Annotated in this window: 220 protein-coding genes, 3 tRNA genes and 1 other RNA gene (2 of these 224 only partly in view); 135 read left to right on the forward strand and 89 right to left on the reverse strand. The window is 69.8% G+C overall.

Annotation, left to right across the window (positions count from 1 at the left end; genetic code table 11):
- On the forward strand, nt 1-119 hold the 3' end of the coding sequence (locus tag JOF40_RS06395) for a LysR family transcriptional regulator (protein WP_129181151.1). It extends 769 nt beyond the left edge of the window; 119 of the gene's 888 nt are visible here — the last part of the coding sequence; the start codon falls outside the window, past its left edge; its stop codon occupies nt 117-119.
- Nucleotides 120-140: 21 nt separating this feature from the next.
- Here JOF40_RS06395 and JOF40_RS06400 read toward each other — a convergent pair whose 3' ends face one another.
- The 3 genes from JOF40_RS06400 to JOF40_RS06410 are packed head-to-tail and all read right to left on the reverse strand — an operon-like array spanning nt 141 to nt 1666.
- Entirely contained in the window at nt 141-380 is a 240-nt protein-coding gene (locus JOF40_RS06400) for a hypothetical protein (protein WP_129181153.1), read from the reverse strand.
- Entirely contained in the window at nt 377-1282 is a 906-nt protein-coding gene (locus JOF40_RS06405; protein WP_129181155.1) for a RelA/SpoT-related domain-containing protein, read from the reverse strand. The genes JOF40_RS06400 and JOF40_RS06405 overlap by 4 nt, the downstream gene beginning before the upstream one ends.
- A gap of 39 nt (nt 1283-1321) precedes the next feature.
- On the reverse strand, nt 1322-1666 hold the full coding sequence (locus tag JOF40_RS06410) for a DUF3817 domain-containing protein (RefSeq protein WP_129181157.1): 345 nt from the start codon (nt 1664-1666) through the stop codon (nt 1322-1324).
- Nucleotides 1667-1721: 55 nt separating this feature from the next.
- Between JOF40_RS06410 and JOF40_RS06415 the strand changes: the two genes are divergently transcribed.
- A complete protein-coding gene (locus JOF40_RS06415; RefSeq protein ID WP_129181159.1) occupies nt 1722-2366 on the forward strand; it encodes an ACT domain-containing protein in 645 nt (214 codons plus the stop codon).
- A 95-nt stretch (nt 2367-2461) separates the two neighbouring features.
- On the opposite strand, the gene JOF40_RS06420 is transcribed toward JOF40_RS06415, so the two are convergent.
- Nucleotides 2462-3343 carry an SDR family oxidoreductase gene (locus JOF40_RS06420; protein WP_129181161.1) on the reverse strand — a complete coding sequence of 294 codons (882 nt, stop codon included), beginning with the start codon at nt 3341-3343 and terminating at the stop codon, nt 2462-2464.
- Between the two features lie 45 nt (nt 3344-3388).
- Nucleotides 3389-3778: a DUF4180 domain-containing protein gene (locus tag JOF40_RS06425; RefSeq protein WP_129181163.1), complete on the reverse strand. Its 390-nt coding sequence runs from the start codon at nt 3776-3778 to the stop codon at nt 3389-3391.
- Between the two features lie 51 nt (nt 3779-3829).
- Here JOF40_RS06425 and JOF40_RS06430 point away from each other — a divergent pair, with 51 nt between their 5' ends.
- The 3 genes from JOF40_RS06430 (at nt 3830) to JOF40_RS06440 (ending at nt 5381) form a co-directional block, all read left to right on the forward strand.
- A complete protein-coding gene (locus JOF40_RS06430; RefSeq protein WP_129181165.1) occupies nt 3830-4765 on the forward strand; it encodes a 1,4-dihydroxy-2-naphthoyl-CoA synthase in 936 nt (311 codons plus the stop codon).
- 119 nt (nt 4766-4884) lie between these two features.
- Nucleotides 4885-5139 carry an addiction module protein gene (locus tag JOF40_RS06435; protein WP_129181167.1) on the forward strand — a complete coding sequence of 85 codons (255 nt, stop codon included), beginning with the start codon at nt 4885-4887 and terminating at the stop codon, nt 5137-5139.
- A complete protein-coding gene (locus JOF40_RS06440) occupies nt 5136-5381 on the forward strand; it encodes a hypothetical protein (RefSeq protein ID WP_245343101.1) in 246 nt (81 codons plus the stop codon). The genes JOF40_RS06435 and JOF40_RS06440 overlap by 4 nt, the downstream gene beginning before the upstream one ends.
- A 162-nt stretch (nt 5382-5543) precedes the next feature.
- Here the strand turns inward: JOF40_RS06440 and JOF40_RS06445 are convergent, their stop codons facing one another.
- A complete protein-coding gene (locus tag JOF40_RS06445; RefSeq protein WP_129181169.1) occupies nt 5544-5963 on the reverse strand; it encodes a hypothetical protein in 420 nt (139 codons plus the stop codon).
- A 126-nt stretch (nt 5964-6089) separates the two neighbouring features.
- Between JOF40_RS06445 and JOF40_RS06450 the strand changes: the two genes are divergently transcribed.
- Together JOF40_RS06450 and pntB are read left to right on the forward strand one after the other, a co-directional pair.
- Nucleotides 6090-7631: a Re/Si-specific NAD(P)(+) transhydrogenase subunit alpha gene (locus JOF40_RS06450; protein ID WP_129181171.1), complete on the forward strand. Its 1542-nt coding sequence runs from the start codon at nt 6090-6092 to the stop codon at nt 7629-7631.
- Nucleotides 7632-7640: 9 nt separating this feature from the next.
- The gene (gene pntB, locus JOF40_RS06455) at nt 7641-9029 is read left to right on the forward strand and encodes a Re/Si-specific NAD(P)(+) transhydrogenase subunit beta (protein ID WP_129181173.1); all 1389 of its coding nucleotides are present in this window, start codon (nt 7641-7643) and stop codon (nt 9027-9029) included.
- A gap of 358 nt (nt 9030-9387) precedes the next feature.
- Here pntB and upp read toward each other — a convergent pair whose 3' ends face one another.
- A complete protein-coding gene (upp, locus tag JOF40_RS06460) occupies nt 9388-10029 on the reverse strand; it encodes a uracil phosphoribosyltransferase (protein WP_129181176.1) in 642 nt (213 codons plus the stop codon).
- Between the two features lie 87 nt (nt 10030-10116).
- On the opposite strand from upp, the gene JOF40_RS06465 reads away from it, so the two are divergent.
- From JOF40_RS06465 to JOF40_RS06500, 8 genes are all read left to right on the forward strand, one after another.
- Nucleotides 10117-10578 carry a tRNA adenosine deaminase-associated protein gene (locus tag JOF40_RS06465; RefSeq protein ID WP_129181178.1) on the forward strand — a complete coding sequence of 154 codons (462 nt, stop codon included), beginning with the start codon at nt 10117-10119 and terminating at the stop codon, nt 10576-10578.
- 14 nt (nt 10579-10592) lie between these two features.
- Entirely contained in the window at nt 10593-11024 is a 432-nt protein-coding gene (locus JOF40_RS06470; RefSeq protein WP_129181955.1) for a nucleoside deaminase, read from the forward strand.
- A gap of 129 nt (nt 11025-11153) precedes the next feature.
- Nucleotides 11154-12125 carry an LLM class flavin-dependent oxidoreductase gene (locus JOF40_RS06475; RefSeq protein ID WP_129181180.1) on the forward strand — a complete coding sequence of 324 codons (972 nt, stop codon included), beginning with the start codon at nt 11154-11156 and terminating at the stop codon, nt 12123-12125.
- Between the two features lie 11 nt (nt 12126-12136).
- Nucleotides 12137-13180, forward strand: coding sequence for a GNAT family N-acetyltransferase (locus JOF40_RS06480; protein ID WP_129181182.1), 1044 nt, complete (start codon nt 12137-12139; stop codon nt 13178-13180).
- Between the two features lie 172 nt (nt 13181-13352).
- The gene (gene budC / locus JOF40_RS06485; protein WP_129181184.1) at nt 13353-14129 is read left to right on the forward strand and encodes a meso-2,3-butanediol dehydrogenase; all 777 of its coding nucleotides are present in this window, start codon (nt 13353-13355) and stop codon (nt 14127-14129) included.
- Between the two features lie 72 nt (nt 14130-14201).
- Entirely contained in the window at nt 14202-15359 is a 1158-nt protein-coding gene (locus JOF40_RS06490; RefSeq protein ID WP_425458181.1) for an LLM class flavin-dependent oxidoreductase, read from the forward strand.
- Nucleotides 15356-15961: a CE1759 family FMN reductase gene (locus JOF40_RS06495; RefSeq protein WP_129181187.1), complete on the forward strand. Its 606-nt coding sequence runs from the start codon at nt 15356-15358 to the stop codon at nt 15959-15961. Before JOF40_RS06490 ends, JOF40_RS06495 begins: the two co-directional genes overlap by 4 nt.
- A 102-nt stretch (nt 15962-16063) precedes the next feature.
- Nucleotides 16064-17149: a hypothetical protein gene (locus JOF40_RS06500; protein ID WP_129181190.1), complete on the forward strand. Its 1086-nt coding sequence runs from the start codon at nt 16064-16066 to the stop codon at nt 17147-17149.
- Here JOF40_RS06500 and JOF40_RS06505 read toward each other — a convergent pair.
- Entirely contained in the window at nt 17106-17735 is a 630-nt protein-coding gene (locus JOF40_RS06505; RefSeq protein WP_129181192.1) for a nucleoside/nucleotide kinase family protein, read from the reverse strand. The two genes, JOF40_RS06500 and JOF40_RS06505, sit on opposite strands and share 44 nt — an antisense overlap.
- Before the next feature lie 63 nt (nt 17736-17798).
- On the opposite strand from JOF40_RS06505, the gene JOF40_RS06510 reads away from it, so the two are divergent.
- From JOF40_RS06510 to JOF40_RS06570, 13 genes are all read left to right on the forward strand, one after another.
- A tRNA-Ser gene (locus JOF40_RS06510) sits at nt 17799-17885 on the forward strand.
- Between the two features lie 518 nt (nt 17886-18403).
- On the forward strand, nt 18404-19663 hold the full coding sequence (locus tag JOF40_RS06515; protein ID WP_129181194.1) for an FAD-dependent oxidoreductase: 1260 nt from the start codon (nt 18404-18406) through the stop codon (nt 19661-19663).
- Nucleotides 19660-20106: a flavodoxin domain-containing protein gene (locus tag JOF40_RS06520; protein WP_129181196.1), complete on the forward strand. Its 447-nt coding sequence runs from the start codon at nt 19660-19662 to the stop codon at nt 20104-20106. The genes JOF40_RS06515 and JOF40_RS06520 overlap by 4 nt, the downstream gene beginning before the upstream one ends.
- A gap of 16 nt (nt 20107-20122) precedes the next feature.
- Complete coding sequence (locus JOF40_RS06525; protein ID WP_129181198.1) at nt 20123-21310, forward strand: cytochrome P450; 1188 nt, start codon at nt 20123-20125, stop codon at nt 21308-21310.
- 52 nt (nt 21311-21362) lie between these two features.
- Nucleotides 21363-22487, forward strand: a complete 1125-nt coding sequence (locus tag JOF40_RS06530; protein ID WP_129181200.1) for an aminomethyl transferase family protein — start codon at nt 21363-21365, stop codon at nt 22485-22487.
- A 14-nt stretch (nt 22488-22501) separates the two neighbouring features.
- Nucleotides 22502-23347, forward strand: coding sequence for a formyltetrahydrofolate deformylase (gene purU, locus JOF40_RS06535; protein ID WP_129181202.1), 846 nt, complete (start codon nt 22502-22504; stop codon nt 23345-23347).
- A complete protein-coding gene (locus JOF40_RS06540; protein WP_129181204.1) occupies nt 23344-24192 on the forward strand; it encodes a bifunctional methylenetetrahydrofolate dehydrogenase/methenyltetrahydrofolate cyclohydrolase in 849 nt (282 codons plus the stop codon). Before purU ends, JOF40_RS06540 begins: the two co-directional genes overlap by 4 nt.
- Before the next feature lie 187 nt (nt 24193-24379).
- Entirely contained in the window at nt 24380-25828 is a 1449-nt protein-coding gene (locus JOF40_RS06545) for an APC family permease (protein WP_129181206.1), read from the forward strand.
- 156 nt (nt 25829-25984) lie between these two features.
- Entirely contained in the window at nt 25985-27460 is a 1476-nt protein-coding gene (locus tag JOF40_RS06550) for an aldehyde dehydrogenase (protein ID WP_129181208.1), read from the forward strand.
- Nucleotides 27461-27462: 2 nt separating this feature from the next.
- The gene (locus tag JOF40_RS06555; RefSeq protein ID WP_129181210.1) at nt 27463-28422 is read left to right on the forward strand and encodes a DODA-type extradiol aromatic ring-opening family dioxygenase; all 960 of its coding nucleotides are present in this window, start codon (nt 27463-27465) and stop codon (nt 28420-28422) included.
- Between the two features lie 10 nt (nt 28423-28432).
- Complete coding sequence (locus JOF40_RS06560) at nt 28433-29296, forward strand: fumarylacetoacetate hydrolase family protein (RefSeq protein ID WP_209674415.1); 864 nt, start codon at nt 28433-28435, stop codon at nt 29294-29296.
- Nucleotides 29297-29315: 19 nt separating this feature from the next.
- On the forward strand, nt 29316-30815 hold the full coding sequence (locus JOF40_RS06565) for an aldehyde dehydrogenase family protein (RefSeq protein ID WP_129181212.1): 1500 nt from the start codon (nt 29316-29318) through the stop codon (nt 30813-30815).
- Complete coding sequence (locus JOF40_RS06570; protein WP_129181214.1) at nt 30808-31563, forward strand: gamma-glutamyl-gamma-aminobutyrate hydrolase family protein; 756 nt, start codon at nt 30808-30810, stop codon at nt 31561-31563. Before JOF40_RS06565 ends, JOF40_RS06570 begins: the two co-directional genes overlap by 8 nt.
- Here JOF40_RS06570 and JOF40_RS06575 read toward each other — a convergent pair.
- Both JOF40_RS06575 and JOF40_RS06580 read right to left on the reverse strand, forming a co-directional pair.
- A complete protein-coding gene (locus tag JOF40_RS06575) occupies nt 31549-32046 on the reverse strand; it encodes a MarR family winged helix-turn-helix transcriptional regulator (RefSeq protein ID WP_129181216.1) in 498 nt (165 codons plus the stop codon). The two genes, JOF40_RS06570 and JOF40_RS06575, sit on opposite strands and share 15 nt — an antisense overlap.
- 35 nt (nt 32047-32081) lie before the next feature.
- Nucleotides 32082-32879: an acetoacetate decarboxylase family protein gene (locus tag JOF40_RS06580; RefSeq protein WP_129181219.1), complete on the reverse strand. Its 798-nt coding sequence runs from the start codon at nt 32877-32879 to the stop codon at nt 32082-32084.
- Between the two features lie 120 nt (nt 32880-32999).
- Between JOF40_RS06580 and JOF40_RS06585 the strand changes: the two genes are divergently transcribed.
- From JOF40_RS06585 to JOF40_RS06595, 3 genes are all read left to right on the forward strand, one after another.
- Nucleotides 33000-34349: a glutamine synthetase family protein gene (locus tag JOF40_RS06585; RefSeq protein WP_129181221.1), complete on the forward strand. Its 1350-nt coding sequence runs from the start codon at nt 33000-33002 to the stop codon at nt 34347-34349.
- Between the two features lie 46 nt (nt 34350-34395).
- Complete coding sequence (locus JOF40_RS06590; protein WP_129181223.1) at nt 34396-35676, forward strand: cytochrome P450; 1281 nt, start codon at nt 34396-34398, stop codon at nt 35674-35676.
- 90 nt (nt 35677-35766) lie between these two features.
- Nucleotides 35767-36723 (forward strand): PDR/VanB family oxidoreductase, encoded by a 957-nt coding sequence (locus tag JOF40_RS06595; protein WP_129181225.1) that lies wholly within the window; start codon nt 35767-35769, stop codon nt 36721-36723.
- Between the two features lie 31 nt (nt 36724-36754).
- On the opposite strand, the gene JOF40_RS06600 is transcribed toward JOF40_RS06595, so the two are convergent.
- Nucleotides 36755-37792 (reverse strand): zinc-binding dehydrogenase, encoded by a 1038-nt coding sequence (locus tag JOF40_RS06600; protein WP_129181227.1) that lies wholly within the window; start codon nt 37790-37792, stop codon nt 36755-36757.
- Nucleotides 37793-37886: 94 nt separating this feature from the next.
- Between JOF40_RS06600 and JOF40_RS06605 the strand changes: the two genes are divergently transcribed.
- From JOF40_RS06605 to JOF40_RS06615, 3 genes are all read left to right on the forward strand, one after another.
- Nucleotides 37887-39413 (forward strand): MFS transporter, encoded by a 1527-nt coding sequence (locus JOF40_RS06605; RefSeq protein ID WP_129181229.1) that lies wholly within the window; start codon nt 37887-37889, stop codon nt 39411-39413.
- Nucleotides 39414-39422: 9 nt separating this feature from the next.
- Nucleotides 39423-39980 carry a TetR/AcrR family transcriptional regulator gene (locus JOF40_RS06610; protein ID WP_129181230.1) on the forward strand — a complete coding sequence of 186 codons (558 nt, stop codon included), beginning with the start codon at nt 39423-39425 and terminating at the stop codon, nt 39978-39980.
- A 69-nt stretch (nt 39981-40049) separates the two neighbouring features.
- Nucleotides 40050-40415 (forward strand): EutQ-related cupin domain-containing protein, encoded by a 366-nt coding sequence (locus tag JOF40_RS06615; RefSeq protein ID WP_209674417.1) that lies wholly within the window; start codon nt 40050-40052, stop codon nt 40413-40415.
- Nucleotides 40416-40419: 4 nt separating this feature from the next.
- Here JOF40_RS06615 and JOF40_RS06620 read toward each other — a convergent pair whose 3' ends face one another.
- A complete protein-coding gene (locus tag JOF40_RS06620; protein WP_129181232.1) occupies nt 40420-41628 on the reverse strand; it encodes a GDSL-type esterase/lipase family protein in 1209 nt (402 codons plus the stop codon).
- 15 nt (nt 41629-41643) lie between these two features.
- Nucleotides 41644-42234, reverse strand: a complete 591-nt coding sequence (locus JOF40_RS06625) for a TetR/AcrR family transcriptional regulator (protein ID WP_209674419.1) — start codon at nt 42232-42234, stop codon at nt 41644-41646.
- Between the two features lie 253 nt (nt 42235-42487).
- Here JOF40_RS06625 and JOF40_RS06630 point away from each other — a divergent pair, with 253 nt between their 5' ends.
- Genes JOF40_RS06630 through JOF40_RS06670 form a run of 9 tightly spaced genes read left to right on the forward strand, consistent with a single transcriptional unit; the run spans nt 42488 to nt 54087 of the window.
- The gene (locus JOF40_RS06630) at nt 42488-44092 is read left to right on the forward strand and encodes an ABC transporter substrate-binding protein (protein WP_188111706.1); all 1605 of its coding nucleotides are present in this window, start codon (nt 42488-42490) and stop codon (nt 44090-44092) included.
- Between the two features lie 2 nt (nt 44093-44094).
- Nucleotides 44095-45060 (forward strand): ABC transporter permease, encoded by a 966-nt coding sequence (locus tag JOF40_RS06635; RefSeq protein WP_149712866.1) that lies wholly within the window; start codon nt 44095-44097, stop codon nt 45058-45060.
- Nucleotides 45057-45872 carry an ABC transporter permease gene (locus JOF40_RS06640; RefSeq protein WP_129181241.1) on the forward strand — a complete coding sequence of 272 codons (816 nt, stop codon included), beginning with the start codon at nt 45057-45059 and terminating at the stop codon, nt 45870-45872. Before JOF40_RS06635 ends, JOF40_RS06640 begins: the two co-directional genes overlap by 4 nt.
- Complete coding sequence (locus JOF40_RS06645) at nt 45865-47628, forward strand: ABC transporter ATP-binding protein (protein WP_129181243.1); 1764 nt, start codon at nt 45865-45867, stop codon at nt 47626-47628. Before JOF40_RS06640 ends, JOF40_RS06645 begins: the two co-directional genes overlap by 8 nt.
- 10 nt (nt 47629-47638) lie before the next feature.
- Nucleotides 47639-49138 (forward strand): carboxylesterase/lipase family protein, encoded by a 1500-nt coding sequence (locus tag JOF40_RS06650; RefSeq protein ID WP_188111707.1) that lies wholly within the window; start codon nt 47639-47641, stop codon nt 49136-49138.
- 46 nt (nt 49139-49184) lie between these two features.
- On the forward strand, nt 49185-51428 hold the full coding sequence (locus JOF40_RS06655) for an alpha-L-rhamnosidase (RefSeq protein WP_245343402.1): 2244 nt from the start codon (nt 49185-49187) through the stop codon (nt 51426-51428).
- Between the two features lie 54 nt (nt 51429-51482).
- A complete protein-coding gene (tatA, locus tag JOF40_RS19940; protein WP_281064698.1) occupies nt 51483-51767 on the forward strand; it encodes a twin-arginine translocase TatA/TatE family subunit in 285 nt (94 codons plus the stop codon).
- Entirely contained in the window at nt 51764-53125 is a 1362-nt protein-coding gene (locus JOF40_RS06665; protein WP_209674421.1) for a glycoside hydrolase family 1 protein, read from the forward strand. Before tatA ends, JOF40_RS06665 begins: the two co-directional genes overlap by 4 nt.
- Nucleotides 53122-54087 (forward strand): aldo/keto reductase, encoded by a 966-nt coding sequence (locus tag JOF40_RS06670; RefSeq protein ID WP_129181249.1) that lies wholly within the window; start codon nt 53122-53124, stop codon nt 54085-54087. The genes JOF40_RS06665 and JOF40_RS06670 overlap by 4 nt, the downstream gene beginning before the upstream one ends.
- A 25-nt stretch (nt 54088-54112) precedes the next feature.
- Here the strand turns inward: JOF40_RS06670 and JOF40_RS06675 are convergent, their stop codons facing one another.
- The gene (locus JOF40_RS06675) at nt 54113-55120 is read right to left on the reverse strand and encodes a LacI family DNA-binding transcriptional regulator (protein WP_129181251.1); all 1008 of its coding nucleotides are present in this window, start codon (nt 55118-55120) and stop codon (nt 54113-54115) included.
- Nucleotides 55121-55262: 142 nt separating this feature from the next.
- On the opposite strand from JOF40_RS06675, the gene rhaI reads away from it, so the two are divergent.
- From rhaI to JOF40_RS06690, 3 genes are read left to right on the forward strand one after another with little or no spacing between them, the layout of a single operon-like run.
- Complete coding sequence (rhaI, locus tag JOF40_RS06680) at nt 55263-56426, forward strand: L-rhamnose isomerase (protein ID WP_307800760.1); 1164 nt, start codon at nt 55263-55265, stop codon at nt 56424-56426.
- Nucleotides 56427-56453: 27 nt separating this feature from the next.
- Nucleotides 56454-58505 carry a bifunctional aldolase/short-chain dehydrogenase gene (locus JOF40_RS06685; RefSeq protein ID WP_129181255.1) on the forward strand — a complete coding sequence of 684 codons (2052 nt, stop codon included), beginning with the start codon at nt 56454-56456 and terminating at the stop codon, nt 58503-58505.
- Nucleotides 58506-58519: 14 nt separating this feature from the next.
- Complete coding sequence (locus tag JOF40_RS06690; protein WP_129181257.1) at nt 58520-59929, forward strand: rhamnulokinase; 1410 nt, start codon at nt 58520-58522, stop codon at nt 59927-59929.
- Nucleotides 59930-60006: 77 nt separating this feature from the next.
- Here the strand turns inward: JOF40_RS06690 and JOF40_RS06695 are convergent, their stop codons facing one another.
- The 4 genes from JOF40_RS06695 to JOF40_RS06710 are packed head-to-tail and all read right to left on the reverse strand — an operon-like array spanning nt 60007 to nt 63143.
- The gene (locus JOF40_RS06695; protein WP_129181259.1) at nt 60007-61251 is read right to left on the reverse strand and encodes an alpha-hydroxy acid oxidase; all 1245 of its coding nucleotides are present in this window, start codon (nt 61249-61251) and stop codon (nt 60007-60009) included.
- Nucleotides 61251-61919, reverse strand: coding sequence for a GntR family transcriptional regulator (locus JOF40_RS06700; protein WP_129181261.1), 669 nt, complete (start codon nt 61917-61919; stop codon nt 61251-61253). Before JOF40_RS06700 ends, JOF40_RS06695 begins: the two co-directional genes overlap by 1 nt.
- Nucleotides 61920-61948: 29 nt before the next feature.
- The gene (locus JOF40_RS06705; RefSeq protein WP_129181263.1) at nt 61949-62461 is read right to left on the reverse strand and encodes a hypothetical protein; all 513 of its coding nucleotides are present in this window, start codon (nt 62459-62461) and stop codon (nt 61949-61951) included.
- Between the two features lie 55 nt (nt 62462-62516).
- Nucleotides 62517-63143, reverse strand: coding sequence for a TetR/AcrR family transcriptional regulator (locus JOF40_RS06710; protein WP_209674423.1), 627 nt, complete (start codon nt 63141-63143; stop codon nt 62517-62519).
- Between the two features lie 182 nt (nt 63144-63325).
- On the opposite strand from JOF40_RS06710, the gene JOF40_RS06715 reads away from it, so the two are divergent.
- From JOF40_RS06715 to JOF40_RS20190, 6 genes are all read left to right on the forward strand, one after another.
- Nucleotides 63326-64129 (forward strand): SDR family NAD(P)-dependent oxidoreductase, encoded by an 804-nt coding sequence (locus JOF40_RS06715; protein WP_129181266.1) that lies wholly within the window; start codon nt 63326-63328, stop codon nt 64127-64129.
- Between the two features lie 70 nt (nt 64130-64199).
- Nucleotides 64200-65324, forward strand: a complete 1125-nt coding sequence (locus JOF40_RS06720; protein ID WP_129181268.1) for a DUF5938 domain-containing protein — start codon at nt 64200-64202, stop codon at nt 65322-65324.
- Between the two features lie 81 nt (nt 65325-65405).
- The gene (locus JOF40_RS06725) at nt 65406-66866 is read left to right on the forward strand and encodes a class I adenylate-forming enzyme family protein (RefSeq protein WP_129181270.1); all 1461 of its coding nucleotides are present in this window, start codon (nt 65406-65408) and stop codon (nt 66864-66866) included.
- A gap of 70 nt (nt 66867-66936) precedes the next feature.
- Entirely contained in the window at nt 66937-68844 is a 1908-nt protein-coding gene (locus JOF40_RS06730) for a primary-amine oxidase (RefSeq protein WP_129181272.1), read from the forward strand.
- A 98-nt stretch (nt 68845-68942) separates the two neighbouring features.
- Nucleotides 68943-70502: an amidohydrolase gene (locus JOF40_RS06735; protein ID WP_129181274.1), complete on the forward strand. Its 1560-nt coding sequence runs from the start codon at nt 68943-68945 to the stop codon at nt 70500-70502.
- Between the two features lie 145 nt (nt 70503-70647).
- Complete coding sequence (locus tag JOF40_RS20190) at nt 70648-71625, forward strand: quinone oxidoreductase family protein (protein ID WP_129181276.1); 978 nt, start codon at nt 70648-70650, stop codon at nt 71623-71625.
- 73 nt (nt 71626-71698) lie between these two features.
- Here JOF40_RS20190 and JOF40_RS06745 read toward each other — a convergent pair whose 3' ends face one another.
- On the reverse strand, nt 71699-73663 hold the full coding sequence (locus JOF40_RS06745; RefSeq protein ID WP_129181278.1) for a GMC family oxidoreductase: 1965 nt from the start codon (nt 73661-73663) through the stop codon (nt 71699-71701).
- A 107-nt stretch (nt 73664-73770) separates the two neighbouring features.
- A complete protein-coding gene (locus JOF40_RS06750) occupies nt 73771-74577 on the reverse strand; it encodes an alpha/beta fold hydrolase (RefSeq protein ID WP_129181280.1) in 807 nt (268 codons plus the stop codon).
- 247 nt (nt 74578-74824) lie between these two features.
- On the opposite strand from JOF40_RS06750, the gene JOF40_RS06755 reads away from it, so the two are divergent.
- From JOF40_RS06755 to JOF40_RS06775, 5 genes are all read left to right on the forward strand, one after another.
- Nucleotides 74825-76363, forward strand: coding sequence for a sugar ABC transporter ATP-binding protein (locus tag JOF40_RS06755; RefSeq protein WP_129181282.1), 1539 nt, complete (start codon nt 74825-74827; stop codon nt 76361-76363).
- A 20-nt stretch (nt 76364-76383) separates the two neighbouring features.
- The gene (locus tag JOF40_RS06760; RefSeq protein WP_129181284.1) at nt 76384-77457 is read left to right on the forward strand and encodes an ABC transporter permease; all 1074 of its coding nucleotides are present in this window, start codon (nt 76384-76386) and stop codon (nt 77455-77457) included.
- Nucleotides 77450-79399, forward strand: coding sequence for an FAD-dependent oxidoreductase (locus JOF40_RS06765; RefSeq protein WP_129181286.1), 1950 nt, complete (start codon nt 77450-77452; stop codon nt 79397-79399). Before JOF40_RS06760 ends, JOF40_RS06765 begins: the two co-directional genes overlap by 8 nt.
- A gap of 97 nt (nt 79400-79496) precedes the next feature.
- Nucleotides 79497-80507 (forward strand): sugar ABC transporter substrate-binding protein, encoded by a 1011-nt coding sequence (locus JOF40_RS06770; RefSeq protein ID WP_209674425.1) that lies wholly within the window; start codon nt 79497-79499, stop codon nt 80505-80507.
- Nucleotides 80508-80647: 140 nt separating this feature from the next.
- Nucleotides 80648-81478: an IclR family transcriptional regulator gene (locus JOF40_RS06775; protein WP_209674427.1), complete on the forward strand. Its 831-nt coding sequence runs from the start codon at nt 80648-80650 to the stop codon at nt 81476-81478.
- A gap of 23 nt (nt 81479-81501) precedes the next feature.
- On the opposite strand, the gene JOF40_RS06780 is transcribed toward JOF40_RS06775, so the two are convergent.
- Nucleotides 81502-82296 carry an IclR family transcriptional regulator gene (locus tag JOF40_RS06780; RefSeq protein WP_209674429.1) on the reverse strand — a complete coding sequence of 265 codons (795 nt, stop codon included), beginning with the start codon at nt 82294-82296 and terminating at the stop codon, nt 81502-81504.
- A 164-nt stretch (nt 82297-82460) separates the two neighbouring features.
- Here JOF40_RS06780 and JOF40_RS06785 point away from each other — a divergent pair, with 164 nt between their 5' ends.
- From JOF40_RS06785 to JOF40_RS06815, 7 genes are all read left to right on the forward strand, one after another.
- Nucleotides 82461-83297: a DMT family transporter gene (locus tag JOF40_RS06785; RefSeq protein ID WP_188111708.1), complete on the forward strand. Its 837-nt coding sequence runs from the start codon at nt 82461-82463 to the stop codon at nt 83295-83297.
- 192 nt (nt 83298-83489) lie between these two features.
- Complete coding sequence (locus tag JOF40_RS06790) at nt 83490-84938, forward strand: APC family permease (protein WP_129181290.1); 1449 nt, start codon at nt 83490-83492, stop codon at nt 84936-84938.
- Nucleotides 84928-85764, forward strand: coding sequence for an alpha/beta fold hydrolase (locus JOF40_RS06795; RefSeq protein ID WP_209674431.1), 837 nt, complete (start codon nt 84928-84930; stop codon nt 85762-85764). Before JOF40_RS06790 ends, JOF40_RS06795 begins: the two co-directional genes overlap by 11 nt.
- A gap of 166 nt (nt 85765-85930) precedes the next feature.
- On the forward strand, nt 85931-87871 hold the full coding sequence (locus tag JOF40_RS06800) for a primary-amine oxidase (protein WP_129181292.1): 1941 nt from the start codon (nt 85931-85933) through the stop codon (nt 87869-87871).
- Between the two features lie 25 nt (nt 87872-87896).
- Nucleotides 87897-88367, forward strand: coding sequence for a hypothetical protein (locus JOF40_RS06805; RefSeq protein ID WP_129181294.1), 471 nt, complete (start codon nt 87897-87899; stop codon nt 88365-88367).
- Entirely contained in the window at nt 88364-89872 is a 1509-nt protein-coding gene (locus tag JOF40_RS06810; RefSeq protein WP_129181296.1) for an aldehyde dehydrogenase family protein, read from the forward strand. The genes JOF40_RS06805 and JOF40_RS06810 overlap by 4 nt, the downstream gene beginning before the upstream one ends.
- 23 nt (nt 89873-89895) lie before the next feature.
- On the forward strand, nt 89896-90468 hold the full coding sequence (locus tag JOF40_RS06815) for a TetR/AcrR family transcriptional regulator (RefSeq protein ID WP_129181298.1): 573 nt from the start codon (nt 89896-89898) through the stop codon (nt 90466-90468).
- A gap of 13 nt (nt 90469-90481) precedes the next feature.
- On the opposite strand, the gene JOF40_RS06820 is transcribed toward JOF40_RS06815, so the two are convergent.
- The 5 genes from JOF40_RS06820 to JOF40_RS06840 are packed head-to-tail and all read right to left on the reverse strand — an operon-like array spanning nt 90482 to nt 94313.
- On the reverse strand, nt 90482-90976 hold the full coding sequence (locus tag JOF40_RS06820) for a glutathione peroxidase (RefSeq protein ID WP_129181299.1): 495 nt from the start codon (nt 90974-90976) through the stop codon (nt 90482-90484).
- 9 nt (nt 90977-90985) lie between these two features.
- Nucleotides 90986-92173, reverse strand: a complete 1188-nt coding sequence (locus JOF40_RS06825; protein ID WP_188111709.1) for an MFS transporter — start codon at nt 92171-92173, stop codon at nt 90986-90988.
- Entirely contained in the window at nt 92170-92934 is a 765-nt protein-coding gene (locus tag JOF40_RS06830) for an SDR family NAD(P)-dependent oxidoreductase (protein ID WP_129181303.1), read from the reverse strand. The genes JOF40_RS06825 and JOF40_RS06830 overlap by 4 nt, the downstream gene beginning before the upstream one ends.
- The gene (locus JOF40_RS06835; RefSeq protein ID WP_129181305.1) at nt 92931-93272 is read right to left on the reverse strand and encodes a ferredoxin family protein; all 342 of its coding nucleotides are present in this window, start codon (nt 93270-93272) and stop codon (nt 92931-92933) included. Before JOF40_RS06835 ends, JOF40_RS06830 begins: the two co-directional genes overlap by 4 nt.
- 45 nt (nt 93273-93317) lie before the next feature.
- On the reverse strand, nt 93318-94313 hold the full coding sequence (locus JOF40_RS06840) for an NAD(P)/FAD-dependent oxidoreductase (protein ID WP_129181306.1): 996 nt from the start codon (nt 94311-94313) through the stop codon (nt 93318-93320).
- A gap of 219 nt (nt 94314-94532) precedes the next feature.
- Here JOF40_RS06840 and JOF40_RS06845 point away from each other — a divergent pair, with 219 nt between their 5' ends.
- From JOF40_RS06845 to JOF40_RS06885, 9 genes are read left to right on the forward strand one after another with little or no spacing between them, the layout of a single operon-like run.
- Nucleotides 94533-95801 (forward strand): aromatic ring-hydroxylating oxygenase subunit alpha, encoded by a 1269-nt coding sequence (locus JOF40_RS06845; RefSeq protein WP_129181308.1) that lies wholly within the window; start codon nt 94533-94535, stop codon nt 95799-95801.
- Between the two features lie 42 nt (nt 95802-95843).
- Entirely contained in the window at nt 95844-96806 is a 963-nt protein-coding gene (locus JOF40_RS06850) for a DODA-type extradiol aromatic ring-opening family dioxygenase (RefSeq protein ID WP_129181310.1), read from the forward strand.
- Nucleotides 96803-97699: an alpha/beta fold hydrolase gene (locus JOF40_RS06855; RefSeq protein ID WP_129181312.1), complete on the forward strand. Its 897-nt coding sequence runs from the start codon at nt 96803-96805 to the stop codon at nt 97697-97699. Before JOF40_RS06850 ends, JOF40_RS06855 begins: the two co-directional genes overlap by 4 nt.
- Before the next feature lie 31 nt (nt 97700-97730).
- Nucleotides 97731-97874 carry a hypothetical protein gene (locus tag JOF40_RS06860; RefSeq protein WP_188111710.1) on the forward strand — a complete coding sequence of 48 codons (144 nt, stop codon included), beginning with the start codon at nt 97731-97733 and terminating at the stop codon, nt 97872-97874.
- A gap of 40 nt (nt 97875-97914) precedes the next feature.
- A complete protein-coding gene (locus tag JOF40_RS06865) occupies nt 97915-98787 on the forward strand; it encodes an alpha/beta fold hydrolase (protein ID WP_129181314.1) in 873 nt (290 codons plus the stop codon).
- Nucleotides 98784-99767, forward strand: a complete 984-nt coding sequence (locus JOF40_RS20195; RefSeq protein ID WP_209674433.1) for a zinc-binding dehydrogenase — start codon at nt 98784-98786, stop codon at nt 99765-99767. Before JOF40_RS06865 ends, JOF40_RS20195 begins: the two co-directional genes overlap by 4 nt.
- A 9-nt stretch (nt 99768-99776) precedes the next feature.
- The gene (locus JOF40_RS06875) at nt 99777-100586 is read left to right on the forward strand and encodes a hypothetical protein (RefSeq protein WP_129181316.1); all 810 of its coding nucleotides are present in this window, start codon (nt 99777-99779) and stop codon (nt 100584-100586) included.
- Nucleotides 100583-101896 (forward strand): M20 family metallopeptidase, encoded by a 1314-nt coding sequence (locus JOF40_RS06880; protein WP_129181318.1) that lies wholly within the window; start codon nt 100583-100585, stop codon nt 101894-101896. The genes JOF40_RS06875 and JOF40_RS06880 overlap by 4 nt, the downstream gene beginning before the upstream one ends.
- Nucleotides 101889-102653: an IclR family transcriptional regulator gene (locus JOF40_RS06885; protein ID WP_129181320.1), complete on the forward strand. Its 765-nt coding sequence runs from the start codon at nt 101889-101891 to the stop codon at nt 102651-102653. Before JOF40_RS06880 ends, JOF40_RS06885 begins: the two co-directional genes overlap by 8 nt.
- A gap of 34 nt (nt 102654-102687) precedes the next feature.
- Here JOF40_RS06885 and JOF40_RS06890 read toward each other — a convergent pair whose 3' ends face one another.
- The 4 genes from JOF40_RS06890 to JOF40_RS06905 form a co-directional block, all read right to left on the reverse strand.
- The gene (locus tag JOF40_RS06890) at nt 102688-103467 is read right to left on the reverse strand and encodes an enoyl-CoA hydratase/isomerase family protein (protein WP_129181322.1); all 780 of its coding nucleotides are present in this window, start codon (nt 103465-103467) and stop codon (nt 102688-102690) included.
- Nucleotides 103464-105731 (reverse strand): CaiB/BaiF CoA-transferase family protein, encoded by a 2268-nt coding sequence (locus JOF40_RS06895; protein WP_129181324.1) that lies wholly within the window; start codon nt 105729-105731, stop codon nt 103464-103466. Before JOF40_RS06895 ends, JOF40_RS06890 begins: the two co-directional genes overlap by 4 nt.
- A gap of 9 nt (nt 105732-105740) precedes the next feature.
- Nucleotides 105741-107279 (reverse strand): AMP-binding protein, encoded by a 1539-nt coding sequence (locus JOF40_RS06900; RefSeq protein ID WP_188111711.1) that lies wholly within the window; start codon nt 107277-107279, stop codon nt 105741-105743.
- A gap of 199 nt (nt 107280-107478) precedes the next feature.
- Nucleotides 107479-108321 (reverse strand): IclR family transcriptional regulator, encoded by an 843-nt coding sequence (locus JOF40_RS06905; protein ID WP_129181328.1) that lies wholly within the window; start codon nt 108319-108321, stop codon nt 107479-107481.
- Between the two features lie 227 nt (nt 108322-108548).
- Between JOF40_RS06905 and JOF40_RS06910 the strand changes: the two genes are divergently transcribed.
- The 3 genes from JOF40_RS06910 (at nt 108549) to JOF40_RS06920 (ending at nt 111642) form a co-directional block, all read left to right on the forward strand.
- The gene (locus JOF40_RS06910) at nt 108549-109994 is read left to right on the forward strand and encodes an aldehyde dehydrogenase family protein (protein WP_129181330.1); all 1446 of its coding nucleotides are present in this window, start codon (nt 108549-108551) and stop codon (nt 109992-109994) included.
- Between the two features lie 115 nt (nt 109995-110109).
- Complete coding sequence (locus tag JOF40_RS06915; RefSeq protein ID WP_129181332.1) at nt 110110-110568, forward strand: hypothetical protein; 459 nt, start codon at nt 110110-110112, stop codon at nt 110566-110568.
- 282 nt (nt 110569-110850) lie between these two features.
- Nucleotides 110851-111642, forward strand: coding sequence for an adenylate/guanylate cyclase domain-containing protein (locus JOF40_RS06920; RefSeq protein ID WP_129181334.1), 792 nt, complete (start codon nt 110851-110853; stop codon nt 111640-111642).
- Between the two features lie 85 nt (nt 111643-111727).
- Here the strand turns inward: JOF40_RS06920 and JOF40_RS06925 are convergent, their stop codons facing one another.
- Entirely contained in the window at nt 111728-113308 is a 1581-nt protein-coding gene (locus JOF40_RS06925) for an AMP-binding protein (RefSeq protein ID WP_129181336.1), read from the reverse strand.
- A 183-nt stretch (nt 113309-113491) separates the two neighbouring features.
- On the reverse strand, nt 113492-114469 hold the full coding sequence (locus JOF40_RS06930; protein ID WP_129181338.1) for an aldo/keto reductase: 978 nt from the start codon (nt 114467-114469) through the stop codon (nt 113492-113494).
- Nucleotides 114470-114505: 36 nt separating this feature from the next.
- On the opposite strand from JOF40_RS06930, the gene JOF40_RS06935 reads away from it, so the two are divergent.
- On the forward strand, nt 114506-115258 hold the full coding sequence (locus JOF40_RS06935) for a dienelactone hydrolase family protein (protein WP_129181340.1): 753 nt from the start codon (nt 114506-114508) through the stop codon (nt 115256-115258).
- A 10-nt stretch (nt 115259-115268) separates the two neighbouring features.
- Here the strand turns inward: JOF40_RS06935 and JOF40_RS06940 are convergent, their stop codons facing one another.
- A complete protein-coding gene (locus tag JOF40_RS06940) occupies nt 115269-116222 on the reverse strand; it encodes an esterase/lipase family protein (protein WP_129181342.1) in 954 nt (317 codons plus the stop codon).
- Between the two features lie 402 nt (nt 116223-116624).
- On the opposite strand from JOF40_RS06940, the gene JOF40_RS06945 reads away from it, so the two are divergent.
- Both JOF40_RS06945 and JOF40_RS06950 read left to right on the forward strand, forming a co-directional pair.
- Nucleotides 116625-117833: a glycoside hydrolase family 16 protein gene (locus JOF40_RS06945; RefSeq protein ID WP_188111712.1), complete on the forward strand. Its 1209-nt coding sequence runs from the start codon at nt 116625-116627 to the stop codon at nt 117831-117833.
- A 40-nt stretch (nt 117834-117873) separates the two neighbouring features.
- Nucleotides 117874-118737: an aldo/keto reductase gene (locus JOF40_RS06950; RefSeq protein WP_129181346.1), complete on the forward strand. Its 864-nt coding sequence runs from the start codon at nt 117874-117876 to the stop codon at nt 118735-118737.
- 85 nt (nt 118738-118822) lie between these two features.
- Here JOF40_RS06950 and JOF40_RS06955 read toward each other — a convergent pair whose 3' ends face one another.
- The 3 genes from JOF40_RS06955 to JOF40_RS06965 are packed head-to-tail and all read right to left on the reverse strand — an operon-like array spanning nt 118823 to nt 121575.
- Nucleotides 118823-119263 (reverse strand): hypothetical protein, encoded by a 441-nt coding sequence (locus JOF40_RS06955; RefSeq protein WP_129181348.1) that lies wholly within the window; start codon nt 119261-119263, stop codon nt 118823-118825.
- Nucleotides 119239-120426 (reverse strand): fatty acid desaturase family protein, encoded by a 1188-nt coding sequence (locus JOF40_RS06960; protein WP_129181350.1) that lies wholly within the window; start codon nt 120424-120426, stop codon nt 119239-119241. The genes JOF40_RS06955 and JOF40_RS06960 overlap by 25 nt, the downstream gene beginning before the upstream one ends.
- A gap of 60 nt (nt 120427-120486) precedes the next feature.
- Complete coding sequence (locus tag JOF40_RS06965) at nt 120487-121575, reverse strand: ferredoxin reductase (protein WP_129181352.1); 1089 nt, start codon at nt 121573-121575, stop codon at nt 120487-120489.
- A gap of 110 nt (nt 121576-121685) precedes the next feature.
- Here JOF40_RS06965 and JOF40_RS06970 point away from each other — a divergent pair, with 110 nt between their 5' ends.
- The 4 genes from JOF40_RS06970 (at nt 121686) to JOF40_RS06985 (ending at nt 124615) form a co-directional block, all read left to right on the forward strand.
- Nucleotides 121686-122846 (forward strand): MalY/PatB family protein, encoded by a 1161-nt coding sequence (locus tag JOF40_RS06970; protein ID WP_129181354.1) that lies wholly within the window; start codon nt 121686-121688, stop codon nt 122844-122846.
- Nucleotides 122847-122933: 87 nt separating this feature from the next.
- Nucleotides 122934-123893, forward strand: coding sequence for a GGDEF domain-containing protein (locus tag JOF40_RS06975; RefSeq protein WP_129181356.1), 960 nt, complete (start codon nt 122934-122936; stop codon nt 123891-123893).
- 36 nt (nt 123894-123929) lie between these two features.
- Nucleotides 123930-124388 (forward strand): hypothetical protein, encoded by a 459-nt coding sequence (locus JOF40_RS06980; protein ID WP_129181358.1) that lies wholly within the window; start codon nt 123930-123932, stop codon nt 124386-124388.
- Between the two features lie 53 nt (nt 124389-124441).
- Complete coding sequence (locus JOF40_RS06985) at nt 124442-124615, forward strand: CsbD family protein (protein ID WP_119702968.1); 174 nt, start codon at nt 124442-124444, stop codon at nt 124613-124615.
- A 61-nt stretch (nt 124616-124676) separates the two neighbouring features.
- Here JOF40_RS06985 and JOF40_RS06990 read toward each other — a convergent pair whose 3' ends face one another.
- Complete coding sequence (locus JOF40_RS06990) at nt 124677-125390, reverse strand: lysophospholipid acyltransferase family protein (protein WP_223148462.1); 714 nt, start codon at nt 125388-125390, stop codon at nt 124677-124679.
- The gene (locus tag JOF40_RS06995) at nt 125387-126220 is read right to left on the reverse strand and encodes an alpha/beta hydrolase family protein (protein ID WP_246152793.1); all 834 of its coding nucleotides are present in this window, start codon (nt 126218-126220) and stop codon (nt 125387-125389) included. The genes JOF40_RS06990 and JOF40_RS06995 overlap by 4 nt, the downstream gene beginning before the upstream one ends.
- Before the next feature lie 106 nt (nt 126221-126326).
- On the opposite strand from JOF40_RS06995, the gene JOF40_RS07000 reads away from it, so the two are divergent.
- Complete coding sequence (locus JOF40_RS07000) at nt 126327-127817, forward strand: potassium/proton antiporter (RefSeq protein WP_129181360.1); 1491 nt, start codon at nt 126327-126329, stop codon at nt 127815-127817.
- Nucleotides 127818-127849: 32 nt separating this feature from the next.
- Here JOF40_RS07000 and JOF40_RS07005 read toward each other — a convergent pair whose 3' ends face one another.
- The 4 genes from JOF40_RS07005 to JOF40_RS07020 form a co-directional block, all read right to left on the reverse strand.
- Nucleotides 127850-128809, reverse strand: a complete 960-nt coding sequence (locus tag JOF40_RS07005; protein ID WP_129181362.1) for a GDP-mannose 4,6-dehydratase — start codon at nt 128807-128809, stop codon at nt 127850-127852.
- Nucleotides 128806-129888 (reverse strand): glycosyltransferase family 4 protein, encoded by a 1083-nt coding sequence (locus JOF40_RS07010; protein ID WP_129181364.1) that lies wholly within the window; start codon nt 129886-129888, stop codon nt 128806-128808. The genes JOF40_RS07005 and JOF40_RS07010 overlap by 4 nt, the downstream gene beginning before the upstream one ends.
- Nucleotides 129889-130002: 114 nt before the next feature.
- On the reverse strand, nt 130003-130521 hold the full coding sequence (locus JOF40_RS07015) for a LytR C-terminal domain-containing protein (RefSeq protein WP_129181366.1): 519 nt from the start codon (nt 130519-130521) through the stop codon (nt 130003-130005).
- A complete protein-coding gene (locus JOF40_RS07020) occupies nt 130518-130820 on the reverse strand; it encodes a type II toxin-antitoxin system VapB family antitoxin (protein ID WP_129181368.1) in 303 nt (100 codons plus the stop codon). The genes JOF40_RS07015 and JOF40_RS07020 overlap by 4 nt, the downstream gene beginning before the upstream one ends.
- A gap of 48 nt (nt 130821-130868) precedes the next feature.
- On the opposite strand from JOF40_RS07020, the gene JOF40_RS07025 reads away from it, so the two are divergent.
- From JOF40_RS07025 to JOF40_RS07060, 8 genes are all read left to right on the forward strand, one after another.
- Entirely contained in the window at nt 130869-132593 is a 1725-nt protein-coding gene (locus JOF40_RS07025; RefSeq protein ID WP_129181370.1) for a helicase HerA-like domain-containing protein, read from the forward strand.
- A 160-nt stretch (nt 132594-132753) separates the two neighbouring features.
- Complete coding sequence (locus JOF40_RS07030) at nt 132754-133551, forward strand: phosphatase PAP2 family protein (RefSeq protein WP_129181372.1); 798 nt, start codon at nt 132754-132756, stop codon at nt 133549-133551.
- Nucleotides 133552-133647: 96 nt separating this feature from the next.
- A complete protein-coding gene (locus tag JOF40_RS07035) occupies nt 133648-134934 on the forward strand; it encodes a lipopolysaccharide biosynthesis protein (protein ID WP_209674435.1) in 1287 nt (428 codons plus the stop codon).
- Between the two features lie 377 nt (nt 134935-135311).
- A complete protein-coding gene (gene gmd / locus JOF40_RS07040) occupies nt 135312-136373 on the forward strand; it encodes a GDP-mannose 4,6-dehydratase (RefSeq protein ID WP_245343102.1) in 1062 nt (353 codons plus the stop codon).
- A complete protein-coding gene (locus tag JOF40_RS07045; RefSeq protein ID WP_307800761.1) occupies nt 136358-137365 on the forward strand; it encodes a GDP-L-fucose synthase family protein in 1008 nt (335 codons plus the stop codon). Before gmd ends, JOF40_RS07045 begins: the two co-directional genes overlap by 16 nt.
- Nucleotides 137366-137384: 19 nt before the next feature.
- Nucleotides 137385-138182 carry a glycosyltransferase gene (locus JOF40_RS07050; RefSeq protein WP_129181378.1) on the forward strand — a complete coding sequence of 266 codons (798 nt, stop codon included), beginning with the start codon at nt 137385-137387 and terminating at the stop codon, nt 138180-138182.
- A 320-nt stretch (nt 138183-138502) separates the two neighbouring features.
- On the forward strand, nt 138503-139150 hold the full coding sequence (locus JOF40_RS07055; RefSeq protein WP_307800762.1) for a glycosyltransferase family 2 protein: 648 nt from the start codon (nt 138503-138505) through the stop codon (nt 139148-139150).
- A gap of 5 nt (nt 139151-139155) precedes the next feature.
- A complete protein-coding gene (locus JOF40_RS07060; RefSeq protein ID WP_129181380.1) occupies nt 139156-139512 on the forward strand; it encodes a DUF2304 domain-containing protein in 357 nt (118 codons plus the stop codon).
- Here the strand turns inward: JOF40_RS07060 and JOF40_RS07065 are convergent.
- Nucleotides 139509-140555: an NAD-dependent epimerase/dehydratase family protein gene (locus tag JOF40_RS07065; RefSeq protein WP_281064700.1), complete on the reverse strand. Its 1047-nt coding sequence runs from the start codon at nt 140553-140555 to the stop codon at nt 139509-139511. The two genes, JOF40_RS07060 and JOF40_RS07065, sit on opposite strands and share 4 nt — an antisense overlap.
- Nucleotides 140556-140990: 435 nt before the next feature.
- Here JOF40_RS07065 and JOF40_RS07070 point away from each other — a divergent pair, with 435 nt between their 5' ends.
- Nucleotides 140991-141179, forward strand: a complete 189-nt coding sequence (locus JOF40_RS07070) for a helix-turn-helix domain-containing protein (protein WP_209674436.1) — start codon at nt 140991-140993, stop codon at nt 141177-141179.
- A gap of 25 nt (nt 141180-141204) precedes the next feature.
- Nucleotides 141205-141903, forward strand: coding sequence for an adenylyl-sulfate kinase (gene cysC / locus JOF40_RS07075; protein ID WP_307800763.1), 699 nt, complete (start codon nt 141205-141207; stop codon nt 141901-141903).
- Between the two features lie 11 nt (nt 141904-141914).
- Here the strand turns inward: cysC and JOF40_RS07080 are convergent, their stop codons facing one another.
- The 12 genes from JOF40_RS07080 to JOF40_RS07135 all read right to left on the reverse strand — a co-directional run bounded on the left by JOF40_RS07080 (nt 141915) and on the right by JOF40_RS07135 (nt 155642).
- Nucleotides 141915-142721, reverse strand: a complete 807-nt coding sequence (locus JOF40_RS07080; protein ID WP_129181384.1) for a glycosyltransferase family 2 protein — start codon at nt 142719-142721, stop codon at nt 141915-141917.
- Nucleotides 142718-144001, reverse strand: coding sequence for an ATP-grasp domain-containing protein (locus tag JOF40_RS07085; RefSeq protein WP_129181385.1), 1284 nt, complete (start codon nt 143999-144001; stop codon nt 142718-142720). The genes JOF40_RS07080 and JOF40_RS07085 overlap by 4 nt, the downstream gene beginning before the upstream one ends.
- Nucleotides 143998-144804 (reverse strand): sulfotransferase family protein, encoded by an 807-nt coding sequence (locus JOF40_RS07090; RefSeq protein WP_188111713.1) that lies wholly within the window; start codon nt 144802-144804, stop codon nt 143998-144000. Before JOF40_RS07090 ends, JOF40_RS07085 begins: the two co-directional genes overlap by 4 nt.
- On the reverse strand, nt 144801-145649 hold the full coding sequence (locus JOF40_RS07095) for a sugar phosphate isomerase/epimerase family protein (protein WP_129181387.1): 849 nt from the start codon (nt 145647-145649) through the stop codon (nt 144801-144803). Before JOF40_RS07095 ends, JOF40_RS07090 begins: the two co-directional genes overlap by 4 nt.
- The gene (locus JOF40_RS07100; RefSeq protein WP_129181389.1) at nt 145646-146302 is read right to left on the reverse strand and encodes a hypothetical protein; all 657 of its coding nucleotides are present in this window, start codon (nt 146300-146302) and stop codon (nt 145646-145648) included. Before JOF40_RS07100 ends, JOF40_RS07095 begins: the two co-directional genes overlap by 4 nt.
- Nucleotides 146303-146385: 83 nt before the next feature.
- Nucleotides 146386-147321: a Gfo/Idh/MocA family protein gene (locus tag JOF40_RS07105; RefSeq protein WP_129181391.1), complete on the reverse strand. Its 936-nt coding sequence runs from the start codon at nt 147319-147321 to the stop codon at nt 146386-146388.
- Nucleotides 147318-148745 carry an Ldh family oxidoreductase gene (locus JOF40_RS07110; protein WP_188111714.1) on the reverse strand — a complete coding sequence of 476 codons (1428 nt, stop codon included), beginning with the start codon at nt 148743-148745 and terminating at the stop codon, nt 147318-147320. Before JOF40_RS07110 ends, JOF40_RS07105 begins: the two co-directional genes overlap by 4 nt.
- 104 nt (nt 148746-148849) lie before the next feature.
- Entirely contained in the window at nt 148850-149230 is a 381-nt protein-coding gene (locus JOF40_RS07115; protein ID WP_129181395.1) for a VOC family protein, read from the reverse strand.
- Nucleotides 149231-149267: 37 nt separating this feature from the next.
- On the reverse strand, nt 149268-150560 hold the full coding sequence (locus JOF40_RS07120; RefSeq protein ID WP_188111715.1) for an ATP-grasp domain-containing protein: 1293 nt from the start codon (nt 150558-150560) through the stop codon (nt 149268-149270).
- The gene (locus JOF40_RS07125) at nt 150557-151864 is read right to left on the reverse strand and encodes an MFS transporter (protein ID WP_129181399.1); all 1308 of its coding nucleotides are present in this window, start codon (nt 151862-151864) and stop codon (nt 150557-150559) included. Before JOF40_RS07125 ends, JOF40_RS07120 begins: the two co-directional genes overlap by 4 nt.
- Nucleotides 151861-152646, reverse strand: coding sequence for a polysaccharide deacetylase family protein (locus JOF40_RS07130; RefSeq protein WP_188111716.1), 786 nt, complete (start codon nt 152644-152646; stop codon nt 151861-151863). Before JOF40_RS07130 ends, JOF40_RS07125 begins: the two co-directional genes overlap by 4 nt.
- Complete coding sequence (locus tag JOF40_RS07135; protein ID WP_209674438.1) at nt 152643-155642, reverse strand: amino acid adenylation domain-containing protein; 3000 nt, start codon at nt 155640-155642, stop codon at nt 152643-152645. Before JOF40_RS07135 ends, JOF40_RS07130 begins: the two co-directional genes overlap by 4 nt.
- 146 nt (nt 155643-155788) lie before the next feature.
- On the opposite strand from JOF40_RS07135, the gene JOF40_RS07140 reads away from it, so the two are divergent.
- Both JOF40_RS07140 and JOF40_RS20200 read left to right on the forward strand, forming a co-directional pair.
- A complete protein-coding gene (locus JOF40_RS07140) occupies nt 155789-157105 on the forward strand; it encodes a nucleotide sugar dehydrogenase (protein ID WP_129181406.1) in 1317 nt (438 codons plus the stop codon).
- A 43-nt stretch (nt 157106-157148) separates the two neighbouring features.
- Complete coding sequence (locus tag JOF40_RS20200; protein ID WP_129181408.1) at nt 157149-157775, forward strand: 4'-phosphopantetheinyl transferase family protein; 627 nt, start codon at nt 157149-157151, stop codon at nt 157773-157775.
- A 19-nt stretch (nt 157776-157794) separates the two neighbouring features.
- On the opposite strand, the gene JOF40_RS07150 is transcribed toward JOF40_RS20200, so the two are convergent.
- Together JOF40_RS07150 and JOF40_RS07155 are read right to left on the reverse strand one after the other, a co-directional pair.
- Nucleotides 157795-157882 (reverse strand) — tRNA-Ser (locus tag JOF40_RS07150).
- 10 nt (nt 157883-157892) lie between these two features.
- Nucleotides 157893-159551, reverse strand: a complete 1659-nt coding sequence (locus tag JOF40_RS07155; RefSeq protein WP_129181410.1) for a DUF2142 domain-containing protein — start codon at nt 159549-159551, stop codon at nt 157893-157895.
- Between the two features lie 83 nt (nt 159552-159634).
- On the opposite strand from JOF40_RS07155, the gene ffs reads away from it, so the two are divergent.
- Nucleotides 159635-159731, forward strand: an RNA gene (ffs, locus tag JOF40_RS07160) — signal recognition particle sRNA small type.
- A gap of 22 nt (nt 159732-159753) precedes the next feature.
- Here ffs and JOF40_RS07165 read toward each other — a convergent pair.
- On the reverse strand, nt 159754-161175 hold the full coding sequence (locus JOF40_RS07165) for an MFS transporter (protein WP_129181412.1): 1422 nt from the start codon (nt 161173-161175) through the stop codon (nt 159754-159756).
- Nucleotides 161176-161244: 69 nt separating this feature from the next.
- On the opposite strand from JOF40_RS07165, the gene JOF40_RS07170 reads away from it, so the two are divergent.
- Nucleotides 161245-161907 (forward strand): TetR family transcriptional regulator, encoded by a 663-nt coding sequence (locus JOF40_RS07170; RefSeq protein WP_188111717.1) that lies wholly within the window; start codon nt 161245-161247, stop codon nt 161905-161907.
- 106 nt (nt 161908-162013) lie between these two features.
- Here the strand turns inward: JOF40_RS07170 and JOF40_RS07175 are convergent, their stop codons facing one another.
- The 3 genes from JOF40_RS07175 to JOF40_RS07185 are packed head-to-tail and all read right to left on the reverse strand — an operon-like array spanning nt 162014 to nt 165694.
- On the reverse strand, nt 162014-163156 hold the full coding sequence (locus JOF40_RS07175) for an acyl-CoA dehydrogenase family protein (RefSeq protein ID WP_129181416.1): 1143 nt from the start codon (nt 163154-163156) through the stop codon (nt 162014-162016).
- Between the two features lies 1 nt (nt 163157).
- Nucleotides 163158-164336, reverse strand: a complete 1179-nt coding sequence (locus JOF40_RS07180) for an acyl-CoA dehydrogenase family protein (protein ID WP_129181418.1) — start codon at nt 164334-164336, stop codon at nt 163158-163160.
- A 53-nt stretch (nt 164337-164389) separates the two neighbouring features.
- On the reverse strand, nt 164390-165694 hold the full coding sequence (locus JOF40_RS07185) for a threonine/serine exporter family protein (protein ID WP_129181420.1): 1305 nt from the start codon (nt 165692-165694) through the stop codon (nt 164390-164392).
- 96 nt (nt 165695-165790) lie between these two features.
- Between JOF40_RS07185 and JOF40_RS07190 the strand changes: the two genes are divergently transcribed.
- From JOF40_RS07190 to JOF40_RS07210, 5 genes are all read left to right on the forward strand, one after another.
- A complete protein-coding gene (locus JOF40_RS07190; RefSeq protein ID WP_129181422.1) occupies nt 165791-166774 on the forward strand; it encodes an alpha/beta hydrolase in 984 nt (327 codons plus the stop codon).
- Between the two features lie 118 nt (nt 166775-166892).
- Nucleotides 166893-168803, forward strand: coding sequence for a DNA polymerase III subunit gamma and tau (locus JOF40_RS07195; protein WP_129181425.1), 1911 nt, complete (start codon nt 166893-166895; stop codon nt 168801-168803).
- On the forward strand, nt 168781-171453 hold the full coding sequence (locus JOF40_RS07200) for an aminodeoxychorismate synthase component I (protein ID WP_188111718.1): 2673 nt from the start codon (nt 168781-168783) through the stop codon (nt 171451-171453). The genes JOF40_RS07195 and JOF40_RS07200 overlap by 23 nt, the downstream gene beginning before the upstream one ends.
- 188 nt (nt 171454-171641) lie before the next feature.
- Entirely contained in the window at nt 171642-173441 is a 1800-nt protein-coding gene (locus tag JOF40_RS07205; RefSeq protein ID WP_129181427.1) for an N-acyl-D-amino-acid deacylase family protein, read from the forward strand.
- Nucleotides 173442-173445: 4 nt separating this feature from the next.
- Nucleotides 173446-174045, forward strand: coding sequence for a TetR/AcrR family transcriptional regulator (locus JOF40_RS07210; RefSeq protein WP_129181429.1), 600 nt, complete (start codon nt 173446-173448; stop codon nt 174043-174045).
- 5 nt (nt 174046-174050) lie between these two features.
- Here the strand turns inward: JOF40_RS07210 and JOF40_RS07215 are convergent, their stop codons facing one another.
- From JOF40_RS07215 to JOF40_RS07225, 3 genes are read right to left on the reverse strand one after another with little or no spacing between them, the layout of a single operon-like run.
- Nucleotides 174051-174446, reverse strand: coding sequence for a nuclear transport factor 2 family protein (locus JOF40_RS07215; RefSeq protein WP_129181432.1), 396 nt, complete (start codon nt 174444-174446; stop codon nt 174051-174053).
- Nucleotides 174446-174835, reverse strand: a complete 390-nt coding sequence (locus JOF40_RS07220; RefSeq protein WP_209674440.1) for a RidA family protein — start codon at nt 174833-174835, stop codon at nt 174446-174448. The genes JOF40_RS07215 and JOF40_RS07220 overlap by 1 nt, the downstream gene beginning before the upstream one ends.
- A gap of 34 nt (nt 174836-174869) precedes the next feature.
- Nucleotides 174870-176369 carry a Na+/H+ antiporter NhaC family protein gene (locus JOF40_RS07225; protein WP_209674443.1) on the reverse strand — a complete coding sequence of 500 codons (1500 nt, stop codon included), beginning with the start codon at nt 176367-176369 and terminating at the stop codon, nt 174870-174872.
- A 193-nt stretch (nt 176370-176562) separates the two neighbouring features.
- Here JOF40_RS07225 and JOF40_RS07230 point away from each other — a divergent pair, with 193 nt between their 5' ends.
- The 11 genes from JOF40_RS07230 to aroQ all read left to right on the forward strand — a co-directional run bounded on the left by JOF40_RS07230 (nt 176563) and on the right by aroQ (nt 186242).
- On the forward strand, nt 176563-177102 hold the full coding sequence (locus tag JOF40_RS07230; RefSeq protein ID WP_129181436.1) for a helix-turn-helix domain-containing protein: 540 nt from the start codon (nt 176563-176565) through the stop codon (nt 177100-177102).
- A gap of 15 nt (nt 177103-177117) precedes the next feature.
- Nucleotides 177118-178050 (forward strand): dihydrodipicolinate synthase family protein, encoded by a 933-nt coding sequence (locus tag JOF40_RS07235; RefSeq protein WP_129181438.1) that lies wholly within the window; start codon nt 177118-177120, stop codon nt 178048-178050.
- Nucleotides 178047-179258 (forward strand): NAD(P)/FAD-dependent oxidoreductase, encoded by a 1212-nt coding sequence (locus tag JOF40_RS07240; protein ID WP_129181440.1) that lies wholly within the window; start codon nt 178047-178049, stop codon nt 179256-179258. The genes JOF40_RS07235 and JOF40_RS07240 overlap by 4 nt, the downstream gene beginning before the upstream one ends.
- Nucleotides 179251-179535 (forward strand): (2Fe-2S)-binding protein, encoded by a 285-nt coding sequence (locus JOF40_RS07245; protein ID WP_129181442.1) that lies wholly within the window; start codon nt 179251-179253, stop codon nt 179533-179535. Before JOF40_RS07240 ends, JOF40_RS07245 begins: the two co-directional genes overlap by 8 nt.
- Entirely contained in the window at nt 179532-180992 is a 1461-nt protein-coding gene (locus tag JOF40_RS07250; protein WP_129181444.1) for an FAD-dependent oxidoreductase, read from the forward strand. The genes JOF40_RS07245 and JOF40_RS07250 overlap by 4 nt, the downstream gene beginning before the upstream one ends.
- A gap of 81 nt (nt 180993-181073) precedes the next feature.
- A complete protein-coding gene (gene recR, locus JOF40_RS07255; RefSeq protein ID WP_129181446.1) occupies nt 181074-181670 on the forward strand; it encodes a recombination mediator RecR in 597 nt (198 codons plus the stop codon).
- Between the two features lie 88 nt (nt 181671-181758).
- The gene (locus tag JOF40_RS07260) at nt 181759-182199 is read left to right on the forward strand and encodes a hypothetical protein (protein ID WP_129181448.1); all 441 of its coding nucleotides are present in this window, start codon (nt 181759-181761) and stop codon (nt 182197-182199) included.
- Nucleotides 182200-182386: 187 nt separating this feature from the next.
- Complete coding sequence (gene pip / locus JOF40_RS07265; RefSeq protein WP_129181450.1) at nt 182387-183343, forward strand: prolyl aminopeptidase; 957 nt, start codon at nt 182387-182389, stop codon at nt 183341-183343.
- Between the two features lie 106 nt (nt 183344-183449).
- Nucleotides 183450-184730 carry an aspartate kinase gene (locus JOF40_RS07270; RefSeq protein WP_129181452.1) on the forward strand — a complete coding sequence of 427 codons (1281 nt, stop codon included), beginning with the start codon at nt 183450-183452 and terminating at the stop codon, nt 184728-184730.
- Nucleotides 184727-185758: an aspartate-semialdehyde dehydrogenase gene (locus JOF40_RS07275; protein ID WP_129181454.1), complete on the forward strand. Its 1032-nt coding sequence runs from the start codon at nt 184727-184729 to the stop codon at nt 185756-185758. The genes JOF40_RS07270 and JOF40_RS07275 overlap by 4 nt, the downstream gene beginning before the upstream one ends.
- Before the next feature lie 40 nt (nt 185759-185798).
- The gene (gene aroQ / locus JOF40_RS07280; RefSeq protein ID WP_129181456.1) at nt 185799-186242 is read left to right on the forward strand and encodes a type II 3-dehydroquinate dehydratase; all 444 of its coding nucleotides are present in this window, start codon (nt 185799-185801) and stop codon (nt 186240-186242) included.
- A 19-nt stretch (nt 186243-186261) separates the two neighbouring features.
- Here aroQ and JOF40_RS07285 read toward each other — a convergent pair whose 3' ends face one another.
- The 4 genes from JOF40_RS07285 to JOF40_RS07300 all read right to left on the reverse strand — a co-directional run bounded on the left by JOF40_RS07285 (nt 186262) and on the right by JOF40_RS07300 (nt 189592).
- The gene (locus JOF40_RS07285; RefSeq protein ID WP_129181458.1) at nt 186262-187053 is read right to left on the reverse strand and encodes a hypothetical protein; all 792 of its coding nucleotides are present in this window, start codon (nt 187051-187053) and stop codon (nt 186262-186264) included.
- Between the two features lie 105 nt (nt 187054-187158).
- A tRNA-Pro gene (locus JOF40_RS07290) sits at nt 187159-187232 on the reverse strand.
- Nucleotides 187233-187247: 15 nt separating this feature from the next.
- On the reverse strand, nt 187248-188162 hold the full coding sequence (locus JOF40_RS07295; protein WP_129181460.1) for a metallophosphoesterase: 915 nt from the start codon (nt 188160-188162) through the stop codon (nt 187248-187250).
- A gap of 14 nt (nt 188163-188176) precedes the next feature.
- On the reverse strand, nt 188177-189592 hold the full coding sequence (locus JOF40_RS07300; RefSeq protein ID WP_188111719.1) for an FUSC family protein: 1416 nt from the start codon (nt 189590-189592) through the stop codon (nt 188177-188179).
- 43 nt (nt 189593-189635) lie between these two features.
- On the opposite strand from JOF40_RS07300, the gene JOF40_RS07305 reads away from it, so the two are divergent.
- Complete coding sequence (locus tag JOF40_RS07305; protein WP_129181464.1) at nt 189636-190097, forward strand: GatB/YqeY domain-containing protein; 462 nt, start codon at nt 189636-189638, stop codon at nt 190095-190097.
- Nucleotides 190098-190115: 18 nt separating this feature from the next.
- Here the strand turns inward: JOF40_RS07305 and JOF40_RS07310 are convergent, their stop codons facing one another.
- Nucleotides 190116-192281, reverse strand: a complete 2166-nt coding sequence (locus tag JOF40_RS07310) for a transglycosylase domain-containing protein (RefSeq protein ID WP_129181466.1) — start codon at nt 192279-192281, stop codon at nt 190116-190118.
- 167 nt (nt 192282-192448) lie between these two features.
- Here JOF40_RS07310 and JOF40_RS07315 point away from each other — a divergent pair, with 167 nt between their 5' ends.
- On the forward strand, nt 192449-192706 hold the full coding sequence (locus JOF40_RS07315; RefSeq protein WP_056603503.1) for a WhiB family transcriptional regulator: 258 nt from the start codon (nt 192449-192451) through the stop codon (nt 192704-192706).
- Nucleotides 192707-192875: 169 nt separating this feature from the next.
- On the opposite strand, the gene bagB is transcribed toward JOF40_RS07315, so the two are convergent.
- On the reverse strand, nt 192876-193985 hold the full coding sequence (gene bagB, locus JOF40_RS07320) for an ArsA family ATPase (protein ID WP_209674770.1): 1110 nt from the start codon (nt 193983-193985) through the stop codon (nt 192876-192878).
- A 92-nt stretch (nt 193986-194077) separates the two neighbouring features.
- Complete coding sequence (gene bagA / locus JOF40_RS07325) at nt 194078-195067, reverse strand: ATPase BagA (RefSeq protein WP_188111721.1); 990 nt, start codon at nt 195065-195067, stop codon at nt 194078-194080.
- 132 nt (nt 195068-195199) lie between these two features.
- On the opposite strand from bagA, the gene JOF40_RS07330 reads away from it, so the two are divergent.
- The 5 genes from JOF40_RS07330 to JOF40_RS07350 are packed head-to-tail and all read left to right on the forward strand — an operon-like array spanning nt 195200 to nt 198055.
- Nucleotides 195200-195784 (forward strand): hypothetical protein, encoded by a 585-nt coding sequence (locus JOF40_RS07330; RefSeq protein ID WP_129181470.1) that lies wholly within the window; start codon nt 195200-195202, stop codon nt 195782-195784.
- A 50-nt stretch (nt 195785-195834) separates the two neighbouring features.
- A complete protein-coding gene (gene sp36, locus JOF40_RS07335) occupies nt 195835-195990 on the forward strand; it encodes a Sp36 family protein (protein WP_118397113.1) in 156 nt (51 codons plus the stop codon).
- A gap of 1 nt (nt 195991) precedes the next feature.
- Nucleotides 195992-196453 (forward strand): RidA family protein, encoded by a 462-nt coding sequence (locus tag JOF40_RS07340; protein WP_129181472.1) that lies wholly within the window; start codon nt 195992-195994, stop codon nt 196451-196453.
- Nucleotides 196454-196463: 10 nt separating this feature from the next.
- The gene (locus JOF40_RS07345) at nt 196464-197288 is read left to right on the forward strand and encodes an NUDIX hydrolase (protein ID WP_209674445.1); all 825 of its coding nucleotides are present in this window, start codon (nt 196464-196466) and stop codon (nt 197286-197288) included.
- A complete protein-coding gene (locus JOF40_RS07350) occupies nt 197285-198055 on the forward strand; it encodes an MBL fold metallo-hydrolase (RefSeq protein WP_129181474.1) in 771 nt (256 codons plus the stop codon). The genes JOF40_RS07345 and JOF40_RS07350 overlap by 4 nt, the downstream gene beginning before the upstream one ends.
- A 194-nt stretch (nt 198056-198249) precedes the next feature.
- Here the strand turns inward: JOF40_RS07350 and JOF40_RS07355 are convergent, their stop codons facing one another.
- The gene (locus JOF40_RS07355; protein WP_129181476.1) at nt 198250-198927 is read right to left on the reverse strand and encodes a Crp/Fnr family transcriptional regulator; all 678 of its coding nucleotides are present in this window, start codon (nt 198925-198927) and stop codon (nt 198250-198252) included.
- A gap of 167 nt (nt 198928-199094) precedes the next feature.
- On the opposite strand from JOF40_RS07355, the gene nth reads away from it, so the two are divergent.
- From nth to JOF40_RS07380, 5 genes are read left to right on the forward strand one after another with little or no spacing between them, the layout of a single operon-like run.
- A complete protein-coding gene (nth, locus tag JOF40_RS07360) occupies nt 199095-199760 on the forward strand; it encodes an endonuclease III (RefSeq protein ID WP_129181995.1) in 666 nt (221 codons plus the stop codon).
- Nucleotides 199757-200374, forward strand: a complete 618-nt coding sequence (locus JOF40_RS07365) for a TlpA family protein disulfide reductase (RefSeq protein ID WP_129181478.1) — start codon at nt 199757-199759, stop codon at nt 200372-200374. Before nth ends, JOF40_RS07365 begins: the two co-directional genes overlap by 4 nt.
- The gene (locus JOF40_RS07370; RefSeq protein WP_129181480.1) at nt 200371-201018 is read left to right on the forward strand and encodes an NUDIX hydrolase; all 648 of its coding nucleotides are present in this window, start codon (nt 200371-200373) and stop codon (nt 201016-201018) included. The genes JOF40_RS07365 and JOF40_RS07370 overlap by 4 nt, the downstream gene beginning before the upstream one ends.
- Nucleotides 201015-202187: a MarP family serine protease gene (locus tag JOF40_RS07375; protein WP_129181482.1), complete on the forward strand. Its 1173-nt coding sequence runs from the start codon at nt 201015-201017 to the stop codon at nt 202185-202187. Before JOF40_RS07370 ends, JOF40_RS07375 begins: the two co-directional genes overlap by 4 nt.
- Nucleotides 202184-203008: a hypothetical protein gene (locus JOF40_RS07380; RefSeq protein ID WP_129181484.1), complete on the forward strand. Its 825-nt coding sequence runs from the start codon at nt 202184-202186 to the stop codon at nt 203006-203008. The genes JOF40_RS07375 and JOF40_RS07380 overlap by 4 nt, the downstream gene beginning before the upstream one ends.
- Nucleotides 203009-203021: 13 nt before the next feature.
- Here the strand turns inward: JOF40_RS07380 and JOF40_RS07385 are convergent, their stop codons facing one another.
- Nucleotides 203022-203447: a phage holin family protein gene (locus tag JOF40_RS07385; RefSeq protein WP_129181486.1), complete on the reverse strand. Its 426-nt coding sequence runs from the start codon at nt 203445-203447 to the stop codon at nt 203022-203024.
- 127 nt (nt 203448-203574) lie between these two features.
- Nucleotides 203575-205554 (reverse strand): acetate--CoA ligase, encoded by a 1980-nt coding sequence (acs, locus tag JOF40_RS07390; protein ID WP_129181488.1) that lies wholly within the window; start codon nt 205552-205554, stop codon nt 203575-203577.
- Nucleotides 205555-205678: 124 nt separating this feature from the next.
- Between acs and JOF40_RS20205 the strand changes: the two genes are divergently transcribed.
- On the forward strand, nt 205679-206497 hold the full coding sequence (locus tag JOF40_RS20205) for a LuxR C-terminal-related transcriptional regulator (RefSeq protein ID WP_129181490.1): 819 nt from the start codon (nt 205679-205681) through the stop codon (nt 206495-206497).
- Between the two features lie 125 nt (nt 206498-206622).
- Here the strand turns inward: JOF40_RS20205 and JOF40_RS07400 are convergent, their stop codons facing one another.
- From JOF40_RS07400 to JOF40_RS07440, 10 genes are all read right to left on the reverse strand, one after another.
- The gene (locus tag JOF40_RS07400) at nt 206623-208287 is read right to left on the reverse strand and encodes a monocarboxylic acid transporter (RefSeq protein WP_129181492.1); all 1665 of its coding nucleotides are present in this window, start codon (nt 208285-208287) and stop codon (nt 206623-206625) included.
- Nucleotides 208284-208622 (reverse strand): DUF485 domain-containing protein, encoded by a 339-nt coding sequence (locus JOF40_RS07405; RefSeq protein WP_246152796.1) that lies wholly within the window; start codon nt 208620-208622, stop codon nt 208284-208286. Before JOF40_RS07405 ends, JOF40_RS07400 begins: the two co-directional genes overlap by 4 nt.
- A gap of 267 nt (nt 208623-208889) precedes the next feature.
- Nucleotides 208890-210395, reverse strand: a complete 1506-nt coding sequence (locus tag JOF40_RS07410; protein ID WP_129181496.1) for a sodium/solute symporter — start codon at nt 210393-210395, stop codon at nt 208890-208892.
- Nucleotides 210396-210417: 22 nt separating this feature from the next.
- Nucleotides 210418-210819 (reverse strand): hypothetical protein, encoded by a 402-nt coding sequence (locus JOF40_RS07415; RefSeq protein WP_129181498.1) that lies wholly within the window; start codon nt 210817-210819, stop codon nt 210418-210420.
- A gap of 4 nt (nt 210820-210823) precedes the next feature.
- Nucleotides 210824-211126, reverse strand: coding sequence for a LytTR family DNA-binding domain-containing protein (locus tag JOF40_RS19655; RefSeq protein WP_246152797.1), 303 nt, complete (start codon nt 211124-211126; stop codon nt 210824-210826).
- A gap of 21 nt (nt 211127-211147) precedes the next feature.
- The gene (locus tag JOF40_RS19660) at nt 211148-211558 is read right to left on the reverse strand and encodes a LytR/AlgR family response regulator transcription factor (protein ID WP_245343105.1); all 411 of its coding nucleotides are present in this window, start codon (nt 211556-211558) and stop codon (nt 211148-211150) included.
- A gap of 47 nt (nt 211559-211605) precedes the next feature.
- Nucleotides 211606-212748 (reverse strand): sensor histidine kinase, encoded by a 1143-nt coding sequence (locus JOF40_RS07425; protein ID WP_129181500.1) that lies wholly within the window; start codon nt 212746-212748, stop codon nt 211606-211608.
- 123 nt (nt 212749-212871) lie between these two features.
- Nucleotides 212872-213480, reverse strand: a complete 609-nt coding sequence (locus JOF40_RS07430) for an energy-coupling factor transporter transmembrane component T family protein (protein ID WP_129181502.1) — start codon at nt 213478-213480, stop codon at nt 212872-212874.
- Between the two features lie 10 nt (nt 213481-213490).
- Nucleotides 213491-214150, reverse strand: coding sequence for an energy-coupling factor ABC transporter ATP-binding protein (locus tag JOF40_RS07435; protein WP_246152798.1), 660 nt, complete (start codon nt 214148-214150; stop codon nt 213491-213493).
- A 35-nt stretch (nt 214151-214185) separates the two neighbouring features.
- A complete protein-coding gene (locus JOF40_RS07440) occupies nt 214186-214773 on the reverse strand; it encodes a biotin transporter BioY (protein WP_129181505.1) in 588 nt (195 codons plus the stop codon).
- 123 nt (nt 214774-214896) lie between these two features.
- On the opposite strand from JOF40_RS07440, the gene JOF40_RS07445 reads away from it, so the two are divergent.
- A complete protein-coding gene (locus JOF40_RS07445) occupies nt 214897-215496 on the forward strand; it encodes a TetR/AcrR family transcriptional regulator C-terminal domain-containing protein (RefSeq protein ID WP_129181507.1) in 600 nt (199 codons plus the stop codon).
- Here the strand turns inward: JOF40_RS07445 and JOF40_RS07450 are convergent.
- Nucleotides 215457-216917, reverse strand: a complete 1461-nt coding sequence (locus JOF40_RS07450; protein WP_129181509.1) for a GuaB1 family IMP dehydrogenase-related protein — start codon at nt 216915-216917, stop codon at nt 215457-215459. The two genes, JOF40_RS07445 and JOF40_RS07450, sit on opposite strands and share 40 nt — an antisense overlap.
- An 89-nt stretch (nt 216918-217006) precedes the next feature.
- On the opposite strand from JOF40_RS07450, the gene JOF40_RS20210 reads away from it, so the two are divergent.
- Complete coding sequence (locus JOF40_RS20210) at nt 217007-218068, forward strand: glycosyltransferase family 4 protein (protein ID WP_188111722.1); 1062 nt, start codon at nt 217007-217009, stop codon at nt 218066-218068.
- Nucleotides 218069-218094: 26 nt separating this feature from the next.
- On the opposite strand, the gene JOF40_RS07460 is transcribed toward JOF40_RS20210, so the two are convergent.
- The gene (locus tag JOF40_RS07460) at nt 218095-219171 is read right to left on the reverse strand and encodes a glycosyltransferase family 4 protein (protein ID WP_129181513.1); all 1077 of its coding nucleotides are present in this window, start codon (nt 219169-219171) and stop codon (nt 218095-218097) included.
- 11 nt (nt 219172-219182) lie between these two features.
- On the reverse strand, nt 219183-219836 hold the full coding sequence (locus JOF40_RS07465; RefSeq protein ID WP_188111723.1) for a class I SAM-dependent methyltransferase: 654 nt from the start codon (nt 219834-219836) through the stop codon (nt 219183-219185).
- Nucleotides 219837-219978: 142 nt separating this feature from the next.
- On the opposite strand from JOF40_RS07465, the gene JOF40_RS07470 reads away from it, so the two are divergent.
- Genes JOF40_RS07470 through JOF40_RS07480 form a run of 3 tightly spaced genes read left to right on the forward strand, consistent with a single transcriptional unit; the run spans nt 219979 to nt 222528 of the window.
- Nucleotides 219979-221184: a glycosyltransferase gene (locus JOF40_RS07470; RefSeq protein ID WP_188111724.1), complete on the forward strand. Its 1206-nt coding sequence runs from the start codon at nt 219979-219981 to the stop codon at nt 221182-221184.
- Nucleotides 221181-221906 carry an FkbM family methyltransferase gene (locus JOF40_RS07475; RefSeq protein ID WP_129181519.1) on the forward strand — a complete coding sequence of 242 codons (726 nt, stop codon included), beginning with the start codon at nt 221181-221183 and terminating at the stop codon, nt 221904-221906. The genes JOF40_RS07470 and JOF40_RS07475 overlap by 4 nt, the downstream gene beginning before the upstream one ends.
- 10 nt (nt 221907-221916) lie before the next feature.
- Nucleotides 221917-222528: a serine O-acetyltransferase gene (locus JOF40_RS07480; RefSeq protein ID WP_188111725.1), complete on the forward strand. Its 612-nt coding sequence runs from the start codon at nt 221917-221919 to the stop codon at nt 222526-222528.
- A gap of 1 nt (nt 222529) precedes the next feature.
- On the opposite strand, the gene JOF40_RS20215 is transcribed toward JOF40_RS07480, so the two are convergent.
- On the reverse strand, nt 222530-223207 hold the full coding sequence (locus JOF40_RS20215; protein WP_129181523.1) for a CatB-related O-acetyltransferase: 678 nt from the start codon (nt 223205-223207) through the stop codon (nt 222530-222532).
- 213 nt (nt 223208-223420) lie between these two features.
- Between JOF40_RS20215 and JOF40_RS07490 the strand changes: the two genes are divergently transcribed.
- From JOF40_RS07490 to JOF40_RS07500, 3 genes are read left to right on the forward strand one after another with little or no spacing between them, the layout of a single operon-like run.
- The gene (locus tag JOF40_RS07490; RefSeq protein WP_129181525.1) at nt 223421-223663 is read left to right on the forward strand and encodes an acyl carrier protein; all 243 of its coding nucleotides are present in this window, start codon (nt 223421-223423) and stop codon (nt 223661-223663) included.
- Nucleotides 223664-223670: 7 nt separating this feature from the next.
- Complete coding sequence (locus JOF40_RS07495; protein WP_129181527.1) at nt 223671-225029, forward strand: class I adenylate-forming enzyme family protein; 1359 nt, start codon at nt 223671-223673, stop codon at nt 225027-225029.
- Complete coding sequence (locus tag JOF40_RS07500; RefSeq protein WP_129181529.1) at nt 225026-225778, forward strand: SDR family NAD(P)-dependent oxidoreductase; 753 nt, start codon at nt 225026-225028, stop codon at nt 225776-225778. The genes JOF40_RS07495 and JOF40_RS07500 overlap by 4 nt, the downstream gene beginning before the upstream one ends.
- Here the strand turns inward: JOF40_RS07500 and JOF40_RS07505 are convergent.
- Nucleotides 225768-226714, reverse strand: the 3' portion of a protein-coding gene (locus JOF40_RS07505; protein WP_129181531.1) for a lipopolysaccharide biosynthesis protein. Its footprint extends 385 nt past the window's final position; 947 of the gene's 1332 nt are visible here — the last part of the coding sequence; its start codon lies beyond the right edge, outside the window — the gene reads right to left on this strand; its stop codon occupies nt 225768-225770. The genes JOF40_RS07500 and JOF40_RS07505 overlap by 11 nt on opposite strands.

The raw sequence follows: 226714 nt of genomic DNA on the forward strand, positions 1-226714 counted from the left end.
TCGAGCTGTTCGCGGCATGGGAGCCCGACCACCACGCGGCTGCCACGTTGGCGGGGCTGGCGACGCGGCTGTCGGCGTTCTGCGTCGAGCGCTACGGCGCGGACGTCGCCCCGGCCTGAGCCGTGAGCCGTAACCCGTGCCTAGGAGACTGCTTCGCGGATCATGTCCTTGGCTGAACGAAAGTAGCGGGAGTGGGTCTTCATCAGACCTTGCTCTGAGTCTGCCCCCAACACGACGATCTCGATGTTCGCATCGCCGCGATGGAGATCCTCGAGTTCGAATCGCGCCGACATGGCCTCCGACCGGCGGGTCGAGGTGAACGTGCGTCGTATGTCGGACTCGCCAGTGCTGCGGTTGTAGACAATCAAGAAGTAGTTCATTCCGTCTCCCAACCTGCGGCTAAGCGGGCCAATCGCTCGAGAAGTTCTTGCGTCTCTTGACGCATCTGATCGCGTTTGGCCATGCGGACGGCGATGTCTGCCGTGATCGCCTCGATCTCGTTCATCGTATCCCGGTCCTCCATGTTCTTGCCCAGTTCGTCGTCGACGTTGGTGAGGCGACGTTGGTGATCGGCGAGCCGATCGGCAAGTTCCTCGTCCTCGAACTCCGAGACCGATAGATCCTCGATGCCGTCGCTGAAGCGCATCAAGATCTCCAGCAGGTCGCCGCGGGACATATCACGGAGGGCCTCCTGCTCCGTGTTGGTTGGCTGCTCCCCGTAGCGAATCCCGCGTCCCCAGACGTCGCCGAGCTTCTCGATCAACTGAGCCCACGCGTCCTGCTCCACAGTTCTGATCTGAACCTCGACCGGCAGATGTCGGGGAAAGACGATGACGTGCAGGGCTCGGTAGCCAGCTGACGGGTGGACCCTCCGGTCGCTCAGCCGAGGGGCTTTCGCGGCATCCGAGAACTCCTGCTGGATCGCCGCTGCGAGCTCGTTCTGCTGCCGTCTGCTCAGTGCACCAGTCACTCGGACCCCGGCCACGTCCTGCATGCCCTTCAGCCCCATCCCGTGTTCGCGCTGGAGCTTCTCGCGGATGGTCCCCGTCGTCTTGACGCGGGTTGTCAGCCCAAGTGCCGGACCGCCCGATGACGTGAAGCCGTCGAGAACGCTGCGAATACGTTCCTCGGTCTGGGCCAGGACGTCGTCGTAGGCCGCGAGCACCGATCGGAGGAGCTCAAGGTCGCGGGGATCATCTTCTTCGCCGATTGCCAGACGGTGCCCGAGCTGGTCCAGTGCGGACCGGGAACAGGGCAGGGCAGACTTGGTCTCGTCGGGCACATCGAAATCGTGCCAGTTCCCCGCCTTCTGCGTCGAGCGCTACGGCGCGGACGTCGCCCCGGCCTGAGCCGTGAGCCGTCCCTCGCGGTCGGCCTTGCGCTCGAACCACACGGTCGCGAACGGCGGGATGCTGGAGGCGAGGGCCACGACCAGGGTCTTGGCGTCCCAGCGGAACACGAACTTGGCGATGACCGCCGTCAGCACGTAGAGCATGAAGATGCCGCCATGGATGGGGCCGGCGACCGGCACGCCGCCCTCGGCCAGCCCGAGAGGCTCGGCATCGAGGATCCACTTGAAGAACATCGCGACGAGCAGCAGCCCCCAGGAGAAGGCCTCGGCGATGGCGACGGTACGAAAGACGGTGCGGACGACAGCGGGATTCACGCCACCACGCTACCCGTGTAACCGCAACGAAATGCTGACCGGTGACAATGGTCATATGGCCTTCCTGCTGCGCGTCGAGCTTCCTGACGTGCCCGGATCACTCGGTGCGCTCGCGACGGCACTCGGTTCTGCGGGCGCCGACATCGAGGCGATCGAGATCGTCGAGCGTCGACCCGACGGCCTCGTCGTCGACGACGTGCTGCTCGAGCTGCCGCCGCAGGTCATGCCCGATGCGCTGATCACGGCCTGCCACGAGCTCGAGGGCGTCACGGTGGAGTGGATCTCCCGCTACAACGCGGGGGCCAATCTGAGCATGGATCTCGAGGCGGTCGAGCGGTTCACCGAGGACCCGACGCACGCGATCGCCCGGCTCGTCGAGGTCATCCCCGAGACGTTCCGCACCGACTGGGCACTGGCGCTCGACCGCGTCGACGGCGCGACGCACGTGATGGCCGAGTCGCCGACGGCCCCCCAGCTCGTCTCCGCCGCCGACGACTGGCTGGGACTGCGCAAGGCCAAGGTGCTGCGCCCGGTGCCGGAGTGGGAGTCGACCGTCCTGGCCGCGACGCCGGCGCGCGATCGCAAGGGCAACGGGCTGGTCGTCGTGGTCGGACGCCACGGGGGACCGGAGTTCCTCGACTCCGAGCTTGCGCGCCTCGGCCACATGGCGTCGCTGGCGGCATCAGTTCAGGTCGTCTGACTCCGTTCCTCGTGCGTCGACCCGCTCCTTGGGCGCCGACCCGCTCCTTGAGCCTGTCGAAAGGACGTTTCGACAGGCTCGACGGGCGGCGGTGACTACTCCGCGGCCTTGGTCTCGACAACGTGCGCGTGGTGGAAGCGACCCAGCGCCTCGACCTCGCGCTCCATGCCGGGTACGGCGCGTGAGGCGATGCGTTTCAGCACCGGCCACGCGACGGGGGAGTTGACGATCGACTTGGTCCAGTTCGACACGATGACGTTCTTCGGGACGTAGACGCGGCTCTTGCGCTTGGCCAGTCCGGTCAGGATGAGCTCGACGCACTCCTCGACGCTCGTGGTGCCGTTGGCCGGCCACGGCAGCTTGGAGCGGATGTCGCGGAACGTCGGCAGGTCCTTCTCGGCGTTGCGGACGATGTCGGTGTCGATCCACGACGGATGACACACACCCACGTCGACACCGAGGAAGGCGACCTCCTGCTTGTAGGCCATCGCGAGCGATTCCGCGCCCGCCTTGCTGGCGTTGTACGACGCGAGCCCGGCGAGTGGCGTGAACGAGGCCTGCGACGCGACGACCAGTGCGTATCCCTTGGTCTTGACGAGGTGCGGCGTGGCGTACTTGAGGGTGCGGAAGACACCGTTGACGTTGATGTCGACGACGCGCTCGAACGCCGCGTCGTCGATCTGGCGCACCGTGCCGTACGACGCGATGCCGGCATTGGCCAGCACGTGGTCGATGCGGCCGAAGTGCGCCGCGGCAGCGTCGACGGCCGCCGCGACGGCGGCACCGTCGCGGACGTCGGCCTCCCACCAGGCGGCCGCCTCACCCAGCTCGTCGGCGAGTGCGGCCAGCAGTTCAGGCTCGAGACCGACCAGCGCGACCCGGCCGCCGCGCTGCACGTAGCCACGGGCGACGCCCGCTCCGATGCCGCGTGCGGCTCCTGTGACGAGTGCGACCTTGCCGGTGAATGTCTGTGCCATGGCGGTCAACATACCGGCGGTATCTGGAATGCGCCATGGCTGGTGTCACATGGCCCGAGGCGACCTGCGGCGGTCGAGGCGTGTCTGGAAGTCGTCGAACGTCGGCGAGAACCAGAGCCGCGTGCCGGTGTTGGACCCGTCCACCCACGTCGCGAGGGCAGGGGACGCAGCGACCCGCTCGGCGATGTCGCCGACGACGGCCAGCCGTACCCGGTAGGTGTCGAACTTCTGCGCGATGCGCTCGGCGACACCCGTGCCGACGTCGAAGAAGTCGTCGGTGAGCCGCTCGGTCGGCACGACCACGACCTCGGCCCGCTGGCCGATCGCCTCGCCCACCAGCTCGGTCGCCGCTCCCTCCGCGTCGAGCGGCAGCCCGTCGGGTGCGCAGACCATGACGGGCGTGCCGTACACGGTGACCACGTGCTCGTCTGTCATGCGCTGACCATAGCGACATGCGGGGGGTGCGCGCCCGGTAGCCTCGCGCTCATGAGCGCCCTCGAGAACGTCTCCGACATCTTCGACCCGTCCGCCTGGCGCGAGGTCCCCGGTTTCGAGGGCCTGACCGATCTCACCTACCACCGTGCGGTCGACCACGGGACGGTCCGCATCGCCTTCGACCGTCCCGACATCCTCAACGCGTTCCGGCCGCACACCGTCGACGAGCTGCTCACGACGTTCGAGCACGCCCGGACATCGGCCGACGTCGGCTGCGTCCTGCTCACCGGCAACGGACCGAGCGCCAAGAACGGCAAGCACTCGTTCTGCACCGGCGGCGACCAGCGCATCCGCGGCAAGGCCGGCTACCAGTACGAGGAGGCCGGCCACGATGACGAAGGCGCGCCGCCGAACCCGATCGACCAGGCCAGGCTGGGACGCCTGCACATCCTCGAGGTGCAGCGCCTCATCCGGTTCATGCCGAAGATCGTCATCTCGGTGGTTCCCGGGTGGGCGGCCGGCGGCGGGCACAGCCTGCACGTCGTCTCCGACCTGACGCTGGCCTCGGCCGAGCACGCCCGCTTCAAGCAGACCGACGCCGACGTCGGATCGTTCGACGGCGGGTTCGGGTCGGCGTACCTCGCCCGTCAGGTCGGCCAGAAGTTCGCCCGCGAGATCTTCTTCCTCGCGCAGGAGTACTCGGCCGAGGACGGCGTCCGGATGGGCACCGTCAACAAGGCCGTCCCGCACGCCGACCTCGAGACGGTGGCGCTGGAATGGGGCCGGCTCATCAACGCCAAGAGCCCCACGGCCCAGCGCATGCTCAAGTACTCGTTCAACGCGATCGACGACGGCCTGGTCGGTCAGCAGGTGCTGATGGGCGAGACGACGCGGCTGGCGTACATGACCGACGAGGCGCAGGAGGGCCGCGACCAGTTCCTGGAGAAGCGCGATCCCGACTTCTCGTCCTTCCCCTGGTACTACTGAGCTCAGGACGTCTCCGCTGGTCCGAGGCAGCTTGGTGGGTCGCGAGCACCCCCAGAGTCCGATATGGGTCCGCGAGAACCTCGGTGACCCGGTCGGCGGCGAGGCGTAGACTTCACCTCATGACGCTGAGCGCATCGGAGCTCTACGAGGCGGGGCTGGCCCTGCCGCCCTCGGTGCGCAAGGACATGGCGCTGCGCCTTCTCGAGTCGGTCGAGGACGTCGATCAAGAGTCCGTCGACGAGGCGTGGACGGCTGAGATCGGCTCCCGGGTCGACGACCTCACCAGCGGCAAGGTGCAGACCATCCCGGGCGATGAGGTCTTCACACGCGTCGCTGCGCGGCTCGATGCGCGCGAGGCCGCTCGGAACGCATGACCCTCGCCGTCCAGTTTCACCCGGAGGCGGACGCCGAGTTCATCGCCGGTGCTGACTGGTACGACGAGCGGGAGCGCGGACTTCGCCGCCGCTTTCTCGGCGCAGTCCGCGCGTCCGTCGAGGCCGCGGCTGAAGATCCGGATGCTTGGCCCAGCTGGCCGGGTTGGGCCGGCGCACCGGTCGTTCCGTTCCAAGGCAGTGAACGACTTTCCGTACCGCGTCGTCTACTTCGTCGCCGGTGATCGGCTGACGGTCGTGGCGGTGGCGCACGCAAAGCGCCGCCCGGGCTACTGGCGAGAACGAGTCAGCCCGTAGAGGCGGCCAGCGCCTGCTCCATCAGATCGCTTGCAGCGGCGCGGGCGCGGTACTCGGCGGTGGCCAAAGGTGGCTCTCAGAGCGGGTGCTCAGCAGACGCTCGTGATCTGCTCGGCGGCCACGTCGTACTCGGCCTTGGCCTCCGCGACGACCTGCTCGTCGATGCTGCTGCCGTCGGCGACCGACGTGGCCTCGTCTCGGAGGTCATCGAGAGCCGCCACGGCGCGATCGAGCTGGGCGCGCGTGTCGTCGCTGAGGGTGGGCGCGGCGGCCGCCAGCGCCTCGCGCGCCGCGGTGAGCTTGGCGCGGGCTGACGCCGGGTCGGCTCCCAGGTCGGTGGCGATGTCGCCGACGAGCGTGCGGCCCTCGTCGACCACTCGTCCGGCCACGGCGCAGCCGGCGCGGTTGCCTGCATCGGAGGCGGCGTCCGTGGCGGCGTCCTCCACCTGCGAGCAGGCACCGAGGGCAAGCACGGGGAGAGCGGCCAGGACGGTCAGCAGTCTGTTCACGCGGTCCAGACTGCCAGCGGGCGACAAGTCGCAGCAGTGTGCGGCGATTTCGGCCACCGGTCCAGAGCGTGAGACGCGCGTCTCACGCAATGGTCGGCTTGATGAAGAACGGATAACGTTCGGCGGATGAGCGTTGTCGGAGTTGTCACTGAGTCGGTTGCGGGTGAGACCCGGGTGGCTGCCACGCCGGAGACGGTGGGCAAGCTGATCGGCCTGGGCTACCAGGTGGTCGTCGAGGCGGGCGCGGGCGCGAAGGCGTCGTTCACCGACGAGGCCTTCGCCGAGGCCGGTGCCGCGATCGGCAGCACGGCCGACACGTGGGGCAGCGACATCGTGTTGAAGGTCAACGCGCCGTCGACCGCCGAGATCGGACAGCTCGCCGACGGTGCCACGCTCGTCAGCCTCATCAGCCCTGCCCTCAACCCCGAGCTGGTCGAGCAGCTGTCGACGCGGCCCATCACGGTGCTCGCGATGGACGCCGTGCCGCGCATCTCCCGTGCGCAGTCGATGGACGTCCTGAGCTCGATGGCCAACATCGCCGGTTACCGCGCGGTCGTCGAGGCCGCCAACGTCTTCGGGCGGTTCTTCACGGGACAGATCACCGCCGCGGGCAAGGTGCCGCCGGCCAAGGTGCTCGTCGCGGGCGTCGGCGTCGCCGGCCTGGCCGCGATCGGCACGGCCAACAGCCTCGGCGCGATCGTCAAGGCCACCGATCCGCGCGCCGAGGTCGCCGATCAGGTCAAGAGCCTCGGCGGCGAGTACATCGCGGTCGACGTCGAGACCGAGCAGTCGACCGACGGCTACGCCAAGGCCACGACCGACGCCTACAACGCGCGGGCCGCGGAGATCTACTCCGAGCAGGCCGCCGAGGTCGACATCATCATCACGACGGCGCTGATCCCGGGTCGCGCCGCTCCGATCCTCATCACCGAGGCCGACGTGGCCTCGATGAAGGCCGGCTCGGTCATCGTCGACATGGCCGCGGCCAACGGCGGCAACGTCGTCGGCTCCCGGCCCGGCGAGGCCGTCGTCACGCCCAACGGCGTCACGATCCTCGGCTACACCGACCTGGCCGGGCGACTGCCCACGCAGGCCTCGCAGCTGTACGGCACCAACCTGGTCAACCTCATGAAGCTGCTGACGCCCGGCAAGGACGGCCAGCTCGTCCTCGACTTCGACGACGTCGTCCAGCGCACCATCACGGTCGTCCGCAACGGCGAGACGACGTGGCCGCCGCCGCCGGTGACCGTGTCGGCCGCTCCGGCCGCCGCGCCGGTCGAGAAGGCCGAGCCCAAGCCGCCGAAGGCCGTCATGACGCAGCGCGCCAAGCTCGGCCTGGTCGCGCTCGGCATCCTCGCGTTGTTCCTGGTCAACGCCTACGCGCCCGAGCCGCTGCCCGAGCACTTCACGGTGCTGACGCTCGCGATCGTGATCGGCTACTACGTCATCGGCAAGGTGCACCACGCGCTGCACACTCCGCTCATGTCGGTCACCAACGCCATCAGCGGCATCATCGTCGTCGGCGCGATGCTGCAGATCGGCGTCGACGGGTCCGAGAACGACACCGTCATCCGCGTCCTCGCGTTCGTCGCGATCCTGCTCGCGTCCATCAACGTCTTCGGCGGATTCGCCGTGACCCGCCGCATGCTCAGCATGTTCTCCAAGTAAGGGCTGATCATGGATTCCCTGAGCATCTCCACCGCGGCCTACATCGTCGCGTCCCTGCTGTTCATCCTGTCGCTGGCGGGGCTCTCCAAGCACGAGACCGCGTCGCAGGGCGTGCTGTTCGGCATGTCCGGCATGGCCATCGCCCTGGTGGCGACGTTCATCGTGGTCGCCGACCTGGCCGACACGATCTCGGTCGTCCTGCTGCTGATCGCCGTCGTCATCGGTGCGGCCATCGGCCTGTGGCGCGCCCGCGTCGTCGAGATGACCGGCATGCCCGAGCTCATCGCCCTGCTGCACTCGTTCGTGGGTCTCGCCGCGGTGCTGGTCGGCTGGAACGGCTACCTCGAGCACGGGTCGTTCGCGCTCGACTCTCTCGAGGACATCCACAACGCCGAGGTGTTCGTCGGCGTCTTCATCGGTGCCGTGACGTTCACGGGCTCGATCGTGGCCTACCTGAAGCTGTCGGCGAAGATCAAGAGCAACCCGCTGATGCTGCCGGGCAAGAACTACATCAACCTCGGTGCCCTCGTCCTGTTCGTCGCCCTCACGATCTGGTTCGTCATCAGCCCGGCGCTGTGGTTGCTGATCGCCGTCACGATCGTCGCGCTGGCCCTCGGCTGGCACCTGGTGGCCTCGATCGGCGGCGGCGACATGCCCGTCGTCGTCTCGATGCTCAACTCCTACTCGGGCTGGGCCGCCGCGGCGTCCGGCTTCCTGCTCAACAACGACGCGCTGATCGTCACGGGCGCGCTCGTCGGCTCGTCGGGCGCCTACCTGTCGTACATCATGTGCCAGGCGATGAACCGCTCGTTCATCTCGGTCATCGCGGGAGGCTTCGGCATCGAGGCCGGTCCCGCGGACGACAAGGACTACGGCGAGCACCGCGAGATCAACGCCGCCGACACCGCCGAGCTGCTCAAGAACGCCTCGTCGGTCATCATCACGCCCGGCTACGGCATGGCGGTCGCCCAGGCGCAGTACCCCGTCGCCGACCTGGTCCGCAAGCTGCGTGAGCGCGGCATCGAGGTGCGCTTCGGCATCCACCCCGTCGCCGGACGCCTGCCCGGCCACATGAACGTCCTGCTCGCCGAGGCCAAGGTGCCCTACGACATCGTCCTCGAGATGGACGAGATCAACGACGACTTCAAGGACACCTCGGTCGTCCTGGTCATCGGTGCCAACGACACCGTCAACCCGGCCGCGACCGAGGACCCGTCCAGCCCCATCGCCGGCATGCCGGTGCTGACGGTGTGGGAGGCCCACGACGTCGTGATCTTCAAGCGATCGATGGCCACGGGCTACGCCGGGGTGCAGAACCCGCTGTTCTTCCGCGAGAACTCGCAGATGCTGTTCGGCGACGCCAAGGAGCGCGTCGAGGACATCCTCAAGGCGCTGTAGGTCACACCGCATCCGGTCGTGGTGGGTGCAGGTCCTGACATACTCTCGGTATGGAGGGAAACCCCACCACGACATCGGAGCACCCCATGGACAAGATCGAGTACGACCGTCCCGACGACACGAAGGGCTCCCGAGCCGTCGTGTTCCTCGGCCTCGCCGTCATCGTGATCGGCGTCTTCTACTTCGGCTACTTCGCCTAGGGCGCGCGGCTCCTCCGGCCCCCTACTCGCTTCGCTCGTGGGGGGACCCCCAGCCGCTCCAGCCGCTCGCGCCTCACGGCTGCCGTGCTTCGCACGGGCACCTGCCGTCGCTCGCAGGGCTCGCTCGGCCCATGGTGGCGGTGCGGGGGCGGTTGCGTTCAGCCCACCACGCCGTAGAGGCGGTCGCCCGCGTCGCCGAGGCCCGGGACGATGTAGCCGAGCTCGTTGAGCCTCTCGTCGAGCCCCGCCGTCACGAGCGTCACGGGGACGCCGATCGACTCCAGCTCGGCCTCGATGCGCGCGACGCCCTCGGGTGCCGCGAGCAGGGTGACCGCCGTGATGTGGTCGGCCCCGCGCTTGACCAGGAAGTGGATCGCGGCGGCCAGCGAGCCGCCCGTCGCGAGCATCGGGTCGAGCACGTAGCACTGGCGACCCGTCAGGTCGTCGGGCAGACGCTCGGCGTACGTCACGGGGTCGAATGTCTCCTCGTTGCGCACCATGCCGAGGAAGCCGACCTCGGCGGTCGGCAGCAGGCGCTGCATGCCCTCGAGCATCCCGAGCCCGGCCCGCAGGATCGGCACCACGAGGGGACGCGGGTCGCTCAGGCGCACGCCGCGCGCCATCGCCACGGGGGTCTTGACGTCGATCGGCTCGACCCGCACCTCGCGGGTCGCCTCGTAGGCGAGGAGCGTCACCAGCTCGTCGGCCAGACGGCGGAACGTCGGTGAGTCGGTGGTCTCGTCGCGGAGCAGCGTCAGCTTGTGCGAGATGAGCGGGTGGTCGGCCACGTGAACCTGCATGCGCCGAGCCTAGCGGCGGGTGGGCGCGGTCTGTCACCATCGCGGGGGAGAGGTTGCCGACAGGACGCCTGCCCAGAGAGGCACATCATGGCCGAGGACGATGTCGACTTCGCCGTCGCCGCCTATCACGACGAGGGACGGTGGTGGGTCGTCGAGCTCAATCCCCACCTGGGCGAGGACGTCGGCGACCTCAGCGACGCGCTCGGCAGGTTCCCGTCCGACGTCGGGGTGCTGGGCCTCGTGTCGATGAACGACGACTTCTTCGTCATCGTGCGGCGGTCGGGCACCCAGGTCAGGGTCATGCTGTCGGACGTCACGGCGATCGACGACTGGCCGCTGGCCGGCGGGGTCGCCGACCTGATCGACCTGCCGGCCGGCGACGGCGACGCGCAGGCCGTGGGTGACATGGAGATCCTCAGCGACCTCGGCATGACGGCCTTCGACCTGGGCGTGCTGTGCGACGACGACGATCTCTGCCCCGACGACGTGCTGTTCGACGTCGCGGAGCGGCTGGGGTTCGCGGGCGAGCTCGAGGCCGTCCTCGGGTGATCTACGACCTCTGGATGGGCGAGGCGCTCGACCTCGCGCGGCTCGCGGTGGCCGATGGCGACGTGCCCGTGGGGGCGGTGGTCGTCGACCCAGCGGGGCTCGTGATCGGCCGGGGCCGCAACACCCGCGAGCGCGACGGTGACCCGACGGGGCACGCCGAGGTCGTCGCGATCCGCGAGGCGGCGTCCGCGGTGGGGGAGTGGCGGCTCGAGGGCTGCACCCTCGTGGTGACGCTCGAGCCCTGCACGATGTGCGCCGGCGCGGTCGTCGCATCACGGCTCGACCGGCTGGTGTTCGGGGCGTTCGACGACAAGGCGGGCGCGGTCGGCTCGCTGTGGGACGTCGTGCGCGACCGGCGGCTCAACCACCGGCCCGAGGTCGTCAGCGGGGTTCGGGCCGACGAGTCGGCGTCCCTCCTGCGGGGGTTCTTCTCGACCCACCGCTGAACACCACGTTCTCGTGGGATTCCGGCACCTACCTCGGGTTGCAACCGGAGGTACGTGCGCGAACACCACGGTCTCGTGGTGTTCAGCGCCGGGAGGAACAGGCAGCGGCCCGGGACGGTTGACCCCGGCATGAGGCTCTCTCTGCTCGACCGGTCGCGGACGCGGCTGGGACGTCCCGAGGCGGAGGGGCTGACGGGGTCGATCGACCGGGCCGTCGAAGCGGAGCGACTCGGCTACGACCGGTTCTGGGTCGCCGAGCACCACGCCGTCCCGGGCATCGCGAGTGGCTCGCCGCCGGTGCTGCTCGCCGCGATCGGCGCTCGGACGTCCCACATCCGCCTCGGCTCGGGCGGGGTCATGCTGCCCAATCATCAGCCGCTCGTGGTCGCCGAACAGTTCCTGATGCTCGAGGCGCTCCACCCGGGGCGCATCGATCTCGGCATCGGTCGCTCGCTCGGGTTCACGCCCCCGGTGCGCGACGCGCTGCGCCACGACGCGGACGGGCCCGACACCTTCGAGGCCGACCTCGACGAGCTGCGCCACCTGCTCGACGGCGATGCAGCCGTGACGGCACACCCCGTGACGCACGGATCGGTGCCGATGACGCTGCTGGCGACCGGTCGCGGACTCGAGATCGCCGCCCGGCTGGGCCTGCCGGTCGTCGTCGGTGGTCCGATCCTGTTCAAGGACGCCGGTCTCGACGCCATCGCGGCCTACCGTCGCGACTTCCGGCCCAGCCGGCACGGGGCCGATCCCCACGTCACGATCTCGCTCGACGTCACGGTCGCCGCCGACGACGCGACCGCCCGCGAGCTCGCGCTGCCCGAGGCGTGGGCCATGGCCCGCTCGCGGCAGACCGGGGAGTTCCCGCCGCTCGAGGCCCCAGCCGCGATCCGCGCCCAGCAGTGGAGCACCCAGCTGACGCAGCGCGTCGAGTCGTCGCTCGACCAGGCCGTCGCCGGGTCGCCGTCGACCGTCCGCCGCCGGCTCGACGAGCTGGTGTCGCGCACGGGTGCCGACGAGCTCATGGCGTCGACGTCGACACATCACCGTGACGACCTGCTCGCGTCCGACGCCCTCCTGAGGGAGATCGTGACGTAGCGTCGGGGCGCATGAGCATCAGGATCGACGAGCTGCCGATGCCCCATGTCCCCGGCGGTGACGACTTCGCCGAGTATGCCGCGCTGAGCAATGACGTCGAGACCCACACGTTGGGCACCGACCTGCTGGCGATGGGACAGCACGAGATGCTCTCGGAGTACGTCAGCACCGCCGTCCGCACTCGCCGTCACCTCGTGGCGCGCGACGGCGGCACCATGGTCGGACGGGCGATGGTCACCACACGTCCGTTGACCCCCGAGGCCGGGGCCCACCTGATGGTCGACGTGCTGCCGACCCATCGACGGCGTGGCATCGGCGCGGCGCTGCTCGAGGCCGCAGAGGCTCTTGCTACCCGGGCGGGCGCGCCGGTGCTCAAGGTGGCAGTGGCCCACTCGGTGCGGGACGACGCCGAGCGAGTGGAGCCGCCGACCGGCTTCGGCGACCTGCCGGCGGACGATCCGGGCGTCCGGTTCCTGCTGGCCCACGGTTACGCGCTGGAGCAGGTGACCCGCATCAGCCTGCTCGACGCCGAACGGCTGCGCGACCAGGCGGCGTCCCCGGAGGTCCCGGACGACTACCGGTTGCTGGCCTGGGCCGGGCCTACCCCGCCTGAGTGGATGGACCAGCTCGCGGCGCTGCGCACCCGCATGAGCACGGACGCCCCCTCGGCGGGGATGGTCGTGGTGCCCGACCCGTGGGACGCGGGCCGCGTCCGCGAGCACGACCAGCGCATCGCATCGAGCGGACGGACGATGCTGACGACCGTCGCCGAGCACGTCCCGTCGGGCGTGCTGGCCGGGTTCACCGAGGTCGTCGTGTCCGACGGCGACGCCGTCGCGGTGCAGGAGGACACGCTGGTGCTGACCGACCACCGCGGTCGCCGCCTCGGGATGCTGCTGAAGAAGGCCAATGCGCAGCAGCTCGTGGCCGCGTTCCCGGACGTCGAGGCCGTGGTCACGTGGAACGCCGAGGAGAACCGGCCGATGCTCGACGTCAACGAGCAGCTGGGGTTCCGGGAGATCGGCCGAGAGGGTGGCTGGCAGAAGCGCCTGTGACACGTCGCGCGGACGTCATCACCGATGTGGTGACTCAGGTACTGATGTGATGACGTCCGGACCGGCGCGGTGGGACGTCATCACGTCAGTACCTGCGATGCAGCGGACGTGATGACGTCCGCACGACCGGTGCTGACGGAATGCTCGGCGTCCGGGCCTCGTTGACCACGACATGACCCACAACTCGTACGACTTCGCCGGCAAGACCGTCCTCGTCACGGGCGGAGGCACCGGCATCGGCCAGGCCATCGCCCTGGCCTTTCTCGCCAATGGTGCCAACGTCGCGATCTCCGGCCGCCGCGAGGACAAGCTGAGCGAGACCCTCGACGGTCAGCCCGAGGAGCGGACGCTGGCCGTCGTCTCGGACGTCGGCGACCCCGCGGACGCGAAGGCACTCGTGACCGCAGTCGTCGAGCGCTTCGGGCAGCTCGACGTCGTGGTCAACAACGCCGCGGCGTTCGCCAGCGGCGAGTTCACCGAGACCGCCGCGGAGCACTGGGAGCAGATCCGCACGACCAACATCGACGGCTTCGTGAACCTGGCGCTGCACGCCCTGCCCGAGCTGGAGAAGACCGGCGGCAACCTGGTGGGCGTCTCGTCGGTGTCGGCGATGCGCGGCGACTGGGGTCAGTCGCTCTACAACGCGAGCAAGGCCGCCGTCCGCAACTTCATCGAGTCGCTCGCACTCGACTACGGCGGACGTGGCGTGCGGCTCAACTCCGTGGCCCCGGCGTTCACGATCACGCCGATCACCGAGTCGATGACCGAGGACGCCGAGCTGATCGCCAAGTTCACGAACCGCGTCGCGCTCGGACGTCCGGGCGTGCCGGAGGACGTCGCGCCGGCGGTGCTGTTCCTGGCCAGTGACGACGCGGCCTACATCACGGGTGCGACGCTGACGGTCGACGGCGGCACGAGCGCGTCGACGGGGCAGCCGCACATCCAGTAGCGCGGAATACCGGACGTGCTAATCTAGTTGAAGATTAAACAAGCCACCGAGGGTGTGGCGGAGGAGTTCGACATGGGCGGCAACAGCATGCAGTTCGGCATCTTCAGCGTCGGCGACCTGACGGTCGACCCGACGAGCGGCTCGATCCCGACCGAGCACGAGAAGCTCAAGGCGCTGGTCACGATCGCCAAGAAGGTCGAGGACATCGGCGGCGACGTCTTCGCGGTCGGCGAGCACCACGACTCCGGTTTCGTCCCGGGGTCGATCAGCACGCTGCACGCGTTCATCGCCGCGCAGACCGAGCGGATCATCCTGTCGACGTCGATCGCGCACATCACGACCAACGACCCGGTCAAGATGGCCGAGGACTACGCGACGCTGCAGCACCTCTCGGGCGGCCGCGCCGATCTCGTGCTGGGCCGCGGCAACACCGGACAGGTCTACCCGTGGTTCGGCAAGGACCCGTCCAAGGGCGTCGAGCTGACGATCGAGAACTACCAGCTGCTGCGCCGCCTCTGGGACGAGGACGTCGTCAACTGGGAGGGCAACTTCCGCACGCCGCTGCAGAGCTTCACGTCGATCCCGCGCCCGCTCGACGGCGTCGCGCCGTTCGTGTGGCACGGCTCGATCCGCACCCCCGAGGTCGCCGAGATCGCGGCGTACTACGGCGACGGCTACTTCGCCAACAACATCTTCTGGCCGAAGGAGCACTACATCCGGCTGATCAACTTCTACCGGCAGCGCTACGAGCACTACGGGCACGGCACGCCCGAGCAGGCGATCGTCGGTCTCGGCGGCCAGTTCTTCATGCGCAAGAACAGCCAGGACGCGATCCGTGAGTTCAGGCCGTACTTCGACAACGCCCCGGTCTACGGGCACGGGCCGTCGCTGGAGGACTTCCAAGCCCAGACGCCGCTCGTCGTCGGCAGTCCGCAGGAGGTCATCGAGAAGACCTTGGCGTTCGCCGACTACTTCGGCGACTACCAGCGCCAGATGTTCTTGGTCGACCACGCGGGGCTGCCGCTCAAGACCGTCCTCGAGCAGCTCGACCTGCTGGGCGAGATCCTGCCAACGCTGCGCGCCGAGTTCGACGCCCGACGTCCGGCCGGGGTGCCCGACGCGCCCACGCACGCCAACCGCGTCGCGGCCCGTGACGCCAAGCTCGCCTCCGAGACCTCGCCCGTCGAGCCGACCTCGCCCGTTGAGCCTGTCGAAACGGTCACCGCATGACCACCGTCGTCGCGGTCACCGCGGGCCTGAGCGAGACCTCCAGCACGCGGCTGCTGACCGACCGGCTCGTGGAGTCGCTCGGACGTCAGACGGGTGAGGTGTCGGTGCAGGTCGTCTCGCTGCGCGAGCTCGCGCACGACGTCGTCGACGCGACGCTCACGGGCTTCGCCTCGCCGCGGCTGCAGGACGCGCTCGACAAGGTCGCCGCCGCCGACGGACTGATCGTCGCGACGCCGATCTACAAGGCGTCGTACCCGGGTCTGTTCAAGTCGTTCTTCGACGTCATGGAGACCGATGCCGTGATCGGCAAGCCCGTCCTGCTGGCCGCGACGGCCGGGACGGCGCGGCACTCGCTCGCGATCGAGCACACGCTGCGTCCGCTGTTCGCGTACATGCAGGCGCTGGTCGTGCCGACGGGTGTGTTCGCATCAACCCACGACTGGGGTGCCGAGGGCGCGACGGCGTTGGAGCAGCGCATCGACCGCGCCACGGCCGAGCTGGCGAGCCTGCTCAAGGGTGCCGGCACGGGTCGCTCGCGCGACGACGAGTTCGACCTCTTCAGCGAGACGTTCCGCTCGATCGCGGAGGGCGGACGGGCGTAGCCCCATCCGCACGATCTGTGACGCCTGCGGCGCCATCCCCGCTCGATGACGCCGTGAGCGTCACGGATCGCGGACGTCGGGGGGCCGACCTAGGCTGACGTCGTGACCGACGACCTCGCCTCGCGGTTCCGGCTGACGTCAGCCGGGGCGCTGCGCGAGCCCGGGCACCGGTTCCGCCGCGTCGGCCTGCGCGCGGTCATCGCCGACCTCAACCGCACCGGGCGGCGCGCCGACGTGCCGGGCGAGGCGGTCGCCGAGGGGTTCACGTGGGACGCCCGCGACGTCGCCTCCGACCGCTGGTGGCCGCAGGGCATCACGACGTCCGCCGACGCCTACGGGCACGACGCCACGGCCGGGACGTTCGACGGCCGCGACGTGCTGCTGACCAGCTGGTACGCCCACGGACGGGTGGCCCGGCGGCTGCTCGGATCGCGCATCACGGTCGTCGTCGACATCGACGGTGCCGCCCCGGCGTACCGGCACGTGCTCCTGGTCGAGCCCGTCAAGGTCGGGCCCATGCACGTGCTGAAGCCCGTGCGGGTGCACGCCGGCGGCATCGTCTGGTACGGCGACCACCTGTTCGTGGCCGGCAGCGGAGCGGGCATCCGGGTGTTCCGGCTCGACGACATCACGCGCGTGCGCAACCGGGTGCACTCCCGCGGATACCGCTACGTCCTGCCGCAGGCGACGACCTACGTGGCCGAGCAGGACCCCGACCACGCGCCGCTGACGTACTCGTTCCTGTCGCTCGACCGCGGCGAGCACGTCGACAGCCTCGTCGCCGGCGAGTACGGCACGAAGGACAGCGCCAGCCACCGACTCGTGCGCTACCCGCTCGACCGTGACACGCAGCTGCTGCGCGGCGACGAGCGCGGCCGGTCGACGGCGCTCGAGCTGCACGACGGGCAGCCCCGCATGCAGGGTGCGACGCTCGTCGGGGACACCTGGGTCGTGACCGCCAGCGCCGGCGAGGGACGTGCGGGAGACCTGTGGGTCGGACGACCGGGGCACCTCCGCAAGCATCGGGGGGTCCTGCCGACCGGGCCGGAAGACGTCGCGCACTGGCCGCAGCGCGGTCAGGTGTGGTCGTTGACCGAGTGGCCCGGACGGCGCTGGGTGTTCGGCGTCGACGTCGACCCGTGGGTCACGCCGGCACCACCAGATCGGCCTGCTCCCGCCGGGCGATGACGCGCTGCGCATTCGGCTCGTCGACCGTGTCGACCCACGCCTGCGCCTCGTCGCGCGCCTTGCCGTGCTTGACGTGCCGGTCGACCAGGCGTGAACGGCGGCGGCGCTCGTCGAGGTCGACGAACCACACCTCGTCCATCAGCGCCCGGGCCGCGGGCCACGGGGTGTCGGCGTCGAGCAGGTAGTTGCCCTCCGTCACGACGAGCGTCGCCGCCGGCGGGACGGTGATCGCGCCGGCGAGCGGCTGCTCGAGGTCGCGCTCGAAGGTGGGCGCGAGCACGTCGTGGTCCAGCTCGTCGCGGATGCGGCGCAGGAGCCCGACGTACCCGTGACCGTCGAACGTCCCGATCGCGCCCTTGCTGGCGAGCAGCCCGCGCTCGACCAGCGCGCTGTCGGCGAGGTGGAACCCGTCCATCGGCACGTGCGTGGCCTCGATGCCGGCCGCGCGGAGGCGTCCGACGAGCTTGGCGGCGAGCGACGACTTGCCGACGCCGGGCGCTCCGCAGATGCCGAGGACGCCGCGGCGGCCCGGTCTGACGAGCGCTGCGGCGCGTGCGGTGAGGTCGTTCAGCGCGGTGGTGTCCACCCGATCATTCTCGCGCAGGATGCCGGTTCGGACCCGCGGCGACGCTCGGGTAAGGTACTCCGCGGTGGCGTGTCCGAGCGGCCGAAGGTGCAACACTCGAAATGTTGTGTGGGTTCACGCCCACCGTGGGTTCAAATCCCACCGCCACCGCGTGACAGAGGCTCCATCTTTCCCTGCAATCGCAGAGAGAGATGGAGCCTCTTCGTCGTTCGCCCGTGCTCATGAGCACCATCTGCACCTACCTGTGTGATGTCGGGGCCATACGCCAGCCGTGGGACTCCGTCCCACAACTCGCGGATGGTGACCCGGTGGCCGTGTCGATCGCGTCGGTGTCGATCGCGATCGACTCGGCGCGGGCAACTGGACCGGCCTGTCGGCGCGGCTACGACCCGCGGGTGTGTCGCGTGTGGCGGGCGGACGGACGGAGTCAGGGCCTCGTGAGGCTTGCAGGCTGTCGGGCAGGGACCGGCACGACATGGACCCATGCAACTTTTTTGTCCTTACTACTCTCCATATGGAAAGTTCTGGGCTAGAGTCTCGTCTACGCGATGTGGTGCACCGTCGCCATCCTTCGAGTTCACGAGGAGATCCATGCGTTTTGCCGACGACGTCCGGACGGACCTGTCGAGAACGTGGGCGTCTGCAGCGCCGCGCCGGGAGCGGACGTCATGAGCGCCGGGCCCCATGTCGCGATCATCGGCAGCGGTCCCGCCGGCTGCTACACCGCTCAGGCGCTGCGCAAGGACTGGCCGGACGCCGAGATCACGGTCATCGATCGACTTCCGGTCCCGTACGGGCTGATCCGCTACGGTGTCGCGGCCGACCACCAAGGTACGAAGGCCGTCACCAAGCAGTTCGATCGTCTCTTCGAGCGTGCCGGGGTGACGTTCTCCGGCGGCGTCGAGGTCGGCCTCGACGTGACGCTCGAACAGCTGGCGGACCAGCATGACGCCGTCGTGCTGGCCACCGGGTGCGACCGCGACCGCGAGCTGGCCATCGCCGGATCCGATCTCCCCGAGGTGTACCCATCGGGCCCCCTGACGGCCTTGCTCAACGGGCATCCGGACTCCTCGACCCTCGTTCCGCGGCTCGGCGAGAACGTCGTGGTCGTCGGCAACGGGAACGTGGCGGTCGATGTCGTGCGTCTGCTCGCGAAGCACCCGGACGACTTCGCCGGGTCGGACCTGCCCCTCGCGATCCATGACCTGGTGCATCGTCCGGGCGTCCTGGAGGTGACGGTGGTGGGGCGCGGGCCGGCTGAGACGTCACGGTTCGACGCGACGATGATCAAGGAGCTCGGGCAGCTCGAGGGTGTGCGTTTCGTCGTCGAGGACGTCAACGCCGATCGCGAGTCCGAGGTTCCGCAGATCGCGGCGCTGGCCCATCTGCTCGAGCACCAGGTGGGAGGCGACCGGGTCCAGGTCACGTTCCGGTTCGGGTGGCAACCTGAGTCGATCGGCGGCGACTCGCACGTCGAGGCGATCTCCTTCATCTCTCCGGACGGCCGCGTCCTGCGCCTGCCGACGGACAGCGTCGTCTCGGCGATCGGCTTCGACGCCTCGGCCCCGCTCGTCAGGGACGCCGGCGGAGACCTCACGACCGACGGGCGGCTCGCACCGGGGCTCTACTGCGTCGGCTGGGCGCGGACCGGGCCACGCGGAGCGATCCCCGACGCCCGCGCCGACGCGCGGCTCGTGGCTAGCGCGATCACGGCCGATCTTCGCGCCGCCCCGTGCAAAGGCGAGCACGACCCCGCTGCCCTGCGAGCGACGTGGCCCGCGGTCGACTTCGCCGCGTGGCAGCGCATCGACGACCACGAGCGCGCGACGGCGAGCTCGGGTCGCGTTCGCAACAAGATCCTCGACCACGCCGAGCTCCGGCGGGTCGCCGCGACCACCAGCCTCACCTCCGAAGGGGAACAGCCATGAGCATCACGATCCTGTACGGCACTGAGTCAGGCAATGCCGAGATGGCAGCCGACGAGTGCGCCGAGACACTGCCCGACGCCGTCGCCGTCGACCTGATGGACCTCGAGCCGGCCGACCTCGACCTCGGCGACACCTTCCTGATCGTCTGCTCGACCTACGGGGACGGTGAGCTGCCGGCATCCGCACAGCCGTTCGTCGACCGCCTCGTGGACCAGAAGCCCGACCTGAGCGAGATGCGATACGCGATCTTCGGCCTGGGCGACAGCGGTTACGCCGAGTCGTACGGGCTCGGCGGCACGCGTCTGGCCGAGCAGCTCGACGCCCTGGGCGCTCAGCGCTTCGGGGACTTCGGACGCCACGACGCCGCCGGCAGCGACGACCTGGTCGAGACGGTCCTTGCCTGGGCCGAGTCCACGGTGGCTGCCGCCACCTCAGCCGCCTGAGAGAGCGAGACACACCATGACGATCGACACCACCATCACCGCAGGCGACCCGCTGCCGTTCCTGACGGACGAATACCGCACGGATCCGTACCCGTTCTACGCGGCGCTCCGTGCCGGGCAGCCGGTGTTCCAGCACCCTGCCGGGTTCTGGGCGATCACAGGCTATGCCGAGCTGAGCGAGCTGCTGTACAACCGCACGCTCGGCGTCGCCGACCTCGACTACGGTCCTGCGACCCCGCTCCACGACAGCATGCTCGGGGCCGACGCTCCCAAGCACACGCGCGTGCGCCGGACCCACAGCCGGTGGTTCACCCCGAAGGCCGTGCAGCAGTGGTCGGAGTTCGCGCGTGGCGAGATCGCGACCCGACTGGACGCCATCGTGGCGTCAGGGGGCACCTTCGACGCCGTGCACGACCTGGCCTTTCCCGTCACCTTCGCCACGATCAGCAAGCTGCTCGGAGTACCGGCAGAGGACGGTGAAGAGGTCAGGCAGGCCACGCACGACATCGGTCGGAGCCTCGGGCTGGACCCCACCGCCGAGGAGGCGGCCGGCACCGAGAAGGCGTTCGCGTGGTTCATCGCCTACAACGAGCGGCTCGTCGCGGCCAAGCGGGCCGACCCCGGCGACGGCCTGCTCGACAGCTTCCTCGCCTTCGAGGACGACGGCACGATGTCGCACGACGAGGTCATCGCCTCCCTCACCCTGCTGTTCGCGGTGGGGCACCTCGACATCACCTACCTGATCGTCCACGGCATCAAGCTGATGATCGAGCAGCCGGCGATCTTCGCCACGTACCGGGACGAGCCCGATCGTCGGGCCGACATCGTGAACGAGATCCTGCGGATCGACACGCCTGAGCAGTTCGTCGCTCGGATGACGACCCAGCCGATCACGGTCGGCGGCGTCGACATCCCAGCCGGCGAACCTCTCATCTTGTTCATCGGGGCAGGTAACCACGACCCCGCCGTCTTCGCTGATCCAGAGACGTTCGACATCGACCGCGACGCCGACCTCAGCAAGCACCTGGCATTCGGCGCGGGACCGCACGGATGTGCCGGCCAGGTGCTGGCACGTGCGGAGGCGCACGACGTCTTCAGCGCACTCGTCGAGCGGTTCGATCGGATCGAGCTCGCCGGGCCGGTCACCTACGGCCACTCGGAGTTCATCCGCTCCATCTCGTCCCTTCCCGTCTCGGTCTCCTGAGCGATCCCGCAGACCCCACGACCACCCCGTACCCACTGAAACGGAGCACGACATGACCGCACCATCCGACGCCACCACCGACCTGCGTCCGACCCCGTTCGCCGCACGGTTCCCCGAGACGGCGGGCGAAGCCATCGACGTCTACGGATTCGCCGTCCCGCTGTTCCTGGTCGACGTGGACGAGGAGTACGACGCCATCCGCCATCGCGTCGCGGTGCTCGAGTTCTCGATGCTGTTCAAGTGGGACGTCCGCGGCGCAGACGCCGTGGCCGTCGCCGACGCGGTGTTCTCTCGCAACCTGCGCGACCTGGCTGCGCGTCGCATCGCCTACGGGGTCGTGGTCGACGAGTCGGGCCACATGCTCGACGACGTCACCGGGACGGTGCTGGCCGACGACCACGTCCGCATCATCGGCGGCAACCCCGCGACGGTGGACGCCCTGCGGCGTCACGCCGAGGGGCGCGACGCCGAGGTCACCGAGATCCGCGACACCCTCGGGGTGCTGAGCGTGCAGGGCCCTCGCAGCCGCGAGCTCCTCCAGCGTCTGACCGACCGGGACATGTCGAACGAGGCGTTCCCCTACTACTCCTACGACCCCGCCATGACGGTCGCCGGCATCCCCGCCCACGTCAACCGCATGGGCTTCACCGCGGAGCTCGGCTACGAGGTCATGGTGCCGGTGGAGCGTGCCCTCGAGCTGTGGGACGCACTGTTCGAGGCCGGCCAGGACCTCGGAGTGCAGGCGGCGTCCGCGGGTGCGCTGATGGTCGCGCGCGTCGAGGCCGGGATGGTCATGGGCGAGGTCGAGTACGACGCCACGAGCACTCCGTTCGAGTGCCGGATGGGCTGGGCGGTCGACTTCGACAAGGGCGACTTCCAGGGCCGCGAAGCTCTTCTGTCGCTCAAGGATGGGGTGAGCGCCCGCGTGGTGTCGGTCGTGGTGGATGCCGATCCGGACGCCGCCGACGGCGCGCGCCTGGTGGATGCCGGCGAGGACGTCGGCTGGGTCACGATGGCGGTGCCGTCGCCGGTCCTGGACGGCAAGACGCTCGGACTGGCGCGGGTCGCAGTCGGCTCGGCCAAGATCGGCACCACGCTGGCCTTGGCCGACGGAGCCGTGGCCACCGTGGTGCGCACGCCCGTCTACGACCCCGACCGCGACCGCGTCCGAAGCTGAGAAGGAACCACGCCGTGAACAGATATGTCATGACCCTTCGATGCCCGGACCAGCCGGGCATCGTCCGTGCCTTCGCGCAGGGTGTGTCGTCCCTCAAGGGCAACATCGTCGACAACAACCAGTTCTCCGACCCGGACACCGACACGTTCTGCATGCGCACCGAGTTCGACTCTCCGGCGGACAGCTCGGCGGTCGTCCGCGCGGAGCTGACCCAGGCGCTGGGTGCGTTCGACCCGTTCCTGACGGTGCGAGACGTCTCGCACCGTCGCCGCGTGCTGCTGATGGTCTCCAAGTTCGACCACTGCCTGGTCGACCTGCTCTATCGTCACCGCACGGGCGACCTGCCGATCGACATCCCGGTGATCGTGTCCAACCACCCCGATCTCAAGCCCCTGGCCGATCAGGCCGGCATTCCCTTCGTCCTGATCCCCGTCACGAAGGACACCAAGCCGGAGGCGGAGGCGAAGCTGCTCGACCTGGTGACCGAGCACGACGTCGACCTCGTCGTGCTGGCGCGGTACATGCAGGTGCTGTCGGACGACCTGTGTCGCAAGCTCGCCGGACGCGCGATCAACATCCACCACTCGTTCCTCCCCGGTTTCAAGGGTGCGAAGCCCTACCACCAGGCGCATGCGCGAGGGGTCAAGCTCATCGGGGCCACCGCCCATTACGTCACGGCCGAGCTCGACGAGGGCCCGATCATCGAGCAGGACGTCCAGCGCGTGAACCATGCACGCAGCGCCGACCAGATGGTGGCACTGGGCCGGGACGTCGAGCGTGCCGTGCTCTCGCGCGCGGTCCGTCGCCATGCCGAGGACCGTGTGATCCTGGTGGGCGCACGCACGGTGGTCTTCGAGTGAGCGCCCGCATCCTCGACGGCACCGCCACGGCCAAGGCCATCAAGAACGAGCTGTCGGCCAGGGTGAGTGGCCTCCGGAGCAAGGGCGTGCGAGTGGGCCTCGGCACGATCCTCGTCGGCGATGATCCGGGGTCGGCCTGGTACGTCGCGGGCAAGCACCGTGATTGCGCCGAGGTGGGCATCGAGTCGATTCGGATCGACCTGCCGGGCGATGCTCCGCAGAGTGCTGTCGAAGAAGCCGTGCTCCGGCTCAACGAGGACCCGTCGTGCACCGGCTACATCGTGCAGCTGCCCCTGCCGCCCCACATGGACGAGAACCACATCTTGGGTCTCATCGACCCGGCCAAGGATGCCGACGGCCTGCACCCGACCAATCTCGGCTGGTTGGTGCTCGGCAAGGATGCGCCGTTGCCCTGCACGCCCACGGGAATCGTGGAGCTGTTGAGACGTCACGACGTCGAGCTCGCCGGGGCCGAGGTGGTCGTCGTCGGTCGGGGGATCACGGTCGGTCGCCCACTGGGGTTGCTGTTGACCCGCCGGGCCGAGAACGCCACCGTCACGCTCTGCCACACCGGCACCAGGGACCTGGGCGCCCATACCCGTGAGGCTGACATCATCGTCGCGGCCGCAGGCGTTCCCGACATCATCACGGCCGACATGGTGAAGCCCGGAGCCGCCGTGATCGACGTAGGGGTCTCGCGCGACGCTGAAGGCAAGATCGCTGGCGACGTGGCGCTGGACGTCCGAGACGTCGCGGCATGGGTCTCCCCGAATCCAGGGGGTGTGGGGCCCATGACCCGTGCTCAGCTCCTGGCCAACGTCGTCGCGGCGGCGGAGCACCGGTAGGCCATCGGGCCCGCGACCTGACACGCCGTGACAGGCGGCGTGTCAGGTCGGTTCGTCATGCACGAGCAGCAATGTTTCCATCTGGATAATTCTTGTCAGATTCTGTTGACAGTGGCACACATCACACTTCATTCTTGGGGTCCAAACGTTCGCATCCGAACGAAAACCTTCGTCCCTGGGAGTCGGCATGACCGAAGCGACCTCGCCTGCTGTCGAGAAACATCAGACCCGCCTGAAGCCGAACTCACTCGGGGTGTTCGGGATCCTCTTCTTCGTCCTGTCGAGCCAGGCACCGCTCACCGGGATCGCCGGGGCCGTGCCGATCGCGATCGTGATCGGCAACGGGGCCGGCGTCCCGACGGCCTACATCGCCGCCGGACTGATCATCTTCGTGTTCTCCATCGGCTTCGTCGCGATGGGGCGACATGTCGTCCACGCGGGTGCTTTCTATGCCTACATCGGCAAGGGCTTGGGGGAGACGACGGGGGTGTCGGGCGCCTTCGTCGCGCTCTTCGCCTACAACACCATCCAGGCCGCGATGTACGGCCTGTACGGCGTCATCATGCAGGGGATCTTCGTGCATCACTTCAGCTTCGACCTGCCGTGGTGGGTCTGGGCGCTGGCGACCATGGCCGTCGTGCAGCTGCTGGGAGCGATGGGCGTCGACATCGGTGCCCGGGTGCTCGCCGTGCTCGTCGCCGCGGAGTTCAGCCTGCTGTCGCTGTTCGCCGTCGTGACGCTGTTCAAGGGCGGGGGCCCGGAGGGTTTCGGCATTGCCGACACGTTCAGCTTGAGCGCGGCGACAGCGGGCGCTCCCGGTGTCGCGCTGATGTTCGCGATCGCCTCGATGTTCGGCTTCGAGGCCACGGCGATCTACGGCGAGGAGGCGCGCGAGCCGCGCAAGACGGTGCCGCGTGCGACCTACCTCTCCGTGCTCATCATCACCGGCTTCTTCGCGTTCGTGACCTGGATGCTGGTCGCGTTCTACGGTCCGTCCCAGGTGGTGGGTGAGGCTGGCAAGGCGCTTGACTCCGGCGACGGTGCCACCTTCGTGTTCGCCGCGGTCGGATCACAGCTCGGCGGCTGGACCGGCGACGTCCTCGAAGTGCTGCTCGCGACGTCGCTGTTCGCAGGCATCCTGGCCTTCCACAACTCGATCACGCGCTACTTGTTCTCGCTCAGCCGTGACCGTGTGATCCCTGCGTCGGTGTCCTTGCTCAACAAGCGCCACTCTCCCTGGGTGGCTGGTGCGGTCCAGACCGTGCTCGTCGTCGTGCTGACGATGCCGTTCGCGATCCTCGGCAAGGACCCGGTCCTCACGCTGTTCTCGTGGTTCAGTGGCGTGGCCGTCCTGGGCATGATGCTCCTGTACTTCATGACCAGCGTCTCGGTCGTCGCCTTCTTCCGCCGTACGCCCTCGGAGTCCTCGCTGGCGACCACGCTCGTGGCGCCGCTCGTGGGCTCGGTGGGCATCGGTATCGCCGTGTGGCTGATCCTCGCCAACTTCAAGACGCTGATCGGTGGAAGCGGCACCACGGCCTTCTGGCTCATCGTCACGGTTCCCGCCATTGCCGTGGTCGGCGCCCTGGTCGGCCATCTGCGACGAGGAGTCATCCGCGAAGAGCTCATCGACTGAGCAACGGCGCGACGAGACGCCCCGATCCGCCAGGTGCCGCAGCGCCGATGGCGGCCCGGGGCGTTCCGGCGTCCGGGTGCTGAGAGGGCTCCTGCGGGGGCTTGACGTCGAGCACCGACGCGAATACGTTTGGGGCCAAACGATCTGGAGGATCTGATGCCGCACCACGAGTCTGCGATCGTCGACGGAGTCACTGTCGACCTCCGCCACTGGATCGGAGGGACGCGCATCTCATCGCCGACGACGTTCCCCGACTACTCGCCGCTGGACGAGTCACTGCTGGGCGATGTTGCCGCAGGTGGGGCGAACGAGGTCGACGAGGCCGTCTCGGCAGCACGGGCGGCGTTCCCGGCCTGGGCCGCTCTGCCGGTCGCCGAGCGGTCGGCCATCCTGCGTCGCGTCGCCGACGGGATCGACGCGCGCGTCGAGGACCTGTCGCGTCTGGAGACCAGGGACAACGGGTCTCTGATCCGCAGCCACCGCCGCGGCGTGATGCCCCGTGTCGCGATGAACTTCCGCGCTTTCGCCGACTTCGCCGAGCAGCAGCTGGGCCACCCCGACCTGGAGGTCCGCGACCACCGGGAGCGCATCACGTACGAGCCCGCAGGGGTCGTCGCGATCATCACGCCGTGGAACGCCCCCCTGATGCTGGCCACCTGGCGCATCGGGCCTGCACTGGCCGCGGGCAACACCGTCGTCCTGAAGCCGCCGGAGTGGGCACCCCTGACGGCCAGCCTGCTCGCCGAGATCAGCGCCGAGGCGGGTCTTCCGCCCGGCGTGTTCAACGTCGTGCAGGGGCTCGGTGCCGAGGCGGGGGCAGCGCTGACAGCACACCCCGACATCAACCGCCTGGCGTTCACCGGATCGGTCCCGACGGCGGGCACCATCTCGAAGGCAGCGGCCGAGAACATCGTGCCGCTGTCGTACGAGCTCGGCGGCAAGTCGCCGCTGGTCGTCCTCGAGGACGCCGACCTCGACCTTGCCGTCTCGATCGCGGTCGAGCAGTTCGACAACGCCGGGCAGGTCTGCCTGAAGGCCGCTCGCATGCTGGTGCACTCCTCGCTCGTCCAGGAGTTCACGGAGCGGGTCGTCGAAGGTGCGGCCACGCTCCGTCAGGGAGACCCCCGGGACGAGGCGACCGACGTGTCCGCTCTGATCTCGCGGCGTCACTTCGAGCAGATCGACGGTTTCGTCGAGCGGGCACTTGCTGACGGTGCCCGCGCGCTGCTGGGAGGGGGTCCCAACGAAGAGCTCGGTGGCCTGTACTACCGGCCGACCGTCCTGGTCGATGCCCCGCCCGGATCCGAAGTACTCACCGAAGAGGTCTTCGGCCCCGTCGTCACGATCGAGTCGTTCGAGACCGAGGCGCAAGCCGTCCAGATGGCCAACGACAGCCGCTTCGGTCTGGCCGCCACCCTCGTGACGGGCGACCGGACGCGCGCAGAGCGCGTGTCCGCGCAGCTCGACGCAGGGACGGTCTGGGTGAACTGCTTCTTCGTCCGCGACCTCGAAGCGCCGTTCGGCGGCAACGGGCGCTCCGGCATCGGCCGCGAGGGCGGCATCTGGTCGTTCGACTTCTACACCAACATCAAGAACAGCGTCTTCAGCCCTCAGGGCTGGAAGGAGAACTGACCATGGGTGAAGTGGTGGGCGCAGGCCTTGTCGCGCACGTGCCGACGATCGTCCTGCCCGAGGAGATCCGCCGAGAGCTCAACGGGGGCGAGGACTCGACCTTGGTGTCGGGCCTGCACCAGCTGCGGGCCGAGGTGTTCGACACCCTCGACTACGACACCGTCGTCGTGCTGGACTCGCACTGGGCGACCACCGTCGAGTGGGTCGTCACGGCGCAGGACCGCCGATCGGGACTGTTCACGTCGGAGGAGCTGCCGCGAGGGATGCAGCGCCGTCCGTACGACTTCGCCGGCGATCCCGAGCTCGCGCACCTCATCGCGAGCAAGGCGACCGAGCACTCGACCTGGATCACCCCGATCGACGACAACCACCTGCCGATCTTCTACGCGACGACCAACGTCTGGGAGTTCCTCGGCCAGGGCCTGCCCGACAAGCGCTGGATCTCGATCGGCGTCTGCCAGACCGGCGACGCAGAGGACGCCCTGCGACTCGGACGCGCCCTCGGCACCGCCATCGCCGAGTCCGATCGCAAGGTCCTGTTGATCGCCTCGGGTGCTCTGTCGCACACCTTCTGGCCGTTGCGGCAGCTGCGAGACCACGAAGGCGCCGGTCACGACCACATCTTCACCGCCGAGGCACTCGCCGCCGACCTCGAACGCATCGAGTGGATGAAGGAGGGCGATCACCGCCGCATCCTCGACACTCTGCCGGAGTTCTACCGTTTCAAGCCGGAGGCCCGCTTCCAGCACTACCTGATGATGATGGGCGCGATCGGCGAGCAGGACTGCACCGCGCGCGGCCGTCAGTACGGCGAGTACGAGAACTCGATCGGCACCGGCCAGGTGCACGTCTGGTTCGACCGACCCGACGGCGGCTTCCCGGCCGCCCGCACCACCCCCACCGACCCCGACTTCGTCCGACAGACGGCCGCGCCCGGCACCGACGTGCCGGCCGCTGGCTGAAAGGAATCCCATGACCACCATCCGTGAGACACGCCGCATCCTGCTCGACGGCAACCCCGTCGACGTCGTCCGCCAGGGCGAGACCCTCGTCGCCGGGGACGGCCGCACGGTCGCGATCGCCGACGCGCACCACCTCCCGCCCGTCACGCCGTCCAAGATCATCTGCGTCCACCTGAACTACATCAGCCGGGTCAAGGAGATGCAGACGACGCTGCCTCCGGCACCGACGTACTTCCACAAGCCGGTCTCGGCGCTCAACTCGCACGACGCGGCGGTCGTGCGTCCCGACGGGTGCAGCTGGCTCAACTACGAGGGCGAGATCGCCATCGTCATCGGACGCACCGCGCGCAACATCTCGCCTGCCGAGGCCGGTGACTACATCCGCGGGTTCACGGTCGCCAACGACTACGGCCTCCACGACTTCCGTGACACCGACTCGGGGTCGATGCTGCGCGTCAAGGGTGCGGACACGTTGTGCCCCGTCGGACCCGGTGTGGTCGAGGGCTGGGACTTCCGCGGCAAGCAGATTCGGACGCTCGTCAACGGCGAGGTGCGCCAGGACGGCAACACCGACGAGATGGAGTGGGACATGCACTACCTCGTCGCCGACATCGCGCGGACCATCACGCTGCAGCCCGGCGACCTGCTGCTGTCGGGCACGCCGGCCATCTCCCGAACGGTGTACCCCGGCGACGTCGTCGAGGTCGAGGTCGAAGGACTCGGCACGCTCCGCAATCACATCGTGACGGGGCCGACGCCGATCCGCACCGACGTCGGCGCGCAGGTCACCGAGTCCGAGGAGGTCCTCTCGACTGCCCAAGGCGGCGACTGGGAGTTCCGCGGCATCCGCAAGCCGCAGCCCGCGGCACACTGACCGGAAGCGAGCGTCTCGGATGACTGTCACCGACATCGTCACGACCACTGACTGGGTGCGCCGAGCCAAGGACATGGTCGTCCCGGCCGGCATCTTCGTCGACGGCGAGATGCGCGCCGCCGCCGGCACGCGCGCGATTCGCACGCCGCGGGACGGGAGCGTCATCGGAGAGCTCGCCTGGGCGGGGGAGGGCGACGTGGACGTCGCTGTCGCGGCCGCGCGTCGAGCGTTCGACCATGGTCCATGGCCGCGCATGCACCCGCGAGAGCGCGGAGAGATCCTGCAGGCGTTCTCCGCACTCGTGCACGAGCACCGCGACGAGCTCGCACTGCTGGTGAGCCTGGAGATGGGCAAGCCGATCCGTGCCGCTCACGACATCGAGCTGCGTGCCCTGGTCAGGACCCTGCGCTACTACGGCGAGATCGCCGACAAGGAGCATGGCGAGGTCACGCCGACGACCGACGGCGAGCTCTCGCTCGTCACTCGCGAGCCGTCCGGGGTGGTCGCGTCCGTCGTCAGCTGGAACTTTCCTCTGACCCTCGCAGGATGGAAGTTCGCCCCGGCCCTGGCCGCCGGTTGCGCGGTCGTGCTGAAGACCGCCGAGCAGTCGCCTCTGTCGATGCAGCGGGTGGCTGAGCTCGGGGCGCAGGCGGGCCTGCCGCCGGGCGTCCTGAACGTCCTGAGCGGCGACGGAGTCGTCGTGGGCCGGGCTCTGGGACTGCACCGCGACGTCGACGTGCTGACGTTCACGGGATCGACCGCCGTCGGGCGACACTTCCTGCGGTACTCGGCCGACTCCAACCTCAAGCGCGTCCAGCTCGAGCTCGGTGGCAAGTCGCCCAACATCATCTTCCCGGACGCACCGGATCTGGACGCGGCTGCCGACACCGCAGCCTGGGCGATCTTCTTCAACAGCGGCGAGATGTGCACCGCGGGGTCTCGTCTCGTCGTGCACCGCGATGTGGCGGACCAGGTGGTCGACCGGATCGTCCGGACCAGCGCGTCGTGGGCACCAGGGGACCCTCTGGATCCCACGACGACGATGGGGCCGCTGGTCGACCAGTCGGCGCTCGATCGCGTCCTCGGCCAGCTCGAGGAGGGCATCGCAGCGGGTGGACGCGTGCTCACCGGCGGCCGGCAGGCGCGGCCGGACAGTGGTGGGCCCTACCTCGAGCCGACCGTGGTGACGGGTCTTGGTCGTGACAACCTGCTCGTCCGCGAAGAGCTCTTCGCCCCGGTGCTGTCGGTGCTGGAGGTGGCCGACGAGGACGAGGCCGTCGCGGTGGCCGGTGACACTCCCTACGGTCTCGCGGCTGCGGTGTGGACCTCGGACCTGGGCACTGCCCACCGGGTGGCCAAGCGTCTCAAGGCCGGGACCGTGTGGGTCAACTGCTACGAGGAGGGTGACCTGAGCGTCCCGTTCGGGGGGGTGAAGCTGTCGGGCTTCGGACGCGACAAGTCGCGACACGCCCTCGACGAGTACACCGACCTCAAGACGACGTGGATCGCCCATGGGTGAGCACTCGTCGTCGCCCCGCCCGCGCATCGTCATCCCGGCGCGATTCTCGGAGGGTGCGACGGCCCTGCGCTACGCGGCGGAGGTGACCTCCCGCAAGCTCGTCGAGGCGGTCTGGGCCGCTGGCGGCGAACCTCTGGTGATGCACCCCAGCGCGCCCGGGGCGATCGTCGACGACGCGGACGTCCTCGGGCGGCTCGCGGTAGCCGACGGCGTGCTCCTTCCGGGAGGCGGCGACCTGTCCTCGCGGTGGACGGGCCAGGAGCATCACGACACGCTGTACGACGTCGACGAGGAGCAGGACGCCTTCGACCTGGCGTTGGCACGAGTGTGCCTGACCACCGGTTTGCCGCTGCTGGCCGTGTGCAGGGGGCTCCAGGTGGTCAACGCGCTCCGGGGCGGGCGCATCGTGCAGGACATGGACGAGGAGCTGGGCGAGGAGCGCCACCACCGTCACCGCGTGCACGACGTCTCCGTCGCCTCGGGCTCGACCCTCCACGGCATCGTTGGCCAGGGTGTGCGAGCGTCCTGCTACCACCACCAGTGCATCGCGTCGACCGGAGAGGGGCTCCGTCCGGTCGCGTGGTCCGAGGACGGTGTGGTCGAGGCCGTCGAGACCGACGGCCCCGGCTGGTTCGTCGGAGTCCAATGGCATCCCGAAGACACCTGGGAGACCGAGTCGCAGCAACGGGCACTGTTCGTCGCCCTCGTGCAGGCCAGCGCGGGCCGGCTCTCGTCAGTCGAGCTCTGAGGTCTCGACGAGCGTGCGCAGGGCCTGTGTCATGGCGTCGACCTGCGCCGCGTCGAGACCGCCGACGAGATCGGACTCGGCCCGGTTGAACTCCGGGTATATGCGGTCCATCAGGGCGAGACCGTCAGAACTGAGCCGCAGGTTCACCAGACGTCGGTCGACCGTGCTGGGAATCCGCTCGATGAGGTTGCGCGCCGACAAGGTCTTGGCGACACCGGTCAGAGTGCCCTTGCTGATGCCGACCGAGTCGGCGATGTCCCGGGTCTCCATCGAGTCCCAGATCCACAACGTCCACAGCACCAGGAATCCGGTCCAGGTCAGGTCGTTCGGTCGAAGCACCTTGGTCGTCAGATTGCTCCTGACGGCGTTGGCCGCTCGGTACAGGCTGAGCAGGGCGTGCGATGCGCCGTAGTCGAGCGGGAGGTGCTTGACGCGCTGTCGGGTCGCCTGCTCAGTCTCTTCGAGTGAGTGGTGGTCGGGCATGTGAGGACTCTATGCCCGACCACCCGCGTGCCCGATCAGGACGTGATCTTCGCCAAGGTGGTGCCGCCGTCCCACTGCACGCCGACCTGCCGGTAGTAGCCGCCGATCATCTCGTCGACCGTCAGGTCGGCCAGCTCCTCGGTGGGTGCGTCGAACAGTCGCAGCTCGGCGTCGCCGGTCCACGTCTGTCCGCCCTCTGCTGCCTTGGCGCCGGTCGCGATCAGCTCGGAGTAGGCGTCCCCGGTGCCGGCGATGTCGGGGAGCACCCGGTGGTGCGCCATGGGGTGACCGTTGACGAAGCCGTTGGTGGCCGCTGGCTCCTTGAGCGTCACGACCGCCTCGGCGAGCCTGCGATCCGATGCCGACAACGTGGCGCCGAACATGCCGCCCGCGGCGATCTGCGGCGCGGCTTGGGCGAACGGGTGAGGGCGTGTCTGCCACATCGACCCGAGCTTCTTCGGGTAGCCCTGGTGCAGGCCGCGGCCGATCGCGAAGTCCTTGTCGACCCAGATGAAGACGCAGCGCGAGTAGGTGACTCCCTGGAAGGAGCACCGCACGACCACGAAGGCCTCCTTGTACTGGGAGCGGACAGGGTCGAGCAGCTCGGCTCGGTCGGTCGAGCACGACTGCCAGTCGGCCCAGATGAACGCGACAGCGCCTGGGTCGTCGGGAGCAAGCTCGAGCGGAGCCGGCAGCAGGGCCTTGACCCGCGCCGGGTCCGTCCGGTACTCGACGGTGAGCAGGTCGCCGGAGTAGAACCACGGCGGCGAGGGGATCAGCGAGGATGCGCCGGACTGCGTCCGTGGGTAGAGGAAGCCCTGCATGTCCGTCATGTTCACTCCTGGATTCGTTTGGCTCCGAACGATACCGCGCGCCCGGGATCTTGAAAAGCCCTTGTGCTGGGGACTCCACTCGATTATCGTTCGGAGCCAAACGAATTGGAAGGACGCCCCGTGCACCCTGACCTCGCAGGCCTCGAACAGGCTCAGCGCCAGCTCGAGGAACAAGGCATCGACGTCGTGCGTGTCGGCTATGCCGACCTGATCGGGGCCGACCGAGGACGCGACGTCCTGGTCAGCCACTTCGGGCGGACCGTCGGCGGCGGCCTGGCGTTCTGTCGCTCGGTGTTCGCGACGACGCCCGGTGGAGAGGTCGTCGACTTCGAGGGCGGCATGTCGGACGGCCTCCCGGACGTCAAGGTGGTCCCCGACCTGTCGACGCTGCGGCCCGTCCCGTGGGAGCCCGGCGTCGCACACTGCATCGCTGACGTGTTCGACCCCGACGGCACGCCCTCGGCCGAAGGGCCACGCCACGTCCTCCGCCAGCTCCTCGCCGAGTTCGCCGCGCTGGGGCTGTCGCCGATCATCGGTCCCGAGCTCGAGTTCTTCGTGCTCGAGAAGAGCGACAAGACCGCCACGGGGTGGCACCGGTACGGCGAGGCCACCGGCAACGTCTACACCGCGGGCCTCAAGGGCGACCCCGACAGCATCACGCTCGAGACGCTGCGCACGTTGGGCGACTACGGGCTGGACGTCATCTCGGCCAACCACGAGTTCTCGTCCGGTCAGTTCGAGATCAACCTGTGGCACGGCGAGGCGCTGGACGCCGCCGACCGGGCCCACCGCTTCAAGACGGCGATCAAGGAGCTCGCGCACCGGCGCGGGCAGCTCGCGACCTTCATGCCCAAGCCGTTCAACGACGAGGGCGGGTCGGGGTATCACCTCCACTTCTCGATGCTCGACGACCAGGGCAATGCCCTGTTCGACGACCCCTCCGCCCCTCACGGCCTCTCGACCATGGCGCAGCACGCCATCGGCGGGATCCTGGCCCACGCGCCTGCTGCCGCGGCCCTGTCGAACCCCACGATCAACTCGTACAAGCGCTTCGGGCCCGACACCCTCGCGCCCTGGCTCATCGACTGGGGGCTCGACAACCGCAGCGCGATGCTGCGCATCCCGCCCGAGCGGGGTGCTGCGTCGCGGATCGAGCTGAGGCTCGGCGATGCCAGCGCCAACTCGTACCTCGTGATCGCGGCGATGCTCGCGGCGGCCCTCCTGGGCATCCGCAACGAGATCGAGCCACCGGAGCCGTTGGTGGGCTACGGCTACGACGTCGCCAAGGCCGCCCAGCTGCCCAGCACGCTCGCCACGGCGCTCGACGCCCTGGAGGCCGATCAGGAGATGACCGCGCTGCTCGGCCCCAAGTTCGTCGCGGCCTTCCTGGCCTACAAGCGCGACGAGGTCGCCCGGTTCCAGCGGTGGACCACCGACTGGGAGTTCGCCGAGTACGCCTACCACATCTGATCTGCACGACCGCCGAACGAGCACCGCACGACGAGAGGACACCCCCATGCCCCGATACGAGCCCGTACCGCTCGAGGACGTCGACCTGTCCGACATCGACGGCTTCTCCGATCTGCGCGGATTCGCCCAGTTCGACACGCTGCGCGCCGAGGACCCGGTCCACTGGACCGAGGAGGCGGACGGTGCCGGCTTCTGGGCCGTCACACGGTACGAGGACATCTGGTCGGTGGACAAGGACGCCGAGTCGTTCACGTCCGCGGCCTTCGTCGGCCTCGAGGACGTCGACGACGATCTGCGGGACTTCCGCCGATCGATGCTGGAGATGGACGGGGCGCGGCACCACGCCCTTCGCAAGCTCGTCCAGCGCGAGCTGTCGCCGCGCAACCTGATGAAGAACTACGAGGGGTTCCTGCGCGAGCTGACGCGCGACACGGTCGAGAGGGCGCTTGCCGAGGCAGCCGACAACGACGGCGTCATCGACTTCGTCGCCTCGATCAGTGCGGACTTCCCCATCCAGGTGCTGGCGCGCCTGCTGGACGTGCCGAAGGAGGACACCGCCCAGCTCATCGCCTGGGGCAACGAGATGGTCGCGAACACCGACCCCGACTACGCCACGGTGCGCGCGGACCTCGACGAGTCGGACCAGTACCGGCACCTTCCGTTCCGCTCTCCGGTCATCCAGGACGTCTGGGACTACGGCAACGAGCTACGTGCCCGGCGAATCGGCGGCGACGGCACCGACCTCATCTCCATCCTGGCCAACCGCATGCCCGACGACCATGTCCCGCTGACGCAGCAGGACTTCAACAACTACTTCTCGCTGCTCGTGATCGCCGGCAACGAGACGACTCGCCACGCGATCAGCAACTCGATGCTCGGCCTGATCGAGCAGCCCGAGCAGCTCCAGCGACTGAAGAGCGAGCCCGAGCTGATGACAGGTGCCGTCGAGGAGCTCCTGCGGTGGGCCTCCCCGGTCTACCACTTCCGGCGCACCGCCACCCGCGATCTGGAGCTGGGGGGCAAGCAGATCGCCGAGGGCGACAAGGTCGTCATGTGGTTCGCATCAGGTAACCGCGACGACACGGTGTTCGACGATCCGTACTCGATCGACGTCACGCGCACCAACGTCGACCACATGACGTTCGGCAAGGGCAGCCCTCACCTGTGCTTGGGCAACGCTCTGGCCCGCATGGAGATCCGGCTCATGTTCGAGGAGCTGCTGCCACGGCTGGCGGACATCCAGGTCGCCGGCGACGTGAAGCGGATCCGCAGCAACTTCGTCAACGGCATCAAGAAGTTCCCGGTCCGCATCACGCCGGCCTCGTGATCCCGGCATGACGCGGGTGGTGGACGGCAGGGGCGCGACCAGATATCGTTTGGATACAAACGAAAGTGGTGAGACGAAGTGGAGCAGCTGATGTCGGTGAAGGCCGTCGAGATCGAGACGGTCGCGATCGTCGCCAGTCTGGTGCAGGTCGCCCAGGACGTCGTCGAGCTGACCCTCGTGCCGGCCGACGGTGCGCAACTGCCCCCGTGGGAGCCCGGAGCGCATCTCGATGTCGTGCTCGGCGACGGACTGGTCCGTCAGTACTCCCTGTGCGGGAGTCCGTCGGTGCGCGACTCCTACACGGTCGCGGTGCTGCGTGCGCCGGACAGTCGCGGGGGATCCGAGGCCGTCCACCGGCTCGCCGAGGGCCAGCGTGTCACCATCCGCGGGCCCCGCAACCACTTCGGACTCGAGGACAGCGCGCGTTACGTGTTCATCGCGGGCGGTATCGGGATCACCCCGATCATCCCGATGATCGAGCAGGCGGACGCCTCCGGCGCTGACTGGATCCTGCACTACGGAGGCCGGACGAGCGGGTCGATGGCCTACCGCGAGCGCCTGGCCGCGCACGGTGATCGGGTCCGGTGCGTCCCCGGCGACGAGCGCGGTCGCATCGACCTCGAGGCGGCGCTCGACGTCGAGACCGCTGACACGCTGGTGTACTGCTGTGGCCCCGAGTCGTTGCTGGCGGCCGTCGAGGAGCGCTGTGCCGGATGGCCTGCGGGCTCCCTCCACCTCGAGAGGTTCTCGCCCCGTGAGCATGAGCTGGACGGCGAGGACTCCGCGTTCGAGGTCGTGCTCGAGCAGTCCGGGATGACCTTGACCGTCGAGCCCGGCGTCACGGTCTTCGACACGATGCGCGCCGCAGGGGTCGCGGTGCTCGGCTCCTGCCTGGAAGGCGTCTGCGGCACGTGCGAGCAGGGCGTGCTCGCCGGGGAGGTCGATCACCGTGACTCGGTGCTGGACGACGACGAGCGTGCTGCCAACGACTGCATGATGGTGTGCGTCTCCCGTGCCAGGAGCCCACGCCTCGTCCTCGACGCCTAGGTGTGACGGGTCGTTCGAGGGGGCCGACCTGTCAGCGGGATGGGTCGATCATCGTCATGCCGGCGACGGTGGCCCGGTCGAAACGGGGGAGGAGCTGCGCGGCTTGTTCGAGGCCGATGGTGCGTTCGACCAGGTCCTGCGGCCGCAGCGCACCCTGAGCGATGAGTGCGAGCATCCCGGGGTAGTCGACAGTCGCCATTCCGTGGCAGCCGAGGACGTCGAGCTCCCACCCGATGACACGCTCCATCGGCACGCGTGGCTCACCCTGGATCGGGGGGAGGAGCCCGATCTGGACGTGGCGGCCACGGCGGCGGAGGCTGTGGATCGCCACTGAGCAGGTCTCCTCGCTACCGACCGCGTCGACGGACACGTGGGTCCCGGCACCTGCGATGTCCCTGACCACCTGGATCAGGTCCGGGTGATCGGCCAACAAGACGTGATCGGCACCGAGTGAGGCCGCAGCGTCCAGGGCCTCGCGGTTCCTGTCCACGACCACCACGTGGGCGCCGAGCGCCTTGGCGATCATGACGGCGCTCAGCCCGACTCCTCCGGCACCGACGACCGTGACCCACTCGCCGGCGACGAGGTGTGCGCGACCGATCAGTGCGCGGTACGCCGTGGCGAACCGGCAGCCCAGGCTCGCGGCCGTCGCGAAGTCCACCTCGTCCGGGATCGCGATGAGGTTGACGTCGGCCGCGACCAGCGCCACGCGCTCGGCGAACGAGCCCCAGTCGCTGAAACCGGGCTGTCGCTGCTGCGGGCACACCTGGGCGTCGCCGGCCAAGCACCACTCGCACGTCCCGCAGCCGCAGACGAACGGGACCGTGACACGGTCGCCGACGCCCCAGCGGGCAACTCCCGTGCCGACCTCGACGACGACGCCTGCGAGCTCGTGCCCGGGGACGTGTGGAAAGGTGACGCCCTCGTGGCCGGCCCAGGCGTGCCAGTCGCTGCGGCACAACCCTGTGGCCCGAACCTCGACGACGACTCCGCCGTCGGGTGCGACGGGTACGGCGACCTCTCGGACCTCGGGTGCTGCAGCGACGGACGGGACCACGATGGCACGCATCCGTCCATTGTGCCCGGCCCGGGAGGCCGATGGCGGTGCTGCCGAGACGTGTCTTGAATCGATATTATACTGACCATCAGGTATAGTTTGGTCCATGAGCCCGGCGACTGCGACCTTGTCGAGCCGTCGCCGCTGGTTCGCCCTCGCCATCTTGATGCTTGCCGCGCTGCTGCTGTCGATCGACGGAACTGTGCTCGCCCTGGCGGTCCCTGCCCTCACCGCGGGTCTGTCGCCCAGCGCCGAGCAGGTGCTGTGGATCGGTGACATCTACTCGTTGGCGCTGGCTGGGCTGCTCGTGCTGATGGGTAATCTGTCCGACCGCTTCGGACGCAAGCGGCTGCTCCTGACGGGCAGTGCCGCATTCGGCTCGGCGTCGGTGCTGGCGGCGTTCTCCACGACCCCCGAGATGCTGATCGCCGCGAGGCTCCTGCTGGGTGTCGCGGGGGCCATGGTGATGCCGTCGACGCTGTCGCTGATCCGAAACATCTTCACCGACGATGCCGAGCGCACCCGAGCCATCGCCTTGTGGGCGACGTCGTTCGGTGCAGGCTCGGCGATCGGCCCGCTGACCGGCGGGGTCCTGCTCGAGCACTTCTGGTGGGGCTCGGTCTTCCTGATCAACGTCCCGGTGATGGTCATCGTCCTGATCGGCGGTGCCTGGTTGCTGCCGGAGTCGAAGAATCCGGACCCCGGTCGCTTCGATCTTCTCTCGGCCGTCCTGTCGATCGTGTCGTTGACGTCGACGGTGTTCGTCATCAAGCACACCGTGGCCGAGGGGATGGGGGCGGAGGCCGGAGCGGTGGCGCTGGCAGCTGTTGCGACCTCGGTCGCCTTCGTCCGCCGGCAGCGTCGCATCGACGACCCGCTGCTCGATCTGGCTCTGTTCAGGTATCGATCGTTCTCGGGGGCTGTCGTGTCGAGCATGATCGCGCTGTTCGCCCTGGTCGGCCTGCTCTTCTTCTTCTCGCAGTACCTCCAGCTGGGTCGTGGGATGACGCCGTTGCAGGCGGGGTTGGCCGAGCTGCCGATCACGGTGGCCTCGATCGTGGTCGTGATCGTGATATCGGCGACCGTCCGTAGCCTGGGTTACGGCCGGACGATCGCCACCGGTCTGGCACTCGCGGCCGTCGGCCTGGGTGGTGTGTCGCTGGCGGCCGGCAGCGCAGACTACCTCTGGCTGGCCGTGGTCATGGTGCCCATCGGTCTGGGCCTTGGCCTGGCCATGACCGTGGCGGCCGACGTCGTGCTGGCGGCCGTGCCGCCGAGACGCGCAGGAGCGGCCTCGGCCGTCACGGAGACGGCCAACGAGCTGGGCGTCGTGCTGGGGATCTCGGTGCTCGGATCGCTGATGTCACTGGTGTACCGCCACTCCTTGTCGCTCCCGGACTCGATCGCCGGCGCGACGCGAGCGACGGTCGAGGACTCGTTCGCGTCCGCCGTGAGGGTGCTTGCGCCGGGGTCGCCGCAGCTGGCCGGGACGCGCGAGGCGTTCGTCGACTCCGTGCAGGCGACGGCTCTCGTGGCTGCTGCTGCCGCCGGGTTGGCTGCAGTCGTCGCGTGGCGGCTCATCCCGAGCGGCCGCGACGTGACCGCGATCGATCGCGCGATCGATCCCGCGTAGGGTCATCCGATGGGACGGACTGCGGGACGGTCACCGGACGGCACGCGGCGGGTCATCCTCGACGCCGCAGCTGACGCACTGGTGCAGAGGGGGAGATCGGCCAGTCTGGCCGACATCGCTCGTGCGGCCGGCGTGACCAAGGGCGGGCTGCTCTACCACTTCGGCAGCAAGGAAGACCTGTTGGTCGCTGTGGCCACCGACATCATGCAGTCGTACGAAGACCTCGTGGAGGGGTTGATCGATCCGGACGACCATGAGCCGGGACGCTTCTGCCGTGCCTACGTCCGCTCGTGCTTCGTCCCCTGGACGCCATCGGAGTCGGCGGGGATGAGCCCGATCGTGATGGCCATGGTGCTGGACGAGCCGCGCACCGTGGCCGTCGTGGGCCGCTTCACGGACCGGCTCGACGAGCGCCTGCGCGGTGACAGGCTGCCCGACGAGATCGTGGCCGTCGTGGTGGCGGCGGCCGACGGTGCGTCGATGCAGCCGCTGTGGTGGGCCGGAACGGACCCGGTGCGCCGCTCCGCGCTCGAGCAGCAGCTGCTGGCGATGACGCATCAGCCTTGACGAAGTATCCATCTGGATAGATGCTGATCGTGCCGGTCTCGGCGACCTCGACTCAGAAGGAGCGTGCTCATGACCTTGGACAAGATCCCCGCCAGTCCCCTGGACACCTCCGCCTCTCCCATGCCGGGACGAGCCATCATCGAGCCTTCGCCCCACGGGTGGGTCGGTGTCGCCATGACGGAGTGGGAGCTCCGAGCGGCCGAATGGACCGACCAGCATCCCTTCGACGAGTACAACTTCGTCCTCGCTGGTGAGCTGCACGTGGAGTCCGATGGGCAGGTCGCGGTCGCGGCGGTGGGCGACACGATCAGGGTGCGCGCCGGATCGACCGGACGATACTGGGCACCGGTGTACGCGCGAATGCTGTCTATCTACGCCCCCAACCCCGAGGGTCTCGATTCGCAGTCGATGGGCCTGCGCCGGCTGGACGGCTGACGGTTCAGACCGTGCGGCGGGTGCGGGGCATCCTGAGAGCCGGGGCGAAGGCACCGCCGAGGGGGGTGGAAGCATCGCGCGCGAGGTCGGCGAACCTTCGTGCGATCACCGCAGAGCCCTCTTCGCCGGGGTGCAGTCCGTCCGGCAGCAGGTGCGCGTCGTCTTCTCCGAGGAGCGACAGTCCGTCGACCACGTGAAGCGTCGGGTCGCCGCGCAGCTCGGCGACGTCCTGGATCACCCGGCGCACCTCGCTCAGGGTGAGTCGGTCGGCCACGCCGTGCGACGGGACGAAGAACTGGCCCGTCTCGAGGTCGATGTCGATCGGCCCCGGACTGTGCTCATGCATCCCGCACCAGATCGGCGTGATGAGGGCGAGCGGCGTGGCAGGATGTCCCGCCCGTACGAGGTCGAGGAATCCGTGCAGGGCTGGGGCCAGGGTGCGCGCGGTGAAGGCATCCCAGTTCACGACGTTGATGCCGATCTTCAACGTGATCACGTCGGCTGGGAGCGCGCTGATCGTCGTCGCCACGAATGGGTCGAGCAGCGCGTTGCCGGCCAGGCCGAGATTGATCGCGTCCATCCCCAGTTGCTCGGACGCCGTGACGGGCCAGATGTCACGAGGACTGGCGATGTCGGAGCCGTGACTGATGGACGAGCCGTAGTGGACCCAGCGCGGCCCGGCGACGGATCGCGGATGTGCGGACACAGGGCCGTCGGCGCGAATCGCGAAGATGCGGGTCTGCGCAGTGTGCGGCAACCACACGCGGACTGGGCGGGCGACCGAGCTGGTGCCGAGCGAGAACGTGATGGTGGACGCCGGTCCTGGGCGGAGCTCGAACACGTCAGCGGGCAGCGCGAACACCAGATCTCCCGCCGACGCATCGCTGTCGACCGTGGTGCTGTGGTCAGGCGTCTCGGCCACCCACTGCGCAGGTCCGGCGCTGTCGCCGTACGTGAAACGCGTCAGATGGGCGTCGATCTCCAGCACGTTCGCCGAGGTGATCAGCTCGATCGAGATGCCGGCGGCCTGGGCGCTCACCAGCTCGAACCCGCTGAAGTGTGCGCGACGTGCCAGCTCGGGATCCAGCCGGCGGGGGACCACGCCACCATCGGCGCTGGCCTCGACGTGCACGGCACCGCGGATCGAGGTCTCGATCGCGGCGACGTCGAGGTTGAACATGCCGGTCCGAGAGGACCCTGTCGAGTCGGTCATGGAGGCGTCCCCGGGTCAGAGGCTGGCATCGCGCAGACCGATGAGTATCGTTCGCAGTCGCTCGATCGCCCGCCCCATGCGGTCTTCGTCGATACCCTGGGTCAGCTGATCGAACACGAGACCGTCGAGTGCGGCGAAGACAAGATCGGTCAACGCGGGGTCGTCTCCGAGTCCCATGGCGACGAGCGCCCGCTGAGTCGCTTCGCGATAGCTGGCGTAGAGACGTTCGGTCAGGTGAGCGAGCGCAGGCGTCCGGCGGGCCTCGAGCATGAGCTCGTACTGGAAGGCCTGCGTCTCGGGCTTGAGACTCACGGCGGCTGGAAGGCTGGCAGAGAAGTCAGCCAGCTCGCCGGTCGCGGGCTCCAAGGCACCTTCCTCCATGCTCGTGGCGATGGAGTGCTCCAGGGCCGCCTCGATCAAGGCGTCGCGTGTGCCGAAGTGGTGTCGGACGAGGCCGTGCGTCATTCCTGCCTGGGTGGCCACCGCGCGGAACGTCAGGTTGCGCAGACCGCGAGTCGCCACGACGTGGACGGCTGCGCGAAGAAGGGCCTCGCGCCCCCCGCCGTATGCGGGACGTACTGCTGGCGTGGCCTCGCCCTCGTTCACCGGAACTCCTCGTCGTCGCGGCAAGCCTAGTGGCCTGAAGTCCGGGCCTGCCAACTGACAGACCCGCAGGGTGGCCAGATCGGCCGGTGGACACATTTCTGCGTGATGTGGTTGCCGTCACGCCTGAATCCGGGGTACGGTCACTCGATCGTAAAAACGATTCAATTGATTCAGCGGATCGCTGGCCAAGATGATCCCGCACACACTACTGTCCAAACGGATAGAATGCCAACCGCCATCATTGGAGCCACCCGTGAGCCAAGACCTCGACCTGAATCGTCGCAACTTCCTGCGCATTGGCGCCGCCATCGGCCTGACGCTCACAGCCGGAGGTGCCCTTGCCGCCTGCGACAGCGGTTCGACCCCGGGCTCGCAGGCAGCTCCGGGTTACCAGAAGCCGAAGCAGGGTGGACAGTTCGTGCGCGGCATCGTCGGCGACGGACCCGAGTTCGGGTGGAACCCCTTCAATGCTGGTGGGCTCGGTGACTACGTGCGCAACGTCGCGGTCTACGACACCCTGGTCTTCGCCGGTGTGAAGGAATCTCAGCCCGCACTCCTGACGTCTTGGGACGTCAGCGAGGACTCGATGACCTGGACCCTGCACCTGCGTGAGAACGTGACGTGGCACGACGGATCGCCGTTCATCGCGGACGACGTGGTCTTCTCCCTCAACGCGATGGCGACGTCGTTCTTCGGCGCGTCCGTTGTGACGAACGTCGACGTGAAGAAGATCCGCGCGGTCGACTCCCTGACGGTCGAGGTGCCGATGAAGGTCGCCGATGCCGGCTGGATCGCACTCACGACCTCGGCGAATGCCGCCATCGTCAAGAACGGTACGACTGACTTCAGCAAGCCCAACGGCACGGGCGCGTTCGTCTTCGCATCGGGCACCCCGGGTCAGCGCGCGACGTTCAAGCGCAACGACACGTACTGGGTGCCCGGGGCGCCGTATCCCGACACCTTGATCATCGTGGCCATCGCGGACGACAACGCGGCTCTGAGCGCCGTACGTGCGGGCCAGATCGATGCTGTGTCCATCCCGCTCAATCTCGCCCGGAGCGCCAAGGATCTGCAGGTCACCAAGTCGAACCCGCCAGCCATTGCCAACAGCGGCCTCGTCATGAAGGTGGATGCGGCACCGTTCGATGACGTTCGAGTGCGGCAGGCCATGGCGCTCGCGGTGGACAGGGAGCTGATCAACCGGCAGATGTTCCTCGGCGAGGGCATCATCATGAACGACCTGATCGGCAAGGGCAAGGAGTTCAACCTGCCCTTCTACGATGACAGCCTCGCGCAACGCACGTACGACCCCAAGGCCGCCCGAGCGCTGCTCAAGCAGGCAGGTCACGACCGGCTCTCGGTCGAGCTCGTGGTCACCCCGTTGTTCGGCGCTGACCAGCTCGGTGCGTTGGTCAAGGAGTCGGCCAAGGCCGCAGGATTCGACGTCACGTTGAAGTCCGTGTCGCCCGACGCGTACTTCAACCCGCAGCAGGGGTATCTCTCCCGCCCGTTCACCGTCGCGATCTGGCCGGCTGACTCCCTGCGGGCCTTCTACGACCAGGCACTCGGGTCGGCTGCGACGTCGAACGAGTCGAGCTTCAAGGACTCGACCTACGACACGCTGTTCGCCTCCGCGAGAGCGGAACGCGACGAGGCTGCGGCGACCGAGAAGTGGGCAGCTGTCCAGAAGTACGTGCACGAGCAGGTCCCCTACATCTGGCCGGCGAACGGTCCTGCTGCGAACGTCTACGCCAAGAAGGTGCACAACGTCTTTGCGGACTACACCCCGGACAAGAAGTTCCCGACTGCTCAGATCGGGAGCGCCCCGAGCGGCTGGCAGTACCTCTGGGTCGAGTGAGCATGGCAACCTACCTTCTGCGTCGCCTCGGCATCGCCGTCGCAACCCTCTTGGCACTGTCGTTCCTCGTCTTCTCAGCCCTGGAGGCGCTGCCCGGCGACCTTGCCAGCAGGATCCTCGGTCGTGGTGCCACGCCCCGAGCAGTCGCCGAGCTGAACGCTCAGCTCGGTCTGGACCAGCCGTTCCTGTCGAGGTACTTCTCGTGGCTCGGAAACTTCCTGCAGGGTGACTTTGGCACGTTGGTCGGCAAAGGCTCCAACTCCAGCGCCACGGTCAGCGGGCTGTTGGCCAATCAGGGGGTGAACTCCCTGCTGCTGGGCGGCGTGACGCTGTTGCTGCTGGTGCCGATCGTGCTCGTGGTCGGTTCGGTGACGGCTGTGCGTGCCGGCGGGGTGACCGACAGCGTCATCAGCGGGCTCAGCTTCGTCTTCTTGTCCGTGCCCGAGTTCGTCGTCGGCACCGTCTTGATCTACCTGCTCTCAGTGCGGCTCGACCTGCTGCCGCCTCTTTCACTGTTGGGCCAGGGTGAGTCCCCCATCACCCAACCTGAGGTTCTGGTGCTGCCGGTCCTGACTCTTCTCCTTGGTCTGGTGGCATTCGCCGGACGATTCCTGCGCGCCAGCATGATCGACGTCCTGACATCCGAGTTCGTGCAGTCGGCTCGATTGAATGGCACCCCAGAGCGTCGGATCGTGTGGAAGATCGCCCTGCGCAGCGCCTTGGTACCCACCGTGCAGATCATCGCCATGCTCGTCCCGTACCTCGTAGGAGGCCTCATCATCGTGGAGACTGTCTTCAGCTATCCGGGCATCGGGTCGCAGTTCTCGGCAGGTGTGCTGAGCGGCGAGATCCGCCTCGTCCAGGCAGTCGCTGTGCTCAGCGCAGCCATGACCGTGTTCGCCAATCTCGGCGCCGATCTCCTCGTGATGTTCCTCGTCCCCAAGCTCCGTCCCGGAGCGTCACGATGAAGCGCATGGTCCGCTTTCGCGGCATGACCGGAATCGGAGCGGGGCTCTTGGCGCTGGTGGCGCTGATTGCGGTCTTCGGCCCATTGATCTCACCGCACTCTCCGAATGCTGCGCTCGGGATTCCGGCGACCGGGCCGGCTTCGGGCCTTCCGTTCGGCACTGATGTGCTGGGACGGGATGTCTTGAGCCGGACGCTCTCAGGCGGCCGCGTCATCCTGGCCATCGCGCTCGTGGCCACGGTGGTCGCCTATTCGGTGGGGGGAGCGTTGGGACTCTTCGCGGCCTTCCGGCGCGGCAGGACCGATCGCACCGTCATGTCGGTGGTGGATCTCTTCCTCGCGTTCCCCAGTCTGCTCCTCCTGCTGCTCACCATCGCTGCTCTCGGCGCGGGCAGCGTCAGCGTCCTGGTGGGAGCGATCTTTGCTCAGATTCCTGTGATTGCCCGGTACGTCCGCACCATCTCGCTGGAGGTCGGCACGACGACCTACGTCGAGGCAGCGGCACTACGCGGAGAGAGGACCACTGCCGTCCTGCGGCGCGAGATCATCCCCAACATCTCGCGCCCGCTGCTGGCCGACATCCCCCTGCGGTTCATCATCAGCATGTTCCTCGTGACCTCTGCCAGCTTCCTGGGCGCGGGTTCTGCCCCGCCCGCGGCGGACTGGGGGCGAATGATCCTCGAGAACCAGCAGATCTTCTCGCTGAACCCGCTGGCCGTGCTCCTGCCGGTCATCCCGATCGCCTTGGCGACGATCGGTGCCAACTTGCTCGGCGAGGGCCTGGCCCGAGGATTGGATCGATCACATGTCTGACCACGACGTACTCCGCCTGGAAGGCTTCCGGGCGACGATCACGAGCGGTCGCGCCATCGTCGACGACGTGAGTCTGTCAGTCAGGGGCGGCGAGGTCCTGGCGGTCGTCGGCGAGTCCGGATCCGGCAAGTCGACCATGGCCCTGGGACTTCTGGGTTTCGCGAAGCCGGGTGTCGAGATCACCAGCCGGTCGCTGGTGATCGGCGGCGAGGACGTGCCTCTGGACGACGAACCCCTGGCACGCACGTATCGTGGCCAGAAGATCTCGTACGTCCCTCAGGACCCGTCGACGGCCCTGAACCCTGTCCACCGGGTCGGCAAGCTCATCAAGGAGATGCGCCACGTCCACGGCCTCGCGGTCGATGACGCCTTCGTCGCCCGCCAGCTGGAGCGTGTCGGGCTGCCAGGATCTGCCGAGTTCCGTTCACGATTCCCGCATCAGCTGTCAGGTGGTCAGCGCCAGCGACTGGCCATCGCCGTGTCGTTGGCCTGCGACCCTCAGGTGTTGGTCCTTGACGAGCCGACGACAGCGCTCGACGTGCTGGCGCAGGGACAGTTCCTCGTCGAGCTCGACCGGCTGAGGCGCGACGAGGGCGTTGCGATCGTGTACATCACGCACGACATCGCCTCGATCGCTGAGCTGGCCGACACGATCGTCGTCATGTACGACGGCCGGATCGTGGAGCGAGGCCCTGCTGCCTCGGTCCTGCACCGACCGCAGCACCCTTACACGGCAGCGCTGCTGGCATGCGCGCCCGATGTCGAGGTGCGTCGCAAGCTGGTGCCGATTCCCGGCGAGAGCGCCAGTGGGGTCCCACAGACCGGTTGCCCGTACGTGACGCGCTGCACCCTAGGGGTGGCGCGCTGCACAGAGTCCATGCCAGACGAGAGTCTGGTCGGTCCGGCCCACAGTGTGCGCTGCTTCGAGTCGTCGAAGGTGACCGTGGTCGACATCGAACTGCTTGACGTCCCCGCGTCTCTTCGTGGATCGGCCGTTCTCGAGGTGCAGGACTTGACCGTGCAGTACCGGCAGCGCGGCAAGGTCGTGGCGTCGGTCGACGACGTCTCGCTGTCCGTGGGACGAGGCGAGTGCGTCGCAGTGGTCGGCGCGTCAGGCAGCGGCAAGACCACGGTGGCCCGCGCCGTCATGGGCCTGACACCGGCTCGCGGGGGACGGGTGCTCTTGCGAGGCGAACTGCTCTCCAGCGGGATCGATCGACGCACGGTCGCGCAGATGCAGTCGATCCAGATGGTGTTCCAGAACCCGTTCGAATCGCTCAACCCACGCCGATCGGTCCTGGACCAGGTGGCTCGGCCGGCGATCACCCTGCGCGGGTCTCGCGCCAAGGACGCCGACACCGCGGCTCAACGACTGCTCGACATGGTCCGCCTGCCGGCGGCGAAGTACCGGCTGCTGCCGCGCGAGCTCTCTGGAGGCGAGCGGCAACGCGTCGCCTTGGCGCGTGCGCTGGTCAGCGACCCGGAGGTCCTCGTGTGCGACGAGATCACCTCCGCCCTCGACGTGTCCGTTCAGGCTGCTGTGCTGGAGACGTTGCGAGACCTGTCAGAACAGCTCGGTCTGGCGGTCCTCTTCATCACCCACGACCTGGGTGTCGTCGCCTCGATCGCTGACCGTGTCGTCGTCCTCGAGTCCGGTCGGGTTCGCGAGACCGGAACGACCGACCAGGTACTTCGCAACCCGGAGAACGACTACACCCGTGAGCTCATCGCGGCCGCCCCGCGCATTCAGCGATGAGGGCGGCAGCGTGACCGGACATGGAACTCGCACCTCGCCCGTCGTCGTGACGCCGCTGGGCGCAGTGAGGGGAGTCGCGCGCGACGGATCCGAGGCATTCCTCGGCATCCCGTTCGCGGAAGCGCCGGTCGGACCTCTGCGGTTCGCGGCACCCACGCCGGTGTCGCCCTGGGCCGGCGTTCGCGACGCGTCGCACCACGGTCCGACCCCCCAACGCGGAGTGGCTGCGATGCCGACGCTCATCCCCGAACCATCCGTGCCTGGAGACGCGACGCTCAACGTCAATGTGTTCAGGCCGTCGGTGACGAGCGACGAGCTGCGGCCGGTCCTCGTCTGGATCCATGGGGGCGGGTTCGTCTCCGGGTCGCCGGCGAGCCCCTGGTACGACGGCGAGGCGTTCAATCGCGATGGAGTCGTCAGCGTGGTGGTGTCGTACCGGCTCGGCTTCGAGGGATTCGGCTGGATCGAGGACGCACCTGTCAACCGTGCCGTTCTCGACTGGGTTGCGGCGCTGCAGTGGGTGCAGCGGTGCATCTCGGCTTTCGGCGGTGATCCGGCCCGGGTGACGATCGCGGGTCAGTCGGCCGGCGGCACCGCCGTCCTCACCCTGATGGGGATGGAGTCTGCGCGGGGGCTCTTCTCAGGTGCCATCGCTCTGTCACCGGCAGCCTTCCACTGTCCTGCCTCGCGGGCGCAGGCGACAGGACGACGGATGGCCGAGCTCGCCGGCGTGCCGGCCACTGTCGCGGGATGGCGGACCATCCCCGAAACCGTCGTGATGGAGTTGCAGGAGCAGCTGCTGGCTCCCGGCGACTCGGACGACGCCGCCCAGACCACTGCCGACTTCATCACCGACGGGATGGGTTGGGGTCCGTGGATCGACGGGGACCTGATCCAGGTGCCGAGTCTGTCCGCTGCAACCTCGGACGCCGCGCTCGATGTTCCACTGGTGATCGGAAGCACCGATGACGAGTTCACCCAGGTGTTCGCGGCTGACCCCGGCGTGGTCGGTGTCGCCCCTGCTGAGGTGCTTCGGCGGATCGGGGTGAGCCCCGCCGCAGCGTCGACGTATCTCGCCAGTCGCGATGACGCAGCACCCGAGGTGATCGGGCAGATCGCCACGGACCTCATCTTCCGCGCCCCCGCGCACGACGTGGCCGCTCGCCGGTCCGAGCGAGGGTCCGTCACGTGGCTCTACCGGTTCGCGTGGCCGTCTGGCTCCGTGGGCTCGGCCGTCCACTGCGTCGACGTCCCGTTCTTCTTCGACCTGCTCGATCGCGAGGACGTGACAGCCTTGCTCGGCGACGCTCCGCCCCACGACCTGGCGCGTCACGTCCATGGGGCCGCGGCCATGTTCATCGTCAGCAGAGCTGCCAGCTGGCCGGCGTACACCCCGGACGAGCCGTCGGTCATGATCTTCGACGTCCCTTCGCGGGTCGTCCGCGACAGCGGGGAAGCGCTGCGCGGTCTCCTGTCATCCGATCCCGAAGCTCGTCACATCAGTGGTTGAGAGGCCCGTCATGAAAAGCAGCGCGGTCGATCCATGGTCAGCCACGATGATCACTCCGGCTGTGGACCTTGCCGTGGCACCGCTGTTCCGGAAGGAGCTGACACTCGATGACGGTCATGGGCACGTGGAGTCGGCGATCTTGCGCGTCAGCAGCCTGGGCGTGCACGACGTCCGCGTCAATGGTGCTCCGGTGTCAGACGACGTCCTCAGTCCGGGGTGGAGCAGCTACGAGTGGCGGCTGAGGTACCGCACGCACGACGTCAGCCGCCTGGTCGCGAACACGACCGTCGTCACTGCGCTCGTCGGCAACGGGTGGCACCGTGGCCGGCTCGGCTTCATGGCGGGACGGGCGTTCTACGGTCAGCGGCTCGGGCTGATCGCGGAGCTGGAGGTCACGTTTGGTGACGGGCACGTCCAGACGGTCCTCACGGACGATTCATGGACGGCACATCCGTCGGACGTCCTCGAGAATGATCTGTACGACGGTCAGACGATCGACGCTGGTCGCCGTGCAGCAGCCTGGTACGAGCCGGGTGCCCAGCCAGACCTCACCATTCCCACCATCGGCATCGATTTCGACACCACACGACTTGCTCCATATGTCGGACCGCCGGTGACTCGGCAGGACGTGATCACACCGGTCGCGGTGTGGACCTCGCCATCGGGTCGCACGTTGGTCGACTTCGGCCAGAACCTGGTCGGATGGTTGCGCTTCACCGTCAGGGGCCCGGCAGGCAGCGAGATCAGGGTCCGTCACGCCGAGGTGCTCGAACATGACGAGCTGGGCGTTCGGCCGCTCCAGGACGCACGGGCCACCGATCGGTTCATCCTCAGCGGTGACAGCGATTTCTTCGAGCCGACCATGACCTTCCACGGCTTCCGGTACGCCGAGATCACGGGCTGGCCGACGGCCGTCGCCGGGGAGCTGACGCCGGAGTCACTCGAAGCCGTCGTCGTGCATTCTCGGATCGAGCGGACTGGCCGGTTCGAGTGCTCGGATCCGATGCTCAACCAGCTGCACAGCAATGTCGTCTGGGGAACCAAGGGCAACTTTCTCGACCTGCCGACTGATTGCCCCCAGCGCAACGAGCGGCTCGGCTGGACCGGCGACATCAGTGTCTTCGCACCCACTGCCGCGTACCTCTTCGACGTCGACTCGTTCCTGTCCGACTGGCTGGTCGACCTCGCGCTCGAGCAGGAGCACGCGAACGGCGTGGTGCCATTCGTGGTCCCTGACATCTTCAAGATGAACCCCCCTGTCGAGGGCTTCGGTGAACCCGACAGCACGGCCTTCTGGTCGGACGCCGCGGTGTGGGTGCCGTGGGCGCTGTGGCAGGCCTACGGCGACCGATCGGTGCTGGAGCGGCAGTACCCCTCGATGGCGGCTCACGTCAGACGGGTGCGTTCGCTGCTGTCTCCTACCGGCCTGTGGGACACCAGCTTCCAGTTCGGCGACTGGCTCGACCCAGATGCGCCCCCGGAGAACCCCTACCAGGCGAAGGCTGACGAAGGGGTCGTCTCGACTGCCGCTCTCTTCCGGTCGGCAACGCTGGTCGCCGAGACCGCTGACGTTCTCGGCCTCGAGGCCGACGCTGCCGAGTTCTCGGCGCTCGCTCTGTCCACCCGGACGGCGTTCAACGAGCACTATGTCGCTGCTGATGGCCGGGTGGCGTCTGATTGTCCGACGGTCTACTCACTGGCGATCGTCTTCGGGCTGCTCGATGCGGAGACGTCCGCGGCTGCCGGACAACGGCTCGCCGAGCTGGTGCACGACAATGCCTACCGTGTGTCGACCGGCTTCGCCGGCACGCCCTACATCTGCGACGCTCTCGCGCAAACCGGTCATCTCGACCATGCCTACCGGCTCCTCACCGAACGTGGGTGCCCCTCGTGGCTGTATCCGGTCACCATGGGAGCGACCACGATCTGGGAGCGCTGGGACTCGATGCTGCCGGACGGAACCATCAATCCGGGTGAGATGACGAGCTTCAACCACTACGCGCTGGGAGCCGTCGCCGACTGGATGCATCGAACCATTGGCGGTATTGCGCCCTTGGAACCCGGCTATTCGCGGGTGCACATCGCCCCGCGGCCCGGCGGCGGAATCACGTGGTCCAAGGCCGCTCTGGACACCCGGCACGGCACGGTCGAGGTGTGCTGGAAGCTCTCGGACGACATCTTGACCGTGACGTCGACCATACCGACCGGCATGACTGGGGTTGTCTCGTTCGACGGTCAGGCTGAGATCCACCTGGGGCCAGGAACCTACGTGCACGAGACACCTGCATGAAACTCGAGACCCCCGCATGCGCTGGCACGACGAGTGGTCCAGCGACGGCCGCGCATGACGGCCGCGGATTCTTCACTGACGCACGGCGACCACCCGGTCGCCTGCCTGACGAGCCAGGAGCTTGAGATGCTGCGACAACTGGGACCGACCGAGATCCTGATCATCCTGGGAGTGGTGCTGCTCCTGTTCGGTGGCAAGAAGCTCCCGGACCTCGCTCGGGGCTCCGGACAGGCGCTGCGCATCTTCAGGTCAGAGGTCAGGGAGCTGTCCGAGGATGCTGACGAAGCTGAGTCAGTCGCCGACGGTCGTCCTGCCTCCCACGGAAAGAGCGCACCATGACCGACATGCCCATCCCCGACGGGTTCGTCCTGGGGGTCGCCACCAGCGCCTACCAGGTGGAGGGTGCCGCCTCGACCGGCGGCCGCGGCCCGTCGATCTGGGACACCTTCACCCACGTTCCCGGCAACACGCACGACGACGTTCCTGGAGACCGCGGGTCGGAGGCGTATGCCCGTCTTGACGAAGATCTCGGGATCCTGGCCGATCTCGGAGTTGATTCCTATCGGTTCTCGATCAGCTGGTCCCGCCTCATCCCCGACGGCGTGGGCGAGCTCAATCCGGAGGGGGTCGACTACTACAACCGGCTCATCGACGGACTGCTCGCGCTGGGCATCTCACCGAACGTCACCCTCTACCACTGGGACCTGCCGCAGGCTCTCGAGGACCGGGGCGGATGGGCCAACCGGGAGGTGGTGGAGTGGTTCGCCGCCTACGCGCGACGAGCCTTCGAGCTGTTCGGTGACCGGGTTCCGATGTGGGCCACGCTCAACGAGCCCATCGCCATCTGGGTCGGTTACGGCCTGGGATTCTTCGCGCCCGGCATCGCGGACCCCAAGACCGGCCGACAGGCGATGCATCACGCGATGGTGGCGCACGGGCGCGCCGTCCAGGAGTTCCGCGCGTCCGGTGCCACCGGCAGCATCGGCATCGTCGTGGACGTCTGGAAGCGCCACAGCGTCGCGCCCACCGACGAGAACCAAGTGCTTGCCGATGAGGGAGAGGACGAGTCGTTCCGCTTCTTCTTCGCTGAGCTGTTCGCAGGCGGCCTCAGCGGCCGGCAGGTCCGGCTCTTCGGCCGTTCGGACACGATGCCTCACATCGCGCCTACCGACTACGAGGTGGCCGGGACGCCCATCGACTTCTTGGGCATCAACGTCTACGGCCGGGTCATGGTCGATTCGACGAACTTCAATCCGTACTGGTGGGAGCAGGCCGACACGATGCCCGGCGGCAACTTCTTGTCGAATGGGACCGAGCTCTACCCGGATGCGCTGACCGAAGCCGTGCAGACCGCCCGCAGCGACTACGACGTCACGGTACCCATCTACATCACCGAGAACGGAACGCCAGTCGACGACGGTGTCGTGGAGGACGGCGTCGTCCACGATGACGATCGCATCAAGTACATGTCGGCCTTCCTGCGGCGAGCGATCGAAGCACATGACGCCGGTCTCGGCGTCGAGGGCTACTACGCATGGACGCTGCTCGACAACTACGAGTGGACCGCCGCGTACTCGTCACGATTCGGGCTGGTCCACGTCGACACTGATGGCACGTTCGATCGAACCTACAAGATGTCGGCTCACTGGTACCGGGACGTGGCGCACCATCGACGTCTGCCGGTGGGCGACCAGTGACTCCAGTCAGCACGCCGCTCTCGCCACGACCGCTGGGCGCGTCCGGGCTCGTCGTCACTGGGCTCGGCGTGGGCGGAAGCCCGCTCGGCGGGGCTTCTGCCGTCTACGGGCACGACACCTCGGCAGACGAGGGCGTCGCGACGGTTTCGCGCGTGTTCGACGGACCGATCACCTTTCTCGACACGTCCAACGCCTACTCGGGCGGCGACAGCGAGCGTCGTGTCGGCGAGGCAATCGATCGCGCCGATGGCCTGCCGGTCGGGTTCGTCCTCTCCACCAAGGTCGACGCCGACCCGTCCACGGGAGTCTTCGACGGGAGCCGCGTGCGAAGGTCTCTCGAGGAGAGTCTTGAACGGCTCGGTCTGGACCGTGTCCCTCTTCTGCACCTGCACGACCCGGAGGAGCACCTCGCCTTCTCGGACGCCATGGGCCGAGGAGGTGCCGTCGAGGCACTCGTGGCGATCAAGCGCGAGGGTCTCGTCGATGCCATTGGCATCGCGGGGGGACGAGTCGAGGAGATGAGGCGATATGTCCAGACCGGTGCCTTCGACGTCTTGCTCACCCACAACCGCATGACTCTGGTCGACAGATCCGCTCGGCCGCTGATCGAAGCGGCAACCGAGAGAAGCATGGGGGTCATCAACGCGGCCCCGTTCGGCGGCGGCGTCCTGGCGCGCAATCCTCGCCCGGACGATCTCTACGCCTACGGCCTGGGAACCGCGTCTCAGGTCGACGCCGCACGTCGCATGTCGCAGGTGTGCGAACGGTACGGCGTGTCGCTCGCTGCCGCGGCACTGCAGTTCGCGGTACACGCGCCGGGAGTCGATGCCGTGCTGGTGGGTGCCTCGAGCCCGCAGCGGGTGGACGAGCTCGTCGAGCTGGCAGGCGCCGTGATCCCCGACGAGCTGTCGAACCAGCTCGAGGACCTGGTCCCGCCGTCCAGTGAGTGGATAGCCAGCTGAGCTGACGGGAGTCGACCTCGGGGCTTCAGAGCGACGTCGACTGGCGAACGACCAGCTCTGGCTCCAGCATCACGTGGCGGACGTCTGACCTCTCAGGGCTGGCAATGGCCTCCAGCAGCAACGAAGCAGCCGTGGAACCAAGCTGCCGGGCCGGCTGCCTGACCGACGTCAACGGGATCGCGGCCGACGCGGCGAAGTCGATGTCGTCGTAGCCGACGATCGCGATGTCGTCTGGGACGCGGACCCCCGCAAGCGTGAGCGCTTGCAGAACGCCGAGCGCTACCATGTCGTTCGCTGCGAACACCGCATCCGGTCGCTCACGGATCGGGACGTCGAGTAGGCGTCCCATGCCGCTCCGGCCCGCGGCGACGTCCATCGCCGCGCTCTCGATCGGCAGGATGGTGCCGCCACCGTGCTGCTCCACCGCTGCCCGGGCCGCGGAGAGACGATTGCCGACCTGGCTCAGGCTGGTCGGGCCACCGATGAAGCCGATGCGTCGACGACCGATCTCGAGAAGGTGCTCGGTCGCAAGCCGTCCACCGATCTGGTCGTCGATCGACACCGACGAGAACTCGTCGGTCTGGGTCAGGCGATCGACCAGCACGACTGAGGTGCCGCGGTCGCGCAGGCGACGCAGCCGGTCCATGACGTCTCCGACCGGCGTGATGAGCACCCCGCTCATGTGCTGCTCCTCGAACAGGTCGAGATACGTCGTCTCGCGCGACTCCTGCTGGGCGCTGTTCCCGAGGATCAAGGGACGACCGGGCTCGATGAGCGTGTCCTCGACCCCGCGTGCGACGTCGGTGAAGAAGGGGTTGGCGATATCGAGCACGATCATGCCGATGGCGCGGTTCGTGCCGACGCGGAGCTGACGGGCAGCGTCGTTGCGGATGTAGCCGAGCTCGTCGATCGCCGCCTGGATGCGGGTCAGTGTGGACGGGGACACCTTCGACGGGTGGTTCAGGGCGTTGGACACGGTGCCTGCAGAGACGCCCGCCAGGGCTGCCACGTCACGCACTTGAGCCACTGCCATGGCTGCGAGGTTAACAGGATCGCCCCGGCATGGGTTGACGTGGGCCGGTGCGTCCGCCTAGTCTCCAAACGTCTTATTGAAACGATTTAAGATATGTTGACCCCGGTGATTCGCGGGGACGCTCACGATGGAAGAAGTGACTGTGACGAGGTTCGACGACATCGCCGTGAGGCTTGAGGCCCAAGCCATCGAGGTTCCGTCCTGGGCCTACGGCAACTCCGGCACCCGCTTCAAGGTGTTCGGCTCAGCAGGCACCCCGCGCACCGTCGAGGAGAAGATCGCCGACGCTGCCACGGTCCACCGCTTCACCGGCTTGTCACCGTTGGTCTCGCTGCACATCCCGTGGGACCTCGTGGACGACTTCGCGGCGCTGCGTCGCTACGCCGAGGACCTCGGCATCGGGCTCGGCACGATCAACTCCAACACCTTCCAGGACGACGACTACAAGCTGGGTGCCCTGACCCACACCGACCGCCGGATCCGCCAGAAGGCGATCGATCACCACCTCGCGTGCATCGACGTCATGGACCAGACGGGCTCCCGCGACCTCAAGATCTGGCTCGCCGAGGGCACCAACTACCCCGGCCAGGGCGACATGCGCGGACGGCAGGACCGGCTCGCTGAGTCGCTGGCCACGATCTACGAGCGCCTCGGCGACGACCAGCGCCTCGTGCTCGAGTACAAGTTCTTCGAGCCGGCGTTCTACCACACCGACGTCCCCGACTGGGGCACGTCGTACGTGCAGGTGGCGGCTCTCGGCGACAAGGCGTTCGTGTGCCTCGACACCGGGCACCACGCGCCCGGCACGAACATCGAGTTCATCGTCGCCCAGCTGCTGCGGCTGGGGAAGCTCGGCTCGTTCGACTTCAACTCGCGGTTCTACGCCGACGACGACCTGATCGTGGGTTCTGCCGATCCGTTCCAGCTCTTCCGCATCATGTACGAGGTGGTTCGTGGCGGTGCCCTCGACCCCGACAGCGACGTCGCCTTCATGCTCGACCAGTGCCACAACATCGAGGACAAGATCCCCGGACAGATCCGCTCGGTGCTCAACGTCCAGGAGATGACGGCCCGTGCGCTGCTCGTCGACACCGAGGCGCTCGCCGCTGCACAGGAGTCCGGTGACGTGCTGGGCGCGAACGCCGTCTTCATGGACGCCTTCTACACCGACGTGCGCCCCGACCTCGCCACGTGGCGCGAGGAGCGCGGGCTTCCGGGTGACCCCGTGCGGGCGTACGCGGACAGCGGCCACCAGAAGCAGATCGAGGCCGACCGCGTCGGCGGCACCCAGGCCAGCTGGAACTGACACCTCACCCACGTCTTAGGGACACCCATGACTGACAGCACCGCAGCAGAGCTCATCGGCCGGTCGAATCGACTCGGGGCCGACGCCCGCAACACCAACTACGCCGGCGGCAACACGTCCGCCAAGGGCACCGCGACCGATCCGGTCACGGGCGAGGACGTCGAGCTCCTCTGGGTCAAGGGCTCCGGCGGGGACCTCGGCACGCTCAAGGAGGCGGGCCTCGCGGTCCTGCGGCTCGACCGCATGCGCGCGCTCGTCGACGTCTACCCGGGCCTCGACCGCGAGGACGAGATGGTCGCCGCGTTCGACTACTGCCTGCACGGCAAGGGTGGCGCCGCGCCGTCGATCGACACCGCGATGCACGGCCTGGTGGACGCCAAGCACGTCGACCACCTTCACCCCGACTCGGGAATCGCGATCGCGACGGCCGCCGACGGCGAGCAGCTGACCGAGACGGTCTTCGGCGGGAGGGTCGTGTGGGTGCCGTGGCGTCGTCCCGGCTTCCAGCTGGGGCTCGACATCGCCGCGATCAAGGCCGAGAACCCCGACGCGATCGGCTGCATCCTGGGCGGCCACGGCATCACGGCCTGGGGCGACACGTCCGACGAGGCCGAGAAGAACTCGTTGTGGATCATCGAGACCGCGGCCGCGTACATCGAGGCCCACTCGCGTCCGGAGCCGTTCGGCCCGGCGCTCGACGGCTTCGCCGCCCTGCCTGAGAACGACCGTCGCGCGAAGGCCACCGCCCTGGTGCCGACGATCCGCTCGATCGCGTCGCAGGACAAGGCCATGGTGGGTCACTTCACCGACAGCGACGTCGTCCTCGACTTCCTCGCCGCCGCCGAGCACCCGCGCCTGGCGGCCCTCGGCACGAGCTGCCCGGATCACTTCCTGCGCACGAAGGTCAAGCCGTTGGTGCTCGACCTGCCCGCCGACGCGTCCGTCGAGGACTCGATCGCCCGCCTGCGCGAGCTGCACGTCGCTTACCGCGACGACTACCAGGGCTACTACGACCGCAACGCCGTCGAGGACTCGCCCGCGATCCGCGGCGCCGACCCGCTGATCGTCCTGGTGCCGGGGGTCGGCATGTTCAGCTTCGGCAAGGACAAGCAGACCGCTCGCGTCGCCGGCGAGTTCTACGTCAACGCGATCAACGTCATGCGAGGCGCCGAGGGTCTGTCGACGTATGCCCCGATCGACGAGGCCGAGAAGTTCCGTATCGAGTACTGGGCGCTCGAAGAGGCCAAGCTGCAGCGCATGCCCGCGCCGAAGCCCCTCGCGACCCGCATCGCGCTGGTCACCGGCGCTGCTTCCGGCATCGGCAAGGCCATCGCGAAGAAGCTCGCCTCCCAGGGTGCGGTCGTCGCGATCGCCGACCTGGACCTCGAGAAGGCCCGGGCCGCCGCCGCCGAGATCGTCACAGAGCTGAATCTCGGGGCAGACGTCGTGATCGGCGTGCAGGCCGACGTCAGCGACGAGGACGCCGTCAAGGACGCCGTCGACGCGACCCTGCTGGCGTTCGGCGGCCTCGACCTGGTCGTCAACAACGCCGGTCTGTCGCTCAGCAAGTCGCTGCTGGACACGACGGTCGCGGACTGGGACCTGCAGCACAACGTGATGGCCAAGGGGTCGTTCCTGATCTCGCGCACCGCGGCGAAGGCGCTGATCGAGCAGGGCCTGGGCGGGGACATCGTCTACATCTCGAGCAAGAACTCGGTGTTCGCAGGCCCCAACAACATCGCGTACTCCGCGACCAAGGCCGACCAGGCGCACCAGGTGCGCCTGCTGGCCGCCGAGCTGGGTGAGCACGGCGTCCGCGTCAACGGCATCAACCCCGACGGAGTCGTGCAGGGCTCCGGCATCTTCTCGAGCGGCTGGGGTGCCAACCGTGCCGCGGTCTACGGTGTCGACGAGAAGGACCTGGGAGCGTTCTACGCCCAGCGCACGCTGTTGAAGCGCGAGGTGCTGCCCGATCACGTCGCCAACGCGGTGTACGCGCTCGTCGGCCCCGATCTCACTCAGACGACGGGTCTGCACATCCCTGTGGACGCCGGCGTCGCCGCCGCGTTCCTGCGATAGGCGCACGACCCGTGATGTCCGTATCCGTCGCCGCCGTCGACCTGGGCGCTTCGAGCGGCCGGGTCATGGTCGGCGATGTCGGTCCCGGTCGTCTGGCGCTGCGTGCCGTCGCACGCTTCGCCAACGAGCCCGTCGCGCTCGCCGACGGGTTGCACTGGGACCCCCTCGATCTCTACCGCCACGCTCTCGACGGACTGTGGACAGCCGCCAACTCGTCACCCGACGGGCTCGCGAGCGTGGCGGTGGACTCCTGGGCGGTCGACTACGCCCTGATGCGTTCTGGCCACATGCTGGGCGTGCCGTTCCACTATCGCGACGGCCGGACGGCCCGGGGGGTCGCGCGCGTCCACGCCACGGTTCCTGCCGCAGAGCTGTACGCCCGCAACGGTCTGCAGTTCCTGCCGTTCAACACGCTCTACCAGCTGGCCGCAGACGATCTGGTCGGGTTCGCCGACCAGCTCCTGCTGGTCCCCGACCTCATCGGCTACTGGCTGACGGGGCGCTTCGTCGCGGAACGTACCAATGCTTCGACCACCGGCCTGCTCGACGCCACGACACGGCAGTGGGACACCAGGCTCGCGGCCAGCTTCGACGTGCAGGCGTCGATGCTGCCCGAGCTCATCGACCCCGGTGTGCGCATCGGGAAGGTCACGTCGTCTGTCGGCAAGCGCATCGGTGCCCCCGGCTTGGCCGTCACGGCCGTCGGCTCGCACGACACCGCATCAGCGGTGGTCGGCGTACCGATGCTGACCGACGACGCCGCCTACATCTCGTGCGGCACGTGGGGGCTGGTCGGCGTCGAGCTCGACGCCCCCGTCCTCACCGACGAGGCGCGGGCCGCCAACTTCACCAATGAGGGCGGTGTCGACGGCACGACCCGGTTCTTGACCAACGTCATGGGTACATGGCTGATCAGCGAGACGCTGCGCACCTGGGAGCGCGATGGTGCAGGCGTCGAGCTGACCAAGCTGTTGCCCGCAGCCGCTGAGGTCACCGACGAGGTCACGGTGTTCGACGTCCAGGATCCACGGTTCATGGCACCCGGAGACATGCCGAAGCGCATCCTCGACTGGTGCCGCGAGCACGGCAAGCCCATGCCCGTCGGCAAGCCGGAGATTCTCCGCAGCATCATCGAGAGTCTCGCCTCGGCGTTCGCGCAAGCGCTCGACACGGCCCAGACGCTGGCTCGTCGTCCGATCCGTCGGGTGCACATCGTCGGCGGCGGTTCGCTCAACCGTGTGCTGTGCCAGGCAGTGGCCGACCGCAGCGGTCGGCCGGTCGTGGCCGGGCCCGTCGAGGCGACCGCACTCGGCAACGTCCTGGTGCAGGCGCGCGCACTCGGTGCCGTCGACGGCGACCTGGCTGATCTTCGCGAGCTCATCGCCGCGACCCATTCTCTCGAGGTCTTCACCCCCCGGCGCTGATCCGTGCTCGGGGGCTCGAGCAGGGGAAGGGGCCAGCGCACACGCCGTGCGCTGGCCCCTTCCCCGTCCACCAGGCGTCAGCCGTGGCGGCGTGGGCGTGGCGTCAGTCGCTCTAGCTGGGTCACGTGTGCGGGCTCGAGCTCGTCGATCGAGGCGGCTCCCAGCAGCTTCATGGTGCGGACCATCTCGTCCTCGAGGATCGCGATGGTGCGGTCGACGCCGGCGCGTCCACCGGCCATGAGGCCGTAGAGATAGGCGCGCCCGATCATCGAGAAGTCGGCACCGAGAGCGGAAGCAGCCACGATGTCCGCGCCCGACATGATGCCGGTGTCGACGCCGATCTCGAGGGCCGAGCCAACCTCGCGCTTGACGTCAGGCAGCAGGTGGAAGGGGATGGGGGCGCGGTCCAGCTGGCGTCCGCCGTGGTTGCTCAGGATGATGCCGTCGACACCCTGGGTCGCGAGCTGCTTGGCGTCCTCGAGGTTCTGCACGCCCTTGACCACGATCTTGCCGGGCCAGATCTCGCGAATGACGTCGAGGTCGGCGTACGAGATGGTCGGGTCCATCGCCGAGTCGAGCAGCTCGCCCACGGTTCCGCCGGTCGAGCTGAGCGACGCGAACTCGAGCTTCGGTGTGGTCAGGAAGTCGTACCACCACCACGGACGGACGGCCGCGTTCACGATGGTTCGCAGCGAGATCTGCGGCGGGATCGAGAAGCCATTGCGCTTGTCGCGCAGTCGGGCACCCGCGACGGGGGTGTCGACGGTGAACTGCAGGGTGTCGAAGCCGGCCGCAGCGGCTCGCCGCGCCAGCTCGTAGGAGATCTCGCGGTCTCGCATGACGTAGAGCTGGAACCAGTTGCGGCCGTGCGGGTTGGCCGCCTGGACGGCCTCGATCGAGCACGTGCCGAGCGTGGAGAGGGTGAAGGGGATGCCTGCAGCGCCAGCGGCACCGGCTCCAGCGATCTCCCCCTCGGTCTGCATGAGGCGCGTGAAACCGGTGGGGGCGATCGCGAACGGGAGACGCGAGGGGCCTCCGAGGATCGTGGTCGACGTGTCGACCTTCGCGGCGGGTCGCAGCACGCGGGGGCTGAACTCGACGTCCTCGAACGCCTGACGGGCGCGGGCCAGAGACAGTTCCCCCTCGGCGGCACCGTCGGTGTAGTCGAAGGCCGCCCGGGGCGTGCGGCGCTTGGCGATCGTCCGCAGGTCATGGATCGTCAAGGCCTTCTCGAGGCGTCGACGCCTGGGGTCGAGGACCGGCTTCTTGAACTTCAGCAGGTCGAAGATCTCGACAGGGCGGGGGAGCTGGCGCTGGACCATCAGGTCACCTTCTGGGCGGTGGGGTGGGTGGAGTCGTAGTGGGCGACGAGCTGATCGCGCGAGGCCAGAACGTGCTGGCGGGCGAGGGCGCTGGCTCCGGCGACGTCGCCTGCCGCGATCGCGTCGAGGATGGCCTGGTGCTCGGCGACGATCTCGTCGCTCGACCGCAACCGGTGCGCCTCGATCTGAGCGATGCCCAGCTCGATCTCACCCATCAGCAGGTCGTGCAGCCTGGGCAGGCGCGTCGACGTGGTGCCGTGGACGAGTGATCGGTGGAATGCGAGGTCGGCCTCGGCGTAGGAGCCCCCGGAGGGTCGCTCGCGCAACGTGCAGTGTGCCGTCGTGGCCTCGGCAGGGACGGTGGCGGTTGAGGCGAGGAGCTCGACGGCGGCCACTTCGATCGCTGCGCGGCTCACGAAGAGGTCGATGATGTCATCGCGGTCGAGCACGCGAACGCGTGCCGCGTGGTGCGGCTTGCGCACCAGTATCCCGTCTGCGACCAGCTTGTCGATCGCGATCCGAGCGGTGGGTCGGGCCACGCCGAACGTCCGGGCGACATAGGCCTCCGTGACTGCGGTGTCACGTGCCAGCTCGCGTGACAGGACTGCTCTGCGCAGGCCGTCGACGACTGAGTCGGGACGGACGGCGACATCCTGGGCGGGCAACATTGTCTGACAATAACAGATTGTCTGACAACCTATGCGAGTCGGCCGCCGAGGTCTCGGCAATGCGGCCGACACATCTCAACGGGGTACCGGAGGCGGAGGTCGTGGCGAGCTGCATCGTGGAACGATTGACGGGCGACGTTGATCTCCGCGACGAGGGCATCCCAGGTGTCCGCGGTCAGGTGCTGGGCGTCGCGGTCGAGCTGCTTGCGCGTGTCGTTCACCTCTCCAGCCCACACGCGAGCCGCCGCTATCAAGCTCGGGTCGCCGACCACGAGCATCGGCTCGAAGGCGACGTCGCGGCGTTGGAAGACGCCGGCGAACAGCAGGACTGCTTGGTCGGGAGCGAGTGGGTCCGGCTGTTGGTCCAGGCCGTGCCAAGCGGCGACCCGGTAGAGCAGAGCCATCAGCGACTTCAGCTCGATCGCGAGGTCCGTGTACGCGCGGCGCCGTTGATCGCGCCACCGGGAGTCCTCCTCGCGCCGGTACTTGACCCGGTCGCCCCGGTACGTCGTAGTGAACGAGACGGCTGATCCGACGAGCACGGACCTGACACGCCGCTCGCCGCGCTTCACCGGCCGGGGCGCTCGCGATCGGGGTCTACGGCGATGGGCACACCAGCAGGTCGAGCAGCCGGACGCAGTCGTCACCGATGCGGTCGAGGGCCCCGAGATCGCCGGCCATGAACGCCACGAGTGCCTGCTCGAACGTCCCGTCGTAAGTCGAGTAGGCGAGCGCGGGTCGGACCGAGACCGTGGTGCCGAGCAGCCCGGCGTAGCGGCTGACGACCGACCAGATCATCTCCTCGAGCAGGGTGTCGATCTCCTGGATGACCGGTCGCAGCTCGGCGTCGAACATGCTCTGGTTGCGCAGGTCGTACCAGAGGCGGTGCATCGAGGCCTCGTCGCGCAGCGTGCCGGTCATGGCGTCGGCGAAGCGCGACTTCAGCTCGTCGGCGGTCGTGGCCGTCTCGACGATGTCGTCGTAGTGCTTCGCGCAGTCGAGCTTGTACTGGCGCACGCAGTGCTGGATGAGGTCGTTCTTGTCCTTGAAGTAGTAGTGCAGGACGCCGTGGGAGAACTCGGAGTTGTCGGCGATGTCGCGCAGGCCCGTGTTGGCGTAGCCGCGCTCGGCCAGGGTCACGAGGGCGGAGGTCGCGAGCTGCTCGCGTCGCCGACCGAACTTGTCGGTGCCGGCCCTGCTCGCCCGGTCGTCGTACGTCGCCATCGTCATCCCCTCTCGTGTGGTCGCCCCGCGGGTCCCGCGTCGGGTCGAGTCTAGGCGGAAACGACCGGCATCGTCGGCTCTCAGCCAGTTCTTTTGACAGTCGTCAAGATTTCTCTTGTCAACTGTCCAGTTTTCTGTTCTGCTGTGACCCAGGTCATAACCACTTCGGAAGGAACTTCGACATGGCAACGTGCGATCTCAGCGGCCGCAAGGTGCTCATCACAGGCGGTGCCCGCGGTCTCGGGCTCAAGATGGCCGAGACGGTGGCCACCCAGGGAGCCTCGGTCGTCATCGCCGACCTCGACGCCGAGACGGGTGCCGCGAGTGCCGCCGCTCTCGCCGAGGCCGGCCACCAGGCTGCGTTCGTGCACCTCGACGTCACCGACGACGCCTCGTGGGAGGCCGCGATGCCCGACGTGCTGGCCTCGCTCGGCGGGCTCGACGTCGTGGTCAACAACGCCGGCATCGAGATCACCGAGCTCTTCGTCGACCTCGACCCCGCCAGCGTCCGCAAGATCATGGACGTCAACGTGCTCGGCACGATGCTCGGCATCAAGCACGCCTTCCGGGCGATGCGTCCCGAAGGTCCAGCCGGAGCCGGCGGTGCCGTCGTCAACATCGCCTCGGTCGCCGCGACCATCGCGTTCCCGGGCATCGGTGCCTACTCCGCCTCGAAGTCGGCCATCGACCGGCTCACCCGCGTCGCCGCCGCCGAGTCGGGCCGGCTCGGCTACGGCGTGCGGGTCAACGCGGTGTGCCCCGGGCTCGTCCCCAACGCGATGGGCGGACAGCTCGCCAACGACACCGCGAACCTCGGTCTGTTCGGCTCGCCCGACGAGGCCGTCGGCGCGGTCATCTCGCTGACCCCGTCGGGCCGGCTCGCGACCGAGCAGGACATCGCCAACGGCGTCGCGTTCCTCGCGTCCGACGACTCGGCCTTCGTCAACGGCGTCTCCCTGTCGGTCGACGGCGGCATGGGCATGTAGCCCACCCGCCCCGTCCGTCCGTCCGTCACAGCACAGACCCACCTCCCACCGTTCAGCAAAGGACCATCACATGAGTGACAAGCCCGTCGTCGTCTACGGAGCCTCCGGATACACCGGACGCCTGATCTGCGAGTACCTCCGCGAGTACAACATCCCCTTCGTCGCCGCCGGCCGCGACGAGGACAAGCTCACCGACTCGATGACGTCGTGGGTGCCCGGCATCGAGACCGCCAGCTACGAGGTCGTCCAGGTCGAGCACGAGGTCGGCGCGCTCACGAAGCTGTTCTCCGGCGCGTCCGTCGTGCTCAACACCGTCGGCCCGTTCAGCAAGTTCGGCCCCGAGGTCGTCGAGGCGTCACTGGCCGCCGGTGTCCACTACACCGACACGACCGGCGAGCAGGACTGGGTCATGCGGTGCGACGAGGAGTACGGCAGCGACTTCGCCGCCGCCGGCCTGCTGCTGTCGCCGGGCCTCGCGCAGATGTACACGACCGGCGAGATCGCCGCCGAGATCGCACTCGAGAAGCCGGGCCTCGACACGCTCGACATCGCGGTGTTCTGGGGCGGCAGCCCCACGGTCGCCTCGACCCAGACGATTCTGTTCAACGCCGCGCTGTCGGGCGCCAACTACCTCGAGCAGGACACGTACGTGCCGTTCGATCCCGACGCCGGCCACTACCACCTCACCATCCCCGGCCAGCACGAAGTCGCGCTCGCCCTGCCGTGGGGAGGGACGTCCCACCCGGTCTGGTACCGCCGCGACCCCCGCGTCGCCAACGTCAAGGCGCTCGGCGGCGTGTTCAACCGCGGCCTGATGCTGGCCGTGCCGCAGATCGTGGCCGGTGCCATCAAGGCCACCGAGGGCATGGGCGTGGAGGAGAAGTACGCCGCGCTGGCGGCCACGGCCGCACAGGTCATGGGCGAGATGCCGCCGCGCGAGAACCCGCGCGTCAACAAGTCGATGGACTCCGTCCACGCCTCCGGACCGCTCGGCCGCGCGCACGTCGTGATCCACGGCAAGGAGAACTACAAGCAGACCGGCCTGCTGCAGGCCTACGCCGCGTACGCGCTGCTCCAGCAGCCGCCGCGACGGGTCGGCTTCGCCTCGGGCTGCCAGGCGTTCGGGCACCGCGAGCTGCTGGGTCAGCTGCAGGGCTTCGGGCTCGTCCAGGCACCTGTCGTCACGATCGGCTGACGACACCCCAGCTCGTCCGCGGGGCGTGACCGCACACCGCCCCGCGGACGACCGCCACCTGTTCCACCGCGAAAGGACCCCATGCACTTCTCGACACTTCCCGACGACCGCGCCGCCGCAGAGCCGGACGCTCCGGCGATCGCGGACGACACGACGACGCTGACCAACGCCCAGCTCGCCGAACGGGTGAGAGCGGCCGCGGGAGCCCTCGTCGACCACGGCGTGGTCGGCGGCGACGTCGTGGCGGTGCAGCTGGCCAACCGGGTCGAGCTGCTGCTCGTCCTGTTCGCGGCGTGGCGCATCGGCGTGACGGTCAACCCGCTCAACCCGGTGCTGACCGGTGCCGAGGCGACCCATCAGGTGCTCGACGCGCGGTCCGTCCTGCTCGTGACGGCAGACGGCACCGGACCGGTGGAGGGCGTGACGACCATCGGCGTCGCCGCCCTCGACTCGACCACGCCGACAACCCCCGCCGTCCCGGCGAGCGACGACCTCGCGCTGCTGATCTACACCAGCGGAACCACCGGTCAGCCCAAGGGCGTGATGCTGACGCACGCCAACCTCGACGCCATGACGGAGTCGTTCATCGAGTGGCTCGACATCACGTCCGACGACCACAGCATGCTGGTGCTGCCGCTGTTCCACGCCAACGGGATCGTGCTCGGCACCCTCACGCCCCTGCGCGCCGGTGGCCGGGTCTCGATCACCGGCAGGTTCTCACGCGACCGGTTCTTCGCGGACGTCGAACGGCTGCGGCCCACCTACTTCTCGGCCGTCCCGGCGATCTACGCGATGCTCAGCGCGCTGCCCGACGACGTCCACCCCGACACCTCGTCGCTGCGCATGGCGGTGTGCGGTGCCGCGCCGATGCCGGCCCAGCTGATCCGGCGCTTCGAGGAACGGTTCGGCCTGACCCTGGTCGAGGGCTACGGGCTCTCCGAGACGACGTGCGCCTCGACGATCAACCCGCTGCACGGCACGCGCAAGCCCGGCACGGTCGGGCTGCCGCTGCCCGGCCAGCGCGTCGACGTCGTCGACCCCGAGGGTCGCCACCTGCCCGCCGGCGAGGTGGGAGAGGTGGTCATCGCCGGGCCGACCGTCATGGCCGGCTACCTCCACAAGCCGGAGGAGACGGCTCGCTCTATCGTCGACGGCTGGCTGCGCACGGGCGACGTCGGTCGCTTCGACGAGGACGGCTACCTGGTGCTGGTCGACCGGGTCAAGGACATGATCATCCGCGGCGGCGAGAACATCTATCCCAAGGAGATCGAGTCGGTGCTCTACCGGCATCCCGACGTGCTGGAGGCCGCCGTGGTCGGGCGGCCGGACGACGTGCTCGGCGAGGTGCCGACCGCCTTCGTCTCGCTGCGGCCCGGCGCGACGGCCGACGCCGAAGCCCTGCTCGACCTGTGCCGCGGCGTGCTCAGCGCGTACAAGCTGCCGGTGCACATCGAGCTGGTCGGCGAGCTGCCGAAGAACCCGGTCGGCAAGATCGACAAGCCGGCACTGCGCAGGGACCTGTCGCCGACGCCGATGAGCTAGGGGGCAGGAAGAGTTCGGTGAACGAACCTCCCCGTTGGGGGACGGGCTGTCAGCGTGGCACGGTCTCTGCATGCACTCCGCCCTCTTCGACTCCCTGACGGCCAGCGAGATCTCCCGTGCCTCGGCGCTCATCAAGAAGCACGGCATCGCCGGTGACCGGCCGGGGTTCGGCTCGCTGTTCGTCAACGAGCCCGACAAGGCGAAGGTGCGCGCAGGAGAGGCCATCAGCCGCCAGGCCCGCGCGATCGTGCTCGACCGCAGGTCGGCCGCCACGTGGAACGTCGTGGTCGACCTCGACGCGGAGACGATCGTGTCGTCCGAACAGCTCACCGAGGGCAGCGCGCAGATGCTGGCCGGGGAGGTCGAGATCGTCGACACCCTCGCCAAGGCCGACCCGCGCTTCGTCGAGGCCCTCGCCAAGCGGGGCATCACCGACCTGACGCTCGTGCAGCTCGATCCGTTCGGCGTCGGCAACCGAGCCGATCTCGACCTGACGGGCAAGCGGCTCTGGGCGGGCGTCACCTACTTCCGCCACTTCGAGGACGACAACGCGTACGCCCACATCGTCGAGGGTGTCATCGTCCTCGTCGACACCGTCGCCGGCGAGGTCGTCGCGGTCGAGGACGCCGGAGTGCGTCCGATGCCCATGACGTGCGGCAACTACACCGCCGAGCACAACCTGCCGATGCGAGCCGACGTCGCGCCGCTGGAGATCACCCAGCCGAACGGCCCGGGCTTCGTCCTGGACGGCCCGCAGATGACGTGGCAGAAGTGGCGCTTCCGTATCGGCATGCACCCCATCGACGGCCTCGTGCTGACGGGCGTCGAGTACAAGGACGGCGACGACTACCGCTCGATCATCCACCGTGCCGCGGTCGGCGAGATGATCGTGCCCTACGGCATCCCGCAGGACGCCCACTACTTCCGCAGTGCCTTCGACGCCGGCGAGTACGGCCTCGGCAGGATGGCCAACTCGCTCGTGCTGGGCTGCGACTGCCTCGGTGACATCACCTACATGGATGCCGTCATGGCCGACGACGACGGCAACCCGGTCACGATCGAGAACGCGATCTGCATCCACGAGGAGGACGCCGGCATCCTGTGGAAGCACACCGACTGGGTGACGGGCAAGGTCGACGTGCGGCGCTCGCGCAAGCTCGTCGTCAGCTTCATCGCGACGGTCGGCAACTACCACTACGGCTTCTACTGGAACTTCTTCCAGGACGGCCACATCGAGGTCGACACCAAGCTCATGGGCATCGTGCAGACCATCGCCTACGAGGGTGACCTGCCGGGCCAGGCGAGCCCCGTGGCCGAGAACCTCGCCGCGACGTGGCACCAGCACCTGTTCAACTTCCGGCTCGACATGGAGGTCGACGGCTGGCAGAACACCGTCTACCAGACCGACGTCGACGGCGAGCCGGTCGGACCGACCAACCCGTACGGCAACGCGATCCGGGTGACCAAGACCCCCATCAGGAACGAGCTGGACGGCGACGGGCTCACCAACCCGCAGACCTCCCGCACGTGGACGGTCGTCAACCCGCACAAGACCAACCAGTGGGGCGTCCCCGTCGGCTACAAGCTGCTGCCCGGCTGGGCATCGGACACCCTCATCGCCCAAGAGCCCTCGCTGATGGTCAAGCGTGCGGGCTTCGCCACCAAGAACGTGTGGGTCACGCCGTACTCGCCCGACGAGATCCATGCCGCGGGCGACCACCCCAACATGGACACGTCGGGCAACGGCCTGGCCCTGTGGTCGGCCGCGAACCGGCCGGTCGAGGACACCGACGTCGTGCTCTGGCACACGCTCGGCGTGACCCACATCCCTCGTTCGGAGGACTGGCCCGTCATGCCCAACGAGGTCGCGAGCTTCATGCTGCTGCCGGCCAACTTCTTCGACCGCAGCCCCGCGCTCGACGTGCCCGCGGCCGGGTGCAGCCACTGCCCGCCCGGGCAGTGCACCTGCTCGCACTGATCGGTCAGGAGCGGTGCGGTCCGGTGAGCGGGCCGCCTCGATGGCGTGGCCGGCCGTGATGACGTTGCATGGGCACGACCACGACGAGAGGTGCCCGCATGACCACGGCCTATGTCAACGCAGCCGTCTACACCGGCGATCCCGAGCGTCCTTGGGCGTCGAGCCTCGTCGAGCGCGACGGTGTCGTCATCGCTGTTGGTGACCACGCCGAGACGGCCGATGAGGTCGCCGCGGCCGATGAGATCGTCGACGTCGGCGGTCGCATGATCATGCCGGGGGTGCACGACGCCCACACCCACCTGGTCAGCGGTCTCAACCGGTGGGAGGTCTCGTTCGCGACCGACGCCGGAGAGGCCGAGATCCTCGAGGCGTTGAGGGCGTGGGACGGTCCACGGCCCGTGGACGCGCACGGCAACCGTTGGCTCGTGGGCGGCCGCTACTGGCCCGAGTCGCTCGCTGCGAACGGGCCGGACCGGGCCTTCCTCGACGAGGCGTTCCCCGACGAGCCGGTCATGCTCCACGACCGCTCGGCGCACAACGTGCTGGTCAACTCCACGGCACTCGAGCTGGCCGGCATCGACGCGTCGACGCCCGACACCAAGAACGGCAAGGTCGTCCGCGACGCCGCCGGCCGGGTCACGGGCGAGCTGTACGAGCAGGCCCGCTGGCCCGTGTTCCGGGTCATGGGAGTGCACGATGACGACGTCATGGGTCTCGCGGTGCGTCACGCCCGCGACCTCAACCACCGGTACGGCGTCACCTCGGTGCAGGACGCCTCCTCGACCGCCCAGCTGCTGCGGGTGCTGCGGTCGCTCGACGAGTCCGACGAGCTCGGCCTGCACGTCGCCGCGCACCTCGTGTGGCGCGAGGAGTCGTTCGGGATGGCGGGCCTCGACGAGCTCGACCGGATGATCGAGCACCACGACGACTACTCGTCACGGCACGTCGACACGCGGTTCGTGAAGTTCTGGCTCGACGGCTCGCCCATCCCGCCGTACTGGACGCACTCGTGCATTCACGACGACGGGACCGTCGACGAGGAGCACCTGCTCATCCCGCAGGACGAGATGAACGCCGCGATGGTGCGCTTCGACGCCGCCGGCCTGACGGTCAAGGTGCACTGCGGAGGCGAGGGAGCGATCCGGCGCGCCCTGGACGCGATCGAGAACGCCCGGGCTGTCAACGGCCCCGACGGGCCGCGCCACGAGCTGGCCCACTGCTGCCTCGTGGACCCCGCCGACTTCGGCCGGTTCGCCCCACTGCGCGTGGGTGCCGAGATGTCGCCGGCGGTGTGGCACCTCGCCGAGCACGACGTGACCCACCTCTACGAGTTCGACACCATCGTCGCGTCGGGAGCCGAGATGACCTTCGGCACCGACTGGAGCGTCGCCGAGACGCCCAACCTTTTCCCGGCCCTGCAGGGCGCGATCCAGCACGGCGACCACTCGATCGACCTCGCGACGGGGCTCGCCGCCATGACGGTGAACGGTGCGCGCGCCGTCGGTCATGACGACCGGCGGGGCACGCTCGCCCCCGGCAAGGCCGCCGACCTCATCGTGCTCGACCGCAACCTGTTCGAGATCCCGACCGATGAGATCGGCAGTACCGTCGTGCTCCGGACCGTGGTCGGCGGGCGGACGGTGCACGACCTGCTGTGACGGTGCGTGGGACTGCTGAGCGAGACAGCTGCGTTTACTCCCGCCGCTGCGAGGGCCATCGTGTTCGCATGACCGTGAACCGGGGCAACATCACGTCCGCCGCCCAGCGTCTCGCGCAGGCCGCCGGCCGTGCTGGCGGTTGGGCGTGAAGGCCCTCAGGATCCACGCATGGGGCGAGCCGCCACGGCTCGAGGAGGTCGAGGTTCCGCGGCCCGGCCCCGGCGAGGCGCTGGTCGAGGTCGCGGCCGCGAGCCTCTCGCACTTTGACCTGACGGTCGCGAGCGGCGAGTTCGGTATCCGACCCGAGCTGCCGTACGTCCCCGGCGTCGAGGGGGCTGGGACGGTCGTGCAGTCCGACGTGTTCGTACCGGGTGCCCGGGTGTCGATCCGCGGAGGAGGGGTCGGCGTCACGACGCCCGGCACGTGGGCCGAGCTCGTCGTCGTCCCGCACGGCTCCCTCGCCGAGGTGCCCGAAGGCCTCGACCTCGATCTCGCGGCCGTCGCCCACGACCCCCTCACGACGGCGCACGTGAGCCTGCACGGTGTCGGACGCCTGGGGGACTGGGCCGATGCGGGCGTCGAGTCGGTCGCCGACGAGGTCGTCCTGGTGACGGGCGCGGCCGGTGGCGTCGGCTCGATGGTCGTGCAGCTGGCGCTGCGGGCCGGCGCACGCGTCATCGCGTTGGTCTCGTCCGACGTGCGCTTCCCGTTGGTGCCGAAGGGCGCCGAGATCGTGTCGATGCAGGACGCCGGTCGCGCGGCCCAGCTGGCAGCCGACCCCGCCGTGACCCTGGTCGTCGACACGGTCGGTGGCGAGCACCTCGCCGAGCGCGTGGCGTGGGTACGACCGGGCGGTCGCGTGGCCGTCGTCGGCTACACGGCAGGCACGTCCGCGACCCTCGACCTGCCCAACTGGCTGCTGGCCGACGTCTCGGTGCTGCCGGTCAACCTGCTGCGCCGTGCCGGTGAGGGCGATGCCGTGGTCGGCGAGCTGACCCGTCTGCTCGTCGACGGTGAGCTGACCGTGGCCCTCGAGACCTTCGCGATGAGCGATGTCGCCGGGGCGCTCGACCGTCTGACCACGGGCCGCGTCAACGGCAAGGCCGTGCTGCACCCGCGCTAGGCCCTCGCGATTCGTGACGCTCTGCCCCGGTCCTCATCGAGGACCGGGGCAGAGCGTCACACATCGCGGGGTGTCAGCCGCGGGCGCTCCAGTCGTCGATGACGTGCTGGGCCGTCTTGCTGGCGAAGGCCTCGATCGAGACCATCGGGTTGACGCCGGGTGCCGTGGGCAGCGCCGAGGCGTCCACGACGTAGACGCCGGCGCAGTCGTGCAGCTGGCCGCGTCCGTCGACGACCGAGGTGGCGGGGTCGGTGCCGGTCGCGCAGGTGCCGCTCTGGTGGGCCGACAGCGTCAGCACGTCGTCCTTCTCCAGCGAGCCGAGGACGTCGAGGAACGCCTCGAAGTCCTCGCCCTCGCGCCAGCGTGGATCACCGGGGAGGAACGTGAAGACCTCCTTGGCGCCAGAGGCCTTGATGATGCGGGCGAGCTCTTGGTGCGTGCGGCGCACGATCGCGAGGTCGACGGGGTCGTCGAGGCCCCACGTCGCGACGGGCATCCCATCGGCGTCGCGCTCGATGTGACCTGCCCCGTGGTCGCGGGCGAAGCCCCAGACGCCCGACACGTGCTTGAGCCTCAGCTGCTCGCGCTTGTGCTGCTCGCCGTCGTGCCAGGGCGTCAGCCCGGTCCAGAAGCCGAGGCCCATGGGTGCGGCCTCGACGACGAACCCGTGGCCGTCCTCGACCTGGTTGAAGTCGTGGCAGACGCTCGTCAGGATCTGACCCGCCCACCCCTCGACGACCTCGTCGTAGACGCCGCTCATGAAGTACGACGGGTGCACGTGCAGGTTCTGTCCCACCGCCGGACCGCCGAGGCCCGAGCCCTGCAGCAGCGTCGGTGATGCCAGCGCTCCAGCCGCCACGACCACGACGGATGCCTCGATGACGACCTCGCGCTCCCCGTCGGGCGTGCGGACGAGGGCCCGCACTCCCGTCGCGCGCCCGTCGTCGTGCAGGACCTCGCGCACGTCGCAGTCGGCCAGCAGTCGTCCGCCGGAGTCGCTGGCGTCCTGCAGGAAGGTCTTCATCGTCGACTGCTTGCAGCCCACCAGGCAGCCCGCGTTGCACTCGCCGCAGAAGCGCGCGTCGTCGTCGCGGGCGTTGCGGGCGAGGGTCTCGTGCGTCATGCCCGCCGCGTCGAAGCCCCGGTTGAGGATCTGGTTGACGCGGTTGTGCACGGTGTTGGACGGGACGGCGTTGATGCGTCGCATGACCGACTCGATGTGGGGTCTCAGCTCGTCCCGCGTGGCGCCCACCATGCCGGCGGCCGCCCACTCGTCGAGGACGTAGTCGGGTGTCGGGAGGCAGGCCATCGAGTTGACGGTCGTGCCGCCGCCGACCGTGGAGCCGGCGAGCATGCCGACGCTGGCGTCGGTCGACCAGATGAAGCCGCCACCGAGGTAGAGGTTCGGGAACGACAGGGCCTCGAGCTGCGGGAGGTCGGGCTCGTTGCGGTAGGAGCCCTTCTCGAGCACCAGCACGTCGAGACCGGCATGGGCCAGACGGGCCGCCGCGACGCCGCCGCCGGCACCGGAACCGACGACCACGACATCGGCCTGCAGCGTCTGCTCGACGTCGGTCGGCAGCTCCTCGGTGCGCAGCGTCTTGGGGAAGGCCTCCTCCGAGGGAGGTGCCAGCAACGGTCCCGGGAACCCCAGCGCCGGCCACGTCGGGTTGGACATCTGCTCGTCGGGGACCGTGTAGAACATCGCCAGCACGGTGCTCTGCAGGACGAGGGCTCCGGGCCGGGTCGCGTCGGACTCGAGCGCATCCCGCCACACCGCGACGCGGCGATCGGCGTCGGCGTCGGCGAAGTCGTCACCGAGGGCGGTGAGCGTCGTCGTGACGAGGGTCTGCACATGGGGTGCCCACAGCGGGAGCACCGACGCCAGGATCTGGTCGACGGCCAGGTCCGTCGCGCTCGTGGTCCAGAGGGTGCGCTCGGCAGCGTCCTCGGCCGGGACGTCGATCGCCGGGACGATGGTGTCGCACAGGGCGCTGAGCAGGCGGATGTCGGTGGTGGGCGTCGTGTCGACGGTCACGGGGGCTCCTTCTCCGGGGGGACTCCCATGGTGATCGATGCCACGTCGTAGTCACCTCCCGGTGGTCCGATGAGCGGACCGCTGGAGAATCGCACCAGGGCGTGCAGCTATCGCCCGAGGAAGGACTCCACGGCGTCGACGACCTCGCGGCTCTTGGTCTCCATCAGCGGGATGGTCCCGCCGGGGATGATCGCCTGCTCCACGCGCTCGGCGTTGACCAGGTGCTCGGCGAGCCTGGCCACCGACGGCAGGGCGAACGGGTCGTCGCTCGCGCCGATCAGGAGCGTCGGGGCGACGACGCGACCGATCCGGTCCTCCATGACGTAGCGACCGCAGGCCATGTGGCCCTCGGCGGGCGTGACGCCCGGTGCCAGCGCGTCGCGCACGAACCGGTCGAGGAGATCGGGGCGGCTGGCCGGGTAGTACGGCTGCCGCAGTGCCCACAACGTCGTCAGGTGCGAGCCGTCGTCGGCGACGTCCGCCTCGTCGACCCCCGGACCGCCGGCGTGGGCATCGCGGTACGCGGCGTCCGCCCACGGAGCGGACGACAGGAGCAGCGAGCGGATGCGCTGGGGGGATCGAGCAGCGATCTCCACGGCCACGGCACCGCCGGTGTGGTGTCCGAGCAGGTCGGTGGTCTCGATCGAGAGGGCGTCGAGGAACGCCAGCACACCGTCGGCGATGGCCTCGATCGACTGCGGCGCCGCGATCTCGTAGCTGAGGCCGAAGCCGGGCATGTCGATCGCCAGGACGCGGTGGGACTCCGCGAGCAGCGGCAGGACCTCGCGGAACTCGTCGAAGGACCGCGGCGTCTGGTGCATCAGGACGATCGCGGGACCCTCGCCCTGCTCGACGTAGTGGACCTGCCCGAGGGCCGTGTCGGCGTAGGCGCGTCGCGGGGTGCTGATGCTCATGAGGGGTCTCCGTCACCTGGTTGGGGGTCATCGCAGTATCGGCGAGTCGTGCGTGCCCGGCACCGCGACCGGTCCGCTCAGTGGTCCATCGCCAGCTGTCGAGCGGCCCCGGTGACGCCGCGGTTTCGGCGATGTTTCGAGTCCGCTGAGCGGACCATGTCATGCACGACACGTCGGCGACCGCTGTCACTGTGAGGCCACTTCGAGGCATTCGGAGTCTCGCAGCGAGCAGGAACGAGGACGATCGATGAGCGTGCAGGACGACGCGGTTCGGACCACACCGTTGGTGCAGGTGGTGGGTGCCGTGCGCCGCTACCCCGGAGTCGTCGCGCTCAGAGGGGTCGACCTGACGATCCATGCCGGCGAGGTGCTGTCGCTGACCGGCGAGAACGGATCGGGCAAGTCGACCCTCGCCAAGATCATCGGCGGTGTCGAGCAGCCCGACGAGGGGCGCATCCTGGTCGACGGTCGCGAGACCGTCATCGCCGACCCCTCGGCGGCACGCGACCTCGGGATCGTGATGATCAGCCAGGAGCTGACGCTCGCGCCGTCCCTCACGGTCGCCGAGAACGTCATGATGGGACGCCTGCCCCAGCGGCGCGGTCGCGTCGACTGGTCCTCGGCCCGCCGGCAGGCCCGGGAGGTCCTGGACCAGCTCGACGTGCACATCTCGGTCGACACGCCGGTCCGCGAGCTCAGCGTGGAGCTGCAGCAGGAGGTCGAGATCGCTCGTGCGATCTCGTCCCGGGCCCGGCTGCTGATCCTCGACGAGGCGACCAGCTCGCTGTCGGAGGCCGCGACCGACCGGCTGCTCGAGCTCGTGCGGCTGCAGGCCGAGCGCGGCGTGGCCGTCCTGATGATCTCCCACCGCATGCCCGAGCTCTACTCGACGGCGCAGCGCGCGACGGTCCTGCGCGACGGGACGCTCGTCGGATCGGTGCCGCTGCCCTCGACGCCGGAGTCGCAGCTGGTGCGCATGATGGTCGGCCGCGACCTCGGCGACTACTACGGGTCACGCGAGGTCACGATCGGCGAGACCGTGCTCGAGGTCGACGGCCTGGTCTCGGCCGACGGCGAGATGAGCCCGACGTCGTTCACCGTCAGCGCCGGCGAGGTGCTGGGCGTCGCGGGGCTCGTCGGATCGGGCAAGGCCCAGCTCGCGATGTCGCTCGGTGGCGCGATCCCCGCCACCGGAACGGTCCGGGTGCGCGGCAAGGACGTGGCGCTCGGGGATCCGAGGCGGGTCATCGCCGCGGGCATCGGCTACGTCCCCGACGACCGTCGCAAGTCGGCCCTCCTGCCGGTCCGCAGCGTGTCCGACAATTTCTCGGTCTCGTGGCTGCGACGGATGGGTCGCGGCGGCATCATCCGCACCTCGGTCGAGCGCCGACGCGTCAAGGACGCGATCGAGCGGTACGGCGTCAAGACGTCGTCGCCCAGCAAGCGGATCACCCTGCTGTCGGGCGGCAACCAGCAGAAGGTCATCCTCGGGCGCACCTTCGCTCTCGGCTGCGACGTCTACGTCCTCAGCGAGCCGACCCGCGGCGTCGACGTCGGCTCGAAGAGCGCGATCTACGCGATGCTCCACGAGCTCGCCGCGTCGGGCGCGGCCGTGATCGTCGTGTCATCGGAGCTGCCCGAGCTGATCGGTCTCAGCGACCGGATCCTCGTGTTCTTCCGCGGAGCGGTGTGCGGCGAGCTCGCGGGCGACGACATCTCCGAGCAGACCATCGGTGACCTGGCCGTCAGCGGCCGGGTGCACGCCAACGACGTCTCGACCTCATGACCACGAAAGGAAGCACCCCCATGTCATCTGACCAGCTCGCTGCCGAGAAGAGGCCCGACTCGGGCCACGGCGGCCCCGCTCACGACGCGGCGCCGTCCCGGGCCGCGTCCATGTGGTCGGAGATCCAGCGCGTCTCGGGACGCAGCACCGGTGTCATCGCCGGGCTCGTCATCCTGTGCATCTACCTGACGGCGACGCAGCCGGTGTTCGCGACGTGGGGCAACGTGACCAACGTCGTCGGGGGCAACAGCGTCGTCCTCCTGCTGGCCATCGGTGCCACCTTCGTCATCCTGTCGGGCGGCATCGACCTGTCGACGGCGGCGGCGGGCGCGGCGACCGCCATCATCTTCGGCGAGCTGCTCTCCGCGGGCGTCGGGGCGCTCGTCGCCATCGCCGGAACGCTGGCCTTCGGCCTGTTCCTGGGTGCCGTCAACGGCGTGCTGATCAGCTACCTGAAGATCCCGTTCCTCGTGGTCACGCTCGGCACGCTCTCGATCTTCGAGAGCTTCGCGCTGGTCGTCAGCAGCGGCAAGACGATCAACACGTTCACGCTCGACGGCTTCGAGCCGGTATACACGTTCACGCTCGAGGACATCGCCGGCGTCCCCTACCTGCTGATCTTCGACGTCGTCGTGGTCGTCGTGGCCGCACTGGTGCTGCGCTACACCTCGTTCGGCCGCGGCGTCTACGCGATCGGTTCCAACAGCGAGGCCGCGCGGCTCAACGGCATCAACGTGGCTCGCACGACACTGATGGTCTACGTCATCGCGGGTCTGTGCGCGGGGCTCGCCGCCCTCGTTCAGGTCGGCCGCCTGACCGGCGCGTCGCCCAACATCGACTCCACGCTGCTGCTCACCGTCATCGCCGCGGTGCTGATCGGAGGCACGGCCTACACCGGCGGAGAGGGAGGGGTCGGCGGCACGGTGCTGGGCGTCCTTTTCCTCGGCGTCATCCAGAACGGGCTGACCCTCACCGACGTCTCCACGTTCTGGCGCGGCACCGTCAACGGCCTCGTGCTGATCGTGGCGGTGGCCCTGGGCGTCGGTCGCGACCGCGGCTGGTTCCGTCTCCCGAAGGGCGGCCGCCGTGGCTGACGCACTGAACCCGTCGCAGCTCGCCACGGTCGTCGCCGTCGCCACGACGCTGCTGCCCCCGCTCGACGCGCCCGAGGGCGCTGAGCCCGGTCTCGCGGCGTACTTCCGTGACGGCGCGACCGAGCGCGGCATCGACATCACGGTCGCCTCGGTCGTCCCGCTGCTCGACGCCCCCGTGCGCGGTGCCGTGATGGCACTCGTCGCGCACCTCGAGGAGGAGGGCTTCGCGGACCTCGGGCTCGAGGACCGCGCCGCGGCTCTGCACCGCGCAGCCGACGACCAGCACCTGCGCCTCGGCGTGCGCCACCTCAAGACGCTGGTCCTCGGCACCTTCGTCAACGGCGTCGGACCCGATCGTCGCAACCCGACGTGGCCCGTCCTCGGCTACCCCGGACCCGTGTCCGCACCGGTCCCGCCCAGCGACGCACCCGGTCGTCTACCGGTGCTCGACCCCGAGGAGTCGCGCATCTCGGCCGATGTCGTGGTCATCGGATCGGGTGCCGGCGGTGCGGTCATCGCGGCCCGCTGCGCGGCGGCCGGGCTGTCGGTGCTGGTGCTCGAGGCCGGTGAGCAGCGAGCGGAGGACTCCCTCAAGGAGCTCGACTCCGACGGTGCGGGCATGTTCCTGCGCGGCGGCATCCTGTGGTCGGAGAACGGCCAGATGGGCGTACTGGCGGGCGCAGTCCTCGGCGGCGGCACGCTCATCAACTCGATGGTGTGCCTCAGGACGCCCGACGACGTGCGGGCCGACTGGGCGTCCCAGGGGCTCACGGGTCTCGACGGTCCCGAGTTCGACAAGCACCTCGACCAGGTCTGGGACCGGCTGGGCGTCAACACCGACGCGACGGTCCACAACGGCAACACCCGCGCCATGATCACGGGCCTGGCGTCCCTCGGCTACGGGCACGAGCGGCTGCCCCGCAACGCCGCGCGCGACGACGACTCGTCGCTGTGCGGATACTGCAACGCAGGCTGCCAGCGAGGGAAGAAGCGGTCCGTGGTGCACACGTACCTCCAGGACGCCGTCGCGGCCGGCACCTCGATCATCGTCGGCTGCGAGGTCGACGAGGTCCTCAGCGAGGACGGCGTGGCCACCGGCGTCAGGGCGACCCTCCGCCGCGCCGACGGCGATCGCCAGCTGGTCGTCGACGCCCCGTCGGTCGTGGTGGCCGCGGGCGGCATCGAGTCGCCGGCCGTGCTGCTGCGGTCGGGCATCGGAGGACCGGCGGTCGGCCGCAACCTGCGCCTGCACCCCGCATGGATCGTCACGGGCGTGTACGAGGAGCCGATCGAGGCCTGGCACGGACAGATCCAGTCGGCGGTCAGCTTCGACCTGACCAAGGTCGTCGACGGCGGTGGCTTCCTGGTCGAGAGCCTGGGCCTCAACCCGGGCACGTGGGCCGGGCAGATGCCGTTCGTCGACGGACGCACGACGCGCGAGCGGCTGCTCGACCTGCGTCGCTTCGCCACGTGGCACGGGGTCTCGCACGACCACGGCAGCGGCGAGGTCCACCTCGACGACGAGGGGCGCGCCGCGGTCCGCTGGGAGCTCGACGACGCCGACCGCAAGATCGGGCTGCGGGCGCACCGCGAGCTCGCCGCGATGCACCGGGCCGCCGGGGCGACCGAGGTGTTCACCTTCCACTGGAAGGACGTCCGGTGGCGCAAGGGCGAGGACTTTGACGCGTTCGTCGACTCCCTCGGCGACATCGACACCGCCGACTACACGGCGTACTCCGCGCACCAGATGGGCTCGTGCCGTCTGGGCGACGACCCCGCGACCTCGGTCGCGGACGGCTGGGGGCAGCTGCACGACGTCTCCGGCGTCTGGGTCGGGGACGCGTCGGCGCTTCCGGCAGCCCCGGGCGTCAACCCGATGATCACCATCATGGCGCTGGCCGAACGAACGGCCGAAGCGCTCATCCAGTCTCGGGGGATGTAGCCGCCGTCTGGGCGACGTCATCTCCCGTGTGCGCACCGCGCACCGTTCCAACCCCACCGGTCACGTCGTCGACGTGATCCACTCCAGGAGGTTCCTCATGAAGATCCGTATGCCGCTTCTCGGCGTCGTCGCAGGTGTGGCGCTCGTCGCGTCCGCCTGCGGCTCGTCGTCGTCCGACGCCGGGGGGGCGTCCAGCGACTCGTTGACCATCGGCTACTCCAGCCCGGTCGAGTCGCAGCCCAGTCAGCAGGAGCTGATCGCCGGTCTCAAGTCCGGCGCGAAGAGCCTGGGCTGGAAGACCGACGTCATCGACGCCAACCTGTCGCCCGACGCGCAGGTGTCCAACGTGCAGACGATGCTCCAGAAGAAGGTCGACGCGATCTCGATCTGGACGCTCGACGCCGGTGCCATGCAGGGCACGTTCGCCCAGGCCGCCTCGGCCAAGACGCCGCTGATCGGCGTCAACTCCGAGGGCGACCAGATCGACACGACGGTCTGGTGGCAGCTCAACCTCTGCAAGGCCGACGACGCGCCCTTCAAGGTCGCCGCACAGCAGTTCGCGACGTGGCGTCCGGGCGGCAAGGTCATCGTGATGGGCGGACCGCCGGTGCCCTCCATCCAGGCCAACGTCAAGTGCTTCACCGAGGCCGCCAAGGCCGCGGGGCTGACCGTCCTGTCCGAGACCGACAACGTCAAGGACGGCTCCTCGTCGGCCTCGGCACTGACCTCGGACCTGCTCTCGAAGTACGACGACGTCGACGCGTTCTGGGCCTACAACGACGCCTCGGCGCTGGGCATCTCGGCGGCCGTCACGCAGGCCGGCAAGAAGATCTCGGACGGCACGAGCGACGGCGTCATCGTCACGGGCGCGAACGGCGACACCGACGCCATCGAGGCCGTCAAGCAGGGTCGCCTCACCGGCACCTGGGACCCCCAGGCCAACGCGACGGGTCTCGCCGTGATCAAGGCCGTGCAGGACGCCAAGGCCGGCAAGGCCGAGAAGGAGCTCATCGTCGAGTCCGTGTTCTGGTCGGCCGAGAACATCGACACGTACAAGAAGCCCGGTTCGCGCGGCTACACGCTCGACACCATCCCGCTGGTCAAGTAGCGGCGACAGCGACCCCCGGTCCTGACGGGCCGGGGGTCGCGTCGTGTGCTCGCGACCGTGCGCACGAATTTTCTTCACCCCAGTTCCGTCTGGCGGAACTGGGGTGGGGCAACGCGGCTGTGATCGCGTTCACTGTGTCGATGGACACGTCGAGCGATCGAAGGCGGCATCAGCACCCTCACCACGCGAGCCACCCGCGCCGGCCGCAGACCACCACCCCGATGGGCGAGGGCCTCGGCGACGGAGCGAACAGCGTGCTGGGCAAGGTGCGGCTGATCCTGGAGGCGTTCGGGGTCGACGACGACGGCCTGACCCTGTCCGAGCTCTCCCGGCGCACGGGCATACCCAAGGCGTCCGTGCACCGGCTGTGTCACGAGCTGGTCGCGTGGGGGATGCTCGAGCGCGACGACGTCGAGTACCTGCTCGGCGTGCGGGCCTTCGAGCTGGGGTCGCGGGTCTCACGGCTGCGTCGTCTGTGCGAGACACTGCGGCCGCACATGGAGACGCTGCACTTCATGACCAAGGAGACGGTGCACCTCGCCGTCCTCGACGGCACCGAGGTGCTGTACCTCGAGAAGGTCAACAGCCACGCGCAGAAGACCCGTCCCTCCCGCATCGCGGGACGCATGCCGCTGCACTGCACCGCCACCGGCAAGATCCTGCTGGCGTACGGCGAGCCCGAGCTGCTCGACGAGGTCCTGAGGAGTGGCCTGCCCCGGTTGACGCGCTCGACCGTCGTGCTGCCCCGCGTGCTGCAGGACCAGGTCGCCCGCGCGCGGGAGCTCGGTTTCGCGGTCGAGATGGAGGAGACGACGGCGGGCTTCGCGAGCGTGGCCGTGCCCGTGTACGGCGAGTCGGGCCGGGTCGTCGCTGCCCTCTCCGTGACGGCCCCGTCGTTTCGTGCCGACGTCCCGGCCTACGTCAAGGCGATGGCCGACATCCGCCGACGGGCCGGTTTCGCCGCGGCCTGAGCCACGCCGTCACCGCCTGCCCCTCACCGAGTTCTGGGACGCTGACGGGTACCTGCTGCGGCGCTTCGTGACGCCGCGGGACTGAGCTGCCGGCTGATGCCCAGTGCTGTCGTGCGCACCGCCGCCGCGAGCCGCCAGGGTTCGTAGCGGTCGATCGGCACGGACACGGACACGGCGGCCCGTGCCGTGCCGCCGACGATGATCGCCGACGCCACGCAGGCCACGCCGAGATTGGCCTCCTCGCGTTCCAGCGTCACGCCGGTCTGCCTGGCCTCCGCCAGCTGGGCGGCGAGTGCTGCCGGGTCCGTCACCGAGGCCTTGGTGAGCCGGGGCAGGGGACGCCGCAGGGCCTGTGCCTCCGCGGCAGGGTCGGCGGCGAGGAGCGCCTTGCCGACGGCCGTGCAGGTGAGAGGCAGTCGGCCACCCACCCGGGACGGCAGGTCGATGCTTCCGTGGCCGTGGATCTTCTCGGCGTAGACGACGTCGAAGCCGTCGCGCAGACCCAGGTGGACGGTCTCGTGGGTGGCCTCGAACAGGTCTTGGAGGAAGGGGACGGCGGCATCGCGGATCGTGCGGCTCACCGGCACGAGCCGGCCGAGCTCGAACAGCATCAACCCGACCGAGTAGCGCCCGTCCTCGCATCGCAGGAGCCCGAGACGCACCAGGTGGTGGGCGAGCCGGTGCGTCGTGGTGCGGGTGAGGCCGCCGGCCTCGACCAGCTCGCTGAACGTCAGGGACTCGCCGTCGGGCCGGAACGCGGTCAACAGCTGGACGGCGCGGTCGAGCATCGACGGCGGACGTTCGTCGGCGCGCTGCATCGACCCACCCTGGACCGGCGACGCCGCGGCGACCATCGCGCCGGGTCGCTGGACGGAACGCCGCGCAGCCGGTGAGGCAGGAGGTCGCCCGCATTTCAGTCAGCGAGACCCCGATGACCATCGGCGGACGCGGCCCGCGAGGATCAGCGCCTCAGGAGGTCACCATGGCGGTGCTGTTCGCGCTGCTCGCTTCGGCGTGCGGCGGCACGGCCGACTTCGTGGGAGGCATCGCCAGTCGGCGCCTGCCCTCGGTCGTGGTCGTGGCCGCCTCGCAGTCGGCGGGCCTGGTCGTGATCCTGGTCGTGGCCCTCGTGACGCGACCCGTCAGCGCCCATCCGGGCCAGCTGGTCTGGGCCGTCGCGGCGGGAGTCGGGATGGTGCTGGGCCTCGTGTCGTTCTACTCCGCGCTGTCGGTCGGGACGATGGGGGTGGTCGCACCCGTCAGCGCACTCGGCGTCCTGGTGCCGGTGCTGTGGGGTGTCGTGCACCTCGGCGAGGTGCCCTCGCGCATCGCGGTCGCCGGTGCCGTCCTCGGCATCGCCGGAGTCGTGCTGGCCTCGGGGCCCGAGCTGACCGACCGGCTGGCCGGACGACCCATCGTGCTGGCGGCCTTCTCGGGGATCGGGTTCGGCTCGGCCACGGCGTTCATCGGCGAGGCGGCCGACGGTGGCATCGTGTGGACCGTCGTGATCCTCAAGGCCACGATCGTCGCGCTGTCGATGCCGGTGCTCGTGCGCCGACGGCGGACGCTGGCCGAGGTGCCCGGGCGCTGGCTCGCCGGCGTCGTGCTCTCGATCGGTGTCATCGACGTGGCCGGCACGCTGCTGCTCGCCCACGCGACGACTCTCGGCCTGGTGAGCCTCGTCGGCGTGGTCGCCTCGCTCTACCCGGTCTTCACGGTGCTCCTCGCCCGGTGGGTGCTGCGCGAGCGCATGCTGCCGGCGCAGCAGATCGGCGCGCTCGTGGCCTTCGCGGGCGTCGCCCTGCTCGGTCTCGCCTGACCAGGGACCAATCTTTCGACGTCGGTGACGTCCCGGCAACCCGAACGCAGGAAGATCAGTCCCACGCGGCGGAACCGGTGCGTGTCGCTCAGCGAACCGGGCGCGTGGTCACGGTCACCCTGAATCCCCACACTGTCCGCTAGTCGACGGCCGTACCCCCCCATTGGCCGTCCCAGCAGGAGGAGCTATCCCATGGCGGAACGAACAGAGACCAGTCGGTCTCTCCCGGGCAAGGAGACGGAGCTGGCGCAAGGAAGCCTCGGCGTCTCGCACATCGTCTTCATGGTCATGGCCGCAGTGGCACCCGCGGGTGGTGCCGTGGCGATCCTGCCCCTGGCGATCGGGCTGGGCGTCGGTGTCGGCACCCCGGGCATGTACGTGTTCGTCATGGCGATCATGCTGCTGTTCGCGGTCGGGTTCACCAAGATGGTTCCCCACGTCCACAATGCCGGTGCCTTCTTCGCCTACATCGTGCGCGGCCTGGGACGACCCCTCGGCCTCGCTGGCGCCTACATCGCCACCACGGCCTACCTCGCGCTCTCGGCAGCGACGGCCGGCGCCATGGGCTTCTTCGCCGCGGGCAGCGCGAACACGTTCTTCGGCATCGACCTGCCCTGGTGGGTCTACACCCTCGTCGGCCTGGTCGGCGTCTTCGCTCTCGGATACCGCAAGATCACCCTCGCTGCCAAGGTGCTGGGTGTCGCACTGGTCCTCGAGCTGCTCGTCATCCTGGTGCTCGACATCGCGATCGTCGCGGATCGGGGTCTCGGGAGCCTGCCGATGAGCTCGTTCAGCCCCGGCGAGATCTTCGTCCCCGGCGTGGTCGGCGTCGGCATGATCTTCGCCTTCTCGTGCTACCAGGGCTTCGAGGGCACCGCGATCTACGCCGAGGAGGCCAAGGACCCCGAGCGCACGGTGCCACGGGCGACCTACCTGTCGATGGGCTTCATCGGCGTGTTCTTCGTGCTGACCTCGTGGGCCTTCCTGGCCACGTCCGACGACGCCAGCGGAGCCGCGGCCGAGAACCCGGGCGGCTTCGCCTTCGCCCTCAGCGACCAGTTCGTCGGATCGGCCTGGACGAAGGTCCTGGAGGTCCTGATCATCACGAGCATCTTCGCCGGCATGCTGGCCTTCCACAACGCGGCCGCGCGCTACATGTTCGCTCTCGGACGCGACGGCTTCCTGCCCCGCCAGATGCAGACGATCCACCCCCAGCACCAGTCCCCGGTGCTGGCCGGAGCGACCGCCTTCGTCATCGAGACCGTCCTGGTCCTCGGCTTCGTCTTCGCGGGGCTCGACCCGCTGACCAACCTCTCCTCCTCCCTGACCGGGTTCGGAGCCGTCGGTCTCATGGTGCTCATCACGACCACCTCGCTGGCGGTCTTGGTCTTCTTCGCGCGTCAGGGGATCTACGGCTGGGCCCAGACCGTCGCCCCCGGCCTGTCGCTGATCGGCTTCGGCACCATCACGTACTTCGCCCTGTCGAACTTCCCGGCCATCACGGGCACCGACTCGGTGATCATCAACCGGATGCCGTACCTGCACGTGCTGACGGTCGTGATCGCGATCGCCGTGGCGCTGCGGGCCCGGAGCGAGCGGCCCGAGACCTACGCGAACATGGGGCGGACGCTTGTCGACTGACCTCGTCGACGCACCCGTGCGCCTGGGGTACGCCGACACGCCGTTGGGGCAGCTTCACTACGCGGAGGCCGGTTCGGGGGGCACTCCGGTCATCTGCCTGCACCAGACCCCGCGGTCGCACGACGAGTTCGCCGAGCTGATGCCGCTGGTCGGCCCGCACCACCGCATCATCGCGATGGACATGTACGGGTTCGGCCAGTCGGCCAAGCCGCAGGGTCCCCAGAGCATCGAGCAGTACGCATCGGGTGCCCTGCACCTGGCCGATGCGCTGGGCCTCGAGCGGTTCGCGGTGATGGGTCACCACACGGGTGCCGTCGTCGCGATCGAGGTGGGGGCGGCCGCACCTGACCGGGTCTCCGGGGCAGTGCTGTCGTCGCCGTCCTGGACCGGCCCGGAGTTCCGGGCGACCCAGGCCGAGGGTCCGGGCGGCGTCGACGACGCCGAGGTGGACGAGGGGGGCGGTCACCTCGTGACGTGGTGGAACCAGCGCCGGCCCCACTACCCGGCGGGCCGGCCGGACCTGCTCGACCGCTACGTCCGCGACGCGTTGGCACCCGGCGTCGACCCGCTCGAGGGCCACGTCGCGTGCGCGCGGTACGTCATGGAGGAGCGCATCGGCCTGGTCGCGGCTCCCGTGCTGATCCTGGGCGCGGACGCCGACCCGTTCGCGTTCCCGGACGTCGAGGTCGTGCAGGAGCGGTTGACCGGGGCGCGCAGCGTCGACGTCTCGGTCATCGAGGGCGGCATGATCCCGCTCACCGAGCAGCTGCCCGAAGCCGTCGCGGCGGCAGTCGTCCCGTTCCTGGACGGGCTCGTCGGTCGATAGCGACTGTGACGGCAGGGCATCGACGGTGGCGGCATCCTGCGGGGTGCCGCCACCGTCGTGCGTCCCGGCGGGAGCGCGGGCCCGCTGAGCGAAACGCACATGCCCCACGGAGGGCGAGCCGGTGATTGTGTGGGCGGCACCTTGCACGACGAAAGGACCCACCCCCGTGCGCAACCCCCTGTTCGACTCCCTGACCGCCGACGAGATGCGTCGTGTGGCGGCCATCGTCCGGCGCGAGAACGTCGCCGAGCGTCCCGGCTTCTCCGCGGTCTACACCGACGAGCCCGACAAGCGGCTCCTGCGCGACGGCGTCGACGTGGCGCGGCGTGCGCGCGTCCTGCTCGTCGACCGCGCGTCGGGCGCCACCCACGATCTCGTCGTCGATCTCGACGCCGACTCGCTGGTCTCGTCGAAGCCGATCAACGACGGTGCGGCACCCGTGCTGCTCGAGGAGTTCGACCTGGTGCCGGACCTCATCAAGCAGGACCCGCGCTACATCGAGGCGCTCGCCAAGCGCGGCATCACCGACATGGACAAGGTGCAGATCGACCCGTGGGGCGTCGCCAACATGGCGGTTCCCGGCGTGCTCGACTACCCCGTCGAGGGGCGCCGGCTGGCCGGCTCGGTCACGTACTACCGCGACTTCCCGGCCGACAACGGCTATGCCCACCCCGTCGAGGGCGTCATCGCCGTCGTCGACCTCGTGACGCTCGAGGTCCTCGAGGTGCACGACTTCGGCGTGCGACCCATGAACAAGGAGCAGGCCAACTACACGGCGGACGCCAACCAGCCCATGCGCACCGACATCGCGCCGCTCGAGATCACCCAGCCCCAGGGCGTCGGTTTCACGATCGACGGCCCCGAGCTGACGTGGCAGAAGTGGCGCTTCCGCATCAACTGGCACCCGCTCGAGGGCCTCGTGCTGCACGCCGTGGAGTACCAGGACGACGGCGAGTACCGCTCGGTGCTGCACCGCGCCTCGCTCGGCGAGATGGTCGTGCCGTACGGCGACCCGTCCAAGGAGCACTTCTGGCGCAGCGCCTTCGACGCCGGCGAGTTCGGCCTCGGCAAGCTGGCCAACTCCCTGCGCCTCGGCTGCGACTGCCTCGGCGAGATCGTCTACCTCGACGCGGTCAACGCCGGCGAGGACGGCGAGCCGACGACGGTCGAGAACGCGATCTGCATCCACGAGGAGGACGCCGGCATCCTCTGGAAGCACACCGACTGGGTGACCGGCGACGTCGACGTGCGGCGCTCGCGCAAGCTCGTCGTCAGCTTCATCGCGACGGTCGGCAACTACCACTACGGCTTCTACTGGAACTTCTTCCAGGACGCGTCGATCCAGGTCGAGGTCAAGCTGCTCGGCATCGTCCAGACCCGCTCGGTCGAGGCGGGGGAGACGTCGAAGCACGGCACCCGCATCGCCGAGAACCTCGTCGCGACGTACCACCAGCACCTGTTCTCGTTCCGCCTCGACCCCGAGGTCGACGGCTGGGAGAACACCGTCGTCCAGAACGACGCCTACGGCGTGCCGGTCGGCCCCGACAACCCGTACGGCAACGCGATCGGCGTCCACCGCACCGTGATCGACCACGAGCTGGCGGGCGACGACCACACCAACACGCAGACGTCGCGCAACTGGTCGGTCGTCAACCGGTCGAAGACCAACGCCTGGGGCAACCCGGTCGGCTACAAGTTCCTGCCCGGCTGGTCGTCGGCCACGATGCTCGCCCAGGCGCCGTCGCTGGTCGCCAAGCGGGCGGGCTTCGCGACCCGCAACATGTGGGTCACGCCCTACTCGCCCGACGAGATGCGTCCCAGTGGCGACTTCCCGAACCAGAGCCGATCGGGCGACGGCCTGCCCCGCTGGACGGCGGCCGACCGGCCGACCGAGGACACCGACGTCGTCCTGTGGCACACCCTCGGCGTGACGCACGTGCCGCGGGCCGAGGACTGGCCCGTCATGCCGACGGAGGTCGCGGGCTTCATGTTGATGCCGGCCAACTTCTTCGACAAGAACCCCGCCCTCGACGTCCCCGCGTCGCAGTCCGCCCACACCGGCGGCAGCGGACACGGCGACCGTCCCACCGACCAGCACTGCCACTGACGTGTCGGCCTCAGGAAGGACCCTCATGGACTCCACGACATCCCGCGCCGGGACAGCTCGGCCTCCGCGTGATCTCGCGACGACGGCGATCCCCGTCGTCGCCGTCACCTGCTTCGCGGTGCACGTCGTGCTCCTCGTGGCGACCGGCACGTCGATGCTGACGATGAGCGTCACGATGCTGGTGCTGTCGGGCCTGTGCGTCGCGTGCACGTGGCGGGCCGGAGCGACGCACGGCCGTCGCGACCACTCGGTCGCTGCGGCGGTGGCGCTGACGATGATCGTGGTGCACCTGCTGATGATGTCGTCGGGTGGCGGGGGCCACTCCGGCATGGACCACGCCGCGATGGGTCACGCGGGCATGCAGATGGCGTCGGACGGGCAGGCGTCGTCGGGCTTCGTGGACGGGCTGATGAACACCGGCCTGGCCCTCGCGGCCGTGCAGGTCGTGCTGGCCGCCGGGGCAGCGCTGCGTCCGAGCCGCCGGAGCATCGCATGAGCGCGCCGAGTCGCAACGCCTACGCCCCGACCGCCGACTACCTCCAGCTGATCGGCGGCGACTGGGTCACGGGCTCCGGGACGTTCGAGGCGATCGACCCCAGCGTCGGCACCCCGTGGGCGTTGCTCGCCCAGGGCTCGGCGAACGACGTCGAGCGGGCCGTGGCGGCCGCCACGGCCGCCTTCCGCGACTGGCGCCGGACGACGGTCGACCGCCGGCAGGCCGTGCTGCTGGAGATCGCCGACCGCTTCGAGGCCGACAGCGAGCGGTTCGCCTCGCTGCTGGCCACCGAGAACGGCCGACCGATCCGGGAGGCGTTCATCGCCGACATCCCGACGGTGCAGGCCATCTTCCGGTTCTACGCCGGTGCGATCCGGGCGTTCAACGGCGAGCAGATACCGCTGGCCAACCCCGACACCCTGCTCTACACCAAGCGCGAGCCGCTGGGCGTCGTCGCCGCGGTGCTGTCGTGGAACTCCCCGATCATCACCTTCGCCAACAAGGTGGCACCGGCCATCGCGGCCGGCAACACGATCGTGGTCAAGCCGTCGGAGTACGCCTCGGCCAGCATCCTCGAGCTCGCGGCCGTCATCGGCGACGCCCTGCCGCCGGGAGTGCTCAACATCGTGACGGGCGTCGGTCCCGAGACCGGGGCTGCGCTCGTGTCCCACCCCGACATCGCCAAGATCACCTTCACGGGCGGTCCCGCGACGGCGACCGCGATCCTCGGATCCGCGGCCCGCACGCTGACGCCCAGCCTGATGGAGCTGGGCGGCAAGGGTCCCATGATCGTCGCGGCCGACGCCGACCTCGAGGTCGCCGTGCAGGACGCCCTGATGGGCATCTACCTGGCCAACGGCGAGGCGTGCATCGCCTCGTCGCGGCTGCTGCTGCACGACACGATCCACGACGAGTTCGTGGCGCGCTTCAGCGAGGTCGCCCGCAGCATCACGGTCGGCGACGCGACCGACCCCGCCAGCGAGATGGGCCCCTTGGTCTCTCGCCAGCAGCTCGAGCTCGTGCGCGGACACCTCGACGGTGCCCGCGCCGAGGGCGTCACGGTGCTGGCCGGCGACGAGCCGCTCGACCTCGACCCCTCGCTCGCCGGAGGCTTCTACCAGCGACCCGTGCTTCTGGCCGATCCCGAGGGCGGGGCCACCATCACGCGCAGCGAGGTGTTCGGGCCCGTGACGGTCGCCGAGCGCTTCAGCACCGACGAGGAGGCGATCGCCCGGGCGAACGCCAACCGCTACGGTCTCGCCGCCGGCGTCTGGACCAACGACCTGCGTCGAGCCCACCGCATGGCCGACGAGCTCGACGCCGGCATCGTCTGGGTCAACCGCTGGTTCGACCTGGCACCGGGCATGCCGATGGGAGGTCGGGGCGACAGCGGCTTCGGGCGCGAGCTGTCGTTCGAGACGCTGCGCGAGTACAGCGCGGTCAAGTCGGTCAACATCGACCTGAGCACGGATCGTCCACCGCTGTGGGGGCTGTCCGGTCGGTGACCGAATCGTGATTGGCTGTCCACATGGACTCCATCCCCGGCATCGCTCGTGAGGACGAGAGGCTCTCCAGCAAGGACAAGCTGCTCGACGCCGCGATCCACATCGCGGGTCGAGAGGGCCTGTCGGCGGTGACCTACCGCGCGGTGGCCGCCCGAGCCGGCGTCACCCACGGTCTGGTGCGACACCACTTCGGCACGCGCGAGCAGCTGCTCAACGAGGCCTTCCGCCGAGCCGCCGAGCAGGACTCCGACGGCGTGCGGCTGAGGGCGGACTCCGTCGAGGAGTTCGCCTCGACGTACGTCGAGTACTTCAACGCCTCGTGGGAGCGGGCGGTGCTGCAGTTCGACGAGACGACGCAGGCCATCCGGGGCGCCCTTCCCATGGACAACATCCGCCTGCAGTACGAGGGCTACATCGAGAAGGTGCGCGACACGTTCAGCGCCATCGGGGTCGACGACCCGGACGGTCGGGTGGCCGCCCTGGTGTTCGCGGCCCTCGACGGACTCGCGCTGCAGCACCTGATCTTCCGCGAGGACCTGCGCACCGAGCAGGTGCTCGACGCGCTGCGCGACATCCTCACCCGCCTCGCCGACTGACTCGGGTCGAGGGTCAGGATCCGGAGGTGATCGCCTCCACCGCGGCGATCACGCGTGCGTCGTCCGGCGTGACGGCCGGGCGGAAGCGCGACACGACCTCGCCGTCGCCCGTGATGAGGAACTTCTCGAAGTTCCACTCCACGTCGCCGGCCTGGCCGTCCTCGTCGGTCGTGGCGACCAGCGCCGCGTAGACGGGGTGGCGTCCGTCGCCGTTGACGTCGACCTTCTCGGTCATCGGGAACGTCACGCCGTACGTCAGCGAGCAGAAGTCGGCGATCTCGCCGGACGTGCCCGGCTCCTGGCCGCCGAACTGGTTGCACGGCAGGCCGACGACCGTGAAGCCGCGATCGGCGTACGTCTCGTGCAGCTGCTCGAGCGCGGTGTACTGCGGGGTGAGCCCGCACTTCGAGGCGACGTTGACGAGCAGGGCCGGACGGCCGCCCGTGATCTTGCCGAGCGTCGTCTGCGTGCCGTCGAGACGGGTGATCGGTGCGTCGAGAAGCGTCATGGTCCGAGGCTAGCGACGACCCACCCGACTCGGCCCCTTCTCGTTCTGCTCACCAAGATGGCGGGCACCCACGAGGCGGCCGGCGACGACGCTCGCGGACGCGGCGACGGTCAGCGCTGCGGCTGCCACGAGCCACGCGTCGAGATAGCCGGTCCCGTCGACCACGGCCGCGAACACCAGGGGCCCGGCCACGCTGCCGCCGAACAGGCCCGCCTGCATCACGCCGGTCACCGACGCCACGCGTCCGCCCCACACCCGCGTGATCACGATGTTGAGCAGGCCGGTCCACCCCCAGCCGCAGCCGAACGCGAACGCGATGCCGACCAGGTAGCCGGCTGTCGTGCCGGTGCCGACCAGCGCGATGCCGAGGACGCCGGTGGCCTGCAGGCCGGCGATGTCGAGCAGCAGACGGCGGGGCGCGTGGTCGCCCCAGCGCCACGAGGTGAGGATGCGGCCGGTGATGCAGCACAGGCTGCCGAGCACGAGCCCGCCGGCAGCCACGGCGGGGGACAGGCCGGACGAGAGACCGCTGGCGACGCCGAACACCGCGACGGTCGTGGCCGCCGCCGAGCCCATGAAACCTCCGGCGCACAGGGCGATCAGCGTGCCGCGGTGCGGCAGGCTCGACCGGCCGGAGGCTCGGCGCGGGACGCGCTGGGAGCCCGCGGCCGGGCGGGGCACGACGATCTGCGGCAGCAGGGTCGCGACCAGCAGGATGACCATGGCCTCCCGCCAGGGCCTCACGTCGTCGAACGAGGCGAGCAGGAGTCCGGCGAGCAGCGTCGCCGCCGGCACCGCCGACTGGACGATGCCGAAGACCGCGCCCTGTCGGCGTCCGGTGGCCGCGGTGGCCAGGGTGCCGTTCGAGGCGGGCTGGATCACGGCGTTGGCCATGCCGAGCGCCACGAAGGCCAGCGCCAACGTCGCCGGGCCCCGGGCGACGGCGACGAGGGCGACACCGAGACTGGCCAGGGCCGCAGCGAGCCGCAGGGCGCGGGAGGGACCCACGCGCTGCACGACGACTCCTCCGAGGGGGCTGGCCACCGCCGCGACCAGGTAGCCGAAGGACACCGTGCCGGCCAGGGCGGGGACCGACAGCCCGAGATCGGCCGAGATGCCCGGCCCCATCGTCCCGACGACGAACGGTGGAGCGGCCACCATGGTCATCGACAGCGCGGCCGCCGCGACCGCCCTCATCGGGCCGTGAAACCTCCGTCGACGTGGACGACCGAACCGGTCGTCCACCCGGCCTCGGGAGCGAGCAGGCCGGCGACAGTGTGAGCGACGTCGTCGGGGCTGCCCCATCGTCCGACCGGGATCGAGGACGTGAACGCTGCCTCGGCTGCGCGGTCGGCCGCCGTGCCGTGCTGGTCGGCGTTCATGGGGGTGCGCACCGGGCCCGGGGCGACGCAGTTGACCGTGACGCCGTCGGCCGCCACCTCGAGCGCGATCGACCGGGTCATCGCGGCCACGGCACCCTTGGTCGCCGCGTAGCCCGAGCGTTCGGCCGCACCCACCGACCCCAGCACCGAGCCGATCGTCACGATGCGGCCGTGCTGCTGCTCGATCATCGTCGGCAGGACCGCACGGACCGCGAGCCACGTGCCCACGACATTGGTCTCGAGCGCGGCCCGCAGCTCGTCGACGGACAGGTCGGTGACGCTGCCCCGTGCGAGGCGGCCGGCGGCGGTCACGAGGCCGGAGACGGGGCCCCACCGCTCGGAGCAGAGGGCGACGGCCTGCGCCAGGACGTCGGGGTCGGTCGTGTCGCCGACCGCGACGGCCATCGTGCCGGGATCGACCCCCGACTCGACCAGCTGTGCCAGCGCGTCGTCCGCCCGCTCCCGGTCACGCCCCAGCATCACGACCGGGCGTCCGTCGGTGGCGACCCGTCGGGCCACGGCGAGACCGATGCCGCTGGTGCCGCCCGTGACGACGACCGGACGCAGTCCGGTCATGCGCTGTGGTCGGCCGTGAACTGCGTGTCGACGCCGACGGGGCCGAGCTTCTGCGATCCGCCGGGGTCGCCCAGCGCCTCGTCACGACCCGGCAGGGGCAGCTCGAAGAACGCGACCGAGTCGGCCAGGAACTCGCCGAGCTCGGGGTCCTTGCGCGCCTTGCGATCGACGAAGACGGCGCTGACGGGGCACTCGACCTCGCACGCGCCGCAGTCGATGCACTCGTTGACGTTGATGTAGCTGCGGCGGTCGCCGATGTAGATGCAGTCGACCGGGCAGACCTCGATGCAGGAGCGGTCGAGGACGTCGATGCAGTCGGATCCGATCACGTAGGCCATCAGATGTCTCCTTGTTCCTGGGGTGCGTCGGTGGAGTGGATCGGCTCAGGCGCCGTCGGTCGAGTGACCGGGGAAGAGCACGAGATCGGGGTCGAGGTCGACCGCGACGTGGTTCATGGCGGTGGCGACCTCGCCGAAGCCGACCGACATGAGCTTGACCTTGCCGTCGTAGTCGGTGACGTCGCCGGCGGCGTAGACGCGGGGCAGGTTGGTGCGGCCGGACCGGTCGACCGCGATGGACCGGCCGAGCAGCTCGACGCCCCACTCGCGCAGCGGGCCGAGATCGCTGATGAACCCGAGCGCCGCGATGACGTGGTCGCACGCGACGACGGTCTCGGTGCCGTCCTTGGCCTGCAGGGTCACCTTCTGCAGCACCTCGGCGGTGGCGTCGCCGTGCAGCGCGACGACCTCGGTGTCGGTGTGGATCGCCGTGGGACCGCTGCGCACGCGGTCGAGCGTCGCGGCGTGACCGCGGAAGGCGGCGCGACGGTGCACGAGCGTCACCGAGCGGGCGATCGTCCCGAGCGCGTCGGCCCAGTCGAGGGCCGAGTCGCCGCCGCCGACGATGACGACGTCCTGGTCGGCGTGCTTCGACGGGTCGACGACGAAGTACGACAGTCCGTTGCCGACCCACTCGTCACCGGTGCCGAGAGCGCGCGGCGTCGGCGTGCCGATGCCCGCCGTGATGACGACCGCTCCGGCCCGCAGCACCGTCCCGTCGTCGAGCGTCAGCACGGGCGCCCCGTCGACGTGCTCGAGGTTCACGGCCTGACGTCCCAGCAGGTAGGTGGGCTCGTAGGTGTCGGCCTGCTCGACGAGGTTGGCCACGAAGTCGCGACCGCGGATCGACGGCAGCGCCGCTACGTCGCGGATCTGCTTCTCGGGGTAGAGGGCCATGACCTGGCCGCCGGCCTGCGGCAGCACGTCCACCACGACGGTCGACAGGCCGCGGAAGCCCGCGTAGTAGGCGCCGTAGAGACCGGTCGGGCCGGCGCCGACGATGACGACGTCGGTCTCGATGACGGTGGACGGTGCGCTCACGACAGCTCCTCGCTCGGTGATCACAGGGGTGATCGGGTCCGACGGACTCTAGGTGGGCCGGATCACCACGACACCGATCCGGGATCGCTGAGCGGAATCCATGCCCGCCGGTGTGGTGCCTGTCCACGAAGTCCGCTGGGCGAACCACGACGGTTGTCGTGCCGGTGCTGCGGTGGTCTGCTGATGCACCGACGAACCCGAGGACCTGGAGCAGAGACGATGAGCGAGACGCTGGATTCGCAAGCCGCGCCGGCGGCCGAGCGCGCCCCCAAGAAGGCAGCCCCGACCTCCGAGCGTCCCAAGACGTCGGCCAGGCGCCGGCACGACGGGAACCTGCCGGGACGTCAGGACTGGTCGAGCTGGCCCCACTACCAGGCGGCGGCAGCGGGCTTCCGCGGCTACTGGTACCCCGTCGTCTACTCCTCCCAGGTCGGCGAGCGACCGGTCCGGGTCAAGCTGCTGGGCGAGGACATCTTCGTCATCCGTGACAAGGGCGTCGTCCGCGGCATGGCCAACCGGTGCCCGCATCGCGGCGTCCCGCTGAGCTACGGCAACAAGCAGTTCCCCGGCACGATCTCGTGCGTCTACCACGGCTGGACGTTCGACCTCGAGACCGGCGACCTCAAGGCCGCCATCACCGATGGCCCCGAGTCGCCGATCTGCGGCAAGGTCACGCAGCCGACGTACCACGTCGAGGAGCGCCTCGGCATGGTCTGGATCTTCGTGGGCGACGGCGAGGAGCCGCACCCCATCGACGAGCAGCTGCCCGAGGAGCTCGTGACCAACGCGGCCGTCATCGGCTCGCGCATCATGCCGCGCGAGGGCAACTGGCGCTTCGCGTGCGAGAACGGCTACGACGAGGGTCACGCCAAGTACCTCCACCGCACCGCGCTGTGGCGCCTGTTCAAGGCCATGCCCGTCTGGAACACGACCAAGATCGTCAAGCGCGGCCGCTGGATCTACCGCGTGCAGCAGGAGCAGTACTGGGACGCCGACTTCCCCGGGCTGGGCAAGTGGACCGGTCAGGCCTGGTACAAGTCCAAGCCCCCGAAGACCACGACCAACATCGGCAACACCGGCTCGCACCGCGAGGTCAACCCCGTCATCGCCGAGCAGGACTTCCCGGGCTTCGCCTCGGTGTCGATGCCCGGCGTGCTGCGCATCGCGTACCCGACGTTCATCCACTACGAGTTCTACGTGCCGGTGGACGCCGACAACCACCTGTACGTGGGCGTCATGGCCGACTTCAAGAAGGGGCTCAAGACGATTCCCTTCTACTTCAAGTACCTCGGCGCCGTCCGCTGGCTGTTCCACGGCCAGTTCTCGGGCCAGGACAAGTGGATGGTCGAGGTCACCGACGCCCCGCCGGAGAAGCTCTACCGTCCCGACGACTCGTTGCTGCAGTGGCGCAAGCTCGCCGAGGACACCACCGAGGACCGGGTCGACGCGCTGGCCGAGCAGGGCATCGACGTGCCCGAGCCCGCCTGACCACCCCCACCTCACCGAGCAGCGACGTAGGCAAGGAGCACCATGGCATCGATCGTGCTGGGAGTGGCGGCATCGCACTCCACCCTCATGAACACCCACTGGGACAAGGTCGTCAACACCGACCGCGCCGAGGCGTTCCGTGACGGCCTGGCCGCCGCGCGCGACCGCATCGCCGCGGCGGCACCCGATGTCGTGGTGCTGGTGGGCTCGAACCACTTCCGCGGGTTCTGGCTCGACATGATCCCGTCGTTCACGATGGGCGTCGGCGAGGTCATCGCCGCCGGTGACGGCGGCACCCCCAAGGGGCCGCAGAAGACCGATCCGGAGTTCGCGCAGGCCCTGGCCCAGCAGCTCGTCGACCGGGGCACCGAGGTCGCGATCTCGGCCCGTCTGCAGATCGACCACGGCCAGGCCCACGCGATCCAGTACCTGCTCGACGGCATCGACGTGCCGGTCGTGCCGCTGGTCGTCAACGTGTTCGCCGCCCCCCTGCCGACGATGCCACGCGTCGCTGAGCTGGGTGCCAACATCACCCGTGCGGTCGCCGAGATCGGCGGCGACAAGCGCGTCGTCGTCATCGCGTCGGGCGGGCTCTCGCACCAGCTGCCGTGGCCCAGCGACTGGACCGCCCCCGAGGGCGACGACGAGGAGTTCCTGGTCGACGCCTGGCTCAACGGGCGCGGCGAGTGGGAGCGCTACAACGACCGGCGTCGCGAGATCATCGTGTCGGCCCAGCCCACGATCTTCCCCGACTTCGACGAGACGTGGCTCGCGGACCTCGAGAAGGGCGACATGCGGCAGTACGCCGAGCTGACCTCCGAGCAGATCGCCGAGGTCGCCGGCAACGGCGGCCAGGAGCTGCGCACGTGGATGGTCATGATCGCGGCCCTCGGCTTCGCGCCGGGCAAGGCGTTGGCCTACTCCGAGATGCCCGAGTGGCTCACCGGCATGGGAGTCGCCGTGATCGAGCCCTCCGAGACCACGACCCAGGACGGAGACCGATGACGATCGACACGACCTCGCCGGCGCTCACCTCGCCCGCGGCGGGACCGGCACCCGAGAGCAGGTTCGCGACCGCTGACGGCGTCACCTACCACTACTACGAGCTCGGTTCCGGCCCCGACACGATCTTCCTGCACGGTGGTGGCCCCGGCTGCACGGCGTGGAGCGACTTCGGACCCGTCGCGCCGTACTTCACCGAGGACCGGCACTGCGTGCTGGTCGACATCCTGCAGTACGGCCAGTCCGAGAAGTGCCTCATCACGGGGCCCATGTGGGACTTCCACGCTGCCAAGACCATCGCCCTGATGGACGAGCTCGGCATCGAGAAGGCCGACTTCATCTGCAACTCGTGGGGCGGCACGATCGCGCTCAACCTCGCGGCTCTCCACCCCGACCGCGTGCGGTCGCTCGTGGTGACGGGGAGCATGCCGGTGTTCTACGGCCCCCTGGCCCCGCTGCCCGAGCGCGGCCACCGCGGTCGCAAGGCCCGCGACGTCTACTACGGCGGCGAGGGCCCGACCCGCGACAAGATGCGCACGCTCATCACGTCGCTCGAGTGGTTCGACGCCGACCGCCTGCCCGAGGAGACCCTCGACATGCGGTACGAGCAGAGCCTCGACGAGGGCGAGCGCGGACTCGCGGCCATGTCGGACTCGCCGCGCGGCGACTGGCAGGACCTGACGGAGCGCCTCGGCCAGATCGAGGCACCGACGCTGTTCATGTGGGGTCGCGAGGACGCCTTCCTGACGCCCGACTACCCGATGATGCTGGCGCGCATGGTGCAGCGGGGCAACCTGCACGTCATGGACCACGTGTCCCACCACCTGCAGGAGGAGCGCCCCGGTGCCTTCCACGCCGTCGTCGACGGCTTCCTGCGGGCCATCGACCACCGCTGACGCATCCCAGCCCACCTACGAAGAGGCACCCATGAAGCTCATCACCATCGCGCTCGCCGCGGTCGCCGTCGTCGCTGGCGGCCGAGTCGTCAGTCACCGGCTGGCGACGCACCAGCGCATCATCCCCAATCCGCTGGCCCGCGTGAACACGCAGGTCCACCGCATCAACCAGTGACCACCCGCGGCATCGCGCCGCGGACGAGGAGAGACCTGACATGACCCAAGAACTGACCCGCACCATCTGGACCGAGCTCGCCGGTCTCGACTTCTCGCTGTCGACCGTCGACGCCGGCGGCGTGCCGACCCGTTCGCTGCAGGCCGGGCACGGCGACGAGACGATCGTCTTCCTGCACGGCACGAGCGGCCACCTCGAGGCGTTCATGCGCAACATCAAGCCGCACGCCGAGCGCTACACGGTGCACGCGATCGACATGCTCGGCCACGGCTACACGGGCAAGCCCGACTACCCGTACGAGATCCCGCGCTACCGCGACCACCTGCTGGCGTACCTCGACGCCGTCGGCATCGAGAAGGCGCACATCGGTGGCGAGTCGCTCGGCGGCTGGGTCGGCGGACGCACCGCGATCGACAACCCTGAGCGCGTCATCTCGCTGCAGCTGCTCGCGGCCGGCGGCACCGTCGCCGTCCCCGAGGTCATGGAGCGCATCCGCACCAGCACGCGCCGGGCGGTCGAGTCGAATGACGTCGAGCTGACCCGCAAGCGCATGCACCTGCTGATGCACGACCCGGCCAACGCGACCGAGGAGCTCGTCGCGATCCGTCACGCGATCTACCAGCAGCCTGACTTCGTCGCGAACATCGACAACCTGCTGTCGCTGCAGGACATGGACACGCGCCTGCGCAACATCCTGACGCCCGACCAGCTGGCGCAGATCACGGTGCCGACGCTCGTCGTGTGGGGACGCAACAACCCGTTCGGCGACGTCCCCGAGGCCCAGGCGATGCACGACAACATCGCGGGCTCCGAGCTGGTGCTGTTCGACGACTGCGGCCACTGGCCCCAGCACGAGCAGTTCGAGAAGTACAACGAGCTCAGCCTGGCATTCCTCGAGAAGCACCCGGCGTGAGCGACACGATGCGCGCCGCCCGCATCCACGGGTGGGGCGAGGCGCCCGTCGTCGAGAGCGTCCCCGTGCCCGTCGCCGGTGAGGGCGAGGCCCTCGTGCGGGTCGAGGTCGCGGCGGTGTCGCACCTCGACGTGACCGTCGCGGGTGGCGACTTCGGCATCAAGCCGAACCTGCCGTACGTCGGCGGGGTCGAGGGCTGCGGCGTCGTCGTGACGTCCGAGAGCTTCGCACCCGGCACGCGGGTCATCCTGCGCGGCGGCGGCATCGGGCTCATGCGCGACGGCACGTGGGCCGAGCTCGTCGTGACGAAGGACAAGACGCTCACCGAGCTGCCCGAGGGCCTGGAGCCCGCGGTCGGCGCGACGTTCTTCCAGCCGACCACGACGGCCCACACGGCACTCCACGGCGTGGGACGCCTCGGTACCTGGCTGGCCGACGTCCCGGTGGCCGACGAGCACGTCGTCGTCGCGGGAGCAGCGGGCGCGGTCGGCTCCATGGTCACGCAGCTCGCACTGCTCAGCGGAGCGAAGGTCACGGCGCTCGTGGCCGACGAGTCGCAGGTCGAGCGCGTCGCTGCTGGCGCGACGGTCGTCGTGTCCGGCGACGACGGTGCCGTGGTCGCGCTGGCGACCGATCGTCCTGCGACGCTGCTGGTCGACACACTGGGAGGCTCCGACCTGCCGGCGCGCGCACGCTGGGTCCGCCCCGGCGGTCGTGCCGTGTCGATCGGCTACGTCGCCGGCGACGACGTGCGCCTCGGCCTGTCCAACTGGCTGCTCGACGACGTCGCGCTGCTGCCGGTCAACATGATCCGGCGTGAGCGCGAGGCCCGGGCACTGCTGCCCGAGCTGGCGGCGATGCTCGTGTGCGGCGACCTGACCCTCGACCACGAGACCTTCGGCATGGACGACCTCGGCCGGGCTCTCGAGCTCCTGCGCACGGGCCGTGTGCGGGGTCGCGCCGTCGTCCGTCCGTCATAGGCAGCGGTCGTGGACTCCGGGTCGGACGCGGCGCGTGAGCTGGCGGTGCAGCACGCAGCCGAGAGGCTCCGGCACGCCGACTCGGTCCACCGACCGTGCGAGCCCGTCAGCGACCTGATCGGCGACGACCTGGCTGCGGCGTATGCCGTGCAGCGGCTCGTCACCGAGCTGCAGGTCATCGGCGGTGCCCACGTGTGGGGCCGCAAGATGCTCGACCTCACCGAGTCGCACGACGGCCCCGCGGCGGCCGCCGGCACCCTCGTCGACGCGATGCTCGTCCGCGACGACGAGCTCGTGACGGGCCGTGACCTCGTGCAGCCGCGCGTCGCCACACGCCTGACCGTGCGACTCGTGCGGGACCTCGGTGCCGGTGCCGGAGCCCAGGCGGTGCGTGAGGCGATCGGTGCCGTCGGCGCCGCGCTCGAGATCGCCGACCTGAGGGTCGTCGCCGACCGGGCCACGGCGATGGACGTCGTCGCCGACAACGCCGGTGCCGGGCTCGTGGTGCTCGGACCCGAGCGGTCGCCGCGGGACACGCCGGGTCCGTGGCGGGCTCGGTTGCTGCTCGACGGTCACCCTCTGATGCCGTCGTTCGAGACCGGCTGGGACAGGACGGTCGAACGCCTCGCCGCGCTCGCATCGGCCGTCGCGCAGCACGGCAGTCCCCTGCGGGCCGGCGAGGTCGTGCTGCTCGACGCGTTCGGCACGGCGACGCCGCTGGCCGGTGACGGCCGGTACGCTGCGGAGGTCGACGGCGACGTCATCGCCTCGATCAGGTTGGGTGCCCCCCGCCCGACCGCGTCCGAGGAGGCGTCGTGAGCCGTGTGACGCCCCCCGACCCGGAGCACTCGGTCACCACGGTGCTCGAGCACGTCACGCGCGAGCTGCTGCTCGAGTCGGTGTGCGGCATGGTCGACATCGCGAGCCCGACCGGCGGTGAGCGTCCCCTCGCCACCTGGATCGCCGACACGCTCGCCGCGAACGGTGTGGACGCGGCCGTCCAGCCGGTCGACGCCTTCCAGGCCAGCGCGGCCGCGACGGTGCCGGGCGGCGACGGGCCCTCGCTGATGCTCTACGCCCCGATCGACACGTTCACGACGGGTGACGAGTCGCTCGACGTCCCCGCTGCGTCGGTGGCGTGGCGAGACGACCTGGCTGCGCACGCAGTCGTCGACGGCGACGTCGTCGAGGGCTTGGGTGCCGGCAATCCCAAGGGGCACGCCGCCGTCGTCATGGCGGTGCTGCAGGCCTTCCGTGCGTCCGGGATCGTTCCGCCCGGCGACGTCATCGGGGCCTTCGGCGCGGGCGGCATGCCGTCGTTCGCGGTGCCGGGCGTCGGCGACCCCGAGCGCGTCAACACCGGTCACGGCGTCGGTGCGGCGCTGCTGCTGGAGCGGGGATTCACGACCGACTACGCCGTCATCGCCAAGCCCGGCTGGCACGTGCTGCACGAGGAGGTCGGACTGGTCTGGATCGACGTCCTGGTGCCCGGCCTCCACACCTACGCCGGCAGCCGCCACCGCCTGCCCTACAGCAATGCCGTCGCGACGGCCGGACGAGTGGCGATCGCACTGGAGGAGTGGCTCGAGGGCTACGCCACACGGCACGAGCACGAGACGATGCAGCCCCACGGCATCGTGTCGTCCGTGCATGGCGGCTTCGACCGCCTTGCCGCGTCGACTCCCGCCCAGGTCAGGCTGCGGCTCGACCTGCGCCTCACGACCCGGCAGACGCCGTCGGGCGTGGTCCGCGAGGTGCGCGACGAGGTGCGACGACTGTCCGAGCAGCTGGGTGTCGAGCTGCAGGTGCGCCAGGTCGCGGCGATCCCCGCGACGCACACCCCGCCCGACTCGCCGGTCGTCCGCGCAGCCGTAGCGGCGTTCGAGACCGTCGCGGGACACCCGCACGAGATCACGATGGGCAACAGCGGAGCGACGGACGCCAACATCCTGCGGATGCGCGGCGTGCCCACGGCCCGCACGGGCATGCCCAAGGTCGCCGCGACGCCCGACGGCCGCGAGATCGACTTCACGCGGGGCATGAACCTCGTCGACCTGAAGGCCATGCAGCAGCTCGCCGAGGTGCTCGTGCGCACCGTCATGCTCCTGCCCGGCGAGCTCGATGACTGACGACGAGGTCCGCGAGGGCGGTGCCAACAGCGTCCTCGGCAAGGCCCGACTGATCCTCGAGTCGTTCGAGCTCGACGACGACAGTCTCACGCTGACCGAGATCGTCGCTCGGACCGGCATCTCCAAGGCCACGGTCCACCGGCTCAACCAGGAGCTGCTGGAGTGGGGGATGCTCGAGCGTGTCGGTCTGGAGTACCGGCTCGGCATGCGTGCCTTCGAGCTGGGCAGTCGGGTGCCACGGTTCCGCGTGCTGCGCGACGCCGTGCGGCCGTACATGGAGAGCCTGCACCACCAGACCCGCGAGGCCGTGCACCTCGCGGTGCTCGACGGCCTCGAGGTGCTCTACCTCGAGAAGGTCGCGGGTGCTCCGCAGTCGGCCCGTCCGTCGCGCATCGCGGGCCGTCTGCCGCTGCACTCCACCGCGAGCGGCAAGGTGCTGATGGCCTTCGGCCAGGCGGCACTCGTCGAGGAGGTCCTGGGCACCGCGCCGCTGCAGCGCGTGACGCCGACGACGATCGTGATGCCCGGGGTGCTGCTCGACCAGCTGCGACGGGTTCGCGCCGACGGCCATGCGACCGAGATCGAGGAGACCACGGCGGGCTACTGCTCGGTCGCGGTGCCGATCTTCGGAGCGAGCGGCATGCTGCTGGCGTCGTTGTCGCTGACGACGCCGGTCGTCCGCGCCGACGTGTCGCGCCACGCAGCTGTGCTGCGCTCGGTGAGCCAGAAGGTCGCCTCGGGACACGCCATCAACTGACGGTCCCGGACGTCGAGAGAGCCGGGATGAGGGCTCAGCGTCCCTCGAACTCCGCCCGGCGCTTGTCGAGGAAGGCCTGGATGCCCTCGGCGGCGTCGGCGAGCTCGAGGTTGCGCATGACGTGTGCCTCCTCGACGGCCATCGCCTCGTCGATCGGCAGTCCCCAGCCCTCGTCGATGACGGCCTTGACCAGGCCGATCGTGGCCGTCGGGCGGGACGCGAGACGGTGCGCCTCGCGGGTCACGACGTCGTCGAAGTCGTCACCGGCGACGAGGTCGACGAGCCCCTCGGCGAGGGCCTCGTCCGCCGTGAGCCGGGTGGCGTCCATGATGAGCCGCTTGGCGCGGTGCGGTCCGATGAGCCGGGGGAGGCGCTGGGAGCCGCCGGCCCCCGGGAAGATGCCGAGGTCGGTCTCGGGAAAGCCGAACGTGGCCCGAGCGTGCAGGATGCGCAGGTCGCAGGCGAGCGCGAGCTCCGCGCCGCCGCCCAGCGCGTGCCCGTTGAGAGCCGCGACGACGGGCTTCGGAGAACGCTCGAGCAGACGCTGCACGTCGACCCAGCGACGCATCGCCCGGTAGGTGCCCGGGTCGAGGCGGCGCATGACCGTGAGGTTGGCACCGCCGACGAAGATGCTGTCCTTGCCGCGCACCACGACGCAGCGCACCGCGGGGTCGTCCAGCACGCTCGGCAGGTGCTCGAGCATCGACTCGATCAGCTCGGGGTCGACGATGTTGACGCGGCCGTGGTCGATCACGACGGTCGCGACGGGACCGTCGTGATCGATCCGGAAGCCGGTGGGCGAGGACGTCGTCATGAGAGTGCTCCCAGGTCGTGCAGATCGGTGAGCTCGGCCGGTGTCAGCCCGAGCAGCTCGGTGAGGATGGCGTCGGTGTGCTGGCCGAGCAGGGGTGCCGGCTCCCACAGCCCGCCGGGCGTTGCCGAGAGCCGCGCCACCAGGCCCTCGTGCACCACGGAGCCGGCGAGCGGGTGCTCCAGCAGCTGGTAGAAGCCACGAGCGGCCAGCTGGGGGTCGTGCTCGACGAGGTCGCGGCCGTCGCGCACGGGGTGGGCGGGCACGCCGAACGACTGGAGTCGCTCGGCCAGCGCATCGGCGTCGTCGCCGGCCGCGTGCCGCTCGAGGTCGTCGAGGGGGTCGGCCTCCTCCGCGGCCACGCCGAGCTCGTCCAGTGCCGCCCGCAGGACGTCGGGATGCGCGGCCCCGACCGCGAGCCACCGGTCGTCGCCGGCCGTGCGCACGATCCTGGGTGCCGCGGACGACGGTGCCTCAACGGGCAGCTGGCTCTGCAGCAGCGCCGACCCGAGGTGCGATGCCATGGCCTCGAGCTGTGACAGGTCGACGTGACCGCCCTCTCCGCGGTGGAGCAGGTCGAGGGTCGCGACCACGGCCGAGTTGGCGGCCACCATGTCGCCGAGCCCGAACGTCAGCCCCTGCGGTGCACGATCGTCGCGTCCCGTCTCGGCGGTGAGGCCCGACATCGCGGCCAGCGTGTCGGCGAACGTCACGGCGTCGCGCCACGGGCCGTCCTGCCCCGTGCCCGCCATCGACACGAGGACGACGTCGGGGTTGAGCTCGCGCAGCCTCGGATAGTCGAGTCCCCACGTGGACAGCACGCCGGGACTGAAGTTCTCGACCACGACGTCGACGTGCGGAACGAGTCGGCGCAGCAGGTCCTGCCCCTCGTCGGTACGGAGGTTGAGGGCCAGGCTGCGCTTGTTGCGGTTGAAGTTGAGGAAGTAGCCGCCGTCCTCGAAGCCGGCCTCGGGGCGCAGCCGCATGCCGGGGGAGAAGCGGGTCGGGTCCTTGCGGTGGAACGACTCGACCTTGACGATCTCGGCACCGTGCTCGGCGAGGGTCTTGGTGACGTACGGGCCGGCGAGCACCCAGGTCAGGTCGAGCACGCGGACGCCGTCGAGCGAGGCGCCGAGCTCGACCGAGGGACGCCGTCGGGTCGGTGCGACGGGGCTCGGGGTCGTCCCGGTCCAGACGTCGTCCACGGCGGCAGGCCGAGGCGGTGAGAGCCGCAGCGGTCGGGGTGCGGACGAGGGCTCCCAGCCGAGTCCCACGTCGCGCAGACCCTCAGGCCCTTCGATGTCGACGAAGAACTGCCGTGCCACGAGCTGAGGGTTGGCGAGCAGGGCGGCGCCCGACGCCACCTCGGCCCACGGCAGGGCGCGGCGCCGAGCCTCCTCGGCGAACGGGGCGGCAGGCCTGCGGGCCACGAAGCGCGCCACCACCTCGTCGACGTGGGGACGTCCGGCCCACCGGACGTCGACGTCCTGCCACGTCTCGTCGGCGAGGTCCTCGGCCTCTCCCTCCTCGACCATCCACGCCAGCAGGTCGTTCCACATGCGGGGGCTGCCGGAGTATCCGCCGGCGAGGTAGCCGTCGGCGGCGCGGAACACGCGGTGCGCGACGTGGCCGTACACGCCCGACGAGCGTCCGGGAACGGATCGTCCGTGGATCCAGGCGATGGCTCCGGTCTCGAGGGTCGCGGCGACGGCCTCCTGGGCCGACACGTCGACGAGCTGTCCGGCACCGGTGCGATCACGAGCGTTGAGAGCCAGCAGTGCGCCGATGGCCCCGTGCGTGCCGGCGAGCTGGACACCCTGCTCGCGTGGAGGCGGCTCGGGCGCCCGGCCGGGATCGCCACCGAGCCAGGCCATGCCGCCCGCTGCCGTGAGCACGGTGTCGTCCGCGAGCCACTCGCGGCGCGGACCGGTCAGCCCGAACGGCGTGATGACGACGTGTGCGACGTGCTCCCACGCCGCCGGGTCTGCCTCGCGCAGCGCGAGGGTGCGCAGGTCGCGGCGGGCACCCGACTCGAGGACGACGTCGGCGCGGGCGAGGAGCGACGAGACGACTGCGTCGAGGTGTTCGGTGTCGCTCGCGACCACGCAGCGCTTGCCGGCGTGCCAGTGCAGGGCCTCGGCCCCGTCGGTCCGCTCGCCGTCGATCGTCACTCGCACGACGTCCGAGCCGAGCCCGGCGAGCAGTCGGGCGGCCTGGTGGCCGAGCGGGTCGGTGAGGTCGAGGACGCGCAGTGGTGGGGTCGTCACAGGGGTCTCCTAGGGGGTCGGGGCATCGGCGTCCCACGCCGACGGCGGAAGGCCGCGGTCGCGCAGCGTCCGGTGGACGATCTTGTGGCTGCCCGTGCGGGGCAGGGAGGTCTCGACGCTCACGAAGCGCGGGACCGAGTGGCGGGGAAGGCGGGTGGCGCAGTGCCGGCGCAGCTCGGCAGGGTCGAGATCGACACCCGGCCGGGTCACGACGACGAGCAGCACCTCGTCGTCGGTCAGCTCGGACGGGACGCCCACGGCGGCCGCCTCCTCGACATCGGCGTACGACAGCGCCGCCTGGGCGACGCGCTCGGCGTCGATCGTCACGCCGCGTCGGCGGATGACGTCGGCGGCGCGGCCCTCGTGGCTGATCCAGCCGTCGTCGAGCCTTCCGCGGTCGCCGGTGACGAACCAGCCGTCACGCCAGGCGGCAGCCGTGGCCGCGGCGTCGCCGACGTACTCCGTGAACGTGAGACCGGGGCGGCGGGGGCGCACGTGGACGGTGCCGATGCTGCCGTCGGGCACGGGCACGCCGTGCTCGTCGACGACGCGCACGTCGTACTCGGGCACCACGGTGCCGGCCCACCCGGGACGCGCCTCGCGGCCCGTCGTCGCGACGTCGCCGAGCTCGGTGCAGGCGTAGGCCTGGCGCAGCTCGACCCCGAACCGTTCACTCACCTGCTGGTGGAGCCAGTCGGGTGCCGGGCCGCCGTAGGCCTGGCGCACCCGGTGGGCGTGGTCGTCGGGGGAGGCCGGCTGCCGCAGCAGCATCGCGCACAGGGCCCCCATGAAGTTGAAGGCCGTGACCTGCTCGTCGGCCGCCGTCGTCCAGAAGCGTGAGGCCGAGAACGGCCCGACGACGACCCGTGCTCCGGAGAGCACGGCGGGCAGGAAGGCGGCGTGCCGGACGTTGATGTGCTGCCACGGGAACACGTTGAACAGGACGTCGTGGGAGTCGTAGTCCATCGCGCGCCGTACTCGTTCGGCCTGACCCAGCCCCGAGCTGTTCGGCAGCAGCGCGCCCTTGGGGCGGCCACCCGTGCCCGATGTCACCATGACCGCAGACGGCGCGTCGAGCTCGGCGCGGTGCCCCGGTGTCGGACGTGATGGCAGCTCCTCGAGAGACGGGATGCCGGCGCGGCGACCCTCCACGGTCGTGACGGGGTGGGTCGTGTGCTGGCCGAGGGTGGCGAGGTGCGGCTCGGCGTCGAGCCGGTCAGGTGAGGCGACGGTCGTCACGCACCGCGTCGCGTGCGCCAGTGCGCCGGCCAGGAGCGGGTCGAGCCCGTCCGGCACCGGCAGCTCGACCGCGCCCAGCCACGAGATCGCCGTGGTCAGCGCGGCCGCCTCGGGCCCTGCCGGCACGGCCGTGGCCACGGTGTCACCGGGCCCGACGAGGGCTGCGAGTCGTCCGGCCGTCGCGAGCGCCCGGTCGAGCAGCGCGCCGGCGCTGACCGCCGGCCCCCCGAAGCGGCGGATCAGCTCGCCGTCGGGGTCGCGACGCGCGCGAAGCTCGACCGCCTCGGCGAACGACCGCGGAGGCGTCACGCCGACCGGGTCGGCTTCTGCGCGAGGGCGTCGATCGCGATGTCGACCTGCGTGCGTGTGCTCATGCTGACCTCGCTGGATGGACCTCGGGATCGCCCCGTCGGATGGTGGTGGCACGTCGGCGAGCACAGCCCGTCACCCGACGCGGACCTCGCAACTCTCACAGAGCACAGGCCGCCGGCGGTCGATCCTGGTCCGGTCAGCGATACAGCGTCAGTGCTGGCCTCCGCTGACCGTCGTCGCTGCGCATCGCGAGCTTGGTGTGCTGACGCGTGATCCCCGCCGAGGCCATGCGCAGGGTGCGGACCAGAGGCTCGTCGCCCGAGTGCGAGACGGGCACGGTCAGCGACAGGGCGGCGATCACGGTGTGGCCGCTGTCGTAGATGGGGACGGCGAAGCTCTTGAAGCCGATCATCGCCTCCTCGTGCTCGGTGGCCAGCTCGTGCTCGCGGATGACGTCGAGCTCGCGACGCAGGCTCGCGTGGTCGAGCTGGCTGTGCGCCGTCAGCTGCTGCAGGCGCTCCGCCACGACGGCGTCGAGCAGGTCGCCGTGGTGCGGCGACATCGCCAGCAGCAGCTTGCCCGATGCCGTGCAGGTCAGCGGCAGCCTGCCGCCCACCTTCGACAGCGAGTGGACGCTTCTGGTGCCGCCGAGCTTCTCCAGGTAGTAGGTGCCCGTGCCCTCGAGCACGGCGAGATGGGCGGTGCCGCGCGTCATCGCGACGAGGTCGACGAGCACGGGGCGTCCCACGGTGCGCAGCAGCGACGCGGTGCCGACCCGCTGGCTGAGCGCGAACACGCTGAACCCGATGCGGTAGCCGTTGTCGACCCGCTCGAGCATCCCCAGGGCCACCAGCTCCTGCGCGAGGCGGTAGACCGACGGCTTGGGAACGCCGCTGCGCTGGCTCAGGTCGACGAGCCGGAGCGTGTCGTGCTCGTCGTCGAACGCCGACAGGATCGAGAACGCTTTGCCGAGCACGGAGTTCGGGATCGAGGTGTGCTCGCTCTCGTCGGTGCTGATGTCATGTGCCAAGACGCTCATGTGACTCCCGGTGGATGGCTCGGATGGATCATTGTGGCCCCTGTCACACGATTATCCAACTGGATAATCGTTTCGTCCAGCGAAACATCAGAATGCAACGCATCTTTTACACAGCCGTGTCGTTTCGACCGGAGTTCGGTCAGCGGACCGAGGTGAGCGTCGCGTGCTGGCCGACGTGGCACATTCGTTCCGACCGCCGGGGTCTGACGACGCACAGAGGAGACACCATGCAGAGCGCACAGCTGTTGATCGGGGACGAGTGGGTCTCGGCCTCCGACGGAGCCACCAGCGAGACGATCGACCCCGCGACCAACACCGTGATCGGCAGCTTCGCCGAGGCGACGGGGTCCGACGTCGACGCAGCCGTCGCGTCGGCGCGCGCAGGCTTCGAGTCCGATGCATGGCAGGGCATGACGCCTGACCAGCGCGGCAAGGTGCTGTGGCGCATCGCCGAGCTGCTGGAGCGCGACGCCGACGAGATCGCCGCCCTCGAGACGCTCGACCAGGGCATGCCGTCGTTCGTGAGCGGTGGCATCAGCCTGCCGCTCGCGGCGCAGGTGTTCCGCTACTACGCGGGCTTCGCCACCAAGATCGAGGGCAAGGTGTCGCCGATCTCGATCCCGGGCAACCTGACGTACCAGCGTCGCGTGCCGCTCGGCGTCTGCGCCCTCATCACCCCCTGGAACTTCCCGCTCGCGATTGCCGCGTGGAAGCTCGCGCCGGCCCTGGCGACGGGCAACGCGGTCATCCTCAAGCCTGCCGAGCAGACCCCGCTGTCGACCGTCCGTCTGGTCGAGATCTGCCGCGAGGCCGGCGTGCCCGCCGGCGTCGTCAACCTGCTGACGGGTGGCCCCGAGGTGGGCAAGGCGCTGGTCAACCACCGCGGGGTCGACAAGATCTCGTTCACGGGCTCGACCGAGGTCGGCCAGTACATCGCCCGCGCCTCGGCCGACGACTTCAAGCGCACGACGCTCGAGCTCGGCGGCAAGGCCCCCAGCATCCTGTGCGCCGACGCCGACATCGACGCAGCGGTCATGGGCAACGTGCAGGGTGCCCTCTTCAACACGGGCCAGGCATGTGGCGCCTACACCCGCTTCTTCGTGCACTCCTCGCGCGTCGACGAGTACACGACCAAGCTGGCGGCGGCCGCGGCCTCGCTGACCATCGGACCGGGTCACAAGGCCGACACCATCGTGGGGCCGCTGGTCTCGCAGGAGCACCTCGACCGCGTCGACTCGTACGTCCAGTCGGGCCGTGACCAGGGTGCCGAGCTGATCACCGGCGGCTCGCGGGTCGACGGCGACCTGGCCGACGGCTTCTTCTACCGTCCGACGGTCTTCGGCGGGGTGACGGACGACATGACGATCGCCCGTGACGAGATCTTCGGCCCCGTGCTGTCGGTCATGGCCTACGACGACATCGACGAGGTCGTCGCCCGCGCCAACGACACCGACTTCGGCCTGGTCGCCGTGCTGTGGACCAAGGACCTCGCCACGGCGCACACCCTGCCTCCGCGCCTCCGGTTCGGCACGGTCTTCGTCAACCAGCTGCCGCTCATCGACCCGGGTGCCCCGTGGGGCGGCTTCGGCATGAGCGGCTGGGGCCGCGAGCTCGGCGAGTACTCGATCGACGGCTTCACCGAGACGCAGTCGACCTTCCTCAACCTGGCCTGACGCGGCCGAGTCACCTGCCGGCGAGACCTGCGTCATCGTCTCGCCGGCAGGTGTGTCGTGGAGGGCCGGGTGGGTACGGCGTCCGGGTCATGACCCCCACGAGCCGGAGCCCCCTGTGATCCCCACCATCGTGAAGCTGCCCCTGTCGATCGCCACCCAGCTGGCCGGCGGTGCCGTCCGCGTCGGCATCGGGGTGGCGACGACCCTGCTGCACCGCGTCACCGCGAGCGATCGCGACGCCCCTGCACCCGCGAACGCTCCCGAGCCGCCGATGGCGCCTGTCGTCGACATCACCCCGCCCGCGCCCACGGTGAACGCCGAGCCGGTCACTCAGCCACCGGCACCCGAGCACTCTCCGACACCGGGGGCGACCACGACGTTCGCCGATCCGGCACCTGCCACCGCCGTGCCGTCGACGCGGGCGACGGCCAAGCGTGCGACCGCGCCGAAGGGGCCTGCCAAGAAGGCTGCGACCCCGCGCAAGGCAGCTCCGAAGAAGCCCGCCTCGACGCTCGACGAGCCGGCGGCCCCGGTCGACGACGACCCCGTCGTCTACACCACCGGCCCCGAGTAACCCCCGATCCGCGAGTGGTGCCTAACGGACGTTCTGGGACGGCGTGTCTGTCCAGGGCGCGCCACTCGAGACCCGGAACGCACCACTCGCGGAGCCAGGGCCGGCGAGACCCCTGACGCACCGAAGTCCCCGACCGGAGTGACAACGGCGGGGACTTCTGCGTGCACCGGAGGCTGCGACGACCTCCGACTCGAGATCCACCGTAGAGAGCCCGTGTGACCCGTCGGGCAACGTCCGGCCAACGCGCCGTGAACTGTTCGTCGAGGCGCTAGCGTGACGGCCATGTCCGTCCTCGAGATCGTCCTCGCCTCGCTGTGCGCGGCGCTGGCGGTCTACGCCGTCGCGCTCCGGGCGATGCTCGGACGGGCGCGGCGGCGCGTCCGCTGGCTCGAGGACCAGTCGTCCCGTCCGCGGTTGACCGTCCCCACGCCGTCCGAGGCGGTGCGCGGCGTCGTCGGCACCGCGATCAAGATGCGCGACCACGGCGTCAGAGGTGTCATCCGCAGCTCGATCGACGACCTCGCGCTCTGGGCGGACGTCGAACGCCCCGATCTCGCCCGTCTCGCGGCCGGCGACGGGACCGTCACGATCATGTTCTCCGACATCGAGGGGTCCACGGAGCTCAACCACCGCCTGGGCGACCGGGGTTGGGTGCAGCTGCTGGCCAGGCACGACCGCATCCTGACCAAGTCCATCGAGCGGCAGGGCGGTCACGTCATCAAGACGCAGGGCGACGGCTTCATGGTGGCGTTCGCCGAGGCGTCGGAGGCGGTCGCCGCCGCGTGCGACATCGAGCGCCGGCTGAGCCGGGTACGGTCCGGCAAGCTCTCCGACGTGCGCGTGCGCATCGGAGCCCACCGCGGATCGGCGGTCCACCGCGACGGCGACCTGTTCGGCCGCAATGTCGCCCTCGCCGCCCGGGTCGCGGCGCAGGCCGACGGCGGTGAGGTCCTCGTCAGCGACGCCGTGATCGACGCGCTGGGCGATGACGCGGTGCCGGTGGTCGAGGTGCGCGAGGCCGAGCTCAAGGGCGTGCCGGGCGTCCAGCGGCTGCATCTGCTCGACTGGTCCTGACGCCACGCGGGACCGATCTCTCTGCGTTCGCGCTGCTTCGGCGACGTCAACGCAGAGAGATCGGTCAACCACTCCGAGACCAGCGCTACTGCCCCCGGCGGACCTTGCCCGTCGCCGACCGCTGCAGCTCGTCGATGAGCTGGACGTCGCGCGGCACCTTGAACCGCGCGAGGTGGTCGCGCACGTGCGCGCGGACGTCGTCGGGGGTCAGGTCGGAGTCGGGCTCGGCCACGACGACGGCTCGCAGTCGCTGCCCGTACTCCTCGTCGGGGACGCCGTGCACCGTGACGTCGCGGATCGCGGGATGAGCGTGCAGGAGGTCCTCGACCTCGCCCGGGAAGACGTTCTCGCCGCCGGAGACGATCATGTCGTCGTCGCGGCCGTCGACGAACAGTCGTCCGTGGGCGTCGAGATGTCCGACGTCGCCGGTGCTGACGTGTCCGTCGACGACCTGACGGTCGCCCAGAGCCTCGGCCGGTGCGTTCATCGAGCTGCGGACGACGATCCGGCCGACCTCGCCGGTCGGCACCTCACGGCCGAGGTCGTCGACGATGCGCACCGACACCCCGCGCAGCGGACGGCCGACCGTGCCGGGAGCCGTGCGGAGGTCGGCCGGACCGGCGATCGTCGACCACCCGATCTCGGTCGAGCCGTACATGTTGAGTAACACGTCGCCGAAGGCGTCCATGAAGCGTTCGGCCAGCGCAGGCGTGAGGGGCGCGGCACCCGACGGCACGGCGTGCAACGAGGTCAGGTCGAGCTGCTCGCGCTGGTCGGCCGGCACGTCGAGCAGGCGGTGGAGCATGACCGGCACCACGAACATGACCCTCACCCGGTGCCGCTCCACCGCACGCAGCGCCGCGGCCGCGTCGGCGTGCCGCATCAGCACGACGGGGCACCCGAGCGCGATGGCGATGACGAGATACGCCAAGCCGAGCCCGTGGAACAGTGGCGGGAGCACCAGGACGGGATCGCCGCTGCGCAGGCCGATCGAGCGCAGCATCGTGCTGAGCGGCCCCACGACACCGGCTCCCTGCGAGCGCCGCGGCGATCCCTGGGGCGTGCCGGTCGTGCCCGACGTCAGGATCACGAGCCGGCCGGTGTGGCGGCGGCTCGGCGGGGCCGGGTGGCCGAAGTCGCACGCCCACGCGACCGTCCCGGAGCCGTGCCCGTCGGTCACGAGTGCGGGGATGCCGAGATCGGCCCTTGTGACGACCCGCTGCAGGTCGGAGTCGTGCACGATCAGCTCGACGCCCTCGCGTCCGACGACGTCCGCGAGCTGGTCGGCCGCGAAGTCGGTGTTGAGCAGCACCAGGTCGGCATCGACCCACAGCGTCGCGAAGGCCGCCTCGACGAACCCCGCGTGGTTGCGGCACAGCAGCCCCACGGTGCTGCCGCGGCCGATGCCCCGCGCGTGCAGCACGCCCGCCAGCTGCCGCACCCGGTCGTAGAGCTCGCGCGCCGTGACGGTGCCGTCGTCGTCGATCACGGCCGCGCGATCGGGCCAGCGGCTCGCGGTGTGCGCGAGCAGCACGGCCGGCGACGCCTGGTGCCGCACCAGGCCCTTCGCGAGACCGACGGCGGCGCGCGGCCCCACGGGCGCCACGACGCGTGACGACAGCGCCGCGTCGAGGGCACCGATGACGGTTCCGGCGAACGGGATCACCGACGGTCCCGCGCGTCACCTGTGTTGCGCGTCACATCACCCATCTTCGGACCGTACCGCCCCGCGCAGGCGCGCGCCAGCGTCCGGCGCACGATGACGCATCTTTCGACGTCTCCGTTGCAGGGGCCACCGGAACGCAGCGAGATCGGTCGATCTCGGCGCGCGCTCGCCGCAAACCGTCGGTCAGAACTCCGGCAGACGCGGCACGTACGGATCCTCGAGGGCCGCGAGCTCGTCGGCGTCCAGCACCAGGTCGATCGACGCGACGGCGTCGTCGAGGTGAAGGGGCTTGGTGGCACCGACGATCGGCGCGGTGACGACCTCCTGCTGCCGCACCCACGCCAGGGCGACCTGCGCCCTGGACACCTCGCGGGCGTCAGCGATCGCGCCGACCGCGTCCGCGATGGCCCGGTCGGAGTCCTCGGCCTGGCGGTAGTACTTCTGCGTGACGTGGTCGGACCCGCTGCGCTCGGTACTGACGTCGTCCCAGTCGCGGGTCAGGCGGCCGCGGGCCAGCGGGCTCCACGGGATGACGCCGATGCCCTCGTCGAGGCAGAACGGGTGCATCTCGCGCTCGTCCTCGCGCTGCACGAGGTTGTACTGGTCCTGCATCGACACGAACGGCGTCCACCCGTTGAGGTCGGCCGCGTGCTGCGCCTGCGCGAGCTGCCACGCCCACATCGACGACGCCCCGATGAACCGCGCCTTGCCCGACCGCACGACGAGGTCGAGGGCCTCCATCGTCTCCTCGATCGGGACGGCGGGGTCCCAGCGGTGGATCTGGTAGAGGTCGACATAGTCGGTGCCGAGACGGCGCAGGCTGTCGTCGATCTGCTGGGCGATCGCCGCGGCCGACAGGCCACCCGAGTCGGGGTCGCCGTCCATCGGGAAGAACACCTTGGTCGCGATCTCGACGTCCTCGCGACGCGCGAAGTCGGCGAGAGCGCGACCGACGATCTCCTCGCTGGAGCCGTCTGAGTACATGTTGGCGGTGTCGAACGTCGTGATGCCGGCCTCGAGGGCCTGCCGGATGAAGGGCCGGCTCTCGTCCTCGGGCAGCGACCAGGCGTGCGTGCCGCGGCCCGGATCGCCGTAGCTCATGCAGCCGAGGATGATCTCGGAGACCTCGAGGTCGCTGTCGCCCAGCTGCACGCGTTCCATGTCTCCCATCATGGGGCCTCGCCGTAGCCTCGGCCCATGAGCAGCGAGACGATCCTCATCACGGTCCCCGACGGCACTGCCGAGGCGTACGTCAGCCGGCCCGACGAGGCCGACCACCCCGGCGTGCTGTTGCACGCCGACGCGATCGGACTGCGACCGCAGATCGAGCAGATGGCCGACCACATCGCCTCGTGGGGCTACGTCGTCATGGCACCGCACGTCTTCTACCGCGATGGCTCCGCGGCCGACCTGGCACCGACGGCCGACCTGACCCGGCCGGGGGCCCGAGAGGAGTTCTTCGTCGGCGCCATGCAGCGGGTGAGAGCCCTGACGCCCGACCGCTCCGATCACGACCTCGACGCGTACCTCGACGCACTGCTGCGGCTGGACGGCGTGTCGGGCGGTCGGGTCGGCATGACGGGGTACTGCATCGGCGGGCGCCTGGCCGTCCGGGCCGCCGGTCTGCGTCCCGACGTGATCGCCGCGGCGGCCGCCTTCCACCCCGGCGGACTCGTCACCGACGAGCCGGACAGCCCGCACCGGGTCGTCGCCCGGGCATCCGCCGAGATCCTGGTCGGTCATGCCGACCAGGACTCGTCCAACCCGGCGGAGGCCGTCGCGATCTTCGAGTCCGCCCTCGCGGCGGCAGGCCTCACCTTCACGTCGGCGATCTACCCGGGCGCACCGCACGGCTTCACGATGGCCGACACCTCGTCGTACGACGATGCAGGTGCAGAGCGTCACTACGTCGAGCTGCGGGCGCTGCTCGAGCGGACGCTGCCGGCCTGACCGCCCGTCGTCAGAGCGTCCCGACGAACGGCAGCACCAGGCGGCACGGGACGGGCCGGGGGTGCGCCGGGTCGAGCGCGTTGAGCACGAGTGCCGCGGCCACGGGGTCGGCGACGATCTGGAAGTGCTCCGACAGGTCGAGCCCGCAGTAGTCCTGGACCACGAGGTTGGTCATGCCCGGCTCGATGCCGCTCGTGTAGGGGACGACGAGCTCGTCGTAGCGCGTGACGATGTTGGTGTACGAGATGCCCGCGACGGCAGGCCCGCCGTCCGATCGCATCTTCTTGATGAAGTCGGAGCCGGCGAGCAGCTGCGGACCGGAGGCGAAGTACGGCTCCAGCAGGCTGATGGCGGGTCCGCTGATGCCGAAGGGCGTGCCGATCCTGACCAGGGTGTCGAGGGCGGCCGGATCGGTGCCGTGCCAGATCGGTGCGATCGACACGTACGAGTGGATGTTCTTCGCGCCGCCGAGGAACTTGGCGTAGTAGTTGGGCACGACGGTGCCCTCGCTGTGCCCCAGGATGTCCACGGTCGCCGATCCCGTGGCCGTCTTGACCCGCTCGATGAACGTCGCGAGCTGCGCCGCGCTCTTCTCCATCGCGGTCAGCCCGCCGAACACCTGGTTGGCCGGCGTCGTGACCTGCGGCAGCTGGCCGTAGGTGAGTGCGAAGACGCAGTAGCCGTTGTTGGCCAGCAGCGGGCTGAACGTCTGCCAGTTCGTCGCCTTGTTGCCGATCAGTCCGTGCACCAGCACGACCGGTCGGGGGTGCGCCGCGGAGGGCTTGCACGACCAGTTGTTGGCACCCGGGGGATCGGCGTCGATGCCGAGGCCAGCGATGACCGCCGAGGTGAGGAACGTGTAGGGGACCGGGAGGGGGGCGGGAGCTGCGGTCGCCGGCTGGGCGGAGAGCCCGAGGGACACGGCGAGGGCGGTGAGAGCCAGCGAGATGCGACGGAACGTCATGGTGAGCCTGTCTGCGGGAGTGTAAACAGCAGTTACTCACGGCGAGAGCGTGTCTGGCAAGAGCCGATGTCGTACGGACCAAGGTCCCCACCTGCACCCGGAGAGGTCCTCAATGCCGGCGGATGATTTTTTTGGTGGCGGACGAGCCCTCGTGGGGGCTAGATTGACCACAGCAGAGGGAGTGACGCAGTTCCAGCACCTCGGCCAGTGCTACCGATGGGAGACCCGCTTCGGCGGGGTTCGGTGTTCAGGCCCGGGTGGGCCGTCGAGGCGCGGGGCTGTGTGCGGGGCATCCGTTCTCCCCCTGTCACAGGGGTGGGGGCACCAGGGATGAGTCGTATTCACAGGAGGGCGCACCGAGCGCGCTCACGCGCCTGCGCGATTGCCGCGACGGTCTTCGGGGTGGCGCTCGGCACAGCCGTCGTGCAGGCTCCGGCGGAGGCCGCTTCAACGCCTGTCACGGTCAAGGCCGTCTCGTCCCGGGTCGTGCCCGCTGGCGCGATGACGACGGTCGTGCCGCGGTACTCCGCGGGCAAGAACGTCCGTGTCCTGTCGGCGAGGGTCGACGTCAAGCGCGGGTCCACCTGGGTCGCCCGGGGCGTCCGCCGCGCCAAGGTGCCCGCCGGCACGTACCGCGTCACCACCAAGGTGTCGTACCGCCAGCGTGTCTCCGGCAAGCTCTCGGCCAAGCGCGTCAAGCGCCACAGCTACACGCTGCGTCTCACGCCGGCCCCGGTCGTCTCTCCGGCACCGGCTCCGTCCTACGTACCGCCGCCCACGCCGGCACCTGCCGTGACGCGTGTGCCGGCCCCGTCCAGCCTGACCCGCACGAGCTCCGGCTGCTACGACGCCTCGCTGGTCAAGGCGAACGGCACTGCGTGGACCTGCACCTTCTTCGACGACTTTTCCGGCACGACCCTCGACCGGTCGAAGTGGACCCCCGTCGAGACCTCGACGAGCGGTTACCAGATCGGGCACGACTGCTTCGTCGACGACCCCCGCAACATCGCGGTCGGCAGCGGGGCGTTGTCGCTGACCGTGCGCAAGCTCAGCAGCGCGCAGCCCTGCGCCGGGGCACGCAAGGGCGACGAGAACCTCGACCACACCGCCGGGTCGGTCATCCTCAACGACGCCTTCGCGCAGTCGCGCGGACGGTTCGAGATCCGTGCCGCCTTCCCGGCGACGACGGTGGCTGGGCACCACAGTGCGCTGTGGATGTTCCCCGCTGACCCGACCGCCACCTGGCCGATGTCGGGCGAGATCGACATCGCCGAGTACTACTCGCGGTGGCACGGCCGCGCGATCCCGTACATCCATTACGGATCCACCGATCCCTCGGTCACCAACAACTACTGCTTCATCGCCGACCCCACCGCGTTCAACACCTACACGCTGGAGTGGACGGCCACGACGATGTCGATCGCGTACAACGGCCAGACCTGCCTGACGCACGAGATCTCCGACGACCTCAAGCTGCCGTTCGAGGGACAGTTCAAGCTGCTCCTGACGCAGGGTCTCGGCGTCGGCGACGGCGAGTACGGCAACGTGCCGACCGACAAGACGCCCGACATCGGCACGACCAAGGTCGACTACGTCCGCATCTGGAAGTAGCCGACGGAATATCCCGTGGCCGGACCCGATTGACCTCGGTATGACGTCGACACTTTCTGCCACCCCGTCCGGCACCTTCCAGCTCGGCGGAGACCTGCCCGTCACGCGTCTGGGCTACGGCGCGATGCAGATCACCGGCGACGGCGTGTGGGGCGAGCCCCGCGACCGCGCCGAGGCGGTCGCGGTGCTGCGGCGCGCGGTCGAGCTCGGCGTCACGTTCTTCGACACGGCCGACTCGTACGGTCCCGACGTCTCCGAGCAGATCATCCGCGAGGCGCTGCACCCGTACGCCGACGACGTCGTCATCGCGACCAAGGCCGGCCTGACGCGGACCGGTCCCGGCGAGTGGGTGCCCGTGGGGCGTCCCGCCTACCTCAAGCAGCAGGTCGAGCTGAGCCTGCGCAAGCTGGGCCTCGAGCGGATCGACCTCATCCAGCTGCACCGCATCGACCGCGACGTGCCGCTGGCCGACCAGGTCGGCGCGCTGAAGGAGCTGCAGGACGCCGGCAAGGTGAGGCACATCGGTCTCAGCGAGGTCGACGTCGCCGACCTGCAGGAGGCGCAGAAGACCGCCGAGATCGTGTCGGTCCAGAACCTGTTCAACCTGACCGACCGGTCGGCCGAGCCGCTGCTCGACCACGTCACGGCCGAGGGCATCGCCTTCATCCCGTGGTTCCCGCTGGCGACCGGCGGCCTGGTCAAGGACGGCGGACCCCTCGAGAAGCTCGCTGCCGAGCACCATGCGACCCCGTCGCAGCTGGCCCTGGCCTGGCTGCTCAAGCGGTCGCCGGTGATGCTCCCGATCCCCGGCACGTCGACGATCTCGCACCTCGAGGACAACATCGGCGCAGCCGCGATCGAGCTGAGCGACGCCGAGCACGAAGCCCTGACCAACGCCGTCTGACCCCCACCCCGCTGGGCCTGACGTTCTGACCAACACGCCGTCGGCGTGTCTGCAAAAACGTCAGGCCCATCGGGGAGGGGGAGCGTCAGTCGACGAGCTGCGTCTCCAGCACCGAGTTGGGGCGGAAGTGCACCGGGTCGCCGCGGCGGGTCGGCCTGATCAGGTCGAAGCCGCCGGTCGTGACGATCGCCCACGTCAGCGGCGGCTCGGCGTGGCCGAGGTGACGTCCACCGATCGGCGCGAACAGGTCGAGAGCCTCCTGGGCGCAGTGCAGGTGCGTCGGCGGGAAGTCGAACGCGCCGGCCTCCGCCTCCTCCGAGCCGCCGATGAACGCGACAGGACGGGTCAGGGGCTCGCCGCAGATGCCGCAGACCCGGCTGAGGGCGCACCGGATGGCCCGCTTCTTGACGACGTGGGAGTGGTCGAGCGCGCCCCCGTCGTCCTCGCACGCGAACGGCACGGGGAGCCCGCCGAGCGTCGGACGCCCGGCGAGCCCCGCCGTCACACCGACGCCGCGCCCGACCACTTGCCCAGCTCCGAACGCCGCGTGGGGCGCTGGTCATCGCGCAGGCGGCGCTGTGCCCGCTCCGGCACGGGTGCCGGGTTGTCGCTCGTGCGACGGTTCGGCAGCGACAGCTTGAGGATCGTCCGCAGCGTCTGCCCGTACTGCTTGTAGAGCGGTCCGGTCGTGTAGGGGATGTCGTAGCGCGCGCAGAGATCCTTGACCTTGACCGAGATCGCCGCGTAGCGGTTGCTGGGCAGGTCGGGGAACAGGTGGTGCTCGATCTGGTAGCCGAGCTGCCCGCTCATGATGTGCAGCAGCTTGCCGCCATTGAAGTTGGCCGAGCCGAGCATCTGGCGCAGGTACCACTCGGCACGCGTCTCGTCCTCGAGCTCCTCCTCGGTGAAGTGCACCGCACCATCGGGGAAGTGGCCGCAGAAGATGATGCCGTGCGTCCAGATGTTGCGGATGATGTTGGCCGTGAAGTTGGCCGTCAGCGTCTGCAGGAAGAACGGTCCGGTCAGCGCGGGATACATGACGTAGTCCTTGAGCGACTGCTTGCCGACCTTGTTGCCGATCTGCTTGAGCTGCTTCTTGAGCAGCTCGGGATCCTTCTCGCCCTTGCGGATGGCCTCGATGTCGAGGTCGTGCAGCGCGACGCCCCACTCGAAGAACAGGGCCAGCAGCGCGTTGTAGACCGGCTGGCCGAGGTTGACGGGGTGCCACTTCTGGTCGCGCGACATGCGCAGGATGCCGTAGCCGATGTCGTTGTCGTGGCCGAGCACGTTGGTGAACTGGTGGTGGATGTAGTTGTGCGAGTGCTTCCACTGCTCGGCGGGCTGGGTCGTGTCCCACTCCCAGTTGGACGAGTGGATCTCGGGATCGTTCATCCAGTCCCACTGGCCGTGCATCGCGTTGTGGCCGAGCTCCATGTTCTCGAGGATCTTGGCCGAGCCCAGCAGGGCCGTGCCGAGCAGCCATGCGGGCGGGAAGAAGCTCGCGAACAGCGTGATGCGTCCAGCGGCCGCGAGGCGACGCTGCAGCGTGATGGTGCGCAGGATGTAGTCGCGATCGGCCTGGCCGCGTGAGGCCTCGACCTCGCGCCGGATCTCGTCGAGCTCGGCACCGATCGCCTCGACCTCTTCGTCGGTCAGGTGGGTGTACTCACGGACGTCTGAGAACGCCATGCTGGTTCTCCTTCGGTGGGTTGGATCGTGCTGCGGGTGCGTGGTGGTGCTGTGCGGTGTCTAGAGGGAGAGCGTGCAGTCGCCGGCCGCGACCGACACGCACGTCTGGATGTACTCGCCGGGCTCGCCGTGCTCGTCGCCGCTGCGCAGGTCGCGCACGCGGCCGGAGGCCAGGGGGACGTCGCAGGTGTGGCAGATGCCCATGCGGCAGCCGAAGAGCATGTTGACGCCGGCCTTCTCGCCGGCCTCGAGCAGCGTGGTGGCACCGTCGACGTCGACCGTCGGTCCGCCGACGCCGAACGTGACCTCTCCGCCGGCGGCGGAGCCTCCCGCGGCGGCCAGCGTGAACCGCTCCACGTGGATCTGGTCGGACAGCCCGTACGTCTCGTAGTGCTGCGTGAAGGCGTCGAGCATGCCGGCCGGGCCGCAGGCCCACGTCGTCCGGTCGCTCCAGTCGGGGCAGACGTCGTCGAGCTGGTCGGCCGTCAGCATGCCGTCGGCATCGGTGAAGCGCTCGTAGAACGTGAAGTTCGTGTAGCGCAGGGCCAGCACCCGCAGCTCGTGGACGAACATCATGTCGTCCTCGTTGCGGGCGGAGTAGACGAGCACGGCGTCGGGGATCGACCCGCGACGGTCGAGCGTGCGCAGGATCGACATGACCGGCGTGATGCCGCTGCCGCCGACCAGGAAGAGCATCTTCTCGGGTGGCGGGTCGGGCACCGTGAAGTCGCCCTGGGGGGAGGCCAGGCGCACGATGGTGCCCGGCTCGAGGCCGTTGACCAGGTGGTCGGACAAGAAGCCCTCGGGCATCGCCTTGACCGTGATGCTGACGGTCTTGCCCTCGACGAGCGGCACCGACGACAGCGAGTAGGAGCGCCAGTGGAAGCGGCCGTCGATCTCGACGCCGATGCCGATGTACTGGCCGGGCGCGTGGTCGAACGTCCAGCCCCAGCCGGGCCGGATCACGAGGGTCGCGGCGTTCTCGGTCTCGGGCACGACCTTCTCGACGCGACCGCGCAGCTCGCGCTGCGACCACAGCGGGTTGATGAGCGCCAGGTAGTCATCGGGCAGCAGCGGCGTCGTCATGGCCTTGCCGAGCCGGCGGAGCTGGCGAAGCGCCGATGATCGCTCGATGAGTGGGGCGGTCATGGGCGTCCTCCTTCGGTGCACAGGTGTTCACTCGGTATGTAACTCAGAGTGACACTTTGGACTTCGTCCCGCAACAGGACGTCGGTCACGTCGCGGACGATGATGGAAGCATGCGCCCGCTGCACCCCCTCCGCGACCTGAATGAGCAACTTCTTCGCCGCCGCACCAGCATCAAGTGGCGCGAGTACCCGTCCGACGTCCTGCCGCTGTGGGTGGCCGAGATGGACGTGCTGCCGCCGGCGGCGGTCACGGGGGCGCTGGTGGCGGCGATCGAGGCCGGTGACACGGGCTATCCCCACGGCAACGAGTACGCGGAGGCGTTCGCGGCCTTCGCCGCCGACCGTTGGGGCTGGCACGGGCTCGATCCCGGTCGCACCGCGTACGCGGCAGACGTCATGACCGGTGTGTCCGAGGCCGTCCGGCTGGTGTCCGGTCCCGGGGACCCGGTCGTGGTCAACCCGCCGGTCTATCCACCCTTCTTCGGCTTCACCGAGCACGCCGGACGGGTCGTCGTCGCGGCTCCCCTGGGCGACGACGGCCGGCTCGAGCTCGACGGGCTCGATCGCGCCTTCGGGCAGGCAGGTGCCGGCGGCCGCCGCGTGACCTACCTGCTGTGCAACCCGCACAACCCGACGGCCGTCACCCACACGCGGGACGAGCTGCTGGCCGTCGCGTCGCTGGCGCGTCGGCACGGGGTGCGCGTCGTCGTCGACGAGATCCACGGCCCGCTGGTGCCGACCGGATTCGTGCCCTACCTGAGCCTCGACGGCACCGAGGACGCCTTCGTCGTGACCTCGGCGTCGAAGGCCTTCAACCTGGCCGGGGCCAAGGCCGCCGTGATCGTCGCAGGCGAGGCCGCAGCGGCCGATCTCGAGCAGCTGCCCGAGATCGTCTCGCACGGGCCCAGCCACCTCGGGATGATCGCGCACACGGCCGCCCTGCGTGAGGGCTCGGCGTGGCTCGACGCCGTCCATGCCGACCTCGCAGACAACCGCCGTCTGCTGGCCGACCTGCTGGCCGAGCACCTCCCGGCCGTCCGGTGGGGTGGCGGATCGGCCACCTACCTCGCCTGGTTGGACTGCCGAGATCTCGGTCTCGGCGACGATCCCGCAGCGGCGTTCCTGGCGGGCGGGAAGGTCGCGCTCAACTCAGGTCTGCCGTTCGGAATCGGTGGTGCGGGACACGTCCGGCTGAACTTTGCGACGTCGCCGACGATCCTCGGTGACGCGATCGGTCGGATGGCGGAGGTCGTCCGGGCCCATCGGGACTAGCCCGCCTGGCCCGGTCGGATGGTTCTCGTCGCGAGGGGTGCAGCGGTGGCTGATGGCTCCTAGGATTCTCGGCAGGGAGCTCACACCATGGAACTGAAGTTGGCGCGGCCGAGGGAGTGGCTGCTGGGACTGCCGCCTCTGACGGCGGTCACTGCTGCGATGTACGGGGCCGGCTCGGCGCTGCTCGTCGTGGGTCTGCTGACCTGGGAGCCCAACAAGAACCCGCGCTGGGTCATCGGCACGCTGGCGGCGGTCTCCTTGGTCTTCCTGGTGTGGACGCTGGTGCGCGGCGCACGCCTCACGACGACCGAGGCGCTCGTGATGTCGGGCATCAAGCTGTTCACGATCGGTGGCCTCACGTGGACGACCCACTTGATGCTCGGTGCCTTCGCCAACGGCACCGTGCTGCCGATCGCGGGCATCTACACCGTGTGGTTCCTCCACCCCGTCGTCGGTCGCGTCGTCCTCTACGCGGGCATCGCGTGGTGGTCGGCGGCCATCGTGCAGCACGGTGACTCCACGGTCGTGCCGTTCGCCGCCTCGATCGTCGTGCAGAGCGTCGTGGCCTCCGAGGTCTTCGCGCGGATCAAGCACCGCATGGACCGCGTGGCCCGCACCGACCCCCTCACCGACACGCTCAACCGGCGGGGCATCACCGAGGTGCTCGACCGCGAGCTCGGGCGATCGCGTCGCCGACAGGTGCCCGTCTCGGTCATCGCGGTCGACCTCGACGGGCTGCGCGAGGTCAACAACACCTTCGGCCACCGCGCCGGCGACGACCTGCTGGTCTCGATCACGCGGCACTGGCTCGGTGCCGTTCGCCGCAACGACACCATCGGGCGCACGGGCGGTGACGAGTTCCTGCTCGTCCTGCCCGAGACCACGCTCGAGCAGGCCGGGACCATGGCCCACCGGCTGGCCGAGGCGTCGCCCGGCTCGTGGTCGTTCGGTGTCGCGATGGCCAAGCCCGACGACACGGTCGAGTCGATGCTCGAACGGGCCGACAGACGCCTGTACGCCGCCAAGAGCGAGCGTCGCGTCGCCTGACGTGCCGCGCGGACGGTTCCGTCCTAGCGTGAGGGAATGAGCGACTCACCCGATGACGACCACGTGCGACCAGACGGCGTCAGCGACCGGACGGTCGAGGCCCTGGGCAAGCTGAGCGAGGCGCTCGAGACGGTCGAGGAGGCGCGAGGTCACCTCTACGCCTTCCACCGCCGCTGCGGCACCGCCGACCTGGCGCTGGGCGAGGCCGTCGACCTGCTCCGCGAGGCGGGTCACGCCGAGCTCGCCGACGCGGTCGAGACCGATCTCGTGGGCCGCAACATCCTCGAGGGTCGCTGGTCGTTCCAGGTCGTCGAGGAGTACGACGACGGCTACTACGCCGCGTTCAAGGAGCACGAGCGGGCGGCCCGCACCGCGCTGGTGGATGGCCGTTCGCACCTGTTCGAGGCGGAGATGAAGGAGGACCGGCGCACCCACGGCCGCCGTCATCACGAGGCGACCCCTGCAACCTCAGGCAGTTCTCAGCCCCGGGAGTGATTGGGGCGCGCGACGGCGGGTACCGCGGAACCAGTCGACGAAAGGAGCCCCCCATGGGACTCGGAGACAAGATCAGCAACGCGGCCGAAGACGCCAAGGGCAAGATCAAGGAAGCCACCGGCAAGGCGACCGACGACGAGTCGCTCGAGGCCGAGGGCAAGGGCGATCAGACCAAGTCCGACCTGAAGAGCGCCGGCGAGAACGTCAAGGACGCCTTCAAGCACTGAGGGCGAGCCCCCAGGCCCGACGGGCGCACCGACCACACGCTGGTCGGTGCGCCCGTCGTCGTCAGCGCCCCGTGGCGTCGAGCGCGTCGGCCTCCGCCAAGGTGGGCGCGGACCCGCCCAGTCGGGCCGGCACCCACGGCTCCCCGCCGGGGTGGGGGCCGTAGGCGTCCTGCACCGCGTGCAGGAGCGAGGTCATCGACGCGTGCAGCGTCGCCGTGAGCTCGTCGGGCGTGCCGACCGGCGGCAGCGGGTCACCGACGGAGACCATGACCGGCGTGCGGGTTCGCCCCAGGTGCCTCGCCCCGCCCTTGGGGAAGATGCGCTGCGAGCCCCACACGATGCAGGGCACGATCGGCACCCCGGCCTCCAGCGCCATGCGGGCGGCGCCCGTCTTGAGCTGCTTGATCTCGTAGCTGCGGCTGATCGTGGCCTCGGGGTAGATGCCGACGACCTCGCCCGCCCGCAGCTCGTCGACGGCCGCGACGTAGGCGCCGTGGCCGGCCGACCGGTCGACGGGGATGACCCGGCAGCCCCACATCAGCCACCGCACGACGAGGTTGCGGCGCAGCTCGGCCTTGCCCATGAAGCGGATCAGGCGGCGGTCCACCGACCGCGCGCTGATGCCGAGGTACGTGAAGTCGACGTAGCTCGTGTGGTTGATCGCCAGCACCGCGCCGCCCGCTGCCGGAAGGCGTCCGCTGCCGACCCGTGTCGTCCGGTGGCCGCCGACGGCGTTGAGCATCCGGAAGACCAGCACCAGCAGCCCGTAGATCACAACGTCTCCAGGATCTCCAGCGTGAGGGCCCAGGCCTCGGACGTCGGGTCGATGACCACGAAGTGGTCGCCGTCGACCTCGGTGAGCTCGGCATCGGCCCCGGCCGCCCGGGCGCGGTCGACGTAGTCGACCGACTGGCTGAGCGGGACGTTGTCGTCCGACCGACCGTGCACGCACCGCACCGGCACCGCCAGCGGGATGACCGCAGTCGGGTCGGCCTGGGCGTAGCGGTCGTCGACGATCCCGCCCATGAAGCGCTGCACGGCCCCTCCGCCGAGGTCGTCGGCCGTCGCGGCCGTCAGATCGAGCACCCCGGCCTGCGAGATCGCGGCCGTGACCGGCACCGCCGGAGCGGTCCACGGTGAGCCTGTGAGCTGCGGACGGCCGGCCGCCCACACCGCGAGGTGACCGCCGGCCGAGTGCCCCAGCGTGACGACCTTCGTGGTGTCCAGCCCTTCGACCTCCGCGAGCGCGTCGATCGCGGCGGCGACGTCGTCGAACGTCTGCGGCCACCCGCCGCCGTCGCCGACCCGGCGGTACTCGATGTTGAACGCGGTCCAGCCCTGCTCCGCGAGGGAGGCCGCGAGCGGACGCCCGAGCGACAGGTCGTACCGGTCGAGCCAGAACCCGCCATGGATCACGACCACGACCCCCTTGGACGAACCGGGCGGCCGCGACAGCTCAGCACGCTGCGCGGGATGGTCGCCGTACCGGATCGTCTCCACGCCGTCCTCCTGCTCGTCGGGTGCGGCCCGTCCGTCGTCACGGGCCCGCGTGCACGCCGCCACCGCGCCGAGCGCGACGAGCGTCAGCATGCTGCGTCGGTCCACGGTGACAGCCAATAGGAGCGAGCCGTCCACCGCCACCCGAACCGGTCCGACAGCCTCTCGTCGACCGATAGAATCAGGGCTCGGTCGAGCGCACGGAGGAGGGTCGGTGGACGTCCACGAGCTCGATCAGTACCTCTTGGTGGGCGCGGGCGTGCTGATCCTCGCGATCCTCGCCGTCCGCCTCTCAGTCAGCATCGGCCTGCCCTCGCTGCTGGTCTACCTCGCCCTCGGGCTCGTCCTCGGCAGCTCAGGACTCGGCATCGAGTTCGCCGACGTCGAGCTCGCGCACGCGCTGGGCTTCGGCGGTCTCGTGCTGATCCTGGCCGAGGGCGGACTCACGACCAAGTGGGAGCACGTCCGTCCCAACCTCGGGTACGGCCTGCTGCTGGCGACCCTCGGGTCGGCGATCAGCGTGCTGGTCGTCGCCCTCGGGGCGCACCTCCTGCTCGGTATGGAGTGGGAGCTCGCGGTGCTGATCGCCGCGGTGCTGACGCCCACCGACGCCGCGGCCGTGTTCTCGGTGCTGCGCACCGTCCCGCTCAGGTCGTCGGTGACCGGATCGCTCGAGGCGGAGTCCGGCCTCAACGACGCTCCGATCGTGGTCCTCGTCGTCGCGATCAGTGCGGGCGAGGTCGCCGACAAGGGCATCGGGTACCTCGTGGGGCTCATCGTCTTCGAGCTCGTGGTCGGCGCGCTGATCGGCATCGCGATCGGCTGGCTCGGTGCCTTCATGCTGCGCCGGGTCGCCCTGCCGGCCTCGGGTCTCTATCCACTCGTGGTCTTCGCGTTCGCGGTGCTGGCCTACGGTGCCGCGGCCGGCGTGCACGCGAGCGGCTTCGCGGCGGTCTACGTCGCGGCGCTGATCCTCGGGAACGCCGACCTGCCGCACCGCACCGCGACGCGCTCGTTCGTCGAGGGCATCGGCTGGCTGGCGCAGATCGGCCTGTTCGTCATGCTCGGCCTGCTCGCGAGCCCCGACGAGCTGCAGTGGTGGCACGTCTGGCACGGGCTCGTGATCGGCGCGATCCTGACCTTCGTCGCGCGTCCGCTGACCGTCATGGCGTGTGCGGTCTGGTTCGGCCGCAGCGCGCGCGAGCAGGTCTTCGTCGGGTGGGCCGGGCTCCGCGGCGCGGTGCCCATCGTGCTGGCGACGATCCCCCTGTCGGCGGGGGTCGCCGGCTCACGAGATCTCTTCAACGTGGTCTTCGTGGCCGTCGTGATCTACACCCTGCTGCAGGCTGCGCCCCTCGCGCAGCTGGCGGCGGCGTGCGGCGTGCTCACCGACGAGGCGCGAGACGTCGAGGTCGAGGCCGCACCGCTCGAGCGGGTGTCGGCCGATCTGCTGCAGATCCGCGTCCCGAGCGGCTCTCGACTCGCAGGGGTCGAGGTCGGTGAGCTGCGCCTGCCGGTCGGTGCGTCGATCTCGCTGATCGTGCGGGACGATCGCACGTTCGTGCCGCACCGCACCGACCGCATCGCGGTGCACGACGACCTGCTGGTCGTGGCCGAGCGGTCCGTCCGCGAGGCCACCGAGGCTCGACTGCGGGCCGTCGGCAGGCACGGCCGCCTGGCCGGCTGGGGTCGCGACTCGCGGTAGGGCGGCTGGTCGGGTCTGGTGGATGGGCGAGCTCACCCGCGGGCGAGCTCGGCCTCCACCATGATCTTGACGAGCTCCTGGAAGGTCACCGTCGGACTCCACCCGATCGACCGGAGTCGGGAGGAGTCGCCCACCAGCTGCTCCGGATCGGCGGGCCGGTAGAAGCGCGGATCGATCTCGACGAGGTCCTGCCAGTCGTCGACTCCGACGCACGCGAAGGCCTCGGCGACGAACTCTCGGACGGTGTGCGACTCGCCAGTGGCCACCACGAAGTCGCCCGGGACGTCGTGGGACAGGATCGACACCATCGCGTCGACGTAGTCGGGGGCGTATCCCCAGTCGCGCTGCACGTCGATGTTGCCGAGGGCCAGCACGTCCTGGCGTCCGCGCACGATGTCGCAGACGGCCATCGTGATCTTGCGCGCCACGAACGTCTCGGGACGACTGGGCGACTCGTGGTTGTAGAGGATCGCGGAGCTGACGTGCATGCCGCGCGCGCGGTACACCGCCGCCATCTCGTGGGCGAAGTTCTTGGCGGCACCGTAGGGCGTGACGGGTCGCCGCAGGGTCAGCTCGTCCTGTGGGACCTGGGTGGCGCTCCCGAAGATCTCCGCGCTCGAGGCCTGCAGCACGCGGACCGGGTCGCCGGTCTCCTGCGAGAGCTTCCAGGCTGCGTCGAAGATGCGGACCGGTCCGATGCCCAGCACGTCGGCCGTGTCGGCGGGGTGCTCCCACGACCGGGCGACCGACGTGTTGCCGGCAAGGTTGAAGATGCGGCTGGGTGCCACGTCGCGCACGACGCGCTGGATGCCGAGATCGTCGGAGAGGTCACAGGCGATAGCGCTGGCGCCGGGGTGCTCGCTGCGAAGCCGCTCGGCACCCTCCTGCGAGTGGCACATCCCCACCACCTCGTCGCCGGCAGCCAGGAGCTGCTGGACGAGATAGCTCCCGTCCTGCCCGTTCGCACCGGTGACCAGCGCCCGATCAGTCACGACAGGCTCCGGTAGACGTCGAGGTGGACGTCTCGGCAGCTCTCCCACGTGAAGCGCGCCGCTTGCTGCAGGCCGAGGTCATAGAGCTCGTCCGACCGGGTGATCGCGGCGACGACGCCCTCGGCGATGGAGTCGACGTCGAGCGCGTCGAAGAGGACCGCGGCGTCGCCACACACCTCGGGGATCGAGCCTGCGTCGGAGGCGGCCACGGGGCACCCGGACGCCATGGCCTCCAGCGGGGGCAGCCCGAATCCCTCGTAGAGACTGGGGAAGACCATCGCCGACGCCTGGCGGTACAGCTCACGCAGCTCGGAGAGGTCGACGAGTCCCTTCCGGTCGACCCAGTCGGGGAGGGGCCCGAGGTCGTCCAACCCGCCGCCGGTCAGGACGAGTCGGAGGTCGGGGAGCTGGCGACGGACGATCTCCATCGCCGCGACGAGCCGGGCGTGGTTCTTGTGCGCCCAGCCGCGGGCGGGGTAGAGCACGAAGTGCTCGCGCGCTCCGGCGTTCGGCTCGTAGTCGGCCACGTCGACCCCGAGGTGCGCGACGACGACCTTCTCGGGCGGGATGCCGAGACGGTCGATCATCCGCTCCCGTGCGAACTCGCTGATCGTGATGATCCGGTCGGCTCTGCGTGCACCGCCCTGGTAGAAGCGTCGGCGATAGAGGAGCTCGGCCCGGGAGAAGAGCTCGGGCAGCTCGAGGTGCTGGACGTCGAGGAGGCTCTGCACGAAACCTGTGCCTCGCGGCGGTGCTGGCAGCGGGACCGTGAAGGGGTAGTGGACGACGTCGGAGTCGGCGAAGAGTCGCTGCAGGCTCGACCGGCGGACCGTGGCGGAAGCCGCGACGCGCAGACGGTCCTTGGTCGAGGGGCCGGCCGTGATGCCGGGAACCTGCGTCTCGAGGAGCCCGCCGCTGAAGTCGCGGACGTTCTCGGGCACGAACGCGGTGACGTCGGCACCGTCGGATCCGGCCAGCTGCCGGGTGAGCTCACGGGCGTACGTCTCGCTGCCGCCCATGCCACCGGGCACCAAGGTCAGCATCGAGAGCGCGACCTTCGGGATCGGCGATCGGTTCATCGGTGCTCCGTTCACGGCCGAGACGGGCCGGCAGTAGTGGACGTGGGCAGCGGGCGCATCAGTGTAGCGCGACAGGTTCTCAGCGGACCGGCTGCAACGGCGGGCGAAGAGGGCCTACGGGATAGCGACGACCGGCACGCACACGTCGATGTCGCGGTCGGTCTCGACGGAGGTCGGGGCGCCGTCCTTCAACCCGCGGTAGTTGTCTCCCACCACGACCACGACGCCGTCCTCGACGTCGATGTCGGCCGGCGCGTACTCGACCTTGTCCTTGAACTGCGCGGCGACCAGCGCGACGCGGGGGTCGGCGGGGTCGTCGGTCAGGATCGCGACGCGATTGGGCTTGGTCGCGCTGTCGCTGTTGCCGATGCGTCCGCCCAGGAACCCGTTCTTCTGCAGGTCGATGAGTGCGCGGTTGGCCAGGCCCGACCGGGTGGACGCGTTGAAGACGTTGATCGTGACGACGTTGCTGTCGAGTGCGGTGCCGGCGGCCACGACCTTCGGCGTGCACGTCGACGTGGCCGAGGCCGGCTCGCCCGTACCGGCGGTCAGGAGACGGACCCCCGTGACGCCGCCGATGACGAACACCGCGACCGCGACGAGCAGCGTCAGCACCCGCATGCCGACCCTCATGCGTGCTTGCCGATCGAGTGGACCCGGGCGTGCAGCATGTTGCGCTGCTGCAGCGCGGCGCGCAGCGCCCTGTGGAGTCCGTCCTCGAGGAACAGCTCGCCGTGCCAGCTGACGACGTGGGCGAACAGGTCGCCGAAGTAGGTCGAGTCGTCGTCGAGGAGGTGCTCGAGGTCGAGCGTCGTCTTGGTCGTCGTGAGGTCGTCGAGCCGCACCTGGGAGGGGGAGATCTCGGCCCACGAGCTCTGTGTCAGCCCGTGCTCCGGATAGGGGCGCCCCTCGCTCACCCGCCTGAAGATCACCGCCTCAGTCTAAGCAGACGAGGGGCGTCCCGGCGGTAGCCTGTCGCCATGACGACGAGCGACGACGCCCAGGCCGCTGCCGACGACGCCGCCCGCGCCGCTGCCGACGCCCTGGCCGCCGCGCAGGCGGCGCAGAAGAGGGCCGACGAGCTCGCGTCCGCCGCCGCGCAGGCGCGCGCGGACTCGTCCGCGGCGGCACCTGCGGCTGCGGCCGCGCCGAGTGCGTTGGTCGAGCTCGTCACTGCCGGATACGCCTTCGAGGGCGTGGCGATCGAGATGGGTGCCCTGCTCGACGGCACCCCGCCCGACATGTCGCCCGTGCCGTCGGCGCAGGTGCGCATCCCGCTCGCGATGCTCAACCGGCACGGTCTCGTCGCGGGCGCGACCGGCACGGGCAAGACCAAGACCCTGCAGGTGCTGGCCGAGCAGATCGCCGCCCACGGCGTCCCGGTCTTCGCCGCCGACGTCAAGGGTGATCTCTCGGGCATCGCCACGGCGGGAACGCCGGACGACAAGCTGATCGCGCGCACCACCGGCATCGGCCAGGACTGGCACCCCGTCGCGACGCCCACGGAGTACTACGCGCTCGGCGGCATCGGCACGGGGCTCCCGGTGCGCGCCACGGTCGAGGCGTTCGGCCCGACGCTGCTGGCCAAGGTGCTGGGGCTCAACGCGACGCAGGAGTCGTCGCTGGGGCTGGTCTTCCACTACGCCCGTTCTGCATCCCTGCCGCTGATCGACCTGGCCGATCTGCGGGCCGTCCTCACGCACCTCACGAGCGATGCGGGCAAGGCCGAGCTCAAGGGGCTCGGCGGGTTGTCGTCGGCGACGGTCGGCGTGATCCTGCGTGAGCTCATCGGCTTCGCCGACGAGGGTGCCGCCGACTTCTTCGGCCAGCCCGAGATCGTCGTCGCCGACTTCCTGCGCACCGCGCCCGACGGCCGCGGCATCGTGTCGTTGCTCGAGGTGCCGGGCGTGCAGGACAAGCCGGCACTGTTCTCGACCTTCTTGATGTACCTGTTGAGGCAATTGTTCGAAGAGCTTCCCGAGGTCGGCGACTCCGACAAGCCCAGGCTGGTGTTCTTCTTCGACGAGGCACACCTGCTGTTCGCCGACGCGTCCGACGACTTTCTCGAGACCATCACGCAGACCGTCCGGCTCATCCGCTCCAAGGGCGTCGGCATCTTCTTCGTCACCCAGACACCCAAGGACGTCCCGGGCGACGTGCTGGCCCAGCTCGGGTCCCGGGTGCAGCACCAGCTGAGGGCGCACACGCCCGATGCGGCCAAGGCGCTGCGGGCGACGGTGTCGACCTACCCGAACACGACGTACGACCTCGAGGAGGTGCTGACGTCGCTCGGCATCGGAGAGGCGATCGTCACGGTCATGGGCGACAAGGGTGCCCCGACCCCCGTGGCGTGGACGCGTCTGCGCGCCCCGCAGGGCTCGATGGACCCCACGCCTGCCGACGAGATGGCCGCGTCAGTCGCCGCGTCGCCGTTGCTGGCGAAGTACGGCACCGCGGTCGATGCCGAGTCGGCGAACGAGATCCTGGAGTCGCGGGGCGAGGCCGACAGGGCCGCCGCCGACCGGGCTGCGGCTGACGCGCGACTCAAGAAGGAAGCCGAAGCGGCCCGCCAGCAGGCCCCGCGGACGAGAGGGAGCTCGGCACCGCGGTCGCGCCGCATGTCGCCCGTCGACCGTGCCGTCGGCGAGGCCAGCCGCACCGTCGCGCGCGAGCTGGTCAAGGCCCTGTTCAGGCGTCGGCGCTGACACAGCGGCGTGACCGGGGGACGTCTCAGGGTCGTCTCCGGGAACAACTCAGCGTGAACCCAGGTTGTGCCAGACGAATAGATCTGCGGACAATGGGTAACACGACGGCGCACCCAGGCGCCGTCCGGTGCGTCCGGGACGGTACGACTCAGGAGGTGTGATGACCCAGTCGTCACAGCAGGTGGTGCAGGTCGAACGTCCTCGCGCCGCCGGCATCCTCCCCGCCATGGGCCGCGCCGGCGTCGAGATCGCCCTGATCGCGGTGCTCTACGTGGGCTACGTCGTCTCGCGGACGTTCGCCGACACGGCCTTCGCGCCTGCCCGCGGCCGCGCCCTCGACATCCTGACGTTCGAGAAGTCGTGGCGCATCGACATCGAGTCGTGGCTCAACCAGATCTTCTTCGATCACGAGTGGCTCGGCGTCGCCAGCAGCTACTGGTACGCCACGACGCACTACTTCGTCACCCTGGGCGTCCTGATCTGGCTGTACCGCCGCAGTCGGCCGCTGTACCTGACGGCACGCCGAGCGCTCGTCGCCGCATCGCTGATGGGCCTGGCGTTCTACCTGCTCATGCCGACCGCACCTCCGCGCCTGGTGCAGTACGGCTATCACGACATCCTGAGCCTGCACTCCAACATCGGGTGGTGGAGCGCCAACGGCTCCGCGCCCAAGGGCATGGGCGACATCACCAACGACCTCGCGGCCTTCCCGTCGCTGCACGCGGGATGGTCGCTGTGGGTCGCGATCGTGCTGATCACGGCCGGCGTGCCCCGCATCGTCCAGCTGATGGGTCTGGCCTACGCGGTCACGATGTCCTTGGTCATCATCGGCACCGGCAACCACTGGGTCGTCGACGCCGTGGCCGGGTGGGCGGTCGTGCTGGTCGCCTTCGGGCTCGTCACGGCGTGGGAGCGTGGGCGCGGCGTGGGCACCGCCGAAGACCCCGTCGACACCTGACGGTCGTCCACGACCCGTGCACCGCCCGAGGTGGTGCACTCGTGCATGCTGGACTGGTCCACGCCGCAGGAGGCGTGACCTCAGAACCGGAGAACAGTGTCAGAGCCACAGCAAAAGAACGGCGTCTCCCGCGACGTGCTGACTGTCATGGCAGGGACGGCGGTGCTCGGCGTCTGTGGGCTGGTGATCCTCCTGTTCGCTGCTCGCGCGCTGGGCGCGGCCGACTACGCAGTGTTCGGGCTGTTCTGGTCGGCACTGTTCTTCGCGGTCGCGGTCCTGTCAGGCGTGCACCAGGAGACGACGCGCGCTGCGGCGAGTGCGGGCGTGGGGTCGGGCGAGCGGGGGACGCCGCTCATCAGGTTCGCCCTCGTGATGGCGCTGTCGGCCGGCGTGCTCATCGCTGCCACCTCCCCGTGGTGGGTGCGTCCGACGTTGGGCGCCGAGCACGGCGAGCTCGCCGTCGTCGTGGCCCTCGGGGCGACCGGGTACACGCTGACCGCGGTGATGTGCGGCGTGCTGGCTGCCAGCGGCCGCTGGGGTGCCTTCAGCGTGCTCAGCATGACCGAGGGCCTGGGTCGCCTTGCCGCCGTGGCAATCGTGCTGGCGTTGGCGCTGGGCACGACGCCGCTCGCCTGGGCCGTGATCTCCGTCTACCCGTTGATGCTCGCCATAGGGGCTTGGAGTGTCCTGCGGCGTCCCGGCGTGACAACGCGGGTGCCCGACTCGATGGGGCGACTCCTGTCCAACACATTGCACACCGTGACGGCTGCGACAGCGATCGCAGCCCTGGTCAATGGCTTTCCGCTACTGATGGCGACTTTCGCGGGTGATGCGTCCCAAGAGACGGTTGGTGCCATGACGTTGGCGGTCATGCTGACGCGAGCCCCGCTGCTGGTGCCACTTGTCGGTGCCCAGGGCCTCCTCATCACGATGTTCGCCTCGCCCGGGCGATCGCCGTGGCCGCTGATCTCGAAGCTGCTGGTCGGTGTCGCCGTGGTCGGGGTCGTCTTGGCGTCGCTCGCGGGAACGCTCGGGCCTTGGGTCCTTCGGACGGCGATCGGTGAGAACTTCTCCCTCCCCGGTCACGTGCTCGCGATGTTGGTGGTGTCGTCGGCGGCCCTCGGTGCGTTGTCGTTGTCGTCACCAGCCTTGCTGGCCGCCAACCAGCACGTCGCCTACGTGATCGGCTGGGTCGTGGCGACCGCTCTGGCAGTGTTCCTGCTCTGGGTCTTGCCCCTCAGCCTTGAGCTGCGGGCACCCTTGGCCCTGCTCATCGGCCCTCTGGTCGGCCTCGCGTGGCACCTCGGAGCCTTGGCGCGGCACAGCACGAAGGATCGTCGGAGTGATTCCCATCATTACGCGCGTGGCGAGACAGCTGCTTGACAACCCACGAGTGTGGCGTGTGCCGCTCGGCGCGGAAACCTCTGACACGGCTCGAATGGTCCCACCGGCCGTCCACGAGCGACCACGATGCAACGTTGACGGTGGTGCATGCGCAGTGCGGTCTCGTCAGTGGTGCTGGTCTTCACCACGGAGAATCTCGAGACTACGTGGCCTGCTCGATTGGCGGTCCGCGTCGGCGCGATGGCGGCCCTTACGCTCGTCGATCGAACGGTGCGCAAGGCTGTCCATCGAGGTCGCGGATCTGTGCCGGTCGCGTTGGAATAGGATATTTGCCGGAGAGGGTGTCTCCAGGGCCCTGACGATTTCTCAGCACACCATCGACCGATGCGCGGGTCGAGTTCGCTGGCTCCGCGCAAATGTTGTTGTCGACGAGTCAGGAGCGGAATTACATGAGCAAGATTGCGTTGATCACGGGTATCACGGGCCAGGATGGTTCGTATCTGGCCGAGCTGTTGTTGGGCAAGGGCTATGAGGTTCATGGTGTGATTCGTCGGGCGTCGACGTTCAACACGCATCGGATCGATCACCTGTACGAAGATCCGCACGGGGTGGGTGTGAAGCTGCACCTTCACTACGGTGACCTGTCGGACGGTGTGCGTCTGGTGACACTGCTGAACGAGATCGCCCCCGACGAGGTCTACAACCTCGCTGCCCAGTCGCATGTGCGGGTGTCGTTCGATGAGCCTGAGCACACCGCCGACACGACGGGCACGGGCACGGTGCGGTTGCTGGAGGCGATCCGGGCGTCGAAGGTGCGGCCGAAGTTCTACCAGGCCTCGACGTCTGAGCTGTATGGTGCGACGCCGCCTCCGCAGGACGAGGAGACGCCGTTCTATCCACGGTCTCCGTATGCGGCGGCGAAGCTGTACAGCTACTGGATCACGAAGAATTACCGCGAGGCGTATGACATGTTCGCGGTCAACGGGATCTTGTTCAATCATGAGTCGCCGCGTCGTGGTGAGACGTTCGTGACCCGCAAGATCACGCGTGCGGTGGCGGCGATCAAGGCCGGTCAGCAGGAGCACCTGTACATGGGCAACATCGACTCGATCCGTGACTGGGGATACGCCGCCGAATACGTTGAGGGGATGTGGCGGATGCTGCAGGTCGACGAGCCGGAGGACTTCGTGCTGGCCACCGGTGACGGGATCACGGTGCGTGACTTCCTGGAGGTCTCGTTCGCGCACGCGGGGTTGAACTGGGAGGACCACATCAAGTACGACCCCCGGTATCTGCGTCCGACCGAGGTCGACGCGCTGATCGGCGACCCCTCCAAGGCCAAGGCCAAGCTCGGGTGGGTTCCCACGATCAGCGGCCGTGAGCTGGCCAAGCTGATGGTCGTTGCGGACATCGAGGCCCTCAAGCACGGCGACAAGTGGATCGACAAGGTCCAGCTCGCGTCGTGGGACGCCTCGTGACCCAAGACGTCGGCGACAGCGGGGACGGTGTGGACTTCACGCCGGCGCCGTTGGACCGCGACGCGACGTTCTACGTCGCCGGTCACCGGGGCCTGGTGGGGTCGGCGATCACCCGGCACCTGCAGGCCGAGGGGTTCACCGATGTGATCGGCAGGACGTCGGCCGAGCTGGACCTGATGGACCGCGACGCGACGTTCGCGTTCTTCGCCGAGCACAAGCCCACGTATGTGGCGTTGGCGGCGGCGAAGGTTGGCGGGATCATGGCCAACAGCACCTACCCCGTGGACTTCCTGAGTGACAACCTGCGCATCCAGCTCAACGTGCTCGACGCCGCCCGCGTGCACGACGTGCAACGGCTGATCTTCCTGGGCTCGTCGTGCATCTACCCCAAATACGCCGAGCAGCCCATCGCCGAGGACTCGCTGCTGACCGGTCACCTCGAGCCCACCAACGACGCCTACGCGATCGCGAAGATCGCCGGCATCCTGCACATCCAGGCCGTCCGCCGCCAGTACGGTCTGCCATGGATCAGCGCAATGCCCACCAACCTCTACGGACCCAACGACAACTTCAGCCCCCAGGGATCCCACGTCCTGCCCGCCCTGATCCGCCGCTACGACGAAGCCGCCGCAACGGGTGCCGAGGTCGTGACGAACTGGGGCACCGGCACCCCCCGCCGGGAGTTCCTGCACGCCGACGACCTCGCCTCGGCCGTGCTGCACCTCATGGAGCACTACGACGGACCCGAGCAGGTCAACGTCGGCACCGGCACCGACGTCACCATCGCCGAGATCGCCCACACCATCGCCGACGTCGTCAGCTACACCGGCCGCACCGAGTGGGACACCAGCAAACCCGACGGCACCCCCCAGAAGCTCCTCGACGTCACCAAGCTCGCCGACGCCGGCTGGACCTCGTCCATCACCCTCGAGGACGGCATGCGCCGCACCATCGACTGGTACCGCGAACACGCACACACCCTCCGCCAATGACCCCACAGGAGACCTCCTCGTGAACGACGCCATCCGTCCCGGTTCCGTCCTCGTCGTGTTGCCGACGCTCGGTGACCGGATCGACTACCTGCGCGAGACCCTGGCCACGGTGGAGGAGCAGCGCAAGGACGTCGACCTGACGCTGGTCGCCGTCATGCCGGGCTCGGCGACCGAGGCCAGAGAGATCGCCAAGGCAGCGGGAGCAGTGGTGGTCGACGACCCGCGCACCGGCATCTCCGAAGCCATTAATGCGGGTCTCCGCGCGCGAACGACGGAGGAGTTCTACGCCTGGATCGGCGACGATGACTTGTTCCGTCCCGGAGGTCTGATCCGCTTGCAAGAGCTGCTGACCTCCGACTCTGCGGCAGTTCTGGCCTATGGCGGATGCGACTACATCGACCCGGTGGGCAGGACGCTCGGCACGAGCCGAGCTGGAAGGGCTGCCCGGTGGCTGCTTGCCTGGGGCCCGAATCTCATCCCGCATCCGGGAACGATGGTCCGGCTCAACGCACTGGAGGCCATCGATGGCTTCGACACCCGTCTGAAGTACGCGATGGATCTGGATGCCTTCCTGCGCTTGCGTCCGTTCGGACGCTTCCTGTCGACGCGGGAGACAGTCTCCGCTTTCCGCTGGCACCCGGATTCTCTCACCGTTGCCGGGCGCAAGGCATCCGGCGACGAAGCCGAAGCGATCAAGCGGCGTCACCTGCCAGCTGTGCTCCAGCCGCTCAGCCCTCTGTGGATGCTCCCGTGGCGCTGGGCCTCCGTGGTCGCAGCCCGGCAGGTCACGAATCGAGCCCGTCGAACAATCCAGTAGGGGCGACGCAGCGGGTTGAAGATCCTCCGCAACGCGTTCACGCCCGCCTGGAAGGTGTCGGGCAGGCGACCGGCCGACATGACGGCTGCTTTGGGCCTTCCGTAGGTCCCGCCGATCGCGGACGACGTGTCCGGGGGGTGCATGGCCGCGATATACAGTGGTGGTTGCCCAAAATTCTGGTCGGGTTGGCAGCCGGCGTGGCTCGACCGATGGGGTAGTACCGACAACACTCCGCCACGTGTTCGTGCTGTATCCGTCTTCGATTCGTTCAGTGAGGTGTTCTGTTGGTTGATCAATCAGACGTATGGCTCGTGGTCCCCGTGTACAACGAGGCCCCCGTCATCGCCGACGTGATGCGACATGCACTCCAGACGTTTCCGAACATCGTGTGTGTCGATGACGGCAGCAGCGACGCATCTGTCGAACAGATCCGGACCACGTCCGCCAAGTTGGTCTGCCACCCGGTGAATCTTGGGCAAGGCGCAGCGATCCAGACCGGCGTGGAATTCGTGCGAAAGCAACCGGGAGCTCGCTTTGTCGCGACGTTCGATGCCGATGGCCAGCATCAGGTGCCAGACGTGGAGCGGATGATCGATCGGCTACGCAACGAGCCGATCGACATCGTCGTGGGCACCCGTTTCCACGGGGATGTCAGTCATATCCCAAAACTCAAACGGGTGGTCCTTAGGACAGCAGTCAAGCTGAGCCTCAGGGGTCGACGATTGGGTCTGACCGACTCGCACAACGGGTTGCGAGCCTTCAACCGCTTGGTGGCAGATCAGATGGACATCACGTCGAGCGGGATGGGACACGCTCCGGAGATTGTCGAGATGATAGACAAGAACAAGTGGCGAGTGGTTGAGGAACACGTCGACATCGCGTATACGGAGTACTCAATGGCCAAGGGGCAATCTCTGCTCAACGGGGTCAACATCCTGTTTGACAGCGCTGTGCGCCGGAAGAGGTAGTCAGTATGATCAAGGTCCTGCTCATCGTCGCTGTCGCGACGTTATTGGTCCTTTTCCTGCAGAGCCATGGAACGAGTCGGGGCGGTGCCTACGTAAAAATCGGCATGGTCCTCTTCATGGGTTTTGCCGTCTACGCCGTACTGAGACCCGAAGACGTGACCTGGATAGCGACTCGTCTCGGAGTCGGCCGCGGAACGGACCTCATCCTTTACCTGCTCGTGGTGGGATTCGGGTTCTTCTCGATCAGTACGTACCTTCGGTTCAGGGAAGTCGAGCTTCGCTACGCCCGCTTGGCGCGGGCCATCGCTCTCAGCGAGGCCTCAGGGCAGGAAGCGCGCAGTGCTCCGCGAGCGGAGTCCTAGCCTTCGCGTCGGAAGTAGTCGACCGTCTGGGTGATCCCGTCGGTCAAGCTATGCGCGGGTGTCCAACCCAGGATCGCCTTGGCGCGGTCCGCGTTGAGCGCTGAAGCTCGCAGATCACCAAGCCTGGCGGCCGCGTGCTGGGGCTGGTCAGGGGACTGGGCTGCGGAGGCCACCAGACTGTGAAGTTCTCTGTCGCTGGTCTCGATCCCGGTACCGATGTTGAATCTCATGCGATCGCCGTACGCGCCTGCGGCTGCGACGAACGCCGCCGCGACATCCTGCACGTACACGTAGTCGCGGGTGTTTCCACCATCGCCGAAGACCTTGGTCGGCTCGCCTGTCAGCAGTGCGCGAGCAAAGATCGCGACGACCCCGGCCTCGCCGTGAGGATCCTGTCGCGGACCGTACACGTTCGCCAAGGCTAGGTGACTGCATTCCAAGCCATACAACTGCGAGAACGCGTTGAGGTACAGCTCGCCAGCCACCTTTGACACTGCGTACGGCGAGAGCGGATTCACGGCCTGACTTTCGGCCACAGGCAGTACATCGGGATCCCCGTAGATCGACCCACCCGACGACGTGAAGACAACCTTGCGGACTCCTGCGGCGCGGGCTGCCTCGGCCACATTGATCGTGCCCATGATGTTGATGGAGGCATCACCTGCGGGATCGGCAACGCTGGATCGAACGTCGACCTGTGCAGCCAGATGGAAGACCACCTCTGGTCGAATGCCAGTGATCATCTTCGCGAGATCTTCCGAACGCACGTCCATTTCGACCAGGTTGGCAGCGCTGCCAGCGGCGGCGAGATTGGCCTTGCTCCCACGACTCAAGTTGTCGATGACAGTGACCTGATGGCCGTCCGCGAGGAGCCGGTCAACGAGATTCGAACCGATGAACCCGGCACCGCCGGTTACCAAGGCATGCATGACGATTGAGAATTCCCCTCGTGAAGTCGGCAGCGCGCCGCTGTGATGGTGCCCGAGAAAGATACCCCGACCCCGTCCGCGCCTTCGTGCCGCGCGCCGCAGCGGTCCCAGCATCGTGTCCTCATGTCGACCGACACTAGGAACTCGACCCGCAGGGAACGGAGCCAGCGGAATCTCGCCCCGCTACGCGCACCTGCCGCCGAGCGGCACCCTCATGCGGGCCTTGGAGCGTCTCGGCACCCGGATACGGCGAACCCCGCCCAGAGGTGAACTCTGGGCGGGGTTTCGTGAATCGGAGTGCAACAGTTTCATTGCTCCCTCGTGGCGGAGGCGCTGCGACGGTATTCCAACCTCAGTGAGACAGGGGGGACGGTGCGCTCGACGCGGAACCGAGTCGCTCAAGATGTCCGAAGTGAGCCCTGGAAGGTACCGAAACTAAGCGGCGGGAACCGAACTCGGCAGATCTTGTCAGGCCAGGAGGCATCTGTAAGAGAGGACTACGAGTCGGGCATGGGATCGGTGTCATTGTCCAAGAAGTACGGAATGCCGGTGAACACCATGCTGGACTGGCTACGTCGCGACGGCGTCGAGATTCGAAGTGGCCGGAAGCTCTCGGCGGCCGACATGGTCGACGTGAGGCGGCTTCGTTCGGACGGTTGGAGTCACCAGCGGATCGCCGATCAGTTCGCGGTGAGTAGGTCGACCGTGTCTTTACGGTTGCGGAATCAGATCCCTTGAGAGAACTCTCAGGGACGGGCTCCTCGTGAGCCGGGTCCCTGTCCGCGACGGTGAACCTCCGGGGTTGCAGGAGGCGGTCGTGTGGTCAAAGGCTTCACCTGACCGGTCTGCCGCGGCTTCTGGCAGACTGGCGATCGAAGTCATCATCATGTCGGGGGGCATTGTGGAGCAAGAAAGCCAAGGATCGACGTCGCATCGGTTCGGCGCCACGGTGTGGCTGACCGGCCTGCCCAGCGCGGGCAAGTCGACTCTCGCTACGGAGCTGGCCGGGCGGGCGCGACGGGACTCGCGTGCGGTCGAAGTTCTCGACGGTGACGATGTCCGATCTTGGCTAACTCCCGATCTCGGATTCTCCCGGGAGGACCGCGACGCCAACGTTGTTCGTGTCGGCCGCGTCGCGCACCTGCTCGCCCGCAACGGCGTCCTGGTCCTCGTACCGGTGATCGCACCCTACGTGGCTAGCCGAGAGGTCGTCCGAGAGCTTCACGAGCAGGCGGGTTTGGCCTTCGTCGAGGTCCATGTCTCGACGTCGCTGGAGGAGTGCCAGCGCAGAGATGCCAAGGGCCTGTACGCCCGGCAGCGATCGCGGAGTCTCTCGGGGTTGACGGGGGTCGATGACCCCTACGAAATCCCTCCCGCTCCTGCCCTGCGTCTCGACACCGAGACCATGCTGGACGCGGCCGACGTGCTTGAGACGAAGCTACGAGCGCTCGGTCACTTGTAACCTGGTCCGCGTCAGGTCGGCGTCTTCGTGCGGGGCAACGTGCTGGCCACTGAGTTGGCGGCCTGCAGTGCGACGTTCAGGCACGCGGCGGGGACGTCGTCGCGCCACGGCTGGATGCCAGCGGCCGAGACGATGCGCCGCAGCTGGTGGGCTGGCGGACTCTGCTCGGCCAGGCGTCCGGCACGCCACGCCTCGCGCAGCGCTATCCGCGCGCCCTTGCTGTTGCGGTGCGCCACCCGCAGGTCCGGGGTGAAGTAGACCTGCTCTCCCACCGCGGCCAGCCGCTCGACGAGACCGTTGTCGCTCGCTGTGACGACGTCGGGAAATCCTCCGGCGGCGAGGAAGGATCGCCGGAGGATCGCTGAGTTGCCACCGGCGAAGAACGTGACCGGCTCGAGGGACTGGTGCTGCGCGTACCGCACCTCGTACCGGTGCTGGCGGGCTCGGGACACCACGCCGCTGTCGAACGGCAGCACCCGGCCCGTGATGGCTGTCCGGTGCGTCTGCAGGTCGCGGGAGATCACCGTGAACCAATGGGGCAGAGGGCGGGCGTCGTCGTCGAGGAACGCCAGGATGTCGCCCCCTGCGAGATCTGCCGCGATGTTGCGACTGACTGCTGCGCCCCGCTGCGACTGGTTGCGCAGCAGTCGGACTGGAAACCCGTGCTTTGCCACGTGCAGGGGGACATCTGAGGCATCGTCCACCACGACGACCTCGTGCAGTGACGGATGGTGCTCCCGCGCGATCGTCTCGAGGAGCAAGTCGATGTCGGTCTGCCGGTTTCTCGTGGCCACGACGATGGAGATCGTGCCCTTCATCGTCCGCCCCCTTCGGACGACCGATCCGCGAATGCGTCGAGCACCTCGTCGATCTCGCTCATGATCTGGCTCATCGTGGGAGATGGCGATGCACCGGCCGGGACAGTGGTGATGCGGATGTGGCTGGCCGCGTGCTCGGCGCGCCTGGTTGCCTCGGCGGCGTCACGTCCGGTGGCGATGACGAAGCCGCAACGGTCCTCCGACCATTGGACCGGATGGATCTGGTCGCTCACGTCGACCTGGATCTTGACGACGTCGACGCCGTCCGCTGCGGCAGCCTCGGACTCGCCAGTGACGGACTGCACCGTGCCCGGGTCAGCCACCACGTAGCGGATGGCCGCGGCCCCGTCAGGAGCAGGAATCTCCAGGGGCCCGTCGTCCTCGTCGGCCAGCCGGTACGTGGCAGCTTCGAGGTCGATCCCGTACACGGCTTCGACGAGCTCGTTGATCCGGTCGCCACCTCGTCGGGAGTGGGACTCGATCACGTACGGCGCGTCATCGGTGATCATGATCTCGGTGTGTGCTGGTCCGTCCACGAAGCCGACCGCGTCGAGGACCTCGCCCACGAGCCGGTGGAGCGACACGACGGCGGCGTCGTCGAGATCGGCGGGAACCACGTGACCGAGCTCGACGACGCCCTCGCCCGTGCTCTTGCCGGTGATGGCGACGATGGTGTGGCGGCGGTCGCGGGAGAACGACTCGACGGACACCTCTCGGCCTACCAGTCGCTTCTCCACGATCATGTCGGCCAGCCCGAACTGCCCGGCCCAGCTCCACGCGTCGTCGACCTCGTCGATCGAGCCGATCATGCGGACGCCGAGGCTGCCCGACCCCATGGTCGGCTTGAGAACGGCGGGCCCGTGCTCGGCGATGAACTCGCGAGCCGTCGCCGCGTCGGGGTTCTTGAGGAAGGGCACCGTCGAGACATCGGCGGCGTTGAGGACTTGTCTCAGCGCGCTCTTGTCGTGGAGCGTCTGGGCCACCGTGAACCCGTTGCCAGGAAGTCCGAGGACGTCGACGAGGTGCCCGGCCGTCTGCAGTGCCGCCTCGGTCTGGGTGAACACCCGGACGAACGGGCGGCGGGCGTGCAGCGCCTCGACCAGCGCCGTCGTCGTCGGGACGTCCTGGTAGTCGACGAGCAGCACGTCGGTGCAGTGGTCGACGACCGCGGGGTCGAACGCGGAGGGCTTCTGGATGTTGACGACATCGAAGCCGAGGTCGGCGGCCTTCTTGATGATGGCGGCCTTGCCGCCTAGGACGAGGATGGGTAGTCCGGTCATGTGAGATCACCTGGCAGGGTTGAGGGGCGGGCGTGGTCGAGGAGCTGGCTCCACGTGGTGAGGACGCTCGGGGGCAAGGGGAGGTCGCGATCAGGCTCCCGCGGTGGGCGGAGTGCTCGCAGGTGCTCCCACAGCGGCACACCGGTGAATTCCTCGAGGCGGGCCGTCTCCTCGCCGCGGCACAGCGCGTCGTACTCGATGACGATCCATCGGGCGGGGTCGAGCGAGCCGGCGTGGTCGAGCCATCGGCGGTTCCAGGTCTCCCACTTGGCCAAGGCCGCCGCCTCCGTGGTCGGCCGCCACGGTCGGTCACCCGTCCAGGCGAGCATCGACCGAGCCACATCGGTGGGGTGCCGGACGAGCATGACGTAGCGAGCTTCGGGTAGGAGTGAGTCGAGGTGCTCCAGGTGGAGCAGGTACTCGTTGTACTTGTCGCCCCACACGGAAACGTCTTTGTGGGCGTCGCGGAGTATGCGGCGACCGAGCGCGATCGGATCGGTGCCGGCGACTCCTTCGGCCACATCGGCCGCGAGCTCGCGCAGCACCATCTCGACGGCCGAGCGCCACCTCGCGGCACCCGGGCCCCCGGGGGGGCGTCGGTCGAGCGCGTGCAGGATCTCGTCCACGCGAAGATGGCGGTCCTCCAGATCGCGGCGGGTCAGCCACCGGTGCAACAGGTAGGGAAGCTTGCCGTTGACGACGAAGGTGCCGTTGGCCTCCGCGAACGCCTCCGCGAGGGCGTGCGCCAAGGCTGTCGTCCCCGAGCGCTGGCACCCGAGCAGCACCACGCCGTCCGGCGTCACGAGGCCGCCTCGACGAGCTCGCGCAGCACCTGCATGCAGACGGTGCTGGCCTCGACGCCGCCACGGCTGAAGGACTCGCCGCACGGCTCGTCTCGTTCGGCCTGGGAGAGGATGCGGTCAGGGCGCCAGTGCGTTTCGAGCGACACCCACCCGCGGTAGTCGTCCTGGACAAGCGCCGCGATGATCTCGGGCCACGGGAGGTCGCCGTCGCCGAGTCGGACGTAGCTGTCCTGACCGTCTGGATCCTTCACGTGCACGTGCCGGATGCGGTCGCGGCCGGCGAGGTAGTCGGCTGGGAACGGGGACGTGTCCCATCCGCTGAAGACACTGTTGCCTGGGTCCCACAGGATGCCGGTGTGGTCGTCGCCGAGCGCGTCGAGGAAAGCCAGGACGTGGCGCATCGTGGGCGTGTTGGTGCGCATCCCGGTCTCGACGATGAGCGGGACCGCGCCCTGCGTGAGCCCGCTGAGGACCTCGCGGGCGACTGAGGCGGCGAGCATCGGGTCGGGATCGCCCGAACGGTAGAACGTGAAGATGCGCACGAACGGTGCGCCGAGCCGTTCGGCCCGGCGGATCGAGTCGACGACCAGCTCGCGCACCGCTGTCAGCTCGGCGTCGGTGCGGGGCAGCGCGCACTTCAGGGCCGGCGGGTCGAAGCCGCTGACGGCCAGGCCATGGCCGAGGACCACGGTGCGTACTCGATCAAGCTCGACATCACGCAGGTGATGGGGCGTCACCCCGTACGCCGAGCGGATCTCCAGGCCGTCGAAGCCGTTGGCGCTCGCGGTGCGGGCCGCGACGTCGACGTCCTGCGAGATCTCGTCGCTGATGATGGACAGTCTCATGCCCCTGCCTCCTTGTGCAGGTGGGAGGACAGCTGCCCGCCCCACCAGCCACGCATGGCGGCCAGGTCGTCGGCGATGGTCGGCGACCTGGTCTCGAGAGTGATTGCCTCGACGCCTCCGGCTGCGGCGATGAGGCGTCGGGTAAGTGAGGAGCTGGCACCAGTGAGCGCCTCGTGGCGACTGGTCGAGACCTGGTCGGGGTCGAAACCCTTGACCTGGGCGAAGCGTGTCCAGGGGGCCAGACGTGCCGCGGCACCGACGGGGTCGTCGGTGATCCGCGCCAGCCCCATGGTGTCAAGCAGGATAGAGACACCGAAGGTTCGCGCCAGCACCTCCAGTTCGTCGACATCGGCATAGCCGTGGTGGGTCTCCACCAGGACGTCGACCGAGCGGCCGACTCGGTCGACGAGGTCGGCAACGTGCCGGCGGGTGAGTTCTGCGGCAGGTGCTGCAGTGCAGCCAGCGGCGGCGAACACCTTCACCGGAACGCCCTCCCGCAGGTGGGCCGCTCCGGGGCCGGGGCGGTCGGCGTCGTCCTCCCGACCGAGGACCGAGCTGATGCCGACGAAGCAGACGTCGACACCTCCAGCGCGCAGGGCGTCGATTCCTCCGGCCTCCCAGGCGTGATCCTTGCCGGCGCGCAGGTCGACCACGCTCCCACCATGTTCACGGGTCAGGGCCGCCAGGTCTGCCGCGTCCAGCTCGGGGGCACAGCCCGACGAGAGCCCGATCGGCATCATGCCGGACCGACCTGCCGATCGCGGACGTGCTCCAGCACCTGCGTGACGGCGCGGGCGCCGGCCAGGCCGGAACGCTCGGGCTGCCGTCCCGCGGCCACCGCGGCGGCCACGTCGCTGTAGACCGCCCGGCGTAGTGACGTGACGTCGAGGGGCTTGTGCCGGGTTGCGGTGCCCGCGACGTCCACCTCCACCTCGCCGTCGACGACCGTGAGCGCTCGGTCCGGCGCAACGATACTGAGCCTTTCGCGCCGGATCGTCGACTCGGCGCTGATCGTGAAGGCGAGGGTGGCGCCCGAGGCGAACGACAACCACCCGCTGACCCGGGTGTCGATGCCCGGCCCGGCGCAACGCGCTGGAGCCAGGTCGACGGTCAAGACGTCACCCAGCACCGTGCAGGCCAAGTCCAGGTAGTGCACCCCGAGGTGTGCCGTGATTCCGCCCAGCGCCTCGTCGACCGAGGTGCGCCACCCGGCCTTCTGGTAGTGCGAACCGGGTCGGTAGCGGAACACCTCAAGTACGCCGGTGACCTCAGGCCGTCGCCACGCGTCGATGTCGAGGTCGTTGGGCAAGCGCCACCGATGCTGCAGCATGACGCCCGCGCAACCGCCCGAGCGTCGCGCCGCGTCATCGATCGTCGTCAGCTCGGCCATCGACATGGCCGGGGGCTTCTCGAGCAGCACCGAACGGCCGGAAGACAGCGCCTCGATGGCTAGCGCGGCCCGGTCGCCCGGCGGAGTGCACAGCGCGACCAGCTGTACGTCGGAGTCGTCGAGCAGGTCGGCCCAGGCGGCCGCCCGTGGGAGGCCTCCGACGTCGACCGTCGGGTCGAGCTCGAGGACCTTGGTGACGTGGGCGTGAGGATGGTCATCCAGCGCATCGGCGTGCTGGCGGCCGGCCGACCCGAATCCGACGATCGCGACACCGAGGCTCATGGTGCGCCCACGTCCCAGCCGAGCTGATCCACCACGGCTCGCGGCACGCGGACGCCGTCACGGTGAGCGCGCTCCTCGGCGGCGGTCTCCTGCTGCTCGGGCAGGTGGACGTCGGGGAGTTCGCCCAGATAGCCGCGCACCACCGCTTCGCGCAGCTCGTCGACCAGCTCGTGGATCGGTGGGTCGCCGAACGCCCGCGGCGAGAACGCGATGAACATCTGTGAGCAGTCCATCGGGTGGTCGGGCTCGGCGCGCTGCTTGTGGACGCGGGGACTGATCGTGGCCCCGGCTAACACGCCGGCGAGCACCTCCGTGATGAGGGCGACCCCCAGACCCTTGTAGCCGCCGAACACCGGGACAGCCCCGCCGGCATCGAGCTGGTGCGGGTCGGTGGTGGGCCGGCCGCGCCGGTCGACCAGCCACTCCGGAGGCACGGGACGGCCGCGGTGCGCGGCGTCGCGGATCTTGCCGCTGGCAACGATGCCGGTGGCGAAGTCGACGATGAAGGGACGACTGCCCTCGAGAGGTGCGACGAGGCACACTGCGTCGTTGCCGAGCGTCGCTCGTCCCGCACCGGGTGCCGCGACGCTGGGGCCCGAGACGTTGAACACCAGGCCCACGACGCCGTGCCGGGTGAATGAGTCACGGTAAGCCGCCAGCATGCCGATGTGGTTGTTGCCACGGACACCGACCGCGGCGATACCCGACACGGCGGCGTCCTCGGCCACGGTCTGAGCGGCCAGCTCGGCCGCGACCTGCCCGAAGCCACCCTGCGCGTCGAGGACCTTGACGACGCCCATCTCACTGACCCACTGCGGGTCGGCCACCGGGTCGATGCCGCCTGCACGGATCCGGTCGACGTACATGGGCAGCAGCCCGACGCCGTGCGAGAAGTGACCGCGGGCATCCGCGTCGACGAGCACCCGGGCGACGAGAGCAGCACGCCGGGGCGCCACGCCTTCGGCGCACAGTGTCGCGGTCACCAGCTCAGTGAGGTCGGCCAAGGCGATGATCGGATCTTGGACCGCCGACGCGGCGGGATCTGTGAGCGGCTCGACCTCGACCTGCCGGTCGGCGGCTGCAGCGAGCTGCTCGTCGGCGGTGACGACAAGCACTGCTGCTCCGCCACCGGCGAGCACGTGCACCTCGGAGACAGAGGCTCCTGCAGGCGCCGTGCCGGCGTCGACGACGATCGCCCGACAGCTGGGGTCGAGGTTGCCGACCCTGTCGAGCTCGACTGTGACCAGCCCTCGCGGGGTGCGGGGGGCGATGCGTCGCGACGTGCTCGCACCCACCGAGATCAGCCCGTACTGGGCCTGTCGGCGGCCACTCAGCGTCTCGACGAGCGCTGCCGCAACGTCACGAGTCGGGCATCGCAGCGCGACCACCTCGCCGGGCTGCGCGTGGGCAGTCAGACCGGGCACGACGATGGACTCGTTCCCGGTCGGTCCCTGCGCGACGATGAGATCGGTGACGTGGATCCCGCCACTGGCTCTGCCGGATGATCGCGCCCCCCCGAGAGCGTTCATCAGTTCTTCGGTTCGAGGAACTCGAGGCGATTGCCGAGCTTGTCGAAGGCGTAAAACCGCTCGTGGCCAGGGAAGTTGTCGTCCCACGTCACCTCATACCCTTGGTCCTCCAGCCGGGCGGCCAGGCCATGGATCGAAGACACGAGGATGCCAGGGTGAGCCTTCTTGGCCGGGCTGAAGTCCTGCTCGACGCCAAGGTGCACCTCGAGTCCCCCGCCACGGAACCAGCACCCGCCTCTTGCGGCCAGCACGGGCGGCTTCTCCAGCTCGGTCATGCCGAGCACCTCGCCCCAGAACTCGCGGCACTGGTCCTCGGCGCCCGCGGGAATCGCGAGCTGGACGTGGTGGAGCCCCTCGAGGCTGTAGTCGTTCGCGGTCATCTTCGCACTCTCCTTGTGATGGGTGATCAGAACTGCGTCAGGAAATGGTCTGGGTGGTGTGGCTGGTCTGGCTCGTCCAGCCGCTCGCCTTGACGGTGAAGTGCATCGCACCGACTCCTCCCTGTGCTCTCGCCAGCGCCTCGGCGACGGTGTCGCCCAATGCGCACACATGTGCGGCTCTGGCGAACGAACCGGTGACTCCCTCGAGGCGATCACCGATGTCGCGGAGCACCTCGACGGCCGCCACTCCCGGGCTGGCCTTGGCCTCGTCCTCGCCGTCGACTGCTGTCAGCTCGCCGACAGCATCGGGACAGGCATACCAGATCGCCGCCGCGGGTGCCTCGTTGACGACGCTCGCACCAGCGCGGGTCTCGGCCAGGGCAGGCAGGCCCAACGACTGCTTGGCCACTGCGTCCAGCAGGTCGACCTTGCGGATCCGCGACCACAGCTCCGGGATCTCGTCCCCGGCGGGACGCAGGTGGGTCTCGACGATGTGGACCTCGTCGTCGGACACGATGACCTCGGTGTGGGTGACCCCGTCGCGCACACCGAGCGCGGTCAGGGCGGTATCGACGGCAGCGTGGATGCGGGTCGAGACGTCGTCGGTGATGTCGGCAGGCATGACATGGCCGAGCTCGACGAAGTGGTCGTGCTCGGAGATCTTGCCGGTGACGCCCACGACGAAGTGCTCACCTGCTTCGCTGAGCGCCTCGACGCTGAACTCCACGCCGGTCACGAACTGCTCCACCATGAGCTCGTGCGAGTCGAGGTCCTTGGTTCCGGACGTGCCCCACGAGAGGGCCGCGTCGATGTCGTCCGGCCCGTCGACCCGGGTGACGCCCTTGCTCGCCGTGCCACGTACCGGCTTGCAGATCAGCGGGTAGCCATGCGCGGCGGCGAATGCCTCGACCTCGGCCTTGGTCGTCACCGCGGCAGCGGCGATCCCGCCCAGGCCGGCCTCGGCTAGGTCGTGGCGCATCTGGGTCTTGTCGTTGACGGCTCGAAGGGTCCTCGTGCTGTGCCACGACAGGCCGAGGTCCTCGGCGATGGCGGCGGTGTGCTCAGTGTCCTTCTCGCTGTAGTTGGCGATGCGGTCGATCGGGTCGACGGCGTGGATGAATCGTGCTGCGGCCAGCCACTCCTCGACGGGTGCATCTTCGCGGATCGAGAGCAGCCGGGTGACCTGGTCCTTGCTGCGGACCCGCGGGAGCACCTCGGGCCGGCAGATGACGCTGGTGCGCAGCCCGGGCCACAGGGCGCGGGCCCGGTCGGGCAGGTCTCGGCCTCCCGAGATGATGAGCAGGTGCATCGGGGGTGGGTTGGCGGTCACGTGTCCTCCGGGGTCGGGTGGGAGCCGGACGTCTGTCCAGCCTCCGCGGGATCGGGGGTAGGGGTGTCGGGGAGGTGACGCGAGCCGAGATTGCTGATGAGGGCTGCCAGGGGCAGCACGGCAGCGACGAACAGCCATCCCTCGGGGCCGGCGTGGGCGATCAGCCACAGCAGGACGACCGGGCCGATGATCTCGGCAGCCGAGAATCCGAGGTCGTAGAAGGCGAGGTAGCGCCCTTGGCCGACGATCGGGGACATGGCGAACGACACCTCCCACGACGCCGCTGAGTGCAGGAGCTCGGCCATGGTCAGCAGCAGGAGGGCGCAGAACAGCGCCACGGCCGTGGCGATGGCACCGTCGGTGTGCCCGCTGACGGTGAACGCGCCGCACGCCGCCGACAGTGTGCATGCGGACACCCACATGGAGCGTCGTGCGGAGCGCGGGTCGGCGATGTGCCGGGTCACCGGGACCTGGCAGAAGATCGTCAGCACGGTGTTGGTCACGACGAGGGCTGTGACCATCCAGATCGGGGCCTCGGTGTGCTCGGCGACCCACAGCGGCAGCACGACGGTCAACATCGCGTCGTGCAGGAACAGGATGCCGTTGGCAAGCGTCACGGTGACGAACGATCGATCGCGGATCGGCGGTACGACGGGCTCAGGCTTGTCCGAGTCGTCGGTCACCCGCACGTCGACATTCGGCAACCGCAGGAGGGTCAGCGCGATGACGACGAAGCTGAGGGCGTTGCCGATGAACAGGAGCCGGAACGCCTCGACCGTTCCCACGGTCAGCGCGATGCCCGCCAGACCGAAGCCGATCGTGAACCCGACGTTGTGGAGCGACCGGATGAAGCCCATCGTGCGGTTGCGCTCAGTGCCGGTGATGAGCCGGCCGACCAGCGCCTGGTTGAGCGGCTGGCCGGCTCGGTCCACGAGGTAGAGCAGGCACGCGGCGACCAGGAACTGGGTGAATCCGGAGATGAAGAGGTAGGCGATGTAGCCCGCGGCCCGCCAGACCGCGGCGGCGACAAGGACGTTGCGGGGTCCGTAGCGGTCGCCGAGACGGCCGATCGGCACCGTCGTCGCCAGGCCGATCGCGCCAGCGATGGCCAGCACGACGCCGAGCTGCGGCTCGGACACGTCCGCGAAGCGGGTGAAGTAGATCGCCGATCCGGCAAGGAACAGTCCGGTCCCGGTCGATCCGACGAGGGCGTTCAGGGCGATGATGCGTGACGCCCGGGTCGCGGGCAGGCTCCCGACGAGTCGGGCACGCAACCCGCTGCTCGTCTGGTCGGTGTCTGTCATCGGGAACCCTCCGCTCCGTCGTCGAGCTTCCAGTCGCGGTGCCACCGGTCGATCAGGTCGGGCCAGAGCAGTTGGTGGCCGGACGGCAGGTAGGTCCGCCTGATCGACTGGGGGTGGTCGGTCCACGGGGTGGCGGGAGACCTGACCGAGCCGAAGGCGAGAGTGCCGTCGGGCAGGTCGATCCGCTCGGGTATGCCGCCGTATGGGTAGGCGAACAGTCGCGCTGCTGCGGGACCGTAGCGCCGGGCGATGTCCTCGATCGAGCCGAGCGCCTCGTCCTGAACCCTTCCGGGGTCGATGCGGTCCAGGTGCGGATGGGTCCGGGTGTGCGCCGCGACGACGTGGCCGTCGTCGACGAGGGCGTCGCACTCCGTGAGACTCATGTAGTCCTCGCGGGCGTGGGCGGAACGCTGTCCGAGGAGCCCGGTGCAGGCGAAGAACACGGCCCGCACGCCGACGTCGCGCAGGATGGCACGTGCGATGTCGTGATTGTCGCGGTAGCCGTCGTCGAACGTGATCAGGACGGACGGCTCTTCGGGACGCGGCACGGCCTCGCGCCCGAACGACCGGGGGTCCAGCGGCGTGAAGCGGGCGAGGACGGCTTCGAGGCCGGCGGCGAACGACGTGGGCGTCAGGGCGGTGTAGTGCCGGACGTCGGGGTGCACGTGGTGGAAGTAGAGGACCAGCGGCCAACCAGCAGCGCTGCCCTGCGCTGGTTGATGCTCGTCGAGGACGCCTGGGACGAGGGGAGTGCGGTGGTCAGCGGTCGCGGGGCGTGTCACAGGTGACCGCCGTCTGCAGGTGCGGCCGATTCGTCGAGCACCTCGGTCATCACGTCCTCGATGCTGGCGGCGAGCCGCGCGATGTCGGAGGGGTCCCACCGACCCGTCGAGTACTTGAGCGACACCTCGAGTTCGCCGTCGACGATGTCGCCCTCGACCATGAGCAGGTATCGCTCGCGCTGGCGAGGGGACCGGTGCGCGCCGAAGTCTTCCGTCGCCGGCCGCAGGACCTGCTCGGTCGCGCGTTGTTCGAGCCGCAGCAGGTGACCGCGGAAGTTGAGCCGGACCGCCGGTCGCGGCAGTGACGACAGCTGCTGGCGCACGTCGGCGTCCGGGGAGCAGAACCGGAGGGCGTCGAAGCCGTATCGCCGGACGGGGATCTGTGCGAGCTGGCCGAAAGCGGCGTCGAAGGCACGCCGCCCGGAGCCCTGCCAGTCGACGACGACTGGAAAGGTGCTCTGGACGTAGGCCACGGTGCGCGACAGATCGAGATCGCCCACCGCGATGTCGCGGCTGTGCGCGTACACGTCGACGCCGTGCGTGGTCTCGCCGGACCAGCGGGCCAGCCCGCCGGCCAGGCAGCACAGCACGAACGCATGGGTCGGGATGTCCTGACGGCCCAGCTCGGTCATCGTCGAGGTCAGCTTGGCCGAGAGCCGGAACCGGTCGGTGCGCAGGGTGGGCAGGCGGTCGTCGTCGTCGCGTGTGGCACGCAGGGCGGCGAACGGGCGGGTCGACGTCGCCCAGTCGCGTGCGTCCTGGCGGGCTTCTGCGGTGGTGAGCCAGGTCGTCAGCGCCTCGCCCACGGCGCGGGGACCGGTCACGGCCGACGTCACGTGGGCACCGGCCAGCAGGTTCTCGAGATCGTCCACGAGCAGGCCCACGGAGACGCCGTCGAGCACGAAGTGGTGCACGGTCAGCAGCATCCGCGCCGAGCCGTCGCCCAGCTCGAGCACCAGCAGCTGCAGCACCCGACCCGTGGACAGCGACAGCGAGGTCTGAGCGTCAGCGAGGTGCTGCTCGACGGTCGAGCGCTGCTCCGACGGCGGGACGTCGCGAAGATCGACGACGCGGACGGCATCGCGTGCCCCCTCGATGTCGTTGGTGCCGAGTCGGACCGACCCGTCGTCCAGCAGCGCCGTTCGCAGGGCAGGGTGGCGCTCCCGTAGCGACTGCACGACACCGACGAGCTCGTCGACGTCGCGTCCGGGGTCGGTGGAGAACAACGCGTTCAGGCAGAACTGGTCTGGATCGACCAGAGGACCGTCGTGCAGCCATCGGTGCTGCGCAGGCAGCATCGCAACGGGACCAGCTTCCTCGGGAGCCCGGCTCGCGGCACCATCGGACCGCTCGATCGCCCGGTCGACGGCTGCCCGCGCAGTTCGGGCGTGCAGGAGATCGGTGGGTCGCAGGGGAAGTCCGGAGTCGCGGGCATGAGCACTGATCCGCATCGCCATGAGGGAGTCGCCGCCGGCCCCGATGAAGTCGTCGTCGGGGCCGATGCCGGGATCGAGCAGCAGCTCACGCATGAGCCCGACGACGACGCTCAGCGGGTCGTCGCCGACCGACGACGGCACGGCCGCGGGACGGCTCAGCCGATCGGCGGCGCGGCGACGATCGATCTTCCCGGACGTGGTCAGGGGCAACGAGTCGGTCACGCTGATGACAGTGGGCACGAGGTAGCTCGGCACCCGCCCCCCGATCTCACGGCGGATCGACTCGCTGGTCAGGCCGCTCGATCCGGTGACCGCGGCACCCAGGACGCTGCCGCCGGCACCGTCGTCCAGGACGAAGGCGACCGCGGCCGTGACCCCGTTGGCCTCGAGGAGGTGACGGTCGATCTCCTCGAGCTCGATGCGGTGCCCGCGGACCTTGACCTGGTTGTCGACACGACCAAGGAACTCGAGCTGCCCGGTGGAGTGCTCGACGACGAGGTCGCCGGTGCGATACATGCGGGTGCCGCTGTCGCTCCACGGGTCGGGGCGGAAACGGTCGGCGGTCTGGTCAGGGTCGTCGAGGTAGCCGTCGGCCAGGGTCGAGCCGCCGATCCAGAGCTCGCCGGGGTCGCCGGCCGTGGTCGGCCTGCCCTCGGCGTCCACGACATGCGCGACACGGTCGCCGACCGCGGTCCCGATCGGCAACCCCGCCGAGGTTGGAAGCGGGTCATGGGGTCCGATGGTGAAGGCCGTGGCAGTGACGACGGCCTCTGTCGGTCCGTACCCGTTGACGAGGGTGGTGTGGCCCAGGGCCGAGGCGCGGTGCGCCGCGAGATCGAGCGCGGTCGCGTTCTCACCACCGATGACCACGATCGCCACGCCGGCGAAGAGGGGCGCATCGGCGGGCGTGAGGGTCTGGCACGCCAGACGCCAGTAGGCGGTGGGAAGCTGTAGGACGGTGACACCCAGCGACGAGGTCACGTCCCCGAGCTCGGCGACGTCGGGGACGGGTCCCTCGAAGAAGGCGACCGTGCCGCCCGCGACGAGCGTCGGCCAGATCTCCTCCTGTGCCACGTCGAAGGCGATGCTCGCGAACTGCAGGACGACCGAGCCGCTCGAGAGGCCGAGGAGACCGATGATGTCATCGGTGTGCCGACGGAGTGCGTCGTGGCCGACGACAACCCCCTTCGGAGACCCGGTCGAGCCGGACGTGTAGATGACGTAGGCGGCGTCGCGCGGGACCTTGGTGGTGTCGAGCCCCCGCACGGCAAGTCCGGTCTCGATCGTCGCGGCGGCACCGGAGCGACTGAGGATCTCGGCGCGGCGTTCGTCAGGAGTCGACTGGTCGATCGGGACGAAGGCCGCTCCGCTCAACCAGGTGCCCAGCATCGCGACCACGACGTCGGGCCCGCGGGGCACCTGGACCGCCACGAGGTCGGCCTCGCGCACGCCGACCTCGCGGAGCTGTCGAGACATGGCAATGGCGCGGTCCCAGAGCTCCGAAGCCGTGACCGACACGGACGAGGTCGTGAGGGCGACGGAGTCGGGGGCGAATTCCACGCGCTGACGAAGTGCGCTCAGCACACCTTGACGCCCAGGCGCTTCGCGCCCTGCGCAGGCGTGGTTCGTCAAAGACATGTCGGTTCCCCCCGAGGGACACTCTGTCAGAAGCAATCGTAGGCTAGCAGCGGGCGGAGGCGGCTGCCATGGCAGCCGCCTGGGCGTGCAGCGTCGAGATCGGGGGATCTGTGAAGAGTCATGCTGTGGTGATCGGGATGGGCTATGTGGGCCTGCCGCTCGCCATGAACTTGGTCGAGTCGGGGCTGTCGGTGGTTGGTTACGACACCGATGCCGGCGTGGTCGAGAGCCTCAATGCCGGGTCTTCCCACGTCGACGACGTGAAGGCCGACGCAGTCAGGCGTGCCCTGCAGAGAGGGTTCCGAGCATCTTCGGATCCGTCCGAGATCATCGACGCCACTGAGGTGATCGTCTGCGTGCCCACGCCGTTGGACGTGGACGGCCAACCGGACCTCCGGCACGTCGAGGCCGCCGCCCGGGCGATCGGTCAGCACGTTCGGCCGGGAGCGCTGTGCGTCCTGGAGTCGACCATCTATCCCGGGACCACCGAGAAGATCTTCGCTCCGCTCGTATCGGCCGGCGGGCTCGTCGTGGGCAGCGACGTCTTCGTCGCCTTCTCTCCGGAGCGCATCGACCCCGGCAATCCCGAGTTCGGGATCCGCAACACGCCGAAGGTGGTCGCAGGCATGACGCAGGAGTGCACGCGGCGGGCGCGCTCGTTCTACGAGCAGATCGTCTCGACCGTCGTCGAGGCACGTGGCACGAGGGAAGCCGAGATGGCCAAGCTCCTCGAGAACTCGTTCCGCCACGTCAACATCGCCTTGGTCAACGAGCTGCTTCGCCTGTGCAACGAGCTCGAGATCGACCTGTGGGACGTCATCCGTTGCGCTGAGACCAAGCCCTTTGGGTTCATGGCGTTTCGGCCCGGCCCAGGCGTGGGCGGGCACTGCATCCCGGTCGACCCCGGATACCTACGACATCACGTCCGCAAGGAGCTTGGCTCGCCCTTCCGGATGCTTGAGCTGGCGGAGGAGGTCAACGCTGGTGCGCCCCGCTACGTCGTCGAGCGGGTGCAACGCATGCTCAACGACGCGTCACGGCCGGTGAAGGGTTCATCTCTCCTCCTTGTCGGGGTGACGTACAAGCCGGATGTCGCCGACTGTCGAGAGACTCCGGCAGCTCCCATCGCGCGGCGGCTCGCGGACTGGGGTGCTGCTGTGCGATTCCACGACCCTCTCGTCGAGTCCTGGAGTCCCTGTCCGGGAGGCGAGCCCGCTCTGCAACGGGTCGACGACGTCTACGTCGCGGCGGCCGAGGCCGACCTGGTGGTCCTGCTGCAGCCCCACGCCGAGTACGACTTGGAGAGGCTCGCGGGGTCCAGCGTGCTCCTGCTGGACACCAGCGGTCGGGTGCAGCAGTGCACGGCAGCCGTCCAGCGGCTGTGACCGCGTCGTCGTCAGACCCCCGGCCAGCGGTCGAGGAGGTGTAGTGGACCAGCAGGCGGTGTGGCGGTTCGTGCCTGTCGCCGAGGTTGGCGACGCTCTCGTGGCGCTGTCGTGCGCGGAGTCGAGCAGGGCTGCCCTGTTCAGGCATCAGACCGACCGCACGGCGTACGTGGCGGCGCACCGACTCGTCCGGGAGTGTGCCGGAGCTCTTCTCGGAGTGACGGCGGGGAGCCTGGTGGTGGAGTCGTCATGCCCCGACTGCGGCAGCGACGAGCACGGCGTCCCTCGCCTCGCCGGGCGCGGTGACGTGTCGATCAGTCTGAGTCACACGCGAGGGCATGTGGCGGCGGTCGCGCACTGGGTCGGCTGCGGCATCGACGTCGAGCGCCTCGATCGTCCGGGACCTCCGCGGTCGGCTCTGACTGTCCGTGAGCAGGGGTGGATCGACTCTCAGGAGGAGCCTCGAGCCTCAGCCATTCGGGTATGGGTACGCAAGGAGGCACTCATCAAGTCTGGCGTCGGCACCCTCGATGCCGCCCGTAGTGTCGAGGTCGTCGATCGTAGAGGTTTGCGTGACACGGTGAACAGGAAGGTCGTCCACGAGTGGTCGGTGCCAGGCGCCGTGGGAGCGGTGGCCCTCGGGTTGCGATCGCAGTATGGGTTGGAATAGGCCCTCTAACAGGGCGCTGTGGCGGAGGATAGGGGATTCGAACCCCTGAGAGCTTTCACTCAACCCGCTTTCCAAGCGAGCGCACTAGGCCACTATGCGAATCCTCCGTCGAAGAGGCTACCCGTTCGACTCGAGGCCCGGTGAACCGGGAGGGTCCCCGGCGTCGCGGCTCGCGTGAGCGCCGCCGACCTCGCGATCGTCCGGCTCTGTCGCCGCCGTTCGTGCGTCGACGAGAGCGCGGCGGTGTCCCGCGTCGGTGCCGGGAGCAGCGCCGTCGACGGGCAGACCGGCCACGTCGCCGTCGCCGAGCGGCGAGAAGGTGTTCAGCACGAGCCAGACCACAGCGGCGAAGGCCAGGGAGCCTGCCATCCACACTGCCATCGGGGTGATCGGGAGATTCCACCACCACTCACGACCGGCGTCCAGGTCGATGCTGACGACGTCGAGGCCCGTGACGTAGCGACGGATGGCGGTGTGGAGCGCGAAGGAGTTCGCCGCGCCCAGAGCGACCGTCACGAGGGCGATCTGGCCTCGACTCGGAACGTACGAACCTGCCTTCGTGACGAGCAGGGTCATGCCGGTCAGCATCACGACGATCGGCACGAGGTAGCGGGGCTGCACGCCCTGACCGATGAGCAGGTGCGAGCGCGTGACCAGGAACAGCGGGTAGGTGACCAGCGCAGCGGCGAGGAGGGCCATGGCGGTCATCTGTCGACGACTGCCGTTGCGGAGGGCCACGAACAGCAGCGCGGCCCAGGGCAGGAGCGATCCGACCAGCACGACGGGTGGCAGCGGCGTGTCGACCCAGCCGAGAGGCCATCCGCCCCACACGCCCGTCCACATGACCGGTAGGTTCTGGACGTTGTTCCACAGCAGGGCAGGGCTGCTGAGGTCGCTCGGGGCCATCTGCGCGCCGAAGGCGTCGACGGCGGCGGCCGACTGCTTGGCGGTCAGGAACACGAACAGTGACGCCACGCCGATGACCGAGCCCGTGGCGAGTGCCGTCTTCGATCGCAGGACATCGCGTGGGCGCATGATGAAGACGAGTGCGACGGCCATGAGGGTGAACAGGCAGGAGTCCGTCCGCGATCCGACTCCCATGGTTGCCGTCAGTATCGCCGTGATCACCAGAGCTGGGCGGCGCCATCCGACGGCATCGGGCAGCGCGTACAAGCAGACCCACAGCGTGCCCGCGCTGACGATCGTCCAGCCCGAAGGGTTGATCGACGAGATCATCCAGATGCCCAGCGGCACCGACGCGAGCACGAAGGTCCAGGCGGTGACGCGACGCAGCATGGGAGGCACGAGAGCCATGACGGCCGCGACGATGACCAGGAAGGTCAGCACGTTGAACGCCCGCATCGTGAGCACCGACTTGCTGATGTCGTCTCCGACGAACGTGTGCATCACGGCGTAGTAGACCGGCGGGTAGTCGCCCCTGAAATTGCCTCGATCCGTCTCGAAGGTCGGCTTCGGGTCGTCGCCGTAGTCGGTGCCGAGGCAGTCGGCGCTCTCGGCCGGCTTCGTGGCGAAGCACTGGGCACCGGTCACGAGGCCTTCAGGGACGGTGCGCCGGTCGCTGCTCGCACCCTTGGCGCAGTGGGCGTCGGTGCCCTGGCCGCACCAGATGCTGGCGAGGTGGAAGTCCTCGTCGGGCGTGGAGCCGGCCGGCCCCGACAGGGACCAGGCCCCGGCAGCGATGCCGGCGAGCACGAGGATGACGATGAACACCGGCCAGGTCCTGGTCGTCGAGGCGCGACGAGGCTGGGAAGACATGGGCGCGAGTCTATCCGCGCGCACCCCCGTGGGCGGTCCGCTCACCCGGGTTGGGGCCGGGGGGATGCCTCCGTATGATGGGGGCCAGCCCCTCGCGTGGCGACACATCACCCAACTCCCCCAGGGCCGGAAGGCAGCAAGGGTCAGTGAGCTCTGTCGGGTACGCGAGGGGTCCTTCACGTCCCGGACCGCACGCCGGCGCTCAAGCCGCGAGCACGACGTCCGGATGCTCGACCGCCTCGTCGTCGACCCGGCGCAGCGCCGCCCACGCCGCGGCCGCGCCCGCGACGACCAATGCGCCGGCGACCAGGAGGCCGAGCCGGTAGCCGCTCAGGAACGCGTCGAGCGGCAGCGCCCCTGACGCGAGCGCGGAGTCCTGGCGGGAGGTCAGGATGACGCCGATGACGGTGATGCCGAGCAGCCCGGCCAGCTCGCGCGAGGTGTTGAAGACGCCCGAGGCCACCCCCGCCTGGTCCTGCGGCATGATGCCGAGCACGACGGCGGTCAGCGGGATCGTCAGCCCGCCGCCGATGCCCATCGCGACGAAGCTGGGCATCAGGTCGAGCATCCCGGCGTCCTGGCCGAACAGCGCGACCGACGCGATCGAGACCCCCATCAGCCCCATGCCGAGGCTGACCGACCGGTGCGCACCGAACCTGCGGGCGATGCCCTCCGAGCTCGCGGCGGCGACGGCCATGCACAGTGCCATCGGGACGAAGGTGAGCCCGGCCCGGGTGGGTGAGAAGCCCAGCACGCCCTGCAGGTAGAGGGAGGTGAAGAAGTAGATGCCGAACAGCCCGAACGCCCACAGCATGAGCGAGACGAGAGCACCGGTGTAGACACGGTCGCGGAACAGCCCGAGGTCGACCATCGGGTCGGTCACGGTGAGCTCGACCCGGACGAACCACGCGGCGGTGACGGCGGCGACCGCGAACGACAGCAGGATGGGCGCTGAGTCCCAGCCGCGGCCGTTGCCCTCGATCAGCGCGAACGTCAGCGTCGACAGCGATATCGTCGACGCGACGAGGCCCCACAGGTCGAGGCGACGCTCGACGGCGTCCCGCGACTCGTCGATGGCCCACACGGCGAGGGCGGCGGTCGCGAGGCCGAGCGGCACGTTGATGAAGAAGATCCACTCCCAGGCGACGTGCTGGCTCAGCAGGCCGCCCAGGAGTGGGCCGGCCGCCAGGGCCAGCGCACCGACGGCACCCCAGACGCCGACCGCGACGTTGCGCTCGCGCTTGTCGGTGAAGGTCGCCGAGATGATCGCGAGCGTGGTCGGGGTCAGCAGCGCGGCCCCCACGCCCTGCACCGCACGGGCTCCGATGAGCATCTCGACGTTGCCCGCGAGGCCTGCGCCGAGAGAGGCGACCGTGAAGACACCCAGCCCCATGAGAAAGATGCGCCGTCGGCCCAGCAGGTCGGCAAGTCGTCCGCCGATCAGCATCAGGCCGGCGAAGGTCAGGATGTACGAGCTGACGACCCATTCCATGCCTGCGGTGCTGAGCCCGAGATCGTCCTCGATCACGGGGATCGCGACGTTGATGATGTTGTTGTCGAGGTACGTCATGAACGTCGCCAGTGCGACGGCCACGAGGGCCCAGATGTTTCTGCGGTCGTCCATGACCACTCCTTTACGTTGTACATTTACGATGTACAGGAACTGCACCATATATGTCGTATAGTTGTCAACGTGAAGGCCAAGATCTCCCTGAATCGCGACGAGGTAGTCGCCAGCGCCCTGCGCATCGTCGACGAGCAGGGGCTCGACGCGCTGACCGTCCGCAGGGTCGCCGACGAGTTCGGCGTGACGCCCATGGCTCTGTACTGGCACTTCTCCAACAAGGACGCCCTGCTCGACGCCGTCGGCGATGCGGTCGTCGCCGGTCTGCGGCTGCCCGACCTAGCGCTCGACCTCGAGCACTACCTCGGCGAGGCGATGACGGCGCTCGTCGACGTCATGCGGGCGCATCCGCGGGCCGCGTCGCTGCTGCCGCACCGGATCCTGCTCACCGATCCCGGACGCGAGATCACCGAGGCGACGCTCGACAAGCTCATGACCGCGGGGTTCGACGTCGACAAGGCCGCTGCCGTGGCGCACTACGCCATGATGATCGCCACGACGCTGGTCGCTGCGGAGCCGGGTGCCGAGACCTCGATCAAGCCCGCCGATCGCGGCGCGGCGCTCGAGGCGAAGCTGGCGCTGCTGCAGTCGCTGCCGGCCGACCGCTACCCCCGCCTGCGGGTCGCCGCCCCGGCGATGGTCGAGTGCGGCGACTCCGACGAGTACTACGCCGATGCGGTGGGCATCTTCGTCGCCGGGGTCATGGCCGACGCGCGAGCATTGACGTCCTGACGCGCACCTGCGACGCACCCGGACGTGCCGAGGGGCGGTGCGCCAGCGTCCACTTCTGCGACGAAGGTGGACGCCAGCGCACCGCCCCTCGGGCGGTTGGCCCTGATCAGGGCAGGGGCTCGACGGCCTCGTGGTCGTCCAGGGTCTTCGACAGCGCGGTCAGATGGTGACGGCCGTCGCCGAGGGCGTGATCGATCGCGGTGAGCCGGCTCGTGTAGTGACCGACGCTGTACTCGGCGGTCATGCCGATGCCGCCGTGCAGCTGGATGGCCTCCTGCCCGATGTGCCGGCCGGCCTTGCTGACCTGCAGCTTCGCCCGTGACGCCGCTTCGAGCACTGCTGCGTCGTCGCCACCGTCGAGCTGGACGAGCGTCGCCCAGGTGACGGTCGAGCGGGCGAGCTCGAGCGACACGTACATGTCGGCGGCCCGGAACGTCAGCGCCTGGAACGTCATGAGCGGGACGCCGAACTGCTTGCGCGACTTCAGGTACTCGGTCGTGGTCTCCAGGGCGAAGGCCATCGCGCCGAGCGCCTCGTGGCCGTAGGCGATCTGCGCGGCAGCGACGGCCGACGCGATGACATCGGACTGGTCGGCACCGGGCTCGCCCAGCGGCGTCGCCGGCGTCGAGTCGAACGCCACGTGCGCCGCGCGTCCGCCGTCGAACGTCGCGTACGACGTGCGGGTCAGGCCCGAGGCGTCCGGCTGGACGACGAACAGACCCGTGCCGCCGTCGATCGTCGCGCTGACGATCAGCAGGTCGGCGCGAGCGCCACCCAGCACGGGCTCCTTGACGCCCGAGAGCGTCCACGCGTCGCCGTCCTTGGTCGCCGTGACCGTCGGCACCTCGCTGTAGCGGTTGCCGGGCTCGGTGTGGGCGAACGCCGGGACGAGCTGGCCCTCGGCGAGCGCTCCGATGATCTCGGCGCGCTGCTCGGCGGTGCCGGCGGCGGCCACGAGACCACCCGCGAGCACGACAGCCTCGACGTACGGCTCGGGGGCGATGACGCGCCCGATCTCCTCCGCGACGATCGAGACCTCGACGGGACCGGCGCCGAAGCCGCCGTCCTCCTCGGCGAAGGGCAGCCCCAGGGCACCCATCTCGGCGAGTCGCTGCCAGGTCTTCTCGTCCCAGCCGGGATCGGTCTTGGTGACGGTGCGACGGTCCTCGGACGAGCCGTAGGCCTTGCCGAGGAGTCCGCGCACGGCGTCGCGCAGCGCGGTCTGCTCGGAGTCGAGTGTGAAGTCCATGTCAGCCCCTCAGTCCCAGGATCGTCCCGGCGATGATCTGTCGTTGCACCTCGTTGGAGCCGCCGTAGATCGACGCCTTCCGGTAGTTGAGGTAGTTGGTCGTGGCGACGCGCGCGAGATCGGGCACATCGGAGCCGTCGGCTGCGCCGGTGGCGAGGGCGTTGGGGCCCGCGAGGTCGACCCACAGCTCGGTCACGGCCTGCTGCAGGACCGTGCCCTGCAGCTTCAGCACGGACGAGGCGGGGTGCGGCTTGCCGTCGGCGGAGTTCGCGACGACGCGCAGCGCCGTCAGCTCGAGGGCCAGCAGGTCGTTCTCGAGCTCGGCGATCTGCGCGGCAACCAAGGGGTCGTCGAGCAGCGACGTGCCACCGGCACCGGCAGTCTTGGCGTACTCCTTGGCCTGGGCCAGGGTGCGCTTGGTCGATCCGACGGGGGCGACGCCCACGCGCTCGTTGCCGAGCAGGAACTTGGCGTAGTCCCAGCCCTTGTTCTCCTCGCCGACGAGGTTCTCGGCCGGCACGCGCACGTTGTCGAAGAAGACCTCGTTGACCTCGTGCCCGCCGTCGATCAGCTCGATCGGGCGGACCGTGAGGCCCGGTGACGTCATGTCGATCAGCAGGAACGAGATGCCGGCCTGCTTCTTGACGTCGGGATCGGTGCGCACGAGCGTGAAGATCCAGTCGCCGTACTGGCCGAGGGTCGTCCACGTCTTCTGTCCGTTGACGACGTACTCGTCGCCCTCCTTGACCGCCGTGGTCCGCAGCGAGGCGAGATCGGAGCCGGCGTCGGGCTCGGAGAATCCCTGCGACCACCAGATGTCGAGGTTGGCCGTCTTGGGCAGGAAGCGCTCCTTGATCTCCTGGGAGCCGAAGGCGGCGATGACGGGGCCGACCATCGAGGCGTTGAAGGCCAGCGGCGGCATGACGCCGGCCAGCTGCATCTCCTCGTGCCAGATGTGGCGCTGGAGCGGCGTCCAATCCTTGCCGCCCCACTCGACGGGCCAGTTGGGCACCGCGATGCCGGCGGCGTTCATCGCCTGCATCGACCGGACGATCTGGTCCTTGGACAGCTCGCGGCGTGCCGCGACGGTGTCACGGATGTCCTGCGGGATCTGGGTGGTGAAGAACGTACGCATCTCCTCGCGGAAGGCGATGTCCTCGTCTGACAGCTGCAGCTTCATGGGTCTCCTCGGCATGGGCCTACTGGCGCGTAACCTTGATACCACCCCTGCGGTCATCTCCGCTTGGCGCGGGCTCTCAACGGTCCGACCAGGCGGGGCCCGGCGAGTCGCTGCTCGAGCCTCCGGGCCTCCCGGCGCAGGGGCTGCGCGATGTACTCGCCGAGGATCACGCCCGCCGCGAGCGAGATCGCCACGGCGATCGCGGTGATCATCGCGAGGATGCCGGCGAGGTCGTCGGCGGCCAGCAGGCCCAGACCCCGGTAGATCGAGACACCCGGCAGCAGGGGGACGATCGCGGCGGTGACGATCACGAGCGGCGGCACGTTGACGCGGCTCGCGACGCCGTAGCTGACCAGGCCGATGAAGATCGCCGCGACGGCTGCGGGCCATGCCCGTCCGACGTCGCGCTCGGCGATCAGCAGGTAGATCGCGGCGGCACCGCCGGCGATGACGGCGATGGGCAGCAGGACGCGGCGGGGTGCGTAGGCGGCGAAGGCGAACGCCGCCGCGGCCACGGCTGCGCCCGCGACCATCAGGGGCAGCCGTGACAGACCGGACGCTCCGGGCTCGACTGTCAGCTCGACCCCCACGAGCCGGCCGAACGTGAGCCCGCCGCTGACCCCGACGATCACGCCGATCGTCGACATCATGACCTCGAGCACGCGGGCGTTGGCGGTGACGTAGAAGTTGGTCAGCGCGTCCTGGATCGCGCCGATCAGCCCCAGCCCGGCCAGGAGCATCACGATGCTCGCGGTGATGACCAGCGACGAGTCGGCCTGGATGTGCGTGGCGGCCACGCCCACGGCGAGCAGGGACGCGAACAGCCCGCCTGCCGCCTGGCCGTAGAAGTGCGGCAGGCGCAGCCGGGAGATGTACCGCTGGAGCACCTCGATGCCCATCGCGGCCACGGCGGCGATCAGCGTGACGGTGAGGTCTCCGCCGATGAGCAGCGCGATGCCGGCACCGACGAGGCCGGACGCCAGCGTGACGGCCCAGCGCGGTGCCCGGTGGCCCGTCGAGGAGATCTGCGCCAGCCGGATGCGGGCCTCGTCGAGGTCGATCTCGTCGGCGAGCAGGTCGGCGACGAGATGGTCGACACGGGTGAGGTCGTCGAAGTCGGTCTCGCGATGCGTGACGTGGCGCGTGAGCGACAGGGGCGGCTCGTCGAACGACTCCTGGTGGCTGAGGGTCAGCGTCGTGAACGTGACGTCGACGGCCACCTGCCGCATGCCGAGGTGGTGCGCGACCGACGACATCGTGGCCGTGACGTCGGCGGCACCGGCACCGTTGGAGAGCAGCATCTCGCCCACGCGCAGCGCGAGGTCGAGGGTCTGGTGCATCTGGCGGGTGCTGGTCACACGTCCATCATGGAGGTCGCGGCACGTGCGCCCAAGCGCGGATCTGCGGGAGCGGCGTAGGGTTCGGCTGACGGCCCGCGAACGCAGGAGAATCGAATGACACGGTGGGTTCCCGACGAGCTCGGAGACGGCTACGAGCAGCACACGATCCCCCTCGGCGACGACCCCGACGGCGAGGGCGTCGTCGAGGCGACCCTGGTGCGTCGTGCCGCTCCGGAGGACGTCCGCGCGGCGGTGATCTACGTCCACGGCTTCAGCGACTACTTCTTCCAAAAGGAGATGGCCGACTTCTTCGCCGAACGGGGATTCGCCTTCTACGCGCTCGACCTGCGCAAGTGCGGACGCTCGCGCCGTGACGGCCAGACGGGGCACTACGTGTCCGACCTCGCGCTGTACGACGCCGAGCTCGACGCGGCGCTCGAGATCGTCCGCGAGGAGACCGCCGGTGTGCCGGTGCTGCTGTCGGCGCACTCGACGGGCGGGCTCATCGTCCCGCTGTGGCTCGACCGGCTCAACCGCCGTCCGGGCGGGACGAGGGGCGCAGGCGTCTCCGGCGTCGTGCTCAACAGCCCGTGGTTCGACCTGCAGGGCAAGCCGTGGATGCGGACGGTCGGCACGCAGGTCATCGGTCTGGTGGCCAAGGTCAGGCCCACGGCGATGATGAAGCTGCCCGCCACGGATGCCTACGGCACGAGCCTGCACGTCAGCGGACACGGCGAGTGGGAGTTCAACACCGTCTTCAAGCCGCTCAACGGCTTCCCCGTCGCCTACGGGTGGCTGACGGCGGTCCGTCGTGGGCACGCGCGGCTGCATCGTGGTCTCGACATCGGCGTGCCGTCGCTCGTCCTGCGGTCGACGAAGTCGCGGTTCGCCCGCGCGTGGTCGCCGGAGGTCGACGAGGCCGATGCCGTGCTCGACGTCAAGCAGATCGCGCGCTGGGCCGGATGCCTCGGCGACGCCGTGACGGTCGTGCCCGTCGACAAGGCGCGCCACGACGTGTTCATCTCCAAGGCCGAGCCCCGCGAGGCGGCGTACGCCGCGGTCGACGCCTGGATGCGGGCGCAGGGCATCACGTCCTGACCACCAGATGTGTGACGTCCTGCACCGGTGCTGCCGCCAGATCGGTGCACGGCGTCACAAATCTCGGGCGGGGTGTGCGGGGCTCGCTCCTGTCTCCGGCGGTCTATAGAGTTCACGTGTGGATGCCCCCCTCGCGCTGTACCGCCGCTATCGGCCGGAGACCTTCGCCGAGGTGATCGGGCAGGAGCACGTCACCGACCCGCTCCGCCACGCGCTCGCCGCCAACAAGGTCAACCACGCCTACCTCTTCTCGGGCCCGCGCGGCTGCGGCAAGACCACCAGCGCCCGCATCCTGGCCCGCGCGCTCAACTGCGAGAAGGCGCCGATCTCCGATCCGTGCGGGCAGTGCCAGAGCTGCCGTGACCTCGCGCGGGGCGGCCCCGGCAGCATCGACGTCATCGAGATCGACGCGGCCAGCCACGGCGGCGTCGACGACGCCCGCGACCTGCGCGAGCGGGCGTTCTTCGCACCCGTCAGCAGCCGCTACAAGGTCTACATCATCGACGAGGCGCACATGGTGTCGCCGCAGGGCTTCAACGCGCTGCTCAAGCTCGTCGAGGAGCCGCCGCCGCACCTCAAGTTCATCTTCGCCACGACCGAGCCCGACAAGGTCATCGGCACGATCCGGTCGCGCACGCACCACTACCCGTTCCGGCTCGTGCCGCCGAAGGCGCTGGGCGACTACCTGATGCAGCTGTGCGCCGCCGAGGGTGTCGCGCTGGCTCCCACCGCCCTGCCGCTGGTCGTGCGGGCCGGCCAGGGGTCCGTGCGCGACACGCTCAGCGTGCTCGACCAGCTGCTCGGCGGGGCCGGGCCCGAGGGCGTCACCTACGAGCTCGCGGTCGCCCTGCTCGGCTACACCCCCGACTCCCTGCTCGACGAGGCGATCGACGCCTTCGCCGCCAGCGACGGGTCCACGGTGTTCGGGGTCGTCGACAAGGTCATCGAGTCGGGGCAGGATCCGCGCCGCTTCGCCGAAGACCTCCTGCAGCGGCTGCGCGATCTCGTGATCGTGGCCGCCGTGCCCGATGCGCTCGACAAGGGCCTGCTCGACGTGCCGGGCGACCGCGCCGAGCGGCTCGTGACGCAGGCCAACGGCTTCGGTCCGTCCGAGCTGACCCGGGCCGCCGACATCGTCAACGCGGCGCTCATGGAGTTCCGGGGTGCCACGGCCCCCCGACTGCTGCTCGAGCTGATGTGCGCGCGCATCCTCGTGCCGGGAGCCGACAACTCGACGCAGGGCTTCCAGGCCCGGCTCGACCGTGTCGAGCGGCGGCTCGCGATGGACGGTGGGGCACCGGCACCGGCGCCGGCGCCGGCGCGGGTCTCCCCGCCGGTTGAGCCTGCCTTGCCGGTCGAGCCTGTCGAGACCCCCGTCCTTTCGACAGGCTCAAGGAGCGAGGCCCCGGTCGAGCCGACCCCGCCGGTCGAGCCTGCCCCGCCGGTTGAGCCTGTCGAAACCGCGACCCCGCCGGTCGAGCCTGTCGAGACCCCCGCCCCGGCCGGGCAGCTGACGATCGCCGACGTGCGGCGACTGTGGCCCGAGATCCTCGACAAGATCCGCGACATGCGCCGCTTCGCCTGGATCATGCTGAGCCAGAACGCCCAGGTCATGGCGCTCGACGGGCAGGTGCTCACGATCGCCCTGGTCAACACCGGCGCGCGCGACTCCTTCCTCAGCAGCGGCTCCGACGACTACGTCCAGCGCGCGCTCCACGAGGTGCTGGGCGTGACGTGGCGCATCGAGGCGATCGTCGACCCGGGTGCCCGTCCGGGCGTGCCCGACGACGACCACGACGACTCTCCTCGTCCTGCGGCCCCGCCGGCAGCACCGTCCACACCGCCTGTGGCCGTGCCTGACTCCGTCCGTGCCGCGCTGCGCGAGTCCCACTCGCCCGAGAAGCGCGAAGACCCCGACGCGTCCGCCGACCGCGACGACCCGGTCGTCACGATCGAGGAGCTCGACCCCGAGGCGCTGCTCAGCCGAGAGCTGGGCGCGGAAGTCATTGACGAGACCCGCACCGACTGAGATCTCGCGTCGGCGACTCGACCTGCGCGACGAGCCGCTCGACGTCCTGAGACGGTTCCGCGGACGGGAGCGGCTCGTCGCGCTGATCGGTGCGTGGCACCACGGTGAGGCACTGATCGCCTTCGACCCCGTCGAGGTGCTCGAGGGCGACCCGTTCGCCGGCATCGACGTCGAGCCGTTGCCGCCCGGCGGCGGTTTCGGCGGTGGGTGGATCGGCGCGTGGGGCTACCAGCTGGGCCACCTCGTCGAACGGCTGCCGCCCCCGCCTCGCCGACCGCACCCCCAGCCGCACCACAGGCTGGGCTTCTACGACCGGGTGCTGCGGCTGTGCGACGGCACGTGGTGGCTGGAGTCGCTGACGTCCGACACCGAGCGCGACGCGGCGATCCTGGAGGCGCTGGCCGTGCCGGCACCCGCGCCCCGGCCTCACGACGTCGGCACGTTCACGATGACACCGTCACCGGACGGTCACCGGGCGGCCGTGGCGCAGGTGCTCGAGCACATCGCGGCCGGCGACATCTTCCAGGCCAACGTGTGCGCCCGGCTCGAGGCACCGTTCGCGGGCGATCCGCTCGACGTGTTCTGCGCGGGCGTCCAGCAGCTCCGGCCGGCCTATGCGGCGTTCGTCGACAGCCCCGACGGCGCGTTGGCCAGCCTGTCGCCAGAGCTGTTCGTGCGGCGCGCGGGCGACGAGGTGCTGAGCTCGCCGATCAAGGGCACGGCCCCGCTCGGCACCGATCCCGACGACCTGGTGGCGTCGGCGAAGGACCGTGCCGAGAACGTCATGATCGTCGACCTCGTCCGCAACGACCTCGGGCGGGTCAGCGTGCCGGGGTCGGTGCGCGTACCGGCGATCGTGCGGGCCGAGCGTCACGCGGTCTGGCACCTCGTCTCCGACGTCGTCGGGCACCTCGAGGGTGGCGTGCGTGACTCCGACCTGCTGCGGGCGACGTTCCCGCCCGGCTCCGTCACGGGTGCTCCCAAGGTGCGCGCGATGCAGATCGTCAACGACGTCGAGGCGACCGCCCGCGAGGCCTACACGGGCGCGATCGGCCACGTGAGCCCCGGAGCGGGCCTCGAGCTCAACGTCGTCATCCGCACCTTCGAGTTCCCGGCTGCGCGCGACCGGGTGTGGCTGGGCGTCGGCGGGGGAGTCGTGGCCGACTCCACGCCCGACGCAGAGTACGCCGAGTGCCTCGTCAAGGCCCGGCCGCTGATCGAGGCCGTCGGCGGGGTGCTCGACCTGCGCGCCGATGCCCCCTCCGCCGCGCGCACGCCACGGGCGCTCGAGGTGCCGGACGCCCCGGCGGCCGACGAGGCACTCGGTGTGTACGACACGCTGCTGGTGCTCGACGGGCGTGTCGTCGACCTCGATGCGCACCTCGCCCGGCTCGACACGAGTGTCCGCGCGGTCTACGGCCACCCTGTCCGAGGTGGTCTCGACGAGGCGGTCGTGCGGCGTGTCTCCGGACTGCGAGGGCGCCATCGACTGCGCATCGACGCGGTGCCGTCGGGGGGCGGAGCCGACGTCGAGGTCTCGATGACCGTGCGCCCCGTCGACGACGCGGGCGACACCTGGATCCTGCGACCGCGCAGGGTCGCCGCCGGCCTCGGCCAGCACAAGTGGGCCGACCGGCGGGCGCTGACGCACGACGGTCCGCCCGACCACGACCTGCTGCTCGTCGACGACGACGGGTCCGTGCTGGAGACGGCACGGGCGTCGATCTTCGTGGTGCACGACGACGCGGTCCTGACACCGCCCACCGACGGCCGCATCCTGCCCGGCACGGCGCGCGAGCGGGTCGTCGAGCTGCTGCGCGACGCCGCGGTCCCGCTCTTCCAGCGTCGGCTGACCCTCGACGACGTGGCGTCGGCGACGGAGGTCTTCGCGACCAACGCGGTTCGCGGTGTCGTGCCGGTCCGGACGGTCGACGGCATCGGGTCGTGGCCGGTCGGTCGCACGACGACGTGGCTGCGCGACTCCCTGCAGCAGGCCTGGGCCGACCCCGACGGCGGTGCCGCTGCCACGCCTCCGGTGGTGCGACACGTGACGGAGGCGCCACCCAGCCGGGCGCGGGTGCTGTTCGTCGACAACTACGACTCGTTCGTCTACAACCTCGTGCAGTACGTCGGCGAGCTGGGTGCCACGGCCGAGGTCGTCCGCAACGACGCCGTCACGGTCGACGAGCTCGTGGCGGCGCGCGCCCGCGGCGAGTTCACCCACCTGGTGGTGTCGCCCGGGCCCGGCACGCCCGCCGAGGCCGGCATCAGCCGTGAGGCGATCCGCCGCCTGGGGCCCATGACCCCCACCCTGGGCGTCTGCCTCGGGCACCAGGCCATCGCCGAGGTGTTCGGCGCGACGGTCGTGCGTGCGCGCGAGGTCGTCCACGGCAAGCCGTCGCTCGTCCACCACGACGGCCGGGGCGTCTACGCGGGTCTCCCGTCGCCGTTGGTGTGTGCCCGCTACCACTCGCTGGTCGTCGATCCGGCGACCGTCCCCGCCGAGCTCGAGGTGACGGCACGCACGGCCTCGGGCGTGATCATGGGCGTCCGGCACCGGGTGCATCCCGTCGAGGGCGTGCAGATGCACCCCGAGTCGATCCTGACGTCGCGGGGCCACGACATGCTCCACGCCTTCCTGACCAGCTAGCTGCTCCTCGCAGGTGCGTGAGTGCACGGGCCCCCGGGGCCCGCGAGTGGCGCAGTCTCGTGTTTTCGAGACGGCGCGTCGCGCGAGACTGCGCCACTCGCGACCGGGCTTGCGCCACTCGGCGGCCCGAACCCCTAGACATAGCGAGTAGTCACTCGCTATGTTGGCCATAACGTGACGGAGGCCACATGAACGAGCTCGATCTCATCATCCGCGGCGGTACCTATTTCGACGGCACGGGTGCTCCCGGCGTCGTCGCCGACATCGGGATCGCGGACGGCCGCGTCGAGATCGTCAGCCCCGACGGTCTGACCGCGGGCCCCGGCACCCGGGTCGTCGAGGCAGTCGGCCAATGGGTCATGCCCGGCTTCGTCGACGCCCACACCCATTACGACGCCGAGGTGCAGGTCGCGCCCGGACTCAACGAGTCGGTGCGCCACGGCGTCACGACCGTGCTGGTCGGCAACTGCTCGTTGTCGACGGTCTACTCGACCCCGCTCGACATCGCCGATCTCTTCAGCCGGGTCGAGGCATTGCCGCGCACCCACGTGCTGGGTGCCCTGGAGGACGCCAAGACGTGGTCGACGCCGCAAGGCTGGGTCGACGCCCTCGAGCAGCTGCCACTCGGCCCACACGTCGCCTCGTTCCTGGGGCATTCCGATGTCCGCGCCAGCGTCATGGGCATGGGACGCTCGACCGACCCGGCGCAGACGGCGTCACGCCAGGAGCAGGCCGAGATCGAGCGCCGTCTCGAGGACGCGCTCGACGCCGGCTTCCTCGGCATCTCGACGATGACCAACCCCTGGGACAAGCTCGACGGCGACCGCTATCGCTCGCGCTCCCTGCCCTCCACGTACTCGAGCTGGAAGGAGTTCCGCGGCCTCAGCCGCGTGCTCCGGCGGCGCGGTCGCGTGCTGCAGGGCGTCCCCAACCTCAACAAGAAGTACGACATCGCCTTCTACCTCACGACCGCGATGGGCCGGGTGCGCAAGCCGCTGAAGGTCTCGCTGCTGGCCGCGGCCGACACCAAGGCCGAGCCGTGGGTGCAGCGCATCTTCGCGCCGCTGGCGTTCATCGCCAACAAGATCGGCGGCGGGCAGTTCACCTGGCAGCACCTGCCGACGACCTTCCGCGTGTGGGCCGACGGCATCGACCTCGTGGTGTTCGAGGAGTTCGGCTCCGGACGTGAGGCCCTGCACCTGCGCGAGGAGATGGGCCGCAACGAGCTGCTGAACGACGAGGCCTACCGACGCTGGTTCCGTCACGACTTCGACAAGCGGTTCAGCCCGCGCGTGTGGCACCGCGACTTCGACGACGCCGAGATCACCGAGTGCCCCGATGCCGATCTGGTCGGGATGATGATCGGGCAGGTGGCCCGCGATCGCGGCGTGCACCCCGTCGACTGCTACCTCGACCTCGTCGTCGAGCACGGCACGAAGCTGCGCTGGAAGACCAACATCGCCAACACCCGGCCGAAGATCCAGGACCAGCTGGTCAACCGCTACGGCATCACGATCGGCTTCTCCGACGCTGGTGCGCACCTGCGCAACATGGCGTTCTACAACTTCGGCATCCGGCTGCTCAACCGCGTCCACCAGGCGCAGGTCAAGGGCAAGCCGTTCATGACGGTCGAGAAGGCCGTCTTCAAGCTGACCGGCGAGCTCGGCAACTTCTACGGCATCGACGCCGGACGTATCCAGGTCGGCGACCGCGCCGACATCGTCGTGGTCGACCCGGCCGGCCTGAGCGACGAGGTCGACAGCTATCACGAGGCGCTGATGCCGGCCTTCGGCGACATGAGCCGGATGGTCAACCGCAACGACGCCGCCGTGTCGGCCACGATCGTCTCGGGAGAGCTGGTGTTCGAGCGCGGCCGGTTCGTGGACGGTTACGGGGTCTCTCTCGGCACGGGACGGTTCCTGCGCGCCGGCGAGCCGCGGGGGACCGTCGCACCCGTGCGGCGTCGCCAGGAGGTGCTGGCACAGTAGGGCCATGGCCACGCCCACCCGTCGCACGCAGACCGAGCGCCGGGAGGGCACGATGGCAGCCGTCGTCGAGGCGGCGGTCGAGGCGCTCGCCGAGGTCGGGTACGCCCGCACCACGACGGCCGAGATCGCCCGCCGGGCAGGGGTCTCCCAAGGCGGCCTGTTCCGGCACTTCGGCTCGCGGCTCGACGTCGTCCTGGCCGCGGCCGAGGCGATCCGGTCACGCCAGCTGGTCGACTTCTCCGCGGGGCTCGGGTCGCTGGGGGAGGTCGATCTCGACCAGGTCGTCCGCCGTCTGCGGCAGGCGACCCGGGCGCCGATCAACTCCGCCTGGTATGAGCTGGTCGTGGCGGCGCGCGCCGATGCCGAGCTGCGGGCGGTGCTGGGGCCGATGGCCGCGCGCTACCACGCCGAGATCCTCGAGCTGGGGCGTGCGCTGCCGATTGCGGCCCACCTGCCGCCGCTCGAGCTCGACACGATCGTCATGAGCATCGTGCACCTGCTCGACGGGGAGGCGCTGATGGCCTCGGTGCACCCGCAGCCCGAGCAGGAGGACGTCCGCGTCGATCAGCTCGTCCGCCTCCTGTCGGGCCATCCGCTGTTCTGACTCCGCTATTCGGCGAAGACGGGTGCCATGTCGCAGTAGATCCGGCAGTGCAGCGAGCCGTCCTCCTCGCGGGTGTACGCCGTCACGGCGGGGATCTCGACGAGTGCGCCGTCACCGCGGCCGTAGGTGACGACCGCCTCGAAGGCGATGTCGTCGCTGTCCCCCCAGACCTTCAGCAGCCGGTGCTGCATCGAGGTCACCGCCTCGAAGAAGTCGTCGAGCGACTCCTCGATCGCTTCCGACCCGACGAGGACGGGGCCGTTGCCGAATCGCATCGACCCGCCGGCCGCGAACGCGGAGGCGAAGCCGGCGGCGTCCAGGCCGTCTGCGCGCTGGTAGAGGTCCTCGAGCCACTGCGGCCACTCGGGACCCACTCCTTTGGCGGGCACCGGGCCGGCCATCAGTCGAGCACCGCCGTGCACTCGATCTCGATGACCAGACCCGGCACGGCGAGTCCGGTCACGCCCAGGATCGTCTGGGCGGGGCCATCGCCGCCGCCCGTGACGGAGTCGATGGCCTCGGTGATCACGGCGTACTCGGTCGGCTGCGTCGTGTAGATGGTGCGACGCACGATGTTGGTCCAGGCGACACCGCACTCGTCCATCGCGGTCTTGAGGTTCTTCATGGCGGCCTGGGTCTGTTCGAAGAGTCCTTCTCCGACGACGTTGAACTCGTGGTCGAGGGCAACCTGCCCGGCGAAGTGGACCCAGGTGGACCCACTCGAGATGGCGATGTGGCTGAAGCCGGGTGCGGCGTGGATGCCTGCGGGGTTCTTGAGGGTGCGTGTCACGGTGCTTCTCCTAGGGGTGTGGGGTTGAGGGGTGTCAGACGGAGGTGGGGACGGCCACGGCCGCATCGCGGGGATCGCGGACCGGCGTGCCGTCGGGGCCCTCGAACGTCCGGCCCCAGCCCGTGGCGACGGCGACGACCATGACGACGGTCAGCGACAGGGGGTACAGCACGGCGGGAAACAGATCCAGCGCGGTGAGCGGCTGCACCCCGTCGTAGCCCGTCGTGAGCAGGGTGCCGATGAACAGGAAGGCGCTCACGAACGGGATGACGCACGACAGCCCCATGGCGAAGCTGTCCATGACGTTGCAGCGGCGGTACGGGTGCAGGCCGACCCGCGAGCCGATGTCATCGGCGACCGGGCCGAAGGTCATCATCGAGGCTGAGTTGACCCCGCCGAACATCGCCGTCGTCGCGGTGATCCCCAGGCCGATGGCGACCTCGGCGCCGCGCGGGGTGTGCACCCAGCCGCTGGACAGCAGGGCTCCGATGGCCCGGTCGAGGACTCCCGCAGCGGTCAGGACGCCCATGATGCCGAAGACGGCGATCACGAGGGCGACGGTTCCGATGATGTTCTGCACGCCGGACGCGATGAAGCCGGTGAGGGCGCCGTCCTTGACGCCGACCACGTCGCCGCCGTGGATGAGGCCGCTCAGCAGACCCGTGGCGATGCCCGTGATGAGGCCGACGGTGATGGCCTTGAAGATGTCGCGGGTGATGAAGGACGTGATCATCAGCAGGGCCACGGGCACCAGCATGATGAGGGGCTTGGCGCTCGCGGAGTCGGCCACGTCGCCACTGGTCGAGCCGTTGCCATGGAGCGCGGCGAGCACGAGGAACAGTGCTGCGGCGATCGCGGCCGCGACGAGGGAGTAGCGCGCGCGGGACCTGACGACTCCTGCGATGTCGGCGGACCCCTCCTTGGTCCTGAAGCGCTGCGTGGAGGCCGAGATGATCGTGGTGTCCGAGATGGGAGCGAGGTTGTCGCCGAAGATGGCGCCCGAGATGATCGCGCCGGCCAGCAGCGCGGGATCGGCGCCCAGGCCGATGCCGCCGGCGAAGAAGATCGGGAAGGCCGTGAACATCGTGCCGATCGACGAGCCGGTGGCCATCGCGATCAGGCACACGGCGAGGAAGGTGAACACGACGATCGTGGTGCCGTTCAACCCCACCTCGTTGCCGATCCACACGAAACCGCTCGACAGGTTGGTGACCTTCACGAGCTCGGAGAACATCCCGATGACGAACAGGATGACGATGATCGTGACGGAGGTGGGACTCGCGATGCCGCGCATGACGGCGTCCCAGAACCCGGAGTAGTCCTTGGCGAACAGCGCGCCGATGAGCAGGGAGACGATCCCGCCGGCTGCCAGGCCCGTCAGGTCGAACGCCTTGTAGTGCGCGAAGAGGGCTACGCAGGAGATCACGAAGCACACGACGGGTACGAAGGCGAAGAGCCAGCTTCCGCGCATCTCCAACCACGGTCGGTCGGGGCTCATCGCCTCGCTGTCGGTCTGGCTCGCAATTGACGTCATGGTGCGGGTCCTTTCACGGACGCTGGGGGCCTCGATGGCCACCCCGGTGTGCGATGAGTATGCACAAGATCACACCATCGCGGCAATAGAACTGCACAAAAGTTTGTGAATTCGCAACAAATCCCCGGGTTTAAAGGATGCATCTGTGCAACCACACTGGACGGTGTGTGCAATCTCATGACATGCTGGTCCCATGATCGGCACACGACTTCGGGAGCTGCGAACCGCCCAGGGCCTGACCCTGCGCGCCCTCGCCGAGGAGATCGACGTCTCACCCACCCTGATCAGCCAGGTCGAGCGCGGTGTCGCCGAGCCGAGCCTGAAGACGTTGCGCAGCCTGGCCACGTTCTTCGGCACCTCGGTCTCGACCCTGTTCGACGACGGCGAAGATCTCCCCGGCGTGCACCTCAGCCTTCCCGGCGAGCGCTCCCGCATCAGCTCACCGAGCGGTCACATCCAGTACGAGCGCATCGCCCAGGGGCGCGGGCAGCTCGAGGTCCTGATCGGCGTCCTCGGCCCCGGTGACACCTCCAGCGACGAGGCCTGGGCACACGAGGCCGTCGAGTGTGCGTACGTCCTCACCGGCACCCTCACGGTCGAGGTCGGCCGTGCCACGCACGAGGTTCCTGTCGGGGCGGCCATCAGCTTCGACTCCAACCAGCCGCACCGCTACCTCAACCGGGGGAGCGAGCAGGTGCGGTTCATCCTCTCCGCCACCCCGCCCACCCCCTAGCAACGGAGCAGTCCCGTGGACCGTCACGACATCAGCTGGACCGGGTACATCCCGGCGATCACCACGCCCTTCGACGCCGCGGGGGCGCTGGACCTCGGTGCGCTCGACGCGCAGCTCGCGTGGTTGGTCGAGCAGGGCATGCACGGCGTGATCCTCGCGGGGACGACGGGCGAGTGGTTCTCGATGTCCGAGGACGAGCGGGCCGCGCTCTTCCAGCGCGGTGCGGAGACCGTCGCCGGCGAGGCGCTCGTGCTCGGCGGGTGCAACGCCTTCACGGCCGACGAGGTGATCCGGCACGCGCGCGCCGCCGAGGCGGCCGGTCTCGACGGCATCCTCGTGACGCCGCCCCCCTACGTCATCCCGAACCGGCGCGAGATCCTGGCGTTCTACTCCGACGTGAGCGCCGGCACGAGCCTGCCGATCTGCGTCTACAACTGGCCGCGCGGCTGCACCGTCGACCTGGACGTCGACCTGCTCGAGGAGATCGCAGGGCTCGACCAGGTCGTCGCCATCAAGAACTCCACGGGAGACATGCGCAGCTTCCTGTCCGGCCTCTACCGGCTCGGCGACCGGGTCAGGTACTTCGGCGTCCCGACCAGCGAGCTCGGTGCCGACCTGGTGACACTGGGCCACGGCGACGGCCTGATGGGCTCGGGCGGCGTGCTCGGCGCCGATCACCCCGACTTCTGGCGCGCGCTGGCAGCGGGCGACCGCGAGCGTGCCCTGAGGCTCGGCCAGCGCGACCGCGTCATCATGGAGCGCTGGTTCAACCCCGACTACGGGTCCACGTTCGGCAGCGCGCAGGCCATCATGAAGACGGCCCTGAGACTGCAGGGAGTGCCGGCCGGGTACGTGCGGCGTCCGCTGCTCGAGCTCACCTCCGACGAGGTCGGCCTCGTCGAGTCGACCCTGCACGACCTGGGCATCGAGACGGTCGCCCTGACATGAAGTCCCGCTACGACGTCGTCGTGATCGGCGGCGGGCTCCTCGGGGGCTCGTTGGCGCTCGGGCTCGCCAGGGACGACGTCGACGTGCTGCTGCTCGAGCGCGACCAGATCAACCAGCACGCTTCCGGGCGCAATGCCGGCAGCCTGCACTTCCAGCTCGAGTACCGGATGATCGAGCGCGGGATCGAGGCGGCTCGCCGGGCGGCCGAGGCCATCCCGCTCCACCTGGAGGCCGCCCGGCTGTGGCAGGAGCTCAGCGCCTCGATCGGCCCGTCCCTGGGGGTCTCCCAGCACGGCGGCCTGATGCTGGCCACTGCCGTCGAGGACGTCCGGAGACTCGAGGCCAAGGCCGAGCTCGAGCAGAGCTGGGGCCTGGACGTGAAGGTCCTCGACTCCGCGCAGGCGCACGACCTGGCGCCGTACCTCTCCGACTCGGTCCTCGCGGCGTCGTTCTGCCCCACCGAGGGCAAGGCCAACGCCCGCACCTCCGCACCTGCCCTCTGCCGGGCGGCCGTGCAGGCCGGTGCCACCGTTCTCTCGCGGGCAGGTGTCACGTCGATCGAGCGTCATGGCTCCCGGTGGCGGGTCGTCGCCGAGCACGAAGGGGACGCCGTGGTCGTCGAGACGGACGCGGTGGTGCTCGCCGCCGGGGTGTGGTGCAGCGAGCTCGCCGAGATGATGGGGTCGTACGTCCCGGTCGAGCCGGTCGCCCTGACGATGTCGGTCACCGCTCGCACGGCACCCCTGACGCCCTACCTGATCCAGCATGCCGGCGCGAGACTCTCGCTCAAGCAGAGCGTCGAGGGCAACGTCCTCATCGGAGGGGGCTGGCCGGCGCAGGTCACGACGCTCCCGAACGGATCCATCGACCTGCGTGGTCGCGGCCAGCTGCTGGCCGACTCGGTGGCCGGCAACGCAGCCGCGGCCATGAACGCCGTGCCGGCGGTCGCGGACCTTCCTGTCCTGCGCACCTGGGTCGGCACCACGACCCTTGCTCCCGACCAGCTGCCCGTGGTGGGCCCCCTCCCCGGTGCTCCGGGCGGCTTCGTCGCCACCGGCGGGTCGGCGTTCACGCTCGGTCCGGTCTTCGCCGAGCTCCTCGGCGAGCTCGTGCAGGGCCGTGCGCCGCGCCTCGACCTGCGGTCCTACGCCGCCGACCGCTTCTCCGGCACTGCCGGGACGACCGAGAGGGCTGCTCAGCATGCCTGATAGCCGAAGGATCGCCAGCCCGGACGCTCGCCGCGTCCAGATCGTGGTCGACGACGTCGAGGTGACGGCGTTCGAGGGCGACACCGTCGCCACGGCCCTGCTGGCCGGCGGGATCACCGCGTTCCACCGCGGCGTCGACCTGACCCCCAGGACGCCGTTCTGCAACATGGGCACGTGCTTCGAGTGCACCGTCACGATCGACGACCGGCGTCTGCGACGCGCCTGCGTCACGCCCGTCCGCCCTGGCATGCGGGTCGAGACGGGAGAGTCACGATGACCGATCACGACCTGGCGATCGTGGGCGCGGGACCCGCAGGTATGACAGCGGCCCTGACGGCCAGCAGGCTCGGCCTGTCGGTGGTCGTCATCGACGAGCAGCAGCGTCCCGGCGGGCAGATCTTCCGCCAGCCTCCCGCCAACCGGTCCGCAGGCCCGAAGGCCGTCCGCGGATATCCCTGGGGTCACCGTCTGGTCGTCGCGGCCGAGGCAGCCGACAACGTCGAGTGGCGCTATGGCACCACGGCGTTGGGCGTGCTCCGGCCCGCGCCGCCGGGCGAGGGCATCGAGCTCGTCGTGCGCGACGACGACGGTGCCGACCGCATCTCCGTCCGCAGTCTGCTGATCGCATCAGGAGCCATGGACCTCCCGGTCGCCTTCCCCGGCTGGACCCTTCCGGGCGTGGTGACGGCCGGGGGCGTGCAGACGATGCTCAAGGCCCAGGACCTCCTGCTGGCGCGCGACGTCGTGCTGACCGGCGGCCACCCCCTCCTGCTGGTGGTGGCCGGCCTGATCCACGAGAAGGGCGGCCGCGTCGTCGAGCTGGCGATGCCTCGTAGCCAGGGATCGCTCAGGGAGATGACCCGGGCGCTGGGCGCGCTGCCGGGACACCTGGGCATCCTCGCCAACGCGGCGTCGACCGCCGCCCGCCTGGTCGCGTCCGGGACGCCCATCCGCAGCGGATCGATCGTGACCGCAGCGCGGGGCGACGGACGGGTCGAGGAGGTCGACGTCGCTCGCCTCGGTCCCGGCAACACCCTGGTTCCCGACCAGACGTGCCGGACGGTCGCGGCCGACGGCCTGGTCGTCGGGTACGGCTTCCAGCCCTCGACCGACCTGGCGCGCCAGGCCGGCTGCGAGCTGCGCTGGGACTCTCCGGCCGGTGGCTGGGTCGTGGCCCACGACGACGAGCTCCGCACGACGGTGCCCGGGGTCTACGTCGCCGGGGAGCCGTCGGGCGTGGCCGGGGCGGACCAGTCCCGGGCCGAGGGTCAGCTGGCGGCGCTCTGCATCGTCCATGCCCTCGGCGGGACGACCGTCGAGCTCGATCGCGAGATCGTCCGGGCCCGCCGCGCGCTGCGGCACACCAACCGGTTCGCCTCGACGGTCCAGCGGATGTTCGAGCCGCCACGGCAGACGCTGGCGGCCCTGGCCGATGCCGACACGACGGTGTGTCGCTGCGAAGGCGTCACACGCGAGCGCGCCGAGACCGTCATCGACGACAACCCGTTCATCTCGAGCATCGGTGCGCTGAAGCTGGAGTGCCGGACGGGCATGGGCCCGTGCCAGGGACGCTACTGCGAGCTGACCGTCGCCGGTCTCCTCGCGCAACGGCGAGACATGTCGATCGACGAGGTCGGTGCCTTCAACGCCCAGTTCCCGATCCGCCCCGCGACGGTCGGCGAGCTCAGCCGCATGGCTGGTGACCGGCCGTCGCCAGTGGCGCAGGATGGTTGAGCCGGGGGCGTGAGACCAACAATCCCGCGCCACTCGCGATGCGGGGGGCTCCGGCTCCACCTGACCGCCTAGGTTGTTCTTGTGTATGACGGCGTGATCCAGGATCTGATCGATGAGCTCGGGCAGCTGCCCGGCATCGGTCCCAAGAGCGCGCAGCGGATCGCGTTCCACCTGCTCGACGCCGACCCCGAGGACGTCCGCCGGTTCGCCGCGACGCTCGTCGAGGTCAAGGCCAAGGTGCACTTCTGCTCGATCTGCGGCAACGTCACGGTCGACGCCGAGTGCCGCATCTGTGCCGACCCGCGCCGAGACCTGAGCGTCCTGTGCGTCGTCGAGGAGTCCAAGGACGTCGTCGCGATCGAGCGCACCCGTGAGTTCCGCGGGCGGTACCACGTGCTGGGCGGCGCGATCTCGCCGATCGCGGGCGTCGGACCCGATCAGCTCCGCATCAAGGAGCTGCTGCAGCGCCTGCAGGACGGTGCCGTCACCGAGGTCATCATCGCGACCGATCCCAACCTCGAGGGCGAGGCCACGGCCACCTACCTCATCCGCATGCTGTCGCCGTACGGTCTGCGGGTCAGCAAGCTGGCCAGCGGACTCCCCGTCGGCGGCGACCTCGAGTACGCCGACGAGATGACCTTGGGCCGAGCGTTCGAGGGACGGACGACGATCGGTTGATTCACCCGGTGGCTGCGCGGTTCTGCTAGCGTTCGCGACAGCCTGTACGGCCGACTCGTGGCCGTACCCGTCACCAGGGGGAAGCACCATGCAGATCCGTTCACGTACCGCGACCACCGCGCTCGTCCTGATGTTGTCGATGGGCGGCACCCTTGCCGCCTGTGGCGGCAGCAGCGACGACGGCGGCACGAGCGAGCCCAGCTCGGCACCCGCCTCGAGCGCCGACAGCGATCCCACGACCGAGGCACCCGCCACCGAGGCGGAGCCGGAAGGCGACTCCGACGGCGACAAGCCGAGCCGCGAGGACGTCGTCGCCGGGTACGTCAAGGCCGTTGGCGGAGGCACCACCAACGCCGAGACCGACGCTGTCCTCGAGAAGTCCGCGAAGTGCGTCGTCGACGAGCTGTACGACAAGGCGTCGGCCGAGACGCTTCGTGCCCTGGCTGACAGCGACCTCGCGAGCATCAATCCCGACGATGCGAAGCTGTTCGGCGACGCGTCAGGGACGTGCGCATCTGCCGGCAGCTAGACCGATGGAGAGATGGCCCCGATCCTCCAAGGTTCGGGGCCATCACCGAGTTTCTCCGGCGGGGGCCGGGCGGGTGTCCGAACAGGGGAGCCGCTGCGGGCGGTGAAGACGTCCCCGCGTTCGAGGGCCGCACGACGATCGGCTGACGCCTCGCTGCTGCCCGGCCCCCCGTTGCTAGCATCGCCGGATGCGTGACCTGTACCCCGAGATCGAGCCCTACGAGACCGGCCTGCTCGACGTCGGCGACGGACAGCTCGTCCATTACGAGATCAGCGGCAACCCCGACGGCAAGCCGGCCGTCTACCTGCACGGTGGCCCGGGGGCAGGCTCCAACCCGCAGCAGCGGCGGGTGTTCGACCCCGCCCGCTACCGCATCGTGCTGTTCGACCAGCGCGGATGCGGACGGAGCACGCCCCACGCCAGCGAGCCCGATGCCGACCTGACCGCCATCACGACGTGGCACCTCGTCGCCGACATCGAGGCTTTGCGTGCCCACCTCGGCATCGAGACGTGGCTGGTGTGCGGTGGGTCGTGGGGCTCTGCTCTCGCCCTGGCCTACGCCGAGACGCACCCGGACCGGGTCACAGAGCTCGTCCTGCGCGGAATCTTCACGCTGCGCCGCAGCGAGATCGACTGGTTCTACGAGGGCGGAGCGGCGCACGTCTACCCCGACCTGTGGGAAGGCTTCGTCGAGCCCGTGCCCGAGGCCGAGCGAGGCCGGCTCGTGCAGGCGTACCGCCGGCTGCTGGAGGATCCCGATCCCGCCGTCCACGTGCCCGCGGCCCGCGCGTGGGCGCGGTGGGAGTCGTCCACCATCACGCTGCTGCCCGATGCCCACATGGTCGAGCAGTTCACGCAGGACGCCTTCGCGGTGGCCTTCGCCCGCATCGAGAACCACTTCTTCACCCACGACGGGTGGTTCGGCGACGAGCAGCTCATCCGCGACGCCGGACGCCTGCGCGACATCCCGGGCGTCATCGTCCAGGGCCGCTACGACATGTGCACGCCCGCGACCACCGCGTGGGACCTGCACCGGGCCTGGCCGGAGGCCGAGCTGCACATGATCGCGGACGCGGGGCACGCGCTCAGCGAACCGGGCATCGTCGACGCGATCGTCGCCGCCACCGACCGCTTCGCGCTCTGAGGTGTCCACCCTGGCGGACAGAATCGCAGCGCTCGGACGACGACCGCTAGACTTGCGCTCGCGCAGCGTCGCGCGTCCGTACGTCACCACCAGGTAGGACAGAACCGTGGGCATTGTCGTCCAGAAGTACGGCGGCTCCTCGGTAGCCGACGCCACCAGCGTCAAGAGGGTCGCCCAGCGCGTCGTCGCGACCAAGAAGGCCGGTCACGACGTCGTCGTCGTGGTGTCCGCCATGGGCGACACGACCGATGACCTCATCGACCTGGCCAACCAGGTCTCGCCGCTGCCGCCCGCGCGCGAGCTCGACATGCTGCTGACCGCCGGCGAGCGCATCAGCATGGCGGTGCTGGCCATGGCGATCGGTAACCTCGGCCAGGAGGCGCGCTCGTTCACGGGCTCGCAGGCCGGCGTCATCACCGACTCCGAGCACGGCCGCGCCAAGATCATCGACGTCACTCCCGGCCGCATCGAGACGGCGCTCGCCGAAGGTGCCATCGCGATCGTCGCGGGCTTCCAGGGCGTCTCGCAGACCACCAAGGACATCACGACCCTGGGTCGTGGCGGCTCCGACACCACCGCCGTCGCCCTGGCCGCGGCGCTGGGCGCGGACGTGTGCGAGATCTACACCGACGTCGACGGCATCTTCACGGCCGATCCGCGCATCGTGCCGACGGCCCGCCAGATCCCGCGCATCTCGTACGAGGAGATGCTCGAGATGGCGGCCAACGGTGCCAAGATCCTGCACCTGCGGTGCGTCGAGTACGCCCGCCGCAACGACATGCCCATCCACGTCCGCTCGTCCTTCTCCGACAAGATCGGCACGTGGGTCGTGCGAAGCGAAGACGTCATCCTGGAAGGCCAGCCCATGGAGCAAGCAATCATCAGCGGGGTCGCGCACGACCGCAGCGAGTCCAAGATCACCGTGGTGGGCGTGCCCGACCAGGTGGGCTTCGCCGCGGCGATCCTGCAGGCGCTCGCCGACGCCCAGATCAACATCGACATGGTCGTCCAGAACGTCTCGGCGGCAGCCACCTCGCTCACCGACATCTCGTTCACGCTTCCGCGCGCTGACGGCCAGACGGCCATGACGGCGCTCGCGCGGCTCAAGGACGAGGTCGGCTACGAGAAGCTGCTGTACGACGACAGCGTCGGCAAGGTCTCGATCATCGGTGCGGGCATGCGCTCCGAGCCGGGCATCACCGCGAAGTTCTTCCGCGCGCTGGCCGATGCCGACATCAACATCGCGATGATCTCGACGTCCGAGATCCGCATCTCGGTCGTGGTGGCCGAGAGCCAGGTCGACGCGGCCGTCAACGCCGCCCACACCGCCTTCGACCTCGGCACCGACGAGGTCGAGGCCGTCGTCTACGGAGGTACCGGACGATGACGCGCTCCACCACCCTCGCCGTCGTCGGTGCCACCGGCCAGGTCGGCGTCGCCATGCGCAGCATCCTCGAGGAGCGGAACTTCCCGGCCGACCGGGTGCGCTTCTTCGCGTCGGCCCGCTCGGCCGGCAAGACGTTGCCGTTCCGCGGCGAGGACGTCATCATCGAGGACGCCGAGCACGCCGATCTGTCGGGCATCGACATCGCGCTGTTCTCGGCCGGCGCGACGACCTCGCGCGCCCAGGTGCCCCGGTTCGCCGAGGCCGGAGCCATGGTCATCGACAACTCGTCGGCGTTCCGCAAGGACCCCGAGATCCCGCTGATCGTCAGCGAGGTCAATCCCGAGGACATCGCGCTCGCGCACCGACGCATCATCGCCAACCCCAACTGCACCACGATGGCCGCGATGCCGGTGCTCAAGCCGCTGCACGACGAGGCCGGCCTCGTCCGCCTCGTGGTCAGCAGCTACCAGGCGGTCTCGGGCTCCGGCATCGCCGGCGTCCGTGAGCTGCACGGCCAGGCGCTGGCCGTCGTCGAGAAGGCTGACGAGCTGGCCTACGACGGCTCGGCCCTCGACTTCCCGGCCCCGCAGGTCTACGTCGACTCGATCGCGTTCAACGTGCTGCCGATGGCGGGTTCGGTCGTCGACGACGGCTCGTTCGAGACCGACGAGGAGCAGAAGCTCCGCAACGAGAGCCGCAAGATCCTGCACCTCCCCGATCTGCGGGTCTCCGGCACGTGCGTGCGCGTCCCGGTGTTCACGGGTCACTCGCTCTCGATCAACGCCGAGTTCTCGTCCGAGATCACCGCGGCCCGGGCCACCGAGATCCTGGGCACGGCCGACGGCGTGCGGCTCGTCGACGTGCCGACGCCGCTGCAGGCCGCCGGTACCGATCCGAGCCTCGTCGGACGCATCCGCCAGGACCAGTCGGTCGACGGCAACCGCGGCCTCGTGCTGTTCGTGAGCGGCGACAACCTGCGCAAGGGTGCGGCGCTCAACACGATCCAGATCGCGGAACTGCTGGTCTGACCCGGCGCACTGCCCACCCGCACCCGATACCGTGGTGCGGGTGAGCACCCCTTCGCGCCTGCTGCTGGTCAACGGTCCCAACCTCAACATGCTGGGCTCCCGTGAGCCCGAGGTGTACGGCCACGACACCCTGGCCGACATCGAGAGGGTCGTCGCCGAGGTAGCCGCGTCGGCGTCCTACGAGGTGCGTGCCGTGCAGAGCAACCACGAGGGCGTCCTGATCGACGCCGTCCACGCGGCGCGCGACGACTGCGCGGGCATCGTCATCAACCCCGGTGCCTTCACGCACACGTCGATCGCGCTGCGGGACGCCCTGCTGGCCGCCGCTCTGCCGGTCGTCGAGGTGCACCTGTCGAACGTCCACCGCCGCGAGCCGTTCAGGCACCACTCGTACGTCTCCGACATCGCGGAGGTCGTCGTGGTGGGTGCCGGCATCGACGGCTACGGGTTCGCGGTGCAGCAGCTCGTGCGCGTGCTGGGCTGATCCCTTTCCGCGGGGCAGGTCAGTCGTCGGTCGGGGCGTTCTCGGCGAGGTCGACCAGCCAGTGCGACAGCACGTAGCCCGCGAGCGAGAGCAACGGGACGAGCACGAGTCCGGCGACGCCGTCGACGAGGTCGAGGAACAGCCCCAGCATCGCGACGATCGTCAGGATGGCCGCGAGAAAGCTCCGCAGGCGGGGCGCGGGGGTGCCGAAGCCCCGCAGGAGGCTCTCGCCGAGGAGCACGCCCACGATCGCGACCACCGTGAACGTGATGCCGCCCCACAGTCCGCCGCCGGACGACACCCCGCGCACGCTCTCGAAGACCGACAGCGAGCCCGCACCGAGCAGCACGGCCACGACACCGACGACCGCACCGGTGATCAGCGACGCCGGGTAGGGGCTGAGATGGGGGAGTCTCCACGCGGCGATCGCCCGGGCGCGGGCCGCGACCAGACGTGCGGTGGCGCGCGAACCGTCGGAGACCGGGTCGGCGACGGCCCACCAGACGCGACCCGTGGTCGCTCGTGCAGCGGTGACCTTGGCGCGCAGGTCGACCTGGGGCCGCTGGCGCGGCGTCTTGGGTCGCGTCGTCTTCTGCCGAGGCGTGGCGGGGCCGGTCGGTCGCGGCTGGGCCTTCGCCTTGGCCGGGGCCGGCTTGCCGGCGGAGGCAGTCGACGGCCTGGTGGCGGTGGCGACGGGACGTCCGTAGCGGACGACCGGTGCCGGCGCAGGCTCAGGCGTGCTGGGCCGCGCGACGGTCTTCTTGACCACCCGCTTGACGACCCGCTTGGCCGGCTGCTGCTCGTCCACCATGCCGCCAGTTTGTCACAGGGTGCGTCACGTCACAGCCCAGACGGAGCTGCGCGCCGGACAAGAGAAGCCGGCCCACCCTGGGGGTGGACCGGCTTCGTCACAGAGTCGGGCTGACAGGATTTGAACCTGCGGCCTCGTCGTCCCGAACGACGCGCGCTACCAAACTGCGCCACAGCCCGATGCCGTGCTGCCCCCTACGAGAGGGAGCCGGACGAGTCTATCCCAGTGAGGGTGAGCAGTGTCGCCTCGGGGCGGCAAGCGAACCTGACCTGCGCGTACGGCGAGGTGCCGAGACCCGCCGAGACATGCATCCAGGAGGGGTCGTGGCCGTCGGTCCGGTGCGTGTGGAGCCCGCGGGCGCGGGCGCGATCGAGGTCGCAGTTGGTCACGAGCGCGCCGAGCAGCGGGACGCGCAGCTGTCCGCCGTGCGTGTGGCCAGCGAGGATCAGCGGGTAGCCGAGCCGGTTCCAGTGGTCGAGCACGCGCAGGTACGGCGCGTGCGCGACGCCGATCGCCAGGTCGGCCGTCGCGTCCGCCGGTCGGTCGACGAGCACGTCGTACTCGAGGTGCGGGTCGTCGACACCGTCGAAGGACAGCCGGCGGCCGTCGACCTCCAGCTCGCCCTGACGGTTGTTGAGGTCGACCCACCCGTGCCCGGCGAGCGCTCGGCGCAGCTCCTCGAACGGCAGGTCGGCGGTGCGCTGGAACGTTCCTGCCGAGCTCACCCCCGTGCCGCCCGTCAGGTACCTGACCGGGTTCTTGCGCTCCGGCGAGAAGTAGTCGTTGGAGCCGAACACGAAGACGCCGGGCACGTCGAGCAGATCGCCGTAGGCGCTCAGCACCGACGGGACGGCGTCGAGGTGGGCCAGGTTGTCACCGGTGTTGACCACGAGGTCGGGCTGCAGCTCGGCGAGCGACTGCAGCCATCGCTGCTTGCGGTGCTGTCCGGGCGTCATGTGGGTGTCGGACAGGTGCAGCACGCGGAGCGGGTCCGACCCGGGAGCCAGCACGGGGACGGTCACCCGTCGCAGGGTGAAGGCACGCGTCTCGGCCACGGACCAGGCCAGGCCGGCCGCAGCGGCGGCGACGGGCCACAGGAGGGGACGCATGCCCCCATTCTGTCTCACCGGTGCCCGGCCGCGTCGCGCACCGACTGCGCGATCGACCGCAGGTCACCAGTGAGGGATGCCACGCTCCGCTCGTCGCGCAGGCGACGCCGCGCTGCGCCGAGCTGTCTGGCGGCCCTGCCGATCACGGCTCGGTCCGCCCTCTCCGGCAGACCACGCACGGCCAGCACGAGCTCGTCGACGCTCTCGATGGCGTCGGCGGGTGTCGCGGTGTCGCGAGTCGTGCGGCGGTGGACCGCCCAGGTCGACCGGATGGGGTGGAGGTCGTGGATCGCGGCGTCGAGCTCGCCGTGGTCGACGAGGCGCTGGCGCAGGTGCTCGTCCAGCACCTCCTGCACGGCGCGCAGCACGTCGGCCACGCGGAGCAGGGCGACGTCGTGGCTCCTGACCGGCACCACGACCCACGACACCGCGACGGCGATGATCCCGCCGATCACGACCCCGAGCACCCGCTCGGCCAGCAGGTGCGTGCCGCCGACCCCGTAGAAGCCGTAGAGCAGGGCCAGAGCCGCCGTGATGCTGGCCGCCCAGAACGCGTAGCCGCGTGGCCGCAGCCACACGCCGACAGCGAGGGCGACGAACACCAGCGCGACGACGAGGTGCGAGCCGCGCGCGACGTGGCCTGCCAGCAGGGTGGCGAGGAGCGTGCCGACGACCGCGCCGACGACGCGCTCCGCGCCCTTCACGAGGACGTCGCCGCGGCCGCGGTTGCCCGCGCAGACGACGAACGCCGTGATGACGAGCCACGGCCAGTGTCCACCGAAAGCGAGGTGACCGATCACCGCTGAGAGGCCGAGGGAGGTCGCCATCTGGATCGCCATGCGGGCGCTCGCGTCGAGCCGGCGGGCGGGACGCGTCCGCGCCGGGGCAGGCGGTGGCGTGGCGTGCGCGACGCCGCCGGCGCGGGCCACGAGCATCGACGCGACGACCCAGGCGTACGCGACGACGGCCATGACCGGGGCCCACCAGGTGTCGCCCGGAGCAGGCGCGGCGACTGCGGGTGTGGTCAGGACAGCGACCAGGGGCAGGCTCATCAGGGTTCCCAGGCGCGACCAGGTCGGTCCGAAGCGGCGGATCGCGATGGGCAGGCTGAGGCCTGCGACGAGCAGCAGGGTTCCGAGCACCGCGTGGTCGAACAACGTGACGGCCACGAGGTGCGCGGCCACTGCGACGAGCACGAGCGTCGCGAGCCGTGCCGCGCGGGCGCCCGAGGAGGCGTCTGTCTCGTGCCGGCCGAGCGTGAGGGACAGCACGACCGACAGGACCACCAAGGCGCTGCCGAATCCGAAGGCCTCGTGCAGGGCCAGGGCGGTCGCGAAGGTGCCGAGGACGGCGGCCATCGTGGTGACAACGCGCCACACGTCCGCAGGCACGCGCCGGTGCCACGGCCGGGCCGTCACGTGCTGGGTCATGACCCCGAGCGTAGATCGGTCTGAGCCTGAGAGACTGTGACACATGTCAGCCCTCAAGGACCAGCTCCACGCCGATCTCACCACGTCGATGAAGGCGCGCGACGCGCTGCGCACGTCGACCCTGCGCATGGTGCTCACCGCGATCACCAACGCCGAGGTGTCGGGCAAGGAGGTGCGCGAGCTCAGCGACGACGACGTGCTGACGGTGCTGGGTGCCGAGGCCAAGAAGCGTCGCGAGGCCGCCACGGCCTTCGCCGAGGGCGACCGGCCCGAGCTGGCCGAGAAGGAGACCGCGGAGGCCGCGATCCTCGCGGAGTACCTGCCTGCGCAGCTGACCCCCGACGAGATCGCCGTGATCGTCGCGGCCGCCGTGGAGTCGGCGGACGCCGCGGGTCAGGGCATGAAGGCCATGGGCAAGGTCATGGGCATCGTCTCGCCCCAGGTCAAGGGCAAGGCCGACGGCGGGGTCGTCGCCGCCGAGGTCAAGCGCCAGATCGGTTCCTGACGCCGGCAGGCCCAGACGTCAGTCGTCGTCGTTCTTCTTCTTGGTCGCTGCCTTGGCCGCCGGCTGACGCTTGGGCGGCGGGTCGAAGTTGACCGGTGACAGGCTCGACTGGATGGCCTGCATGGCCTTGGCCCACATGGGGCCGGCCACCGAGCTGCCGCCGACGCTGGCGAAGTTGAGCGGGCTGCCGTTGATCGTCACGCCGACCAAGGTCTTGGGCCTGCCGTTGGTGTTCGTGTCCTTGCTGTTGGTCACGACGCCGGCGACCATCGAGGCGGTCGCGAGCTCGGGCGTGTAGCCGGTGTACCAGACGGCCTGGTTGCCGTTGGTCGTACCGGTCTTGGCCGCCGAGGGGATGTTGAGACCCGTGCCGTTGCTGAAGCCGAAGCCGCCGGGCTCCTGCACGCCGCGCAGGATGTCGTTGATCTGGGCGGCCTGGCCCTGCGTGAGCACCCGCTCGCAGCTCGCGTCGAACTTCTTGAGCACCTCGCCGTTGGCGTCGAGGATCTCGTCGACCGGACGCGGCTTGCAGTACATGCCGCCAGAGGCGGGAGTGGCGTAGGCGGCGGCCATGTCGAGCGGGCTGACGCTCGTGACACCGAGCGTGAACGGACCCACCTGGTCGGTGATGCCCTTCGAGGGATCGAACGGCACCTTGATGCCCATCGACTCCGCGGCCCTAACGGTGTTGCAGAGGCCCGCCTGCTTCTCGAGCTGGGCGAAGTACGTGTTGACCGACTGGCGCAGGCCCGTGTACATGTTCTTGCGACCGGACGTCGTGGAGTTCTTGACCTTCCACTCGCCGGTGCCGCCGCCTTCGCAGTCGAAGTAGCTGCCCGGAGCCATCGTCAGGCTGGGGGGCGAGTTGTAGGTCTGGCCGACGTCGATGCCGTTCTTCAGGGCAGCGGCGGTCGTGAACATCTTGAACGTCGAGCCGGCCTGGAAGCCGCCCGAGTCGCCGTAGGCGGGCGGCACGGCGAAGTTGATGTACGACTCGCCCTTCTTGGGGTCGTCGCCGATGGGCCGCGACTGGGCGACAGCACGCACCTTGCCGGTGCCGGGCTCGACCATGGCCATGGCCCCGATCGCGCCGTCGGTGGGCTTGACGGTGTCGCGCACGGCCTTGTCGGCCGCGGCCTGCATCGTCAGGTCGATGTTGGACTTGATCGTCAGTCCGCCACGCAGCAGCTTGTCGCGTCGCTCCTCGACCGTCGCGCCGAGCGCCGGCTGGGCCTCGAGCCACCGGCGGGCGTAGTCGCACGAGAACTCGCCCGTGACGCCGACGCAGCCGTTGGGGTAGTCGGTGACCTTGAGGCCGAGCGCTGAGGCCTGGTAGCGCTTCGAGACCTCGGGGGTGATCTTGCCGAGCCGCTCCATGACGGCCAGGACCGTGTTGCGCCGCTGAAGGGCCTTCTCGGGATACACGTTGGGGTCGAAGTCGACAGGGTTCTTGACCAGGCCGGCGAGCGTTGCCGCCTGGCGAGCGTTGAGCTCGCTGGGACTCTTGGAGAAGTAGTGGCTGGCCGCCGCGCTGATGCCGTAGGCGCCGTCGCCGAAGTAGGCCAGGTTGAGGTAGCGCTCGAGGATCTCCTTCTTGGTGTGCTTTTCCTCGTACGCGATGGCGAGCTTGAGCTCGCGGATCTTGCGTGACACCGACTGCTTCTGGGCGGCCGCGACCTGTTCCTTCGTCGTGGCCTGCGAGATGAGCGTCTGCTTGACGAGCTGTTGGGTGATCGACGAGCCGCCCTGGGTCTGGCCCTCGGCGGCGTTGTTGACGAGGGCGCGCAGCGTGCCCTTGAGGTCGAGTGCGCCGTGCTCGTAGAAGCGGGCGTCCTCGATCGAGATGATGGCGTCCTGCATGACCGGGGCGATCTCGGCCAGCGGGACGTCCTGGCGGTTCTGGCTGTAGAAGTAGGCGATCAGGTCGCCGTTGGAGGCGAGCAGCCGGGACGTCTGGGCGTTGGGCTGGTCCTCGAGCTTCAGCGGCAGGGCGATGACGTCGTCGCTGACCTTGGTGACCGTCATGGCGACGATCGTCGTGGTCGGGATCAGCACAAGCGCCACGAGCACGCCGGCGAGCAGCGACAGGCGTCCCATCGCAGCGATCAGGACGGGTTTGCGCTTGCTGTGCGTCTCGGACTGCGCGGCGCGGCGCAGCGAGTCGCGAAAATCCTCCGAGGCCATGGCAGCCAGCGTACGTGACGGGGACCAGCGCGACCGGGTGGCGACAACGTGTCTAGTCCTTGTGGGCTACACAAAATGACTAGTAACGATCTGATGCCGACGGGACGAAGTTCCTACATTTGTACCAACCAACTTCGGCCATGGGGCCGGTCTCGGGGAGGTTCATCATGTGGAACGAAAACTGGGCGGCCGATGCCGCGTGTCGGGGCAAGTCAGATGCCCTGTTCGTCAAGGGCGCGGAGCAGAACCGCGCCAAGCAGGTCTGCGGCACGTGCGAGGTCCGGGCCGAGTGCCTGGCCGAGGCGCTCGACAACCGCATCGAGTGGGGCGTCTGGGGTGGCATGACCGAGCGTGAGCGCCGTGCGCTGCTGCGTCGCCGTCCCAACGTGACCGCATGGCGCAGCGTCCTCTCCGTCGCGGTCTGATCCTGACCCTGGGGGGGGCTCGGTCGGGCGGCCGCTGTGACCGATCTTTCGGCGTATGCGGTGCCCCGGAGGCGCGAACGCCGACACTTTCCTTCCCGGGACGACTGATCTCACTGCGTTCAGGCACCTCCGGCTACCGGAACGCAGAAAGATCGGTTCACTCAGCGGGCTAGGACCGTCCGGCCAGCAGGTCGCCCACGAGGCGCAGGCCGTCGAGGTCGTGCACGTCGCCGGCCAGCGCCGCCACCGACACCGTGGCGACACCGGGGTGGGCTGCGGAGAAGCGCTTCTTGAGCTTCTCCTCGCGGGCCGACACCCGCATGCGGTCGGCGTGGATCGCCAGCAGCTCGGACGTCGCCTGCGCGGTGGCCGTGCCGCCATCGAGCCGGTCGGCGGCCGACTCGGCGTCGGCGGCCGTGATGCCGTCGGCACCCGTCTCGTGCACGCGGTTGACCACGAGCCCGGCCAGCGGCATGCCCTCGCCGGCGAGGCGCTCGACGAAGTACGACGCCTCGCGCATCGCAGCGGGCTCGGGCGCCGCCACGACGACGAAGGCCGTGCCGCGCGCCTGCAGCAGGGCGTAGGTGCCCTCGGCCCGCTGGCGGAATCCGCCGAAGAGCGTGTCGAAGGCTGCGATGAACGTCTGCATGTCGGTGAGCACCTGCGCGCCGAGGATCTTGTTGAGGGCGCTCGTGACGATGCCGAAGCCCGCGCTGATGAGCCGCGCCGGGCCCTTCGCGGGGGCCAGCAGCAGCTTGATGAACCGGCCGTCGAGCATCGACGACAGCCGGTCGGGCGCGTCGAGGAAGTCGAGCGCCGAGCGGGACGGGGGAGTGTCGACCACGATGAGGTCCCAGCGCCCGGTGGCGTGCAGCTGGCCGAGCTTCTCCATCGCCATGTACTCCTGCGTGCCCGCGAACGAGCTGGAGAGGGCGACGTAGAACGGGTTGGTCAGGATCTGTGCGGCCTTCTCGGGGGTCGCGTGCTGCTCGACGACCTCGTCGAACGTCCGCTTCATGTCGAGCATCATGGCGTCGAGCGAGCCGCCGTCGACGGCCGCGCCCTTGACCGGACGGGGCGTGTTGTCGAGCTCGGTGAGACCCATCGACTGCGCCAAGCGGCGGGCGGGGTCGATCGTGAGGACGCAGACCGTGCGGCCCTTTTCGGCCGCGCGCAGGGCGAGTGCCGCGGCGGTCGTGGTCTTGCCGACGCCGCCGGACCCGCAGCACACGATGATCTCGGTCGTGCGGTCGTCGAGCAGGGCGTCGACGTCGAGCAGACCCGATGCCGCTCGAGACGTCGGGGTACCGGTGCCGCCGCGGGGCGACGTGCGTCCCTTGCGGGCGGACGGGCTGGTCTGCGCCTTGCCGGTCACGAGGTCGCACCCTTCTGGCGCGCCGTCGCGTGCAGGTCGGTGAGGCGCTCGGCGAGCTCGAACAGGCCGCCGAGGTCGATGCCGTCGCCGAGCAGCGGCAGCTCGACCAGCGGACGTCCGCAGTCGTCGAGGATCTCGCGCTGGGCGTCCTGCAGCCGCTGGCGCTCGAGGTGCGCCTCCCCGCCGGCGATCAGGGCGGGGGCGGCAGCGGGGTCGAGCCCGGCACCGGCCAGGGTCGTCGAGACGGCCTTGGGCTTGAGCGTGTGGCCGGTCAGGGCGTCGCGGGACGCGTCCGACAGCAGCGGGGGCCGCACCAGGTTGAGCACGACGTGACCGACGGGGAGCCGCTCGGACGTCAGCTCGGCGATGCCGTCGATGGTCTCCTGCACCGGCATCTCCTCGAGCACCGTCACGAGGTGGACGTGCGTCTCGGGCGCGCGCATCATCTGCATGATCGAGTCGGCCTGGCGGCGGATCGGGCCGACCTTGGCGAGGCCGGCGACCTCGGAGTTGACGTTGAGGAACCGCGTGATGCGACCCGTGGGGGGCGCGTCCATGATGACGGCGTCGTAGGTGAACCTGTCGCCCGTGCGACGCCGTGCGGCCTCGTAGACCTTGCCCGTCAGCAGCACGTCGCGGACGCCCGGGGCGATCGTCGTGGCGAAGTCGATGATGCCGAACTTGTCGAGCGCCTTGCCTGCCCGTCCCAGCCGGTAGTACATCGCGAGGTACTCGAGCAGCGCCGCCTCGGGATCGATCGCGAGCGCGTAGACCTCACCGCCGCCGAGACCGACCGCGATCCGGCGCTCCTCGTAGGGCAGTGGCGGCACGTCGAACAGCTGGGCGATGCCCTGGCGGCCCTCGACCTCGCACAGCAGCACCTTCTTGCCGCGCCCCGCCAGCGACATCGCGAGGGCCGCGGCGACCGTCGTCTTGCCGGTGCCGCCCTTGCCGGTGACGACATGGAGCTGGGTCGATTGGGCCACGTCACGAGCCTACCGACGGTGGCCGATACCGCCTCCTGATCAGGTGGTTTCCCTACTGTTGCGAGGCGTGTCTCACACCTAGCCTGAGAGCCCGCGGACGCGTCCCACGTCCCGTGCCCCCAGGAGACTCCCATGCGTCGTTCCGTCCTCGCCGCCGCGACCATCGCGCTGCTGCCCCTCCTCGGCGCGTGCGGCGGAGGTGACGGCGGGCCCGACGGGACGTCAGCCAGCGCTTCCGGAGGATCGGATGGTGCGGACGCGTCGGACACGGCCGACACTGACGACGGTGCCGACGAGGTGCTCGACACATGTGCCGTGATCTCGGTCGAGGAGGTCGGCACGATCCTGGGCGGCACCTTCACCTCCGAGCTGGGCCCGTTCGACGCGTGCGAGTTCGACCAGGAGGATCCACGGGCGACGTCGTTCTCGCTCGACGCCCAGCCGGAGTCCGAGCTCGGCGGCGGCTTCGACGTGTACCGCTCCGGATCGAAGAGCGCCCTCACGGATGCCCAGCAGGTCGACGTGCCGGGGATCGGCGACAAGGCCTTCATCACGACCGGCACGTTCGGCGACGGCACCAACATCCAGCTGCAGGCCGCGACGCTCGTCGACGGACAGGTGCTGACCGTCAGCCTGACCCAGGCGTCGGACATCGCCCAGGACGTCCTGGTCGACCAGGCCACGCAGCTGCTGACCTTGATCGCCGCCAAGGTCTGAGCGCGCCGTGGTCTGAGCGCCGCGGGGTCACCGCCCGATACAGTCGGGCCATGACGAAATGGGAGTACCTCACCGCACCGGTCCTCGTGCACGCCACGAAGCAGATCCTCGACAACTTCGGGCAGGACGGGTGGGAGCTCGTGCAGATCGTCCCGGGCATGAACCCCGAGAACCTCGTCGCCTACTTCAAGCGCCCGGTGGCCTGACATGTCCGCCGTCGACGACCGGCTGGCCGAGGCGGGGCTGACGGTCCCGACCGTCCCGGCTCCGGTCGCGGTCTACGTGCCCGCGGTGCGCAGCGGCTCGCACGTCTTCACGTCGGGCCAGCTGCCGCTCCGCTCGGGCGAGCTGCTCGCGATCGGCAAGGTCGGGGCCGAGGTGACGCCCGACGTCGCCTACGACTGCGCCCGCCAGAGCGCCCTCAACGCGATCGCCGCCGTGACGTCGGTCATCGGTGACCTCGACCAGGTGGTCCGGGTCGTGAAGGCGACGGTCTTCGTCGCCAGCACCCCCGACTTCACGGGTCAGCCGGCCGTCGCCAACGGCGCCAGCGAGCTGTTCGGCCTCGCGTTCGGCGACGCCGGCCAGCACGCCCGCAGCGCTGTCGGCGTGCCCGTCCTGCCGCTCGATGCTCCGGTCGAGGTCGAGCTGGTCGTCGAGGTTCGATGAACGGGCACGCATGACGGTCCGCATCCCCCTGCCCGAGCGGTTGCGCGAGACGGCGACGAATCCGCCGCAGCCTCCTGTCACGCCGCGCGACGCCGCCACGATCGTCGTGGTCCGTGACGGCGAGCGCGGCACCGAGGCCTACCTCATGCGCCGGCAGACCAGCATGGCGTTCGCGGCAGGCATGTACGTCTTCCCGGGCGGCGGCCTGACGGCGTCCGACCTCGAGCACGAGGTGCCGTGGGTGGGCCCCGACGCCGACGAGTGGGGACGCCGGTTCCGGTGCGAGCCCCGGCTGGCCCGCGGCCTCGTCGTCGCCGCGGTGCGCGAGACCTTCGAGGAGACCGGCATCCTGCTGGCCGGTCCCGACGCCGACACCGTCGTGTCCGACACCAGCGGCGACGACATGCAGGCTGCCCGCGGGGCGCTCGACGAGGGCGAGCTGGCCTTCGCCGACTTCCTCGACGATCACGACCTCGTGCTGCGCGCCGATCTGCTCGGTGCCTGGGCGCACTGGATCACCCCGGAGTTCGAGCCCCGCCGCTACGACACCCGGTTCTTCGTCGCCGCCCTTCCCGCCGGCCAACGGGTCGGCGCGATGAGCCGTGAGTCTGACCGCGCCGTCTGGGCACCGCTCTCATCGGTGCTGGCATCGGTCGAGGCAGGTGAGGCGGCGATGATGCCGCCCACGATCGCCGCGTGCCGCGAGGTCTCGGCGCACACCGCCGAGACCGTCGTGGCAGCGTCGATCGGACGCGAGTTCCCGACCATCCTGCCGCGGCTCGTGCTGGTCGACGGCGACCCGTTCCTCGAGACCCACCTGGGAGACAACCCATGAGCACCAGCGCCGTCCGGGTCACCGACCGCACCTCGTTCGTCCTCGCCGACAACCCGGGCATCATGACGCTCGACGGCACCAACACGTGGATCGTGCGCGAGCCGGGCGCTGCCCGCTCGGTCGTGGTCGATCCCGGGCCGGACGACGACGACCACCTGCGCGCCGTCGTGGCGGCCGCCGGCGAGGTCGGTCTCGTCCTGTTCACGCACCGTCATCACGACCACACCGACGCTCTGGCCCGCATCGTCGAGCTGACCGGCGCGCCGGCGCGCTCGATCGACCCGGAGTTCTCGCACGGGGCCGAGCCGCTCGTCGACGGCGAGACGATCGACGTCGACGGTCTGACGATCGAGGTCGTGGCCACACCGGGTCACACGACCGACTCGACGTGCTTCCTGATCGGCGCGGAGCGGTCGTTGCTGACCGGTGACACGATCCTCGGCCGCGGCACCACGGTCATCGCCCACCCCGACGGCGTCCTCGGCCCCTACCTCGACTCGCTCGCGCACATCCGCGAGCTCGTCGAGGAGGGTCTCGTCGAGCGCCTCCTGCCGGGGCACGGGCCGGTCGTCGACGCCCCCGCCGAGGTCGTCGACTTCTACCTCGAGCACCGCGCCGAGCGGCTCGACCAGGTGCGCGCGGCCATCGACACGGGGGCGACGACGGCACGCGAGGTCGTCGAGAGGGTCTACCGCGACGTCGACGAGACGCTGTGGGGTGCGGCCGAGCTCAGCGTCGAGGCGCAGCTCGAGCACCTGCGCGACTGACTCGCGTCCTGCGCTGTTTCCCAGGTGCACCCCGGAAGCGGGCACCGGACCCAGTTCTCCGACGCCTCGCCCCTGACGCGATCGGGGTGCGGTGACCAAGAACGGGGCGACCCCGAAAACGAACACCTCACGCCGGAAGCAACCGGGGTGAGGTGTCGGAATCCCAGGTGCACCTGGGAAACAGCCAGCCGGGGTCAGCGGGCGCGGCGCTGCAGACGCTCGAGGTCGAGGATGACCACGGAGCGGGGCTCGAGCCGCAGCCAGCCGCGGCTGGCGAAGTCGGCGAGGGCCTTGTTGACCGTCTCGCGGGAGGCACCGACCAGCTGGGCGAGCTCTTCCTGCGTCAGGTCGTGGTTGACGTGGATGCCGTCATCGGCGCGACGTCCGAACCGCGAGGCCAGGTCGAGCAGCGCCTTGGCCACGCGACCGGGCACGTCGCTGAAGACCAGGTCGCCGACGACCTCGTTGGTGCGGCGCAGGCGCCCGGCGAGCTGGTTGAGTAGCGCGTGGGCGACATCGGGGTGGGCGTTGAGCACGGGGCTCAGCGCTTCGTGGCCGAGGCTCTTGAGCTCGACGTCGGTGACGGCGGTGGCCGTTGCGGAGCGCGGACCCGGGTCGAAGAACGACAGCTCGCCGAACATCTGACCGGGGCCGAGGATCGCCAGCAGGTTCTCGCGGCCGTCGGGCGACGTGCGCCCGAGCTTGATCTTGCCCTCGGTCACGACGTACAGCTGGTTGCCGTCGTCACCCTCGCTGAACAGGATCTCTCCTCGGCGCAGGCTCGACGAGGACATCGAGTCCTCGAGCGCGCTCGCGACCTCGTCGTCGAGGCCGGAGAACAGCGGTGCCTGGCGGAGAACGTCGTCGGTCACGGTCTTCCCTATCGGTCGTGTATCAGGGGTCACAGTGCGTGGCTCCTTGCGCAGTTTCCCACATCCGGACGGTTCCCGGTGAGTTACGCGCCGAGGCACGTACGCTGGAGCCTGTGCCGACCCCCGTGACGAGACCGGAGACGACACTCGTGCGGAGGGCCCGCAAGATGCACCGGGTGCTCGCCGAGACGTATCCCGAGGCCGGCTGCGAGCTCGACTTCCGCACGCCGTTCGAGCTGCTGGTGGCGACGGTCCTGTCGGCGCAGACCACCGACCGCCGCGTCAACGCCGCCACGCCCGGCCTGTTCGCGCGGTGGCCCGATCCGTACGCCATGGCGGCGGCACCCCGGCTCGAGCTCGAGCAGGTGCTGCGTCCGCTGGGCTTCTTCCGGGCCAAGACCGACAGCCTGCTGGGTCTGTCGGCGGCGCTGGTCGAGCGGTACGACGGCGAGGTGCCGGATCGGCTCGACGCGCTCGTGACGTTGCCGGGTGTTGGACGCAAGACCGCCAACGTCGTGCTGGGCAACGCCTTCGATGTGCCGGGCCTGACGGTCGACACGCACTTCGCCCGGCTCGTGCGCCGGTTCGAGTGGGTCGAGCCCCAGATCGCGAGTGATCCGGTCAAGACCGAGCACGCCGTCGCGGCGATCTTTCCCCGCAAGGAGTGGACGATGCTGAGCCACCGCCTGATCTGGCACGGCCGCCGCCGCTGCCACGCCAAGAAGCCCGCCTGCGGCGCGTGCCCCGTGGCGCACTGGTGTCCCGCCTACGGCACGGGGCCGACCGACCCTGTGCTGGCGGCGGCCCTCGTCACGACCCAGGGGCCGGCATGAGGGCGCGGGCGGCGACCGCCGTCATCGCGCTGCTCTTGGTCGCGGCGTGCAGCGGCTCCGAGCCGGCCGACACCAAGCCGACGTTCGGCGGCGGCCCGGTGCCGACCGTCGCAGCGGACGAGCTCGCCGCGGCGAAGGCGCAGGCGGGCATCGACGCCTGCCCCGCGCCGGCGGAGCAGGCGACGGGCGACGAAGCACTGCCGGGTATCACCCTGGAGTGCCTGGGCGGCGGCAATGCGGTCGACGTGTCGACACTGGCCGGGCGACCCACCGTCATCAACATCTTCGCGAGCTGGTGCCGGCCGTGCCGCGACGAGATGCCGCTGCTCGCCCGCGCCGACGCCGAGTACGGCGACGCGGTGCAGTTCGTCGGCATCGACTTCGGCGACGCGGCACCCGACGACGCGATCGAGCTGGCTCGCGCCTCGGGGGTCACGTACCCGCTGCTGGCCGATCCCGACCAGATCACGCGGGCCGGGCTCAAGGTCGCGGCCATGCCGCAGACGCTGTTCGTCGACGCGCAGGGGAGGATCGTGGCGACGGAACGGACGCCCTACGACTCGTACGCCGATCTGACCGCCGCGATCCGACGACACCTGGGAGTGACGCCATGACGGCCGAGACGCTGCCCGACTGGCTGCGGCCCCTGGCCGACCTCTCTGGCTCGGTCGAGGCGTCGCTGCTGTCGCCGCACTTCACGACCGTCCCCGACGACGCCCGTCCCGCCGCCGTCCTGATGCTGTTCGCCGACGGTGCAGCCGGGCCCGAGCTGCTGCTCACCGAGCGCGCCACGACGATGCGCAACCACGCCGGCCAGATCTCGTTCCCGGGTGGCAAGTCCGATCCCGGCGACGCCGACGCGGCGGCGACGGCGCTGCGCGAGGCGACCGAGGAGGTCGGTCTCGACCCCGCGACGGTCGAGGTCTTCGGCACGTTGCCCACGTTGTGGCTGCCGCCCAGCAACTTCGCCGTCACGCCCGTCCTCGGCTACTGGAGCGAGCCGACGACCCTGCAGTCGGTCAGCGACGCCGAGGTCGTCACGGTGCTGCACCAGCCGATCGCAGAGCTGCTCGACCCCGCCAACCGCTTCAGCGTCACGCACCCGTCGGGCTGGCGCGGCCCCGCCTTCGAGGTGGGCACCCCGATGCCGCTGTGGGGGTTCACGGCCGGCATCATCTCCCGGCTGTTCGACGTGCTCGGCTGGTCCCAGCCCTGGGACGAAGCCCTCACACGGCCCCTTCCCGAGCTGCCCGCATGAACTCGCTCGACCTGATCATCGTCGTGATCCTGGTCGCCTATGCCGTCTCGGGGTTCTTCCAGGGGTTCGTCGTCAACCTGGTCGCGACGCTCGGGCTGCTGGTCGGCGGGCTCGTGGCCCTCGCGGTCGTCCCGATGCTGCTGTCGGGCGACAGGCCGACGCTGTCGAGCTCGCTGCTGGCGCTCGGGCTGGTGATCGGTGCGGGTGCCGTGGGTCAGGCGATCGGGACGCTCGTGGGGTCCGGCCTGCGTCAGGGCCTGAAGTGGCGGCCGCTGCGCTCCCTCGACGCCGTGGGGGGCAGTGCGCTGAGCATCGTCGCGGTGCTGTGTGCGGCCTGGGCGCTCGGCTACTCCGTCAGCGGCACGTCGATCCCGTACCTGTCGACGGCGTCGCGCGACTCCGCGATCCTCGAGAAGGTCGACGGCGTCATGCCGGCCCGAGCGACGTCCGTGCTGCGCTCGTTCAACGAGGTGCTCGACTCCAACCTGTTCCCCCGGTACATCGACCCGTTCGACTCCGAGGACATCACGCAGGTCGATCCGCCTGACGAGGAGACCCTCGCGAGCGCCGGCGTGCGCCGCGCCAGGGACAGCGTCGTCAAGATCCTGGGTCAGGCCCGCTGCGACCGCGGCATCGAGGGCTCGGGCTTCGCCTACGCCGACGGACGCATCATGACCAACGCGCACGTCGTCGCGGGGGTCGCGAGTCCGTCGGTCGTGGTGGGCGACCGCGAGGTGCCGACGCGCGTCGTGCTGTTCGACCGCGATCTCGACATCGCGGTGCTCGCCGTCGAGGGGCTCGACCTCGACCCCCTGCGGTTCGACGACACCGGTGAGGCCGGGCAGGCGGCGGCTGTCCTCGGCTATCCCCAGAACGGGCCGTTCGACGCCCGCGCGGCGCGCATCCGCGACGAGATCCGCCTGCGCAGCCCCGACATCTACGACCGCGGGCAGGTCGTCCGCGAGACCTTCTCGGTGCGTGGCCTGGTGCGCTCGGGCAACTCCGGCGGACCGCTCGTGTCCGAGAGCGGTGACGTGCTGGGCGTCATCTTCGCGGCGTCGGTCTCCGACAAGTCGACGGGTTACGCGTTGACGGCCAAGCAGGTCGCCGACGACGCCCGCAAGGGTGCCCGGGCCACCGCCGAGGTGTCGACGGGCGACTGCGCGTGAGGCCGCTGTCGTCTTTCGTGGCCGGGGTCGTGGCGGTGCTCGCCGCGATCGTGACGGTGCCGCTGCTGTGGGTGTCGACGCACGTCGTCGACGAGGACGGCTACGTCGCGTTCAGCAGCTCGATCGCGACCGACGGCGAGCTGCAGGGCGCCGTCGCGGCCTATCTGGCCGACGACTACGTGCAGCGTGGTCTGCTGCCGGCCGCGCTGCAGGAGACCGCGACGTCGGTGCTGACGACCGTCGCCCGCGGCACGACCGACCAGCCGGGGTTCGTGAGCGCCTGGGAGGAGACGCAGCGCAGCCTCCACCGGTCGGCGTTCGACGACGGCACCGGGCCGCTGACCGTCCGGCTCCAGCCACTGAGCCAGTTCGCGGCCGACCGCGTGGGCTCGCTGCTGCCCGTCTCGCTCGACGTGCCGGTCGACCTGCAGGCGCAGGTCGGCACGGCGGGCGATCGGGAGATGCTGCAGAAGGCCGAGCGCTCCCGCACCTACTCGCTGCTCGGGCTCATGGTCGTCGTGGTCGCAGCGACCACGTGTCTCGTCGCGGCGCGCCGCCGCAGCCTGGCTGTCGCGGGTCTGGGGCTCGGTGCCCTGGTCGTCGCCGGCGTGCTCCGGGTCGTCGTCGAGATCGCGCTGCCCGACCTGATCGACCGCGCCGAGACGCTGTCGCCGTTCGCCCGCGCGGTGCAGAGGCTGCTGCTCGACCGAGCCGCCGACTCGCTGTCGGGATGGCTGGAGCAGATCGCGCTGGTCGGTGCCGGAGCGCTGCTGGTCGGCCTGCTCGGGCGGATCGCGTCCGGCCTGCGACGGACCGCCTGACCGACCTGTCTGCCTAGCGGCGGTGGCCGGGCAGGGTCGGCACGGGGTCCTGCGAGTGCTGGCCCTTCAGGGCCTGTGGGATGTCCTTCGCCGCGGCGATGGTCTTGGCCGGCACCCGCACCTTCTTGAGCAGCTTGATGCCGACGACGATGAGAAGCGCCACGAGCAGCAGGTAGAAGCCTGCCACGATCAGGAACGCCCACGCGGGGTCGAGACCGGCCATGACGATGAAGTAGGCCGCCGAGATCGACAGCATGACGATGATGAGCAGCCCGAAGAACGCGGAGACCAAGATCATGCCGGCACCGATGCCGCCGGCCTTGACGCTGACGCTCAGCTCGCTCTTGGCCAGCTTGACGACGCTCTGGAGCAGCAGCGTCAGGTCGCGCGATGCGTCGCCGATCAACCGGCCGATGGTCGGCTCGTCGTGGGTGCTCATGCGTGCGAGCCTACAAGTGATCCGTGGCAGGGTGCAGGTCAGCGTCCGGCGCCCGTCCCGACCTCCACGTCCCACGCACGAGCGCCCCTGACCCGAGGTTCGGGTCAGGGGCGCTCGACGGTGTCGGTCAGTCGTCGTCCTTCGCGGTCTTCATGCCGCTCGTGATGAGGTCCATGACCCCCGCATCGGCGAGCGTCGTGGTGTTGCCGACCTCGCGGTTCTCGGCGACGTCGCGCAGCAGCCGGCGCATGATCTTGCCCGAGCGGGTCTTGGGCAGCTCGGGGACGACCATGATGGTGCGCGGCTTGGCGATGGGGCCGATCTCCTTGCCGACGTGAGCCCGCAGCTCCTGCACGATCTCGTCGCCCTGGTCGCCCGAGCCCGCGCTCTCGCGCAGGATCACGAAGGCCACCACTGCCTGGCCCGTCGTGTCGTCGGTGGCGCCGACGACCGCGGCCTCGGCGACCTTGGGGTGCGACACCAGGGCCGACTCGATCTCGGTCGTCGAGAGCCGGTGGCCCGAGACGTTCATGACGTCGTCGACGCGTCCGAGCAGCCAGATCGCCCCGTCGGCGTCCTTGCGGGCGCCGTCGCCGGCGAAGTAGTACTGCGGCCAGCGCGACCAGTAGGTCTGCCGGTAGCGGTCGTCGTCGCCCCAGATCGTCCGCAGCATCGAGGGCCACGGCTCGGTGATGACGAGGTAGCCGCCCTCGCCATTCTCGACGGGATGCCCCGCGTCGTCGACGACCTCGGCGGCGATCCCGGGGATCGCTGTCATGGCCGAGCCCGGCTTGCCGGACGTGACGCCGGGCAGCGGGCTGATCATGTGTGCGCCGGTCTCGGTCTGCCACCACGTGTCGACGATGGGCGTCGTGCCCCCGCCGATGTTCTCGCGGTACCAGACGTACGCCTCGGGGTTGATCGACTCGCCGACCGAGCCGAGGATGCGCAGCGAGCTGAGGTCGTGCTTCGCCGGGATCTCCTCGCCCCACTTCATGCACGTGCGGATCGCGGTGGGTGCCGTGTAGAACAGCGAGACCTTGTACGTCTCGATGATCTCCCACCAGCGACCCCGGTGCGGGGTGTCGGGCGTGCCCTCGTAGAGCACCTGCGTCGCGCCGTTGGCCAGCGGTCCGTAGACGATGTAGGAGTGGCCGGTGACCCAGCCGACGTCGGCGGTGCACCAGTAGACATCCGTGGGCTTGTGGTCGAAGACCGCCCAGAACGTCCACGCCGACTGCACGAGGTAGCCGCCCGTGGTGTGCAGGATGCCCTTGGGGGAGCCCGTCGTGCCCGAGGTGTACATGACGTAGAGCGGGTGCTCGGAGTCGAACATCTGCGGCTCGTGGATCTCGGAGGCCTCGTCGACGACCTCGTGCCACCAGCTGTCGATGCTGCTGTCGAAGGCGACGTCCTGGCCCGTGCGGCGCACGACCAGCACGTTCTCGACGATCGCGGTGTTCTCGTTGTCGATCTTGACCAGGGCCTCGTCGACGGCGGGCTTCAGCGCGCTCGCTGCACCGCGACGGAAGCCGCCGTCGGCGGTCACGATGAGCTTCGCGCCGCAGTCGGTCACGCGGCTCGCGAGGGCGTCGGAGCTGAAGCCGCCGAACACGACGGTGTGCGGGGCACCGATGCGCGCGCAGGCCAGCATCGCGATGACAGCCTCGGGGATCATCGGCAGGTAGATCGCGACGCGGTCACCGGCCTCGACGCCCAGCTCCTCGAAGGCGTTGGCGGCGCGACTCACCTCGTCCTTGAGCTGGGCGTAGGTGATGTCGCGGGTGTCGCCCTCGGGCTCGCCGACGAAGTGCAGGGCGACACGGTCGCCGTGGCCGGCCTCGACGTGGCGGTCGACGCAGTTGTAGGCAGCGTTGAGGGTGCCGCCGACGAACCACTTCGCGAACGGGGGGTTGGACCAGTCGAGCACCTCGGTGAACGGCGTGCCCCAGTCGAGCCGCTCGGCCTGCTCGCCCCAGAACGCCGGACGATCAGCGGCGGCCGTGTCGTACACATCGGCCGTGACGTTGGCGTTCGCGGCGAGGTCGGCGGGCGGGTCGAACGTGCGGTCCTCGCGGGACAGGTTGCTGATGTTCTGCTCGGTCATGGTGCTCCTCGGTTCACGGTCCGGCCGGGGCGACGCGATGCCGCGCCCGTGACAAACTGGTGTGGTCTACCCCACATCGTGTGGTGGCGGTCACGGATGGTCTAGCCCCGAAAGGGGGTGCGCGGTGCCGATCGACCTGCGTCGGGACGATCTGGACCTGCTGCGCGCCGCGGCCGCACGCCTGCGCCGCGAGGGCGGGGTGCCCCTGGTCTTCGGCGGGCTGCGCGACGACAGCGGGGTGCCGGTCACCCTCACGCTCGGCGAGGTCACGCACGACCTCGCGTCGATCACGATCAAGCCGTCTCGCGGGCTCGGTGGGCGGACGTGGATCAGCCGCCGCCCGGCGTTCGTCCGCGACTACGGGACGTCCGAGGACATCACCCACGAGTACGACCGGCAGATCCTCGGCGAACGCGTCACGTTCCTCGCGGTCGTCCCGCTGGTCGTCCGCGACGAGGTGCGCGGCCTGCTGTACGCCGGCACCCGAGGTGCCGAGCAGCTCTCGGAGGCGGCGCTCGAGGGCCTCGTGGTCGAGTCCCGCAAGGTGTCCGACGAGATGGCGATCCGCGACGAGGTCGACCGCCGGGTGCGGCTCGAGCAGTCGGTCGCCGCGGCGGGTGCCGAGACCGCCGAGCTGCAGCGGCTGCGCGACGCCTTCGCGCAGATGAGGGTCATCGCCCGCGAGACGCACGATCCGTCGACCCGGGAGCGCCTCGACGCGCTGCTGAGCGGCCCGTCGCCGTCCGGTGTCACCCTGACGGCCCGCCAGCTCGACGTCGTGTCGCTCGTCGCCGCGGGATGCCGCAACAGCGAGATCGCCGACCGCCTGGGGCTCGGGCCCGAGACGGTCAAGAGCTATCTGCGCAGCGCCATGACGCGGCTGGGTGCCCGGTCGAGGCACGAGGCCGTGACGGCTGCCCGCCGCCACGGCCTCCTCCCCTGACCTGCGGAGCAGGTCGGTCGCCCGCATGGGCCGAGCGAGCGCAGCGAGCGAAGGCAGGCGCCCGTGCGAAGCACGGCAGCGCTGAGGCACGAAGCGCTGGAGTGGCGACGCAGGAGCCGCGCGCACTATTTTTCTGATCCCGCCCCCGTCAGCGACCGCACCTCGAGCTCGGCGAACCGGTCCTCGCTCGACCGCTCCTTCGACGTGATGGTGCCGAGGTAGCCGAGCAGGAAGCCCAGCGGGATCGACACGATGCCGGGGTTCTCGAGCGGGAACCAGCTGATGTCGACGCTCGTCGGCAGCAGCGACAGGTTCTTGCCGGTCGCGTCGACGCCCTTGCCCGAGACGATCGGCGAGAAGATCACGAGCCCCACCGACGAGATCAGTCCGCCGTAGATGCTCCAGAGCACGCCGCGGGTGTTGAAGCGCTTCCAGAACAGGTTGAACAGCAGGGCCGGCAGGTTGGCCGAGGCCGCGACCGCGAAGGCCAGGGCCACCAGGAACGCGACGTTGAGGCTCTGGCCCGGGATGGCCAGCGCGATCGCGATGCCGCCGATGACGAACGCCGAGATGCGGGCGACCTTGATCTCGTCGGCACCCGAGGCCTCGCCCTTCTTCCAGACGCTGGCGTACAGGTCGTGGGCCACGGACGAGGCCGAGGTCAGCGTCAGGCCGGCGACGACCGCGAGGATCGTCGCGAACGCGACGGCCGAGATCAGGGCCAGCAGGATCGCGCCACCCGTCGTGCCGGGACCACCGCCGACGGCTTCGGCCAGCAGCGGCGAGGCCAGGTTGCCGCCGGAGTCGATGATCCGCTGCTTGGCGTCGCCGGTCACGAGGGCTGCGGCACCGAAGCCGAGGATCAGGGTCAGCAGGTAGAACGAGCCGATGATGCCGATGGCCCACAGCACCGACTGGCGGGCCTGGCGGGCGGTCGGGACGGTGTAGAACCGCACCAGGATGTGCGGCAGGCCGGCGGTGCCGAGCACCAGGGCGATGCCCAGCGAGATGAAGTCGATCTTGCTGGTCGTGGTCGCGCCGTACTTGAGCCCCGGCTCGAGGAACGCCGAGCCCTTGCCGCTGTTCTGGGCGGCCTGGCCCAGCAGGTCGGACACGTTGAAGCCGAACTTGGCGAGCACCAGGACGCTGATCAGGATCGTGCCGCCCATCAGCAGCACGGCCTTGACGATCTGCACCCACGTCGTGCCCTTCATGCCGCCGATCACGACGTAGAAGATCATCAGGATGCCGACCGCGACGATCGTCAGGTTCTTGGCGGTCTGGCTGTCGACGCCGAGCAGCAGCGACACGAGCGCGCCGGCACCGACCATCTGGGCCAGCAGGTAGAAGATCGACACGACGATCGTCGACGTCGCCGCGGCGGTGCGGACGGGGGTCTGCCGCATCCGGTAGGCGAGCTGGTCGGCCATCGTGTAGCGGCCGGAGTTGCGCAGCAGCTCGGCGACCAGCAGCAGGGCCACGAGCCAGGCGACGAGGAAGCCGATCGAGTACAGGAAGCCGTCGTAGCCCGACAGCGCGATGGCACCCGAGATGCCGAGGAACGAGGCGGCCGACATGTAGTCGCCGCCGATCGCGAAGCCGTTCTGCACGCCGCTGAAGCTGCGTCCGCCGGCGTAGTAGTCGGCCGCGGTCTTGGTGTTGCGGCTGGCCCAGAACGTGATGCCCACGGTCAGCAGCACGACGAGCAGGAACAGGGTGGCGGTCAGGGCCTGGTGGTCGTTCGACGACGACGCCTGGGCGAACGTGATGCCCGCGAGCGAGGTGCTCATGCGTTGGCCTCCTTCTCGTAGGCCTCGTTGAGGGCGTCGGCGATGGGGTCCATGTTCTTGGCGGAGAAGCGCGCGTACCAGAACGCGATGCCGAAGGTCGTGATGAACTGCAGCAGGCCCCACAGCAGCGCGATGTTGACGTTGCCGAAGACCTGGGTGTTCATCAGCCCGGGCGCGTAGTTGGAGCACAGCACGTACAGCAGGTACCAGACCATGAACCCGACGGTCATCGGCACGACGAAGCCCATGTAGGTCTTCTTCAGCTGCTTGAACTCGTCCGACGCGTGGATGCGGTCGTAGGCCGCCTGGGCCTGGGGAGTCGCTCTCTCCGCCACGATGGTTCACCTCTTCCGTGTGGTGGCAGCGCGGGGAGCACGGCCGTCCACGACGCTAGGACCGCCCATCCGTGTGAGCCAGATCACCAAGGCTCCTCTGCGGCGAGGCGGCGATGTGGTGCGGCGTGCGGTCGGTCGCGGGCGACGAGCGGTCGTCCGAGCGCGATGAACGGTTGCCGGGATCCCACGAGACCGTGGTGTTCTGGCACTCACCGAGGGTTGCAACCCGAGGTAGGTGCGCGAATCCCACGAGACCGTGGGATGCCGTCAGGGCCGGCGGTCGACGGCGATGTGCTCGGGGGTGTGCAGCCGCACCATGGTGCGCGAGACGTTGCCCGGCACGGCGGAGCGGGTCAGCAGGGAGACGCCGACCATCAGTCCGAAGCCGACCGGCACCGACCAGGCCGCAGGCTGGCTCATCAGCACGCCGAGCCAGCCGTCGGGGCCCCACGCGATCGTCATGACGGGGGCGATGCCGGCGCACAGTCCGCCGCCGATCATGCCGGCGATCGCGCCGGGTGCCGTGAGTCCCCGCCACCAGATGCCGAGCACCAGCAGGGGGCAGAACGTCGACGCGGCCAGCGCGAAGGCGAACGTGACGGAGTTGGCCACCGCGATGCGCTCGGCCGACAGGGCGAGCACGAGCGGCACCAGGATGCCGCCGGCCGCCGCGAGCCGCACGGCGGCGATGGTGCTGAGGTGCCGCCGGGACGAGCGCTCGCGCGACAGGCCCTGCCCGATGACCCCGGCGATCGACATCGTGATGCCCGACGACGTCGACAGGAAGGCTGCGAACGCCCCAGCCGTGAGCAGGGCCGCCAGCACCTCGCCGACGCCACCCCCGAGCATCCGCGACGGCAGCTCGAGCACGACGGTGTCGGCGCGGCCGGACGCCAGCAGGTCGCGGGCGTAGACGCGTCCGAGGACGCCGTAGATCGTCGGGAGCAGGTAGAAGGTGCCGAGCAGCGCCAGCACGATCAGCGTCGTGCGACGGGCGGCTCGTCCGTCCGGGTTGGTGTAGAACCGCACGACGACGTGCGGCAGGCCCATCGTGCCGAGGAACGTCGCGACCAGCACCGAGTAGGTCAGGTAGAGGCCCGGCCCGTCGGTGCCGCCGAACGGCGTGAACCAGGCATCGGGCGCGACGGGCGACGGGCGGCCGTCGTCGGTCCAGGCCGTGACGAGGAAGAACACCGGAACCAGCAGTGCCGTGAGCTTGAGCCAGTACTGGAAGGCCTGCACGAAGGTGATGCTGCGCATGCCGCCCGACACGACGTTGATCACGACGATGACCGCGACCAGCACCGTCCCCACCCAGGTGGGTGCCCCGGTCACGGTGCGCAGCGTCAGGCCGGCCCCCTGGAACTGCGGCATCAGGTACAGCCAGCCGACGCCGACGACCAGGATGCTCGCGACCTGCCGCACCCGCACCGACTGCAGCCGCACCTGGGCGAAGTCGGGGATCGTGTAGGCCCCCGACCGGCGCAGCGGGGCGGCGACGAACACCAGCAGCATGAGGTAGCCCGTCGTCCAGCCGATGGGGTACCAGAGCATGTCGGCCCCGTAGGCGAGGACGAGTCCGGCGACCCCCAGGAACGAGGCGGCCGAGAGATACTCGCCGCCGATCGCCGAGCTGTTCCAGACCGGGCTGACCGATCGCGATGCGACGTAGAAGTCGCTCGTGGTGCGGCTGAAGCGCAGCCCGAACGCGCCGATGCCCAGCGTGGCCAGCGACACCAGGGCCACGGCGATGACGCCGTAGGTCGTGTTCACGGTGTCACGGCTCGAAGGACTGTCATGGCTCGGTGCGGTCGGGCTGGACCAGGTCGGCGAAGTCGCGCTCGGCCCTCTCGGCCTGGCGGACGTAGACCCAGCCGAGCGCCAGCAGCCCCGGGTAGACCAGCACGCCGAGGATGATCCACGGAGCCGGCACCCCCAGCACCTCGAACTCGGTCACGGTGTCGAAGGCCATGAACGTCAGGGGGAGCGCGCCGACCGACAGCAGGAGCGTGAGGGCCACGGTCAGCGCGGCGCGCAGCTGCGACCGGATCAGCGACTGCATGTAGATCTCGCCGATGCCGGTCGACTCGTCGATCTCCTGGCGGACGCTGCGGCGGACGTGCGCGGGGGCCGACGTCAGCGGGCTGGTGACGCGGACGCGTCCGGTGTGCTCGGGCTGGTGCTCGGGCTGGGTCACCGGCTCACAGCGCCCGTTCGTGGATCAGGTCGCGCAGCGCACGGGTGTGCCGGCGGGCGACCTGAAGCTCGATCGTGTCGTCGCCCGACGGCACCACGACGCTGCACCGTCCGGCCTGCACGCGGACCTCACGGACGTGTGCGAGGTTGACCACGATGCTGCGGTGGATGCGGACGAACCCGGCATCGGCCCACTCGTCGGCCAGGGTGCCGAGCGGGGTGCGGATGAGGTGGCTCGACCCGTCCTCGACGTGCAGGCGCACGTAGTCGCCCTGTGCCTCTGCGTGCGCGACCGTCGATCGCGACACGAACCGGGTGACGCCTGCGAGCTACACCGCGATCTGGTCGTCGGTCACGGCGGGTGCCCGGTCGCCGTCAGAGGAAGCCCGGCGGACGCTCTCGCGCAGCCGCTCCTCGCGGATGGGCTTGAGCAGGTAGTCGACGGCGTTCATCTCGAAGGCCTCGACGGCATGCGCCTCGTGCGCCGTGACGAAGACGATGCGCGGCGCGTCGCGGAACCGACCGAGCAGCCGGGCGATGTCGAGGCCGCTGAGCCCGGGCATCGCGACGTCGAGGAACACCACGTCGATGCCGCCCTGCTCGAGCAGCCGCAACGCCTCGGTGCCGCTGTGCGTGCCCCGCACGGACGCGATGCGGTCGTCGCGCTGCAGCAGCCAGACCAGCTCGTCGAGCACGGGCTGCTCGTCGTCGACGACGAGGGCGTGCAGCGCGGCGGGCATGCACCGATCCTCGCCGAGCGTGATGCGGGCCACAAGTCCCGCGGGGGTCAGGGTGCCGCCGCGTCGACGTCGGGGGAGAACTTCGGCACCCGCAGCGTGACCTTCGTGCCGAAGCCCGGGGCGGTCTCCACGACGATGCCGTACGCGTTGCCGTAGACCGTCCGCATGCGCTCATCGACGTTCGCCAGCCCCACCGACGCGCTGGGGTTCTGGCCCGAAAGGGCGGCGCGGACGACCTCGGGGTCGACGCCCGCGCCGTCGTCCTCGATCGTGATGAGGCACTCGTGGCCGGTGTCCATCGCGGTGACCGTGATGGTGCCGTTGCCGGCGCGGCTCTCCAGGCCGTGCCGGACGGCGTTCTCGACCAGCGGCTGCACCGACAGGAACGGCAGGGTCACGCTCAGCACCTCGGGGGCGATCAGCGTGACGACCCGGAGCCGGTCGCCGAAGCGGGCCTTCTCGAGCACGAGGTAGCGCTCGATCGAGCGCAGCTCCTCGGCCAGGGTCGTGAACTCGCCGTGCTGGCGGAACGAGTAGCGGGTGAAGTCCGCGAACTCGAGCAGCAGCTCGCGGGCCCGCTCGGGATCGGTGCGGACGAAGGAGGCGATCGCGCCGAGCGAGTTGTAGATGAAGTGGGGCGAGATCTGCGCGCGCAGCGCCCGCAGCTCGGCCTCCATCAGCGCGGTGCGGGAGGTCGCCAGCTCGGCCAGCTCGAGCTGGCTCGACATCCACCGGGCGACCTCGGTCGTGGCCCGGGCGAGGCCCGCGGAGGCGTCGTCGGCCAGGACCACGACGCTGCCGACGACCCGGTCCTCGACCGCGAGGGGTGCCACGATCGCGCGTCCGGACGCACGGGTCGTGCCGCTGTCGATCGCGGCCCGCATGAGGTCGGCGACGTCGTCGTGGCTGCCGGGGCCGTCCCACGCGAGGGGCCGTTCGGTGTCGGTGATGGCGACGGTGGGCGCGCCCAGGAGCGTCCGGACGTGGGGCAGCGACCTGGCGGCGCTCTCGGCGTCGAGCCCGCGGCGCAGGGCCGGCGCGGCGAGGGCCGTGGTGTGGAGGGTCTCGAACGTGGCACGGTCCTCGGGGGTGCCGAGGCTGGGCCTGCGTGCCAGGAGCCACCACCGGGCGAACGCCGGGACGGCGACCAGTGCAGCCGCCGCGACCAGCGCCGTCAGGAGGTTGTCCATCCGTGGACGGTACCGCCGCCCGTGCCGGGATCCCACGAGACCGTGGTAATCCGGCGCCTACCGTGGGTTGCAACCCGAGGTAGGTGCCAGAACACCACGAGAACGTGGTATTCCGGCAACGGGTCAGTCGTCGCCGATGCCGCGGGCGTGGAGGGCCGCGCCGGTGTCGTAGGCGCGCGCGACGGTGCGGATCGCCATGGGCACGAGCAGGGCCCGGGGGTTGCGCTCGAGGCCCCGGGCCTTGGCGGCGGCGCGAGTCTCGTGCGCGATCGTCATGACGCCCGGCAATGCGCCCAGCATCAGCGAGAACCCCAGGGCGACCTTCTCGGGGTTGACGCCGAGGCGGCGGAACGGTCCGAGGCCGCGGACGATCGCGTCGAGCATCGCGTCGATGCGGGTCGTCGCGGTGAACACGAGCGCCGCGATGAACAGCGCCAGCAGGTCGCCGACGACGTGCACCGCGGTCGGCCACCCCCGCTGCCACACCTGGAACGCCGTCACGAGCACCACGACGAGCAGCAGCGGCCGCAACGCGCGCAGGGTCGTCCGCACCGGGATGCGGACCCAGGCCACGAGCAGCAGCGAGAACAGCAGGAACCCCGTGGCCGTCCACGGCCCGGTGGCCACGACGGTCGCGACGCCGTAGAGGGCCAGGAGACCCAGCTTGGGGCCGGCCGGGAGGCCATGCAGCAGCGTCGACCCGGGTCGGTAGGCGCTCAGCAGCTCGTTCACGCGGTGCGCCTCACGACAGGACGCTCGCCCGGTAGTGCTCGACCGCGGCGTCGGGATCGCCGTCGAAGACGACCTGCGCGTCGTCGATCACGAGCACCCGGTCGCAGCGCCGTGCGAGGTCGAGGTCGTGCGTGACGAGCACGAGCTGCTGCGACAGCGAGAACAGACGGTCGGCCACGATCGCGGTGTTGCGCAGGTCGAGCAACGTCGTGGGCTCGTCCGCCACCAGCACGCGGGGAGACGTCGCCAGCACGCCGGCCAGGGCCAGCATCTGCTTCTGCCCCCCGGACAGGGCGTGGACGCTGGTGTCGGCCTTGTCGCCCAGCCCGATGGCCTCGAGGATCGCGAGCGCCTCGGCGCGACGTGCCGCGCGGTCCTTGACCGTGCGGCGCAACGACAGCGCGACGTCCTCGAGGCAGGTCGGCATGACGAGCTGGGCACCGGGATCGGTGAACACGAACCCGACGGCGCGTCGGACGGCCGGGCCGTCGTCGACGGTGTCGAGACCGTCGATCGTCACGTGCCCCGTCGTCGGCTCGACCAGCCCGTTGAGCAACCGGGCGAACGTCGACTTGCCTGAGCCGTTGCCGCCGATCAGCCCGATGCGGTGCTCCGCCAGCGTCAGCGACATGGGCTGCAGCAGGACGAGCTCGCCGTCGGGAGTCGTCACCGACACCGAGACTTCGTCCAGCCGCAGCACCATCGTCAGCGCCGGGCGGTCAGCTGGGGAAAGGCGCGATGCACGGAGGCAGCGACGATGGCGGCGAGCACACCCTTGATGATGTCGTAGACGAAGAACGGTGTCGCGTAGCCCCAGGCGACCTTCAGGCTGACGTCGAGCTTCGCGGCCATCCCGAGGGTTCCGAGCGTGCCGACGACGGCGAGCGTCACGATCGCCGCGACGACCGAGACCACGACGATGAACGTCGCGGGCTTGGCGCGGGCCAGGCGCGCGGCGACCAGTCCGACGATGAGGGCCGCCAGCGGGAAGGCCAGCAGGTATCCGCCCGTGACCCCTGCCCACGTGGCGGGGCCGGCCGCCCCCTGCGCGAAGATCGGCAGGCCGGCGGTGCCGACCGCGAGGTAGAGCACGACGGCCAGGAAGCCGCGCACGCCGCCAAGGACGGCACCGGCGAGGAAGATCGCGAACATCTGCAGCGTGAACGGGGTGCCCGACCCGGTGCTGATGGCCGGCAGGATTGCGCACACCGCGATGAGGGCCGCGAAGGTCGCGACGAGAGCGAGATCGGTCGTGCTGAGGCCGCGGGTCGTGCGGCGGGTGGTCGTACTCATCGTCGTGCTCCTGGTGCGGATGGCGGGGGAAGGGAAGCGAAACCTGAACGGTGCTCAGGTGAACGGCGTTCAGGTTAGCGTAGGGTGGCCGTCGGATGTCAACGTGACGTGGGAGGAGCAGCTGTGCGCTATCGCAGGAGCGATGTCGTCGAGCGTGCCGTGACGGTGCTCGACCAGCACGGCCTGGCCGATCTGTCGATGCGCCGCATCGCCTCCGAGCTGGGCCTGCAGCCGTCGGCGCTCTACCACCACTTCGCCAGCAAGCAGGTGCTGCTGGCGGCCGTCGCCGACGAGATCCTCGACCGCGGTGCACGCACGCCGCACGACCAGCTGGCCTGGGACGCCGCGGTCGTCGCGATCTGCCACGAGCTGCGCGACGCGATGCTCGCGTACCGCGACGGGGCCGAGCTGGTCGCGACGGTGCACGCCTTCGGCCTGGGCACGCGGTCGCCGGTCGGCCCGCTGGTGGCGGCGCTCGGCCGTGGGGGGTTCGCGCTCGACTTCGCTCACGCCGCGGCCACCACGCTGGTGCACTTCGTGTTCGGCCACGTCTCCGACGAGCAGACGCACCTGCAGGCCGACAGCGTCGGCGCGCTCGGCGACACCGAGATCCGTCCGGGCGCGGGATCGTTCGACCTCGGCCTGTCGCTGATCCTCGACGGCGTCAGGCAGCAGCAGCCGGGTCAGGTCCAGGACGTGCTGAGCGGTCGTCCCTCGTCGTAGCCGGCCGAGCTCTGCAGGCCGACGACCGCCCGGTCGTGGAACTCCTCGATCGACCGCGCGCCCGCGTACGTCGCGCTCGACCGCACGCCCGCGATGATCTGGTCGACGAGGTCCTCGACGCCGGGACGGTCGGGGTCGAGGAACATCCGCGATGACGAGATGCCCTCCTCGAACAGTCCCATGCGCGCCCGCTCGAACCCCGCGGCGTCGCGGGTGCGATTGGACACCGCGCGCGCCGAGGCCATGCCGAACGACTCCTTGTAGGGACGTCCGTCGGGCCCGGTCCGCAGGTCGCCGGGGCTCTCGAGGGTGCCGGCGAACCACGAGCCGATCATGACGCTCGCGGCCCCCGCAGCCAGTGCCAGCGCGACGTCGCGGGGGTAGCGGACGCCGCCGTCGGCCCAGACGTGGGCACCGGCGACCCGGGCCGCCTCGGCGCACTCGAGCACCGCGGAGAACTGGGGACGTCCGACGCCCGTCATCATGCGGGTCGTGCACATCGCACCCGGTCCGACACCGACCTTGACGATGTCGGCACCGGCGGCGACGAGGTCGCGCACGCCCGCTGCCGACACGACGTTGCCCGCCGCTATGGGGACGCGCCGGCCCGTCGCCGCCGCGTGGGCGTTGCGGGCGACCGCGACGAGCGGCAGGGCCTCGAGCATCTTGTCCTGGTGACCGTGCGCGGTGTCGACGACGAGGACGTCGATGCCCATCGCGAGCAGCGCCTCGGCCTTGCGCGACACGTCGCCGTTGATGCCGACCGCGGCGCCGATCACGAGGTGTCCCTCGGGGTCGACGGCGGGTTCGTAGATCGTCGACCGCAGGGCCGCCTTGCGGGTCAGCACGCCCACCAGCCGGCCGCCGTCGACCACCGGCGCGACGTCGACGTGGTGCGCGCTCATGGCGTCGAAGCACGTCCGCGGGTCCTGACCGGCCTCGAAGGTCAGCACCTCGGCCGTCATGACCTCGCGCACCTGCGCGAAGCGGTCGACCTCGGCACCGTCACGCTCCGTGACGACGCCCAGCACGCGGCCGTCCTCGACGACGACCACGGCGCCGTGTGCCCGCTTCGGGATGAGGCTCATGGCCTCGCCGACCGTCGTCGTGGGCGACACCGTGACGGGCGTGTCGTAGACCGTGTGGGCGGACTTCACGCGGGCGACCGTCGCGGCGACGATGTCGAGCGGGATGTCCTGCGGGATGATCGCGATGCCGCCGCGGCGGGCGATCGTCTCGGCCATGCGACGTCCGGAGACGGCGGTCATGTTGGCCACGACGAGGGGCAGCGTCGTGCCCGTCCCGTCGGCCGTCGCGAGGTCGACGTCGAAGCGGCTGATGACGTCGGAGCGGCCGGGGACCATGAACACGTCGTTGTACGTGAGGTCGTGGGAGGGCTGCAGGTCGTTGAGGAACTTCACGCACGAACTCTACGGGCACCGACGTGACGTCCGGGCTCCTGCGCAGCGCCTGGCGGCCCGCGCGCATGCAGTGGTCTAGTTTCACTGGGGTGACCTCTCCCGACACGACCACGGTGTGGCTGTTCGGCCCCATCCCTCCGCCGGTGCACGGTGCCGCGCGCGTCACCCAGCAGGTGCGCGAGGGTGTCGAGGCCACGTCGACGCGCCTCGTCGCGATCGACACAGGGGGCGGAGCCGGCCTGGTGCCGCGCCTGCGGCAGATGATCGGCGGCCTGCTCCGTCTTGCCGTGCCGCGTCGTGGGTCCGGTCGCGGATCGGTCTACATCGGCGGTGCCGGGGGTCCGACGCTCTGGTACCAGGCGGTCGTGGTGCTCCTCGGACGCCTCACGGGCCGTCGCGTCGTCTTCCACCACCACTCGTACGCGTACGTCGACCGGACGATGCCGGCGATGCGCGCCCTGACCCGCGCAGGCGGACGTCGGCTGACCCACGTCGCGCTGTGCGAGGGCATGGGGGAGGGGCTGCGCGCCCGCTACCCGTCGGTCGGGGACGTCCGAGTGTGCTCCAACGCGGGCCTGATGGCCGCGCCGGGCCCCCTGGCCCAGGCGGATGCCGGCCGCACCATCGTCCTCGGACACCTCAGCAACCTGTCGGTCGACAAGGGCCTGGCCGACGTGATCGACACGCTGCGCAGGGCCGTGGCGGCAGGGCTCGACGTCCGGCTGCTGCTCGGCGGCCCCCCGGCCACGCCGGAGGCCGAGGCTCTCGTGGCCGACGCCGTCGCCGAGCTGGGGGACGCGCTGACCGTGCTGGGGCGGGTCGAGCGCGACGGCATCGACGCGTTCTACGAGCAGATCGACGTGTTCGTGTTCCCGAGCCGCTACGTCCACGAGGCCGAGCCGCTCGTCGTGCTCGACGCGTCACGGCACGGCGTGCCGACCATCGCCTGCGCGGTCGGCTGCCTGCCCGGCATGGTGGCACCGCAGCACCTCGTGCCGGTCGACGCCGACTTCGCGGAGGCTGCTGTCGCGGCGATCGGCGACCTGGGCTCGGTGGCCGCGCACGGCGTGGCCGAACGCTTCGTTCAGCGCCGGGACGCGGCGCTGACCGCTCAGGCCGAGCTGGTCGACTGGCTGCGTCACCGCACCTGACGACGGCCAGGCCGGACGTGGTCGGTTCAGCGGTTCCGGCGCAGGTCGGCGAGCCGCCACTCGACCTGCTCGTGGAGGTTGCGCGCCCACCCGGCCGAGCTCGTGCGACTGCCGAGGCTGCGGCTGACGGCCGACATCTCGCCGAGTCGGTCCGCGTCGAGGGCGCTGGTGCGGGCCATCGCCGTGGTCAGCGCCGCGGCGTCGTCGCTCCGGACGACCCAGCCGTTCTGGCCGTCCTGCACGAACGACGGCACGGCGCCGACCAGGTAGGTCGAGATGATCGGCAGTCCGCTGACGGCACCCTCGTGCACCACGACGCCGTAGGGATCGATGCGGGACGGCACGACGAGCGCCGACGAGGAGCGCATCAGGTCGGCGACCTCGGACGGCTGTCGGAAGCCCAGCATCTCGACTCCCTCGATGCCCTCGAACGCCGAGGCCATCTCGCCGAGGCCGGCGACCTGCAGGGTCCAGGGCTCGGTGGTGCAGGCGTCGCGGTAGAGGCGGTAGGCCTCGGCCAGGACGTCGGCACCCTTGTGGTGCACGAGCCGCAGGCACGCGAGGAACCGCCGGTGCGAGGCGATCTCGGAGCCGTCGCGGACGTCCGACCCGAACACCGTCGTGTCGGCCGAGAGCGATCCACGGATGACGTCGGCCTCGCCGAAGCCGAGCCGCCGGGCGAAGAACTCGGTGCGGTCGCTCGGCACCATGACGCAGTCGAACAGGGGCCGCACCCACACGGGCGCTGCGGCGCGGCCGAGCCACTGCTTGGGGACGTTGCGCCAGACGTTGTCCATCCACAGGACGCGCAACGTGCCGGCGGGGAGGGCCTTGACGGCCTCGCGGTACGGGGTGAAGTGCCACGAGTGCATCAGCACCGCATCGGGCCGGAAGGCCGCGACGGCACGGGAGATCTCGCCGTCGGCGGGCTCTCCGCTCCAGAGGTGCTCCGTCGCGTACGACGCCACACCGTGCGACGCGTACGCGGTGTCCTGAACGTTGCCCTCGTGCACCACGAGCAGCTCGACGCCGCGCGCCGCCAGCAGCCGGCACGCGGCGTCGTTGAACCCCGCCCAACCCGTGGCGAGGATCGCGATGCGCATCGGGGACAGGCTCAGCGGGTCGCTTCGACCGCGAGCTGCACGCCGCCCTCGTCGGCCCGCAGGTCGATGCCCGCGAGCTCGGGGTCGTCGCTGACGCCGTGGTCGTAGCGGGTCACGTCGGAGAAGCCGGCACGCTCGAGCTCGGCGGCCATCGTCTCGAAGTCCCACAGGTAGCCCGTGTGGTGGCCGAACGACGCGATCGGGATGCGGACCCAGTCGATGGGGTGCTCGACGGTCAGGCCGATCTCCTCGTAGACCTTGGCGCTCGGATCGCCCTTGGGGACGACGCCCGCGATGTACTTGTCGACGTGCGCGCGCAGATCGGGCGTCACGAACCGGATCTTGCCGCCGGGTCGCATGCACCGGAACGCCTCGGCGAGCAGGTGGCGGGCACCGTCGAGCGTGATGTGCTCGACGACGTTGTCGGAGTAGACGTACGACACCGCGCCGTCCTCGAGGGGCCAGTCCTTGGTGGCGTCCATGTAGTGACGCGTCACGGCGTTGACGTTGGTCACGACCCACCCGGAGCGGGGCTGGAGTCCACCGAGCTCGAGCTTGAGCGGGCGCGCCGCATCGGCCAGGGTGCGGGTCGTGCGGCGTCGGGCCAGCGGTGTGTTGACCGCCAGGACGGGAGGACGCAGCAGGGCGTGCAGGCGAGGGTTCACGCGAGAACCATACTCACAAGAACGCCCGGATTCAGTGTGGTTGACGACTCCGCACGACTTCGTAACCACGGGCCCGCCGGGTCGTTGCTTGGTACGTCGTGCGGACGTCTCGCACACCACCGTCGCTGACCTGGGAGCCTGCATGACCGATGTCCGGACCACGACCCTGATCGTGGAGCCCGACCCCGGTGGGCACCACTTCCAGGCCGTCTCGACGGTCTCCGGACTGGCCTGCCGCACGGGCCCGGTCGTCCTGCTGACGAGTCGCGGGGCGACGTCGACCCGGGCGTTCGCGGAGCACCTCGGCGACCGCGTCGCCCGCGGTGAGGTGACGGCCGTCGAGGAGTTCGACGAGAAGTACCCCTCGACCGCGGCGATGGCCGGGGCCGCGGGTCGGTGGTGCCGCGACGCCGGATCCGCCGTCGGCGCTCCCGTCGGCACCCTGATGCTGATGGACGGCGACCAGGCGCTCAAGCGGTGGTGGTTCGTCGCGCCCCGCCAGCTGCGCGGTCTGCGGCCGCGTCCCCGGGTCATCTTCATGCTCACCCGCTACCCCGCCCGCCTCGCGCTGACCGACCTGACGGGCTGGCGGCTGCGCGGGCCCAAGGCCGTGCTCACGGTCATGGCCATGGCGACCCGCAGCCTGCACCGCGCCGTGGGCTTCAGCGGCCGCGAGGACCAGGCCGCGGGCTGGATCGTCAAGCGGGTCCGCGACCCCCACTACTGCTCGGCCCACTCGCGCGACCGGGACGAGCACCGGGCCCTGCTGGGCCTGCCCGCCGAGCGTGCCCTGGTCGGCATCTTCGGATCGGTCGACGCCCGCAAGAACCCGCCGATGGTCCTCGATGCCATGAAGGCCGCCGGCATCGACGCGACGCTGGTCGTGGCGGGCGGCTTCGACGACGAGGTGCGCGCGTGGGCGGCTGCGCTCGGCGAGACCGATCGGGCGCGGGTCTTCCTGCGCGACGAGTTCCTCGACAACGACGTGCTCGACCGCTTCGTGGCATCGGTCGACGTCGTGCCGCTCGCGCTGACCAACAACGGTCCGAGCGGCATCATGGGCAAGGCCCAGGCCGCGGGCGTCCCCGTCGTGACGGCGGGCTCGCGGGTGCGGGCGCGCGAGGTCGAGCTCACGGGCACCGGCATCGCCTGCGACTTCACGGTCGAGGCCCTGGGCGACGCGATGCGACGTGCGCTCGCCGGCGAGGTCGTCGGCGTCGTCGGGGTCGGCGACGGCACGCCGGTCGACGAGGTCTCGGCCGACGAGTTCGCGATGACGCTGCTGGGCGTCGACGCCGAGGGACGCCCCTACGACCGCCGCCGTGCCACGACCGGAGGTCGCCGATGAGCTCGCGCACCCGCCTGATGTACGCCGTCGCGGAGCGCCTCGGACGGCGCGGCTTCGAGCTGCGGCGGCACCCCGCGAGCCGTCGCCAGCACGTCCTGACCCGTCAGGGCGTCGACCTCGTGCTCGACGTGGGCGCGGCCGACGGCGGCTACGGGACGTCGCTGCGCTCGTTCGGCTATGCCGGCGACATCGTGTCGTTCGAGCCCCAGGCCGCGGCGTTCGCCCGCCTGCAGGCCACGATCGCCGCCGACGCCCGGTGGTCGGCCCGTCACCTCGCGCTGGGCCCCGAGGCGGGCGAGCTGACGATGAACATCGCCTCCAACAGCACCAGCAGCTCGATGCTGCCGATGCTCGACTCGCACATCGACGCGGCGCCGTCGGTGCGCTACGTCGGCACCGAGACCGTCACGGTCGCGCGGCTCGACGACGAGGTGCGCGACGTCGTCGCCGCCCACCGCCGTCCCTTCCTGAAGATCGACACCCAGGGCTTCGAGCGCGAGGTGCTGTCCGGGGGTCAGGAGACCGTCGACGCGTGCGTCGGCCTGCAGCTCGAGCTGTCGCTCGTGCCGCTCTACGACGGCGGCATGCTGATCGATGAGGCGGTCGGCTGGGCCTATGCGCAGGGCTTCCAGATGGTGGGCCTCGAGCAGGGCTATGCGGCACCGACCGGCGAGATCCTGCAGATCGACGGCGTGTTCGTCCGTCCCGACGCGGTCAAGTAGCGTCGCCGCCATGTCGTCGCTCACCACGTCCGAGGGTCTCGGGTTCCGCGACCTGGTCTTCTCCGATCTCGTCCGCTACCGCCCCGACGAGAAGCCCACCTGGCGGGGTGTCGCGGTGCGGTGCCTGTCGAACCCGGGCATGATCGCGTCGCTCGTGCTGCGCGGCCAGCAGATGGCCTACCGGCGCGGTCGCATCCGCACGGCGTTCCTGCTGCGGACGGTCGGCATGCTGCTGGTCAGCGCCGACTTCGTGCCGGGCATGGACATCGGCCCCGGGCTGCTGATGCCGCACCCCAACGGCGTCGTGATCGGCAACGGTCTGGTGGTCGGTGCCAACGTCACGTTCGGCGGAGGCGTCACGGCCGGCGAGCGCCAGGCCGACCGTCCCGGCGGCGGCTATCCGACGATCTGCGACGGCGCGATCGTCCTGGCCAACGCCGTGCTCGTCGGCCCCGTCACGGTGGGTGCCCACGCCCAGGTGGGTGCCAACTCGGTGCTGCTGTCCGACGCCCCCGACCACGCCGTGATGTTCGGCGTCCCCGCCCGGCGCATCTCCGAGCGCGAGGGCATCATCCCGGGGGCCCAGGCCATGCCCGTGACGGACGAGTCCGCCGGGGCGTAGGTCAGGCGCGGCAGGTCTCGCAGCTCGGTTCACCGAGCAGGGGATCGTGACGGGCGACGAAGCCCGCGACGTCGGGGCTGTTGATCTGGTCTGCGTGACGGGCCACCTGGTCGGTCGACCAGTCCCACCAGCTGATGCGCAGCAGCGCCTCGCGCGTCGGCTCGTCGAAGCGGTACTTGATGTGCTTGGCCGGATTGCCGCCCACGACCGAGTAGGGCTCGACCGACTTGACGACCATCGACCGGGCCGCGACCACGGCGCCGTGCCCGATCGTGACCCCCGAGCCGATGACGGCCTGGTAGGCCACGAACACGTCGCTGCCGATGATCACGGGGCCGGCGCTGTGGATCGCGTCGGGCCGGTTGACCCACTGCCCGTCCTCGACGTGCGCGTGCAGCGAGCCGACCCAGTCGATGTGGTGCATGCCGCCGGGGATCACGACCGTCGTGTAGTGGATGCCGCTGTAGCGGCCCACCCGCACGACGTCGCCGTCGTTCGGCACCGACTGCAGGATCTTCATGGTCGGGTAGCTGGGGTAGTCCCACTCCAGCCGCTGGCCGGGCTCGTCGAAGTAGGTCATCTGGTGGCCGTCGACCCACATCCGGACCTTGGCGCGGACGCGGCTCTTGACCTTGGCCATGATCCCGCGGGGCGCGACGGGCGACATGTCAGCTCTCACGGCTCGGACCCTACACGCCGAGAAGAGGTCCGAGGCAGGTTCTGGCAGACGTCCGTCGAGCACCGTGACCCTGCTCCGGCAGGTGCGGTGCCCGTGACGAGGCCGTGTGACCTGTCGCCCCGTGACAAGATGACGCCCGCCTCGTTGACCAATGCTGGTTGGCCCATGCCGGGCAGCCCGCCCTCAGGACCCCGCAAGGAGAGCACCGCTTCCATGAGCACCTCGCCCGAAGACATCCAGCGCACCGTGACCGACTTCCTCACGCTGACCGCCAAGCTGCCTGAAGGCTTCACCGCCGACACCCCGCTGTATGCCGACGGTGCCGGTCTCGACTCGCTCGAGACCGCCGAGCTCTCCGCGACGCTCGAGGACGTCCACGGCAGTGATCCGTACTCGACGGGCCAGATGCCGCAGACGCTCGCCGAGATCCAGGCGTTCTACGCCGCCGGGGCCTGAGCCTCCCTTGTTCGAGCTGCTCCGGCGGGTCGCCGACGAGGAGCCCGGACGCCTCGCGGTCGTCACGCACGACACGTCCCGGTCGTACGACGACCTGGTCGCCGACTCGTGTCGGGTCGCGCACGCGCTGCTGCGTCTGGGCATCACCCGGCTGGCCGTCGTCGACCACGAGGCATCTGTCGTCGTGCCGCTGCTCGCGGGCGCCTCGCTGGTCGGCGTCGAGGTCACGCAGTACCCGCCGGTCGAGCCCGACGAGGTGCGCGACCTGCTGGCGGGGTTCGACCATGACGTCCTGGTGACCGACCGCCACGACCTGGACGATCTCGGTGCCCGCGTCGTGCCGACCGCCGACCTGCTCGGCGGTGCAGCCACGCCGTTCGCGGGCCCGCCCCCGTCGGCGCGACCGCACCTCGTGCTCACGACCGGCACGACCGGCACCCCGCGCGGCGTCCGCCACGACTGGGACCGCCTGCTGCGCGGCACGAGCCGGGTCCGTCCCGCCGCGGGGGAGCGCTGGCTGCTTGCCTACGGGCTCCACCAGTTCGCCGGCCTGCAGGTGCTGCTCCACGTGTTCGCTGCGGGGGCCACGCTCGTCGCGCCGGCGCCGCGTCGGCCGCGCGAGGGCCTGGCCGCGATGCGCGCCCTGGGCGTGACGCACGCCAGCGCGACCCCGACCTACTGGCGCTTCCTCGTCGCGGAGATGCGCTCGGACGGCGGCGCCGTGCCCGACCTGCGGCAGGTGACCCTCGGCGGGGAGGCGATCCCCGGCCCGCTGCTCGAGGCGCTGCGCGCCACGTTCCCCGGCGCGTCGGTGTCGCAGGTCTACGCCGCCTCCGAGTTCGGGTCGACGGGATCGATGCGCGACGGCCGGCCCGGCCTGTCGGTCGACGTGCTCGATCGGGGCGACGCGGCGGACGTCGACATGCGGATCGTCGACGGCGAGCTCTGGATCAGGTCACGTGCCGGCATGCTCGGCTACCACGGCGAGCCCCCGGTCGACGCCGACGGATGGCGCGCCACGGGCGACCTCGTCGAGGTCGACGGCGACCGCGTCCTGTTCCGGGGGCGCTCGTCCGAGATCATCAACGTCGGCGGCGTCAAGGTGCACCCCCTGCCCATCGAGGAGCGGGTGTCCGCCGTCCCGGGCGTCGACATGGCCCGCGTGCACGGCCGTCCCAACGCCATGACGGGATCCATCGTGGCCCTCGAGGTCGTCGCGTCCCCGGGCGCCGATCTCGACGAGCTGAAGGCCGCCCTCCGCGCCGCGTGCGCCGACCTCCCCCCGGCCGCCCGCCCCCGCAGCACACGTTTCGTCGAGACCATCGACACCACCGGCAGCAAGATCATCAGGAGACAGATCCCGTGAGCACTGACAGCGCCACCTCCACCGAGCCCCGCATCGTCATCGTGACGGGTGGCAGCCGCGGCCTCGGTGCCGGCATCGTCGCGTCGTACCTCGCCTCGGGCGACCGGGTGGCCGCGTGCGCCCGCTCGGTCACCCCCGAGGTCGAGGCGTGGCGGGAGACGCACCCCGACCACTTCTGGTTCACGACCGCCGACCTGTCGAGGTCGGCCGACGCCAAGGCGTTCGTCGACGGGGTCATCGAGCGGTGGGACCACGTCGACGTGCTGATCAACAACGCCGGCGTCGCCCGCGACGGCATCCTCGCGATGGCCTCCGACGAGGACATCGACGTCGTGGTCGACCTCAACATCAAGGGCACGCTCTACGTCTCGCGCCTCGTCAGCCGGCGCATGCTGGCCCGTCGCTCGGGCAGCATCGTCAACATCTCGTCGATCGTCGGACGCTCGGGCTACCGCGGTCTCGGCGTCTACAGCGCCACCAAGGCCGCACTGGACGGCCTGACCCGCTCGATGGCGCGCGAGCTCGGCTCACGGGGCATCACGGTCAACGGCATCGCGCCGGGCTACCTCAAGACCGAGATGAGCCACGGCCTCGACGCGGGGCAGATGGACCAGATCGTCCGGCGCACCCCGGCCGGACGGCTCGGCGACCCCGACGACATCGCGCGGGTCTGCCAGTTCCTCACCGATCCGCGCAACGACTACCTGACGGGCCAGGTCGTCGTGGTCGACGGCGGCCTCACGAGCTGACGGTCGACCGTCGCCGGCCGAGCACCGTCCCGCGTGACCCCGTGTGGCGGCCCCTGGCGCGCGGGCCCCGTGACACGGCCCAGCCCAGCGCGAGGCAGCTGAGCAGGCCGACGCTCACGAGCGTCACGCCGACGCCGACCAGGCTCTCGTGCTGCGCCGCGACGACGATGCCGATCAGCAGCACGGGCACGAGGGCCAGCTCGACCCACGAGGCCACGCCCCCGCGGCCCTGGCCCTGTAGTACCGAGATCAGCACGCTGCGCACCGCCAGCAGCCCGTCGGCGACGATGAGCCACCGGGCACAGGCGACCGCCCCGACGAACTCCTCGCCGAAGGCCAGCCGGATGACGGGCGCGACGAGCGCCTCGAGCACCAGCACGATCACGGTCGCGAGCATCACCGTGATGCCGACCCAGCGGCGGATCACGGCGCGCTGGGCGACGGGATCGGCCTGGTGCATCGCGACGCGGGGGAGCACGACGACGCGCACCGCATTGCTCACGAGCCGGCAGAGGTTGGAGACGGCCAGCGCGGTCGCGAACAGTCCCAGCGGCACCGTGCCGAGCAGGCTGCCGACCAGGATGCGGTCGAGGCCCAGCCCGTCGAGCGGACGTACGCTGCTGACGTAGTTGCCGCGGGACTCCGACCAGACGGCGTCCTCGGGGATCTCGTCCTCCGGCGTCCCGCGCGCCGGCAGCAGCGAACGGTAGGCGAACCACACGCTGGCCAGACCCGTCACGAGATACGCGACCAGCACCTCGTAGGCGTTCCACGACCAGCCGGCCACCGCGACGGTGCCCAGGATGGCCGTGAACATGCCCTGCGGGGCGAGCGCGACCCACGCCATCCGGACGAAGCGGCCCTCGCCCTGCAGGCATCCCGCCAGCACCTGGAACACGAGGGTCTGGAACGTCACGACGAACACGATCACGGCCG

The sequence above is a fragment of the Aeromicrobium fastidiosum genome (assembly GCF_017876595.1).
Lineage (GTDB): Bacteria > Actinomycetota > Actinomycetes > Propionibacteriales > Nocardioidaceae > Aeromicrobium > Aeromicrobium fastidiosum.

Coding starts and splice junctions, on each gene's coding strand:
- JOF40_RS06890 (WP_129181322.1), bottom strand. CDS start 103,467: ATGACGACGTCCTCGCCCACCGGCTTCCGGATCGATCACGACGGTCCC.
- JOF40_RS07460 (WP_129181513.1), bottom strand. CDS start 219,171: ATGCGCATCGCGATCCTCGCCACGGGTTGGGCGGGGTTCAACGACGCC.
- JOF40_RS07080 (WP_129181384.1), bottom strand. CDS start 142,721: ATGAAGGGCACGATCTCCATCGTCGTGGCCACGAGAAACCGGCAGACC.
- JOF40_RS07010 (WP_129181364.1), bottom strand. CDS start 129,888: ATGAACCGATCGCCGATCCCGAAGGTCGCGCTCTCGATGCTGACCTTG.
- JOF40_RS06515 (WP_129181194.1), top strand. CDS start 18,404: ATGAGCGCCGGGCCCCATGTCGCGATCATCGGCAGCGGTCCCGCCGGC.
- JOF40_RS06920 (WP_129181334.1), top strand. CDS start 110,851: ATGTCCGTCCTCGAGATCGTCCTCGCCTCGCTGTGCGCGGCGCTGGCG.
- JOF40_RS06685 (WP_129181255.1), top strand. CDS start 56,454: ATGACTGACAGCACCGCAGCAGAGCTCATCGGCCGGTCGAATCGACTC.
- JOF40_RS06970 (WP_129181354.1), top strand. CDS start 121,686: ATGCGCCCGCTGCACCCCCTCCGCGACCTGAATGAGCAACTTCTTCGC.
- sp36 (WP_118397113.1), top strand. CDS start 195,835: ATGACGAAATGGGAGTACCTCACCGCACCGGTCCTCGTGCACGCCACG.
- JOF40_RS06830 (WP_129181303.1), bottom strand. CDS start 92,934: ATGACCGGACTGCGTCCGGTCGTCGTCACGGGCGGCACCAGCGGCATC.
- JOF40_RS06725 (WP_129181270.1), top strand. CDS start 65,406: ATGCACTTCTCGACACTTCCCGACGACCGCGCCGCCGCAGAGCCGGAC.
- JOF40_RS06560 (WP_209674415.1), top strand. CDS start 28,433: ATGACCACCATCCGTGAGACACGCCGCATCCTGCTCGACGGCAACCCC.
- JOF40_RS06835 (WP_129181305.1), bottom strand. CDS start 93,272: ATGGCCTACGTGATCGGATCCGACTGCATCGACGTCCTCGACCGCTCC.
- JOF40_RS06735 (WP_129181274.1), top strand. CDS start 68,943: ATGACCACGGCCTATGTCAACGCAGCCGTCTACACCGGCGATCCCGAG.
- JOF40_RS06675 (WP_129181251.1), bottom strand. CDS start 55,120: ATGGCAGTGGCTCAAGTGCGTGACGTGGCAGCCCTGGCGGGCGTCTCT.
- JOF40_RS07425 (WP_129181500.1), bottom strand. CDS start 212,748: ATGGACAACCTCCTGACGGCGCTGGTCGCGGCGGCTGCACTGGTCGCC.
- JOF40_RS07260 (WP_129181448.1), top strand. CDS start 181,759: ATGCAGATCCGTTCACGTACCGCGACCACCGCGCTCGTCCTGATGTTG.
- JOF40_RS06400 (WP_129181153.1), bottom strand. CDS start 380: ATGAACTACTTCTTGATTGTCTACAACCGCAGCACTGGCGAGTCCGAC.
- JOF40_RS06935 (WP_129181340.1), top strand. CDS start 114,506: ATGAGCAGCGAGACGATCCTCATCACGGTCCCCGACGGCACTGCCGAG.
- gmd (WP_245343102.1), top strand. CDS start 135,312: ATGTTGTTGTCGACGAGTCAGGAGCGGAATTACATGAGCAAGATTGCG.
- JOF40_RS07225 (WP_209674443.1), bottom strand. CDS start 176,369: ATGACGTCAATTGCGAGCCAGACCGACAGCGAGGCGATGAGCCCCGAC.
- JOF40_RS06730 (WP_129181272.1), top strand. CDS start 66,937: ATGCACTCCGCCCTCTTCGACTCCCTGACGGCCAGCGAGATCTCCCGT.
- nth (WP_129181995.1), top strand. CDS start 199,095: ATGCACCGGGTGCTCGCCGAGACGTATCCCGAGGCCGGCTGCGAGCTC.
- JOF40_RS06665 (WP_209674421.1), top strand. CDS start 51,764: ATGACCGACATGCCCATCCCCGACGGGTTCGTCCTGGGGGTCGCCACC.
- JOF40_RS06905 (WP_129181328.1), bottom strand. CDS start 108,321: ATGAGCGTCTTGGCACATGACATCAGCACCGACGAGAGCGAGCACACC.
- JOF40_RS07060 (WP_129181380.1), top strand. CDS start 139,156: ATGATCAAGGTCCTGCTCATCGTCGCTGTCGCGACGTTATTGGTCCTT.
- JOF40_RS07240 (WP_129181440.1), top strand. CDS start 178,047: ATGAAGTCCCGCTACGACGTCGTCGTGATCGGCGGCGGGCTCCTCGGG.
- JOF40_RS06815 (WP_129181298.1), top strand. CDS start 89,896: ATGGACTCCATCCCCGGCATCGCTCGTGAGGACGAGAGGCTCTCCAGC.
- JOF40_RS06845 (WP_129181308.1), top strand. CDS start 94,533: ATGAGCGAGACGCTGGATTCGCAAGCCGCGCCGGCGGCCGAGCGCGCC.
- JOF40_RS06415 (WP_129181159.1), top strand. CDS start 1,722: ATGGCCTTCCTGCTGCGCGTCGAGCTTCCTGACGTGCCCGGATCACTC.
- JOF40_RS07250 (WP_129181444.1), top strand. CDS start 179,532: ATGACCGATCACGACCTGGCGATCGTGGGCGCGGGACCCGCAGGTATG.
- JOF40_RS06855 (WP_129181312.1), top strand. CDS start 96,803: ATGACGATCGACACGACCTCGCCGGCGCTCACCTCGCCCGCGGCGGGA.
- JOF40_RS06785 (WP_188111708.1), top strand. CDS start 82,461: ATGGCGGTGCTGTTCGCGCTGCTCGCTTCGGCGTGCGGCGGCACGGCC.
- JOF40_RS06450 (WP_129181171.1), top strand. CDS start 6,090: ATGAGCGTTGTCGGAGTTGTCACTGAGTCGGTTGCGGGTGAGACCCGG.
- JOF40_RS07085 (WP_129181385.1), bottom strand. CDS start 144,001: ATGACCGGACTACCCATCCTCGTCCTAGGCGGCAAGGCCGCCATCATC.
- JOF40_RS07190 (WP_129181422.1), top strand. CDS start 165,791: ATGACACGGTGGGTTCCCGACGAGCTCGGAGACGGCTACGAGCAGCAC.
- JOF40_RS06590 (WP_129181223.1), top strand. CDS start 34,396: ATGCCCCGATACGAGCCCGTACCGCTCGAGGACGTCGACCTGTCCGAC.
- JOF40_RS06440 (WP_245343101.1), top strand. CDS start 5,136: ATGACCCTCGCCGTCCAGTTTCACCCGGAGGCGGACGCCGAGTTCATC.
- JOF40_RS06655 (WP_245343402.1), top strand. CDS start 49,185: ATGATCACTCCGGCTGTGGACCTTGCCGTGGCACCGCTGTTCCGGAAG.
- JOF40_RS06555 (WP_129181210.1), top strand. CDS start 27,463: ATGGGTGAAGTGGTGGGCGCAGGCCTTGTCGCGCACGTGCCGACGATC.
- JOF40_RS06690 (WP_129181257.1), top strand. CDS start 58,520: ATGTCCGTATCCGTCGCCGCCGTCGACCTGGGCGCTTCGAGCGGCCGG.
- JOF40_RS07215 (WP_129181432.1), bottom strand. CDS start 174,446: ATGGCCGGCCCGGTGCCCGCCAAAGGAGTGGGTCCCGAGTGGCCGCAG.
- JOF40_RS06940 (WP_129181342.1), bottom strand. CDS start 116,222: ATGACGTTCCGTCGCATCTCGCTGGCTCTCACCGCCCTCGCCGTGTCC.
- JOF40_RS07140 (WP_129181406.1), top strand. CDS start 155,789: ATGGCAGCCGCCTGGGCGTGCAGCGTCGAGATCGGGGGATCTGTGAAG.
- JOF40_RS06760 (WP_129181284.1), top strand. CDS start 76,384: ATGTCATCTGACCAGCTCGCTGCCGAGAAGAGGCCCGACTCGGGCCAC.
- JOF40_RS06820 (WP_129181299.1), bottom strand. CDS start 90,976: ATGACGCTTCTCGACGCACCGATCACCCGTCTCGACGGCACGCAGACG.
- JOF40_RS07440 (WP_129181505.1), bottom strand. CDS start 214,773: ATGAGTACGACCACCCGCCGCACGACCCGCGGCCTCAGCACGACCGAT.
- JOF40_RS07015 (WP_129181366.1), bottom strand. CDS start 130,521: ATGAGGGTCGGCATGCGGGTGCTGACGCTGCTCGTCGCGGTCGCGGTG.
- JOF40_RS07165 (WP_129181412.1), bottom strand. CDS start 161,175: ATGGACGACCGCAGAAACATCTGGGCCCTCGTGGCCGTCGCACTGGCG.
- JOF40_RS06790 (WP_129181290.1), top strand. CDS start 83,490: ATGGCGGAACGAACAGAGACCAGTCGGTCTCTCCCGGGCAAGGAGACG.
- JOF40_RS07350 (WP_129181474.1), top strand. CDS start 197,285: ATGAGCACCAGCGCCGTCCGGGTCACCGACCGCACCTCGTTCGTCCTC.
- acs (WP_129181488.1), bottom strand. CDS start 205,554: ATGACCGAGCAGAACATCAGCAACCTGTCCCGCGAGGACCGCACGTTC.
- JOF40_RS06615 (WP_209674417.1), top strand. CDS start 40,050: ATGACCTTGGACAAGATCCCCGCCAGTCCCCTGGACACCTCCGCCTCT.
- JOF40_RS06825 (WP_188111709.1), bottom strand. CDS start 92,173: ATGAGGGCGGTCGCGGCGGCCGCGCTGTCGATGACCATGGTGGCCGCT.
- JOF40_RS07095 (WP_129181387.1), bottom strand. CDS start 145,649: ATGAGACTGTCCATCATCAGCGACGAGATCTCGCAGGACGTCGACGTC.
- JOF40_RS07470 (WP_188111724.1), top strand. CDS start 219,979: ATGACCGATGTCCGGACCACGACCCTGATCGTGGAGCCCGACCCCGGT.
- JOF40_RS07480 (WP_188111725.1), top strand. CDS start 221,917: ATGTCGTCGCTCACCACGTCCGAGGGTCTCGGGTTCCGCGACCTGGTC.
- JOF40_RS07155 (WP_129181410.1), bottom strand. CDS start 159,551: ATGTCTTCCCAGCCTCGTCGCGCCTCGACGACCAGGACCTGGCCGGTG.
- JOF40_RS07490 (WP_129181525.1), top strand. CDS start 223,421: ATGAGCACCTCGCCCGAAGACATCCAGCGCACCGTGACCGACTTCCTC.
- JOF40_RS07310 (WP_129181466.1), bottom strand. CDS start 192,281: ATGGCCTCGGAGGATTTTCGCGACTCGCTGCGCCGCGCCGCGCAGTCC.
- JOF40_RS06430 (WP_129181165.1), top strand. CDS start 3,830: ATGAGCGCCCTCGAGAACGTCTCCGACATCTTCGACCCGTCCGCCTGG.
- budC (WP_129181184.1), top strand. CDS start 13,353: ATGACCCACAACTCGTACGACTTCGCCGGCAAGACCGTCCTCGTCACG.
- JOF40_RS07030 (WP_129181372.1), top strand. CDS start 132,754: ATGACCCAGTCGTCACAGCAGGTGGTGCAGGTCGAACGTCCTCGCGCC.
- JOF40_RS06575 (WP_129181216.1), bottom strand. CDS start 32,046: ATGCCCGACCACCACTCACTCGAAGAGACTGAGCAGGCGACCCGACAG.
- JOF40_RS07315 (WP_056603503.1), top strand. CDS start 192,449: ATGTGGAACGAAAACTGGGCGGCCGATGCCGCGTGTCGGGGCAAGTCA.
- JOF40_RS06580 (WP_129181219.1), bottom strand. CDS start 32,879: ATGACGGACATGCAGGGCTTCCTCTACCCACGGACGCAGTCCGGCGCA.
- JOF40_RS06645 (WP_129181243.1), top strand. CDS start 45,865: ATGTCTGACCACGACGTACTCCGCCTGGAAGGCTTCCGGGCGACGATC.
- pip (WP_129181450.1), top strand. CDS start 182,387: ATGCGTGACCTGTACCCCGAGATCGAGCCCTACGAGACCGGCCTGCTC.
- JOF40_RS06715 (WP_129181266.1), top strand. CDS start 63,326: ATGGCAACGTGCGATCTCAGCGGCCGCAAGGTGCTCATCACAGGCGGT.
- JOF40_RS07345 (WP_209674445.1), top strand. CDS start 196,464: ATGACGGTCCGCATCCCCCTGCCCGAGCGGTTGCGCGAGACGGCGACG.
- JOF40_RS07115 (WP_129181395.1), bottom strand. CDS start 149,230: ATGACCGCGAACGACTACAGCCTCGAGGGGCTCCACCACGTCCAGCTC.
- JOF40_RS06975 (WP_129181356.1), top strand. CDS start 122,934: ATGGAACTGAAGTTGGCGCGGCCGAGGGAGTGGCTGCTGGGACTGCCG.
- JOF40_RS06420 (WP_129181161.1), bottom strand. CDS start 3,343: ATGGCACAGACATTCACCGGCAAGGTCGCACTCGTCACAGGAGCCGCA.
- JOF40_RS07375 (WP_129181482.1), top strand. CDS start 201,015: ATGAACTCGCTCGACCTGATCATCGTCGTGATCCTGGTCGCCTATGCC.
- JOF40_RS07300 (WP_188111719.1), bottom strand. CDS start 189,592: ATGACCCAGCACGTGACGGCCCGGCCGTGGCACCGGCGCGTGCCTGCG.
- pntB (WP_129181173.1), top strand. CDS start 7,641: ATGGATTCCCTGAGCATCTCCACCGCGGCCTACATCGTCGCGTCCCTG.
- JOF40_RS07340 (WP_129181472.1), top strand. CDS start 195,992: ATGTCCGCCGTCGACGACCGGCTGGCCGAGGCGGGGCTGACGGTCCCG.
- JOF40_RS06910 (WP_129181330.1), top strand. CDS start 108,549: ATGCAGAGCGCACAGCTGTTGATCGGGGACGAGTGGGTCTCGGCCTCC.
- JOF40_RS07175 (WP_129181416.1), bottom strand. CDS start 163,156: ATGGACTTCACACTCGACTCCGAGCAGACCGCGCTGCGCGACGCCGTG.
- JOF40_RS06470 (WP_129181955.1), top strand. CDS start 10,593: ATGGGCGAGGCGCTCGACCTCGCGCGGCTCGCGGTGGCCGATGGCGAC.
- JOF40_RS06610 (WP_129181230.1), top strand. CDS start 39,423: ATGGGACGGACTGCGGGACGGTCACCGGACGGCACGCGGCGGGTCATC.
- JOF40_RS06980 (WP_129181358.1), top strand. CDS start 123,930: ATGAGCGACTCACCCGATGACGACCACGTGCGACCAGACGGCGTCAGC.
- JOF40_RS07125 (WP_129181399.1), bottom strand. CDS start 151,864: ATGACAGACACCGACCAGACGAGCAGCGGGTTGCGTGCCCGACTCGTC.
- JOF40_RS06495 (WP_129181187.1), top strand. CDS start 15,356: ATGACCACCGTCGTCGCGGTCACCGCGGGCCTGAGCGAGACCTCCAGC.
- JOF40_RS06775 (WP_209674427.1), top strand. CDS start 80,648: ATGGACACGTCGAGCGATCGAAGGCGGCATCAGCACCCTCACCACGCG.
- JOF40_RS07295 (WP_129181460.1), bottom strand. CDS start 188,162: ATGCGTCCCCTCCTGTGGCCCGTCGCCGCCGCTGCGGCCGGCCTGGCC.
- JOF40_RS06565 (WP_129181212.1), top strand. CDS start 29,316: ATGACTGTCACCGACATCGTCACGACCACTGACTGGGTGCGCCGAGCC.
- JOF40_RS06850 (WP_129181310.1), top strand. CDS start 95,844: ATGGCATCGATCGTGCTGGGAGTGGCGGCATCGCACTCCACCCTCATG.
- JOF40_RS07475 (WP_129181519.1), top strand. CDS start 221,181: ATGAGCTCGCGCACCCGCCTGATGTACGCCGTCGCGGAGCGCCTCGGA.
- JOF40_RS06600 (WP_129181227.1), bottom strand. CDS start 37,792: ATGCGTGCCATCGTGGTCCCGTCCGTCGCTGCAGCACCCGAGGTCCGA.
- JOF40_RS06520 (WP_129181196.1), top strand. CDS start 19,660: ATGAGCATCACGATCCTGTACGGCACTGAGTCAGGCAATGCCGAGATG.
- JOF40_RS06480 (WP_129181182.1), top strand. CDS start 12,137: ATGAGCATCAGGATCGACGAGCTGCCGATGCCCCATGTCCCCGGCGGT.
- tatA (WP_281064698.1), top strand. CDS start 51,483: ATGACGGCCGCGGATTCTTCACTGACGCACGGCGACCACCCGGTCGCC.
- JOF40_RS06490 (WP_425458181.1), top strand. CDS start 14,202: ATGGGCGGCAACAGCATGCAGTTCGGCATCTTCAGCGTCGGCGACCTG.
- JOF40_RS06965 (WP_129181352.1), bottom strand. CDS start 121,575: ATGACCGCCCCACTCATCGAGCGATCATCGGCGCTTCGCCAGCTCCGC.
- JOF40_RS06720 (WP_129181268.1), top strand. CDS start 64,200: ATGAGTGACAAGCCCGTCGTCGTCTACGGAGCCTCCGGATACACCGGA.
- upp (WP_129181176.1), bottom strand. CDS start 10,029: ATGCAGGTTCACGTGGCCGACCACCCGCTCATCTCGCACAAGCTGACG.
- JOF40_RS06570 (WP_129181214.1), top strand. CDS start 30,808: ATGGGTGAGCACTCGTCGTCGCCCCGCCCGCGCATCGTCATCCCGGCG.
- JOF40_RS07330 (WP_129181470.1), top strand. CDS start 195,200: ATGCGTCGTTCCGTCCTCGCCGCCGCGACCATCGCGCTGCTGCCCCTC.
- JOF40_RS06860 (WP_188111710.1), top strand. CDS start 97,731: ATGAAGCTCATCACCATCGCGCTCGCCGCGGTCGCCGTCGTCGCTGGC.
- JOF40_RS06435 (WP_129181167.1), top strand. CDS start 4,885: ATGACGCTGAGCGCATCGGAGCTCTACGAGGCGGGGCTGGCCCTGCCG.
- JOF40_RS19660 (WP_245343105.1), bottom strand. CDS start 211,558: ATGCCCGCCGCGCTGCACGCCCTCGTCGTCGACGACGAGCAGCCCGTG.
- JOF40_RS06985 (WP_119702968.1), top strand. CDS start 124,442: ATGGGACTCGGAGACAAGATCAGCAACGCGGCCGAAGACGCCAAGGGC.
- JOF40_RS07025 (WP_129181370.1), top strand. CDS start 130,869: ATGACGACGAGCGACGACGCCCAGGCCGCTGCCGACGACGCCGCCCGC.
- JOF40_RS07230 (WP_129181436.1), top strand. CDS start 176,563: ATGATCGGCACACGACTTCGGGAGCTGCGAACCGCCCAGGGCCTGACC.
- JOF40_RS06780 (WP_209674429.1), bottom strand. CDS start 82,296: ATGCAGCGCGCCGACGAACGTCCGCCGTCGATGCTCGACCGCGCCGTC.
- JOF40_RS06620 (WP_129181232.1), bottom strand. CDS start 41,628: ATGACCGACTCGACAGGGTCCTCTCGGACCGGCATGTTCAACCTCGAC.
- JOF40_RS06550 (WP_129181208.1), top strand. CDS start 25,985: ATGCCGCACCACGAGTCTGCGATCGTCGACGGAGTCACTGTCGACCTC.
- JOF40_RS06805 (WP_129181294.1), top strand. CDS start 87,897: ATGGACTCCACGACATCCCGCGCCGGGACAGCTCGGCCTCCGCGTGAT.
- JOF40_RS07065 (WP_281064700.1), bottom strand. CDS start 140,555: ATGCTGGGACCGCTGCGGCGCGCGGCACGAAGGCGCGGACGGGGTCGG.
- JOF40_RS06635 (WP_149712866.1), top strand. CDS start 44,095: ATGGCAACCTACCTTCTGCGTCGCCTCGGCATCGCCGTCGCAACCCTC.
- JOF40_RS06885 (WP_129181320.1), top strand. CDS start 101,889: ATGACTGACGACGAGGTCCGCGAGGGCGGTGCCAACAGCGTCCTCGGC.
- JOF40_RS07385 (WP_129181486.1), bottom strand. CDS start 203,447: ATGAGCACCCACGACGAGCCGACCATCGGCCGGTTGATCGGCGACGCA.
- JOF40_RS06465 (WP_129181178.1), top strand. CDS start 10,117: ATGGCCGAGGACGATGTCGACTTCGCCGTCGCCGCCTATCACGACGAG.
- JOF40_RS06695 (WP_129181259.1), bottom strand. CDS start 61,251: ATGGTCCAGCGCCAGCTCCCCCGCCCTGTCGAGATCTTCGACCTGCTG.
- JOF40_RS06605 (WP_129181229.1), top strand. CDS start 37,887: ATGAGCCCGGCGACTGCGACCTTGTCGAGCCGTCGCCGCTGGTTCGCC.
- JOF40_RS07285 (WP_129181458.1), bottom strand. CDS start 187,053: ATGGTGGACGAGCAGCAGCCGGCCAAGCGGGTCGTCAAGCGGGTGGTC.
- JOF40_RS06930 (WP_129181338.1), bottom strand. CDS start 114,469: ATGGAACGCGTGCAGCTGGGCGACAGCGACCTCGAGGTCTCCGAGATC.
- JOF40_RS07305 (WP_129181464.1), top strand. CDS start 189,636: ATGTCAGCCCTCAAGGACCAGCTCCACGCCGATCTCACCACGTCGATG.
- JOF40_RS06700 (WP_129181261.1), bottom strand. CDS start 61,919: ATGTTGCCCGCCCAGGATGTCGCCGTCCGTCCCGACTCAGTCGTCGAC.
- JOF40_RS07245 (WP_129181442.1), top strand. CDS start 179,251: ATGCCTGATAGCCGAAGGATCGCCAGCCCGGACGCTCGCCGCGTCCAG.
- JOF40_RS06530 (WP_129181200.1), top strand. CDS start 21,363: ATGACCGCACCATCCGACGCCACCACCGACCTGCGTCCGACCCCGTTC.
- JOF40_RS06960 (WP_129181350.1), bottom strand. CDS start 120,426: ATGGCGTTCTCAGACGTCCGTGAGTACACCCACCTGACCGACGAAGAG.
- JOF40_RS07400 (WP_129181492.1), bottom strand. CDS start 208,287: ATGAGCACCTCGCTCGCGGGCATCACGTTCGCCCAGGCGTCGTCGTCG.
- JOF40_RS07180 (WP_129181418.1), bottom strand. CDS start 164,336: ATGAAGCTGCAGCTGTCAGACGAGGACATCGCCTTCCGCGAGGAGATG.
- JOF40_RS06640 (WP_129181241.1), top strand. CDS start 45,057: ATGAAGCGCATGGTCCGCTTTCGCGGCATGACCGGAATCGGAGCGGGG.
- JOF40_RS06425 (WP_129181163.1), bottom strand. CDS start 3,778: ATGACAGACGAGCACGTGGTCACCGTGTACGGCACGCCCGTCATGGTC.
- JOF40_RS06545 (WP_129181206.1), top strand. CDS start 24,380: ATGACCGAAGCGACCTCGCCTGCTGTCGAGAAACATCAGACCCGCCTG.
- JOF40_RS06950 (WP_129181346.1), top strand. CDS start 117,874: ATGACGTCGACACTTTCTGCCACCCCGTCCGGCACCTTCCAGCTCGGC.
- JOF40_RS06475 (WP_129181180.1), top strand. CDS start 11,154: ATGAGGCTCTCTCTGCTCGACCGGTCGCGGACGCGGCTGGGACGTCCC.
- JOF40_RS07275 (WP_129181454.1), top strand. CDS start 184,727: ATGACGCGCTCCACCACCCTCGCCGTCGTCGGTGCCACCGGCCAGGTC.
- JOF40_RS07105 (WP_129181391.1), bottom strand. CDS start 147,321: ATGAGCCTCGGTGTCGCGATCGTCGGATTCGGGTCGGCCGGCCGCCAG.
- JOF40_RS06755 (WP_129181282.1), top strand. CDS start 74,825: ATGAGCGTGCAGGACGACGCGGTTCGGACCACACCGTTGGTGCAGGTG.
- JOF40_RS06810 (WP_129181296.1), top strand. CDS start 88,364: ATGAGCGCGCCGAGTCGCAACGCCTACGCCCCGACCGCCGACTACCTC.
- JOF40_RS06595 (WP_129181225.1), top strand. CDS start 35,767: ATGTCGGTGAAGGCCGTCGAGATCGAGACGGTCGCGATCGTCGCCAGT.
- JOF40_RS07205 (WP_129181427.1), top strand. CDS start 171,642: ATGAACGAGCTCGATCTCATCATCCGCGGCGGTACCTATTTCGACGGC.
- JOF40_RS07365 (WP_129181478.1), top strand. CDS start 199,757: ATGAGGGCGCGGGCGGCGACCGCCGTCATCGCGCTGCTCTTGGTCGCG.
- JOF40_RS07210 (WP_129181429.1), top strand. CDS start 173,446: ATGGCCACGCCCACCCGTCGCACGCAGACCGAGCGCCGGGAGGGCACG.
- JOF40_RS06525 (WP_129181198.1), top strand. CDS start 20,123: ATGACGATCGACACCACCATCACCGCAGGCGACCCGCTGCCGTTCCTG.
- JOF40_RS06865 (WP_129181314.1), top strand. CDS start 97,915: ATGACCCAAGAACTGACCCGCACCATCTGGACCGAGCTCGCCGGTCTC.
- JOF40_RS07370 (WP_129181480.1), top strand. CDS start 200,371: ATGACGGCCGAGACGCTGCCCGACTGGCTGCGGCCCCTGGCCGACCTC.
- JOF40_RS06710 (WP_209674423.1), bottom strand. CDS start 63,143: ATGGCGACGTACGACGACCGGGCGAGCAGGGCCGGCACCGACAAGTTC.
- JOF40_RS06770 (WP_209674425.1), top strand. CDS start 79,497: ATGAAGATCCGTATGCCGCTTCTCGGCGTCGTCGCAGGTGTGGCGCTC.
- JOF40_RS06750 (WP_129181280.1), bottom strand. CDS start 74,577: ATGAGCATCAGCACCCCGCGACGCGCCTACGCCGACACGGCCCTCGGG.